Below are 174487 nucleotides of genomic sequence, written 5' to 3' on the forward strand. Positions count from 1 at the left end.
ACAAAAACCCTGCATGCACGCTCATCCCGGCAAACAGCTTCGGAAGCCAAGCGCTTTTCTCTAGCATGACGGTCTGCGCCAGTGCCGCAGAACCCGAGCGATCCCGGAATGGCTCCGTCACGAGATAGCTCGCAAACAATACCGCGATGTAGTTGAAAAGCAACGTAGAGATGAGCAACGGAATACGAAAGCGGGCTTCCATAAAGCCCGGCAGCAACGCCCAGAACCCGCCGACCGCCATTCCTGCGAACATACCCGCCACAATTTTGATCATTCCCGGCGCTGGCAAGTAGATCGAAACTAATGCAGCACTGACGGCACCCAGCACCATTTGCCCTTCCGCCCCCAGGTTGAATACCCCTGCCCGAAATGCAAGGGAAAGACCCAAGGCAATCAGCATGATAGGCGTGGCTCTCGCTAATGTAGATGTAAAGAAATAAAAACTGCCAAAGGCCCCTTTCCACATTTCCTGGTAGGTGCCCAAGATCGATTCGCCAACTGCAGCAATGACCAGCGCCCCGGTCAACAAACCGATGACGACAGCCAATAACGGCTGAACCAATGACTTAGATAGCTCTTTGATTGCTGCCATGAATGCTTCCTCCCGCCATGATCACGCTGATTTTTTCTTCGGTTGCCTCCAGGCGTGAAAGCTCTCCAGCGATTCGCCCTTTATACATGACCAAAATCCTGTCAGACAAGGCGAGAATTTCGGACAACTCGGAGGAGACGAGCAAGATCCCGTCTCCCTGATTGCGCTTTTCGATCAGCGCCTGATGGATGTACTCCATGGCACCGATATCCACCCCGCGCGTAGGCTCAGCCGCAATCAAAAACGGGGTTTCGTGTCCCAGCTCCCTTGCTACGATCAGCTTTTGCAAGTTTCCACCTGACAGATTCCCAGCCAGCTCCTGCAATTGTCGGGAGCCAGTCTTGATGGCGAACTGCTCTACCCAGCCTTTTACGACTTGGCGGAATTTCTCCCGCAAAACGACGCCACGGCGGTTGTAAGCAGACTTTCGCTGATAGCCCATCAACGCATTTTCCTCGACGCTTGAGAGTTTGGCAGTTCCCCACAGGTAGCGATCCTCCGGAATATGCGCCAAGCCCGCATCCCGAATAGTGGCAACTGATTTGTTCGTCACGTTCTTGCCGCCTAATCGCACCGTGCCCTCCTGTGCCGCTCGCAAGCCGCTGATCGCTTGCAGCAGCTCCGATTGTCCATTCCCGGACACACCTGCGATTCCTACGATTTCCCCGTGGTGCACGGTAAAGCTGACTTGATCGAGCAGAGTCTGCTTTTCTCGAACCGAGAGATTCTCCACCTGCAACAAGGGGCCTTTATCCAGAGGAAGTCGCTCAGCTAACTCCTGCAATTCACGTCCGACCATCAGTCTGGCTAAATCGTCCGCGTTGGTTTCTGTACGGGAAACCGTTCCTGTCACTTTGCCCCCGCGCAGTACTGTAATACGATCAGCTACCTCCATGACTTCCTGCAACTTATGTGTAATCAAAATGACGCTCTTGCCGCTCTTTGCCAGGTTTCGAATCGTTTGCAGCAGGTCGCGTACCTCCAGTGGGGTAAGGACAGCAGTCGGCTCGTCCAGCACGATAATATCCGCTCCCTGATACAGGACCTTCAGAATTTCGACCCGTTGCTGTTCCCCAATCGAGCAATTCGCTACCTTAGCCTGCGGATGAATCGGAATGCGATACTGCTCACTCAGCGCCCGCACCTTGTCCTCCGCGTCCTTTCTTTTGAAAAAACCCGCTTGCTTCGGCTCGTATCCGATCACGATATTTTCAGTCACACTGAATTCTCCGAAGAGCATAAAGTGCTGGTGAACCATCCCGATCCCTTTTCGAATCGCATCCTCTGGTCCGCGAAAAACGACTGGCTTACCGTTTAACACGATCTCTCCCGACGTCGGCTGCTCCATCCCGTACAGCATCCGCATCAGTGTCGTTTTGCCCGCTCCATTTTCCCCGACAATCGCGTGGACTTCTCCTGCTGCCAGTGAGAACGACACCTTGTCGTTGGCGGTAAAATCTCCGTACTTCTTGGTCATGGCCCTCATTTCCAAGCGATCGGTCATTCCCACTCCCTCATTTCTGTACGTCCTTTTATGAAAATGGAAGACCGACTACACAGCCGTAGTCGGTCACATCCATCACTGTGCACAAGCTATAAATAAACGTTCAGCACCGAGCTACCTTTTTAAAACTGGTCTGGTACTTTGCGAGTGCCCGCTACAATCTCATCGCTGATCGCTTTCACTTTATCCACCACTTCTTGTCCAATAAAAGCATGCAAAGGCGTTTTGCTTTCGTGCGTTACATAGGTTACACCAACACCTTTTTCCTTCAGGCCGTACGCAACAACACCTGGTTTGAATGTTCCTTCTACAAAGGTCTTCACGGTTTCATAAGCTGCCGCGTCAGTCCCTTTCAATTGGGACAGAACAATATGCTCTGGATCAATCGTCGTACGGTCAACGTCCTGACCTGCTGTGAAGAAGCCTTTTTCCTTCGCTGCCTCGAAAACGCCAAGGTCGCCTACTGCTGCTGCACCGTTAATGAAGTCAGCGCCTTTGGAAGCTTGGAGCAAAGCCAATTCCTTCGCTTTTGCCGGGTCAGTGAAGCTACCTACATAGTTGACCATCAGCTCTGCTTTTGGATTCGTCGCTTTCAAGCCCTCTTCGAAGCCAACTGTCCATTTTTTCAACTGCGGGATATCAAGAGCGACAACCATGCCCACTTTGTTCGTTTTCGTTGCCAGACCTGCTGCTGCTCCCACCAGGTAAGCCGCTTCCTGCTCACGGAAGGTAACACTGCGAACGTTTGGCAAATCCACTACAGTATCAATAATCGCAAAATTACGGTCAGGATTTTCGGTAGCTACTTTTTTCAATGCATCCTCTGATGTAAAGGAAGAAGTGATGATCAAATCATAATTTTCTGCAACAGCCACGCGCAAATTCTCTTCAATCGCTCCATGGTCCGTAGATTCAATCGTTTTCACTTCTGCACCCAGCTCTTGTGCGGCTTTCTTCGCACCCTCATCCATTTGTTGGAAGAACGGATTCACACCGATTTTCTCGGGCAAAATCAAGGCAATTCGCTTTTTGGCTGCGCCCTCTTGTCCTGCTGCTTGTCCCCCTGGCTGATCAGCAGGTGCGCTTGTGCCAGTCGAGCACCCTGTTGCCAATACTGCGAATGTCGTTAATGCGAGCAATAGCTTCTTCATGATGTATCTCTCCCTATCCGAACTTTACGTTTTTCTTTATCCTATTAGGTAATGTACGGCTTTTTACCCATTTTTTCAATACCATTTACGAATATTCTCTTATAAAATTAATTCATCGTTCGTATATTCCCCCTCGTCTTTAACAAATACAACAAAAAAACTCTCCCCGGAGGAAGAGTTTGCGTACGTAGCCATTCTCTTCCTCATCTGTCAAAACCATGGTACAGGTTTTGCAGGAATTGGCACCTTTCTGTTCATGCATAGACATGATCAGTGGTTGCCGGGCATCATCGGGCCAGTCCCTCCGCCGCTCTTGATAAGGTAGGTGAATATATTTAGTTACAATGGAATTCATTCTAGCAGAACGGTTCAAAAATGCAATTCTTTTTTCTCAATTCCAAACACTTCTAAAAGTACATCGAAGTTTAAAAAGTCGTCTTTTTAGCACCGAGAAATTGGCGAGAACCACGGCCCCTACTATTTTACGTGAAAGGTTTGCTGGAGACGATGAGACAACGTATTCAACTCGCCCAGCTCTTCCGTAATCTCACGCACTTTTTGATGCTGGTTTTCTGCTGTCGCAAACAGCTCTTCCAAGTTCGCTACGGATTCCTCGGTTACCGCTGTAATGGTCGACATCTCGATGGCAACTTCACCGGAACGCACTTTTACCCGGTCCATGCTGGAGCTTACTTGATCAGCCGCTTCCAGGAAGGCCATCATCCCCGCACGCACTGCTTCGATGGAGGCCACTGTTTTCACGGCCAGCTCTTGGCCTTTTGCAACAGACGTTTCCCCATTGCTCATATGCTGCACCGCATTCTCACTTTCCTGATGGAGAGATTTCAAAATGTCGGTAATTTCCTGCGTAGCTGTCGCGCTTTGTTCCGCCAGCTTGCGTACCTCATCCGCGACAACAGCAAATCCACGTCCATGCTCGCCTGCACGCGCCGATTCAATCGCTGCATTCAGCGCCAAGAGATTCGTTTGTGTCGCGATCTGATTAATCGCGCCGACAATTTCCTCTACGCGATTCGCCTGCCGATTGAGCTGGTGAATCGTAGAGGCTGCTACATTGACTGCCTGCACAATTTGCTCCATCTGCAAGGACAGCTCGTTCATCATCTGAACACTATCTATCAGACGACGGTTGTTTTGTTGCGATTCCGTTTTCATTGCATTGGTCTGTGTTGTGACTGCCTCGATTTCCTGGTCGATGGATTGAACCTCTTCTTCGATCTTCACCGTAGAATTCGCCTGCGATTCCATACCGACGGCGACTTCCTTGAAGGCTACCATCATTTCATCTGTATTGCGCTTCGTACCTTCCGCATGCTCATGAACATGATCGCTTGTACGATCCAGTTGCTCCGTCATTTCCTTGATGTTCAAAAGCATTTCTTCCAGACGGCGCTCCTTCTCTTCCGCTTCCTGCCTTGCGTCGTGCGCTTTTTGCAGGGAGGCTTGTCCGGCGAGACACAGATACGTGACGGCTCCCATCATCATGAGAATCGCTACGATCCGCACACCCAGATTAAGCTCGGAAAAATCACCGTTGAAAATCTCGTACGTTCCCGTATAAAACCCGACAACCGTGACGACGATTTGGGCAATTCCCGCTGTTACTACCAGCTTCCAGTCCAAATAGGCTGCCAAAAAGCCCATGACGATGAAGGCGAGGAACGAAACCTCTTGATAAGTGGTAAAGTGATCGAATGAAATCGCATAAAACATGAGTCCGATTGCTACCAGATAACGAATCACATGACTATCTTTGCGAATGAAATAATACGGCGAAACAATTAAAGTGACCAGCAATCCCAAGGACGTCACTTTCCAGAAGTTCACATCCATTTGGTAGGCAATGAGTCCCGCCATCCATAAATGATTCCATAGGATGAAAATCATAAAGCCTTCTTTGTCAGTCAAGGTATTGCGAATCAATTGAATCATAATTGCCCCCCTTTTTCCTATTACTTATGTATCGGATTCTTTCCCCATTATATAGCCAAACCTTTGCCAAATTTGTGAAAAAAGTGAGAACAGCCAAAAACAATTTCGAATAGGCTATTACACAACTCACACGTACAGGAGGCAACCGGAGAAAAGTGGAACTCAATCAATTGCCAGCTACTGTGCTGACACGGACGATTAGCCGTCCGAACACCACGATTTACTATCCCCAATTGGCAGGCTTATCCAATCAGCAAGCAGAAAAAGAGATCAACCGGGCGATTTCTCAAACGGTTCAAGGCTTAATTCACGAGCAGCAACGAGTCCAGGTGCCGGGAAATACAGAAATGCAAGGAAGCTACGAGATCAAGACAAACGAACGCGGTATTTTCAGCGTCGTGTTGAGCAACTACGCCTACACACCGCAAATGGCTCACGGCATGACCTTCCTCGGGTCGATCACCGCAGATATCCAAACAGGCAAGCTGTATACGCTGCGGGAATTGTTCAAGCCAGGAAGCGATTACGTCAAGGTGATTTCTGAAAACATCAAGCGTCAAATCAAAGAAAGAAACATCCCCACACTCAATGGCTTTACTTCAATTAAGCCCGATCAAGATTATTACCTCGCAGACAAAGCACTGGTCATCTACTTCCAGTTATACGAAATTACGCCCTATTACGTCGGTTTCCCCATGTTCCCCATTTCCGTCTATGAACTGGAGCCGCTCATCAATGAAAAAGGACCATTGAGCATCTTGTCCGCAGATTAGTGCACTGTACCACCGTAGTTTTCATCCAGGTGAGTGTCTTCTTCCATGACACTCGCCTGATTCTATTTGTGTCAGAAAATCCATTATTTCGTCATCGAATAAACGTTTACTTATATGTCCGGAACTGCTAGTATGTTATTGTACATATTTACTTAAGCAATAAAGCGTACGATATATCGAACCAGCTTTCCTGGAGGTATATACTCATGCAATATTATGGTCATCGAATTAGCCAAACCGCAAGAATATTCAGTAAATCGTTAAATGGGACGATGGCTCCCATGGGATTATACAGTTCGCAATGGGGTATTATCCTTTGCTTGCATTATCGAGAATCGCTCACACAGGTTCAATTGAGCAACTACCTGAATGTAGAAGCGCCGACGATTACCCGGACACTTACCCGATTGGAAGAGATGGGCTGGATTATTCGCTCAGAGGGTGATGACAAGCGTGAGCGCTATGTGTCCTTGTCCCCGCAAGCAGTCGAACGGTTCCCGGAATGGCTGGAGGCTGCCAAAGAGCAAGAAGAACTGGCACTCCGCGGCCTCGACGAAGCAGAACTCGCTATCTTTAACCGCGTATTGAAGAAAATGAACGATAATTTACAACCGTCGTAACAAGTAAAAATGACTTCACCCAAAAGCAGTTCGGTGAAGTCATTTTTTGTTAGCCATTCTTCCTTGTGCTATGAATAATGGGGTCGAGCTCTCTTGGTTGTCTGTAGAAGCAGGCCTGCTCCGGTTCCACCTGTCCTGATACGGTTTCGTCATGGAAAAAGGCTCCCCACCAAGCACAAGCGTGCCCGGCAAGAAGCCTCTATGTCATAATCGTATTCGTTATTGCATGCGTTTCGCGATATTGCGAGCCATCCAGACCCCAGCAGCTCCGGCCTGGGCCAGACCACGCGTAATTCCGGCACCATCCCCGCCACAGAACAATCCCTTAATTTCTGTTTCGAATTCCTCAGTCAGTTTTGGACGAGCCGAGTAGAATTTCGCTTCCACTCCGTAGAATAATGTATGCTCGGAAGCGATTCCCGGCGTTACCTTGTCCAGTAACATCTGCTACTCAATTTTTCGTATTCATCCGGCCAATATTGGTCTTGTAAGGGTTCCCGTTGTTGCAAAAGATTGTCGGATGCAGGAGAAGTCATTTATTAATTTCAATGTTATTTCCGGTCTTTTGAGGACGAATAAGACGCACTATCTCATCGCTCAACCAAAACAGGAAAGAATTGAATAGTGCATATTTCCAAAATGGCTCAGAGTATTCAATAAACGAAGCGAGATCAATCTTATCATTTTGATGTGAGAATAGTAAAAATAAGGGAATAAATAGAAATGGGGTCAATACTAAAAAGGTTACTATAATCTGAAAAATGCATGATACGATCCAACGCGTACTCTTCAAATTTTCTGTGAGAGTATCCGATAATAATGATACAGGAGTTGAAACTACGAGGAATATTGTAACAACAACTAAACCATAAATAAATGCATAGAATACTGGATATTCTATATTCTTTAAAACAAATAAAATTATCGAAACAAAAGAGGAAATTAATAAGACGATGTACTTTATTTTCATATCTTTATTCCTCATCTATAGAATAAGCAGGGAGAGAACTCCCCTTATAGAATTTAATTTCCAATATCAAAAAAATTATCTAATGGAGGAAATAGCATATTAAAATCCACATGTACAGACCCATACTTTAGCTCCCAATTATTACTACTAGGCGTAATTATAAAGAATTCATGGCTAGGGGCGAAATCGTTTCCTCCAGTAATTCTATAACCACCTCCAAAAAATTTAGCATGGTAATAATAATCAATATCTGGTCCTGGTACTAGTGCATTGGGCGCGGCATGATCAAATACATACTCTACTTCTCCCTTTTTTGTGTCAACTAATGGTTCATATCTAAATTTTATATTTCTATCACTGGCTGTAGCTACCTTTACCAATTTGTAATTTGCATCATATCCTGTAGTGGGGTGAACGTCTATTTTTGTAATTCCAACAGTTGCTCCCGTACCATCAACGGAACAAAATATACATACTCGTAATTCAGCATGTGTACGATAACGATCGTCTTCAGCATCAAAGCTTCTATTTTTCCCATCTCCCCCGAAGTATGCATAGTTATAGTCAGGAAATGGATTAGGTACATAATCTTCTGGAATAAATGTTCTATATCTTAGTTGCCATTTCTTTGGAGCTGGTTTTGGGTTAGCAAACGCTTCGGTATCATTCAAATCTATCTCTCTCATGATGGTCAAAGTTTGATAAAAGCTATCTTCATTAATTAGTTTTTGATCAAACCCACTTTCTTTCATTTCCTGAAGCTTTGCATTCTTTGCGTCCTCGCTCATCAGTCTTTTAGAAACTATTTTATATACATATTTTTCTCCAGCATTTATCTGTTCATCTACCACTTTGCTCTCATTAGTTTCTTCTAAAAATTCTTCATCGCGATATATTCGATAGGTCTCCACACCATCGATATCTGGCCAATCAATCACTATCATTTTGTCGCTAGTTACCGTATCAATCTGCACGTTAGAAAGGGGATTTTCTTGCATTTTTTCTAGAGTGCCCTTTGATAACTTAGACATTAATTCCGTCTTTTTCTTAGGAAGAGTCATTGTTTTAACGTTAACTTGATCAATAATTTCTCCCTCTTCATCAAGTGCCTTAATAACATAGTGATACGGCATGGAGTCCTCTAAATTATCATGCTGATAGCTAACCTCTTCTCCCTCATAAATTAGTTCATCTCTTAAGAATAATTGGTAACTATCCCCAATATTATTCCAGGAGAGTTTGATTCGGTTTTCAGATGAAATAATAGGATCAAGCTCTAAGTAATCGATATTTTCAGCACTAACATAACTAAATGAGATTAAATTAAACTAAACATTACACCAGCCACAAAACTTCCCAATATTTTTTTCATTTTAGTCGTTTTTTCCTCCACCCAAAATGTGTAAATTACATATAAATGATAACTAATATTCAAATAAATGTAAATGTTAAATTCTCCACCTCTAACCCTTAGATAATTTATTACCATAAAGACATATCAAAAAGTATACAGTCACATAACGGTTTATTAATATGAAATATATCGCTAGGAATATACATACTTTTTCATGGCGGTTTTCTTCCTAACAGAGATATTCTTTAACTGCTATTAATGAAAAGACGTCACTAAACTACAAGAATAACACCAGCATTGACTTATAAGAACGAAATAATAAAAAAAGAACGTCTTGCCAAGCTGATATCACCTAGCAAGAAGCTCTCTTTACAATTATCGTTTTCTTTTTATCCTAGCCGTTTCGCGATATTGCGAGCCATCCAGACCCCAGCAGCTCCGGCCTGGGCCAGACCACGCGTAATTCCGGCACCATCCCCGCCACAGAACAATCCCTTAATTTCTGTTTCGAATTCCTCAGTCAGTTTTGGACGAGCCGAGTAGAATTTCGCTTCCACTCCGTAGAACAATGTATGCTCGGAAGCGATTCCCGGCGTTACCTTGTCCAGTGCTTCCACCATCTCGATCAGACTCTTCATCGTATTGTAAGGCAACACGAGTCCCAAGTCACCCGGTACCGCTTCCTTCAAAGTAGGCTCCAGGAAGCCTTCCTTAATACGCGCCTCTGTAGAACGGCGACCGCGCAAGATATCGCCGTATTTTTGCACGATGACCCCACCGTTTGACAGATCATTCGCCCGCTTGCAAATTTCTCTCGCGTACTCATTCGGCTTGTCAAACGGCTCTGTAAACGTATGAGATACCAAGAGCGCAAAGTTGGTATTCATCGAGCCCAGCGCCGGGTCTTTGTAAGAGTGCCCGTTTGCCGCCATCACTCCACTGTGATTTTCCACGACCACATGACCAGATGGATTGCTGCAGAACGTCCGTACACGCGTTCCGACAGATGTATTGAAAATGAATTTTCCTTCGTACAGGTGCTCATTGATTTCGCGCATGACGACATCGGATGTCTCCACACGTACGCCTACGTCGACTTGATTGTTGTACATTTTCAGACGGCGCTTTTTCAGGATATCAGTCAACCAAGCCGATCCATCACGGCCTGGTCCGATTACCACATAATCAGCTTCATACTCTTGGCCATTTTTCAAGACGACACCTTTTACCTGATGTCCGTCTGCTTCTTTCACCGTAATGATGTCCTCGACTTCTGTCTTGAACATCATGTCGACATGCTTTTTCAAATGCTCGAAGATCGACTGGAGAATCTCCAGGTTTTGCTCCGTTCCCAAGTGACGCACCTGCGCTCGCAACAGCTTGAGTCCGGCTGCATAGCCACGCTGCTCGATGCTCTTGATCGTCTCTGTGGTCGGGTCCGTAATCGACTGGGTAGCCCCATGCTCCAAATTGATTTCATCTACGTATTTGATCAGCCCAAGTACAGTGGAAGGGCTGAGATAGTCTGTCATCCAACCGCCAAATTCGGTGGTGATGTTAAATTTGCCATCGCTATAGGCGCCTGCTCCACCAAAACCACTGGTAATCGAACAGGCCGGCAAACAGCCTGCGAAATCTTTTTTTCCTGCTGGTGGTGGGCAGAGCTTGATTTTTTCCTCCAAGATCGGACAGCGTCTGCTATAAATGTCATGCCCTTTATCAATTAACAGCACCTTGGCATTCGGTGCTTTTCGCATTACCTCGTAGCATGTAAAAATCCCTGCTGGTCCTGCCCCTACAACGATCACATCATACTTATTCATTTCGTTCCCTCCCCGAAAAAATGCAAAAAATTCCCGGCCGACGAATAGGGTATACCAAAACTGCCCTATTCGTAGCCGGGAATTTACGGTTCCCTGTAGAGACCCTCAAACCATATTTCTGAGGATATACGAATACAAATCACTATTTCATTCGTCAAGCCTGTGTTGTTCTTCACAACAATATGTATAGTAGCTTATAAGGTGAATCAAGTCAACCGAAAACAGTCCATTTATTCGTCTTTTAAAGTTTATTTTATCGTAAACATGCCTTTACAATCTGTAAATACACCAAAACCCGAACATTTAAAAGCGAACATTCGTTATTTCTGTTCATGCCCCTCTTTTGTCAGGAAGGAATCAAACAGAAACAGATAGAATAGATAGAATTTTATGAAATATTAACAATTCTTTCTTTCATTCAAATCCGAGTTCAAAAAAGGATGAGGCCTGTTCATGCGGGATTATCGCTATTATCAGTCTGCCTTTACCGGTGTTCCCAAGCCGTTTGCTTTCGTCGACCTAGATCTGCTGGAGGAAAATGCGGAGCAAATCCGTTTGCAAAGCAATGGAAAACCCGTTCGAATCGCGAGCAAGTCGATCCGAAGCGTTGCCATTCTCAAACATGTATTGCAGTTGGACGATTGCTTTCGTGGTCTCATGTGCTATTCCGCTCCTGAGGTGCTTCACCTGTGCGAGGCAGGCTTCGATGACCTGCTGCTAGGCTATCCGCTCTGGGAAAAAAGCTGGCTTTTGTCCATCGCCTCTGAGATTAAGAACGGACGCTCCATTACTTTGATGATCGATTCTCTCCCTCATGTCGAACAGCTCGAACAAATCGCCCGGGAAACAGGAACCAGACTGCCGGTCTGCCTCGATATCGACATGTCGTCTGATGTGTTGGGGCTGCATTTCGGCGTCTGGCGCTCCCCTCTTCGCTCTCTCGAGGCGTCCCTCTCCCTTGCCAAGCGCGTTGCTTCCTCCGATCATCTCTACCTAGATGGTGTCATGGGGTACGAAGCTCAAATTGCTGGTGTTGGTGATCGATACCCTCGTCAATTCCTGAAAAACAGCATCATTCGTCTCCTCAAGCAATATTCCGTGAAAGAAGTGGCTGCTCGACGTGCTACACTGGTGCATGCCATTCACGAGCTAGGCATTTCTCCCCGCTTCGTAAACGGAGGAGGAACGGGCAGCTTGCACTTGACCGGGAAAGAAGACGCCGTTACAGAGGTTACAGCAGGCTCCGGATTTTTTTCGCCTGGGCTCTTTGACTACTTTCAAGATTTTTCCTATCATCCTGCTGCCGGATTTGCTCTGGAGATTATCCGCAAGCCCACAGAGCATATCTACACATGTGCCGGCGGAGGTTACATCGCCTCTGGTTCTGCTGGACGCGACAGACTCCCCAAGCCTTACTTGCCAGCGGGAGCAAAGCTGTTCCCCAACGAAGGAGCAGGTGAAGTACAGACACCGATCCACTATCAAGGCATGGAAACGCTGGAGCTGGGAGACCCGATCTTTTTTCGCCATGCCAAAGCAGGAGAGCTCTGCGAACGTTTTACCCGGCTGTATTGCATCTCTGGCGGGAAAATCATCGAGGAAGTGACCACCTATCGGGGGGATGGATTATGCTCACTGTAAAAAAGCATGCGAATCACTGGACCAATTGGACAGGAAATGTACAAAGCCAGCCAAAACAAGTCGCGATGCCAGGGTCCGTGGATGAGGTCGTGCAGCTTGTCCTTGCTTGCAAGAAGGCAGGTACACGGATACGAGTCGTCGGCTCCGGTCATTCCTTCACTCGTCTCGTCCAGACAGAAGACTGCTTGCTATCCTTGGATCATCTCCAAGGAATCGTCCGTGTAGACCCTGCCTCTGATACCGTTGAAGTCTGGGCAGGCACCAAGCTCAAGACACTCGGACATCTCCTGCATCAAGCGGGCTACTCTCAAGAAAACCTTGGAGACATTAACGCCCAGTCCATTGCAGGGGCCGTCAGCACAGGAACACATGGCACAGGCATTCATTTTGGCAGCATCTCCACGCAAGTCGTCGGGCTGACAGTCGTCACCGCATCCGGTGATGTTTTGGAAGTATCCGAGCAGGCCCGGCCTGAGCTGTTCAGAGCCTTGCAAGTCTCCCTTGGTCTCTTGGGCATCATCGTACGCGTCAAGCTGCGTGTCCTCCCAGCCTATCGCCTGCGCTACCAAAGCCGTCGCATGCAGCTAGAAGAGTGCCTGTCCTCTCTGGAGACGTTTAAAACCGAGCATCGTCATTTCGAATTTTTTATCTTCCCGTATTCGGACACAGTTCAGGTGAAATTCATGAACGAGACCAGCGATCCCCCCAGCGGCAATCAACGATGGAGCTATTTGAAAAAAATGGTGGTGGAAAATGGGCTGTTTTGGCTCTTGTCCGAGAGCTGCCGATTGCGCCCTTCTCTCACCAAAAGCGTCAGCAGGCTGTCCGCCCAAAGCGTTCCCTCTGTCCATGAGAGTGGCTACAGCCATCAGCTTTTTGCCACCCCTCGCCTTGTGCGTTTTTACGAAATGGAATACTGCATACCCGCTGAGCATATGGGCGATGCCATTCGGGAGCTGTATCAGGCGATTGAGCAGGAGCGCTTTGCCGTTCATTTTCCGCTGGAATGCCGGTACGTCAAAAAGGACGAAATCTGGCTCAGTCCCGCTTACGAAAGGGATAGTGCCTTCATTGCCGTCCACATGTACAAGGGCATGCCGTACGAAGCGTATTTTGCCCGGATGGAGGAGATTTTCGCCCGCTATGGCGGACGTCCACACTGGGGGAAAATGCACAGCATGACCGCCGAGCAGCTTCATCAGGTCTATCCGCGCTTGCCCGATTTCCTCGCCATTCGCTCCGAGCTCGACCCTGACGGCTTGTTCGTGAACCCGTATTTAGCCGAGCTGTTCGGAATATCCTGAAACACTGCCTACACATAAAAAATGCCCCGACCAGTCATAGAACAACACGGACAGCAAAAAAGATGTACTTGGTCGATTTTGCCGCCGCCATTAGGATTGTGTACAAGAACAATTGGATTAGCAGAAGCTAATAAACTTAAAGTTTCACCTCCGAGCCTAAGGTTGCTTTCCGATGTATTAGATGTGTCAGATGCTTATTTAGGTGCCTTTGGGAATTTACCTGAATTGACTTTAGGGGAACGTATTAAAAAGGCACGTTTATTTCATTGGTACACTAAAAGAGAATTTGCAAAGCCATTAGGAGTGTCTGAACGTACACTCTTCGACTGGGCACATAACCGCAAGATTCCACCCGCGAAATCTTTCAATGACGTTTCGAAGTTTTTGCAATACCCAGTTCAGTTTAATTTTACATTTGGAACGGCCTTAAACTTATTCCCTTTTCCACAGGCTTCTGTAAATACTGACCGAACTTGCCAGTCGTAAATACAGCACAGTTCTTCTATGCATAGCTCGGGTACTTCTGGTAATCAGCACCTGTTTTCATAAGAAGAATCTGCATCTGCACTTATTTTTTTACAATTTATGTAACAATCACACTTATTTTCTCGTCTTCATTGAGAGTATGTTAGTTTTTCAAATATCTATATAGGTAAGGAGAATACTATCTTGAAAAAAAAGATGCTTCTGCTATTCGTGGCTGTAGTTGTTGTGTTTGGAGTTTTTTATACCATGGATAAGATGACGTATACCTCTTTTCAAGAAATTGCAATTAATCAACTAAACCAAGGAGATGCCGTTAATATTGAAATCAAGCGATACTCTGATGATGCCCGAATATCCATAACTGATAAAAATGACACTGATAAAATATTGAAGGCTTTCGCAGGTATGGAACTTAAAAAAGTGAGCGATACAAAGCCAAGCGGAGCATACGCATTTAGAATATATGTAAATAACTTAGAAAAAGTCGGAATTGAAGTCCTTCAAGATAAAAACTACGTATGGATAACTCAAAATAATAAGGGAGAAGTCTATAAAATCATTAATGACTTTGATCCAATAAAAACAATTGAACATGAGAACCTAAATTGGAAATCACCTAATTAAATCGTAGACCCTCTAACATTATGAAGGCTTTGAATAAAAAAAGGGTGCCTCTAAGTCGGACAATCGACTTTTGAGACACCCCCTCCTTTTTAGTCGACCGGTATCCAACCGGAACCGTTATGAACTCGCAAGATGATACCTTTGCCTGTAATAAATCGAATAGTTTCACCATTTACATTATATTCAATAAACGGAAGTTCAATTTCCATTCGATTAATACGAGGGTTATCAACTAAATAGTCCTCCATGTACCCAAGTTCCCAGTAACCTGCCTTAACCATAGACTCTAGCGCATCTTTTGCACTAGGTGTGATACTTGCTACGATACCCGTAACACCTGCTACAACTCCCGCTGGAGTACTCGCGACAAATACTAGTCCTAAGACGGAAGCAACTGCCCCCAAAGCTGTCAACAATTTGGTATCACTTGGTTTAACAAGACCTTTATCGTACACTTCTCGTTGTGCACGTTCAATCTTTCGAAGCTGGTCTAAGTTGACAGTTAATTTAGCCGCATATTCTCTTGCTCTCATGTTTCATCTTCCTCCAAAATTTTATTCCAAGTAATTTCCCGCGCGGTTATTCACTTGGTACTAATTAAAGTGAATCAAAGATGAAAAATAACAACCGGAATTCAAAAAAATTACTATTTTCTTATCAATGAGCTATTTGTTGTGCTATAGGTTTTGACGGCTCTAATCATCCGAAATACTATCTCTTGACGTATGTCTTCACGTACACCTATATCTGTGAATTTCAAGGACTTCCGAATCTTTGGTTCAAATCTTTCTATGATCTCTACCATTGCACTCTCATCATTATTTTGCGCTCGCTTTAACAGTGTTAACAGGCTCATGTACTACGCCCCCCTCTAGCTGTTTTCTGAGCTTCAGTAACGCTCGTTTCTTTGTTTTAGATACGGTTTGCTGGCTAACACCTAACAGACTCGCCGCTTTCGCTTCTTTGAGATTCCTCAAGTATAGAAGTGTAAGCACCTCCTGTTCCTTTTCTGTGAGTGTTTGAACAGCATCCCATATTCGTTTGTCTGCTAATACATCTTTCCACTCAAAATTGTCCTCCCACTCACTTTTATCAGAGTCACTAACAAGACTGTCTATCACCCTTTCAATTTCGTCAGTAGGCTGGCATGCGTTGCTAGTCTTTTGATTACGTACAGCCAACTCGATAGCTGTAAAACGGATGAGCGAGGAGAGAAACTTAGTAAATCGAACTTCATCCCAGAATTCCTGAAATCTACTATCCAATTCATCGTTCCTCTGCCTATCCTCCGGCGAATTAAACACTCGTTGATATAGTTGTTGATTGTCTTCTTGAGCTAGAAATGCATCCAGCAACCTCTGATTAGCTACGTCTGTAAGTTTGATATCTAAATCTCTCCTCACCATTAGGATTATATGTTCGTATTTCAGGCAAAAAAAATAGACGTGCCATATTACACAGCACGTCCCGAACCACTCTATCTATTTTACCAAAAAGCCTATTTTTCCCACTTAATATTCCTATAGTGTAAACTTTTGTAAATGTATGTAATTTTGGATACTCATGCTTTACACTCGAACACTGCCTCTTTTCGGCGTTGGCTCAAAATATAAAACGAATGATTAAAGTCCTGCCAGCATAACCAGTTCACATATGCTAAGAATACAAAATGGGTTAGGGACAAAAATCCCTAACCCATTTTGTCAACAGCCACATTACCATGGCAGGGGCATTTTTCTATTGAACAAGAACGGCTTAGCCTTGCGTTGGGAGGTTCGGTTTATGCGCCTTTTTGCGTCCATAGCGCACATAATAGAAGGTATAGAACAGCACGAGGGCACCAATTCCGTAGAAGAGTCCAATTCGCTGTGTAGGGTCAAACGCCGGGAAGATAAGAATAAATGTGCAAAGAGCCAGACACAAAAGCGGCATCACCGGGTAAAACGGCGCTACGAACTGTAGATCCTCTATTTTTCCACCCTCGCGCAAGTATTGACGGCGGAAATTGAATTGGGAAAGAGCAATCCCCATCCACGTGAAGGTAACCGCAATACCCGATACAGACATGAGCAGCACGTATACCGTATCCGCTGCAACCACGCTGGTTAACAGAGACAGAAGCGAGAACGCCAGCGTCGCCAAAAGTGCATTCAAGGGCACTTTACGTTTGCTCAATTTCCCAAAAACAGGATGCGCCATATTGCTATGGGAAAGGGACCACAACAAGCGAGTGGCTGCGTACAAGCATGAGTTGCCGACAGACAACAGAGCCGTCAAGATAACGAAATTCATGATATCCGCTGCAAAAGGAATCCCCACAGCATCAAACACCGTCACAAACGGGCTCTCCAAGAGGCCCAGCTCACTCGATGGAAAGAGGGCGGACAAGATCGTGACCGACGCCACATAGAACACGAGAATACGAAACACAACGTTGCGAATCGCCCGCGGAATGGTCTTCTGCGGGTCTTCTGCTTCCCCGGCTGCAATTCCGATCAGTTCAGAGCCTTGATAAGAGAACACGACGTTCATCATCGTCACAAAAACGATCGCAATGCCAAACGGGAATAGTCCCCCATCTGCCGAAAAGTTGGAGAGAAACGGAGCGGGTCTTCCTTCCATACTGACAATACCGAATATAGCACCTAGTCCGACAATAATAAACATAAGGACAGCTAATACTTTAATTCCGGCAAACCAGTACTCCGTTTCCGCAAACCCTTTTGTCGTCAGCGCATTGAAGGTAAAGAGCAAAACGATAAAGAGCGCGCACCAAATCCAGATCGGCGTATCCGGGAACCACCGTTGCATGACCATGCCCGCGGCAGTGAACTCTACCCCGGCCGTTGTAGCTGACCCTAGCCAATACATCCATCCCAGTGTAAACCCGCTCGCCGGACCAATATACTTGCTGGCGTAGGCTTGGAAAGAGCCTGTTACTGGCATTTTTACAGAAAGCTCACCCAGGCACGTCATGACCAGATACAGCAAAACCCCGCCGACGATATAGGCGACAAGCGCTCCACCAGGTCCAGCCTGATTGATCGTGAAGCCCGCGTTGAGGAAGAGCCCTGTCCCGATCACGCCACCTAACGACAGCATAAACAAGTGGCGACTTTTCATGGAGCGTTGTAGCTGTGTATCTCTTTCATTCCCAGTGTTCATATGATTCCTCTCTTTCACCAGCTTTTTAAGAGGTCTATCAGAGGTCTATAAAAGAAGAGAGAACTGCCTGCGCTAGAAACGCAGGGACAGGCAGCTCAATCCTCCGTCTTGTTTACGGAATTCAGACATATCCAGCTCAATCACATGGTAGCCAGCGTCAGTGATTTGCTTTTTCGTACTCTCAAAGCCTTTTGGAATAATGACGTAGTCGTTGATATGGATGCAGTTCGCGGAGTACTCGACTTCTTTTTCCACGATCAGATGCTTGTATTGGCTAAACACTTCAGAATCGATGAACTCCCCAGCCAAAACCAGCAAGTCATTGCCAAGGTAGGCGATTCCTGTTTTCAGGTGGAAAAACTCTTTCAATGGAACAATGGTGACTTCATATCCGTATTTCGAGAGAATCTCGCGGAACTGGATGGCTCCTTCTTCATTCGTGCGTGTCGACAGACCGACATAGAAATGGTTGTCTACCTGCATGACGTCTCCACCATCGAGGAAGCCAGGGGCCTGAATATATTCAATCGTGTCATAAAAACGAGGAAGCACCAATTTCATATCCTCTATTTCACCATTGCGGCTTTCTGCACCGGGATTGGTGATGACGGCGCACTTTTCCGTGAGAACCGCTGTATCTTCCACAAACGTAGAATCCGGGAAACGCTCGTCTGCTTCCAGAACGGTTACTTCCAGACCTGTCTGCTTCAGCGCTTCTACATAAGCGGCATGCTGTTTGAGAGCAAGTTCAAAATCAGGTGTACCCAAATCAGAAGTCGTCAAACCATTTACATAACTCTTTCCCGGTTTTCTTACAATCGCACGTGAAAATTTCATGATGATAGATCTCCCTTCTGTTTTCGAATCTTGCTTTTGTCTAACAGTGGGCGACAAAGAAACGAGCATGTAAACGCTTCCTCATCTGCTGCTTTTGCTTGTTCATCGCCACCATGTTGCATTCATTCTCCTCTGAGCAATCACTCAGAAACATTCCGCATCGTGGAATCACTTCTGCAATACAAAATTACACTCTTAATGTAAAATAGTTTCAAATTTTTTGTCAACGAATTTTTATCTAGTCTAAATTATATTGATTCGGCTGAAAAATTCTGATAGATTGAGGTCATATTAAGCTGGCGTGACATTCAACGAGCAGTCACTATGCAACAAAGCCAGGAGGTAACCCACGTTGGTACAATCGATTGACCGGGCGATGAGCATCATCTCCGTCCTGGTATCAGATCCAAACAAGCAGCATTGGTCCATCTCGGAAATTGCTGAACAAACGAACCTACCGCTGAGTACGGTTCACCGTTTAATCAGCAGCCTCATCAAGCATGGACTCATCCTCCAGGTTCCTGAGAGCAAGCAGTACAAGGTCGGCTATACGTGGATGGAGATCGGGCTGCGCATCCTGGACAAGATGGATATGCGCGCTGTCGCCCGAACTGTCATGGAGCGATTGGCAGCAGATGTACGGGAAACAGTCTATCTGAACATTCCACAGGGCTCTCATGCTATCGTACTCGAACGAGTGGAAGGTCCCATGTCTGTCAGAAGCATGGATAATCTGGGCGAGCGTATTCCGCTACATATCGGTGCGGCAAACAAAACGATTCTCGCCAGCATGAATCCGACCGAAGCAGAGCAAATCGTGACCGGTTTAATCCCGGATACAGAAAAACAACGCGAGCTGTTAGATCGACTGCCAGAAATCAGACAAAACGGCTATGCAGTCAGCTACGGTGAGAAAACCGAGGGCACCGCATCCATTGCCGCTCCTATCTTCGGTGTCAACCAAAAGGTCGTGGGCGCTTTGAGTATCGGCGTTCCGAGCTATCGGATCAACGAGCAACTCCTGTCCTCACTCATTGAACAAGCCCAACAAAGTGCCAAGGAAATTTCCCACAAGATCGGTGCCTTGCCTTAATTTTTTTGCCCACTAACCGGAAACAGTTTTCACTATACGGAAAACGGAGGCGTTTTTTATGCAAAAATGGCAAACAAAAGAGCAACTCGTTGATCTCTTGTGCAATTTGGTAAGCATCCCAAGCATTACAGGATCATCAGCCGAGAAGGACTTGCCGGGCTACGTCGTCGATCAGTTGCGTACCCTGCCTTATTATCAAGCCAATCCCGATCATGTGCGTGCGAATCCGACTGAAGATGGGCGCCATTTTGTCACTGCGCTCGTTAAAAAGGAAGGCGTACGGGACACCGTCATTCTCGTCAGCCATTTTGATGTGGTCGACGTCGAGGATTACGGCGCCTGGATGAAGCATGCTTTTGATCCGAAGACCCTCACTCCTCTCTTCCTGCAAAACCAGGCGGATATGCCAGCAGACGTTCAACAGGATATCCGCACCGGCAACTGGCTGTTTGGCCGTGGCACCATGGATATGAAATGCGGACTGACGCTGCACATGTCGATGATTGAGCAAGCGATTGCTGGAGAGTTCGATGGCAACATTTTGCTTCTGACAGTCCCTGACGAAGAGGTGAATTCTGTCGGGATGCGGGCAGCAGTCCCAGCACTGTTGAAAATCGCCGAAGAGTTCGACCTAAGCTACACGACCGTGCTCAACTCTGAGCCGATGTTTACCCGCTACCCAGGGGATACGAATACGTACTTGTACACAGGCTCCATCGGAAAAGTTCTGCCGGGCTTCCTCTGTTACGGCAAAGAAACACATGTCGGCGAACCTTTTGCCGGGTTAAACGGCAATTATATGGCCTCTCAAATTACGTGTGAGCTCGAGCTGAACACATCCTTTTGCGAGGTCGTTGAGGGGGAAGCATCTCCTCCGCCGACGAACCTGATTCAAAAGGATTTGAAAAAAGAGTACTCTGTACAAATTCCGCACCGTGCAGTGACCCTGTTCAACCTGTTCCTGCTGGAAAAGCAGATGGAGGATGTCGTAGAGCCGCTGCTGGAATCGGCAAGAAATGTCGCAGAGCGTATGAAGCAAAACTACCTCAAGCATGCGAGCCAGTTTGCCAACTTTGCGCCGTTTAGTCCGCGTGATCTGTCCATTTCCGTCATGACTTACGAAGAACTGTACGCCTACGCGAAGAAAACGTACGGGGAAGAAAAACTGCGTCAACTGGAAGCAGATGTGATCGCCAACCGCGGCGACAAGGACGACCGCGACACCACGATCGAGCTGGTGGATCAATTAGCGATTCTGTGCAAAGAACTGTCGCCAATGATGATCTTGTTCTTCGCTCCGCCGTTTTACCCGGCAGTCAGCTCGCGTAATCATCCTCTGATTCAGCAAACGATGGAAGAGATGAAAGCATACGCGAGAGATCAGCACCAGGTCAATTTGGTCAAGCAAAACTACTTTGGCGGTATCTCGGATCTAAGCTACGTCGGACTCCAATATCCGGCGACATCCATGAAGCCATTGGTAGCGAACATGCCTTTGTGGGACAACGGCTACTCCATTCCGCTTCAGGAGCTCGAGGCTTTTGATGTACCTGTCATGAATCTCGGTCCAGTCGGACGTGACGCCCACCAGTGGACAGAACGTCTGGACGTCGACTATGCATTCGATACGTTAAAAGACATGCTGCCTCGTTGCATCCAGTCTCTCTTACAAAATGGGAAAGCATTGAAGGAATAGCAAAAGGGAAAAGGGTCCTGTACCGACAGATCACTGTCGCGCGGGAGCCTTTTTCCTTATAATGAAGAAAAACCATTTCAAGGGAGGGTTACGCATGGAATTTCAAGCGAAAGAAAATGGCTTTATCACTCAACTGTCCTACGGTGAGCTTCACGTATCTGGTGATGAACAGTATGGCTTTCGCCCTTACCAGCTCTTGGTCTCTTCCATCGCTGTTTGCAGTGGCGGTGTTTTGCGAAAAGTATTGGACAAGATGAGAATGCCGTGCACGGATATGAAAGTAACCGCAGATGTACAGCGAAATGAGGCAGAGGCAAATCGGGTTGAAAAAATTCACCTCCACTTCATCATTACGGGTGACAATATGAAAGAAGAAAAAGTACAAAAAGCCATTGAAGCCGCAAGCAAAAACTGCCCGATGGTCCAATCTGTCAAGGGAAGCATCGTCGTAACCGAATCCTTCGAATTGGTATCATGATAGGAAATACAGTGCTAACGCCAACTCCTTTGTTTCTGCTTCAATACATCCAGCAGGTCACCTTGTCACCGACAGAAGTATGGGCGTTTTCCGGTGGATCTACCCATGCCGTACTCATCGTGACAAAAGGATCGGGCCGGTTGCTGAACGAGTCGGATCAAGCCACTCTGCTAGATGAAAGTGTGCTGATTCTTTCGCGAGAATCTGCGAGGCAAGTAAGCGCTGATACAGAAGAGCCACTCCGTTTCCTCGTACTCTATTTTGATGCTCTGCAACAGCAAGACCAGGTCACCAACGCCTACAGCCCGAGTCTTTCCTGGCATCTTGACCACAGCTCCTGTTTATTTCACCAGGTCGATCACGGTACGGAGCTTGCCCTCACACTGTATGCCCATCGACAAGCCAGTGATCCGTTGGAAGCTTTTCAAAATCAAATTCGCTTTCAGCAATTGCTGCACCTGATTTGGAGTCATGCAGAACGGCAGGCTGCCGTAGAAACATCAAGCGTTGTCGATCAGACGATTGCTTACATTCATACGAATTATGCGGAGCCAATCACCTTAGATGATTTGGCGAATCGAGCTGGCCTTACCCCTCGGTATTACACCGAAGTCTTCAAGAAAAGGGTCGGAAAAAGCCCGATCGAATATTTGACGAGCTGCCGGATGGAGCATGCCAAGACGCTTCTGCGCGAATCGAATAAACGTTTGCGCGAGGTAGCACGCCTGGTCGGGTATGCCGATGAGTTTTACTTCAGCAGACGTTTTAAACAGCAGGTAGGCATGTCGCCGACTGTCTTTGTCCGCATGAATCAGAAGCAAATGGCACCCGTCACCTTCCACTATGCCGAGTATTTATTGGCACTCGGAATCAGACCGATTGGCGCTCCGGAAGAGCAGGTCACTTATTTACGCGAACAATTGCGGATGAAAGAGGCAGATGAGATTGTCAGCCTGCCTGAGAACACACCAGACTTGATCGAATCCTTGCAACCGACGTTTATTTTGACCGAATCGACAAGGGATTGCGCTGCTTTCTCCAAGATTGCACCGACAATTGCTTTTCCGTGGATGGGGCATGATGTGTTTGGTCATTTGAACATGCTGGCCGATGTGCTTGGCATGAAAGATCGGGCACGCTTGTGGCTCAAGCAGCATGAACAGAAGGTTTTGAAGGCCAAGCGATACATCGATGCTCATATTCTGAAGGAAGAAACATTCTTGATCCTCAATGTGCGTCCACAGAGCCTATTGGCATACGGCGCCAGAAATATCGGGCATGTGCTGTACAAATCCTTGAAGCTGACGCCACCCAAACTAATTCAAGAAGAGCTGACACGCAACCCCAATTTCTGGGCGACCACAATCACTGAGGATCAATTAAGCCAGTACGCAGCAGATTGGCTGTTCGTTCATATTTTTGATGATGATCTCTCACGGGCACACTTCAAAGAGTTGATGAAACAGGATGTATGGCAACGAATTCCTGCTGTACAAAAAGGGCAAGTGGTCATTCTTGATCCGATTTGGTTCTCGTATGATCCCCTCTCCCTCGACATCCAGTTGGAAGAGGCCGTCCAAATTTTGACCCATACAAACACCGCCACATTGTCCAAAGAAAAACAGAATATTCTCCATGGATGAAAAGAGTGTGTTCAGGGTAAGATGAACCTTGTTAATGAGAATGATTTTCATTCATGGAGGATATACGATGAAACGATTACGCATACAAGCGTGGCTGCCCGGATTGATGATTCTTCCCTTGCTCCTGCTCACAGCATGCGGCCAGACAGCCAGCCCCAATTCATCTGCACCTGCACAAGAAAGTAAAAGCGGCGAGACTCGCGTCCTAAAGCACGCGAAAGGCGAATCGACTATTCCTGTGAAAGCTCAGCGGGTCGTAGCCCTGCAATATTTGGGTCCCATGCTTTCCATTGGTGTGAAGCCAATCGGTGCGTTGAAGGGACATATGGAAGGTCCGGACATGGAGCCACTGGTTAGTGGAATCGAAGTCGTGGGAGATTATGATGCCTATAATCTGGAGAAAATCCTCGAGTTGCAGCCTGACATGATCCTGACCGGTACCGAAGTCGAGCAACAGGTATATGAAAAGCTGACGAAGATCGCGCCTGTCGTGGCGATCGCCTTCGAACAATATGATGTCTACGGGCATGTACAAAAGGTTGCGGAAGCACTAGGCCGCGAGGAAGAAGGAAAGGCTTGGGAGCAGAAGTATAAAGCAAAGGTTGAAGAAGCTCGTAAGCTCGTCCATGCTAAGGTCGGGAAGGACGAGACCGTCGCAGCATTAAATGTCCGTGCGAAAACGATCAAAATGTACGGTGCTCGCAACATGGGCCATGTTTTGTACAACGATCTTCAGTTGACTCCACCGCCACTCATTAAGAGCGAGATCGATAAAGACCCGCTGTTCTGGTCAAAAGACGTGTCCATGGAGCTTTTACCCGAATATGCAGCCGACCATATTTTCCTGATGCTGTTCCCTGGCGAGGATGCCGCTCAGTATTTGAAAGAAATCGAGCAAAGCAGTCTGTGGAAAAACTTGCCCGCTGTCAAAAACAATCATGTTTACGTAGTCGATGTGGATAGATGGCTTGGCTACGATCCCATTTTGATTGAAAAGCAGTTGGATGAGGCTGTGCAGGATTTGACTGGAACGAAGAAATAATAAGATTCTGGTTTGGGTCAACATAGTGGAGGAGAAGAAAAAGCACAGTTCTCTTCGACTCTGACACGCCAGCACGGGGGATTGACTGTCCGTCTCCATTTCAAAAAGGGGACCGTCGAGCCAAAGCCACCCTACGGGCGGAAGTTTCTCGAGGAAGAGGTGTTCGACAAGCGGGTCCCCTTTTTGAAGTTCCGACTGGGTAGGCGTTGTCAAGGTCTACGAGCTCTGTGCTTTTTCTTCTCACCAGCTTTATTGGCTTATTGACACCTTTTAAAACTTAGGATGATCAAAAACGCTTAACTAAAGTATAAGCCCCACAAAAAACAGCCCGGAAGCTTAGCTCACCGGGCTGTTTTATTTAGTTACTGACAGGCTGTTGCTGTGGAACCTTCGCTCTGCTCTTTTTCCCCTCTGGAATGAGCAGATTCAAAAGAACCGTTGCCAAGGCCCCTACTGTAATGCCAGAAGATAAAATGTAGTTCACGAAATCAGGTACTCCGGCGAGCGCATCTTTTGGCAGGACCGTTACTGCCATTGTCAGCAGGATCGGCAAACCGATGACCATCATCGTGCGATCATCAATCGTAATGTTTTGAATGACTTTGATTCCATTCGCCACAATCGCTACACACACGATCCCAAAAATTCCGTTGATGACTGGCTCCGGTATACAGGTAATCGCCGCCGACAGCTTTGGTACCAACCCAAGGGCAATCAAGATCAATCCTCCGGCCATTATCGCCATTCGGCTTCCTACTCCTGTCACGGCAATCAACCCAGCATTGGAGGAATAGCCAGTCGTAGGTGTACCTCCGAACAATGCCCCGACAAAGCACCCCAAACCTTCACCGACAGCACCGCGATTCAGTCGCTCCTCCGTCAATTCACTGTTCGTTACCGTAGAGACGACGAACCAAGTCCCTGTTGTTTCAATCATGATAATCAAATAAACAAAAAGCATCGTCAAAACTGCACTGAGATCAAATACAGGAGCCCCGTACGGAAACAGCTTTGGCATGGACAGCCACGGTGCTTGTCCAACCGGACTAAAATCTACCGTTCCAAAAAAGGCGGCCGTTACCGTTCCGACGAAAATTGCAATCAGCACAGATACAAGTCTAAAAAACGCCCCCGCAACCTTTGCTCTTGTGCCAAGCAGCATACAGATGACAAGCACTCCAGCAGAAACGGCGGCAATCAAAATGTTCGTCCAAATATTTCCCGGGGAGTGATAAATGTTTCCCATCCCTGTTGGCATCAAGGCAATGCCTACGATGATGATCACCGTCCCGCCGACTAGCGGTGGAATGAATTTGCGTACCGCTTTGGCGAACCATTTCAATGGATAACCCATCAGGGCCACAAACAGCGCTCCGGGAATCATGCTGCCAATCATCGCACCCATCCCCAGCTTACTGCCGATCGCAGCCAACGCACCGATAGGTACATAGGAAGGTCCTTGCACGACAGGCAAACGCAATCCAAAGCCAGTCTGGATCAACGTCCCGATACCCGTTGCGAGAAAACACATTTGAATGAAGAAAGAAGTGCTCGAAGCGTCCATAGTTAGCAGCCCAGCAATAATAATAGGAGCAATGTACAAGTCCATAGCCAACACATGCTGCAAACCAAGTAAAAACGCCTTGCCCACACTGATTTTGTCATCGACGCCCACAACAAGCTGATTGCTTTCTCGATGTTGTTCCACTTTCAAAAGGCCTCCCTAGTGGTATTTTAGCTAATTACGAACGATATAAGTGGGATTATACCGGATAAATCCGTTTTTAGGCAACTATTCACGTAATAAATAGGTCACATCACTTTATAATGTTCGTGTTTTCTGTTGACTTCCCTTCCAATCTCCCGCTACAATGGGTGAATAAACGAAGTATCGACAAAGGAGTGTCTCATCAATGATCGTGCAAGATACCGTGCTGCGTAATGAGTGGATCGTCGCCTGTCGTTCGGTGGATGTGCAAGACCGCCCAATCCAGGTCACCATTATGGGCGAGCGGGTCGTCCTCTTCCGCAACGAAGAAGGAATCCATGCGTTTAAAGATCTCTGTATTCACAGAGGCGCTGCCCTGTCTCTGGGTTGTGTCCGAGAAGGAAAGCTGGTCTGTCCGTATCACGGATGGGAATATGAAGCATCCGGAGCCTGTGTCAAAATCCCTCAGTTGCCTGCCGATCAAGCGATTCCAGGTAAGGCGCGCGCTGTGTTATACGGCTGTGCAGAGCGTTATGGATTCGTGTGGGTGAATCTCGCCAACCAATCTCCTGAGTTTTTTGCCCTGCCGGAATTTGAGGATCATCGTTTTCGAAATGTCATTTGGGGACCACAGACAGTAACGGCCAAGCCTCCACGCATCGTAGAGAACTTTTTGGATGTAGGCCATCTGGCTGTCGTGCATGAGGGGTATTTGGGTGTTGAAACACATATGGAAATCGGGGATTACCGCGTTCACCGCGACGAGAACGGTATCATTCGCACGGATGAGATCAAGATTTTTCAGCCTGACCCGGACGGTACTGGTCAAGCGAAGCACGTTTATTACACCTACGAAATCCTCCGTCCACTCACGGTAAAATTTACGAAGCGTGATGCAGAAAACGGCAATCTGATGTCCATTTTGCTTACTGTGATGCCGCTGGATGAAACTCGAAGCGTAGCTTATGGCGTCCTTTCTTTTAATTATGAGACGAACCTTTCCGATGAGGAAATCAATAGCTTCCAAAACCTCATCTTTGCACAAGATAAACCGATCGTGGAAAATCAAAAGCCTGAGGACCTGCCACTCGATCTGCAAGTAGAGCTGTCCTTAAAATGCGACCGCGCGAGTATCGCATACCGTCAATACTTGACGGAGATGGGTGTCACGCACGGGACGGCATAAAGTGTAAACAGAAAGGACCTGTCAGCCCTAGTTTGTTCACATAGGCTAACAGGTCCTCTTTTGCTTTCCAGTCTTGCTTTTATAAAAGCGGAGACAACAGCCGCGTCAACGATTCCAGCAAACGCAAACGCAGTGGTCGGTTCACATACTCTCCCAATGTCATTTCCCGGCAATCAGCCAGATCGGAGACAAACAGTTCCTCCAGCTCCTTTGCCATCTGCGAGTCGTACATAAACGCGTTCGTCTCGAAATTCAGCTTGAAGCTGCGAATATCGACATTGGCCGTTCCCACAGACGACAACTGGGTATCAACCACAATAGCTTTGGCGTGCATGAAGCCTTTTTCGTAGAGGTAGCAGCGTACACCGCTCTTTAACAAATCACCGAGATAAGAGTGAGTCGCCCAGAATACCAACAAATGATCCGGCTTTCCAGGGACCATCACCCGCACATCTACCCCGGACATTGCCGCCATTTTCAGTGCGGTCAGCATACTTTCATCGGGAACGAAGTAAGGCGTCTGCAAGTAAATCTTCTTCCGCGCCTTGTAAATCATCTTCAAAAAAGCATGTTTGATTTGTTCTTTTTCCGAGTTAGGCCCGCTTGATACGATCTGAACGCCAATCGTGCCCTCAGGCTCATGAATTTCTGGAAAATACGCGAGTGACTCATGCATTCTTTTCGTTGCAGACAAATTCCAGTCCAGGAAAAAACGCGCTTGCAGCATGTACACCGCTCTTCCCTCAATGAGCAAATGGGTATCACGCCAATACCCCAGCTTCTTATCCTTGCCCAAGTATTCATCCCCGATGTTGAAGCCTCCGATATAGCCAATCTTGCCATCAATAATCGTCAGCTTGCGATGGTTCCTGAAGTTGACCCGAAAATTAAGGAACGGAATCTTCGCCGGGAAAAAGGAGGCGACTTCTCCCCCTGCTTCTACCAACGGGCGCAGAAACCGGGAGGAGACACCAGAGGAACCAACCGCATCATAGAGCAATCGAACCTCGACACCCTCCTTTGCCTTCTTCGTCAACAGTTGAATGAGCTGTTTCCCTAAATCATCGTCATTCAAAATATAGTAGAGCAAATGGATATGCTCTCGAGCTTCCTCCATCTGTTTGAACATGAGGTTGAACAGACTATGGCCTTCCTTAAAAACCTGAATGGTATTATCCTGCGTATAATACGCTCCATCACTTACCACGTTCATGAAAATCATGTCGCGGTGTCTCTCCATCTCAGGGTCGTTCACCTGTAGTTCACCATGGGCAAGCAACTGCTTTTGTCTATCGACCGCAGCTCGAAAATGAGAAAATTCTCCTTCCTTGAGCCGATACAGCTTTTTCTTGCTTAGCTTATGTCCAAAAATCAGGTAAACGATAAACCCGATGCCCGGCAAAAACAGCAAAACCATCAACCAGGCCCAGGTTGCCGCAATGTTTCGCCTCTCCATGAAAATAAGAACGGCAGCCAAAATCAGGTTACCTATTGTAATAATCGCAAATATTTTTTCAGACATTGCCATCACACCACATCCACCTCTAGGATTTCTCCCATCTTACAACATTTACTATCGGGATTCATCCTTCCTATCCATCTAGTTTGTCCTAAGTTGCCAATAGTTTTCCACTCTTCATGATACATTTGTCGTCCAAATACACATCCGGCTCTTTGACAACCAGATCAATATGTACCCCCGCGACAATCGTCCCACCAAACGTGTTGTTGCTACCAAAGGCTACGTGAATCGTTCCGTACACCTTCTCGTCCTCTAACACAACCCCCGTGATACGCGCCTTGTCATTCGTTCCGATTCCGAATTCACCCAGCATCCGCCCATCTTGGTCTCCAAGCATTTGCAGGAGGCGTTCACCCGCTGTTCCTTCTGCCTCTGTGATCCGACCATTTTGGACCGTCAGTAACAGGGGAGAATCAATTTTTCCGATACCGGCGATGGAGCCATCGACGAGGATTTGTCCCTCTGCTGTCCCTTCCAGTGGGGCGATATACGCTTCCCCGGAAGGCAAATTGCCGGATTCCCCCGGATTGACGTACATGCCTGTACTCGGCACCCCATTGCGATCTGCGATGGAAAACGTCAGTGACTTACCCGCTTTTTCGATTCGCACGGTGCTTGCTTGGGTCAGCATCTCGGTCACGCGCTCGGTGAGTGCCTTTACTTGTGTATAGTCTGCGGAAATCGCTCCCGCAAGGAACATGTCTTCCGTAATAGCTGGCATGGTAGCGAGTCTTGTACCATTTGCTGCTGCTTCTTTTCGTGCTTTTGTATGCGTCAAAGAGTGCTGGGTCACACATACCACCACATCTGCGCTCTTCATCGCCGCTGCAACAGCCTCAGGAGGCTCTTGACCAGACTTTTCCCGCTCCTTCATGACCATCAGCATCGCTTCTGCACCGAGCTGTTTACCGGCTTCCCAGAGCGCCTCCCCGATGTCCCGCTTCCGCTCGTCGGCCACCACCAAAAATGTCTCATTCGCCTGTAATGCCAAGCAATTCATCAAAATGGCCTTGCTGGATTCTATCAATGTCATGTAAGAATCATCCCTTTTCATCTATCTTATGGTTAGATTATATCCACTTTTTTCTTGCAAACTCTTCTGTCTTCGCTAGATTGGATCGTTAGTCCTGCCCTTCTTATGTTTATCGGAATCTTCTTGCTTTTGTCGTTAAATTTAGTATGATTAGAATACAAATGAAAACGCTTAAGACAATGAGGTCTTCCACCCGCGCTTTATCAATAGGCGTGGGGAAGGCCTTTTTCTTTTGAAAGAAATGATAACGTTTTCATTTGAGGGATCGAGAAAAAGAAGAAGGGGATGACAACCATGTCACACAGAAAAGCCCAACACAAAACGTGGTGGCTGACCATGCTGATGATCGTCGCTCTACTCGCGATGCAGATGCCAGCTTTGGCCAAGGACACCAACGTGCAGATGCTCGACAAGGGGAAATGGGCACCTGCGACTTATCAAGCCATCCATGAATTGATTGAGAAAAACGGCATCAAGAGTGCCTCCTACCATGCCAACAAAAAGCCGTATGTCGTTTTTGACTGGGACAATACGAGCATCATGCATGACACAGAGGAAGCGCTGTTTGTTTACCAGATCAACCATTTGGCTTACAAGCTCACACCAGAAGAATTCGGGAAGGTCATCCGCACGAATGTACCAGAGGGACCGTTTTCCGATTCGTATAAAAATGTCGACGGCAAGACTGTCACGCTCGATGCCATCGCGACTGATCTCGTAGCCGACTACACGTACTTATATCAAAATTATCAAGGTCTTAAAGGAACGAAGTCGCTGGAGGAAGTGACAGCAACAGAGCAATTCGCAGATTTCAAAGCTAAGCTGTTTTTCTTGTATGAAGCGATCAACGATACGCACAGCAACACGATTGGCTATCCGTGGGTACTCTACCTCTTCACGAACATGACAGTGGAAGAAGTGCAACAGTTGGCGGAAGCATCCAATGATCTGGGCCTCGGTATGGCGATTCAAAAAGTAACCTGGACGAGCCCGAAATCATTGGCAGGCAAAACAGGCGTGGTGAAAGCCTCCCATACAACGGGTCTGCGCCTCACTTCCGAAGTCGCAAACCTGATGAACACGCTACGTGCCAATGGCATCGACGTGTATGTCGTGAGTGCTTCCTTGGAAGATGTTGTTCGTGTCTTCGCTACTCTCCCGAAATATGGCTACAATCTCCCAGCGGAGAACATCATTGGCATGCGTCTGAAAACAGAAAACGGACGGATCACGAATATGTACCAGCCTGACTACCCGATCACGGTAGCCCACGGCAAGACGGAAGTGATCCAGGATGTACTGGTGAAAAAGTATGGTCATGGTCCTATCTTCATCGCAGGCGATAGCAACGGTGATTTCGAGATGATGACAGAGCTGGACAGCGTGCAGCTCGTGCTTGTCGTAAACCGCGTCAAGGGCGGCAAAATTGGGCAGCAAATTACCAAAGGTGCAGAGCAGATGGGCAAAGCAAACCCGACGGTAGTCCTGCAAGGACGCGACGAGAACACAGGCATGTGGATTCCGAGCGAAGCGACAATCCGACTTGGGCAGAAAGAGCCGCAGTTGGTCGCGAAATAACGTAGAAAAAACCGCCCTTGTACCGGGGCGGTTTTCTTCTTTATTGATTAGGAACTGGAATTCTCCACTCTAGCGGATATTTTTTCTGAACAGCATCTAGTCGTAGGGTGAGCTTCTCCGGGAGCTTGGTTATTTCTCCTCCTTCCCAATGTCTGCTGTCCTCCAGCCGAATTTTGTACGTTGCTCGCTCCCGTCCTGACTGATCAATAGGTCCCTTGGATTGACCACCCATTTTAGCCCGGTAGGTTGTCCCCTGCCCATCTTGAAGTACCCACCAAGGCAAGTATATTCTCGTAATATCTTTGGAAAGTACATCGATCTCCATTTCCATTTGCTGTTTTCCCGAATCATCATCTTTTGCCAGCTTGATGCTTTTCAATGTAAAGATATCTTCTCCCACTTGTTTGATTACGGGCTTCTTGTTCAATTCATCCGGATGAAAGGTGACACTCATATCATACGGTATCACCTTATGGAAGCTGTTTATGACGAGTGTCGCTGCTTTGTCTTTTGGCAACGGATCGTCGTCCGTGATCCAGCGGAAATGCCCATAGCGATCAATGGAATGTGATCTTCCCATGAGCCTTTCCTTTCCCTTGCTGCCATCTGTTCCCTCGTAGTAATATCCCAGCCTGTACTGCTGATACGGAAGAAATAGAGCATAATCGGGGTTCATCGTCTTTCCGGTTAGCTTTTTTGCTTCTTGTTCCAATTGTTTTTTGGACGCCTCTGTCCATTGTGTCTCCAGCTCAATTCGGGTGGCCGTTGGCGTGTTGACGATCTGGTGCAGGGTCATCTTCAATCCATGCTTCGTCACTTGCGTTTGATTGACAGGCAGCACAGTCGTTGCAGCCGTTGTTTTTGCCATCGTGATCGGAACTTGCAGCTTCCAGTTTCCTTTTCTATCACCGATTTCATCAAAATGGATCGACAACGTTTTCGGAAGGGGCTCCTGTTCTTTTTCCCCGAGGATAAACCGGACGATTCCCACATTTTCTTCAAAGGTAGTTCCCCACTTGTCAGTCATGACCTCCCCTTTGGCATCCAGCAATTCAACGGCATTGGATTCTGCGTTTGTCGCTGACGGATATGTAGGGAGCAACGGCTTGTCATCCGACTGTTTTATCATTAAAGCTACTATTACCTGCGCCGGATCAGCAATGATTTCCTTTACCTCCAAGGTGATCCCCTGATCGGTAACAGAAAGATTCGATGTTTCGGAGAAGCCTTGTCTCGCCGCCTGTTGTACGCCTTCATCGAACCCGTCTTGAGCAAAGATCGATTTGACATAGGCCGCAAACGATGGGGACACCTGCATGCTTGTGAGCAGAGCGACTATGACCGCGGAAGCGATGCCGATGGATGTCCATTTTTTGCTTCGAAAAACTGAGCGTCTTCTCACTTGCACTACGTGATTCTTGCCTGGCATTTGAAAATTCGGCGTCTCGACAGCTCCCGCTACGTTCCTAAGCGTCTCTTGGACTTGCCGCTCCTCGTTAGTCATGAGTCATTGCCCCTTCCCGCAAAAAATCCGATCGTATGCCATCCTTGTCCAATTGTTGTGCGATCAGCTTCCTGGCCTTGTGCATCCGCGATTTGACCGTCCCCTCAAAGGAGCCCGTAATTTTGGCGATCTCCGACACGCTGAAGCCTTCGTAGTAGTAAAGAATAATGACCGCGCGATGCTCCGCCTTCATGCTGCGAATCGCCTGCCATATTTGCCGCTGCTCCTCTCGCTGGATCACGTTATCCAGCGGTGTCGTCACCTCCTCCGGGATCATCTCCTCATATTCCACAGCAGGCTTCTGCTTGCGTACCAGATTCAGAGCCCGAAACGTAATGATCCGGTATAGCCAATTGCGAAAGGCCATTCCCCGTTTTGGATCGAGTCGGTCTATGTGCTGATACGCTTCGATGAGCCCTTCCTGAACAGCATCTTGCGCCAGATGCTTGTCATGAATGATCAAATACGCCGTCCGGTATGCCATTGCCAGATAAGGCTTGACCAATTGTTCGAAGGCCAAAGGCTCGTTCTCTTGGCATTTGGCAATCAACTCCCACTCATCCACAGCGTTCCCTCCCCTCGTTTTTGCTCTACTGTATATTCACGAGAACGCAGAGTTTGGTTCACGTTACATAGGCGAAAAATTACTGAACATGGAAAAACCCGTCCCCTGAACAGAAACGGGTGAATATTATGCGTAAGGAGCTAAAATAAGAAATACAAAATAATAGTGACTACATATGCCCCCTGTTAAACCATTGGATACATGACGAAAACGGTACTGAAATATTGATTCCTTAGACTATCCTCTTGTATTACTGGGTCCAAATTTTTAAATGCTTCTGTTTCTAAATCTTCTTCATTTAAGACAACATCTCGCCAAAAACCTAAACCTATCTCAGGAAAAGCGTATCTGTCGCCCCACTTTGCACCTTCATCCTGTGTATAATTTGATATCTTATCGATTTTTTCCGCTAATGGTGTCGCCTTTGTATGAACCACATCGATACCGTAAACAAAACAACTGAATCCTCCGCTAATATTGTATGTATCTATGGGAACTTCGATAAAACTCACTTTGTTTTCCTCATACTGTATCAGAAATGTCACATATTTCAGCGGCCATTCTTGCTCATAAGCCTTTACTTCTTCCCTAGTCATTCCTAACTTTATGGGGCCAACCCCTATTCCTGGCTCTATGATAATGTCCTCCATCGCAATCCCTCTACCATCCTTTTATTTCGAACTTGATACAAAACTTTTCCAATACACTACATAACCATTCACAACTTTTTAGTAATAGCAAAAAACTCCCCTACGAATCCGTTATCTTCTTTTTCTATCTACTTCGTAATGAGAGAGACTTTGGGTTGCTAATTGGGAGAGGATGCAATGAGGTGTTCAACTTCTTTTCTAAGTTCTGCGATATTCAACCCTGAATAATTTTCTTGGAGGAAATAAAGATCACCATGCTGTTCTATTGTCTCTGGAGAAACTTGTGAAACGAGAGTGTTCTCGCTATTAATTTTTATCTTTCCTTGAACTGAACCTACTATGTTATAGACATCATCGTCATCTTCTGTTAAGAAAACAAAATATGTATTTCCTTCTTTCATAGGAATACTTCCTGCAATCCCTACCGATATTATTCTGGGTTCACCAAGATCATCACTCACTAATTTAGATCCTGGCTTTCCTGCGAAATATTTGGCCGTCTCTCTTTCATCGAATTCCCCTCCAGTTTCCAGTACAGATACTGTATCATCTAGCTCTACATCACCTTTATAGACTTTCGTTAATCTTAATTCAGAGACTGTATACACATCTAGTCTTTCATAATTAGGGTTATTTTTTTGAGAAATAACTTCAGCTTCGGCAATGATATCTGCATTTTCAGCGAGACCCTTCACGTTATTAAAGGTCTCCCTAAACCATGCCTCACCCGAAACAATTTTATAATCTGTATCACTGGAATAAAGAAAACTCTGTTTTTTCAAGCCACCTATATAGTAAACAGCAAGTCCTACAATTGTTATTAAACCAATAGTAGCTAGTGCTATTTTTTTCGTAGATTTAAATTTTTTTATGCTAATCGTTAATACTCCCCTTTCAACCAAATGATAAATCAGTAGTAGAGGTACATGGCTAACTAGAAGCAACTTCGAAACTATTTTTCCAACTTGTATTCCCATGACCCATTGTCATACTTGATTTTGAAAGACAAGGTTTCCCCATCTTGTCTATTGAACGCGAAATAGCCTTCTTTTAATGCCTCATCCAAAAGAATAGTCGGAATGGAATCGCCGGGTTTAGCGTACTGTTGCATAATTTCATCCTGTACGCTAATAAACGGACCAGCTACATCCTCTTCATATTTTTCTCTCATTACCTACGAAGACAACGCCGACTAAAAAAAGACCAGAAAGAATTACATTTCTTTTTTTCATACGGTTACCTCCTACGTGTTTTTATTCAGGCCAATCGGCTTCGGAAACTCGTTCAGAGATTGCTGTTGTACTATCTTGTATTTTCAATTACTACTTTCCATTGATCATTTTCTTTAACAACTGGAAGAGTTATATCTTCCGAAACATGTTCGTTCGAATAATGAAACGTAACACTCATTTTTTCATCTTCAATCTTTTCTACCGATACGGAATCCATATCTATATCCATCATTTGAGTACCAAAACTTTCGTACACTTTCTATTTGTCTTTATCATTATCAAAGCGCTCATCAATTGTGTACTTCATTTTCCTCATTAACCGAAGCGTAAGTGTTGGAAGTCCAAATACCGCCAGTTACCACAACAGCCTCAAGCAGTAGGATTGCAGCAACTTTAGTAGACTTTTTCATTAAACTTCCTCCCCTTTAAAATATTTTACCAGAATACCCCAAGTATTTATTGAACTATCTGTTCACAATAGGTGGAATTTTTGTATTTTCAAAGTTTATCGTAGATCAGTCATTTTAATCATTCATCCTTAAGCCGTTTATTTTCCTCTTCAAGCTTTTTTATTCGGTTATTTTTGGCTGCGATAAGTGAATCTTTACTGCCATCTGTCATATTACGTTTTATGGATTGTGGGGAATTTAACCCTTCTTGTTGTTTTCGCAATCCTTCTATTATTGGAATAATTTATAAAAAACGGTTGTTTTTTACCTTCTTTTTTTACCTATAAGGTAGGACGGTGAAAAGCATGAACGATGAGTTATTAATAGAGGAGTGTAGAAGAGTTTTGAGAAGGATCGCTTGGCGGTTGCAGTATCAAGCAAAGAAGATTTCCACCAGAGAGCTTCCGATCATAGAAAATATCTGTGGGCAGAATCAAATGGCTTCTGTAGATTCTAAGTTACACTTAGAAGAAATGTTGAATTCCCTTCCAGATAAAGCAAGATTTATTATTGAGCAAGTCGTGATCAATGGAGTTCCAGAAGAAATAGTTGCACAGCATTTAGGCATATCTCAACAAGGCGTAAACAAATTCAAACGGAAATATTTAGGGATACTTCGAAAAAAATTAGAGTCTAACCCGCAAGCAGTTAAGTCGTAGGCCCTCCCAAATGGAGATTTTTTAAAAATTTTTTTATAACAAGACCGCTCTAATTTATAACAAGAGCCCCAACTAAAAAGTTGAGGCTCTTGTTTGGGCGACTGCCAACCAAATGACATAAAACCAACGCTAAGAAACTTTTGCGTCACTTTTTTCACTGATTACGAAGGGAATAATGCCGATTCACACCGTTATGCCCCCACAAAAACTGTCGCAAAAGGCGTATTTTACGGCACTTTTCCCCTTAACGTGGGTTTCTGGTTACTTTGCTGGCGGTACCCCATTTACTAGCCTATTGACCCTCATAATGATCTGGCAGGTTCGAAGGAGATTCGATCCTTACAGCTCACAAGGTCTCCTTTTTCCACTTATTTTCAACATAGGTTAGAAAAGCTTGCATTCCTTTGAGCCAAAGAGCCAAAAAGGGTGTCGTAACTGGTAGTACTATCAGGGCATATAGGGGTGCTAATTTAAAATAGTCATGCATGATATCATTCGCTGTAATCTCTGTTGACGGGGTCATTACACGCTCAAAGCCATACTCTAAAATAAGCATCAGCGTAGCACCAACTGACCCCATGAAAAGGGGGATTATAAAACCTAGAAAAGCACATAAAACCCAATATCCCCATAGGCGAATGTTCCTGAATGCCTGGAAGTAACCTGAAATACCAGAAATAATAGAGACAGGAAATAGCGATGTCGCGAAAAACCATAACCATCCCCCAAACGATGCTCCCCCAACCGCCATGCCGCCAGCTGCGAAATCTCCGAGAAAAGAAATGATAAAACTCAAAAAAAACATAGTCACCAAACCGTAAATAAGACCTACTAACGTAGAGCGCACTTTCATACAAATGGTCGCTCCCTCCCAGAACGTAACGCCAGGCTTTTTGCCATATTTTGCGTTAAAGTGACCAGCGGATTGGCCTGTTCCGCCAGCCCGAAACCACTGGCCGTCTGATGATGAAGTTGTCCCATCTCCCCACCATGTGCTGAAGGACTGTTGGGATTGCGCATTCACAAGTTCAGCTAGTGCTGCCGAATAGGTTTCATCGCGGATATGCCACGCCTGTAGCCAGGAAAGTTTGGCGTATGTCGTCCCAGGGCAGGATTCCGCCATCTTGGTGAGTACCAGATTGATAGCGTCCGCTTTCGCTAATGCGAGGGCCTTTTTTGTGTGCTTGCGTAAGCAGAAGCGAATTAATGCGAAGGAATAGCAGAGACGGAGCTTGAGAACCCGAAAATATTTAGGAAAAAATCCCTGGAACTTTTTGTATGCCAAAACGTCATAACAGGTGAATATCATAAACGTAGTGAGCCGATAGTGCTCAAACCATTATCAAAGGATGCTTAGCTATCGGCTGTTCCATAGGCCAAAAAGGGAACTGTTGGGATAACGCTCCAATGGAGAGCTTTTGGGCAAAGCCAAACAATAATGGCTTAATGATAAGCTTTTCACAATACGCAAATGAAGTGCGTACGGCAGTGATTTGGCATATTGAATCCTACTATCACCGCAAAAAAAATTATACGCAGTAAATAGCCATATGATGTTTGAAGAGATTGTGACACAATCAAAAAAATAAAAAGGAGTGTGAAATATGAAAAAAATATTATTGGTTTGTATCATGATCATGTTGATGCTAGCATCGGCATGTGGAAATGTTGAAATGACATCAAACCCAAATACTTCTAGTGAGCCTAAACCTGAAACGGATGAGTCTATTATTCCAAAAAACACATCCGATTGTACTGTAGAACGTATAAATTTGGATAGTGAAACTGGAAAATATTTCTATGGAACTTGGAAAGTTGAGAAGCTTTTAGGATTTGCAAATTCATATAATGATGCTTCTGAATATCCAACAGGGCAAAAATTTATTGGAGATGAACTTATAATCAAAAAAGACTTTTTTTCATCAAAAGGACTTAAAAACTATAAGAAATATCAACATGAACTAAAAAATCCATTATATGAGATTACAGCGACATGCTATAACTCTGACTCTTTTTATAGATTATATAAAATAGATATCCCAGACTTAAATATAAATGATGTGGTAAAAGTAATAGATATAAGTGACCCTTCTACAAAAATGAGCATACCTGTAAGTGTAGGTTTTTTTGTTGTTAATAACGATAGGCTTATCTTGTTATCAGAGGCAACTATTTTTGAGCTTAAAAAAATTACTGATTAAATGAATGAAGGTTATTGTAATAAGTTCTGTGCTAATAGAATAGAAAATATCCGAAAGGTCAACCTTTAGGCTGACCTTTCTTGTTTATGTCGTAAAACGATTAAACTATAGTGTATATACTGGATATTTGTGGGTATATTTCATATCCTTACAAAATAAAGTTGCTTCTTCATTTCTTCTTGTTTTCAAATTTTTATCATATGAAAATGCTTTGCTGACTAATTTTGAACAAGTATCACTTTGAGCTGTTGTAATTGGGCCAATAAAAGGATATATCAACGCATGGGCAAGCATAGCTTCTACATCGTCGGTTGTTAGCACCCCAGGACCTGCATTAAAAGCTAACGAAACAAGTTGTAGACGATCCATAATGTCTTCCACTGATAGGGTGAGGTATTCCGATTTCTTCTTTCGTGAAAAGTAATTTCCTTCGTTTGATGGGCATGAGGTCTGCTCACGATGCAAAAAAAAAATAAGATATGAACCGAACCTTTTTCCGCTAAAGAGGCAATATAGTGTGTAAGCTGCTTATTCAGAGAACAAATAGAACAATCCAATTCACATTATTTACAACAAAAAGGAGCGAATTAATTATGAAAAAACGTTTAATTGGTGGAGTGGTTGCTACTGCGATTTTGATTCCAGTTGCAGCATTTGCGGCTTCTGGCGTGATTGACATGCCTACAAGAACACCGATGACTGTTGAACAAGTCAAAGTGGATGAGGTTGGCAAATCAACGCTCGAGAAGCTGTATCTCGCATATCCTGAAACAAAATCCTTTGAGATTATCGATGCAAGCAACGTTCAAGGTGATGTATCCAAAGGGAAAAATGTAACTAACATGAAACAAACAAGCATCGTACTACAAGAAAAAGGAGGAACCGGCAAAAAGATTACCCTCCATACAAACGGTAGTACGGATGAGATTGAACACGTGATTCAAGAAAATTGGGAGCCTAAGGAGAAGTCACTCATTACTTTAACCGATCAGCAAATCAAGGCGAAGGTAAATGATCTTATTGATAAAATGTATGGCAACGTCGAAACGTACGAGGTTGCTATCGAGCAAATGGAGAATCCAAATCAAAAAACATGGATGTTGAATTACACCAATGAGATGTTCGATAAACCGGTCTACCAGGTTTTTGTTCATGACAATACCATTAGTCTTACTAAGATCGTAGGTATTCCTACAGCTGATACACCTTCTGATACACCTTCAAACATTAAAGTAGAGGGCCTATTCTCTATAAATGGTAAGCCTGATTATAGTGCTGACAACTTTTTAAACGATGAAAAACTGTTTGCTTTACTAAAAATCAGCCCGACAGAATTAAAACAAGAATTAGCAAAAGGTAAAACTGTTGTGGAGATTGCAGCATCTAAAAATGTCACGAAACAACAAGTGCTTGATGTGATTGCAGAAACACAGGCTAGAGGACAACTTCAAGGTGATGGAGTACCGATCACCGAGCAATCACTGAAAGAAATGATGAAAGCAGTTGAACCAAAAGTCGTACACATAATTGAACACAAAACGGAAACGGAATGGTAGAAAAACAGAGTCAACTGGGTTACACAAGTAAAATGAGAAGAGGCGGGAGAACCGTCTCTTTTTTTATGGACTAATTTTTCAGACAGGTCGGTAACGCTATTTTCCCGAAACCTTATTTCCCTTAATTTTTTTCAGCTGTTTGATTCCAAAATGATGGTTTTTAGCTTGATGGGCATGTGGATGTACCCCTAGACTATTAAATCTCTGGCTGCATTATGTTTAAGGAGAGGAATCAGGTTATTCATATTATTCGATTCATAGTATTTAGCGGGATCATTTGCTGGATGGCGACTTCATTCCAAGTGAAGCATTGAGGGGGGACCTATTTAGGTTCGTAGTGTCTTATAAAATCCCTTCTACAATTATTTTCGCGGGCACCATGTCAGCAGGTTGGTTTGATACCCTAAGACGAAGGAGTTAGTCAGGCAGAAAAATACATTCCAGTCTCAAGGGTAGAAGATACTTTCGAGCGTGGGGAATCTGTTCACACTTTCGTTTGATCAAAGTATGGTACATAAGAAACTAAAATAAAAAATACAAAATCAATGCGACCACATACAATTGCCATACTTTAATTTTTAATTTGATACATACCTTTTCCAATACAACCGATAAGTATTCACAGCATTTAAGTAATAGCCAAAAAACTCCCATACCAACAACTATGGCGAAATCGAAAGGGCTGAGTCTGCTCTCGATGAAGTTATACACTTTCGTGATATGAAGAAAAATCACAAAGACGAGGAATGAATAGTATTGGATTGAAAAAACCTCCCCCATGTAATTACAAAGAAAATAGGGAGCACCTAAGCCCCCGATTTTCTTTGTAATATCAGTTATCCTCTCTTCCTGTTTACTTCATAATGTTGGACATCAAGAGATCTTTGTCTCTTATATCAATCCGTCGTCTTCATACCGATTTTCTTCTGCCGTGTAGAACAATACGAATTCAAGCGTAGCTCCAATCTCATGCAAAAATGAGATGACGTTTTCTTTTGCAGTGATCGCAGGCTCTTGCCGATTTCTGACATGAGCGTACACGACGATTTCATATGACAGGTTTTGTTCTTCTTTCTGACTAATAAGTGACTCTTTTTCCTCTTTTAACGTGTCTATCATTGCCAGCAGTAATTCCTCTGTATCATCTGTTTCTTCCTCTAACGTTTCGAGATACCATACTGCCCCATCCGACGTCTGTTCCCCTTGTATCCAAGATGCGTGTGGGGAAACTTGAAGAAGTTGTGGGTTCAAGTCCGGTTGCGTGTCAGCTCCTTTGACCAGGAAGGCTACCTTGATACTTGTACCTTGGGAGGCTTTGAGTTCCAAGTCTGGAGGCAGGTCGTCAGGGTAGATGATGATGTTTATCCTCGCCATGCCTCCGATCTCACTCATAAATTCGATCATTTCTTGTGTCAGCTTCATTCGAGGGATTTGTCTCTCGTACGCATAGATGAACAATTCGATTCCATAGATGAGATTATGTTCTTGTTTTAAATCTTGTAAAGTTTTTTGTTTTCCATCTAGCATACGAAGGAGCGGGAGAAGTTGGTTGTTGATATCGAGTGAAGCCTCATATGATGTTGAAATTTCCCAACTCGTATCAGGAGCAGGTATTTTCCCTTGAGTTAATTCCCCTTTTTTTCTTGTCGATGTTGGGATCAGACACAGCCCTTCTGATAATATCTGGGTATCAAACTGGTCTTCTGCCAAACACCAAAATTCTGCACTTATACATGTATCTTCATTGTCCTGGGTGGTTAGTGTCACATCCATAATCACCATCACCTCCGTATTAAGTGTATGGATTAATGTTCAGGTATATTTCTACGCAAAGGGAACATGTCAGCGGCATCGATAATGTCAAAAAACAACTGTATCCATTCATTCCTTCCTTGTTTCTTTTTCCCTAACCAAAGATAGTCATCATATTTGTCTTCATATATATCATAATGGGAGATATTAGCGCCCTTCGGCACATTAGCCTTTTTCAATTTGTGAGCATCCACATTGTTTTTCTTCAAGTATTTATCATCTAACTTTACCGGGCTGGCAGGTTTGGGATCGCACTCTGCAGTTGGTTGAACATTATTCCATGCAGTGTCTTTATTATCCTGCATCATCATGTTGGAAGGAGCTATTGCGCAGATCCTAGCATTTGCCACCTGTGGCGTACTCGCAAAAATTGTTACAACTAGAACTAATAATAGAAAGCGTGTGAGCCGATTTAATGTTGAGATCATAACTTTTTCAACTCCTATTTTTTCATTTTTTCGACATTTCTTCTTAAAGTCTTTCGATGTTCACCATGCCGATCACACCTCAAATTCCAACCGCCTTATCAGTTGTTACTATCAGTGACGACAACCCTTTGTGGTAACACATTCACAACTTTCTTACTTGAAATGGAAAATTCGCAAAGCTTGTTTTTTTGTTTCTTGCTCATCTGCTAGTCAGTTTCGTTACCTCGCATTTGACAAACCTGACAGTCGATGATTTTTTCCAAATCCAAATGAGAATTTTACCATCTCCTTAAATGTATTGATCCAACTGCTGACTTAATTCCACGACTTCATCATCTAAGAAATCATTCTTCTCTACATACAATTGCACCAGTTGTCCGCGCAATTGTTCCACAATGTTTTTCAAATGCTCAATAGAGTGATAGGTTACTCCTTCTCGATCTAGAGGTAACGTGATACATTTACTTATAGGAGCTGTAACTGCTCCTCCTGTGGGCGTTCCTTTAACCTGTCGAAGGGGTGGAACGCCCTTTTTAAATGCAATTGCTGCTATAAGACTCACCCTACTTCCTTTACCACCGGATTATTCACTTGCTTTTAGTGGCACCTGCGGCTCCTCTTTTTAGAGATGTTATTAGTTTTCTATTGTTTCATGGAATATCATTATCCCCCTCCTTATTTTGAGATAATTTACATATATAACCATAAAATGATATGCAGGTTTTTACCAACTGCAAAAACTGGAATAAAAAAACATCCTGCCAAAGGATGTTTCATCAATCTACGATATATTCACAATCACCTAACAGGATACTAGCCACCTAACTCGTTTTTGTTACCAATTCGCTTATTCAAATTCCCTAACCATCCAAACAGTGTTATGTATGTAAGGGTCTCGTCGTGTCGATTCGTCAAATCCGCTAGAGAAAGGCAATATATCGTTTCTTCAATTCCCCTCTCTATCCTCCCTTTACCGAACTCATATATAGCCATCTGATATCGAAACCGAAGATGTCGATCCAATCCAATTGCTTCTGTAAATTGATCGAAACTAGCAATGTGGGAGGCAAAACGCTCTAAAATCTCATCCATGCAAAAATGGTAGGTGTTCGCGGATTTCATAATAGCATTTAAACCAGCAAGAACTTCATTGGTGGGAAGACTATCAAGATAGTCTGCGTACTCTTCAATGATACTAGTATTGCCAGACAACACCTCCAATGTGTAGGAGTTCGCCTTTGCCCATACCTTGAATCTTTCTACCTCTTTACGTCCGTCTTCATCAAGTAATTCAAACCAACCTAAATCAGCGTAAACTTGCACGTACTGCTTCGCCTCTTCATACAGTCCTTGCATTTCTAGTGAAACGCTCTTATATAAATGGCCCAATCCGTAATAATAGACAAGATGGCGCTCCGTTTTCAGAGATTCACCTTTTTTGTTTCTTTTCATCCTGTCCAATTCATGCCTATAAACAGTGTCTGCCAGCAGCCTTAATTCGTCTGCGTACTGCTCTGATCTCTCCCACTTTTGCAAAGCGAAACAGATCTTCGCCAATTGGTATAAGGCGTCGAGTTGGTAGTTTTCAGGAAGTCGGTTTCGATAAGGAGAAAACCGAATGACATTCTCCCAATTTTCTTCTGCATTTGTCCCGAGCACAACTCGAAATAACCGATACTGACTCATCACAAAGTGGTCAGAATAGCTATCTTTTTCATTCTCTATCACATATTCATAAAAGGGCACTGATTCTTTCAGTTGCCCTTTCTCAAAAAGTCGCTCTGCAAGGGCAAACAGAATCGAGATGTTTTTCGAATTCTCCATCATTTGGGGGACAGTAGCTTCTATGCAATCCTTTCTCCCAACCTCCACGCATCGAATCAAGTATGGTATTAATCGGGGGCGCGATATTCTCCCCTCTGATATACATTCTTCCGTGTATAATTCATACAACCAACCCGGATCGTGACCAAACACCTTGGCTAGCGCGTCTAACTGACCAATGGTGATTGCACGCGGCGGATTACCATTTAGAATCTCACTCAAACTCCCGGGGTTAATGCCAGTTAATTCACCCAGCTTACTTAATGTGTAGCCATGCTTTTTCCGATTTTGTTCGATTTCTGACCGCAGCGACCGATACAATGTCCCTTGCGCCCCCCATATAGCATAATTCCCTTGGTTTTTATTTTATTAATTTTAAAGGAACTAGCAGTTTCTAATAACCAAATAGAAAAACATCCTCTAATTTGGATATTTTTAACCTAACATACGTCCCCCCGCCTACTTTGTTGCTTATCCACTAACGACTTTGATACCCACACCCATAATTTGAACAAACTACTGTAATTGTTATAGTCTTTAGTAATATCAGACAAAACAAGACATTGAAACGTTTCATTAAGCCCCTCTGCATACTTCTCTTTTTCTAGCAAGTATTTCGCCATTTCATTCCGAAACTGGATATGTTCACTCAGGCCAATAGCGTCTATGCGCCCTTTAAAACTATCTATATTTTCTGCAAACTTATCGAATATTGAATCGATGGAAAAACCATGTTCATTGGCTGCTTTCACAATCGTTACTAAACCGGAAAGTATTTCTTTCGGATGATCATCCAGGAATTGAATATACTCAGGGATGACGTCACCATCCCCTATCAGGATATTCAATGTGTACAAATTGGCTGTTGCCCATGTTCGAAATTTCTGCACCTCGATTTGTCCAATTTCATCCAAGAGTCCAAACCAGCTTAAATCAGCATATCCTTCAACATATCGCTTCGCTTCTTCATACAACTCCTGTTTTTCTAATGCTACACTTTTAATGAGAAATGATTGTCCATAGTACACAACTAGATGACGTTCTGTTGTTAACATTTCACTGGGTATGTTGCTTTTTCGCCTCCGCAACTCATCCTCATAGACAATTGTAGACAATTCTCTTAATTCATCTGCATAATGCTCCATTTGCCTCCACTTATGAAGCGTATAACAAACATTGGCCAATTGCAGAAGAGCATCCAACTGGATATTTTCCGGCAAGCGCCTTCGATACGGATCAAATCGAATAACTGCTTTCCAATTTTCTTCAAAATTCGTTCCTTGTATGACTATTCGAAAGAGCCTGTATTGACTCATCACAAAGTGATCAGAAAAGCTATCTTTCTCATTCTCAATGACATATTCATAAAAAGACACCGACTCTTTCAGTTGCCCTTTCTCATATAGCTGTTCTGCAAGAGCAAACAGAATTGAGATATTTTTCGGATTCTCCAGCAATATAGGAACAGCAGCCTCTATGCAATCCTTTCTCCCAACTTCCACACATCTAGCCAAATAAGGAATTAATCGTGGGCGCGATATTCTCTGCTCCGATAAACATTCTTCTGTATACAATTCATATAACCAACCCTGCTCACGTCCAAATACCTTGGCGAACGCATCTAATTGCCCTATGGTCATAGCCCTTGGGGGATTTCCATTTAGTATTTCACTCAAGCTACCGGGGTTAATGCCCGTTAATTCACCCAGTTTGCTTAATGTATAACCGTGCTTTCTCCGACATTGTTCGATTTCTGACCGCAGTGACTGATACAATGTCCCTTGCAGCCCCACCATAAAGGTTCATCCCTTCATTTTTTACTTTATTTTACATTTTTTCGAAATACACTACTTAACCTTCCTAGCATTTCGTCATCCAGTTCATAACTTTTGGACCTAGGAGTCAGCAGATACCCAGATAATGGGTTAACGGAAGGGTTCTTGGGGGCCTTGTGGTGTTAGAAGAACTGAACTGAACTTGACCTGATCCTTACTTTTCCGTTTTCAATCTGTTTTGTGCAATGACAATATATTTATCCAACTGTTGGCTTACAGCCAAAACCTTATCATGTGAGAGACCATACTTTCCTGCCAACTCCATCATTTCCAATCGTAGCTGTTCAATTCTATTATCCAACTCTAAGTGGCAACCGATTTCCTTTACCATGCCCCGGATCGTACACTTACTTTTAGGGGCTGATGCTGCTCCTCTTTTGGGGGAGTTTCCACTGTGAAAAGAAACATCCCTATCTAAAATATTTGCGATAGCAGTAATGTCCAACGCCCCCTCTCTTTTACAATTTATTACATATATTTACTATACAGGGATGTGCAGAAATTCACCGATTAAGAAAAATTGAATAGAAAAAAACATCCCATTTAGGGATGCTTTTAGGAGTGCAGAAACTAAAATAACAAATCTATGTCTGCAATTTCTCTAGCCATCACTTCCATGCTGATATGCCTTAGCCTTAATTAGACCATCATGGATTGGTTCAAAAGGTATACCGCCAATTAATCCAATCGTTAGTAAAAATGCAAGAATAAGAGCCTTCATTCTCCCATCCCCTTTTCTAATTTGTAGCCTCTTTGGTCAGGGTTTATAATTAAGCCCTAGGCATCGTTGCCATGCACTAAAATAACCAAATAAATGACTGTTATATAGGCGCTTCATTTTACTTATTTTGAAAAAGAAGATTAGCAACCATTCCCGTTACAATTCCTTGGTATTGTTCCTCTTGTGCTGTTGATGCATATTGACGGTGCTCTTCAAATAAAGCTACGCATTTAAGAGCATCTTGATATCTGTTCATTGAGTCAGCTAGAGAAAGGCAGCACAAGGTTTCTTCAATCCCTTTCTCTATACGTCCTTTATTGAATTCATAAATGGCAGTTTGAGACCGGAACTGGAGTTGCCTGTCCAGTCCAATTGCTTCGGTAAATTGATCAAAAGTAGCAATATGCGAAGAAAAACGTTTAAGTATTCCATCCACACAAAAATGGTAGGTATTCGCCGATTTCATAATGGAAATTAAACCCGCGAGTATTTCATTCGTTGGAAGACTATCAAGATAGTCTGTATACTCTTCTATGATGCTTGTATTGCCACCCAATACTTCTAACGTGTACATGTTAGCCTTCGCCCAGACGCTGAACTTCTCAACCTCTTTGTATCCAACTTCATCAAGCAGTTCAAACCAACTTAGATCTGCATAACCTTGTACATACGTTTTTGCTTGTTCGTATAGCCCTTGCATCTCCAATGCCAAGCCTTTAAATAAATGTCCCATACCATAATAAAAGACAAAATGACGTTCTGTTTCCAGAGGTTCTCTCTTTTTGTTTCTTTTCAACCTATCCAACTCATGTATGTAAATCGTTTCTGCGAGAAACCGCAACTCATCTGCATACTGCTCTGATTTCTTCCATTTCTGCAAAGCGAAGCAAACCCGCGTTAATTGAAATAAGGCGTCCAACTGATAGTTTTCAGGAAGCCTATTCCGATAAGGGGAAAACCGAATAACTGCCTCCCCATTTTCTTCTGAATTAGTCCCGAGTGCAGCCCGAAACAATCGATACTGACTCATTACGAATTGGTCAGAATGTCCATCCTTCTCGCTATCCACGACAGCCTGATAAAAAGGTACAGACTCTTTTTGTTTCCCGCTTTCATATAGCTGTTCCGCCACTAAAAAGAGGGTCGAAATATTTTTAGGGTTGTCCAACAATTTAGGAACAACCTCTTCTATGCAATCCTGCCGCCCAACCTCTGCACATCGAATCAAATAAGGTATCAACCGAGGGCGCGATATTCTCCCCTCTGATATGCATTCTTCCGTATACAATTCGTACAACCAACCCGGCTCGCGACCAAATACCGCAGCGAGCGCATCTAACTGACCAATGGTCATAGCCCGCGGTGGATTTCCGTTCAGAATCTCGCTCAAACTCCCATGGTTGATGCCCGTTAATTCACCTAATTTACTCAAGGTATAGCCGCACTCTCTACGGTGTCTTTCAATTTCTGACCGCAGCGACCAGTGCATTGTCCCTTGCAGCCCCCCCATAAAGAATCAACCCCTACTTTTTCCTTAATTTTACAATAAAATATATTTTTTTGAAAGATTTTTCTTTACAATCCTTAACATTTCTGTAATCTAGTTCGTCACTCTTCGCACAATTCCTCCAATGTCTCACAGGTGTTTGCACTTCGTGACAATTACACTCAATTGAAACAGTTTTCATACGAACACAGCTCCGTAGGCCGAAGCGTAAACTGGAAATCCGCTTCTTCCCTCCACTACGGCTACTCCAGCCACATTGTAAAAAAAGCTCCGCCAAAACATCTGGCGAAGCTTTCATTTTATATCTCTGCTTATGGCATAGCTACTTTCATAACCGCACGAACGGAATCTGCGGATTTATCCAAGGCTGCTTTCTCAGCAGCAGTCAGATCCAGCTCGATGACTTGCTCGATACCGTTTCCACCCAAGAGAGTTGGTACGCCCAGGTAGATATCGTTGTAGCCATACTCGCCTTGGAGTAAAGCGATGGATGGCAGGATGCGCTTCTGGTCTTTCAAGATCGCTTCTGCCATTTCTACCAGCGCTGCCGCAGGTGCATAGTAAGCGGAACCGTTGCCCAAGAGAGCTACGATTTCGCCGCCGCCTTTGCGTGTACGCTCGACGATGGCATCCAGACGATCTTGTGGGATCAATTTTTCGAGTGGGATGCCGCCAGCGTAGGAGTAACGCAAGAGTGGCACCATGTCGTCCCCGTGGCCGCCCAATACGAAGCCTGTTACGTCATTTACGGATACATTCAGTTCCATCGCTACGAACGTACGGAAGCGAGCTGTATCCAGTACGCCGGATTGACCGATTACGCGGTGTTTCGGGAAGCCGGACGTTTTGTAGAATGTATAGGTCATCGCATCTACCGGGTTGGACAGGATGAGTACGATGGAGTTTGGTGCATATGTTTTCACTTGCTCAGCAACCGAGCGCATGATAGCTGCATTCGTTGCTACCAAGTCGTCGCGGGACATACCTGGCTTGCGAGCAATACCTGCTGTGATGATTACGATATCGGAGCCTTCGATGTCTTTGTAGTCAGAAGTACCTGTAATACTAGCATCGAAGCCGAGAACGGGAGAAGCCTCCATCATGTCGAGTGCTTTCCCCTTCGTTGGGTTTTCCAGTTGCGGGATATCCACCAATACGATGTCAGCCAGCTCTTTTTGCGCCATGATGAACGCAGTTGTCGCTCCAGTAAAACCACTACCGATTACGGCTACTTTTTTTCTGCGGAATGTCATGAAGAATCCTCCTCGTCGTCATTGGTTCTATTACAAGACTAGTTTTACACCACTTGCTTTTTGCTCCAGCATTTTGGAGAGAATAGTCCCGATGTGGGCACCCGCCTCAACCGGAGATGTACCTTGACGATGAATATTCGAGATCACTGTACGCTCTGATTCTACCATACCTTTGCGTGGACGGTAGCACATGTACGCACTCATGGAATGTGCCGTAACCAATCCTGGACGTTCTCCGATCAAAAGCACCAATACTTCTGGCTCCAAAATCTCACCGACGTGATCCATGCTGGCTACGCGTCCGCCCTTGATAAAAAACGGAGTGCCGCAGGTCAGTCCGTAGCTTTTCAGAGAGTCCATCAGGGATGGAAGTACGTCTTTCAGGTTTGCATCCACCGCAGCAGCACTCAAGCCGTCAGAAACGACGATTTGTACCTGTGGCTTCTTTTGACCGCGCTCTTGCAGCAAGCGCACGCCTTCCTCGGTGAGGACGCGCCCCATATCCGGACGCTTTAGATAGTTTTCGGTGTTGTCATACTGTGTTTCCACTGTGAACAAGGAGAACTGATCGAGCACCGCTTGACTGACTTCACCGTATACAGCATCCACAGCTGCAGCATGGTCGCGACGCAATTCGAGCATGGTTTTGGTCAAAGGTCTCACACCTGTACGCCAAACCCCGATGCGCGCTGGCGTGCTAGACAGCAGTTCATCCAAGCCTTCCTTGTACTTCGGATTCGGTACATGTGTGGTTCTCTCTGGTTCTGTTGATGGAGCAGGCTGCTCGTTCACTACAGGAGCTTGCGCCGTCGTCGCATTCGCTACTGGCTCTGCCTTTGGCTCCGATCTCAGTTGGATCAAGCCTGTCTCTGCTTTTGGTGACGGAGCTTGTTCGCTAACCTCACCCAGCTTCTTTTGCAGCTCTGCTACTACTTTATCTACCAAGAAATCTAATTGTTGTTCCATCCGTCTTTCACCTCCTGATCTTACATGAAGATTGTCGGATCGCCTGCTTTTGCAGTCAGCCTTCCGTTTTCCATGATGCCCATTTTCTCCAGCCATTTTTCAAAATCAGGAGCAGGTCGCAGTCCCATCACTTCACGGAATGTCGCAATATCATGGAAGCTCGTCGATTGATAGTTGAGCATGACATCGTCTGCCATGGCTACGCCGATCACGAAGTTAACGCCTGCCGACGAGAGCAAAATCCCGAGATTGTCCATGTCGTTTTGATCGACCTTCATGTGGTTCGTGTAGCATACGTCACAGCCCATCGGCAAACCGTGCATTTTGCCCATGTAATGGTCTTCCAGTCCAGCACGGATTACTTGACGGCTGTCGTACAAATACTCAGGTCCAATGAAGCCAACTACTGTGTTTACGATAAACGGATTGTACTTGCGAGCAAGTCCGTAGCAACGCGCTTCCATTGTTACCTGGTCCATGCCGTGGTGCGCCTCGGCAGACAGCTCTGAGCCTTGGCCTGTCTCGAAATACCAGAAGTTCGGCCCATAGGAGGTGCCTTCTTTGCGCATCAGCTCATCTGCTTCATCCAGCAGTGCTACATCAATACCAAATGCCTTGTTTCCTTTTTCACTGCCCGCCAAACTTTGGAAGATCAAGTCTGCTGGTGCCCCATTACGGATGGCACGCATTTGTGTGGATACGTGAGCCAATACGCAGTTTTGCGTCGGGATGTCGAACTTGGTCATCACGTCTTTGGTCATGTTCAAAATATCCTTGACGCTGTCCGCTGTATCGATAACCGGGTTGATCCCAATTACCGCATCGCCGATTCCGTAGCTCAATCCTTCGTACAGGGATGCCTTGATGCCTTGTACGTTATCGGATGGATGGTTCGGCTGTACACGAGAAGCCAATACACCCTTATGACCGATTGCCGTGTTAGCATGCGTCACCACTTTGATCTTGGACGCAGCCGTGATCAAGTCCAGGTTGCTCATGAGCTTGGCAGTCGCTGCGATCATCTCACTCGACAAGCCGCGGCTAATTCGCTTGAGTTCATTGTCGCCTGCTTGATGGCTCAAGATGTACTCGCGCAGCTCAGCTACGCTCCAGTTTTTGATTTCGCTGTAAATCTTTTCGTTGATGCCTTCTTCGATCACACGCGATACTTCGTCTTCTTCTGCCGGAACCATCGGATTGTTGCGGATATCCGCCAAGGTCAGATCAGCCAACACTTGCTTGGCAGCTACACGTTCCCGGGAATCAGCAGCGGCGATACCAGCCAACTGGTCGCCTGATTTATCTTCATTAGCCTTCGCGAAAACCTCTTTCAAATCGCGAAATTGATAGGTCTGTCCAAGCACAGTCGTTTTCGTGTTCATCACGTCCACCCCTTCTTACGTTACGGCCTTTCATCAAACGCCAGTGTTTTGACGACGACGGGAATAATCGTTCCCGAGATCGGCTCACCCAGATCGATGTAATCGCCGTATTCCACACGCACCTGATCGATGCAAATGATTTCCGGTGCCCCTTTGCAACGCAGCGCCAAGGCCTGCCCGAGTGCTTTCGCCATATCTGTTTCACAGATCACGACCATGGTTTGACTCTCGGGGAAGGTTGCCCGGTATTGCTCCGACAGCTCCTGGGACAGCGTCTGCAACAGAGCGTACGAGCAGTACCCGATGCCGGAGATCGCGAGTGCGAAAGGAATCCCTGTCGTTTTTTCAAACAGACGCTCACCCAGTTGGTAGATCGAAGCCACTTCCTGTCGCAGTCGTGTGGCATCTGCCAATTGTTCCTCGGTAAGCTCCAGCTTGAGAATCGGTATATTTTTGATCGGCAACAGCTCCGGCTTGATATGCACGGTTGAACCACTAATCTCCGTACTCTGCATCCCCGCGCCAATTACCGTTGCCCGTACCGTTTGATCCGGGTCTAGCCACTGTACCGGATACGTTCCTTTTTCGCGCTCCTGCTGGAGGACATATCCGAGCAGTGGGCCGAAATCACCGTATCGGCTCGCATCCGAAATATTTTGGACGGGAGGTCCGCTCATGAGTAGACCCACACCGCCTGAAACAGTCAATTCGCTAACAGGGATGGTATCGCGCAAATGCGGTCCCACTACGAGCAAGCCTGACACTTGGCGCTCCTTCCCCGTCAAATAATCGAGCATGCTGCGTCCCAACTGTTCGGCAACCTCTGTGAGCTGCGCGAATCCGATTTCCTGTCCGACTTGAATACGCAGTCCTTTTGCCGACAGCCATTGTTGAATGTTCGGCGACACGTATTGAACGACACCCTGCGGACTGAGACGGATCAGCCTTCCTCCGACGTGGAACGTAACCGTCGCAATCGCTCGGCCACGCTGGAAGTAGGCTGCATTCGCTGTTCCTCCGCCAATATCGACATTGACGATCACACCCTGCATGGCTTGCGAGCGTTTTTCCGCACCCGCACCCTTACCCGCCAGCACGCCTTCAAGGTCAGCACCTGCTGTCGCTACCACGAAATCCCCGGAGCGTTCAGCCAGCAGATGAACGATATGCTGTGCGTTCTTTTTGCTCGCTGTTTCTCCGGTAATGATGACCGCCCCGGACTTGATTTGAGACAAGCTGATCTGTGCCTTGTCGTACTCGGCTGCAAGAATCGCTCCGATTCCGTCAGCGTCGATTTCATCAAACCCGATGAGCGGTGTGGAATGTACTTCACTCGCATACAGCAATTGTCGCTCCACGATCTGATAACGCGGCAGCGAAAACGTGCTGGACATGCGACCCAATCGCAATCGGCTTACGATCATTTTGGTCGTGCTTGTTCCCACATCGATCCCGACGCTTTGGATCCATTGTTCGTCCATATGAACCTCCTTGAACCATTGGCGTGTCAGACGGGCCTTACGAAAAAACGCTTGAACAGCCGGTTCCTTGCTCCCGGTCTGATTCAAGCGCCTTTGCTCTCTTCGTATCTACTTGTCACTGCTTTTTATAATAATGTTCGTACTAGCCTTGCGTAAAAATGGCCTGCTCGCCCGACAGAATTTCCTCTGCCAGCTTCACAAGCGGCATGCGCCGTTGCATGCTTACTTGCTGCATCCATTTGTAAGCCGCATCCTCTTCCAAGGATAGGGCACTCATCAGCTTTCCTTTTGCCTTTTCCACTGCCTTGCGATCCTCGATCTTTTGCTTCAGATCATTTATATCCTTCTTCAGTGAAACGACTTTTTCCTTTTGACTGAGTGCGATTTCTACTGCGGGAATCAAGTCATCCTCCGACACCGGCTTCACCAAGTAAGCCGTCACACCCGCTTTTCTGGCATCCTGGACGAGTTCCTTTTGGCTATAAGCCGTCAAAAGAAGAATGGAACTGTCTGAAAAGGAACGAATGATACTGCTTGCCTTGATACCATTCAAGACAGGCATTTTCACATCCATGATAATCAGATCGGGCTTGTGACGATGGGCCTGTTCGACTGCCTCTTCTCCGTTTTTCGCCTCGGCAACCACTAAATACCCTTCATTTTCGAGCATCTCGCGCAAATCCATGCGAATAATCGGCTCGTCATCAACCACCATAATCTTCGGCTGTGTCATCTTCATCCTCCTTTTGGATCGGATAGAGTATGGTAACCTCTGTTCCGTTCCCAGTGTTGCGGAAATGCATCGTGCCTTCGAGGTCTTCCCTGACCAGCGTATCGACAATTTTCAGGCCGAGATGGCCCTTTTTGTGGATTTGCTCCATGTCCTCGATGCCTACTCCGTCGTCTGTCACAGACAAACTAACGAAGTCCTCCTTGGCGACGAGTGCAATAGAGATTTTCCCTTCTTGCAGCTCATGAAAACCATGAATCATGCAATTTTGAATCAGCTCGGTGACGATCAAGGCAAACGATGTTGCTTTGTTGGACGGCAGATACACCGATTCGCCCGTCACCACGACGTGTATAGCTTGCTCAGAACGCCTCATGGAAGAGACGATAATTTTCGATATTTTGGTTAAAATCTCTTTGAAGTCAATCTGCTCCAGACCATCCTGTGCCAAGTATTCGTGAATAATGGCGATGCTGTTGATGCGATTGATGCTTTCCCGGTATACCTTTTCAATCTCGTTGGACTGCGAACGCCGCATTTGCAGGCGCAGCAAGCTAGAGATGGTTTGCAAATTATTTTTGACCCGGTGGTGAATCTCTTTGATCACCGCGGATTTGATCATTAATTGCTTTTCTTTTTCCCGAATGTCCGATATGTCTCGCAGGAGAATGAATCCCCCAATGATGTCTTGCTTGCGGACGGACGAAACCGCTTTCATCATGATAAAATGCTTGCCTTTTGACAGCTCCTCCTGAATATAACCCCCGTTGCGTACAAAATTCTCCGGGGTAACTCTCCAGGAAAAAATACGTTCGATGCTCTCACCTTTTTCCGGCCGTTCAAAGCCAATTAAGGAGAGCAGCTTGTGGGCACGGCCATTGGCGTACGTGATAACCCCACTCTGATCAAACAAAATCATGCCCTCGTGCAACAGCGACGAAATGGGCAGATCAGGCACAGCGAACTGGATGAGTGTCTCACTTAAATGCTCCGTTGTTTCCTTGAGCATTTCGACGTTCTTTTCCTGTTCCACCTGTTTGGATATATCTTGTTCAGTTATCAAGGTCCCGATTGTTTTTCCAGCCGCATTCGTGATGGGTACGACACTTTGTCGCATCACGACCTGCTCCTGTGAAACCCCACGTGAACCGATGACGGGCTTGCCTGTAGTCAGACAATACATAACGGCCGGCTCATTAATCGCCGTCGCCAAATGCCCTACGACCGATCCACTGTACATAGAGCGTGCCGTACTCGGTGCAGCTTGTGCGACTACCATCGCAGCGCTCCGATCTACCGTCGGACAATCGATAAACATGTCCGCTTGAGACAGATCAGCAAAAATCTGAAGCTTGGAAGCCAGATCCTCCACAATCCGAATGTCGTCATCACTCAACGTCGTGGACGCTTTGCACACTTCTCGTATTGATTGCATGTGAACCTCTTTTCACCTGCTAGGAGTTGATATGACCTCATTTTCTCACAGACACGCTACGGCGGAAAGGGGTGTAATACTGGTTAAACGCGCTTACTCGTTTACAATTCCTTGCAAATACGCTCGCAATTCTGATACTCCCTCACTTGTGAGCGAGGAGGTCCGGAAAATTCTTGCATTGCCGAGCGATTGACGGAGGAATTGTTCTGCCCTCTCTACATTTGCATCAGGATGATCCATTTTGGTAATGACCCCGATGCACGATTGCGGAAACCCTTGTGAAAAACCAGGAGGGAAGTAATTGCGCTCCCGCGTAGCATCCTGCACCATCACAATGATCTTCGCCTCAAGAGAGGTAGCCATAAGCGTGCGGTAAAACATCGGGTTTTCGCTGTACTCACCCGGAGTGTCAATCGCCCAGTCCCGATATTCGAGCGCTTGCGTCTTCCGGGCAGGCTGTTCGTCATTGAACAGCGCCCGCACCAGAGAAGACTTTCCTGCTTCAATTGCACCGATAATCATTACACGGCCGGTCATGATTTCGTCACCAACGCCGGTGTAAACCGCAGTTTTTCGCTCAGCACCTGATTGACCGCTTCGACTGCCATCTCAACAGCGGATACATCTCCTACGACAATCAGTGAACCTGTAAAACGATCGAGAAACCCAAGCTCGACGCCAGCAGCCTTTGTCGCAATATCCGCGGCAATAATGGCTGTTTCGGTAGGCGTCAAAGTCAAGATGCCGATCGCACCGGCCTCATTGATACCTAGCTTGGTATAGAGCATTGGGTCAGGGTTTGCGATTACATGAGCCAACGTGACCTGTTTCCCCGGTACGAATTCCTGGATGACTCGTGAACGTTCCTGTTCCATTCCTATTCCTCTCTTCCTGCGGCACCCGGCACCTCAAACGAATCTACGATGCCTACGATGATCGCATCGATCGGCACACTGGTGCCGGAGAAAAGGATTCGGGCAGGCGTCCCACGAGAGACGATAACCTGCTCCCCGATTCCCGCACCGATCCTGTCCGCTGCGATAACGGTTTGTCCGCCTTCTTCGCCACGCCAATCAATCGGCTGAACCACCATGAGCTTGAGATTTTCCATACCTGCTTCTTTTTGCGTGGCCCAGACGCTGCCGATCACTTTTCCCAAAAACATGCGATCACCCTTTTCCTAAATAGCTGACCGTAATGCCGCGTTCTCTCATGCTGTCATAAGCAAGCGGAGAAACAATTGCACCTTTTTTCACGATCAAAGTCGTATCGCGAAGCTCAGGCTGAGATCTGATCCAATCCGCTGTCAACAGCTTCCCGGAAAAGACGGCTTCTTGCTCATCCAAAGGAGTCAATGTTGGTTGTTCTGTCTTGGTAGTCGTCTCCACTTTTTGCAACTGAGACTTCAGCTTGGAAACCACGCGATCAGCCAGACGGCGTTGCTCCGCAAACTCCACACCCAGCTCTTTCATGCTCTCAACGTGACGGTTGAACAGCTTTTCATAAGCAGGTGTCAGGGTCAATGTTTGCAGGGTACGACGGTCTGCGCGCTTGATTCCTGGCACATCGGAACCAGCGATGACGAATTTGCCTGTCACCAACGCGGAAAAGACGATTTCCGCTTTGATTGTTCCTTTTAGACCGGAAGCAATTCTCGCTGCATTATCCAAATCGATTTCAGGAATCACGATACCGACATAATCTTTCGGCACTTCCAACGGGGCAGGAGCGTACTCATCTGCGGTAAGAATTTTGCCTGCTCCCCCACATTCGATCTTGTGCATTCCCAGCCAAGAAGAGGTTTCTCCGTCCAGGAAGAGAATGTCATGGCAGATCCCGTGGTTTTTCAGTTGGATAAAATGATCCTGAAACGCCTCATGAGCCTGGCTGTCGCAAAAAACGTACAGGACACGAGGCGCTCTGCTGCTTTGCTTTTCTGTATTCATCGATTGCAAAATTTCTTTTGTAATCGACGCCACCATTTCTCTGATGTCCATCAAGCTCAACCTCCGTTAGCCGGAGTAAAATTGCCCGTTCTTGCCGATCACTTTTACCCGGTCGCCCGTTTTCAAATTAGCGGCATTTCCTTCATCCGTATCAACGTGGAAATCAAGTGCAAACTGCGGATGTACACGAACGACTACATCTGGATAGATGATAGGACGATCGCTTTGCGTTGCCAGGATCAGCGTATCGCCATCCTTCACTTGATATTGCTCGGCATCTGCTGGGGACATATGAACGTGGCTCTTCGCTACGATTACGCCTTTGTCCATTACAACAGTCCCTTTTGCCGTTACAAGTACCATACCTGGTGTTCCTTCAATATCCCCAGACATACGCACAGGTGCATGAACACCTACTGCAAAGCCGTCTGTTCTGGAAATTTCCACTTGTGTCGCGCCACGAGCTGGCCCCAAAACGCGAACCCCGTGGATGCTGCCTTTTGGTCCCACGATGGTGACTGTTTCTTGGCAAGCAAACTGGCCCGGTTGCGACAAATCACGCATTGGCGTCAATTGATGTCCGGCTCCGAAAAGCTTCTCGACATCTGCTTGCGACAAATGAATGTGACGGTTCGATACGCCCAAAGGAATTTCTCGCACTGCTTCGGCAGCTTGATTGGTGGAAGGCTGCTGGTTCTGATCAACTTGTTTCACTTGAATCCCTCTTCCTTTCAAGAAATCTGCCGCTGCTGGTGTTATTTTATCCCCTTTCTCAACGAGAAAGGGGTTTGGGATACCTGACTTATGCATCGCTCTCAAGGATGCTTCTGTAATCACTGCCATCGGGATTTATTACCCTTCGAGTTTAGGCAGGATCAATTCAATGTCTCCATGAGGGCGTGGGATTACGTGTACAGATACGAGCTCTCCTACTTTTTCAGCAGCAGCGGCACCTGCGTCTGTGGAAGCTTTTACTGCACCTACGTCACCACGTACCATAACAGTTACGAGACCGCCACCTACGTGTACTTTACCAATCAGTTTTACGTTTGCTGCTTTTACCATTGCGTCAGCAGCTTCAACTGCTCCGATCAAACCTTTTGTTTCTACCATTCCCAATGCGGACATTTCTCCAGCCATTTTTGTATCCTCCTTAATTATATCTCCAAGATTTTAGTGTTTTACGACATTAAGACGTCATTTCTGTTAACACGGATTTGATGATGTTCTTGATCTCATCACGGCTCAAGCCAACGTTCATGGAAGAGACAGCTTGTAGAACAGCTTCCTCCGCTTGTGTCGCAGGAGCTTGTGGTGCTGGCGTTGATTGTGGCATTTCTTTGATACCAAATGCAACACGCTTGATGTTGAACATGTGCTTCGCACCGATGTTATCGGAAGTGATGTTGCCCCCTAAAGAACCGCATCCAAGTGTGAACGCTGGTTGTACGCCAGTCGTTGCACCAATTCCTCCGAAGGTCGTACCGGTATTTACCGGAATTCTGGATGCTGGCATTGCTTGACCATACGCTGCGATGACATTGTCATCCTGGGCGTGAATACCCGCTGTATGTCCAAGACCACCATGCTCCAGCAATTCGCGGCAACGAGCAAACGCTTCGCTGTCGCCTTGAACAGTGTAGAGGGCAAGGACCGGAGCCAGTTTTTCAACGGACATCGGATATGCTTTACCTACATGGTTCTCCTCCGCAACCAGGACACGCGTATCAGCAGGGATAGTAATACCCGCCATTTGAGCGATCACATGCGGGGAGCGGCCAACGATCTTCGCGTTCAGCGAGCCGTTAATCGTGACGATGGCAGCTACCTTTTCCTTTTCTTGCTCGTTCAGGAAGTAGGCGCCTTCACGCTTCAGAGCAGCAATCAATTGGTGTTTGGTGGATTCCTCCACTACCAATGCTTGCTCAGAAGCGCAGATCGTACCATAGTCAAACGTTTTGCTCTGTACGATGCGCTTGGCAGCAGCAGCAAAATCCGCACTGTGGTGGATGTAGACCGGAACGTTACCAGGTCCCACACCATAAGCAGGCTTGCCGGAGCTGTATGCCGCACGTACCATCGGTGTTCCGCCAGTCGCGAGAATCAAATTGGTCAGCTTGTGCTTCATCAGCTCGTTTGTCGCTGGAAGCGTAGGCTTGGTAACGCAATGGATCAAACCTTCTGGTGCTCCAGCCGCTACTGCCGCCTGTGCCATCAGTCGCGCTGCTTCCAGCGTGCACTTGGCTGCCGACGGATGCGGGCTGAAGACAATCGCATTTCTCGCCTTAAGGGAGACCATCGATTTATAGATAACCGTGGACGTCGGATTGGTGGAAGGCACGATACCAGCTACGATTCCGAATGGCTGCGCTACTTCCCATACCTTGTTCTCTTCGTCCTTACGGATGATGCCAACCGTTTTAACATCTTTCACAGATGCATACACATCTTGAGCAGCAAACAGGTTTTTCATCCGTTTGTCCGGGATGTTACCAAAGCCTGTTTCTTCTACAGCCATTGCTGCCAGTCGATCTGCATGCTCCACGCCCGCCTTGGACATGGCTTCGATGATTCTGTCGACTTGTTCTTGGCTGTAAGTAGCGAACTTGGCCTGTGCTTCCTTCGCTTGTGCGAGGTAGGTACGCACTTCCTGTATGGAATACAGATCAGCGTCGAGTGTCATTAGGCTTTGTCACCTCCGCCTTGTTTCTCTTCCAACAGACGAATGAGGTCTTCTTTCTTCGCCATGTTGATTTCGTTCGTTGTCAGCGGGAAGTCCGCATACGAACGCGCCATTTTGCGCAGATCATTGATAGACTGATCTTGCAATTTGGTCGCTGGCACTTGGGCCGGCTCTGCCTTACCCTCTTCTTTTGCTTCTGGTTTCAGCAGGTTTTTAAGCATTTTGGGTACATTTTCGTCAGGACGTGGAATAACGTGTGAGTGCAGCAATGTTCCGACACGTCTCGCAGCTTCAGCACCAGCATCTACTGCTGACTGTACGGAGGAGACATCTCCGATTACATACACGGTAACGATCCCTGCGTCCGCGCCTTCATAAGAGACGACTTTGACGTCAGCCGCTTTGGCAGCAGCATCTGCGGCAGCAATGAGAGCAGGCAAGCCCAATGTCTCGATCATGCCGAGTGAATATGACGTAGCGCGCATTTACATTACCTCCCCTTCAAGAGGGAATATCCCTATTATCGTTTGACAGGCTGTTGGGCGACACTTCTTACGGCATCGGCAAAAGCATCGGCGGCTGCCGTGCATGCCGACTGGCTGCCAGTGAGTAGCGCTCCCCCAAAGTTCGTTTCTGTCGGTGGACCAAAAAATTGAACCATTTCTACATCTGCAGCCTTGAGGGCGGCATCAATACCATACATGGCCTCTAGCGGTGGTGCGATCAAGTAGGCAAGCGGTTCACCTTCTCTGATACCCGCCAGTTGGGACAAATAGCTGCCCGTCCGCGACACAACATGGGCGTAATACGCATGCGTCCCTTCATCATTCAAAGAGTAAAAGCATGCTCCGCTTTCCATAAATGCAACGGCTGCATCCAGTCCGCTCTGCACCTCCGATGGCGTCACGCCTCCGATCATCCCGATGAACTCGCCGGACAACGGTCCAGACGCATGGCCTGAGCCTGCATAAAACGACTTGGCATACACAACTTCTACCGCTGCCTTTTTGGTCGCTTCATCAATGGCCGTATACCCCACATCGTCAATCGTGGAGGTCAAAAGACCCAGACTTCGGATATGAGAAGGCAGGTTCAGCTTCTCCGCAAATTGAGGATCGACATTGGGAATCAGTCGGATCGCAAGCGGCGTCGCTCGAATTGGTTTTTCCATGCGTGTCACTCCTTTCAAGACAACTTCCCTTTTCAAAAGCAAAAAAAGGTGCCTAAACACGAAAAAATAAGATCCGTGTTCAAGGGCACCTTTGCCTTTTGATTATTCACTTGTGGGTAGAAGATTTCACGCGATTTACGTGCTCTTTTACCTGTCTCTAATGTAGAACAAGGTAGGGAAAAATGCAAGCGTTTTCGGCATTCCGTCACTTTTCCATATTCCGGTCATATTACGGACACACACCCCCATTAAATTTGTGTTGTAGCCGAGACGGGCAAACCCCGCAAGCAAGGCTCACCACAATCTAAAGACCCCCCAAGGAGGAATTTCACAATGAAAAAGAAAATGGCAATGACAGTTATGGCTCTGGCAGTATCCGCAATGGCAGGTTCCGCATTTGCGGCAAATGAACCAGCGAAAACGACTGGTTCTTCTGCTCCACTGAAAATGGTGAACACAGATGGTACAGAGGCTCTTCTAAAACCAATTATTAGCCTGGAGCAAATGGCAAAGGAAAAAGGCATCTCCGTAGAAGACTTGATCGAGCAGCTTAAAAAAGAAGGCACGCTGGCAATGATTGCTTCCACGACAACTATCAATCCGGAAGAAGTAGCAAAAGAAAAAGGCATCTCTGTGGAAGAGTTGATCAAGCAGCTTGAAAAAGAAGGCACGATCGCCACTGGTGAAGCAGCTTCCTTTATTCACCCTTCAATCAGTTTGGAGCAAATGGCAAAAGAAATGGGCATCTCCGTGGAAGAGTTGATCAAACAGCTCGAAAAAGAAGGCAAGATCACAAAAGGTACAACAGTCTCAGTACCTGCCATCAAAAAATAAGCGTTGCCTTTCAAGCACACACAAAAACCTCTAGCAGGAAACTGCCAGAGGTTTAGTTATGCCCTTCGCCATTTAACGGACACATAACTCCATTATGCTAAACAACTGAAACAAGAACTTTCTACAAATGATGTCAGTCGAATTGATGTCCATCATTGCTATGATAAGTACAAATTGGCTTGAGATAGATAGGAGGTGTTTCTTCGTGAAACGAATTCTGCTCATTGAGGATGAAATGCCGATTGCCCGGCTTGTCCACGTCTACCTGGAACGGGCGGGCTATGAGGTAAAATGGAATGAGGGTGATCACGAGGCAATCCCGACTTTTTTCTCCTGGAAACCCGATCTTGTCCTGCTTGACCTGATGCTGCCCGATCATGACGGCTTGGATATACTCGACCAGATTCGCCAATACGGCAGTTGCCCTGTCATTATCATCACGGCGCGCGGTACCGTGCCAGACAAGCTCCAAGGGCTGGCACAAGGTGCAGATGACTATATTGCCAAGCCATTTGATCCAGAAGAAGTGCTCGCCCGTGTACAAGCTGTGCTCCGCCGTTCCTCTTATCTCTCAGAAGCGGATACGATCAGGCTCGGCACGCTTTCGATAGATGTTTCGGCACAGAATGCTTTGATCGGGAAAGCTCCCCTTTCCTTAATGCCACGGGATTGGCAGCTACTCGTTTTTCTGGCGCGACATCCCAACCAATGCTTTAGCCGAGATCAATTACTGGATCAAGTGTGGGGAATGGATTTTGAAGGAGGGGATCGTTCTGTGGATACCGCTGTGAAACGTTTGCGTAAAAGCTTGTTGCCTTGGCCGACTTCCGAAGGGGAGATTAGCACGATCAGAGGAATGGGGTACAGCCTGCGTGTTTACTAAACGATTTTCTGACAACAGGACTGCCGTGCCGCTCTTGCGTTACTGGACGTGGCGCTATGCCTTAATTTTATCAGTCATTCTTTTTGGTATTGGCTTTTTTGGCATCTATTGGATTAACAAAGCAGCTACAGAACAACAGTTTCAAGTATTGGAAGCAAGAACAGAGTTGCTCGCTGATTCGTATACCAAGGTGTTGCTTGCCAAGGACACCTCGACTTCTTCTGTAAAGATAGAGGATTTGGCACAAACAACTGTTGGTATCTCCAATCAGGCTATCACTACTGTGACTGGCCCTACGTCTCCGACTATTCCTGACACCGCAACACCCGCAGCCAATACCGCTATGATCGCATCTCGAGTCATGCCAACTGTCCCAATCGATCACGTGGTACAGATTTACGATGATGCGGGCAAGACGTTCAAGAAGGAAATGGTGAGTCAGACGACGACCGCTACCATTGCGCAGTTACCTCCCCCTGCCCAACCGGTGGACAAAACGAAAGAAATACGGGAGGTTGTTGCCACAAAGGGAGCCACCTGGCTGCGTGTGGGTGTCCCTTACTATGAACACAATACAGTCGCAGGCACCTATTACGTCAGTACCCCCCTTAACAATGATTTGGTTCACACTTATATCACGATCATGGTTTCTATCGGAATCATCACTTTGTGCGGTTGGGCCATCGTCTATGTACTCTCTCGCTCGTTAACACAGCCCTTGCGGCAGTTGGCAATTGCGGCAGAGCAAATATCCAGCGGGAATTATACACCTACCTTGCCCAATTCCTCCAAAATCAAAGAGGCAGAAATCAGCCAGCTGGTCCATTCATTTGACGAAATGGCCAAACGACTTGGACAACTAGAGCGGATGCGCACCGACCTTTTGGCTGGTGTTTCCCATGAGCTGCGTACCCCTGTCACCTCGATCCGCGGGATGATTCAAGCTGTCAAAGACGGCGTCGTAAAAGGTACTGATGCGGATGAATTCTTGCAAATCTGCATGGACGAAGCCAAGCGACTCCAGACAATGGTCAATGACCTGCTCGATTTTTCCTCTATGGAAGCAGGTGAAGTTTTCGTCGAGAAGCAATCCATACAGATCGACAGCACATTGGATCAGATAGTCGCACAGGTACAAGCCTTGCCCTCATTTGCAGACATATCTGTTACAGTTAATCCGACTAGACAAGATACCGTATGGATCGGCGATGAATCACACGTCAAACAAATTTTGCTCAATTTATTGGGGAACAGCGCTTCCGCAAATGCAACGCAAATCAACATCGACGTCCATAATCAGGGTGACTTCCTCTCCATCGATATAACCGACAACGGAAAGGGAATTCCTGAGTCAGAGGTTCCCTTCATTTTCGAACGGTACTATCGCGGAGATAGCAAACGCAAAAAGAAGCAAGGCCTGGGGCTGGGCTTGACGATCTCCCGCCTATTGGCAAAGGCACATGGTGGAAATGTCGAATTGGTTCAGACTTCTCCAGAAGGAACAACCTTTCGTCTTACTCTCGCCCATCCAGACTCGTCTGCATGAAAATGAACAGAGGAAGCAGCACCGATGAATCGTGCCGCTTCCTCTGTTACGTATGGGCACCCTCCGGCACATGTGTACGGATAAGATCCATGAAGATGTCCAATGCTTTGGTATGAAACTCGTCTGATTTCGTGACGAGCGAAAAATCACGGGTAACCGGCGTCCCCGTCACCTTCAATGTACAGAGCGTGCCGAGCCTGCGTTCTTTGCGGATAGCCCAATAAGACAGTAAGCTAATTCCCAGACCAGCCTCCACTGATTCCTTGATCACCTGTGTGCTACCGAACTCCATTCGTTTTTGCGGTGTGAATTGCAGTTGGCGAAACATTTTTTCTGCCGCTTCCCTCGTGCCTGACCCTTCTTCCCGCACAATCCACGTTTCCTTCATCAATTCGTCAATACTGACCTCCGTTTGCCCGGCCAATCGATGCTCTGGAGAAGCAATCAAATACATGCGATCATCAGCAAACGGCTCTACGCACATTTTTTCGTCCACATACTCCCCCTCAACAATCCCGACATCGAGTTGTCGCTTCGCCACCAGCTCAGCAATGACTGTGGAATTGTGAATCGTAATCGTGGGGGTAATCATTGGGTAATACTGACGGAGACGGGCAATGACATGAGGCAACACATACTCTCCATATGTGTAGCTGGCGCCAATCGTCAAATGCCCGCTTGGTGTATTCATCAAATCATCCACGAGGCTCTGCATCCGCGTGTACAAGCCCAAGATCTCCCGAGCGTGATGATAGACAATCTCCCCCGCTTTATTCAAGCGAACATATTTGTTGCTTCGCTCCAGGAGCTTTGTCCCTATCGTGCGCTCGAGCGCATGAATATACTGACTAACGGCAGGCTGCGTCATATGTAGCTCTTCTGCAGCTCGGGAAAAGTTCTGTCTGTCTGCAACGGTCACGAACACAAGCAAATGCTGATCCAACTGCCTTCACTCTCCTATCCACCACTTACCATTCATTTCACTTATGATGATCATCGCAATGATTTATTTTTCTTATTATAACAGTTGCCGTATGCTGAGTTTGTAAAACTTTTCGAGGAGTGATGGCAATGGCAACTCCGATCAAAAACAGTGTGCCATTGAATGAAAGCAATGCCAGCGTACAGCCCGCAAAAACCAAAGAAAGCACCCCTGCATCCTTCTCGCTGTGGATAGCTGGAATCGCTTTTACTTTTTTCATCGCCCTGACAGGCTACGGCTTAGCAAAAATACCCGGCTTTCAACAAGTTGGCCCCCTCGCCTGTTCGATCCTGATCGCGGTCGCATACCGGCATTTTCGTGGATATCCGGAAGCATTGCGATCAGGGATTCAATTTTCTGCCAAACGTTTACTGCGTCTTGCTATCATTCTGTACGGCCTAAAGCTCAATATCGACGTCGTATTGAATGAAGGTCTCGGGCTTCTCGTCTATGACGCTGGTGTTATCATTTTTTCCATCGCGGTTACGATGCTGATAGCCAAGTGGCTGAAAGCAGACTCTTCCCTCTCCCTCATGCTCGGAGTCGGTACAGGGGTCTGTGGAGCAGCGGCAATTGCTGCCGTCTCGCCTATCGTTGCTGCCAAGGATGAAGATACAGCCATCGGGGTAGGAATGATTGCCCTCGTCGGAACCCTATTTGCTATTGCCTACACGATCCTGCGTCCATTCCTCCCCCTGTCCGCGGTCGAATACGGCATGTGGTCAGGAATTAGTCTGCACGAGATTGCGCATGTCGCGTTAGCTGCTGCTCCCGCGGGTCAAGATGGGCTAGCGATTGCATTGCTGGCAAAATTGGGGCGTGTGTTGCTGTTGGTTCCGCTCTGTTTTATCCTGATGATTTGGATGAAACGCTCCGGGAAATTACAAAGTGGCACCAAGATCGAATTCCCTTGGTTCCTGATCGGATTCCTCGCCATGAGTGTATTGGGAAGCTACGTTCTCGGAACATCCATTCCTGTCTCAGAAGCGTTCCATAATGGTGTCGCCAGTGTCACAACCTTCGTGCTCACCATGGCCATGGTCGGGCTCGGCCTGAACGTAAATCTGCGTGCACTGCGTACAAAAGCGGCGCGCCCACTGATTGCCATGAGTATTACCTCCATTCTTTTGTCAGTACTCTCCTTTGTATTGGTATAAAAAGCTGTGGATAACCGAATATCCGAATTCAACTTCGCCGATTTCTTGATCATCGGCGATTTTTTTGTGAATAAGGACAAACTTTATCCCCATATGTTGATAAAGATGTGTACATCTTTGCCGAGGGGGATCTATATGTCGAGAAAATGGTTGAGGAGACGACCGAACATCTTATTCATCATTGTGGATCAGGAACGATTCCCCCCTGTTTATGAAGAGCATGCGATACGTGAATGGAGCGAGGATACACTCCACGCTCATGCTTTTTTACGAGAGCATGGGTTGGAATTCAAGCGTCATTACGTTGGCTCCACAGCCTGTTGCCCCAGCAGAGCTACCTTGTTCACCGGACAGTACCCCTCTTTGCACGGCGTCACCCAGACCAGCGGTGCCGCTAAACACTCTGCCGACAGCGACATGTTCTGGCTCGATCGCAATACCGTCCCGACGATGGGAAATTATTTTCGTCAAGCGGGCTATCGGTGTTTCTATAAAGGCAAGTGGCATATATCCGATGCCGACATCTGGGTACCGGGCACCCACTTTCCTATCCCCAGCTATATCCCTGTAACGGGAGTTCCTGATCCAGATAAAGAGCGCTTATACTTGCTTGCCGATCGGCTGGACGGCTATGGCTTCTCCAGTTGGATCGGGCCTGAACCGCATGGAATAGCGCCGCATAACTCCGGTTCGTCCGCAGCCATCGGAGTAAATGGTCGTGATGTGGTATACAGCAGCGAAGTCATCGAGCTGCTCCATGCATTAGACCAGGAGAAAGGCTTCGTTGAAGGCTACCAGCCTTGGCTGATCGTGGCGTCTTTCGTCAATCCACATGATATCGCCATCTATGGGGATATCTCTGCGAGCACACCGTTTTTTCGCTTCCATGTGGATAAGTTTGTTCCCACTGTTGCCCCGCCCCCTACTCAGCACGAATCACTTGCGACAAAGCCGCGCTGCCAAGCGAGTTATCGGGAGGTATATCCACAAGCATTCCAGCCCATTTCGGACCAAGCCCATTATCGAAGACTGTACTATCAGCTCCAGAAAAACGCCGATCGGGAAGTCATGCGTGTTCTTGAAGCCCTCGTCGCAAGCTCGTTTTATCCCGAAACACTGGTCGTGTTCACATCCGATCACGGCGAATTGTTGGGTGCCCACGGCAATCTGCATCAAAAATGGTACTGTACCTATGAAGAGGCAATTCACGTTCCCCTCATTATCCACAACCCACTCCTTTTTCCACACGCAATCTCTACAGAACTATTAACCAGTCATGTGGATATTCTTCCGACACTGCTCGGTATTTCTGGAGTAGACACAGATAGGCTTGGTGAGGAGCTGACCTATACACATAGCGAGGTACAACCGCTTGTTGGTCGTGATCTTACTCCCCTCATCTTGTCTCACGATACGGAATCTATCTCCAGCGAGCCGATCTATTTCATGACGGACGACGATGTAACGAAAGGACAACATCAAGTTAGCGTGCAACACCAGCCCTATGACTCTGTCATTCCTCCGAATCGGATAGAAACGGTCCTCGCCTACCTGTATTCCGCCGGGCACAGCACTTTATGGAAATACTCCCGCTATTTTGCCGAGGATGTATACAACCCCACGATGACTGATTTCGAATTGTACAATCTCACAACCGATCCTTTGGAAACAAGGAATTTGGTAATCCCCCTCTACAAAACCACACACTCGGAGCGCATCCGCCTGAAAATGGAGCTGCTTTTAGAAGAACAACGAGCCCAAAAGCGACTGACCCCCTTTTCGTATCCTTTTGCACACCTTCTGTCTACGTGAACTTTCCCGGAACAACAGAAAAAACCCCTCAAATTCGAGGGGCTTTTCGTCTTTCCTTTTCTCTTCCCTATTCCTGTTCAGTCAATGCTTTTTCCAATGCTGTCATCGCTTCTTGTTCATCTACGCCATCCGTGATCAGGGTAATTTCTTCCCCTTTTCCAATGGCTGCTGCCATAATGCCCATGATGCTCTTGCCATTTACATTTTTCTCATTCTTGATGATTTTAATTTCGCTGGAAAAAGATGTGGCCACCTTCACAAAGTTCGCAGCAGGACGTGCATGCAGGCCGTGCGCCAATTGAACCACTATTTTTTTCTCTACCATTCTGTTATGCCTCCTTTTCTACACTCTCTCAAGCCATTCCTTCACGAACGCCTCTACTTGCGCAGACGTGCTCATCTGTAAAATCGTATCAATCTGCTTCGCTGCGTCCTCCACACTCAAACGACTCAACTGTTGACGCGCAGGCAATATGCTCCCTGCACTCATACTAAATTCATCCAGACCCATTCCCAACAGAATCGGGATCGCGATTGGATCGCCCGCCATCTCCCCGCACATACCGACCCATTTGTTCTGCGCGTGCCCTGCTTTTATGACGTTGTGCAGCAAGCGCAAAACGGCAGGGTGATAAGGCTGATAGAGATAAGCGACCTTCTCGTTCATACGGTCGGCTGCCATTGTGTATTGTATTAAATCATTGGTTCCAATGCTGAAAAAGTCAACTTCGCGTGCAAATTGATCGGCCATTAGCGCCGCAGCAGGGATCTCAATCATGATACCCACTTCGATCTGATCGGATACTGCTATTCCGCGATTGACCAAAGATTTTTTCTCTTCCTCCAAAATTGCTTTCGCCTGGCGGAACTCCTCCAGTGTCGCAATCATCGGAAACATGATTTTCAGATTGCCGTGTACACTTGCGCGCAATAGAGCACGCAACTGGGTACGAAACAGTTCTTGGTTATCGAGACACAACCGGATGGCGCGATGTCCAAGAAACGGGTTCATTTCTTCTGGCAAAGTCAAGTAAGAGAGATGCTTGTCTCCGCCAATGTCCAAAGTACGAATAACCACCGGGCGGTCACCCATATGCTCTAGCACGTGCTTGTACGCGAGGTATTGTTCCTCTTCCGTCGGAAAATCATTGCGTCCCATGTACAGAAACTCCGTGCGGAACAGCCCGACACCTTCAGCACCATTGGCGATTGCCCCAGCAACATCTTCAGGGCTTCCGATATTGGCGGCAAGCTCGATATGATGATTGTCCACCGTGACCGTTTTATTGTTCACTAGCTTCGCCAGTTCGACTTTTTGCGCTTCGTAATCAGCCTGCTTGCGTTTGTAGACAGCAATTTCCTCTTCACTCGGGTCAATAATCGCGATCCCTTCATGCCCATCGAGAATAACGAGTGTCGCGGGCTGAACTGCACGAGTGATCCCTTGTGTTCCGACAACAGCAGGAATCTCCAGAGAACGTGCCATAATCGCAGAATGCGAGGTTCGTCCCCCAATGTCTGTGACGAAGCCTTTGACATAGCGGCGATCTAATTGAGCCGTATCGGAAGGCGTCAAATCATCCGCTACAATGATCACTTCCTCTGTCAGCTCCCCGAGTCCTGCAAACGGTACCCCGAGCAAGTAAGAAAGTACACGTTTGGTCACGTCACGAATATCTGCTGCTCTCTCCCGCATGTATTCGTTGTCCATTTGCTCGAAAAGTCCGATGAATGCTTGTGCGACATCATTCAAGGCACTTTCAGCGTTTGTCTTTTCGTTTGTGATTTTATCTTTGACGGTATCGACCAGTTCCGGGTCTTCCAAGACGAGCAGGTGAGCTTTGAAAATGTCTGCATGATCCGTTCCCATCTCCCACTCCACGCGCAGAACGATGTCCTCCAAATCATTTTTTGCTCGAGCCAACGCCTCTTGAAAGCGTTGGATTTCATTCGCCGGATCTTCAATCGCTACGGTATTGATCTGTAAATCGGGCGTTGTCAGTAAAAACGCCTTGCCAATGGCTATACCTGTTGAAGCTTTTACACCTGTGATCTTTTGGGACATCGTAACACCAGCCTCTCTCAATGGCTACCTGACCATTCCTTCAATCTGCGTGCCTGTTCACGCACGATCTCCTCAAGTGGATGACCTGCCGGAATGCCGGTACAATTGTGTAATGTATTTTCCCATCCAAACTCTTTCAGGCTTGCTTGTATCCGTGCGGACTCCGTATCCTCGGGATAGTCGAATGCCAGTGCCGCAGCAATTGCCAGACCTAAATACTCTGGATTCATTCCTTTTTCCATGCATTGTAGTGCTGGTCCGACCAAACGATCTTGCTGCGATAGCTTGCGGATCGGCGAACGTGCCACCCTGACAATATCGTCAGACAACAATGGGTTGGTGTATCTGCCGAGGATTTTTTCTACATACTGTCCATGAACTTGCGGGTCAAATCCGTACTTGGCAGCAAGCAGTACACCTGTCTCCTGAAGAGCCCCACATGTCGCCTGAACGATCCGGTCGTCTCGCATCGCTTCATCAATCGTTTTCATCCCCAACTGATACCCCAGGTACGCGATGACCGCATGACCTGTGTTAACGGTAAACAGCTTTCTTTCGATGTACGGTGCAAGATCCTCCACATAGGTAACGCCCTCAATGGACGGGACTTCTCCAACCATCTGCGACGAATCTACCACCCATTCGAAAAACGGTTCCACCATAACCAGAAGCTTGTCATCATGCTGCTGCAAAGGAACAATCCGATCTACGGCTGCATTGGGGAATCCGATCCATTGTGCTGCCTCGGCCTGAACCGATTCCGTCAGATGCCCATACACATGCTCCTTCAGCTTCTCACTGCCGCCAATCATGTTTTCGCATGCAATCACATTGAGTGGTTTCGCATGAACAGAAAGTCTCCGGGTAATGCCGGCTGCGATGGCCCCTGCAATATGCGGAAGAATGTTGGGACCAACTGCCGTCGTAACCAAATCGGCAGTTGCGATCGCTTCAGCTACCGCCGCTACATCCTGACCATTTATCGCTCGAACTCCTTCCACGACCGACTCCGGTTTTCCTGTTGTTGCTAGTTGCACGCGATACATTTTTCGCTCATTCAGCTCATCGACCAAAGCCGCATTGACATCCACAAACGCAATTTCATAGCCAGCCTTTTGCAACAGTTGTCCAATAAAGCCTCGCCCAATATTACCTGCTCCAAAATGTACAGCTAGCATAGGGGATTACACCTCCTCGGAGAACATCGCAATGATTTCTTCCGCCGAAGCCGCGTTTACAATCCGTTTGACGTTTTCCTCCTCGGAGCAAAGAATCGCGATGTTCGAGAGCACCTCCAGATGTTCGTCTCCAACAGCAGCAATGCCCACCAGCAAATATGCTGTATTGCCTTCTCCAAAATCTACACCCTCTGGAACCTGAATGATGGAGATCCCGGTGGATTGAATCTCTGCCTTGGATTCGTTCGTTCCATGTGGGATGGCTACGCCACTTCCGATATATGTGGTCGCCAACTGCTCGCGCTCTTGCATTTTCTCTACATACGCCTCCGTTACGTGGCCTGCACGCACAAGCAATTGTCCAGCCAGTCTGATCGCCTCTTCTTTATTGGCTACCTTTGCTTTCAACATGATTTTTTCTGCTGTCAGTATGTTTTTCATTTCGTTCTCTCCATTCCTATCTTTTTGAGGCAAAACGCATACATTTTGCCCGCTATATAATCAGCAATTTGCTGTGTTTCTCCTGTTTTCAAAACCGCTTGCATTTCTTCTTCAATTAAAAGGGAGCTGATCTCGCTGAGTACTTCCAGCCCTTGCTTCGGCACTTCTTTTGGCCCTAACAAGAGCAGGAGCATATCAATGGATATCACTTCTTCATCCATCGAACGAAGAAGCACAGGCTCTCGTAATTGGTGAAACGTAAAAGACGCCCGATTCACTGCTTCATTTCTTCCGTGAAAAAGAGCCAAGGATGTTCCCGGAATCCCCAAACCACCGAGCTTTTCCCGCTCGATCAACTGCTTGACTACCGGTTCGACCTCCTCGATCGTTCCACGTTCTTTTAGCCTCTTGCTGATTTGTCTCAAAAGCTGGGCGATGTCCTGATCACGGTTATCCCATCTCATTCCCCACAGGCCGTCGTAAAGCTCATTGGCATACGCAGAATAGTATTGCATGGCCCTTAGTTGTTCGATGGACTGCTGTCCTGCGGGAACCAACTGACTTTTCTCCTGATGGGATTGTTTCTGACTCGTCGTGTGTAATTGATATTTAATTTTTTGGATATCGTCTGGCGGAAGCAACGGGCTGACCACGACATATTCCGCTGGATCGAGCGGCAATGGAAGGGTGGAAATGATTAAGTCATAATCCGCTGCCGGAACCTCTTCCAAATCAAACATGGACAGATTTTTCAGGCTGACGATCTCCGGTATTTCTTTTTTGATACGCGTTGCCAAAATCTTGGAGGAGCCGATCCCGCTGGAGCAAACCACCAATGCCCGGTACCACTGCTGCTCATGGCGCGTTCTCTCCAATGCCGCACCAAGATGCATCACCAGGTACCCGATCTCTTCATCTGGAACCTGTAGCTCCGGCAAAACTATATGGACCGCTTCACTTGTTACGGCAAACAGCTCTGGATAGTTTTGCTTGATCTGCTCGAGAATCGGATTGCGAATCTCCATCTTCCGCTGTAATCGGTACAACGCTGGCTCCAAATGCGTCAGCAGACCATGGAACAGCGAGGCGTCATTGCCAAGCGGAATGTCCAAGCGTTCTTCGCAGGCTTGAATGAAGCGTTTCGTAATAACCATGAGCTCCGTGTTTTCGGGCCATACCTGGTCATCCGGAGAATGCCGCAGCTTGGCTCCCCGCAAATGCATCGTAATATAGCCGATCTCATCCGCCGGGATTTCCATTTGGAAAATTTGCTTCAGCCGCTCCATGATATTGCTGGCTATTTCGTACTCGGGTGTTCCAATCAATTCACTGAGGGTATTCTCGTCAAAATGAATGCCTTCCCCTTTTTCAATCCGTTCCATGGCCAACGCCAAATGGGTGACTAATCCGAGATAGGCGCTGTCTGCCAAAGGATAGGGAAGCTCCTCGTCCAGATGGCTCAATGCATTCTCGACCTTGATTAGCTTTTCCCGGTCAATCAGGCCGAGCAGCCGTTCCGAAATCGAGTCGATGTCTCGCAATGCCTTGTTTTGAATATTTTCTTTGATAATCCCAATCAACTCATGATCATCCAGATGCTCGGCAATCAGTCTGCTGATAGCCCGCCGCTTGGACGACTCCGTGCCTTGCAGCTCTACGCCGTACCCTCTTTTGCGCAAGAGTGACAGATCGTAACGAGCAAGCATAGTCTCCAAATCATCCAGATCATGACTGATGGTCGCCGTCGTCACTTTCAAATCGATCGCCAGCGAAATCAGCTTGACTGGCTCTGATGCCTCCAAGAGTGCGCACAGGATGATTGCCTTTCGTTCCTGCACGGTGTATTCCTTCGTCATGTGATGCAGGACAGACATTCTGAGTGCACGCTTTTGCTCATCAGTCCCGACCACTTCAAGTCCTGAACCTGTTTTTCTGACCAGCTCCAGTTCAAATTCATCAAACAAGGAAGTCAACGCATCCAATTCCCTGTGAACGGTACGGCCGCTTACACCAATCTGCTCAGCGATCGAACCAACGGTAACTCCTTTTTGTTCCTTCAATAAAATCTCGATAATAGATCGCTGTCGAGAGGATATCTGCATGTCTTCGTTCCCTCCTCAACGCCAAAGAGGGAAGACGCTAGCTCTCACTAGCGTTGATTCCCTTTACCCCAGGCGTTTGACCAACTTGTCATACTCGGGACTATTCAAGAAATTTTCAATGGAGATATGCTCGGCAGAAGGCGCTTTGACCTGCGCTCTTTCTGTTAAAGACTTGTGCGTAATAACGATATCAGCATCACCTGGAATGTCGTTGATCGCCGTATTGATAACTGTAATCTCGGTCAGGCCCGCATCCTTGAACTTTTTGCGCAAGGACGCCGCTCCCATTGCACTGGAGCCCATTCCCGCATCACAAGAGAAGACGACTTTTTTCACGTCAGCAGCAGCTACCTCATGCTTCACTGGTGCTTCTACCGCTTCTTGTGCCTGTGCTTTTTTGCCTTTCATCTCTTGCATTTTTTCTGTCGCTTTTTCCAGTTCATCTTCGTCTGTCTTCGCGCTCATTTTCAAGAGAGCAGATGCGATGAGGAAGGACACGACAGTCGCTGCCAACACACCTGCCAGTACCGGTAGCAATCCACCACGCGGAGCCATTGCAATCAAGGCGAAAATACTACCTGGAGACGGTGGCGCCACCAATCCTGCGCCAAGCAGCGTGAAAGTAAACACACCTGCCATCCCACCACCAATAGCCGCCAGAATCAAACGCGGATTCATCAGCACATACGGGAAGTAAATCTCGTGGATACCCCCGAAGAAGTGAATGATGACAGCACCCGGAGCCGATTGCTTGGCACTGCCTCTGCCAGCAAGCCAGTATGCCAACAAAATTCCCAGACCTGGTCCCGGATTGGATTCAAGCAGGAAGAAAATCGATTGCCCCATCTTCGCCGCTTCATCCAGACCGATCGGGCTCAAAATACCGTGGTTAATCGCATTGTTCAGGAACAGGATCTTCGCTGGCTCAATGAAAATGCTGGCAAGCGGCAGTAGTCCTGCACCTACAATGACTTCTACACCCGCTGCAAGCGCCTTACTCAAGCCTACAACGACTGGCCCAATTGCTTGGAAAGCCAAAAGTGTCAGTAACCCGCCAACGATACCCGCGGAAAAGTTGTTCACTAGCATTTCAAAGCCGGAACGAATTTTTCCTTCGAACAACTGGTCCACTTTTTTCATGACCCAGCCGCCCAAAGGCCCCATGATCATGGCTCCCAGGAACATCGGGATGTCTGCACCTACGACAACCCCCATCGTAGCAACGGCACCTACGACCCCGCCTCGAACATCATGGACCATTTTCCCGCCGGTATAACCGATCAGCAGTGGCAGTAAATACGTAATCATCGGTCCAACCAGTTTGGCCAAATTTTCGTTAGGCAGCCAACCTGTTGGGATAAATAAAGCGGTAATCAATCCCCAAGCGATGAAAGCACCGATGTTCGGCATGACCATCGCACTCAAGAACCGTCCAAACTTTTGTACCGAGACCCGTATTCCACCCGAAGCGTTTTTTGTTTCTACGCTCTCCATACTGAACCCTCCTTTACCCCTATTTATGAGATGTTGACATGATTGAAATGATAATGTGTACACCTCAAATATAAAGCGTTTTCATAGGGGGTAACAACAAAATCAAAGCGCGAATTTGTCTGACACGTTGTTGCCAAATCTTAATTGCCCATAGAAAAAAGACCTCTGCTCAGTTGCAGAAGCCTTCTTACAAATTCTCCGATTCAACCTTGATCACTATACACACTCCTAGTTTGTCACAAATCCCCCTAACTATTCGCTGGCAGGTCAACACAAAAAAAGACCGATGCGCACATGTGCACATCAGTCCTTGCTTGCATTACCGCTCGCTTCCTAGCTGCGTGGTGGACGAGATTCGCCACTGCGTGGACGGGAGTCACCGCTGCGTGGACGAGAGTCACCACTGCGTGGACGAGATTCGCCGCTACGTGGACGAGATTCACCACCGCGAGGACGATATTCGCCATTGCGTGGGCGAGATGGACGCTTTCCACCAAAACCGGAACCGGAACCGAAGCCACCTTTTCCTTTTGGAGGCAGCTTTTTCTTCCCTACACGAAGAGGAGCCTCTTCTGTCAGGCGGACAGGTGTCGTATCCGGCTCTTTGGTCAACAGCTTGAGTGCTGCGGATACCAACGTTACGGAATCAACATCCTCCAGCAATTGTTCTGCCAATGTTTTGTAAGCAGACAGATCATCTCTTCCAGACGCTTCCAGGATTTTGTCTACCGTCATTTTTTGTTGACCTTCCAGAGCTTCTGCCATCGAAGGAACAGCATGACGCTCCATGCGACGCTTGGTCGTACGCTCAATCAGACGTAGATGGTCGATTTCACGGGAAGTAACAAATGTGATCGCGAGACCCGTTTTACCAGCACGTCCCGTTCTTCCGATACGGTGAACGTAGCTCTCGGAGTCTTGTGGAATGTCAAAGTTAAATACGTGCGTAACCCCGCTGATATCCAGACCGCGGGCTGCAACGTCAGTCGCCACCAATACTTCGATTGTACCTTCTTTGAATTTGCGCAGTACGCTGTCGCGTTTTGCCTGGTTCAGGTCTCCGTGGATACCTTCTGCTCCATAACCGCGCTTGGTCAGAGCTTCGGACAGCTCATCCACTCTGCGCTTGGTTCTACCGAATACGATAGCCAGCTCAGGCGAATGAATATCCAGCAAACGGCACAGAACATCGAATTTTTGTCTTTCTGCTACTTCCATATACTGCTGCTCGATGTTTGGTACGGTTACTTCTTTTGCTTTCACTTGAATAATGGTTGGTTCGCTCATGAACTGCTGGGCGATTTCCTGGATCGCTCTTGGCATCGTCGCCGAGAAGAGCAATGTTTGACGATTGGTAGGAACCTCTTTCAAGATTTCCTTGATATCGTCGATGAAGCCCATGTTCAGCATTTCATCTGCTTCGTCCAAGATCACCATCTCAATCGCATCGAGACGAATCGTTCTTCTTCTCATGTGATCCATGAAACGACCAGGTGTTGCTACGATGATTTGCGGGCGTTTTTTCAACGCCTTGATTTGACGCGTGATGTCTTGACCACCATAGATTGGCAGGGCAGAGATGTTTTTAAATTGGGCAATTTTATTAATCTCTTCCGCCACCTGAACAGCCAGCTCACGAGTAGGAGTCAGTACAACCCCTTGAATGTTGCCATTGGTTTCGTCCAAGCGCTCCACCAGTGGAATACCGAATGCAGCCGTTTTACCAGTACCTGTTTGTGCCTGACCGATCAGGTCACGACCTTGCAGTGCTACAGGAACCGTTTGATCCTGAATCGCTGTAGCCTCTTCGAAGCCCATGTTGCTCAATGCTCTAACAATGGAGTGGTGTAAGCCAAAATCATTAAAAGTCGCCAATGAATGTCAGTCTCCTTTATCAATACCTTCATCTATAAAATTCTCAAAAAAAAGGGCACTATTCCTTACGATCCGGAACATGCCCTTTTATCCCCGATTGTACGTAGCACCCTAAAGAACATAGCTGTAATCGTACCATGCAATGCCTGAAAAAGCAAACTGCATATATACCTAAATTGCCTGATTTTGTGCTGCAACCGTTTGTAAAAAATAACAAAGCAGCCCAGAAATCAGGCTGCTTGTCTGTTATTGGATTATTTTACCCATTTGTTGTACAGCTCATCAAACTTCCCTTGCAGTTTCATCTCGTCCATCCACAGATCCAGGTAGTTAGCGAAGATGCTGTCTCCACGGTGAATCATGTACGCTTTTTCACTCTTGGTGAACGGGTTGTCAGTCAGAGCGGCATACAGGCGGGAATCTGCTTTGGAATATACAATAGCTTCCAGTGTATCCGTGATCATTACATCATATTTACCGCTTGCTACCAGACCAGGAATGTCGAGGTTGTTTTGTTCAACCGTTACAGTTGCTTTTGTCAGGTGCTCACGAACGAATTTTTCGTTGGTGCCTCCTGGGTTCACACCAATGCGCACCTCTGGCTTGTTGATGTCTGCTACACTCTTGTACTTGTCCTTGTCTACTGCACGGATGAGCGGAGCTTTACCGAACATAATATAAGGATCGCTCATGTGTGCTTTTTTCTGGCGATCTGTGTTGCGCGTTACGCCTCCGACAGCAATATCGAATTTATTTGCCAAAAGATCGTCCATCAACGTCGGCCAAGATGTTTGGACAAAACGCGCCTCTACTCCCAAGCTTTTTGCGAATTCTTTCATCGCGTCGATATCGTAACCTTCGAATTGGTTCGTTTTTGGATTCAAATATGTAAACGGCTTGTAGTCACCTGGAGTACCTACGAGGATGTAGCCTCTCGCAATGATTTCGTCCAAACGGGACTCAAACTTCTTCGCTTGCGGTTTTTTAGCAGCTTCAGCAGCTACGGTTTGGACAGGCTTAACCGCTGTTGCGGCAAAAGCACCTGTTCCTGATGTCATGAGCATAGTTGCAGCGAGTGTGCTCGCCAAGATTGTTTTTGTGAATTTTTTCATCTGGGTTCTCCTCCTGTTAAACGGTAATGAATTTAGTTATCAGACACAAACTCCATCATCCCTAATGGCATTCCCCCTTTCAAAGAAGAGGACTTACAACCTGTTGAGCTGCCTCCTACACAGTAAACCTGCCGATTCCTTGCTGTAATTCTTCTGCCACTGCATTCAAACGCTCGACAGACTGGCCAATTTCCTGGATGGCCTGAAGCTGCTCTTCCGTTGCCTTTGCCACTGTTTGCGCGTCGAGTGAAGCATGTTTCGCAATGTTATGCATTTCATCTACAGAAGCACTCACCTGTTGGGAGCCTGCTGACATTTGTTCAGATGCTGCGGATACTTCCAAAATGTGCGCGGCAACGTTACGGGAAGACTCCAGAATATGCCCGAAGATTTCGCGAACCTCTTCGACCAGTTGAATACCATGCTGTGCGTTTTGGTTGCCCGCGGTCATGACCTCTACCGCGTGACGAGTATCCTGCTGGATTTCTCCGATCAGCATCGCGATTTTGGATGCGGATTCCTCGGATTGATTCGCCAGCTTTTTCACCTCTCCGGCAACGACAGCAAACCCACGTCCATGCTCGCCTGCACGGGCTGCCTCAATCGAAGCGTTCAAAGCAAGCAAATTGATTTGCGAGGTCAACTGACTGATCGTATCGAGAATGCCTTCGATTTCTTTGGAGCGATTGTTGAGCTGCTCGATGGCTACTGTCGCCTTCGAAGTTCCCTCGCCAATGCTTCCCATCTGGAGAACTGCCTGCTCTACCACAGCAGTCCCTTGCTCTGCCTGCTCTGTTGCTACCTGGGCAGCCTCTGAAACATGTGCAGACGTCTCCGCGATTTTCACGATGCCTGCTGCCATGTCATTCATAGACAACGCGACATCCTGCGAGCTAGTAGCCTGCGCCTCTGCTCCCTCAGAAATCTGTGCGATAGACATGCCGATTTGGTTGATGTTTTCCGTCGCTTGTTTAATGCCTTCGGATACTTCCTGACTAAAACGCTGTACTTGATCAGACGACAGAGATACGTCCTCGATCAAATTTTTCAAGTGCGATACCGTCTGGTTAAAGTCACGTGACAGAACGGCAATCTCGTCTTTTCCATCAACCGTTACGGTCTCTTTCAGGTTCCCCTGCGCCACTACATTTACTGCGTGATTCAGACGCTCAATTGGTTTCACCATGCGTACAGCCAAGAAATAAACGAGGACAACCCCAATTGCCAACACGATGAGGGAAATCACCATCAATCGGACTAACAGTTGATCAACAGGCGCATGCAGCTCTGCTACAGGTGCAGTGATGTATATGCCCCAGTTCAAACTGGTAGGAGCATAGGAAGCAAATCGCTCTGTATTCTCGTATTCGTATTGGGCGATTCCATGATTCCCCTGCTTGATATTTTCAAAAGCAGTCTGAAGCTCAAGAATACCCATGTCGAGAATCGATTCCTTCAGAATGTACTCGCTATTTGGATGATAAATAAATGTTCCTGTTTTACTTACTAAAAAGGCGTAGCCAAATTCACCGAATTTCTCTTCAGACACCTTTTTCTGGATTTCATTGATAGGAATCGTAGAACCGATATAACCGTATTGACGATTGTCCTTCATCAATGGAACGACAAGGGTCACGATGTTATTCCCTGTCCGCTTCGAAATGACTGGCTCGGAGACAACAACCTTTCCTTCCCCTTTACTCGCTTCCTTAATATGCGGACGATCCGAGATGTCGGTCACTTCTCCCATGAAATTGATCACTTTCTTACCGCTTAGGTCATGCGAAAAGAAGAACGTCTCAAACTGGGGGTTTTTCTTTTGGGCTGCTTGAATGAGTTTCAGGTCGAATTCGACATTTTGATCTGCCGACATCAACCCTCCCACCGCTCTTACAATCTCAATTTTTTCTTGAAAGAAACCATCGATACGAATCGAGAGATTGCTAGCTGACAACTCAGCTTCTTTGTCCAGACTGTCTGCCAAAAGATTGGAAGCACTCCAATAGCTTGCACCGCAAACCGTACCCAAACTAATAACCAACAGCAGGCACAAAACGATAATTAGCTTATTCTTCAAACTATTTTTCATACCGAATCCCTCTCCCTTCTCTTTTTTCAACAAAAAAAAGACTGCCCACCGACAGTCCATCATGACTACGGTATGGCAACCCGGCTGTCCTAGCTGCGAAAGTCATTTGGCTTTCGTCCTTAGACCCGTGGCTTTGCGTCCCTGCCTTTCAGCAGGTTTGCCTTTGTCATTCCTTGTTGTTTTTTCAATTTAAGTCCACTGCTTTTTCAATCTCACCTTTCTTTTCCCATAACTTTCCGCCAATAAACCTCAAAAACACAAAAAAGCTGACAACCTTTTACAGTCGTCAGCTTTTTGTCAAACTTTTTTGATTAGCTTAACCCGATCACTTGCCCATCCTCGTCTACATATAACGATTCCGCGGCCGGCTTTTTCGGGAGGCCTGGCATCGTAACCAAGCTTCCGGTCAGTGCGACGATAAAACCAGCTCCTGCTGATATGCGCACTTCACTCACTTGAATCGTGAAGTCAACAGGTGCTCCCAGCAGATCAGCGCGATCCGTAAAGGAATAAGGTGTTTTCGCCATGCACACAGGCAGATGGGACATGCCCATTTCTTCTACCTTTTGCATCGTTTTCAATGCCAGCGGCGAAAAGACAACCCCTGATCCACGGTATACTTCTTTCACGACAGTCTCAATCTTGTCTTTAATGCTGAGGTTTTCCTCATACAAGAATCGGAAGGAGGAAGGCTGCTCTGCTGCACGGGTCACTTTTTCAGCCAGCTCGACACCGCCAGCTCCTCCTTCTGCCCACACTTTAGAAAGGGCTGCTTCAGCTCCAGCCGCTTGGCACAACGCAATTACGGCATCGACCTCTGCCTGGGTATCTGTCGCAAAATGATTGATCGCCACCACTGCTGGCACACCGAACTTTTGCAGGTTTTCCAGATGGCGCTTGACGTTTTCGAAGCCTTTTTCCAGAGCAGACAAGTTCTCCACTGCGAGGTCAGGTACTTTTACCCCGCCGTTGTATTTCAACGAACGAACCGTAATGACCACGACAGCAGCCGATGGAGTCAGGCCTGCTTTTCTGCACTTGATGTCAAAAAACTTCTCTGCACCTAGATCCGCACCAAAGCCCGCCTCTGTTACGACGTAATCTGCCAGCTTCAAGGCCATCTTGGTTCCGATTACGCTGCTGCACCCATGCGCGATATTGGCAAAAGGTCCGCCGTGAATGATGACAGGAGTGCCTTCGATTGTCTGTACGAGATTAGGCTTGATGGCTTCCTTCAAGAGAACGCACATCGCATCGACCGCGTTGATTTCTTCTGCCCGTACAGGCTGATCATTGAAATCGTAGCCAATAATGATATGGTTCAATCGCTCGCGCAAGTCTGCCAAATTCTCACTCAAGCATAAAATCGCCATGATTTCCGACGCGGTCGTAATCATGAAGCCATCCTCACGCGTCATTCCATTGCCGTCACCCAGACCAACCACGATGTTACGCAGTGCGCGGTCGTTCATGTCCATAGCCCGTTTCCAGACGATTTTCTTTGGATTGAGCCCGCGCAGATTGCCATGGAAAATATGATTGTCGATCATCGCTGCCAACAAGTTATGAGCAGCAGTAATCGCATGAATGTCCCCTGTAAAATGCATGTTAATTTCATCAGCCGGGAGAATTTGTGCTTGGCCGCTTCCGGTTGCGCCTCCTTTGATCCCCATGCAAGGACCCAAGGACGGCTCGCGAAGCGCTGCAATTGTTTTCTTCCCGAGATAATTTAATGCTTGTGACAGACCAATCGTCGTGAGCGTCTTGCCTGCTCCCGCCGGATTGGGGTTCATCGCTGTAACAAGAATCAGTTTGCCATCAGGGCGATCCTTCACTTGCTCCCATAGTTCATCTGATAGTTTGGCTTTATACTTTCCGTATAGCTCCAAATGCTGTTCTTCGATACCTGCACTCTTGGCAATTTCAACAATAGACTTCATACTTGCCTCCCTGCCACACCAGAATGTAATGCACCAGTTACCAATCTTCTACATTCTGCATCATCATCCTTTCTCCTCTCCTCTTCGACACATTACGCAAAAGAAAAAGCCCACATTCCGACAAACGTTCAGAATGCAGGCTCTCTGTTACTTCCCGAAAATTTTTCCCGGATTCAAAATGCCATTCGGGTCCAGCACATGCTTCATGGCTTGCATGACGTCCAGTGCTTCCCCGTGCTCCTTGCGCTGATATTTGATTTTCCCCACACCCACACCATGCTCTCCGGTGCAGGTTCCTCCCCGACTCAATGCGTATTCCACCAGATGGGCATTTACTTCCTCGGCACGCGCCACTTCTTCGGGGTCATTCAGGTCGATCATCAGGATAGCGTGATAGTTCCCATCCCCGACATGCCCTGCAATCGCTCCATCCAGTCCAGCGCGGTCAATGGCTTGCCGCGCGTCCACTACAGCTCCTGCCAGCTCGGAAATTGGCAAGCAAACATCTGTCACCATCAGCTTTTTCCCGGGGGATTTGTGCAGGAAGGCATATGCCAGGTTATGACGAGCGTCCCAGAGCTGCGTCCGCGCCTTCGAATCGGTTTCAAAAAGAAACTGTGTGCAGCCATGCCCATCCGCGATGTTCTGCGCAAAGTCGATATCATACGCAAGCCCTTGTTCACTGCCGTGGAACTCGATAAACAGCGTTGGTGCTTCCGGGTAACTCGTTTCTTTGTATAGATTCACTTGTTGGATAGAACGTTCATCAACTAGCTCGATTCGCGCTACTTGAATACCCGCTCCGAGAATATCCACGACGGTATCGACGGCATCCTGCACGGAAGGGAAGCTGGCACGTGCCGCCGTTGTCGCCTCAGGGATACCGTAAACACGCAAGGTCAGCTCCGTGAATACACCAAGCGTTCCCTCCGACCCGACAAACAGTCCAGTAAGATGGTAGCCTGAGGAGGATTTGGATGTCATACTCCCTGTACGGATGATACGTCCATCTGCCGTCACCACTTCCAGATCGCGAACCTGATCACGCATCACGCCATAGCGAACAGAGGTTGTCCCGCTGGCGTTTGTAGCAGCCATTCCACCCAAAGTCGCGTCCGCGCCAGGATCGACGGAGAAAAACAATCCGTGCTTTTTCAACTCTTTATTGAGCTGGGTGCGCGTCACACCAGGCTGAACTCTCACGAGAAAATCCTTCGGTCGCACCTCCAGCACTTGGTTCATCAGGGAAAAATCCATGCTAATTCCGCCCGCATATGGAATCGCGTGGCCTTCCAGACTGGTCCCCAAGCCAAACGGCGTTACCGCAATGCGCTTTTCGTTGGCCAGCTTCATGATTTGACTGACTTCCTCTGCCGTCTGCGGAAACACCACCACATCCGGAAGATGCGGGGTATGATACGATTCATCATGACTGTGATGCTCCAGTATAGTGGGGTTGGTCGATACTCGTTCTTCCCCCAGCAATCCCACTAACGCCTGCTTGTAATCCACGTTGGTTCCCCCTCCGTTACTTGCTCAAGTTGACAAGGAATAAGCTGATTTCAGGAATGTAGGTGATGAGCAGCAAGTCGACGATCATGATGACCAAAAATGGGATCACCGCTCGCTCAATCTCCGTATTCTGGAGCTTCGCAATATTTCCTGCTACCAACAAATTGATCCCAACCGGTGGAGTCAGCATACCGATCGCGGAGTTGACGACCATAATCACCCCGAATAGCACCGGATCGATGCCCAAAGAATTCGTGATCGGCAACAGGATCGGCGTCAGGAGAATGATCGTAACCGCCGTTTCCATAAACGTCCCCAAAATGAGCAGCAAGATGTTAATAATGAGCAACGTAATGATCGTGCTATCGGTAATCCCCAGCATGAATTGCGCAATTTCCTGCGGGATGTTTTCCCTCGTCATCAGGTAACCAAAAGCATTGGCGGTCGCGATAATAAGCATAATGACTGCTGTCATGCTGGCAGAGCCCGCGAATATTTCCCCCAAGTCCTTCCACTTGATCTCCCGGTAGACGAAAAGCCCGACAACTAGGCCGTAAATTACGGCTACCACTGCCGCTTCTGTCGGAGTAAAAATAGCTCCGTATATACCACCAAGAATAATGACCGGCATGAGAATCGCCAAAATGGCGTCCTTGAATGCCTCCCATATCTCTTTGGGTGTATGCTTCTCTCCGCCACCCCAGCCGTTTTTCTTACTAATCCAATACGAGTACAGAATCAGTGAGATCGCTACGAGAATCCCCGGTCCAATCCCGGCAATAAACAAGTCGCTAATCGAGGCACTCGCTGCTACCCCGTACAAAACCATCGGCACGCTCGGAGGAATCATGACACCGATCGTTCCCCCTGTTGCATGCAAGGCCGCTGAAAACCGGATATTATACCCTTTTTTGACCATGTGCGGGATCAAAATTCCCCCTACGGCTGCCGTTGTTGCAGCAGAAGAACCCGATATCGCTGCAAAAAAAGTACAACCCATCACCGCCACGATTGCCAATCCTCCAGGCAGGTTCCCGACAATTGTATTCGCAAAACGAATCAGCCTAGCCGAGATTCCGCCTGTTTCCATCAGCTTTCCTGCCAAGAGGAAGAACGGAATCGCCATCAGTGGGAAGGAATCTGTCCCGTTGAACATTTTTTGAATGACAACCAGCAGAGGGATGTTTCCCTCCAGCATAAACACGACAACGACAGATAACCCCAATGCCACCCCAATCGGTACGTTTAAGATCAGGAGCACCAACAGTGTTAAAAACAAAATCGTACCCACAATCTGGTCACTCCTTCCCGGTAATGTCTTTCCATGTCACATGGATCACGTTCATGATGAGTAAGGCACCGCTGATCGGAATCACCATGTATACATAGCCCATGGGAACGAGCAGAGTGGGTGAGGTTTGTGTCATGCTTCTCGCAGATAACAAGTAGCCTTGCTGAACCATGACGAGAAAGAAAACCAGGCTACACAAAGCGGCAATAACCAGCACCACCTTGTTCATACGAGGGGACAAGTACTTTTGAATGTATTCCGTACCGATGTGTGCTTTGATCGACATCGCGTACGCTGATCCCAGAAATGTGATCCAGATTAGCAAATACCGAGCCAATTCCTCCGTCCATGCCAAGGGCTGGTCGAGCAAAAAACGGAAAAGCACCTGCAGAAAGACAGCGATCACCATAATAGCCAGCAGGGTAATAATGAAAAAACGAAGGATGCTGTTTATTTTGGAAACAAGGTTGCCCACACACAATCTCCTTTCGCAGGAAAAAGGGGAGAAAAGCCAGAGTGGCTCGTCTCCCTTCTGCCGTTTATTTTGTATTTACAATTTGATCCACCAGCTCTTTGCCGAACTGCCCGGAAAACTTGTCATAGACAGGCTTCATTGCATCGCGGAAAGCTTGCTTATCCACATCCTCGGTAATGACTACACCTTTTGCTTTAATAGTGGAAATGGCCTCTTCTTCCATCTTGATCATCAACTCACGCTCGTACTGTCCCGCTTTTTTGGCTTCCTCGGCAAGAAGTTGCTGGACATCTGCCGGGAGCTTATCCCATACAGGCTTGCTGAACAAGATCATCGCCGCTGAATAAACATGCCCGGTCAAGGCCATTTGTGTTTGCTTGGATTCATACAGCTTGTAGGTCTGTGCGACAATCGCCGGATTTTCCTGGGCATCGACCACTCCTTGTTGCAGCGCCGTCAGGGCCTCTGTCCAAGCCATTGGGGTCGGCTTCGCTCCCAAAGCTTCGAATGCTGCCAGATGGATCGGGTTTTCCTGCGTGCGTATCTTCAACCCTGCCACATCCTCCGGCTTCTTGATCACCTTCGAGCCGTTCGTAATGTGGCGGAAGCCGTTTTCAGCCCAAGCCAGCCCAACCAGATTGGCGTTTTCCAAATCCTTGAGGATGTCCTGCCCGACTTGTCCGTCGAGCACCTTGTACGCCTGCTCACGGCTGTCAAACAAGAACGGGAGATCCAGCACGCCCAGCTTTGGATGGAAGTTCATCACGGGCGCAGTCGAGGTAATCGACATATCCGCCGTTCCAAAGGTCAGCGCCTCTGTCAATTCACGCTCCGCTCCTAGCTGGCTCAGCGGATACACCTCGATTTTCACTTTTCCGTTCGAGCGCTTGTCGACATCCTCGGCCATTTTTTTCAATGCCAAATGGTATGGATGATCCTCCGTCAGTGAATGCCCTGCTTTGAATACATAGCTTTGTCCGTCACTTTTCGGTGCTTCAGTCCCCCCGGCTTGTCCCGCAGGCGGGGCAGTCTGTTGACCACCTCCGCACCCAGCCAGAAATAAAGACACAGACATGATGCTCGCTAGCACGAAGCTTCCCTTCTTCCGAAACATGCGATAGTACCCCCTGTTGATTCTTTTTGTTTTTTAAATAATATGAAAATTTAGTTCATTTTACTAGATCCCTCTTCCACCGTCTACATTCATGACCTCGCCCGTGACAATTTTGGATAGATCAGAAGCCAAATAAAGGGCCGCCTGCGCGATATCCTCCGGCTGAATCAACATGCCCAATGGTACACTGCTGATGAAAATATCTTTTTTCCCGGCCTCTACTTCCGCTTCATCTCCATTGATAAACTTACCCAGCATCGGTGTCTCTGCCGGCCCTGGATTGATGACATTGACCCTGATTTGAAAAGGAGCGAGCTCAATCGCCAGTGCCTTGCTCAACATGATAGCAGCCCCCTTGGACGCGCAGTACGCATTCAGTCCCGGACGTGCGCGAATTCCGGCAATCGAAGCGATGTTGATGATGCTGCCTTTGCCCTTCTCCTTCATGTGAGGCACCGCATGTCTTGTCGTCAAAAAGATCGACTTCGTGTTCACAGACATGATCCGATCCCACTGCTCCAAGGTCAGCTCCTCAATAGGGGTAAACGCTTGGGGAACACCCGCGCAGTTGACCAGGACATCGATCGAGCCGTACACTTCGAGCGTTTCCTTTACGAGTGCAGCAACACTCGTATCGTCTGCCACATCTGTTTGCACTGCATGACCTTTTCCATGTGGTAGCTCTTGAGCGACCGCTACTGCCGCCTCCTTGTTCAAATCAGCCAGGATGACGTTGGCTCCCTCATTCGCAAAAAGCTTCGCAATGGCCTTGCCCATTCCTGACGCTGCCCCTGTTACAATCGCCGTTTTTCCTTGCAAAAGTTGCCCATTCATAGGTTGATCACCACCATTCGCTCTTCCGTCATCTCTTCGACTGCGTAACGCGGACCTTCCTTGCCCAGTCCGCTGTTTTTGATTCCGCCGTATGGCATGACGTCATTGCGATAGGTCGATACGTCGTTGATCACCACGCCACCGTACTCCAACACGCGTGCTGCTTTCATCGCAACGTTCAAATCTCGGGTAAAAATCCCCGCCTGCAACCCGTACTCCGAATCGTTGGCTTGTGCAAACGCGTCATCAAGATCATTGTATGGAATGATCGTGACGACGGGCGCGAACACTTCCCGGCAAACCACCTTCATCTCTGGCCTTGTATCCACCAACACAGCGGGATAGAAGAGAGCTCCCTCCCGTTTGACAGGCAAGAGTGATCTGGCCCCTTGGCTAATCGCTTCCTGTACCCATTCCTCGGTACGACTCGCTTCTTTTTCACTGATCATCGGTCCGACATCCGTGTCCGGATCTTCCGGGTTCCCTACCTTCAACTGATTTACATGCGAGATATACAAGTCACTGAACGCTTGCATAACCGATTCATGCACGTAAATGCGCTGGACAGCAATGCACGCTTGACCGGCATTGTGAAAGCTGCGGGCGGCTGTTTGACGGGCTGCCAGCTCCAAATCTGCATCGAGGTGCACGATATTGGGAGAGTTGTTGCCCAGCTCCAGCGCAACAGGACGCATGCCACTTCGCTCCTTGATGCGGCGACCGACTTCTCCTGACCCGGTAAAGGTGTACATGGCGATGCGCTCTTCATCCAGCAGCCATTCCCCTACCTGACTGCCTGCGCCTGTCACGATATTTACATAGCCTTTTGGCAAGCCCGCTTCCTCCAGGATCTCCACCAGCAGAAAGGTTGCGATAGGCGTGACTGTAGCTGGCTTAACCACCAGCGTATTTCCTGCGGCTAGCGCTGGCGCGATCTTGTGCGTGCTGAGCAGCAAGGGATAGTTAAACGGCGTAATGGCACCGATTACTCCCTTTGGCACCCGAATGGTAAAGCCCAGACGGTTTTCCGAGCCTTCTGTTGCTTGCAGCGGAATCATTTCCCCGTGAATTTTCTTGGCTTCCTCTGCCGACAAGCGCAGTGTATTGATCGTCCGATCCAGCTCATTCATCGCGTCCTTGCGCGTTTTGCCCACTTCGCGAATCAAGGATTGTTCCATCTCGTCCCGGCGCTCCTCCATTAGCTCAGAGGCTTTCAGCAAGATTTTGTATCGTTGAAAAGGAGTTAATTTGTCCGCCTTAAACGTCTCCCACGAAGCTTCCACCGCTTCTGTTACATGCTGTTGCTCTGCCTTGGCAATTCGAGCGATGCACGCGCCCGTGTATTTGTGAAGGACGGGAATGTAGCTCTCGGTTTTCACCCATTCTCCACCGATGTACAAATCATACGATCTCGCTTCCATGTCCTCTTCCTCCCTTATATTTATCTCGTTGTTTGATAGATGTAGCGAACGATTTCGTCTCCCAATTCTATTGTTGTCGCCGTCCCCCCAAGATCAGGAGTGAGCACCTTGCCATCTTGCAACACGTTTTCGATGGCGTTCATGATGACAGCACTGAGCTCTGGCAGATCGAGATGATCCATCATCATGGCGATGCTCCATACTTGTGCGATCGGATTGGCGATACCTTTCCCCGCGATATCTGGCGCAGAGCCGTGAATGGGCTCAAACATGGATGGATACTTGCGCTCCGGATTGATGTTCGCGGAAGGGGCCAAGCCCAAACCACCGACGATCGCCGCTCCGAGATCGGTCAAAATGTCTCCAAACAAGTTGCTCGCGACAACAACGTCAAACGTTTCTGGTCGCGTGATGAAATAGGCAGCGAGTGCGTCGATATGATACAGATTAGTCTGGATACCTGGGTATTCCTGACTGACTTCCTTGACGATCTCATCCCAAAACGGCATGGAATGGTTGATACCGTTGGACTTCGTCGCTGCGGTCACGCTCTTTTTCGAACGCTTTTCCGCCAGTGCGTAAGCATACTTGAGAATGCGCTCTGTGCCATACCGGGTAAATACGTTGTTTTGCACCGCCATTTCGTACGGTGTCCCCTGGTGCATGCGCCCGCCCATATTGGAGTACTCACCCTCTGTATTCTCCCGTACCACGACGAAATCGAGATCGGCATGCCCCTTATAGCGAAGAGGGCTTTCCAGACCTTTGAGCAGCTTGACCGGGCGAAGGTTCACATACTGCTGGAATGCACGCCGAATCGGCAAGATCAACTCCCACACAGAGACATGGTCTGGAACCTCGGGCGCACCAATTGCACCAAGCAGAATCAAATCATAGTCTTTTAAAATATGGAGTCCATTCTCCGGCATCATTTTGCCGTGTTGGAGATAGTAGCTACAGTTCCAATCCATGACATCACGAGCAAACCGAATGCCGCCGTGACTCTCTTCAATGGCTCCCAACACTTTCAGGCCTTCTTCCATGACCTCGGGACCGATTCCGTCTCCTGGAATTACTGCAATGGAATAGTGAAGCAACAGTCTCCCTCCTAAAAATCTAAATTTTTTGACTTTATGAAACACTATTCACTTGCATGATTAATGCCAAGCTCGGTATCATACCCCTGACCGGATAAAAGTCTGCCATCCGTTTCTCTCCATGCCTCACTCGTCTGGTGACATTGCAAAACAACGCAACAAAATGTTGCAACACGCATTGCAACATTTGTTCACGCCAAGCTATCTCGTTTCATCCATTATGACTCTTCCTGATGGATCGCTGCCCCAATCTGGTATTCTTCTATTTTGCGGTACAAGGTATTTCGACCGATTTGCAGCATTTTGGCCGCCCTGCTGACATTACCGCCACTTTTCTCAAGTGCCTTTTTGATCGCTTTTCTCTCTGTTTCACGCAACGAAGGAATGGCATGATCCGAAGACTCAGGCGTATCGGCTTCCATCAATCCCTCTAGCTGGATGTGATCGCAATCAATGGTGTCCCCCTCTGCCAAAAACACAGCTTGAATCAGCACGCCTTGCAGTTCCCGGATATTGCCCGGCCATGAATAAGCACACAGCTTGTCCTGTGCCTCAGTGGTGAGCATGTACGGTTGTTCTGTGTCGATCTGCTGCAATAGATGCTCCGCCACCTGGATGATATCACTGCGCTTTTTCAATGACGGCAAATGAATGGAGACCCCTTTGAGCCGGTAGTACAGGTCAGCCCGAAAACGTCCCGCCTTGATCTCTTCTGACAGGTTTCGATGCGTAGCAGCAATGATCCGCGCATAAATGGGGCGGGATTGATTGCTCCCCACCGGAGTAACGACCTTTTCCTGCAAAACGCGCAAAAGTGCCGCTTGCGCACGCAAAGACATATCCCCGATCTCATCCAAAAAGATCGTGCCTTTTTTCGCCGCTTCAAACTTTCCGATCCTTCCTTCCCGATGTGCCCCTGTGAATGACCCACTTTCATATCCAAACAATTCGCTCTCAATCAAATTTTCTGGAATTGAACTACAGTTTACTGCGATAAAAGGCTCATGTGCACGCGGACCTGTCTCGTGGACCATTTGAGCGAACAGCTCTTTGCCCGTACCGCTTTCCCCCAAAATGATCACAGGAAAATCTACCTGCGCTGCCTTTTGTCCGAGCATCTTTGCCTGCAAGAAGAGCGGGCATGAACCAGCTAGACGCGGAAACGGCTTCAGCTTTTCTTTGGGTGCCGCAGACCAAAAACGCGGGCGATGATCTTTCACATGACGACCAGCACGCTCTTGCTCCGCACTGACTCTTGTTCCCAAGGCTTCCTTTCCAAGCTGCTGCTGCGCGGCCTCATTTAGGCCCACGATACGCTCGTCCCGATCCAAGCCGACGAGTGCCAGCTTTCCTCGACTATCTTCTGGGCGTGATAAAGTCGGTAAGGCAATCACGCGCTCTGCATCTGCTAACAAAAAGCGGTTTTGCAGAGCCTCTGCGATCATGCAAGCAATGGTTAGGGCAAACGGATGGGAATATTCTTTACGCGTACTAATGTCAATGATGCCCAACAGCTCACCCGCAGGTGAAAAAATAGGTGCCGCTGAGCATGTAAGAAAGCGATTTTCCAAGAAGTAGTGTTGCTCTCCCTGTACCTGAATCGGCTGTTGTGCGATCAGTGCTGTCCCAATCGCATTGGTTCCTTTATAGTCTTCTGTCCAGTTCGCTCCGATTTGTAGCTGTACTTTTTGTGCCTGGTTGGCGAAGACCGGGTCCCCAATCGTTTGAATAATATTTCCTTCCCGGTCAGACAAGAGTGCGATGTGCTCTGTCGATAACAAAAAGGGAGCAAGCTTGTTAAAAAGCGGGAGACTTTCACGAATCAGAGGGTGATTATCCTGAATGATTTCTTTGATTCGTCGGGCAGAAATGATTTGATCATTGGCCTTCTCCGTAACCTTGAGGTTCGATTCCTGACAGCGCTTCCAAGATTGCTGAACAATCGTCGACAACACGATTCCCTCCCCCAAAAATCATTCCTTCTCAGTATAGCATGAGAGTCTTTGCTATAGAAAAACCAGTCGAACCACGAGCACATTTGTCCGACTGGCTGCTATTTATCTGAACTTCCGCGAATAGAAAAATTCCGTAATCGGCGCCACAATGAACGTCAAACCGACGACGACTGCCAACGGAATATTTTGAATGTAATTGAGTGCGGTAACCCCTTCCGACAGAAACAGGACCGCAGCAGACAGCACCATAAGCGCATAGTACCCGATTCTCGCACTTTGCGTCTTGATATGCTTGTCTAATTCGTCATTTTCACTGTATTTCCCGCCCTCGGTCATTTTCCGACAGCTATCCACTCTTTTGTCCCAATACGGAACACTACATGATCCATTATGGAACAATTTCTCCGCTCAGCCACTCCAGAAAACGCTGTCATTTCGAGCTTTTTCACGTTGGTACGAGACTTGCTTTTAGAGAGGGCTGTAAAGAAATATGTGATAAATGAGGAGGCGCTCGCAATGATCTATGCTCAGCCCGGCCAAGTCGGTTCCAAGGTGACTTTCAAAAATCGTTATGAAAACTACATCGGGGGTAATTGGGTTCCGCCAGTGAAAGGTGAGTATTTCGAAAACGCATCACCTGTAACAGGCAAGGTCTTTTGCGAGGTAGCCCGTTCGACAGCCGAAGATATTGAACTGGCACTGGACGCTGCCCATGAGGCAAAAGACGCGTGGGGTCGTACCTCTGTTGCACAGCGCGCGAATATTTTGTTAAAAATCGCGGATCGGATGGAAGCAAATCTGGAGATGCTGGCAAACGCAGAGACGTGGGAAAACGGCAAGCCTGTTCGTGAAACACTCGCGGCCGACATCCCGCTGGCAATTGACCATTTCCGTTACTTCGCCGGAGCCATCCGCGCTCAAGAAAGTACACTCGCTGAAATCGATAACGATACGGTCGCTTACCATTTCCATGAGCCACTCGGTGTCGTTGGTCAAATTATTCCGTGGAACTTCCCGCTCCTCATGGCTACATGGAAGCTGGCTCCAGCCTTGGCTGCGGGAAACTGCGTCGTCCTCAAGCCAGCAGAGCAAACACCTGCATCCATCATGGTGCTGATGGAGTTGATCGGCGACCTGCTCCCGCCTGGCGTCGTCAACGTCGTAAACGGCTTCGGTCTGGAAGCGGGTAAACCTCTCGCTTCAAGCAACCGCATCGCGAAAATCGCCTTTACAGGTGAAACGACGACAGGACGCTTGATCATGCAATACGCTTCCCAAAATATCATTCCAGTGACGCTGGAGCTGGGCGGAAAATCGCCAAACATCTTCTTCCCGGATGTAGCTGCAAAAGACGATGCTTTCTTTAACAAAGCAATTGAAGGATTCGTACTGTTTGCGCTCAACCAAGGCGAGGTTTGCACATGCCCATCCCGTGCGCTTATTCACGAAAGCATTTACGATCAATTCATGGAGCGTGCCCTGCAACGGGTAGCCAATATCAAGCAAGGAAATCCGCTCGATACAGATACGATGATCGGCGCACAAGCTTCCTTGGAGCAGGTAGAAAAAATCCTCTCCTACCTGGATATCGGCAAACAAGAAGGAGCGGAATGCCTGATTGGCGGCGCTCGTGCACAGCTTGCAGGTGATCTCGAGGGCGGCTACTACATCCAGCCAACTGTCTTTAAAGGCCACAACAAGATGCGCATCTTCCAGGAAGAAATCTTCGGTCCGGTCGTTTCCGTAACGACCTTCAAGGATACAGAAGAAGCGCTCGCCATGGCAAATGATACGCTGTATGGCTTGGGTGCTGGTGTATGGACACGCGACACGAACACAGCTTACCGCATGGGCCGCGAAATCCAGGCTGGCCGCGTCTGGACCAACTGCTACCACGCTTACCCGGCTCACGCAGCATTTGGCGGCTACAAAATGTCCGGTATCGGCCGCGAGAATCACAAAATGATGCTGTCTCACTACCAACAAACGAAAAACCTGCTGGTCAGCTACAGCGATCAAGCTCTGGGCTTCTTTTGATCAATGAGCCAGCCGGAGAAAGTGCTCGCAACAGATGCTGCACTGGCATTAATTGAACGGCTTCGCGCCAAACACGGTGACCTGATGTTTCACCAGTCAGGGGGCTGCTGCGATGGCAGTTCCCCCATGTGTTACCCGCTCGGAGAATTTCTCGTGGGTGAGCAGGACGTCCTGTTGGGGGAGATCGGAGGCTGCCCGTTCTACATGGGCAAAGCGCAGTATGAGTATTGGAAGCATACGCAGCTCATCATTGACGTCGTGAATGGGCGTGGCGGAATGTTTTCGCTGGAAGGACCTGAGGGGGTACGCTTCCTCACACGTTCACGGGTATTTCCCGAATCATAAAAAAAGGAAGACCGCTCCCGCCTTTCGTTGGCTGGAACGGTCTTTTTTTGCTTGGATTGCTATCTGGATTTTTTGCGAGAAGTACGATTAGCAGGAGCAGAGCTTGTCCTTTTGCCTGGTTTTGCATTCGGACGGGCTGAACTGCGTTGTGCAGGTACTGGCTTCTTGCTAGAGCCGCTAGACTTGCGATCAAAACCACTCGCTGCACGGTTACCGTCCTTCGGCTTACGTCCAGTACCGCCTGCTGCTCGGTTACCGTCCTTCTGCTTGCGCTCAAAACCACCTGCTGCACGGTCACGTTCCTTCGGCTTGCGATCAAAACCGCCTGCTGTTCGGTCACGTTCCTTCGGCTTGCGATCGAAACCGCCGCTCTTTTGTTGACGCCCTTCCCCATCTCTTCTGCGTTCCCCAGAGCCTTGCTGACTTCGCTCAGACGGCTTCCCTTTGCCTCTACCTTGCTTGTCCCCGCGACGCTCGTCCTTCCCGGATCGATCAGCCTCAGACCTTTGCTGTCGTGTCTGTTTCTTTTGATCGCCCAACTCTCCACGATCCATTTCACGCCGCTCCAGAGACAGATTGATCCCTTCTTCAATCTCCCTGAGTTGCCCCCAATCCTTCCCCGCCACCAGCGTGAACGCCGTTCCTTTTTCCTTGGCTCGTCCCGTTCGACCGATCCGGTGTATATAGCTGTCTACATCTTCTGGAATGTCGTAATTGAAAACGTGCGTAACTCCCTCTACATCAAGCCCGCGCGCTGCCACATCCGTTGCAACCAAAAACTGAATTCTTGCCTCGCGGAAACGCTTCATGACATCCTCGCGCTTCGCCTGTGACAAATCGCCGTGCAGCTCGTCAGACATATAATCGAGACCTTGTAGCTCTGCATTTAACTTACTGGCTCTACGCTTTGTTCGGCAAAAGATCACCGCCAGAAACGGCCGTTGTTCATCCAGCAGACGGCACAGTGTAGCTTGCTTCGCACGATCTGTGGTCTCCACTGCAATTTGGCGAATATCATCTAACGTAATTCGCTTGCCCTGCACTTTGATGTTTTCCGGCTTTTGCATAAAGCGCTTCGCAAGTGCTTGCACCTGCTCTGACATGGTGGCCGAAAACAGCAAGGTCTGTTTTTCAAAAGGCGTATTTGCCATAATATCTTCTACCTCAGGCAAAAAACCCATATGAAGCATTTGGTCCGCCTCATCCAGGACAAACATCGAAACTTGTGATAAATCGATCGTCCCTCTTCGCAGATGATCCAGCAAACGGCCCGGTGTCGCGATGACCACATGTATTTTTCCTTTCAGCTTTCTCAGTTGCTGATTGACATCTTGTCCTCCATAAACCGCGAGTACTTGGATGTCTTCCAGCTTTTCCGTCAGCTTCTTTACCTCTGCCGTAATTTGCAAGGCAAGCTCCCGCGTAGGAGTAAGAATCAACGCCTGAACATGCGTCGCTTGTGGATCCGCGTTTTCCAAGATCGGCAGGACAAATGCGAGTGTCTTCCCTGTTCCTGTCTGTGCTTGCGCGATTACATCTTTTCCTTCCAGCACAACAGGAATTGCTTTTTCCTGAATCGGTGTAGGCTCGGTAATCCCGTTTGCTTGCAGAGCATCTATCAGTTCCTTATGTATTCCCAATCTCAAAAAATCAGCCAGTTTCGCCATCTCCATTCTTTAATCAACCCGTAAAATTATTTCGTACATACTGCCATGCCGATAAAGTACCGTATGCCATCGCGAGGTGTTTTTTCAAACGTAACGCCTCTCTGATAGTACATATCCACGTCAGAATAGCGTACAAACAGCTCCGCGAACTCTTCCGGCGTCAACTGATGAACATGGAAGGGCTCACTCGTCTGCATGCCCCGCCCTCTGCCAAATGGACTGGACAGCACAAGCGTACCACCTGGTTTCAGCATCCGGTACAAGTTATCCATAAACAGCAAATCGTCTGCGACATGCTCAATAGTCTCAAAGCTCAAAATCGTATCAAACAACCCTAATTGCTCGGGAAGCGCCGGATCAAGCGCGTCACCCTGCTGATACGTAATCTTTTGATGGTTGTATTCCCGATCGGCGTACAATATCGTCGCCCCATCGTTGTCGACTCCGATCAATTCCGTCAGCTCTCGTTTTCGATCCTTTGCGATCATATGACATCCGTAGCCAGTACCGCAAGCGATATCCAGCACTCGACCTTTTACATAAGGAGCGGCAAAATAATATCTGGCTATATGCTCCAGCAGCATGCCATTCGTAGGTTTTAACAGCTTGGGGATGATTCTCTCCCCTGTCCATTCCAGCAAAGCCATCACCAATTTTCTCGTATTCTTTCTCACATCTTACCTTATTTATCGGCTCGATCCTATCAGCTAGCATTTCCTGAACACGGTTTATTAAGAAATTTGTAAGACATTTCATTACTGTTTTGTTAGAGCTGGGCGTTAAGATAGTACCATGAATGCATTCATAAGGTGGGAAGAATCATGACCAAATATCAAGTCCTCGTAGTCGACGACGAGGCTGAAATCCGCGACGCAATCGAAATCTATCTCAAAAATGAATCCATGACCGTATTCAAGGCTAGCAATGGACTGGAAGCGTTGGAAGTACTGGAGAATGAAGAGATCCAACTCATCCTGATGGACATCATGATGCCCAAAATGGACGGAATGACCGCCACCTTTCAAATTCGCCAGAAAAAAAACATCCCGATCATCATGCTCTCTGCCAAATCAGAGGATACCGATAAAATCCTCGGTCTCAACATCGGTGCCGATGACTACGTGACGAAGCCTTTTAATCCCTTGGAATTGATCGCCAGGGTCAAATCTCAGTTAAGACGTTTTACCAATCTGGGAAGCGCTCAAATGACAGAGGATGAGATTCAGGTACGCGGCTTGACCTTGAACAAAAGCACAAAAAATGTAGCGATTGACGGTAACGAGGTCAGGCTGACAGCTACCGAATACAAAATCCTGGAGCTGTTGATGGAAAACAAGGGCCGCGTTTTTTCAATCGAGGAAATTTATGAACGGGTCTGGAAAGAGCCTTATATGAACGCGGAAAACACGGTAGCTGTCCATGTACGGCGCATACGGGAAAAAATAGAGATTAACCCGAAGGAACCAAAATATTTGAAGGTGGTATGGGGAATTGGATACAAAATCGAAAAATAAGCGCTTTGCGGTGCCCGTGCTCATTGTTATGATCGTGAGTATTTCGCTCGCTCTCCTGACAATGGCCGATCTGTACCATAAACGCGAGAATCTCCAAGAGGATAATTACTTTCAAAGCTCAGGCTTCAATCGTGAATTAGAGACATTTGCCGAGCTGGTGAAAAATGTTCATGTAGATTATGCAGACTACACTCCAGGAAAGCTCGACGAGAAGACAGCGAATCAGCTCAAAAAAGAGCATGAGGAAACCCTCCGGTCGATGAAAGAAAATAACAAGCTGTCAGATGTGATAGAAGAAGCAAAAAGAGATGGTGACAATGAGAGAGTCGCCAAATTAACCGAAGAGCTTTCACAAAACTTACAAGAAGACATCACTAACGCAACGTCTCAATATCAAGACCAGGTGAACAACAGAATCGCCGAAAGAGATGCCGAGTACGAGGAACGGAAAAACAGCCTCACCCTTCGAAGTGGCTCCTTCAAGTACTATGTCACCGATAAAAAGAACAACAAAGTTTACACCAATCTCCCGCAAGAACCTACAGAGTGGGAACTGGCCCGATATGCGCGGCATACCATCAACCTCCCAAATACGATTGGGGATTTAGAAAGCATCAATCGCACTTATCAACTGAATCAACTAAGTGGCATCTTTTATGTCCCAAAAGAACCAGACGGATATAGCCAGATCCACACAGATGCACTTTACTACGATTCCATTCGGGAGCGACTGATTGGCGAGTTTGTCCTACTCGGGGGCACTCTGCTCATCCTTGCACTCTGCTACTGGTATTTGCCAGTCAGCAAAGCGTTGGAAGTACCGATTGTAGCGAAAAGCATGGCACTGTTCCGCTTTATCCCGTTGGATATTCGGATGGCACTGTCGTTCGTACTTGGCATTACGTATTTCATTATGATCGCAAACATGCGCTTTTTCTTCTTGCCAATTGATGGTGATCATTTCTTCACCCTTGCGTTCGTTTCGTTGTTTACTGCTTACCTGCTTCTACAATTCATGGAGGCATGGCTTATGTACAACCAACCTGAGAGATTTACGCAGCAATGGCAAAAGAGTATCCTCGCCAGACAACGTGTCCTTCTTCAAGAAAGCTATGCCAATCGTGGCATGTTCTTCAAAGTATCCACGTTGTTCATCCTGACTATCATGTTCGGGATGAGTATCGGCTTCGGATTCGTCGGGCTTGTCGAAGGAGCTGGCGGCTTACTGTTTTTCAGCTTTTTGTATGGCATGTTTTACATGATCGTGGTTTTCCCATACTCGCTTAGACGCTTGGGACTGATGAACCGCATCATGCAAGGTGCCTCCGAAATGGCTGGAGGCAATCTGAACACTACGATCCAGAAGGTAAAAAAAGGGAAGTTGTCTGATCTCGCGCACTCTCTCAATAACATCACAAAGGGTCTCAAGCACGCGATGGAAGAGCAGATGAAAAGCGAGCGTATGAAATCTGAATTGATCACCAATGTTTCCCATGATTTGAAAACACCGCTGACGTCGATTATCAACTATGTTACCCTGCTCAAGCAGGAAGATTTGACACCTGAGGAACGCAAGAGCTACGTCGATGTCTTGGATCGCAAGGCAGATCGACTGCGCGTTCTCATCGATGACCTGTTTGACGCAGCCAAAATGTCCAGCGGTGCGGTGGAACTGAATATCGAGCAAGTGAATGTAGCCTCCCTGCTCAACCAATCCATTGCAGAATTCAGTGATAAAATCGAGCAATCGACGCTCACTTTCCGCGTAACGACGGAGCAGCCAAAGATCGTCGCTCCTCTGGATGGCAAGAAAACGTGGCGTGTATTCGAGAATCTGATTGGCAACGCCCTGAAGTATTCCATGCCGAATACGCGCGTCCTGATCCATTTGGCAGAGACACAGGATGAGGTCATCCTGACGTTCAAAAATGTCTCCGCCTACGAAATCGACTTTGATGCACAGGAACTGTTTGAACGGTTCAAGCGCGCCGATCAATCTCGTCATACCGAAGGCTCCGGCCTCGGCTTGGCTATCGCAAAAAGCATCGTAGAATTGCAAGGCGGCAGGCTGTCGATCGATATTGATGGCGATTACTTCAAAGTCATCGTTGTATTCCGCAAACACGCGTAAGGATCACATAGAAAAGCCAGTGCCCGATCGTCAGGCACTGGCTTTATTACGTGGTTTTCACCCTGTTAGATGGCAAAGTTCCTTTCAAATAGGGACTCAATACTGGCAGCCACCTCTTGCTCATCGGCCCCCTCCACCTCAAACATAATTTCATCTCCGGTTTTTACCCCCAGAGCCATTACGCTGAGGATGCTTTTGCCATTAGCCTGCTTGTCATTGTAGATCATCTTGACCGACGAGCTGTATTGATTGAGCAGGTTCACCAAGACAGAAGCAGGGCGAGCATGGAGACCTCCACTCACGGCTACTTCCAGATTCATTCGGATCAATTTCACGCCTCCCTTCCTGTCTGAATGCTTATCATGCAAGTTCAAAAAGTCGTCTTTTTGAACAACCTCTTACAGAAAAAATTTCTCAATGACCTCTGCCACCCCATGCCGATCGTTCGTTTCCGTGACATGCCGAGCCAACTGTTTCAGATCGTCAGGAGCATTGCCCATCGCCACACCCATTCCGGCGAATTGGAGCATCTCTGCATCATTGTAATTGTCGCCTACAGCAACGATCTCGTCAGGCTGAATCGCAAGTCTCTCACTCACTACCGCAAGACCGCTTGCCTTGGAGATACCCACAGGCAATATTTCCAAATTATTCGCGCCCGATGCCGTCACGCGAATCCCCGAAAGCTCGGCTTTCTCCAGCTCTTGTCTTGCTGCCAACAGACGCTTCTCGTCGCCCGTGACGAATATTTTCGGAGCACACACTTCATGTTTTCGAACGTATCCGGCTATCAACCGCGAAGCCTGGATTTTGAGCGGGTATTGATTTTTCCAGAGCTGGCGCAGTGTCCAGGCATTTAGCAACGGAAACAAGTCCGTCCATTTCCACGTGCGATTCGTTACAGCATAAGACTCATGCAGCAGCATGACATCCAAGCCATGCGATACGAGTATATCTGTAATCCTCGCCGCTATCTCATACGGAATACGCTGTACATACAGCACCTGATCCGTCTTGGGATCTGCAACGTATGCGCCATCATGGGAAACAAGTGGTGCGCTGATCTGGAACTGCTGCGCCAACGATTTGGCCGATGGGTATGCCCTGCCGGTTGCCAGTGTGACGTGGACTCCTTGCTTCACTAACTGGCTAATGGCCTGCTCTGTTACTTTGGATAAGGTATGATTCGACATCAAAATCGTTCCGTCCACATCCAAGGCGAGGAGTTTGTATTTCACACGAGTACCATCCTTATGTGACGGGCTTGAAAAACTGGGGCAGATGCTCCTTGTGCGCCTCCAGCATCTCATCGAGTATTTTTTTGGCGATCACGTCAGACGATACCAGCGGGTTAATATTCATCGCCAAGAGCGCCTTATGGTAATCACCCGTTACAGCCGCCTCGGCTGCCACTCGCTCAAACGATTTGATTTGCTGTACGAGTCCACGCACGGGAACAGGCAAATCACCAACCGCCAAAGGAATCGGTCCTTCTCTTGTAATGACGCAGTTCACTTCGACTGCCGAATCATCCGGAATGCTGGCAATCGCTCCATTGTTGCGAACATTTACCGTCTGAATATCGCGTTTGTCGTTGTAAATGGAATAAATCAGATTGCAGGCAGCCTCACTGTAATAGGCCCCGCCACGCTTCTCCAACTGCGGAGGCTTGATATCTAAGTCTGGGTCTTCATAGAGTGCAAATAGCTCTGCTTCCACCTGCTTGACCACTTCAGCTCGCGTACCCTTCTGCTCCGCTTCTTCCAGCTCATGCTCCAGCATCGTGCTGGTCTGGTAGTAGTAACGATGATACGGGCAAGGGAGAATCCCCAATGCTTTGATGAAATCTTTATCCCAACCAAGGTCCAAAATGTTTTGCATCGTAATACCCGATTGGTCGCCCGTTATCTTATCGATTACCTGGGAAATGACGTTTTCCCCATCCAGGTACACACCCAGTCCGAAGATCATATGATTCAATCCGGCAAAATCAATATGAACCCGTGACTGCTCGACGCCTAAAACAGTAGCAACACCCATTTTCATCCCGATAGGCACATTACACAGTCCAATAACCTTTTTGCGGTTGGTATATCGCAGCACTGCCTCTGTGACCATACCCGCCGGATTCGTGAAGTTAATCAGCCAAGCATCTGGACATAGCTCTTCCATGTCACGACAAATGTCCATAATGACCGGAATGGTACGCAAGCCTTTGAACAAGCCGCCGGGACCATTGGTTTCCTGACCGATTACTCCGTATTTCAAAGGAATACGCTCATCCTTGATCCGCGCATCCAACAGACCCACGCGCATTTGCGTCGTAACAAAATCTGCGCCCGCAAGTGCTTTTCGCCGATCCATCGTCAAATGGATCTCGATAGGCACCCCTGCCTTCTCTACCATCCTTTTTGCCAGGGCGCCTACTGTTTGCAGCTTTTTCTCGCCCTCCGGAATATCCACCAGCCACAACTCTCGGACGGGCAACTCATCGTAGCGCTTAATAAAGCCTTCCACCAGCTCAGGTGTATAGCTAGACCCTCCACCGATCGTTACAATTTTGATTCCGCTCATACTCCTGCCTCCTTGCCTTCATGGATTTGGCTATAAAGCTCTACAAACTCCGTAGCCAAATCCTTGACTGTTATCGCGTTCATCAAATGATCCTGGGCGTGAATCAAGAGCATGCTGATCTCAGTCTTTTCGCCTGCTATCTCCTTTTGGATAAGGGCCGTTTGATTTTGGTGTGCACGACCGAGCTCTTCTCCTGCGCGCTTCAACGCATCCTCTGCACCTGACATGTCTCTATTTTTAGCCAGAGCGATCGCTTCCATTGCCAGACTCCGCGCGTTTCCTCCGTGAAGTATTAGTTGAAAAATAACGTCTGTATGGTCCATATCTATCTCCACCTATCCAAGTTCGCTAAAAGTCACGAGCTGTATTTTTTGATCACGAATGTATTGCTTTAACTCTGCTGCCGTTAAAATTTTCAATTCTGTGGTTCGTTGCTTTGCGTATGAACTGCCTGTCAGTACCGCTTCGTCCAAATAAGCAGGGTGCGTCATGATCTCGACTACAGGATAATCTGCCATATCCTCTACGATCCTGACGAAGGATTGTACGGTTAGGTCATCTCCATAAAAATGATGAGAAAAGCCTTCTGTCGTCAAAACACTCGACTGGTCTCGCTGCTCCTGTGTCCCGGATATCCACGGATAGCGGACTGGCACTCTATATTCCTCTGCCAGCTTCAGAACAATCGGCAAAACGGCTGGATGTGCATGTACATGGTGGTGGCTGTCGATATGCGTCAGCTTGAGCCCCGACGCCACGAATCTCTCCAATTGAGTCCGCAGCTCCCGCTCGATCTCCTCCGGTGCAGCAGAAATCAAATGATCTTGCCCGCGCCGAAAACGCCCCTCTCCATCCGTTAGCGATGGTACATCCTGACTAACTGGCGATCCGCATGTGAGTACCAGATGAATGCCTACTCCGAGCGTTGGATGTTCTTTGGCCAGCCCTACAGCGTGCTCGAACCCCTCCATATTGACCATCAAGGTCGCAGAAGTAACGACTCCTTCCCGATGTGCTTCGACGATGCCCAGATTGACGCCTTTGGAATACCCAAAATCGTCTGCATTCACAATCAGTTTCATAGATAGCCTCTCCTCTAGCGATTACATAGTCACAGCTGTATTGGAAGCAGTACCAGCTTTTTCTTCACTTACCTTTTGTTTATCCCACAAGCGGAAGAACGGATAGTAGATCGCAAGCGAGATGATGAAGTTCACCGCTTGAAGAACCATCCCCGATACTTTTCCGCCTGTAGCCAAATATCCGCTTACAAATAATGGTGTCGTCCACGGAACAGATACCCCGCTTGGCTTTGCTACCCATCCGAGTGACATCGCAAAATAGCTGATAATAACCAATATGACAGGGGTAATCACAAACGGAATAATCAAGAGCGGGTTCATGACGATCGGCATTCCGAAGATGACCGGTTCATTGATGTTAAACAAACCAGGTCCGAGCGAGAGTCTACCGATGTTTTTCATCTGTTTGCTTCGCGCCATGAATACCATCAGGACAACGAGAGCCAAAGTGGCACCTGATCCCCCTGCATATATCCACATGTCAAAAAATTGCGTGGTGACGACGTTCGGCAATTCACCGTTCGGATTTGCCTGAAACGCTGCTCTGTTCTGGTCCATCAGTGTCAGCCAGATGGGACTCATAATGCCACCGACTATCGCCGCGCCATGCAAACCAACAGCCCAGAGTATATGAATAAGCAACACGCAGATGATGGCGCCAATCAAGCTGCTGCCGACCACACTCAATGGTCCGACAAGCAGATCTTTTACAATATTATGAATACTCTCGAAAGAGGTGTTTTCCAGCAGAATCCGAATCAGCCAGACAACGATAAGCACAGCCCCCGCAGGGATCAATGCCACAAAAGAGCGGGAAACAGCAGGGGGAACTCCGGGTGGCATAGAGATGACGATTTTCATTTGGATGATTTTGCGATATATCTCCGTTCCTAAAATCGCCAATATCATGGCTACGAACAATCCCTGGCTACCCATCAGTGTAAGTGGAATGACTCCGCCTACCTCTTGGGCTGCACTCGCTCCCTCAGGAGTGAACATTACTTTATACGGAGTAGCGAGCAAGAAGGAAGCAACAGAAATCGCTCCAGCCGACAGCGGATCGACCTTGTATTTCTCTGCTAGTCGGTAGGCGACGCCAAAACTGACAATCAATCCCATGACGTCAAAAGTAGCGCCTACCGGATACAGCAGCTTCGTCCGCCATTTTTCGCCGAAAATACCGCCCATGAATTCGTCATAACCAGGTATAGGTATGAAGCCTATGATGAGGAACAGTGAACCAATGATCAACAAAGGCAAAGTAAGGATAATTCCGTCACGAATGGCCTGCAGATGCTTTTGTTCCGCCATTTTCCCTGCTATCGGCATCATGCGGTTTTCCATAAATGAAACAAATCCGCCCATACGCATCCCCCTCCTACTGTTTTAGACGAAGTGCAAACTCAAGCACGTTTTTCCCGTTCAACGTTCCGTAATCGACCGTGCTGATTACGTCTACAGGAATTCCTCTGGACGCCCCTTCTTTTTTCATCTCTGTCAGCTTGTAACGTACTTGTGGCCCCAACAAGAGCACTGCTGCTTGGTCAATATGATTTTTTACTTCATCTGCGGAAACTGCCCATATTTTAGCGTCCAACCCTTTTTCTCTGGCAGCCTCCTCCATTTTTTGAACCAGCAAGCTTGTCGACATACCCGCTGCGCAACACAATAAAATATTCATGGATTGTACCCCCTCCTCTCGACGAGTGATGCCTTACTGTAAGAGCAAGTTACGTGCCAACACACCAGAAAATGTATGCGCTTACCAAAAAAACCGCATGGTTAGGCATATTTCGCGACCTCGTTGCCTGTCATCCTTATTAGTGTTTTTATGTAAGCGCTGTAGTGTTTGATTTTGAATATGAAAAAGGCAAAAAATAAAACACTGATCACGCCAGTGTTTTATTGTGTATGAAGAAATTCATGATAAAGCAAACGTCGTCTTCACTGATCACTACCTCATACTTGTCTTCCAGCGGCAATAATTCATGTCGGATTAAGCTGTACAGCTTGCGGTTCTCCAGCAAAAAACTGTCTTTTTGAATATACGCCACGGATTGCGTCCCTGCTTTCAAGCGATCTACCAGGCAGCAAATGTGCAAGTAAGCCCCAATTCGCGTGTCAAAAACCAAAGTATTATTCAGTCGCTCCTCCATACGGCCGACACACATCCTCACGTCCGCGAGAATATCTTGTCCGTCTACCATTTGCAGATGCTCCCCCAGCGATTCTTGCATCTTCAGGTACGCCTCTTCCAGATCGATCACTTTCTGGATATCAGACATCGCCTCGCCGTTCAAAACATCGTCCATGCTATGGTGGCGCAACTCGCGGTCGAGAATATAATTGCTCACCACGAAGAGAATTTTTCTCTCCTCCTTGATTTTTCGAAGCTGACTGCGGGCTTGTGCCTTATCAATCAGTTGTAGCGGCACAAATTCCAGCAGGTTATCATCGTACCTGAGCCTCGATTCCAGCAGCTTTTTCAAGAACAAGGCACTGCCTTCCCCAGACAGGCAGGCTGCGACGATCGTCAGCGCCGGAACATGCTTTTGCACCTGTTCTTTCGGCTGCTCCTCCCGTTGGTAGAGCGACATGCCCAAGACATCTCGGTAAACATCCTCCAGCGAATGACCGAGCATGGCCTTTCGAGTGGCTTCAATCACATGTGGCGTGCTGACCATCGGAATGACCTTGACCGGAATGCCCATCTCCCGCTCGATGATCTCGCCAAAGCCGAGTAAGGACCCCATATCAACGAGCAACAGCAACCCAGCCTTGCTCCCGATCTCTCTGGCTACTTTTAGTGCTTTTTCCAAAACACTCATGGAATCTTCTTCAAGCGGCAAATCGATGGCTCTGGCATATTGTGTGACCAGCAATCGGTTCGTCACATCGACCATCGCTGTCGCGCCACCGCTGCCGTGTGTAATCACGAGCACCCCGATTGTTTCCCGCTCTTCCTCCATGCTGACATCGTCGAGCACGAAAAACATGGTCAAATATCCAGCCTCACCAATCGGCAGATCCATGAGTATCGCTTCTTCTATCATGCGCACGCACTCTAGCGCCACAGCAAACTCTTTCTTGTATTTGATTCGCACATGGTTGATTTGCGGATTTACAATCTGCTTGCCTTGTGCGAGGCGCTCTTTCGACGTCTGAATATGCAGCGCGAGACCAAAGATCACCTTCTGGCTCAAAATCTTCTCCAGCTTGGCCTCTGCGAAGCGAACGATCTCTTCCACGAGGTGAATGATGAACGGGTCGATAATCCGGGCCATGTCGCCCTTATTCACTCGTTGATGGACACCCTTGATAAAGGTCGTAAAATAATTCTCGATGTCAAACTCCAATTCTTCCTCACTCACACCGAGGTTTTGCAGTTCATATATTTTTTGCTCGATTTTTTCATAGACGCTGTCCGTCGTATCTCCTGTTTCTCGCCCGATCCAGATGCCCTCTTTTGATGGCTGCACGACAAAGCAATTGTGCTCCGTCCCAATGATTTCATCTAGCTCCTGCTTGTAATCCTTCACCAAAAGCAGCCCTTGCTTGACATGATGAGGCAGGTCCTGGACCGACACATGTAGCTGATTCTTTTTTAATGAAATGAATTCGGCATAGGCACTGGCGCAGGTGAGCTGAATATCCGTTTTTAACTGTCCAATGTTATTCGGGCAGTGATAGCACAAAAATGCCTGCACAGCATTGGCCGATATCTGAATCTCTCTCCCCAACCGAAAAGCCTCTTCTTGAAAAATCTCCATCGTAATACTAAAACGCTCTTCCAAGCCACGCTCAACCAAAGAGGGCAGCTTGATGACCATGGGAATACGCCTCATAAACGTTTTTAAGAGACTCGACTCCGGATTTTCTGTCGTGGCCATCACAATCTGGACGTGGGCCGTCCGCTCCATCTCTGTTTCCCCTACGCGGCGGAATATGCCCTTATCCATAAAGGTAAAAAAGATTTCCTGTCCTTCCGCAGGCAGCCGATGCACTTCATCGAGAAATAGAATGCCACCGTCTGCCTTTTCCACGAGTCCTTTGCGGTCCATCTCCGCTCCGGTGTACGCCCCTTTTTTGACCCCGAACAACTGACTGAATAAGAGCTGCGGGTTGTTCGCATAATCGGCACAGTTAAAAATCACGAAAGGAGCATGCTTATCCAGGCGTCCAATATCAACAGCAAACTCGTGAATCATCCCAGCAAACCACGATTTTCCTACACCCGTTTCCCCCAAAATCAGGCAATGCATTCCTCGCGGCGGATACAAAACGGCGGCCTTTGCCTGCTCAATACGCGTGATCAGGCTCTTGTTGGTTTTCGCCAGCCTGTCTAGCGACGTCTCCGCCAAATAGAGCGAATCGTTTCCTTGCTTGGCAAAAAACAGCGTCGGACGCCCTTCTTCCTTCTCGATTCGGCCTTCCTTCCACAGCCGGTTCAAATCGCTACTCACATTCGCTCGACTTAAACCAAGCCGCTCAGCCAACTCTGAAGCGCTTACTTTTTTATCAGGACCAGCGTCTACTAACGTCTGGAATATGAAATCTAATCGCTTCACTCTATCACCCACCGTTGAATAGATAGAAAGTCACGAAATGCACAACCAATCCTTTTCATTTCCACGAATATTTGGAAAAACCTGCTTACTGCTTTTTCGCCCTTGCCCCGTTTTGCCCCGTTGATTTATTTTTCCGTCTCCTTTCCCTGGTGTACGATATAATAGATAAATAATGATTGACAGGAGATAGCAAATCCATGATGGTTTTCATCTTGTTTACCATATGGGCATTAGGTCTGTTCGTGCTGTTCACAGACCCGAAACGAACGTCGATCCGCTGGGCTTGTGCGACTGCCTTTGTTGGGGCTGGGGGCTTTATCTCAGGCGTGATTGACGAGACGATCATGCCCTATTTTGCAGATTACCTGGTCGCAAAGCCCGGGACCACGAACACCCTGATATTGGTGAGCCGCGTCTCTTCTTTTGTTTGCCAAGTGGGTTTGCCCTACACGTTTCTCATGTTTGCCGTACACTCAGCTGAATTTTTGTCTCGCAGAGTAAAGCTGACGATACAATACGCTGCTCTTATCCTGCCGCTTGGGATGCTTTGGATTACACCCGTTTATCCCGAGCTGCTTTTTAACTACTGGATTATGGTGGCATGGGTGATTCCGTTTTTTCTGTTCTCCTGTACGCTGCTTGTCGTGCAGTACATGCGAGAAAAAGATCCACTTGTGAAAAAGAACAGCTTTTTCACGAACGTACTCATCATCGTTCCGTTGTTTTTCGTCTTTATTTTCATCTACATCATGCGTATCCAGAACGATTACGAAGCTTGGCGCTACAACATGCTCGTAGTCACGGTCCAGTTTATCCTGATCGTGGCCATCAGCTTGAAATACGGCTTCCTTGGCGTTCGTCTCCGCGTAGAAAAAAGACGTCTGGACAGTACCTTGCGCGCATTGACTTCCGGTGCGCAAATCATTAACCATACGATCAAAAATGAAGCAGGCAAAATCTCGCTGTATGCCGACCGTATCGAGACATATGCAGATGAAACCAACCAGCCGTCGCTAAAAGAAGACGCGCTTGTCCTGATGCAATCCTCGCAACATATGCTGGACATGATGAATCGGATTCAAAACCAGTTGCGGGACGTCGAGCTGCGCGAAGAACCATGTGACCCCGGCCAAATCATCGGGCAAGTCACACAAAATCTGGCGCCCTATACTTTGAAGCAACAGGTAGAAGTCGTTAGTGAATTGGACGAAACACTTCGCTTGTACGGCGATGGAGTACAACTGCGCGAAGTCATCACCAACTTGTGCATGAATGCGCTGGAAGCCATGAAGTCGGGCGGCAAGCTTCATCTTCAGCTATTTTTGTCCCACAAGCATCTCATCATCACTGTCGCGGACACAGGCACAGGCATTACCAAAGAGAACCTGCCTCATGTACTCGATCCTTTTTTCTCGACAAAAAGGACAGGACAAAACTTTGGTCTTGGGCTCTCTTACTGCTACAATGTCATGCAAAAGCATCAGGGCCAACTTGAAATCTACAGTGAGCAAGGCAAAGGAACCACCGTTTTCCTGTTCTTCCCGAAAAAGCGCGTCATCATAAACGACTCTGAATAGCGAAAGGACGCTCACAAACATGAATCCAATCAGGGTATTTTTAGTAGAGGATGATCCCGTCTGGCGCAAAGGTCTCATTGACTTCCTGAACAAAGAACCGGATCTCACCGTAGTAGGGGAAGCCGGGTTCAAAGCAGAAGCAATCGAGCGCTTTTTGCCTGCCAAAGCGGATGTCGTCCTGATGGACATTAACTTGACCGAGAACAATCTGGACGGGATCGAGACGGCAATTGAATTCATGGCACTCCAAGCTGACAGTAAAATCATCATGCTCACCTCTCTGACAGACGAGGCAGTGATCGTGGAATCCTTCTCAGCGGGTGCCGTCAATTACATCAGCAAATCGAGCTTCAAGGAAATTCCCGACGCTATCCGCGCTGCTCACAATAGCCAATCTGCCATTCACCCTACAGCAGCCGCGGCACTGCGCAACGAATTTTTGCGTTTGAAAAACGATGAAAATCAAAAGCTGTTGTCTCCCGCAGAAAGGGACATCCTACAACTAATCCACCAAGGTCATACGCAAACGCAGATTGAACAATCTCTCCACATCACGAAGCGTACGATCAAAAATCACATCAACCGAATCCTCAAAAAAATGGGCGTCAAAACAAGCAAGGAAGCGGCCGCAAAAGCCAGCCAAAAAAAGCTATTCTAGGTCTTATTACCAGGTACCAATGAATGTTGGTACTTTTTTTACATGCTCCACTCCTTACAATGAAAGCTATAGAGCAACTCACTTATCCTTTGTAAAGGTGTGGTCCACATGGCCCTTATTTATTCTTTCTTAAAAACGATACTGATGCTGTGGTTTCGCCCTCGTGTGCTTGGACTCTCCAAAATCGACTTGTCGAAGCCATCTCTTATCACTCCCAATCACGTCTCCTTGCTAGACGCGGTACTCCTATCCTTTTGCTTGCCAAAAGAAGCGACCTTTGTCGTCAACACGGAGATCGCCAAGCGGTTTGCGTTTTTCCTCCGCTTCCGCAAGCATATTGCGATCGATCCGCTCAACCCGTACTCCATCCGCCACATGCTCCGCGTCCTTCGCAACGGACAGACGCTGGTGATTTTCCCAGAAGGTCGGATCACGACGACGGGCGGCATTATGAAAATCTACAGCGGTGTCGGCTATCTCGCTCTACGAACTGGTGTAACGGTTTACCCGATCATCATTAAAGGCCTGGAACGCTCGATCTTCTCTTATTTGAAAGGAAAGCTGAAGCTCTCCTGGTTCCCAGATGTGACCATGACAGTAGGCACTCCGTTCACTATCGAGCGCGATCAGAACCTGTCGATGCGTGAACAAAAAGCCACTGCCAATGATCGTATCCTGCGTATTCTCCAAGAAGGCTTGTTCGAGAGCCGGATGAAGCAAAACGTGAATCTGTTTGATGAAGTTCTCGAAGCAGCTCGCCTGAATGGTGCAAAAATGGAAATCGCCAAGGATCTGACGTCATCGATCGACTACAAGACCTTGTTAATCGGCAGCTACTTACTCGGCAACAAATTGCAGCCAATAGTCTTGGGAAAACCGGTTGTCGGTGTATTCCTTCCCAATTCAGTAGGTCATCTCGTAACGTTGCTATCGTTGTTCCGCATCGGAGCCACTCCAGCCATCCTGAACTTTTCGCTCGGCATTCGTTCCTTGCTGGATTGCTGTGAGACTGCCCAGATCGATACGATCCTGACGTCGCGTGTATTCATTGAAAAAGGGAAGTTGGAACACATCATCGCAGGTCTTTCACCGAGCATGAACATTATTTATCTCGAGGATTTGAAAGCATCCGCGACTGTTTTTGACAAAGTGTCCGCACTCTTCTCTTATTTGGGGAAGAAAAAAGCTTCAGCGTCTAACAACGAGCTGATCCTCTTCACCTCTGGCAGTGAGAGCAAGCCAAAAGGTGTCATCCTGACGCATACGAATCTGTACGCGAATATTCAGCAAGTGACTAGTGTGATTGACATTACGAGTCGCGACAAGTTTTTCAATGCCCTGCCTATGTTCCATAGCTTCGGCCTTACTGCGGGAACGCTTTTACCGGTAGTGAAAGGCATTCCGGTTTATCTGTATCCAAGTCCTTTACATTACAAGGCGATTTCGGAATTGGTCTATGATCAAAACGCAACGATTCTCTTCGGAACCTCGACCTTTATGGCTGGTTACGGACGTATGGCCCACCCTTACAACTTCTACTCCTTGCGCTATGTATTTGCGGGAGCAGAAAAACTGAAGGACGATGTGCGCAAGCTGTGGATGGAAAAGTTCGGTGTGCGGATTTTTGAAGGCTATGGGGCAACGGAAACAGCTCCGATCCTGTCGCTCAACACCCCGCTGGCAAACAAACCGGGAACCGTCGGGCGTTTGATGCCAGGAATGTCCGCCAAGCTGGAACCAGTCGAAGGAATCGATGCTGGCGGAGAGCTTTTGGTGAAGGGGCCAAATGTCATGAAGGGTTATATGATTCACGGAAAAGGCTTTGTTCCCGCTGAGGAATGGTACCACACAGGTGATTTGGTTACAGCAGACAAGGATGGCTTTCTCAGCATCCAATCCCGCCTGAAGCGCTTCGCCAAAATCGGTGGCGAGATGGTTTCGCTCAATTTGGTTGAAGAATTGGCTATGCAATGCTTCGGACACTCCGGCTTTGCTGCAATCACAGTGAATGATGCGCGAAAAGGTGAGCGTGTCCTGCTATTTACCACAGATGAATCGGTTTTGCTGAGCCAATTGCGCGCGTATTTGACGGAAAAACAATACTCGCCATTGCTCATACCAGGTACGATGCAAGTCATCAAGGCTCTACCACTTCTCGGCAGCGGCAAAACGGATTACGTCAGTCTGAAACAGCTGGCCGAAACGGGAGGAAAATGATGTGAACATACGATTAAAACCACTACAAGCCCTGTACTTCACTCAATTTCTATCAGCCTTTGCCGACAACATGATTTTGTTTGTCATCGCGAATTTGCTGCGGGAGAACGGTTTTTCTCCCGCGATGCTTGCACTCGTATCGATTTCATTCTTTCTTCCTTACGTTTTTCTCGCTCCACTGGTTGGGCCTTTTGCCGACAAGCATGCCAAGTCAATCGTGCTGGTGATTGGCAACCTGATTAAAGCGCTTGGTGTCGTCCTGCTGTTTTTCATTGACCAGTCGAGCATCATGATGTTGATGTTGTGTTACTTCACAGTCGGAGTCGGAGCCGTTGTGTATTCTCCCGCCAAGTACGGAATTTTGCCGGAGCTGACTCGAAATGAAGATGAACTGTTTCATGCGAATGCACGCATCGAAGCTTATACGATCTTTGCCATTTTGACAGGAATCGGTGGTGGTGGAGCCATCGCGAACATGACAGCGCCGCTTATCTCGTCAGGAATTTGTCTGCTGATCTATCTGCTGTCGCTTGGGATGACTTTCTTCATTCCGCGCATGAAAGGGAATGCTTCGATTCGCTATGGGGCAGAAGCACGACGCTTTTTCATCGACTTCCAGCACTTGATGAATCGCCCGGAAACGAGCTTTGCCCTGATTGGAACCGGAGCATTCTGGATGTCCTCTGCTGTTCTGCGCGTGGCCGTTCTGGCCTGGATTCCCCTCGCGCTGGGGATTAACCCGGAGAGCTTCTCTGTATCGCTGATTCTCGCCACGACATCCATCGGAATTATCGCCGGAGCTTTTCTCGCTCCGAAGCTCATTCCTTTGTCTCATTTCACTCGATCGCTGACATACGGATTCGGAATGTTTCTCATCATCGTGCTATTTCCTTGGACGAATATCACCTTTGTTGCCATCTGTCTGTTGCTTCTCGTCGGGTTCATGGGCGGCGTGTTCATTATCCCGATGAATACTGTCTTGCAGGACGAAGGTAAACGGATGGTCGGTTCAGGAAAAACGATTGCGATTCAAAACTTCATTGAGAATCTGCTGATGGCCGTAGGCTCCGGCATTTACTACCTGATCACCTATATCGGCATTTCCATCTCCGGTGCGATTGTTGGTCAAGGGCTGCTGCTGCTCGGATTCCTGTTGTACTTGGTAAAGTACCGCAGAAGAATCGTTCGTTGACAGGGTAGCGTCATAGAAAAAGAAAAAGCCGTGACTACTAGTGTCACGGCTTTCTTGCGTTCATCTCTGTTTATTTCTTTTGCTGCGTTTTGGTTGGCGGTGTGACCGATTTTTCCGCAGCCTTTCTTGCTTCGTTCAGTTGATGATAAAATTCGCCTTTTGTTTTGAGGGGCGTGAACTTCGCTGCATCGACTTTTGCTTTTGCAGACAGCTCGGTGATTTCTTCTTTGGTTACCACTTCCTTGATGTTGATGGAAGCGATATTGGTGTATTTGCCATCTGCCGTTTTTGGAACGCTCAAAATGCCTGCATTGATCAGCTCTACTACGTCCTTGCGTTCAGGTGCAGTGGTGTCTACACCTGTAATCTTCCAGTTATTTTGTGCTTTTGGCTCGTAAATACCCTTTTTCACTTCTTTCAGGTACGCAATTGCACGGTTGCGGATTGTTCCACCCGTTTCACCAAACGCACTGTTGTCTTTGGAAGACCAGAGCTGTTCAAACTTGCGTCCTTCCAACGCGCCACCTTTTGCCTGCAAAGCTTCCATCCGGTATGAGTTCATCCCGAGCTTCAAGGTATCTGTAGCCTTGATTGGTGTCTCATCGAGCTTGCGCAGGTTCGTGATGCGGCTGCCGTATGGCTTGGTCAGGTCGATTTCGTATTTCACGCCACCGAAGAAATCGTTGGTGCTGTATTTGGAAGCGCGTCGTTTCGGATCAAAGCTAACTGTCACATCACCAGGGCGCGTGGAATTGAAGTAGCCCACAGCCCATTCCATATAATCCTTCAGGTCTTTTCCGGTTACTTTGTAAACGGTAATCTCGCCACCCGCGTATTGGTAGTTGTAGGCGATATCCTTTTTCTTGATCGGACCGACATCCAGCTTGGCTTTGTCGTTGTCAATCTGGTGAGCAACCACGTCTGCTTTGCTGTAGTAGAGCATCACTTCATGGAAAAAGTCAGATAGTGGCGTCTCCTGAATTTGGACCGTCGGGATGCCCTCGATCTCGTTTTTCGGTACCAGATTCATGCCTTTGAGCTCTGCTACAACGATGTTGGCATCTGCACGCGCGAACTCATGGAAAGGCTGGAGCTTGGTCTCCAGCGCTGCATCGGATACCGCTGGTGTGCCATCTGCGCCTTTTACAGGGACCGCAGTCGCTTCCTTGTCAGTCAACACGAGCTTGCCGTCTTTCTTTTCGAAAGTCAGGTCAATACGAGAGAGATGCGTACCGTATTTGTCTGGCTCTGTGATCAGGACGCCGTTGATCTCTTCTTTTTTCACAAGCTTGTGCATGTGACCTGCAAAAATCGCAGTCAGTTCTGGAACGGCATTCGCGATATCTGCTACGCCCGTACCCGGAATACCGTTTTCATTCTCGATGCCCATGTGCATGAGACCGATCATGACGTCTACTTTGCCTTCCAGCTCTTTTACGGCTTTCTTGGTTTCTTCTACCGGGTTTTTGATCACGAGGCCATCCAGATGATCGGTTCCTTTTTCGAAATCAGTAATCATCGGCGTGTTCATCCCAATGACGCCGATTTTTACACCAGCACGCTCAATGATCGTGTATGCAGGCAAGAAACGCTCGCCATTTTCTTTGTAAATGTTCCCTGCCAAAACAGAGCCTTTGTATTGGCTGCTGACCTTGTCCAATACATCGAGTCCAAAATTAAATTCATGATTGCCAAAAGCCCATGCGTCATATTTCATTTCGTTCATCGCGACCATGATAGGAGACTGCGGTTGGTCGTTGAAAAGCTCTGCCGAGTTGTCCTGGATCGAATCGCCTGCATCCAGCAACACAGTGTTCGGATTTTCTTTGCGAATCTCTTTAATCATCGTGAACAACTGCGTCATGCTGCCATTTGGATTCGGGCCATCCAGCGCATAATCCCACGGCATGAATCGTCCGTGAATGTCAGATGTACCCAGCAACGTAATTTTGGTAGGTGTTTCTGCGGCCTTTACCGGTGCGGCGATCCCCATCATCGCACTGCCTAGCACCATGGATGTAAGTGCTACACTTAATAAGCCCTTCGCTAGTTTTTTCATGTTTTCCCCTCTGTCTCTCTTAATCTGTCAATGCCCCTCGATGGTGTTGCTCTAATTGTCCTCCTGTTCTATTTTGTATGAAAATTCTGGGTTGCTATCTAACTATAGCAGGCATATGCAAGGAAAAATAGCAAAAAAGCCGTGACGTACATGTCACGACTTGATCGCTGCATAGTTCTGCAAACACTCCAGAAAGAGTTCTCCGTACTTCTCAAATTTCGCCTCGCCTACTCCTTTGATCTGGAGCATGGCCGCTTTGTCAGTCGGGCAAACACTGCTCATTTCCTTCAAGGTACTGTCTGGGAAAATCACATACGGCGGTACTTTTTGTCGCGTCGAGATTTCCTTGCGCAAGGCTCGTAGATGCTCGAACAACTCGTCATCCTCTGTCAGTTGCACAGGACGTATCGAGATTTTTTGCACGACTCGCTCTTCGCCTCTCAAAACTGGCAATGCCCGCTCTCCCAGCTTTACGATTGGATATTGGCTCTCCGTTACTTGCAAATAGCCTTCGGAAATGAGGAGCTGGATCAAGTCTGCAATCTCTTTTTCCTTGTATTCCTTCATCAGACCGTACGTAGGCAACTGATCGAAGGAAAACTGGGTGACCTTTTTGTTCCTGGAGCCTTTGAGTACCTGCGCGACGAGTGCGGCACCGAAGCGCTCTCTCATACGCTTGACGCAGGAGAAGATCTTCTGCGCTTCGAGCGTAATATCGGACAGCTCGGTCTCATCGGTGCAGTTCGCGCAGCGTCCGCACGTGGCAGCATCTGTTTCGCCGAAGTATTGCACGATGTTTTGCTGCAAGCAGCGCGGAGTCCGGCAATAGTCGATCATCGCGTACAGCTTTTTGTACTCTAGCTCCTTGCGCTCGTCCAGCAGTTGATTTTGCTCAATGAAAAACGTTTGCGTCTGGATATCCTGTGGCTGAAACAGTAGAATACACTCGCTTGGCTCTCCATCGCGTCCCGCACGGCCTGCTTCCTGGTAATACGCCTCCAGGTTTTTCGGCATGTTGTAATGAATGACGTAGCGTACATTGGACTTGTCGATGCCCATACCAAATGCGTTGGTCGCGATCATCGTCCGGACATCATCGAACAGAAATGCTTCCTGGTTGGCTGCACGCTCCTCCTCCGTCAGTCCTGCATGGTATTTGGTCACAGCAAAGCCACGCTTGTCCAAATCTGCATGCAAGGCGTCCACGTCTTTTCTCGTTGCCGCATAAATAATGCCCGCCTGCTGCTTATTCGCCCGCAAGTACGCCTGGATGAACTCTCGACGGTTCTCCCCTTTGCGTACAGACAAGATAAGATTGTCTCTGCCAAACCCTGTGATAAAAAGGCGCTCGTCCTGTAACTCTAGCTGTCGCTTGATGTCCTCGGTTACTTCCGGTGTCGCTGTGGCGGTCAAGGCCGCGACGAGCGGACGCTGTGGCAAGGATTGAAGAAAACGGGCAATCGCCAAATAGCTCGGCCGGAAATCGTGCCCCCACTGTGAGACGCAATGCGCTTCGTCCACTGCCACAAACGAGATCGGAACATCCTGAATCAGGTTTTGGAACGCTTCGGATTCCAAACGCTCTGGGGCGATATACAACAGCTTATACTCTCCCCGCGCTGCCTTACGCAGTCGATCGCGAACCTCGCTATAATCCAGTGAGCTGTTAATTTGAGTTGCGGGAATGCCCATGCTGACCAGTACGTCGACCTGATCCTTCATCAGCGAGATGAGTGGGGAGATCACGATGGTTACTCCTTCTTGGAGCATCGCTGGGACTTGATAACAGATGGATTTCCCGCCGCCGGTTGGCATAATGCCTACGGTGTCATGTCCGGCTAACAGGCTCGTGATGATTTTCTTCTGGCCTTCTCGAAAGGTTTCGTAGCCAAAGTACTTTCGTAAAATCTCTTGCGCTTTATCTAACAAAGAGAATCACCTTCTCTTTCGACGGATTTTCAATGGGTTTCTACTAGTGTAAACATAGGCATTGGGACAAAACAAGGGGGGACTGTTTTGTTTGAGTCAACATGGGGGAGGAGAAGAAAAAGCACAGTTCTCTTCGACTCTGACACGCCTGCATGGGGGATTGACTGGGTAGGCGTTGTCAAGGTCTGCGAGCCCTGTGCTTTTTCTTCTCGCCAGCTTTCTTTCCTCACCCACACCTTTTTTAATAATAAATAAAAAAGCACCACAGGGGTGCCTAATAAGTAGCCTAGGAAGAGACGGTCAAGATGAACCGTTTTTTCTGTATGACCCAAATGAACAAGTACACGATATACCCGATCATCCCGCCCGCTGTATTCAGAAGCAAATCATCGACATCAAACGTTCCTACATCCATCACGAGCTGTGTCAGTTCCACACCGAGGCTTAGCATCAGGGATAGCAGGATGACTCTGAACAGGGAACCGGCTTTTTTCGGAAACAGGAGTGGCAGCAGGAAGCCTAACGGCATAAAGGCGATCACGTTGCCTACGAAGTTCACCGCACTATGCCAGCTTTGGTTATTTCGAATCAATCTGACATAGTTTTCGATTTCATGAAAGGGCACCAAATTACTTCGGTAGCGCAACCGCTCCACGATCACAGACGGATCGCTCCAAATGATTTTCCACTGATCTAATAACAAGGTGATATCCAAACTGCCGAATTTAAACAGCAGTACCTTCACGACGAGAAACAAGTAAAGGGCAAACACTGCATAACCAGCAATAGCAAGCAGTTCTGTCGGTCTCTCCACTTTTTGCACGTTATCCATTGTCAAACCCTCTCTCCAGCAGTTTTTTTGTCTCTGTAAAACGAGTGGCATCTTCTTCAGCGCCCATCACGACGGAAATGAGCCGCTTGTCCCCCCGCTTCGCTGTTGCGGTGAAGCAGTACCCCGCAGCATTGGTATAACCCGTTTTGAGCCCATCTAGCCCTGCGACACTCCAATCAGCGTTTTCCCCATCGAGCATGAGGTTAGTATTGGCGACATTCTCTTTAGTGGAAGCGAGCTCCACGGATGGCTCGACCGTCAATTTGACAATATCGGGGAAGTCGTTGAGCAAGTGGTATGCGAGCATTCCTACATCGCGAGCTGTCATTTCATTTTGTCCATTTTCAGTATCCAATCCGGTGGCATTCACAAACGAGGATGATTTCAGATTCAGCTCGGCTGCCTTCAAATTCATTTGTTCCGCAAAGGCTGATGTGCTGCCCGCTAAATATTCACCGATTGCCACCGCTGCATTGTTTGCAGAGCCGATCGCCATCGCTTCATACAAATCTTTTATCGGATAGGCCTCTCCTGCGACAAGATGGACCCGTGATCCCCCAGTCGCAGCCGCATTCTCAGATACGACGATCTCGTCATCCCAATCTACACGCTCTTCTTTAATGGCTTCGAGGAGCATATATTCGGTCATCATTTTTGACATGCTTGCTACGGGGTAAGGCGTATCCGCATTTTGTGCGTACATGATTTCTCCTGTCTGGCTATCCAACAGAATCGCTGCTTGTGCATCGACCTTCTCGTATGTTTTTTCCGTTAGCGTAATGGGTCCTTGGAATTTCCAATCTGCTTCTACTGAGTCTGAATCGCGCAAAAGCATCAATCCGACGAATATGGTCAGCATGAGCACAGCCCATGTTGTTTTCCTCATAAAAAAAGCCCTCCTATATCTGCAGAAAAACAAAAGCGGTAACCTTCATGCAGTCAGGATAGACTTTTCGATTAAAATTAACGGAAACGAAAGGTAAAGAAAAAGTAAAGCTTTTCTCAAATGCTTGAAATTGTACGTGGTAGCCAAACAGTAAAGGTCGTCCATTCGTTTGTGCTTTCAACGGAAATGTTGCCTTGGTGCAGATCGATGATGCTTTTGGCGATAGCGAGACCGAGACCCGAGCCTCCTGTCTCTTTCGAACGTGAGCCCTCCACCCGAAAAAAGCGTTCAAACAGGCTCGGCACATATTCAGCCGGGATCGGCGCTCCGTTATTGGCGACAGAAATCGCGATACCTTCTCCTTTCTGAAAGACGCGAATGATAATTTCCGTACCATCGCGTCCGTATTTCACAGCGTTGGAAATGAGGTTTTCCAGAACGCGAACGAGCTTGTCGGTATCTCCTGCCATTTCGATTTTTTGATCAGGCGTATCTACGATTAAGTGCAGCCCAGCCTCATTCGCCACGAGTCGAAAGCCAACCGATACTTGTTCAACCAGCTCTACCAGGTCAAACTGCGTTCGCTTCAAATATGCCCCGCGATTGCGGACCTTTGTGTACTCAAACAAATCATTGACGAGCACGTTCATCTGTTTGGCCTTCTCATAGGCGATATGAGCGTAATGCTTGAGTTTCTCCTCGTCCCTGTTCTTGTTCTGCTCAATCAGTCCAAGGTAGCCAATAATGGAGGTCAACGGCGTCCGCAGGTCATGGGAAACGTTAGTAATCAATTCATCCTTCGATTGTTCCAGCCGCCGCTCCTCCTCCATCGCATCCAAGGCGCTTTTGACCAAAGCATGGATGCTATCGACAACTTGACCCAAGCTGCCGTTCGGACGAATAGAAATCTGGTGATGATAATTGCCTTTCGCAATGAAATGCAGCTCGTTTATGATTTGCTCCATCTGCTTTTGTTCCAGGTACTTGCGGATACGAACGACCGACCATGCCGCAAACATACCGGTTGCCAGCAAAATGATTGGGATTTTAAAGGAGTTGATATCGAAATTGAGCCGCAACTTCCAGATGAACTCTCTGATTTCCGGGATGGTGTACAAATAGTTGTTGGCAAAAAAATCAGCCATTTGAAAAACAGCGTAGATGATCATGAGGCCAAGCAGCAAATCGAAAAGGATACGGATAAAATCCTTGGCTCTAAGCTTCAATTTTGTAGCCGACCCCCCAGACCGTCTGTATCACCTTTTCGCCATTTGTCGCCTTCTCAAGCTTTTCCCGCAGGTTACTGATGTGAACCATCACCGTCTTGTAGGAAACGAAATTCTCCATTTTCCAGCAACGGTCAAAAATTTCTTCTGAGCTGAATACTCGATTCGGATGACTTGCCAGTAGATGCAGGACGGAAAATTCCAATGCCGTCAGCTTGATCGGGGTGCCTTCTTTTGTCTGAACGAAGTGGCTTTGCTTGTCGATGATCAATGGGCCCGCCTCAATCACATGATCCTGTTTACTTGCCTGCGTGTAGTTCGACCGTCGCAGGAGAGACTTGACCCGCGCAATCACTTCCAGCGGATTAAACGGCTTCGCCACGTAATCGTCTGCACCCGTCATCAAGCCAAGGATTTTGTCCATATCATTCGTTTTGGCACTCGCCATAAGAATGGGGATGGTTGAGTTTTTTCGTATTCGCTTGGTAACTTCCAGCCCATCCAGATTGGGCATCATGACATCCAGAATAACGAGATCGATGGGCTTCTGCTCCAGCCTCTCCATCGCTTCCAGACCGTCAAAAGCCTTTTCTATCTGATACCCTTCGTTGCTTAAATATATCGCCATCAGCTCTACAATCTCTTTGTCGTCATCTACAATCAAAATCCTCACGGACAAACACCTCCGACCTCGTGCATGGTAGATATAGATAGCATCACTATAACAAGAATTGTTAAAGAAAAGGTAAAGCAAGTGATTGTTCTCTAACATTATCGCCATTCTGTTCACGAGACCAACCGAGTGAATGAGAGAGCAATATTTCAAATATCCCCTTGTGTTATAACTAACTTGAATTTCTATCAAGGGAGATGAAACCATGAGTAATTTGAAAGAGAAAATCGCATTGGTAACCGGAGCAAGCCGTGGGATTGGTCGTGGCATCGCATTACGTCTGGCACAGGATGGTGCATTGGTCGTCGTACACTATGGAAGAAGACAAGAGGAAGCAGAAGCAGTCGTACGTGAAATTGAACGAACGGGAGGCCAAGCTTTCGCAATCGGTGCGGACTTACGCACCCTTGACGGCATACGCGATTTATATGCAACATTGGACGAAGCATTGCAGAAACGTACAGGAGATCATCGTTTTGACATCCTCGTCAATAACGCTGGAATCGGACAAATCTTAACATTGGAAGAGGCTACCGAGGAATCGTTTGACGAGGTCATGAACATTAATGTCAAAGCACCGTTTTTTATGATCCAACAAGCTTTGCCCCGCCTAAGAGAGGAAGGCCGTATCATCAATCTCTCATCCTTTGTTACTCGAGCAGCTTCCCCAAGTGTGTTCACTTACAGTATATCGAAGGGGGCTGTTAACACACTGACGCTAGCTCTGGCTAAACAACTGGGGAGCCGTCATATTACGGTAAATGCGATCTTGCCGGGCATTATTAACACGGAGATGAATGCTGGCACATTGCAAAATAATCCGGATGGGCAGAAGTACGCTGCTGGACTTTCCACCTTTAACAGATGGGGAGAGCCTGATGATGTAGCGGATATTGCCGCCTTTCTCGCTTCCTCGGACAGCCGTTGGGTAACCGGTCAATTAATTGATGCAAGTGGCGGTTCGCATCTGTAATCGTTCTCAAAAAAATAACCGATGGCCACAAACATGGGACCATCGGTTTTGTATATGAAGATCCTATTCTTTTGGATGAATCATTTGTTCAGGACGTACGACTTGATCGAATTGCTCTTCGGTCAGCAAATTGCTCTTGATCGCCGCTTCCTTGAGTGTGATGCCTTCTTTGTGAGCCAGCTTCGCTACAGCAGCCGCATTTTCATAGCCGATATGCGGGTTCAGTGCCGTCACCAGCATCAATGAGTTGTTCAGGTTTTCTTTGATCACTGTCAGATCAGGCTCGATGCCTACTGCGCAATTGTCGTTGAAGGACTTCATCGCGTCTGCCAACAATCTTGCAGATTGCAGGAAATTGTAGATGATGACTGGCTTAAACACGTTCAGCTCGAAGTTCCCCTGGCTAGCAGCAAAGCCAATGGCAGCATCGTTGCCCATCACTTGGCATACAACCATCGTCATCGCTTCGCTTTGGGTTGGATTCACCTTGCCTGGCATGATGGAGCTGCCTGGCTCGTTCGCCGGAATGATAAGTTCACCGATTCCGCAACGTGGGCCACTCGCCAGCCATCTTACATCATTGGCGATTTTCATCAGGTCCGCAGCCAGTGCTTTCAGGGCGCCATGTACATGAACGAGCTCGTCATGGCTGGTCAGCGCGTGGAACTTGTTTTCTGCGGTCACGAATTGGTGGTTGGTTTCCTTGCTGATTTCTGCTGCGACCATTTCACCGAAGCGCGGATGCGCATTAATGCCTGTTCCTACCGCTGTACCGCCAATCGCCAGCTCACGCAGGTACTCATTGCTCTCCTTAATCATTTTTTCCGATTTTTCCAGCATGCGTACCCAACCGCTGAATTCTTGGCCCAGCGTCAGCGGAGTCGCGTCCTGCAAATGCGTGCGACCGATTTTGATGATATCCATATAGGCTTCGCTTTTTTCTTTCAGCGTTGCTTGTAACAGCTTGAGTGCAGGCAGTACTTGCTCCTCAATAGCGACCAGTCCAGCCATGTGCATTGCTGTCGGGAATGTATCATTGGAGCTCTGTGATTTGTTCACATCATCGTTGGCATGGATGCGAGCCGAGCTGCCCTTCTCTTGCAGCAATTGGTTAGCGCGATGAGCAATGACTTCGTTGACGTTCATATTGGATTGCGTTCCGCTGCCCGTTTGCCAGACAACCAGTGGGAAATGCTCATCCCATTTTCCCTGGATCACTTCATCTGCTGCCGCCACAATCGCTTCTGCCTTTTCATTATCGAGCTTGCCTAGCTTTTGATTCGCCAGAGCTGCACTTTTTTTCAGGATGGCAAACATGCGAATCAGTGGAAGTGGCATTTTTTCTTCGCCGATTTCGAAGTTTTGGAAGCTGCGTTGTGTTTGCGCGCCCCACAGCTTATCCGCCGGAACCTTGATTTCTCCAATCGTGTCCTTTTCAATTCTGAATTCCATCTCGCATCCTCCTCGTTATCAAGCGTTTACTTATGTAAAAAAGGATAAAGCAGTTCTTCTCAATTAAAATGATAATGATTTTCATTCTTGTTATCAAGAGATGAAGTGTTTTTTCAGGAAAAACCAAAAATATTGTTGTCTTCAAACGGTTGCGGTCGGGGGAAGCCCTGCCACATGTCTTCCAGTCGCCTGTATCCTCTCTTCGTTCGGGCGGTCTCCTTCCAGACATGTGACAGTGCTTTCGTACAGCTTATGTGTAGTAGGAGCTTTTACAACGTTTTGTTAAGCAATTCAAGGGGGTTTCAAGAGTTCACTTTCAGAAATAAAAAGAAAGCTACGTAGAAGAAGCGCATTTCCAGTCCAAGCGCCTCTGGAGCCCGACCCAGCGTAGGAAAAAATGGCGGGGAATTTCAGCTTCACTCATGGAATTCTTCCTCGAAACATCTACGTTTGAAGCGCTCCCGCCATTTTTTCCGAAGCGGACAGTCTTCACCCTCAGCAGGGCGGAGGCCGAAGCGTAGACTGGAAATGCGCTTCTTCCCTCACGACAGCAACTAAAAAAGACGAAAGCCACATCATGGCCTCCGTCTTCTATTATTCCTTTTTATCTGCTTTCTACTTCTACAGAAACAACATGATCTACCGCTTTCAGCAAACTGTAAATATCGGTCGTATACGTATTTTCCGACGCTGTAATCATCATTTCCAGCTTTTGCAGACTATTGTCCAAGTCTTTGACCTTCACCCGCTTCACTTGCAGTTCGAGGTGTTTAATCTGCTTGAACACCAAATCCAAATCTCCCCCGCCTTCAACCACGATCTTGATCGACAAATCTCTTTGTCTGAGCGATTCTGGACCAATCAAGCGAAGAATAATCGGGAACAAATTAATCGCCAAAATAATGAGGATCGTCGCAGTCACTGCCTCAAAATAAAATCCTGCTCCTACTGCAATCCCAAGTCCAGAAGCCGCCCAGACCATCGATGCTGTGGTCAAACCCGAAATGACATCATTACTCCGGCGTAGAATAACACCAGCCCCAAGGAAACCTACGCCGCTCACAATTTGAGCAGCCAAGCGCAGAGGGTCCATATTCGTGTGTCCAGGCAAGGAGAACCGATGCACGGATTCAATCGAGACAATCGTAATGAGACAGCTTGCAACCGAAATAACCATGCTGGTCTTTACACCCAGCGGCTTGTGCTTGAGCTGCCGATCCATACCAATCATCAAGCCTAGAAATAGGGCAACTCCTAGTTTTAGCAAAAAATCATATGTCGTGAATACCGAGAGTGACATGAGCCTCTCCCCCCATCTGCTTTGATGTCAGGTTATCTTCCATCGTCTATGATAAGAAGTATATCTGGTCTTTCAACTAGTGTAAACGGGCCTTTCATTCTTCATGCAAAAAGCGGAAAACCCCCGCATCAGGGATTTTCCGCTTATCTGTTTCCTTATGAATGGCTGCGAATCATGCGTTTCTGTAACGACAGCAGACGTCCAAAAAGGAAGATGGCACCAGCAGCCAATCCCGTAATCAGACCAATCCAGTATCCGAATGCTGCAAGCGAAGTGAATTTCGCGAGAATGTATCCCAAAGGCAGGCCAATCACCCAATAAGATATCAGCGCAACGATAAAGGTAACGGTCACATCCTTGTACCCGCGCAGTACACCTTGAATAGGTGCTGCGACGGCATCAGAGATCAGGAAGAGGATCGAGTACATCAGGAAATGCTGGGCAAGCTCCAACACCTCAATGTCGGTCGTGTAAAAACCAGCCACCTGCTGACTAAACATCAGCAAGCTGATTCCGAACAAAAGGGCAATACCAAGAGCGATACCTATCCCCAAATAACTGTACTGCTTTGCGTCCCGGTACCTTTTGGCTCCAACCTCAAAACCAACAACAATCGTCAACGCCATCGATATGCTCAATGGCACCATGTACAGGAATGAGGCGAAGTTCATCGCTGCCTGATGCGCCGCAATCGTAATCGTGCTGTATTCACTCATGAACAAAGTGACGGCCGCAAAAATGCTAACCTCGCAAAAGATCGAAAATCCGATAGGAAGCCCCAGCTTCAGTAGCTCTTTCCATGCTTTCATCGAGATCCGGTGAAATTGGGAGAACAAACCGAACTCAACGAATGGGTGTACGCGATTCACGACAAACAGAGTAATCAGCAAAATACACCAGTACGTGATGCCAGATGCAAGCCCGGCACCGATTCCGCCCAGTCGAGGTAAGCCAAAGTTACCAAAGATAAGAGCGTAGTTCAGTAGTACGTTGATCGGCAACGAAAGCAGGGTAATGAACATCGTTACCCGTGTCTGTCCTAATGCGTCGATAAAGCAACGAAGCACCGTATAAAGAAACATCGGAATAATTCCAATAGCGATTGCATGCAGGAAGCCGCGAGCAATCATGCGTACCTCAGGCTCCAATTGCATCCAGTTTAGGATCGGATCAAGCACTAAACCTCCGACGATGATGACACCGACCGCAATCCCCACACTCAAATACAAGGCCTGCATAACTGTGTAAGGCACCTGATCTCGTTTCCCTGCCCCAACCATCTGTGCAACCATCGGCATGACAGCCATCAGAATCCCCGTCAAGCCAGCTTGAACAGGCGTCCATAGACTAGCCCCAATCGCTACCCCCGCCAAATCTGTCGGACTGGCATGGCCAGACATAATGGTATCGGCGAACGTCATCGAAAACAGCGCCAGTTGTGATATCAAGATCGGTAGCAAAACAGCCAAAAACTGTCGCCATTTTTCATTTAGCGAATAGGTTTCATTCATTTTTCATATCCTTCTAACCTTATAAGATGGACTTATCGTTCAAATTATAAGTATATCAAAACAAGGAGAAATCGGCAAAATAATGGCTGCACTTACACAAACAAAGCCCAGGCAGATCACCCGGGCTTTGCAACATTATTCAACCAGCTTCCATACATCGGCTTTCCCTGGCTCTTCGCCTTTGGTCCACCATTTCGCCTCATAAACCTTGTCTTCGAAGTTCACTTGCGCTCCGCCAACATACGCTTTGCCGGAATCCCACGACAGTGCAACAACGCTCACCAGCTTCCACGCATCGGAACGGTCTGGCTGTTCTCCAGTTACCCACCATTTTGCTACGAATTCCAGTCCATCATACAAGACGCGGTCGCCCTGTACATACACAGCAGAGGAATCCCAATCGGCGATTTCACCTGGTACTTCAGGCTTTTTCTCCGTTGTGCTTGCAGCAAAAGGTGCGCTCTCTTCGGAAATGTTTCCTGCGGCATCAACTGCTTTGATCGTATACGTATAAGATGTTCCTGCCGTTAATCCTTTATCGACAAAGGAAGGCTTTTCAACTGTTCCTACGTGGGAGCCATCACGGTAAATCTCGTATTTCACCACACCAACATTGTCACGGGAAGGACTCCACATGAGGTCGATTTCTGCCTCCGTTGGATGGTGAGTCATGATTCCCGCCGGTGCCGTCGGTGCTTCTGTATCCACGATATCTTCTGCTTTTGTGCGAACAGTTAGTGCTTTGCTAGCGTTAGACTCTTTCCCTTTGCCATCGACTGCCACAACGGTGTAGCTATAAGCTGCAGCAGGCGTCAAATCTTTGTCCGTGTATGCTGTTTCTTTGGTAGATGCGATTAATTTGCCATCGCGATACACGTCGTACTGCTTGATTCCGTCAGTTGCCACGGATTTGGTCCAGCCAAGCTCAATGCTCGTAGCTGTTTGCGATACGGAAGTCACATTGCCTGGAACAGTAGGCTGTTCTACAACGCCTGTTCCAGCGTTAGTCAAATTCACGTCAATCGCCTGGTAAAAGGCCATGCCCGTATCAGCAATTTCCCAAACACCCAAAATAATGTGGTAACCGCTGCGATCTGTCGGTACATTGCACGAATGCGTTACCGTGTATGGCGGTCTTTTCCCTCCATCCTGGAACGAGCAAAACAGTTCCAGATCCGCTCGGGCAAGCGGCTTGTTAGGATTCCAATCTTTTTTCGTGATGTAATATTTCCACTCCGCTGTACTATGCGGGGCTGTCAGATTCCAAGTAAACGCGTTTTGTCCACCCTGCAAGGTAACCTTGGTCCAGCGATCTGCTGTTTGTGTGTAAAGCTCAGGATAGCGGCCTGCACCGGTAAATTCACCATCGGCAGGACCAGATTGCGGGAACGACCCAATGCCCTCCACGCTTTGCGGTTCCCACTGAATTTGACCGCAGCCTGTGTTTTGCCCCGTCTTACACAAGTAAGAGCGACTCGCCGGTGACTCGATGTACCCGTGAGCCGAGGCTTTCTCAGCGAACACGAGTGTAGCTGCGCCTGCCACCAGCATCATTGCCAGCATGAACAAAAGCGACAGCCCTTTACTGAACAGTTTGTTTCTCAACCCTACGTTATCCATTTATTTATCTCCTCTTTTCTGGATTAGGATCGAATACCATGTTACAGAAAATTTTTCCAGTATTACAGATTCTGAATACCTAAACCAAAACCTACCAAATACCTGAATTCCAGTCAGAAAATAGGGAGATGAATCAGGAGTGTATACCTATGCATGAAAATTTATATGCTTCTTTCGGGACTTTTTGATCAAAAAAAGTTGCCTGCCGAAAATAAAATTCTCAGCAAGCAACTTTTATCACATCAAGAGCAACGGTACTATTTTTCCATCATTTACATCAATCAACCCCAGATCCGTCAGCTTCAAGGCTGGACTGACCGGTAAGGAATGCGTGCTGATCGACATGATCGGGTTGTAGTGGTTGTAACCGAGCGACTCCATGGCACGGCGAAGTTGTTCGACTTCCTTTGCCGTCTTTTCCAATGGTTCCTCTGTCAAAATGCCTCCGACTGGCAAATGAAGGCTCGCGATCACCTTGCCATCCTCGACCACGTAAAACCCACCCTGGTTGCGGATGACTTCATTGGCTGCGACCATCATATCGTGCGGATTGTGTCCGACAACCAAGAGATTGTGGTTGTCATGCGAATAGCTGGTGGCTACTGCACCTCGCTTGATCGTATCCCCGCTGATCAAGCCATATCCACGATTGCCGTTTTTGCCATAGCGCTCAAAGACGGCGATCAAGCCGTACGGGCTCTCCTCCCACAAGAGTTGTCCTTCCCGCACCTCAGCGATTCCACGGTGATCCTCTGTAAAAGTAGAACCGTTTTGCACGAGCATGACCCGACATGGATAGCGATTGTCCGGCACATCTACTGTGACGTGGAAGTCTTGCTCTATAAGCGGCGAAAGCTTGATGCTCTCATAAAAGTGCGCAGGAAACTGCTTCTCTTTGACTACTTGTCGGTACTCTTCCTTGACGTCGAAAGCTTTCTTCCCATTTTTATAGACGCGTTCGATCTTGAGTTCATGCAGATCAGACAACAACACGAAATCCGCTATTTTGCCAGGAGCAATCGCCCCTCTATCCTTCATGTTCATACGTCTGGCTGGAGTAAATGTACTCGCGTAGATGGCGCGCTCTGGCTGCATGCCCATTTGAATGGCTTTTTTCACGATATGGTTCAAATGTCCACGATTGACCAAAGAATCGGTCATCACATCATCCGTCACAAAACAAAAATGCTCAGAAACATCTTCCTTTACAAAAAAGTCCATGACTTCATCCGTCATCGATTTTTCTTGAATCTCCAGAAACATGCCCGCTGCAATTCGCGCTTCCATGCCCTCACGCGTCTGGTGCGTATGATCGGAGTCTACTCCCGCATAAATGACACGATGCAGGTCCAAATCAAGCAATTTCGGAACATGCCCCTCGATGACGAGCTTTGGATACGTCTTGCGGATATGCTCCAGGATGCGATTCGTCTTGCAGTCAGGGTCCTTGATGATGTCTACGTAATTCATAATTTCGCCGAGGCAAATGATCTCTTCAGAACGCAAGAGCTCGTCCATGTCTGCAATCTCGACAGACCCACCTGTCGTTTCCATCGAGGTAGCTGGTACGGAGCTCGGGATCGCGTAAAGCATATCAACGACACAATCACGGCTCGCACAAATCATCTCTTTGATTCCTTCGATTCCGAACACATTGGCCATCTCATGCGGCTCCGGTACGACCGTCGTCACTCCGTTTTGAATCAAGCCAAAGGAAAACGTCTCCGGCGTCACCATCGTACTCTCAATATGCAAGTGAATATCGACCAGACCAGGAATCATGTAGCGACCTTGTCCGTCCACGATCTCGGCAGCTTCAAATGTTTCCGTACTCCGCTCACCAATATAGAAGAATCGTCCATCCAAAACAGCGACGTTTCCTTTGATGAACTTTTTAAAATAACTGTTAAACACTTGGACGTCTTGAATCAACAAATCGACCTTCACGAAAATAACCTCCTGTCTTTAGTCCACGAGTACCACTTTGTCTTTTGGAAACAGCAGATTGACGTTTAGGCCAGTCTTGTACGGCGTCTCCATCTCTTGATTGACCGTGAAGTCGCCCAGCTCTGTTTCCACGACATATTGATAGCTGCGTCCCAAAAACGTGCTTACCTTTACTGTTCCGCGCAAACGGTTCATTCCCGGCTCGGCGCTCTCTTCTGTCGTCACGAGGAGGTCATCTGGGCGCATTGCGCATTTTTTGCCGGATGGATTGGCCGTGCCCGGATTTTTGGACGCGGTAAAATGATGGTCACCGACGCGCAGGCCGATTTCTCCGTTCTGCTCGTTGCGCTCTGCGAAGTCGATAAAGTTGGTAAAACCAATAAAGCGAGCGATAAACTCCGTCTTCGGGTATTTGAAAATCGTGGCTGGATCGTCGAGCTGCTCGATCACACCCTTGTTCATGATCGCCACCTGATCCGAGATGGAGAAGCACTCCTCCTGGTCATGCGATACGTACACAGTCGTAATTCCCAGCTCCTGCTGAATGCGACGGATTTCTACGCGCATGTTGATCCGCAGGTTGGCATCTAGGTTACTGAGCGGCTCATCGAACAGCAGCAGGTCAGGCTGAATCACCAGTGCACGAGCAATAGCCACCCGCTGTCTTTGACCACCGGACAACTCCTTCGGGAAACGCTTTTCATAGCCGCCGAGACTCACGACTTCGAGAATTTGCTGCACCCGGTTCTTTACCTCTGTTTCATTGACCTTGCGCAGGCGCAAACCGAACGCCACGTTATCGAATACAGAAAGGTGTGGAAACAGCGCATAGCTCTGGAACACAAACCCGAAGTTGCGCTTGTTGACCGGAACGCGCGTATAATCTTTTCCGTCAAACATGAACCGGCCATCTTTTGCTTCCAGAAAACCCGCAATCAGTCGGAGTGTCGTCGTCTTTCCGCAACCGCTTGGACCAAGCAAAGAGATGAGCTGTCCTTTTTCGATATTGAGATTGAAGTTTTGCAAAATATATTGATTGTCATAGGCAACCGATACGTTTTCCAGCGTGAGCAATGCCATGAGTTGATGCCTCCGTTATCGTTTTGTAAAGTAGGAAAGCCCCATCAGACGTTCAATGATGAACATGAGAATAGCCGTAAGAATCATGAGCAGCACGGAAATCGCGGCGATCGTTGGATCGAAGTTGTTTTCTACGTACGTCAGCATCTGGATCGGCAGCGTGCTTACCCCTGGTCCTGTCATGAAAACAGAGATATCTACGTTGTTGAACGACTCCAGAAAAGCGATCAGAATCGCAGCTATAATTCCGGAGCGAATATTCGGCAAGACGACTTTGAAAAAGGTTTCGAGACGACCTGCCCCAAGGCTTAACGCCGCTTCTTCAATGGCGAAGTCAAAGTTGGACAAGGAAGATGCAATGACGCGAATGATAAACGGAAGCATCAGCACCGTATGACCGACGAGAAGTCCCGCATAAATCGGCAAATGATATACGACAATGACGTATTTCAGCATGGCAAAGCCCATAACAATCCCCGGAATCAGGACAGGTGAGATGAAAACGCCATTCAAAATACCCTTGCCGCGAAAATCAAAGCGACTGAGTGCATAAGCTGCCGGAATCCCCAACAAGAGCGCCAAGAGATTTCCCAGCAAGGAAACGAACATTGACGTCTTGAAGGTCGTCATGAACATTTCTACCTCGAAAATGTTTTCGTACCACCGCCAGGAAAAGCCCTCCGGCGGAAACTTCAAGACGCTCCCCGGCTCAAACGACGTAAAAGAAATGATAATGAGCGGCCCTAGCAAAAACAGAAAGACGAGAGAGGTAAACAGGGCCAACCCGCGATTTTTCTCCTGCATAGCTTCTACCCCTTCGGATTTAATTTCGTCGCCAGCTTGTTCATGAAATAGATGACGACAAATGTAATGACAATCATGATCGTGGCAATGACGGATGCCAAATGCCAGTCATTAAGCGTAATCGCATTTTGATACAGGAACGTGGAGATGACCCGCTGTTTTCCACCTAGCAGGGCAGGCGTGGTGTAGGCAGTCAAGCTTCCGACAAACACTAGAATGCTACCGATGATGAGTCCCGGTACACTAAGTGGCACAATGACCTTCCAGAAGGCAGTCAATTTGGAAGCACCCAAGCTTTCCGCCGCCTTCAGCAAATCTGGATCGATGTTTTCCATCACCCCTACCAGCGTAATAATGATCAGCGGCAGGAACAGATGAATCAAACCAATCATCATCGCAGTCGGCGTATACAATATTTCCAACGGCTTATCAATGAGCCCGATTGCAAGCAGCGAGCTGTTCAATAAGCCCTTTTTTCCGAGAATAATCATCCAAGAGAACGACCGCACGACAGAGCTGGTCAGCAAAGGAAAAATCGCCAATGCCAGCAGGATGCCTTTTTTGCGTGGCCCGAGCTTGGAAATGTAGTACGCAGAAGGAAAACCGATCAGAACACATGCAATCGTCGTGACCAGACTAACCTGCAACGTTGTCAGCATAATTTTCAGGAAGTACGCGTCGGTCAGAAATTGGAGATAGCCTTGAATCGTAAAGCTACCCTCTTGATAAAAGGTGGACGCGATCGTCATCACGATTGGAATGACCATGAACAGCGTCAAAAACAGCACACCCGGCAACAGCAATAAATAAAGACCCGTTTTTCTCATCTGATTAACTCCTGTTCACGGTATCGTCAGGCTTTCAATGCGCCAAGAAAACGCGCAAAGAACGCATCTGCATCTACGTCCAGACAGACGTTTATGTTCGGTTCTTTTTTCAGGCGGTTTTGAAAGTCGCAAACCGTTTGCCCATCACACAACTCACTTCTCGTTTCGATATCTACATACAGCTTCCTGGTCGCCACCAGGCTCGGATCGAGCGCGACTGCGACAGCCAATGGATCATGCATGGCGCACGCATAAATGCCATTTCGCTGAAAATAACGATGAAGGTAATCAGACGTACTCTGTCTGACGTACTCGCCCATCGGTGTATCTCCTAGCTCGCGAATATGCTCCTCGTTCAGCAGCACTCTTCGCGTCACATCGAGTCCAACCAGCGTCAATTGCGGGAATCCGGCATGAAACACAACCTTGGCCGCCTCTGGATCGACGTACATGTTATACTCCGCAACTGGCGTCACATTGCCATGCTCGCGGACCACTCCACCCATGAAAATGACATCCTTGACGTGTTGGACGAGCTCCGGGCATTTTTTCACCGCCAGCGCCAAATTGGTCAGCGGCCCCGTCATGATGAGCGTAATCTCGCCGGAATGAGCGAGTACGTTTTCCACGATGAAATCAGGAGCAAAGCCAGCAGTCGGCTTCTTGTACACCGGAACGCCGGCCAGAGCACCTCCCAAGCCATCCTCACCATGTACGGCATGCTCGAAAAACAACGGCCGCAGCAGCGGTTCAGATGCTCCACAGACAACAGGGATTTGCTCGCCGACTTGCAAGAAATCGAGAATTTTGCACGTGTTTTCTGTGGCTTTTCGCAACGACACGTTGCCATTCACCGTAGTGATGCCCACCAAATCGAATTGCCCGCTCTTCACAGCGAGAATAATGCCAAGCGCATCATCAATGCCCGTATCTACGTCAAGAATGATCTTTTGCACGAGTGGTCCTCCTCACGAAAACGAGGGTATATCCGAAATTGTCTATACCCTCGCCCTTGTTTTTCTATCGTTCGTTATTGCGTAATTTCACGATTCCAACGGTCAATCCATGCTTTGGAGTGCTCGTTAACGAATTTCATGTCCAGCATTTTCAGCTTGCTTACGGTTTCTTCCCCATACGTTACGCCTTTTGCCTCTTCTTCTGTCAGTTGAACCGTTTTGTTTACAGGGGAATCGATTTTTGCTTTTGCTGTTTTTTCCTGAACTTCCTTGCTCAGTTGGTAGTTGATGAAGTCTTCAGCCAGCGCTTTGTTTTTCGAGCCTTTTACGATGTTAACCGTATTCATGACTGCATATCCGCCGCTTGCAGGTTGTACGAAAACAGCTTCTGGAACAGCGGCCTTGATGTCTTTGAAGTACATTTCCATGATCGGTCCTACGCCGATTTCTTCTTGACCAAACATATTCACGTATTCAGAGGTCTTATCGTAGAACTTCACTACACTTTGGTTGACTTCTTTCATTTTCGCGAAGGCTTGATCTTCGTTAAATTCCTTGTTGCCCGCTATCTGGGAAGCACTGTCAAGAACCATCGGGCCAGTTGTGGACGTAATGCTTGGCAGTGTCAGCTTGCCCGCCAGCTCTGGGTTCCACAGGTCTTTCCAATCCTTGATCTCGGTTTTCACGAGCTTTGGATTGTAGGCAATTCCGAATTGACCAATCGTGTAAGCTGGACCGTACTCCTCGCCCAGTGGTGCTTTGGCGATGTCGTAGATTTGATCCAGGTTCGGGATGCGGCTGCGGTCGATTTTTTCAAATGCTCCACTCTCAATCCCTTGCTGTGCATAGTAGTCAGAGAGGTAGATCAAGTCTACATCGGAGCTTCCTTGGCGAATTTTGTTCAGGCGCTCTGCATTGTTCCCGATTTCCAGCACGATTTTCACGTTATGTTCTTTTTCAAATGGCTCATATACTTCTTTGCGGAAAAAGTCTTCAGAGAAGCCCCATGTGGAGATGACCAGCTTTTGTGGCTCACCCTTTGCTTCGCCTCCAGCCCCTCCCGCTTGTGGTTGATCATTGCTGCCACAGCCAGCAAGAGCCAGTGACATCATAGAAAAAGACAGGATTCCAGCAAGTAATTTTTTCATCGTAATTCTCCTCCAGTTGGGTTCATTTGATGACAAAATATGGTGATACAATAAAAAGAAAAGTACCCTTGATTAGAACGTATCATTCTAAACAAGAGCACTTTTCTTCGTAAACAAAGAGAAGTGACACCCGTTTTTACGCAAAGTCTACGGTCTCCCCTTAAGATAGATCAAAAGAGAAAATCCGAACGATTGCGTCAGGTATTCAGTTCTGATTCAGCTAAAATAACATTCGTGATCGCCCATTGCGTAGGCGCATCATAGTCCCGCAGCACGGCTTCCAACGGCAACCCCATCTCTTCCTCCAGTCGTTCTCGCAGTTTCTTCTTATAAAGAAGGGACATCCGAAAATCGACTTCGAGCTTGAGGGCCGGCGCTTCGCCTTCCAACGCTTGTGAGCGCGGAGAACGGCGATGCTTGGCTTGGAACGTAATCATCTGATTTTCAATCGTGACTCGGAGCAAAGTCGTTCCAAATCCGAACAACTCTTTTGCTATCTCATTATAGATGGCAGACAGCTTTTTTCTGGTTTCATTGGAGTCCACTAGAGTCATGTCATCACCTGCGATAGCTGGTATCGGGTTCATTCGCTCTCATTATACAAATGATTTTCCGATTCTTCAATAGAATATTCGTATTTAGATCAATTTCACATTTTTCCACCAAGTCATTCGTTTGCAAAAACAGTTGACACGTAAAAAATCAGTCGTTATAATCCAACTATCCAAATAAGAATTAACAACAATGTTTGGAATGATAATTTCATAGCACATTCTCTTATGAAGAGAGGTTGAGGGACTGGCCCTATGACACCTCGGCAACCTATCGCAAACGATATGGTGCCAAATCCAGCGGAATTTATTCCGACAGATAAGAGAGGTATTGTTGCCGTGTATTTACATACGCGCAGTCCCAGCCTCTTCTGTCGGAAGAGGCTTTTTTTATTACATCTTACATCCAGAGAAAAGGGGTATTTTCATGAAAAAGACTGGTCTACTGCTCACTACACTACTTCTCGCTGCATCGCTCGTAACAGCTTGCGGCGGTAAACAGGAAGCTGCGCCTGCTAACGGCGGCACTGCTGCTGAACAAACCTCACTCAAAGTGGGCGTCACTGGCGGCCCGCACGAAGAGATTCTCAACAAAGTAAAGGAAGTCGCCAAAGGCAAAGGACTCGATGTCGAAGTCGTCGTTTTCAACGATTATGTACAGCCGAATCAAGCTCTCGATAAAGGAAATCTCGATGTTAACAGCTTCCAAACCATTCCGTTCTTGGCGAAGTTCAATCAAGATCACAAAACAAAGATCGTCGAGGTCGGAAAAACCGTGACGTACCCGATGGGCCTGTACTCCACCAAGCATAAAAAAGTCGAGGACATCCCGGCTGGCGGTGTTGTCGGCATTCAAAACGATCCGACCAACCGAGCACGCGCCCTGTTGCTCTATCAGGCTGCTGGCTTGATTAAGCTCAAGGATGGCGTGGGCGACAACGCAACACCACTGGACATCGTAGAAAATCCAAAAAATTTGCAATTCAAAGAGCTGGAGGCGGCATTCCTGGCACGCTCGCTGAGCAATGTAGAAGTCGCTTCGATTAATACGAACTTCGCAATGGAAGCTGGCTACTCCCCGAAAAAAGATGCGATCTTCGCTGAGACGGCTGACTCTCCATACGTGAACATTTTGGCAGCCAACGAAACCAACAAAGACAACCCCGCTGTCAAAAAGCTGGTCGACATTTACCGTTCGGAAGAAGTGAAAAAATTCATCGACGAACGTTTTGAAGGAGCTGTACTGCCGTCCTGGTAAGATCGACGCCAGGAACATCAAGAACAACAAGGAGAACTCGTTATGATACAGCTAACCGATATTCATAAGTCGTATCAAGTAGGAAACAAGCAGGTAGAAGCATTGAAGGGCGTATCCTTGCAGGTGGAAAAAGGGCAGATTTACGGGGTTATCGGTTTTAGCGGAGCGGGGAAAAGTACCCTGCTCCGTACCATCAACCTGTTGGAGAAGCCGACTAGCGGTTCTGTGATCGTCAATGGCCAGAACATGCTGACCCTCAAGGAAAAAGAGCTGCGGCAAGCTCGCAAAAAGATCGGGATTATTTTTCAGCACTTCAATCTGCTCTCTTCCTATAATGTCTTTGACAATGTGGCGGAAATCTTGCGGATGAATCGCGTCCCCAAAGATGTCATTAAGCGCAAGGTAGAAGACCTTCTCGGCTTGGTTGGCTTGTCTGATAAAGCACATGCTTATCCTTCACAGCTATCCGGTGGACAAAAGCAACGGGTGGGCATCGCTCGTGCGCTTGCCACTGATCCGGAAATCCTGCTCTGTGACGAAGCAACTTCCGCTCTCGACCCGCAGACGACTGAATCGATTCTGGAGCTGTTGCTCGACATCAATCGAAAGTTTAACCTAACCATCGTCCTCATTACCCATGAAATGCAGGTCATCAAAAAAATCTGCGATCAGGTAGCCATCATGGAAAATGGCGTCGTCATCGAGCAAGGCTCTGTTTTGGATGTTTTCAGCAATCCGCAAGAGCAAACGACCCGTAATTTTATCAAAACGGTTTTTGACGATCAGGTACCACAGGAGATTTTGTCCAAGATAAAAGAAACCGGACCCGTTTCCAAAATTGTTCGCGTTGCCTTTCGTGGGGATGCCGCTCTCGATCCTGTTCTGGGAACACTGTCTGCACGTTTTCCGATTAGCACCAATCTATTGTACGGCTCGATTACAACCATAAAAGGTACGGCGCTCGGCATTTTGCTTTTGCACATTTCTGGTGAAGACCAGGCCATTCAGGATGGCATTCGCTTCTTGCGCGAATCCGTCTACCGCGTAGATATTGTGTCACCAGAGGAGGTGCGGAGCTAATGGAGCGTTTGATTGAAATGATTCCGGTATTCGGGCAATCACTGCAAGAAACTGTCATCATGGTTGGGTTTTCGTTGTTCATTGCGACACTGATCGGGATTCCGCTCGGGATTTTGTTGGTCATCACACAGGCGAATCACCTTTTCCCGAACAAAATCATCTATCACACCCTGAATACGATCATCAACATTGTGCGTTCGCTGCCTTTTATTATCCTGATGGTTGCGATCATTCCTTTTACGGAGTTGATTGTGGGCACTTCGATTGGGATTGAAGGAGCAATTGTGCCGCTCATTGTCTATACTGCGCCTTACATCTCACGCCTGATGGAAACGGCCCTGCATGACGTAGATCGTGGCGTTATCGAAGCGTATCAGGCAATGGGCGCATCCCGGACGCAGATTATTTTTCGCATCATGCTGCGTGAAGCACGGCCTGGCATCGTCCTCTGCCTGACGATTGCGACCATCGGTTTGATTGGTGCTACTGCAATGGCCGGAGCAGTCGGTGCCGGCGGACTCGGCGATCTCGCCTTGCGCTACGGCTACCAGCAATGGGACATCGAAGTCATGATCATTACTGTCGTTATCCTCGTCGTCCTGGTCCAGCTCATTCAATCATTAGGCAACTGGGCAGCCCGAAAACTGAAAAAGAGCGCGTAAATCGAAGAACCCCTGACGAGATCGCTTGTCAGGGGCTTTTTTGTAGGTATGTAGACCAATCGTCACTGAAAGTTCGTTGGTATTTCGCTCGATATTCATGTAGACTTATATATACAAGTCATATTAATGAGAGGGGCTACTCAAATAACATGAAAAAACTCATCATGATGTTGGTTGCCGTAATGCTCGTACTCGCTCCGGCCGGAGGATTTATTGATCATGCCGACGCGAAAGGTTATAAGTCCGGGAAAAAATCTTTTAACTCTAACACGGCTCCTACCAATACACAAACAACCAACAAAGCCGATTCAAATGTAAACGCAACAACCAATAAAGGTACTACAACAACTCCTGCTGCTACCGCAAGCAAAAGCGGCGGATTCATGAAAGGTCTCCTGATTGGCGGTCTGGCTGGTTTGCTGTTTGGAAGCCTGTTCGCTGATATGGGTATTCTCGGCTCCATCCTTGGCTTCATGATCAACCTGATGGCGATCCTCGCTGTGATTATCCTGATCCGCAAAGCGTTCGTCTACTTCAAAACCAAGCGCGCGAAAGAACAGGAACTGAACGCATGGAAAAGATAACTTTTTCTGAACAAGATATCATTAATGCAATCTGCATTCATGCAGCTTACAAAAAGCAATTGAAGCCACAAGACATCTCCGTCGAGCTAATGTGGGACGAGGAGTATGGCTTCTCTGCTGAAATACACTGGATGGATCGCCAACAAATCTTCGTCGAGATTAATATGATTGAAGCGATTCGCTACTACCTGGAGACCCAGATGCAGCGCAACCCTTATTCCGCCGGTATCGAGCTGGTATTGGACGACGAAGAAGGTATTATCGCTCATATCACCTACTAAAGCTTGACCATCGTAAGTTAACCCAAGGCCAATTTGTTCACACATGTGAGCAGGTTGGCTTTTTCATATTGAATTTGGCTTCATTCCGTTATATACTTTATCTTAGTGAAAATGATTATCATTGTCTGCGTTTACTCATACATGTACATACTTTCCTAAAAAGGAGTTGGCCCATTGTGGAGCGCTTATACACGCAAAAGCTGGACATCGGATACGGTGAGCTTTCCATTGTCAAAGACTTGAACATCAGCATTCCTTCTGGAAAAATCACTGCCCTGGTCGGTGCAAATGGTTCTGGTAAATCGACGATCCTCAAAACTCTCGCCCGGATTATGAAACCAACCGGCGGACAAGTATTTTTGGACGGTAAATCGATCCATCAGCAATCGACCAAGGAAGTCGCCAAGCAACTGGCGATTTTGCCGCAAAACCCAACCGCACCCGATGGCTTGACCGTGTCTGAGCTCGTTACCTATGGCCGCTTCCCCCATCAAAAAGGCTTCGGCTCCTTGACTAAGGAAGACAAAGAGATCGTAAACTGGGCTATCTCCATGACTGGCATGGCAGATTTCCATGATCGTCCGGTTGACCAGCTATCCGGCGGTCAGCGCCAACGCGCCTGGATTGCGATGGCTCTGGCGCAAGGAACAGACATCCTGTTCCTGGATGAGCCTACGACCTTTCTGGATATGGCTCACCAACTGGAGGTTCTCAAGCTCCTGCAAAAGCTGAATGACGAAGAGAATCGTACGATCGTCATGGTCGTCCACGATTTGAACCACGCAACCCGTTATGCACAGCACATGGTTGCCATCTCTCGCGGTACCGTTGTCGCTGAGGGAAGCCCTGCTGAAGTCATGACGCCTGATATGCTGCGTAAGGTATTCAACATCGAAGCAGACATCCTGATTGATCCTCGCACGGGTGTACCGCTCTGCCTCCCTTATGAGCTGTCTCATGCTGTGGATCAAAAGCAACCAATCGAAAACGCGACCCAACCTGTTTACTCGGAAGAGCGCAAGCTGGTTGGAGCCAGATAATTGTTAGATGCCGCTAGCAAAAAGCCGGTTTTCACCACGTTTTTCGGTGTAACCGGCTTTTTGCTATCCCTACTGTTTATCTCTCTTTGTTACACGGGCTTAGAAAACCTTACAGTTAGTCACAACCCCACATGAGACGACGAAATGGACTACGTCTGTTTGCAATGGCTCTCTGATCTTGAGCGCCGCAGGCTTGTTACATGGAGCCGTAGCCACCACTCATTGGGGGTCCTTTGAGCTGCTCCAATCTCTCGGAACCACTCCAACAGAGGAAAGAGTCGTTCGTCAGGGCAAAATCGTTACAGCGGCCGGTGTTTCCTCTGGTATCGACATGGCCCTCCAATTGGTTGCATGGGTACGATCCCCAGCCACCGTTCGACTCTGGTTCACCAGAGAAGGCACCTGCTTTATTGGTAGAACAAATAAGAGGGATGTTTCGGGAGTTTGCAAAACGGGAGCCCCGGGTATAAATCAGTACGTTCTAAAAAATGAAAAGGCGACAGCCTGGGGATGTCTTTCTCCCCTCGGCTGTCGCCACTTTCTTTTCTAACCTCTTACCACTTAACTTCTTTCAGAACTTCGTCTGCCATGCTGCCAGTGGAAACCAATCCACCACCGGAGAGATACCAGTAATTCGCATCGAGATAAATGATGTTGCCATTTTTAAATGCTTTGGTGTTTTTGATCAGGTCGTTTTCGATCGTTTGTTTTGCAGAAGCAGAAGCGTCTTGGTTCTTGTTCACAACACCGCGGTCTACAACAAACAGGTAGTCCGGATCTTTTTCAACGATATATTCGGAGGATACGCTTTGACCATGTCCTTCGACTTTAATGTCTTTATCTACAGGAGTGATACCCAACTCCTTGTGAATAATGCCAAAACGAGATCCAGGACCATACGCGCTCAGCTTACCTTCGTTCACCAATACGATCAATGCATTTTTACCGCTAGCTGTTGCTTTTTCATTCACTTGCTTGATAGACGCATCAATTTTTGCCAGCTCTTCGTCTACTTGTGCTTCTTTACCGAAGATGGTACCCAATGTTTTCATGTTCTCTTTGAAGGATTCCATGTAATTCTCGTTGTCTACACCCATGAAGATGGTTGGAGCGATTTTGTTCAGCTCTTCATATGCAGGCTGTTGACGACCGGAGATGAAGATCACATCTGGCTTCATTGCGTTGATTTTCTCAAAGTCTGGCTCTTTCAAACCACCAACGTTTGTGTACTTTGCATCTTTGAACTTTTCCAGGTACGGAGGAATGTTGGAAGACTGAGCAACACCCGCTACTTCGATACCCAATTTATCCAAGGAATCCAGGACGCCGTAGTCAAAAGAAACAACGGTTTTTGGATTCTTTTTCAGTTTTGCTTCACCCAATTTATGCTTGATTGTAATTTCTTCGGATGTTTGTACAGCTTCAGGTGCTTTTGTCGCATCTGTCGCTGGAGTTGAAGGGGCAGCATTATTGGAGCCGCATGCGGCTGTGAATACAGCCATCAGTACTGCCATAAACAGCATGAGTAGTTTTTTGTTCACTTCTCTCACCTCTATATAGAATTTAAAAGTATATAAAATTATTGATAGCTTGCTGATGAACCCCCCTTGCAGGCCATCAAAATTTTAACGATAGGAAGATGGTTCTTACGCGAAATAGACGCATATTTTGTTCTCGTCAATGTCTTCAATCTGGATATCCATGTCATAGACATCTTTTAGCGTAGGTCGCGTAATGATCTCGTCTGTGGTCCCTTCTTTTACGACCTTGCCGTCCTTGAGAGCAACAATATAGTCCGAATAGACAGAGGCAAAGTTGATGTCATGAATAACGATGACAACCGTTTTACCCATTTCGTCTACCAGTCGTCGCAGTACCTTCATAATCTGGACGGAATGCTTCATATCCAAATTGTTGAGCGGCTCATCCAGAAGGACATAGTCTGTATTTTGAGCGACGACCATGGCGATGTACGCACGCTGGCGTTGACCACCACTCAACTGGTCGAGATACTTGTGCTGAATGTCCGTAAGTTCCAAATAACGGATGGCATCATCCACATGCTTCCAATCCTCTTTTGTCAAATTCCCCTGTGAATACGGGAAGCGACCAAAGCTGACCAGCTCGCGAATCGTCAACCGTACCGTAATGTGGTTTGATTGCTTGAGAATCGATATTTTCTTGGCAAGCTCACTGCTCTTTACCTGGCCAATCTCCTGACCCTCAATGAAAACCTCACCTTGGTCCTTTTTCAAAAGACGACTAATCATGGACAGCAGGGTGCTCTTTCCGGCCCCATTGGGTCCGATAAAGGACGTGATTTTTCCCTTGGCAATTTTCACAGAGACGTCTTCCACGACATTTTTGCTACCATACTGTTTTGAGACATTCCGGACTTCTATCACGCTTTATTCTCCTTTAACAGAAGATAGATGAAGTAAACCCCACCAATAAAGTTGACAATGACACTGAGTGTTGTAGAAAACGTGAATACGTGCTTCACAATCAACAAACCGCCAACTAAAGCAATCACACTGATTAATGCCGAGCCTGCCAGCAAGTATTTATGCTGATAGGTTTTCATAAACTGATGGGCGAGATTCGCAACCAACAGTCCGAGGAAGGTAATCGGTCCGACCAAAGCTGTCGCAATGGAGACGAGAATCGCAATCACGATGAGGAATCGCTTGATGACAAAATCATAGGGAATCCCCAGATTGATCGCCTGATCCCGGCCGAGCGATAATACATCCAGATACTTGATGTAACGCCAGAAGTAAATCGCAATCACGATGACCAACACATAGCTTGTAATCAACAAATCCGTTTTTACATTATTGAAGCTGGCGAACATCTTGTCTTGTACAATCAAAAACTCGTTCGGATCGATTAACACCTGCATAAACGTGGACAAGCTGCTGAACAACGTCCCCAGAATCAATCCGATTAATAACAGGAAGTAAATGTTTTGCCCTTCTCTTCTAAACAGAAATTTGTAGAGCAAGCCCGCAAAGAGCACCATGATTCCCGTCGAGATAAGAAAGTTAACATTGTTGTTCATCAGGGTGAAGTGTGTGGAACCAAAAACAAAGATCACAAACGTCTGGATGAACATATAGAGCGAATCGAGGCCGATGATGCTAGGCGTCAAGATTCGGTTGTTCGTAATTGTCTGGAAGACCATCGTGGAAAAGGCGATGATGCATCCGGTTAAAATAATGGCGAGAATTTCCTTCGCCCGCCGAGGAAGGATATAGTCCCAGTTGCCGCCGGCGTTAATTGTCATGAATATGGCTATTAAAGCAATGGCCACAATCGACAGGGCACCTATCTTAGCTTTCATTGTTCATATGCCTTTCTTCTCATGAGTAAGTACACGAAGATCGCGCTGCCTATGACCCCAACCATCAAGCCGATGGAAATCTCGTATGGATAGATGATAAGGCGTCCCAGGATATCACAAGCCAGTACAAAAACCGCACCAAGCAAAGCGGTATGACCCAAGCTTTTCTTCAGGTTATCCCCCAGGTACAGCGTAACCAGATTGGGAATGATCAGTCCCAAAAACGGGATCGCCCCTACCGTGAGAATAACAACCGAAGTAACACTCGCGACGATGATCAGACCGATATTGACGACCTGCTTGTAGTTCAGCCCGAGGTTAATGGCGAACTCTTCACCCATTCCTGCAATCGTGAACTTGTTCGCATACAAGTAGGCGATAATCACCAGCGGAATGCTTATGTACAACAGCTCGTAGTTGCCTTTCATAATCGTGGAGAAATCTCCATGCAGCCAGGCAGACATATTTTGCATCAGGTCGTGCTTATAAGCGAAAAACGTCGTGATCGAACCGACGATATTTCCAAACATCAAGCCCACTAGCGGAATGAAAATGGAGTCCTTGAACTTGATTTTGTCGAGAATCTTCATAAAGATAAACGTTCCAAGCAAGGCGAAAGCAAAAGCGACGAGCAGCTTGACCCAAGGACCAGCATCGACGAATACCAAAAGGGAAATCAAAATTCCGAATCGAACGGAATCCTCTGTCCCCGCTGTCGTTGGCGAAACGAACTTGTTCCGCGTCAACTGCTGCATGATCAGGCCAACGATACTCATGCTCATCCCCGCGATAATGATACTGATGAGTCGCGGAATCCGGCTGATCAACATGACTTGTACCTTGTCATCCGTGAGATTGAACAGGTCCCTTGGAGATATATTTATCACACCAATAAAAAGTGAAACGAACGATAGCAAAATAAGTGCTACAACCAAATATCTCTTTTTCATCGCGTCCCTACTCTTCTTACGTTTTCATGGAGTAATGTTCCGTATTGACTCGAGCATTTACGAAAGAGAATAATTCTCATGATCATTAATAAAGAGATTCATTCTCAATTAGAACTACCTTTGTTATATTAGCACTTCTTTATCGGAAGGGAAAGCTTTTTTTCATTAGTCGGCTAATTTTTTCCTCAACCTGTCAAAATACCGACAAGAACAAGAAAACCGCCAGGGTAAAACCCCTGACGGTCCTGATTATTTGGATGTGTACGAGCCTGTTACGTTTTGAACGAATCGATCTCCGCTCCCGTCATTCTCAATCAGCACATTTCCTTCGACTGTATCAATGACAATATTGCCGCTTTGGTCCGATATCGTAATATCACCCTTATGCTTCCTGATATACATATCACCGGATTGATCGTGAATCGCTACGTTTCCACCTGTATTTTCCATGACGATATCACCTGAATCGTCTTCGATCAGTTTGAGGGCCGACGCGTCCTTGATCTTGATGTCTCCGGACTGATCACGAATCTCTACCTCTCCGGTTGTATTCGTTAATTCAATATCACCGGAGTCATCCTCAATCGTGAGCTTTCCCGTTAGATTGGTCATGTCAATATCCCCAGATCCATCGGTAAGGGCTATCGGCATCTGGGCAGGAACGATTACCGTTAGCGTCATATCCACATAATTTAAACCGATATCTGTGTTCACTTCGGATCGTAGAGTTGCCGTATTTCCATCCTTCTCAAGTGTAATGATGATTTCTTCGGGTTTGACATTTTTCGTTTTGATATCAGCCTCCACATGAATCGCGGTTGCTTTTTCATCACCTTTGACGATCAAATCGCCTGAATCCGTTGCAATATTCAACGCCTCGATGGACTCCGCAGGTAATTCAAGCTGTCTCTTTTCTTCTTCGATCTTAATCACGTTATCGCTGATCGTGCATCCGGCCAAGCCGATTCCCACAGCAATTAACCCTACTCCTATCCACTGTTTCATTTGTTTCATCTGGTTCCCCTCGATACTGGTTATTTTTACAAAATAAGTTCTATATGTATCGTAGCAAAACAGCGTAGAAGAGAAATCAGGCTACAGAGTTGTTCTCTCGTCAGTCTGTAGACGGATATTCCATTGTAGAGATCGCTTCTTTTCCCTACACTACTAGTAGGAATATTTCCCCAATTGAGTTGCCTCGGAGGGTAAAACAATGGACTTGAATCGAATCCAATTTGTGACGGATGCTTTTCCGTGCTTTTCCCTTGTTCCGGAAGCCGCATGGCGCCATCCTGACATAACAGTGGAACGCTTTTCTCCCCAGCTTACGATGCAGCAGGGACATCTGTTTGCCCACGCCGCCTTTGTATTGTCAGGCAAGGTCCGCATCTATATCATCAGCGAGTCTGGACGTGAGGTTACGCTATATCGGGTACAACGCGGGGGAGTCTGCGTCCTCATGATGGCAAGTATTTTAGGTGAGACGGGCTATGAAGCGTCCGCACAGCTAGAAGAGGAAACCGAGCTGCTGCTTTTGCCTGTAGATGTCTTCAAAGAATGGATGGATCGCTATAAGGACTTGCGTCAGTTTATTTACCGGAACATGATCAACCGAATGGTCTCCGTCACGTCTCTGGTCGAGGATATCGCGTTTAAACCGATCAACGCGCGCATCGCCGAATTATTGCTCCAACGTACTACAGATTCTCGCAATCACCTAACCATCACCCATGAAGCGATTGCTATTGAACTCGGGACGGTCAGAGAAGTAATCAGTCGATCACTCAAGGAGTTTGAGAAAGCCGGATGGCTTCAGTTAGGTCGAGGCCGAATCGCTGCTATTCACCGTGATGTCCTCCAGGAAAGACTTTTTCTTGGTGAGTGGTGAGTAAGCTAGCCTCCCTATATCACTCAATTACGAGCTGGCATTCGTTTGTTTTTTCGTATGTTCGACTGTACTTTTTATGATCAAATGATTGCTACATTTTTCCTATCAGTGTTATGGTAAAAGTAGACTACTTACTAAGAATAACGAACCGTTTCGAAACAGGAGGTTTTATGGCTCGTATACTGATAGCAGACGACTCCCTTGTAGTACGAGATTACATGAAAATCATTTTGGAACGGGCGGGCCATCAAGTCATTGCAGAAGCAACGAATGGATTGGACGCCTATCAAAAGTATGCGGCCCACCTCCCCGACGTGGTGACGATGGATATCAATATGCCTGGCATGAATGGCATAGATACCGTCAAAAAAATCATCGGCACCTTCCCCGACGCCAACATCATTATGGTCAGCACCAACGGATTAAAGCCGCTCGTTTTTGAAGCAATCAACGCTGGAGCGCGCCATTACATTCTAAAACCGATCGATGAAGAACGACTTTTGGCTTCCATTACGAATTCTCTTTAGTCGATCAAACAAAAAACTGAGGCACTGTCGCCTCAGTTTTTTCAATGGTCTAGCGAATGTCTTCCAACGGGATTCGGAAGGTAAAGCAGGTGCCCTCGCCTTCTTCGGTATGAACCTGAAGAGTGCCGCCCAACTGTTCAACCTCTTGTTTGACAATGGACAGGCCAATTCCTCTGCCCGATACGAGACTTGCGTTTTCTTGTACCGTGACATGCTCTGCCAATGCCAACTTTAGCTTTTCCATATCTCCGCCCCGCCCATCATCACGAATCGTGACGCACAAGGAAGTATCCTCTTGCCAAAGGCGGCATTGAATCTTGCCGCTGCGTTCTTTTCCGCATGCCAATCGTTCTTGCTCTTCTTCCATTCCATGATCGATCGCATTGTTGAATACGTGAACCAGGCTCCTCGCAAAATTCTCGAATCGCTCCGGATCGACCAGTACTTCTTCAGCATCCCACTCGACCGGATCGATCGTCTTATTCAGACGGATGGCGAGCTCACTTACATAGTCTTCATACCGGGACAACATGTCCTTCATCGGACGATAGCGAAGCTTGCGAATGCGTTGGAGCAGCTCCTGCTGAGCTTCCCCCTGTAACAGACTGGTGATCTCATGCTCGAAGCTTTCCCACCGCTCTTTTGCAATGGTGTACACATGCTCGTTTTGATCGAGGAACCCGACCCCGAGCTTGTGCTGCATGATCGACAAATCTTGTTGCATCGCAGCTCTAACCTCTGCAAATGACTGCTGGGCACGCACATCCTCGGCGGACAGGTGTTCTTCGGACTTTGCCCATTGAATCAACCACGACTCCAAATCATGCAGCTTTTGCGGTGTATGAATCAAGTGTAATTGACTGAAGTCACCTTTAAACTGATGAATCTGAGCGACCAATTTGAATAGTTTCTCGGAATCCGCCATCTCTTCTTTCAGGACCCGCTTCCACCCATCCTCAAAGAAAGCGTCAAAAGCCCGCAGTACCTTTTGGAAGAGCGGGAGACTAATCGCTACCGTTACGACCATATTCAACCTTTGCCATTCTCGCTCCATCTTTGATTTGAGCGCCCGTTGCTCACTCATATCAGTCAGGATCAGCATCAAGCCCTCTGGCGAATCTCGCCGATCTTCATAAATCGGCTTACACGCTAGCTTCAACGGCATTTGATTAATCTGGATTTCTGTAGGAAACAGACTGAGATACAACTCTTTTTGCCCTTGGTCTTTTGCTTCAAAGTACTTTTCCAAAAGAGATTCAATAAACACGCGGTCCTCTGGGCGATCTGGATATAACAGCTCTGCGACCGATACGCCAGCCAGTTCTCTGCCAAAAATCCGTAGACATTCCCGACTGTATTCGGAATGGACCAGCAGGTTTTTGGAAAAAGAAAGGAAGCCTTGTCCCGCATTGTTTAACAGATTTTTATTCGCCTGTAAAAGTGCCTGAATCTCATTGGTACGCTCTGTCACAATCTTTTCCAAGGATTGATTCCATTGCTCCAATTGATGGTACAGTCTCGCATTTTCAATAAAGATCGCAATTTGCGAGAAGATCAGTCTGAGCGGCTCTGATCGTTTTTCGTTGAACACATGTGTCGTCTCGTTGTTCTCCAAATAAATGACACCGATCATTTTGCCTTGCTGCCATAGCGGGGAGCATAGAATCGATTTCGGCTTGTGCTTCGCGATGTACGTATCGCGGAAAAAGACACCTTCAACCGAAGCATTGTGGAGTACCAGCATCTCTTCTGTGCGAATGGTGTAATTCACGACGGCGACAGAGAGCATCCCGCTATGCTCATACGGGACAGACTGCATGATCTCCACGTCCAAATCGACAGAGCCTGCCGCTTCGATGAGCCAGTCACCATCTTTTTTCAGCAGGAGGATTCCTTTCTCCGCACCTGCATTGCTCATCACCGTGCGCAGCATCGTCGCCAACAGCATTTCCAGGCGGAGCTCGCTGGCAATCGTTTGCGACGCCTTGATGACACTCATTAAATCGACGAGGTCTGCTGTCTGGTCAGTCGTGGCAATCTCGGCGGAAGCTCCCATGCTTCTTACCCGTTGCAAAAGATAAGGGTACCGTTCCCCAATCTCTCGTGCCTTGGCGACCGCTCCCCAAAGCATGTAAACCTCGTGTGCCTCTGTCATGTATACTTTCGCAATCGTTTCGAGTCCGAGTGCCAAGTAATGCTGGGCAGCCAATTCATTTGCCATAGCCTCGTTTTGCAAGAAAACATCCTTTTTGGCGAGTTGAACCGCCTGTTCATAATAAGGACCTGCTTCTTGTTTTTTCTCAGTGACACGCAGCCACTCAGCATACATCAGCAACCACTTGTGCTGAAAATTTTCCGGGCATTCGTTTGCCCACGTCTTCATCTTCTTGATATTTGCTTTGATTTTTTTCCCATACTTCGATTTTTCCTGACGGTTGGCGTTCTCATAGAGCCCTGTTAATGCCAGTGTTTGCATAAAAACTTGTTGGCTGACAAGAACTTGTCCGCTGACTGAATCCATCCATTGCTCCGCTTCAGCCAGCAGCTCGGCAGCCTCCAGGTGGTTCCCGTACATGAGATGAACCATCGATTTATAGTAGTGGTACATGTACCGCTTGTAGCTGTTTCCTTCTTTTTTCAGGTGGCTTACATATGTCGTTTCGTCAAAACCATCATGGCAAAACGCCGTTCGTTCATCGTCGGACCACCGTGTAAAGGTATGCAGCGCCTGGCGCAATAACAGAAGCCGATCATCGTGATCAACGACCTTGATTTGTTGAATCATATCACTGTATTCCTCGATTTGCTGCTCCAATTCTTCCACTGGCACACCGCAGTAGAGCATGGCCTCCAAAAGCCCATGGGCATTGTAAGCAGCATAAATGTTGCCGCCACCGTCCAAGCCGAGCTGAATCGCTTTTTTCAGGAGAGGGATATTCGTTCGTGCATGCTCGCACCAGTGATTGATCAGTAGGGCAAACGCGCCATACGCCTTCGTCATGGCGATCGGATCGGCGAAGCTGTCTGCTACACGGCAAGCCAATTGCCCAAATTCGTAAGCCTCTCGATAATTTCCGAATTGAGCAGCTTGTACGATCCCGTAACCGGTATAACCGTTTGCCGAGGCGACCGCGTTTCCGTGCACGAGTGACAGATGAAGGGCACGCAATATCGTTAAAGCAAACCAATTGAGATTGACATAGTAAGCTGATGGCCCGGCGTAGCTGATGATGCTCATCGCCATCTGATAATTTTCATCCGGAACATCCGGCAAATACAGCAGCTCATCTATTTTCCGGCCTTTGAGGCGGCGTTTGATGTGAAACATTTCCTTAATGATATCGAGCTTGCCAGGCTTTTTGGGAATCGGTACGCCCAATAACCCCAAGGCTTCGCTTGCGATCTCCATGACACGCGGAAATTCAGCCAGTCGTGTATACATGCGAATTTCCATTTCCAAAATGCGAACGCGTTCTCTGTCTGTTTTGGCATGCTGCATCCCGCGTTCAAACAATTGTTTTGCCTCATCCAATTGGTTACAGAGGTACGTCGTCTCCGCAGACAACGCACACAGCTCCATGGTCAGATCATGATTGTGCTGCCAGCCCTCTTCTCCGACCAGCTCGAGACCACGTTGGAAGTACTGCAAGGCGGATTCAAATGCCGCAGAGGATTTCGCTTTTTGACCTGCGAGCAAATGACAATGCGCTACATGAATGCGCTCCGCCTGATCCTCCAGTATCTCTTTGCCCCGATACATATGATCGCAAATTTCGAACAAGAAGCCAGATTCGCTCCCTTGGGACATTTCCCACATCATCCTGCCCAGCTTGACGTGAATCTGTCCTCGTTCTTCCTCTGCTAACAACGAATAGGCGGCCTGTTGAATGCGATCATGCACAAAACGGAAACGAATCCTCATCTGAGACGCCACTTCTTCTTCCACGAGTGCAACGTAAGTCAGATATTCCGCTCCTTCAATCGGATAGATGAGACCTTCCTCAATCGCAGGCCGTATATGCTGGATGGCTTCTGACTCCGTTTGATTTCGTGACTTGGCTATCAAATGAAGCAAAAACGAGTTACCCAGACAAGCCGCATAACCTAGCTGCTTCTGAGTGGAATCAGGCAGTCTTCTCATTTTTTCTACGAGAAAATCGGCCACATTTTCCGTAGTACCCAGCTTCTCGATTTCGGCCAAATCCCATTGCCAGTTCTGTTCTTCTCTCTCATACCACAGCAAGTTCCGATCATACAGCGTTTTAATGAATTCTCTTACATAAAACGGATTCCCGGCTGTTTTCTGCATAATAATCGTAACCAGCGGCTTCGTCATCTCCGGATCACTATGCAACGCATCCGCCAGCATCGCATTGAATTCGGGGTCTCGAAGCGGCAGTAACGTAAATTGGCGCAAGATGCGGCTCTTGATGCCTGTCTCTGTCAAAATGGCAATCAACGGATTCATCGTACCGCCATCGTGCTCACGATAAGCGCAAATCAACAGAAAATGACTAATCTGCATATCCGCAACCAACTCTCGGATCAGGAAAAGCGAAGAAGAATCCGCCCACTGCAAATCATCCAGGAACAAGACCAGTGGATGGTCTGGTCGCGCCCAAATCCGAATAAAGCGTTGCATCACCCATTGAAAGCGATTTTTTGCTTCTGCTGCCGGCAGCTCAGGTACGGCTGGCTGTTTGCCAATCACTGTCTCAAGCTGTGGAATGACATCCACGATCACTTGACCAAGTCCTTGCATGGCGTCGAGTATCATCTCTCGCCAAGCGAGCAGCTCGCGTTCATGGCCTGCCAAGAGCTGCTTGATCAAATCCTGAAAGATTTGAATGATGGCCGAATACGGAACGGCCTGATTATAATGATCGAACTTTCCTGAAACAAAACGTCCCCGGCCTCTCAAAAACGCTTTTTGCGCTTCCAGCACGAGTGCAGATTTACCCACGCCAGCAGAGCCACTGAGGAGAACTATCCTCGTAGCGCCGTTCGTGACTTGCTCAAATGCATCGAGGAGCATCTGGATTTCCTGCTCACGTCCATACAGTCTCTCTGGAATCCGCAAGTGATCGGCACGGTCTTCTAAAGCAAGCGGAAAAGGCGTAATCAAACCGTTTTGTTCAAGCTGGTCATAGCAACGCTGTAGGTCTGCCAGCAAGCCAGACATGCTAAAGTAGCGATCCTCTGTATTTTTTGACAGACACTTCATCACAATGTCCGATAGAATTTCTGGAACAGATGGTTTTACACTGGAGGGAGCGAGCGGCTTTCTCGCCATATGAGCATGTATGAGTTCAAGCATGTCCGAAGTTAAAAAGGGCAGCTTTCCAGTCAATAACTCGTAGAGCGTGACACCAAAAGAATAAATATCAGAGCGGTAATCGACGGTGCGATTCATTCTCCCCGTCTGCTCCGGCGAGACGTAGCGAAGATTCCCCTTCCATTCTTTTGGATTCATCACACTTTGGTATTCTTGGTGGCATTTCGTCGCCAACCCAAAGCTAACAAGCTTTACCTCATAGGTTTCAGGATGAACCAGGATATGATCGGGATTTACATCCTTATGAATGATTCCGTGCTGATGGATTTCCTTCAAGCAGGAAGCCATGCGGGCTGCAATGAAGAGCATCTCCTTCAGTGACAGTCCTTTCATTTTCATAAGCAAGGAGAGCGGCACTCCCCCGAAATCTTCCGTGATCATTACGGTCTCACGGTTGTGATTAACGAGTTCGATGATCGTTTCCACTGCATTGGATTCCAGTGATTGAAGAATGCGATATTCATGCTTCAGTTTCCACAGAGATTCCTTATGGGAAGGTCCTTCCATCGGTACTTTGAATAAGACAGGGAGATTGTCGTTATTTCTATAACCCCGATAAATTCCCAATTTTGAATGAGTGGAAATCAACTCTGCCACCCTATACCCTGGAACCACGATCATGCCGCTCATACTATCCACTCCATCTTTAGGTAGAACATCCTATCTTTTTAATTGTTGCCCCGGAACAAATAATCTATATTTAATCTATATTCTGTCTTAATATAATCTCTTTTTACTATTTTTCAGGGAGGTATAGTTTTGTCAAATCTAAGTCGTAGTGTAAGTAACCCGCACAATAATGAAGTGGTCACCTTTTTAAAGACAACGGAAGAAACGAATGGCGAATATTTGTTATTCCGTACCGATCTTCCACCGGATAACGGGATTTTTCTACACTATCATACAAAACTTGTCGAAACCTTTGAAGGTGTAATTGGAAATTTAGAGGTAACCATTGATGGAAAAAAAGTAATCCTGAAGCCGGGAGAGAAGCTGAACATACCAACAGACAAGGTTCATGGGTTCCACAACCCCTCTAACGAATTCGTCAGCTTCGATGTCGAAATCCGACCGGCAGGTACTTTTGAAGCGTTTGTCCGCTGTGGATACGGGCTCGATACAGACGGGCGCAGCTTTTATTTGCCGATTATCAAGCAAAATATCCCGAAAAATATTCTCCTCTTGGGAACGATCTTTCAGATGGGGCAGTTTTATCTCCCAATCATTCCGCGCTTCCTGCAAAAAGGCATGTTCGCTGTGTTCGCTGCACTGGCTCGTTGGACAGGCTCAGATAAATCGTTGGAAAAATACTACAAAGCCACTCCCACTGCACCAGTCTCCCATTCCGAAATCGAGCAAACAGCGCAAAAGACGTTGCAAGGATAAAATGGGAAAGACACCATTGGGATTACTCCAGCTTGGTGTCCTCCACGCTTCTTATATCCATATATTCCAACCTGGATTCGTTGTTTTAACGTGTAAGATCAGGTAACCACTTCACCGTATCAGAGCATCAAGCTGCTCTTGCACGTTGTTTTGGCACATGCCTCCATGATAACAAATAATACTATTAATTTCCAAGTTCTCGAATTTTTTTAATGAGTTTACTGCTATTTCCATATCGAGAGTGTTTTGCGGAATCGGTCCTCGTAGTGCTTCGTTCATGTACACCATAGCATCGCCTGCTATCAAGGTCTTGCTATCTTCTACATAAAGGCTGATATGCCCCGGCGTATGTCCGGGAGTATGAATAATGCGAATTCCCCCACAATACGGCAGAATCTCTGCGTCTGCCAGTGTCTTGTGCACCATTGCCTTTGGCGGATTTTCGCAAAGCCGTTGCAAGTGCTCGCGTTCCTTTTCAGGCAACATCGCAAGTAAAGGGGCCATGCTTTGGGGGTTCGCTTTGAGGAGAGGGCGTGTGCCTTCAATGTACGGCTGATCTAGCTCATGCGCATATATTTCAACCTGTCCGCCAAGCTCACGAACGATTTCTGGAAGACTGCCGATATGATCAAGGTCTTGATGTGTCAAAATGATAACCTGCAAACGTTCAGGTGGGATACCAGCACGGCTCATCTCCTGACGAATGGTCTCCCAGGAACCAGGCATTCCTGTATCTACTAATACCGCTCGTTTATCATCCCAAAGCAAGGTGGGATTGATCACCATCGGCTTGCCAAATGCCTCTCCTTGCAACGGAATCATTTTCAGACCTATGTTAGCTTTCATACGCTATTCCTCCTCACACCATTTCATCGTACAACTACTTTTTATCACGGAGCGAGGAGTTTTTTCAACATAAAAATATTAAATTATAACACAAATAAAAATATTTGTCAATATGTTTTCGAGGCATCTTCTTGTACAAAAAAGACCCCCGAAATACGCGGTCGCTCCTTCCCGAGCAGACCGCGTTGGCATTCTATTATCTTAGGGTGTCGTTGTCTGAACAGGCTGCCCACCCGTTGATGCATCTTGGCTTTGCTCCCCAAGAACGCCACGGACAGGTTGGATGTCAGGCTCGTCCACCATCAACCGATAAACCGGTACGAACACAGCCGGTGGGCGGATCGGCTCAGGCTGCTTTTCAGGTGGCTGTACATGCGTACTCGTATCTCCCCAAACCATATAGCCTCCCCATGCTCCGGCACCTAGCAAGACAACTACGCTGGATATCACCGTAGCTTTGTGCCGAAACAGCTTCACGAGCGGATTGGCCGTCTCGCTGCGTACCTCGTCCAAAAGCTTGCGGAAATCAGCATTTCGGATCGCATACCACCGTTTTCGCCATTCTTTATCCCGCAATCTCTTGCCTTTCTCCTCAAGGAAAAAGGTCTTCAATGCTTGTCTGTATGCAGGCAGCAAATACTTTCCTTCGAAAAACATCCGCTGACTCATCGTCCATTGGATAAAGGACAGTGTAACGGCTTCCCCACCATTTTGCTGAACATACTCCAGCAATTCTGCAAACTGAAAGCCTTCCTGGCCAAAATGATCTTCCCGGTAAAAGACCAGCGGCACCTGCGGGAACTCGTCAGCATGGAGCGGTTTACTCAACATATTCTGGATCATTCTTTGCTGCACGGAAATCGCTTCCCGATCCCATTTTCGGAAAAACTCTGCGGGGTGTGGCGTGCTTCTCTCTTCGTGCAGCTTCGCCAGATTCATGAGCATTTCTTGCTTGTGGCGACTCTCCATATCCAGTGTTCCGAAAAAGCTCTGTGGCTTCTCCTCCAAGAGGGCGATGAGAACTTGGAAATCATCCTTGGATAGCGTGTCCAGCGCAACGAGCTTCATCAAGGACTTGTCCAGCTCGTCCAACAGCTCATCGGCATAGCTGCGTGCCCCATCGATGTTTTCAAAGAACTGGTGGATGGTAATGGCGGCAGCGAGCTTTTGACGTTCACGCGTAAATAGACGCAGAACTTTCTCCGTCGTGGTAGAAACAAAAACAACATTGCGCATAGCTTGTGGTTCTGTTTCCGTCCAAAACCGGATTTCCTTTAGCATCTGGTCCAAACTGGTCACGGCGGCTACCCGCTCGGTCATATAATCCTCAAAGAGCGGCTTCACCAACTGTGGATAGCCGAAAATCGTCCGCATCAAAAAGCCAAACAGCTCCCGATTGCTGGACAAATGCTTGTACACCTCTGCCACATAGCTGCTCTGTCTTGCGGTCTTGGCCTTCATCAACACGTCCATCAAGAAGCGGATCAAATCCATTTGCAGGTGTTCCTGCCTGGTGACACGGTAGGATTCAATCATTTGCTTGATCGTCTCGCCGTCAGGCAACTGTTTGGACGAAAGCGCCTCTACTTCAATCCGCATCAGCATTTCCTGGAGCTCGATCAGCCGTTTCTTGCGGGTCAAGCTGCTGTGTCCCAGATAGCTGTTCAACGCCTGCCAAACGCCCGCCCGTTTGCTCTCATATACGGACGTTCGTCCCTTTTCAATCAAATACAGTGCGCACAGCTCGTAGTACGTGCGAAGGTTCAAGGCCAGTGTATGATCTGCTCCAGCCAGCACTTCCTCACAAAATTCGTGAAACGCATCCAGAATCCGTGGCTCATTCACATACTCCCAGGCAAAGTCGAGGTATTCGTGTCCTCCGTCCTGCAAATCGACGTTCTGAACGCGACCCAGGGAGAAGTCGAACAAAAAGTCTTTGTCGCTGTGCCCCCCGCCTGGGCGTATGCTTCCTTTTTCCACGAACGTGACGTGAATATGCTTCTTGCTTTGCGGCTCGTTGCTAAAAGTGAGAAAACCAAAATGTCTGCGCATCTCATAAGGCAGACAACTGTACAAAATCTCCAACAATTGAGCAGCACTCTTGGATGAAGCACTAATATCCACATCCAGGCTGATGAACACCTTCTTTTTCACTGCGAGCGAAGACATCACCGCAAAGAGAAGCTGTTTGAATAAACGCTCATCGACGCCCAATTGCCCAAGCAACTGTTTTCGGTCTTGCGACAAGCCTTTTTCTGAAGGGATGTCATCGATGGCAGGAAGCTCCTTGCCCGCTGCATCGTCGTGGCGATCTGCAAAAGTGCGCACTCCGAAGATTTTGCCCGGGTTCTTGATAAACTCATCCCGACGCTCAACCGGAATGACATAGTTGTGGCTGAAAAACGTATTGCGCTGCCCAGTAAAGTCCGCTCCGACAAATACGCTTCTGCCGAGAACCAACTCTCCTGATTCGGCCTGGAAGCTGACGAGCGCCTCCGGAAAGAGCGCGAGATTGCTTTCCGCCCGCTCTTGAAGCTGTCGCGGCGCGTCGTACACGCAAAACGGATGGAGCGCCTTTTTGATGAATTGGTTATCCAGCCCTGGCGTTTTGGCGACAGTATCGTATCCTTCGTTCGAACGGAAAACCCCTTGTCGCCCGCGGGTGTAGTACTGCTGCAAAATGGGCTGACGGTTGCTCACTACCGCTCCCTCCCCTCGATGTAATCAAGCTGGTGCATCAACCAAATAAACGGTTCATCGACGCGAATCGGCGTCACGACACCACTCACCCTTTGATTGACGGGATTGCTCCCCAGCGCAGATACAGCGAAATAGGCCGTATTCGTAAAGTAAACATCCAACGCGTCTTTAAACGGTCTATCCACCTTTTCGATGAATCGGCGAATTTCCCCATCGATGTTCTCGAATTCAGTCGTATTTAAATATTGTTCATGGACGAAATTACGGAAAACGTTGCTGTTGGACTTGATGTATTCGCCGTCGTCTTCCTTGATCAGATGCAGCATGTCGCTCTTCGTCAACACGACAGCAGTCGGAATATGGGTCTTGCTCTGCTCCTGGTAACCAATGAAGTTCTCAAACAGCGTAATGACGACCTCACGCGGCTCGTCGTACCTGGCAGTGAATTCCCCTGGCTCATCCCCTGCTTGCAGCATGACCCGATCACGAATTGTCTTGATTTGCAACGGATCGACCAGGAACAGGATGCCAGACGAGTTTTTCACATGCGCCGCGTACAGCTCCAAATACTCGCGGTCGACCATTCCCTCGCCTGCTACGTCGAAAAACACCAGGATCAATGGCGCCTTGTCGCTATCCTTGAAAATGAACTGGAAGATAAACGGCTCCTGACGCTTTTCTTTTTGCGTGGAATCGAGCAACTGTCCGCGTTCAAACAAGGGTGCCTCATAGTTCTCCCGGAACTTGCGGCTAATCTGCGCATTGAGCGGCATACACGCTGCATCGAAGTGATTCGCTGTCGTGTTCTGCAAGGTATGGATCAATGAGGTCATGTAAACGGACTTCCCGACTTGAGACGCCCCGACAATCGAAATAATGTTGCTCGGCGCTTTACCCGCTGTAATCGGCAGCTCGTTGTGGCATTTCGGGCACAGTCTGCGCTTGGAAACCATACCATATCGGTCGGTCACACCTGCCAGAACGTTATCAACATACAAATGGTTTTCCGACGGGATGGATTCCGGATCGATCACCGCTTCCAGCTCATCGATGGCATCCAGTCCGAATTTATCCCGGTATGCATTAAGAATCTCATCCTCCTGCAACGCGTAGTCTTCGTCGTCCTGGCGATGATGTGTGGCACGGAAGACAACTTGGTCCGGGCCGTATTTGGCGAAGCAGTACGGGCAGACAATATCGTAAAAAGGAAGCCGTTCCTTGACCTGCGGCTTCTTTTCAAACATGTTTTTCAAAAACGACAGCATGGCGCGTCCCCTCCTATTCAGGAATCAGTTCGTACATTTCTCCGTATTTTTTCCCGTCCGTAAAAAACAGGCGGACGACGTCTTTTTTCCTGACCTCGATTTCCGGCATCAGATTGACACCGGGCTCGAGATCGCGAATGAAATTGTATCGGGTACCATCATCCTTGTGGGCGGGAGGAGAGCCTTCTTTTTTGACGTAGCAGAGTACGTCCCGCGCGATCGGAATCTCTGAAAAAATGCGAATCTGCAACGATTGATGCTTGCTAAACCAGCTTCCACCTCGTTTGAACGAATAGTAGATTTTGGCCTTTCCTGTGCTGACGTGGATGACATGGGCATCCCCGTCTGGCAGGAGCAGAATCGGCTTGCCATTTTCCAATCGGCAAGGAAAGATGCGGTATGTGTACCGGCCGATGCCGTCTGTTTTTTCCCGCAGGCCTTTGTGGACTTTGTATTCCTCTCGGGTATACAGCTTGAACTGACGATCATCCAGCTCGTTTACGTCAAAAGGGGCGCCAAACTGCGACTTGTGCACGTACACACACGGAATATCCTGTGCCCAATGCCAATTGAGTACGTATTCGCTCCCTTGATGCTGGCAGGTGACGTCCTTGATGAAGGTTTCTGTTGTTTCCTCCCGATTAATCATGATTCATCATGCTCCCTTTACAGATCAAACCGCTTGTTGCTCTGGTTCCCGGCGTCCAAGGCACGGGGGCTTTGTCTGGTGTTCAGTCTGCGCTTCGCAAAAGACGATCCGCCACTCGTGGAAGCTGGCACAAAGAGAGTGAACAATGTCAGGATGACGGCGAGCAAGGAGCACGCCAGCAAACGTACCACCATATCGAGCAAGTCGATCGACGACAGACCCATTTCCAAAACGAGTCCGGCTAACAGTCCTGATACCGCCCCGCCAATCGTAAAGCTTTTGGCCAGATGACGATTGTCAAAAATCAGACCCAGCGCCAAGCCGAGCAAAGCACCGATGATCAGAACACTGACCACACGGGTAATAGCGTAAAACATGCTTTCTTCTGTCGCTCCTGTCCGCTCAGAAACAATATTGCGGTCTGTTCGGCTCATATCGTAAATCTGACCAAAGATTCCTGTCATTTGGTCCGCGTGTTCAACATTGAAGTAACTGCCGCCCGTCTCAGCAGCGATCTTTTGCAGCAGCGCTGTTCCATCTGCATCGATTTGACTCATGCCTACCGTATGGACAATCACCTGGTTTTGCTTGTATGGCGCGAGTGCGGCTGGGATATCCAGATCGCTATAGCCGTCTGACATCAGCACGACCGTACTGTTTGTCATTTGGTTTGCCTGGAGCTGATCCAGTCCCGCTTGCAGTGCCAGATCGATCCGGGTGCCTCCATCCGATCGTGGATATTGGAGCAGCTTCTTCACTACCTCATCCTTCGCAGACTGGCTACTCAGATTGGTGAGGGGTTGCAGCACATTCGTTTGATCGTGAAACGTAACCACCGCTATGTTCATGTCACTGTCCATGCGCTGCACCATGTCGGCTGCTGCTTTGAACAATTGGTTATCCGGGTCAGACTGCTGCATGCTGCCTGACGTATCCAGAACCATGACAATATTGTTGGCCCCACTGGCCTGTTGAAACGATGACCCGTACAGCAACTGAAGCAAGAGCGCCACGACGCCCACCATCAAAAACGTGCTGGGCACGAGCATTTTCCAGGAAAAGCCCAGATAGCGCTGCTTCCAACCGACTCCATTCAGTCGTGGCGAGATCATTTCCGCAATGAGGCACATCAGTCCTACGAAAAAGGCATATTGACCAAAATAAAGTCCCATTAACAACCATTGCGGTATTTCTCCGGATAGCTTGCCGAGCATGACTTCCCCGACCAAAAATCCGATCACGCCACCTACCAGACTACAAACTAGCATGAGTAAGCTTACCCTTCTCTGACTCATGATGACTCATCTCCTCCCACGCGGCGAAAGACAAACCCGCTTTCCTCATAGGAAGCATGGTATTTCTTGTTATTGCGGTAAAACATCAACTCTTCCATGCCGAATCCACCCATCAGGTTCATTTTTTCTATCCCGCTTTTTTGTTCCTCGTGGATACAGCCCAGCTTGTAGGTTCGTGTGCTCTCATCCTTGTGCAGCGCATACTGGACGAAGTCGTTGTGAATATCGGCAAACAAATACTTCTCCTCATAGCGATGCTTTTGCAAGAAATGGAACACTTCGATGTGAACCGCTGCGCGCTCTTCCAGTACCAATGCCAGATCGAGGAACAAATCCTCCTTCGTCAGCACGGTTCGGTTATCATAAGCAGCCCCGACGTTGGCACGCGCAAGCAGCTCCGCCTCAAAAGATAAAGCAAATGGCGCACGGGTGAGAATCTCGTTCCGACAAAATTGACACAGCCTCTCCACGAGTCCGGCGAGTCGATTCCCGCTGAGCAGAGCGCCGCTGCCAATATACCGTTGTTCCATGTAAAAATCACTGCCGCGCGAAGCTTCCAATGACCGGATCGTTTCATGGACCACCGATTCGTAATATTCGTCCACGTTTTTACCCAAGTAGTCAGTTGCTTCTCGAACGCTCGTCTGGGCGATTTCCCTCAGTTGCTTATGCAAGGCTTCCAACTGCTCGACTTGCTCACCTAACTGCCGGTGAATCTGCTCTGCCTGTTTCTCATAGCTCACAAGGATCGAGAGCATCATCTCCCAATCCAGCAACTCCAGCTTTTTGCCATAAACAGCGTCCAGCAAATGACGAATGAAGGTCCGCACACGCTCCTTATCCCGTGTGAAAAACCCTCCTACGCGAATGTCCTGCCGATCCACTCTCTCTTGGTAGAGATCGACCAGCTCGGCTTTTATCTGTTCAACCTGTCGAGATGTCTCGCGAATGCCTGTGCGCAGCTCATCCAGCAGGTTTGCTCCATTGGCGTGTTCGGCTGTGAGATAGTAAGCCGCATACAGCCCAAGCCGTTCATCCTCGATGACTGTTTTCTGAATCAAATCAGCCAATGACTCCTGAGACAGCATGTGCTCCAGACGTTTACGCGCCCCGGAAACGACATTCGCCTCAAAAAAGGCTTGGCTGCTGCCGTCAAACAAAGCCAGCTCCGCTTCACGCATATTCATACTGCAAAGCTCGCTGTAGCTCATGCCAGAGGTCATAAGCCCCGTCATTTCCTCCAGAATATGATCCTCAGGGAGAATGCCGGCCAGTTTCCGCTGCAAATCATGTGCAGTCAATCCGAGCTTCTCTCTCGCTTTTGTTTTCGGCAAAACCTCGCCATCCTGGAGTCGCTCCCAATAGCGGTCAAATACGGCGGAAAGCACTGTCAGCGCAATTGCATGAGTCGGTCGCTTTACTTTGGATAGACCTGCCGACGCAAACTTGGTCTGCCCGTGATCGACCGTGATGCTGCGCATAAATTGCAGCTTGTTATAGCCATCATTGCTTTCATGGAACTCCGACTCTACCTTTTTGTTGTTCAACAGCACCAGCTTGCTGATCAGCTCGTAATTTTCCTGCATGTCGCCTTCGATAAACAAGCCATGCTCTGTCTTGTCACTCAATAGATACGCCAGCGAAAATAACGGTGCGCTCACATGCTCCACAGGCAGTTTCACGAGATCCTCCGTTACCAACAGATTCGCTCGATAGCTGTAGTCGCTCCGCTGATAGCCATTGACCTCTTCCAAAAAGCTGACCGAGAGCGCTGTCGTGAACCCGAATGCTTCTCCGTTGTTCTTTTCCTGTAGCAGGACGTACAGGTCGACTGATACGTTTTTAAACAGCTCGTTGAGGTAGCTCTTGAGAAGCAATGTCAGCTCTGGCAAAAGGATCGTGGCAGGGTCATCCGCCCTTGCCACGACGGCAATATTGACTTGCTGAAAAGCAGTGAACAACTTGCCCATTTCCGCTACCCGCACGCTTGCCAGCTTCATCACCTTGTTCAATTCCATGATGACAGCTTCATCAAGTAAAAAACGCTCGTGAATCGAAGTACGCATTTTTTTCTTGTCAGCATCGGCCTGCGGCAATCGGCAGCCGATCACTTGCGGATGCTCCCACGTTTTATCCTGATACGCATGGACATAAAGAACACCGTGACCATTTTGCCAATTGCGCTCGTTGTGGGCACGAACAGCTTGCAGTGCCTCTACGCTCTTATCCCCGAGAAAAAGGAAGAGCACGGGGTTTTGAATGCTTCGCTGTCCGTTTCCGCTATCCAGTTGTCTTTCCAATTCCGTAACGTATTGGGTCGCGAACTCTCCTATCAAATCCCGCATGCTTCCTCCTCGATTATCAAACGATCATGATTGTTTATTGCAGCGTCTTGCGCATATCGTTTACTTTTGACCAAACCTTTTTGTAGAACTGGAACAGCTCTTCACCGTTTACGTATTCGTCGCGGTCGTATTCCAGATCGTTTTTCGTTTCTTGGAAAGCAGATGCGATTTCTTCGAGTTTTGCCTGCAACTGCTGCGTATCCTCTGCTGAAGTCATCGCGTCACTGCGTTTTGCAGCTTTGCGCTGGATGGTTGCCATGCTCTTGTGATCCAATGCGCGGTATTTTTCATAGATTGCAAATTCAACGTGCTTGTTGACCTTCATCAGGTTGATGAACGGCTCCCACGCATCTTCTTCCTCATCCTTGTCGTAGACGTAGAGCGCACCGCGCTTGCAAATCGTCCCTGTGTACAGGGCTTCGATGAATCGGGTCACCAGCTCTTCTTCGTCCTTAATGGCACCTACAATCTGCTCCAGCTCCTGGATTTTGGCCTCGATTTCTTCGTATTTGCGCACTTCTTGTTCGATCAGGCGAATCTGCTCTGGATAGCGAATCAGGTTTTCTTTTGCCATCTCTTCATTGATACTGCCGAACACATCACGCGTAAATTCTTGCTCCAGACCATCTTTCATGAAGCCTTTGAGCTCAACCAATGCACGCTTGATCTCTCCAGGGCTCAGCTTGGTCGCGTCTCCTTGTGCTTGGTGCTTAGCCAAGAAAGTGGCCAGCGAGAACGGCTTCGTCACGATGGATTCATAGCGGTTGCTGGTCTGGCTGTCGCTGCCTTTTTCGCGGATGGCTCCGTAGCGCACCGCACGGTCAAACAGTTCGCGTACTTTGGCGTTGTATGCTTTGATCCGTCCGTTTTGGTACGTATCTCCCCACGATTTTTCCGGAATAGGCGATGGGAGGTACGCCCAGTTGTTCTTTTCGGTTTGAACGAGGTGGCGTCCGATACCCTCTCTGTCCAGAATTGTACGTTCGTAGCTTTCCTCGTAGACCTTCAACGGAGTGTAGGCGAACAGTGGAACACCGTTTTTCGTATTCAGCCAGAAGATGCGGTTTTTGACTTCGCTTTCTTTGACGGTAAAGCGCGATCCGCTAATCGCTGTATTTTGATAGTTTTTAATCCCCTTCAAGATCAACGGTGCTTTCAGAGGCACGGATACAAAGCCCCAGGAAGGGAAGTGCATATTGCCGAGATTATTGCTCAGATGGAAGACCGGAATAGCCTCTTCGTCCAGCTTGCTCGCAATCTTGCGCTCTACGATGCGATCGAGTGTCTCGTCCTGGCCGTATTTGATCACGAGGAATTCTTCCATCGACTTGGTGATCAGCTCACCGAACTTCTCCGAGAGGAATTCGGAAATCGAGCTGACGATATCCAACTCCTGCTCTTTGACCCACTGATCGGAATGCCGCAGCAGCTCGCTGGTGAAATCACGGATCAGGTCATCCGCCTCTTTTTGCTCCAGGATGTTGCTGACTACCTTGGAGATATCCGGCACGCTGACGATGTTCCAGTAGTATGTCTTGTTGCCAGTGCGGTCGCTCTCTTCGCCGCCGTTGATCAGGATGTCGCCGTTTTGCTCGAAAATTTGGTTGAGTGCGTTCAAAATCTCAGTAAATACGTTATAAATGCGGTTGTTTTCTGCATTCAACAAACGGTGTAGCTCTTCGTAGAATTCGATCATTTGCTCCAGCTTTTCCTGATCAGCCAGGAGCTGGTATTCGTTGATCTTCGCTTCGATGTAGCTGTTTTTCTTCTTCTCCTTGGAGATGAAAGCACTGCGGGCATCGCCCAGCTTTTCATTCGCATTCTCTCTTGCGCCCTCGATCTCAGGAGGGAAGCTCTCCAAATTCGCCTTGAGGCTCTCGATGTAGGAGAGGATCATTTTCATCAGGCAGTAGCCTTTGTCCGAATGAATCAGACGGGACGCATAGAAAGGCCCTTGCTGCGGGTGCAGGAATACACGCGTGATCATTTCGCCAAAAACAGAGATCATGTCGCCTGGCATCTGCTTTTTGGACTTGATGTACGCTTCGCGTGCTTTGGCGAGATAGCCTTGCTCCAGCTCGTGGTCGATGCTCACGACTTGCTGAGTGATCACGTTGCCGTAGTTCAGACGCTCGCTGTTCTCATAGCCTGGCAACGGTTCAGGAACGCGCTCCTCGAACTTGCGGGAAACCGAGTCGATGTCGATTCCGAGCTTGCGGGCGAATTTCTCCGCATCTTCTTGCGTTGGTGCTACCGTGAACATTTTTTCCATCTTTTTAAACAAGCGATATGCCAAATACGTTGTCATCTCTTCGATCGGCAAGACGGCAGAGGAAGCACCGATGACGTTGTACTGGTAGTTGGCTGCGTACGCTTTTGGCATCTGGTTGATGTTCGTACGGATGTTGCTGATATAGTCGTGGATCGCAAACTCTTCACCCGAGCGCTTTTCTTCGCTCGCCATGAAGTTCGTAATGTTCTCCGCGGTTACGTTCATGCAGTAATCGTAGGCGTTTTCTAATGCTTTGCCTTCCAGATTGGTCGCAGAAATCAAATGGCACAGGTTGAATGGTGGCATTGGCGATTGCACGGTAAGCACATTGCCGTATTGCTGGCGGAAACGCTCATTGCGCTCATCCGCATTCATCCAGTAGTCCAGCTCTTTTAATGCCGCATAACCGTTTTTCATAATGTAGTCGCGTGTGTGCGAGCTGAGACTCTTGTTCGACAGGTTAACGTCAGGCGTGAACAGGTAGCCCAGCGTATTCACCTTGTCTACCCCTGCACTGCCAAAGTCACGCTCCAGAATGCCTCGTACGATATAGGCGATGTCGAGGAAGCAACCGCTCCCCGTTCCTCCGGATAAACCACTCAGGAGGAATACCGTCAGCTTTTTGTTCGTGCCTTCGCACAGCATCTTGACCTTTTTCTCAATCGTTTGGACGACTTGCGTAATTTTTGTAAAGAGAAGAAGTCGACCTGCCTGGCGTACACCCGATGCTCCGCTGATTCCGTCCGTAATCGTCAGCTCTGGCGAGAGCCAATCGGTGATGTACGGCTCCAGAATGCTGCGATTCTGCAACACACCGCCGATCTCAGGATTGGACAGGAGTACGAACTCCGTCACTGGATCGAGTCCGATGCCCTTGTACTTTTTGTTGCGGTCATGCTCATTCGTTTCAAACGCGATGAATTCAATATTGTCCGGCTTTTCCTTGCGCTTCTTGGAAAGCTGGTCAACCGGCAGCTTGAAGCGTCTGTTCACTTGGTATTTCAGGCGCAAAAGCGCGTCAATTCCTGTACCGCCAAGACCGATGACGAGCATCGGGTTATCGATTGTATCTACGCGAATCTTGTCACTGACGATTCCTCCGCCGAGGGATACGTCCAATTGTTGAATGTGTTCTCTCACGACTGCTTTCATAATCGACTCACTCCTAGACGATGTAATCTACATATAAGGACTTGTTCACATTCGTTAACGAAATTTTGATGCGATCGTTTTTCTTCAGCTCTTTGCCTTTGCTTGCATCGAGTACACGTCCTGCCTTTTCAATTCGACAGCTCGAACGGTTTTCGATGATCAGCGTATCGTTTTTTCCTGGTAAAAAGATGACTTTCTCTGTCTCCGCAAACTCAGGGGCGAGCTGCAAGAGCTGGTGCAGCTTCACTTTTCCTTTGAACGCGTTCAGTTTCTTGTACTGCGGATTGGACTTTTCCCCTGTATCCTCATCCACGATCTCGATGGCGATTTGGCCCGCGAAGCCCTTGTTCGCCTTGCGATAGATCGACAGTGCGTACAAGCCTGCACCGATCAACAGGATGAGAACCACGGTACCTCCTACTACGGTCATCCATGGAAATGGTTTCGATTCTGCCGCAGGATCAGTGGTTGTGTTCGGCTTGCTTGCTCCGGAACCTGCTGTTTTCGCAGCGTCTACAAGGAATGGCTTTGTCTCCCGGTAAAAACTGGTATCTTCTGCCTTGATTTTTATCTCGTACGTATGGTCAGACGGGATTGTGAAGCTGCCTTCGAACCCGCTGCCCGTATTGTTCAGGGCGACCTCATTCGTCTTATTGTCCGTCTTGTCATTGACGATCAGTGTCGCTTTCATCTGCTTGTACAAATCAGGACTCGCTACCTTCTGTCCGTTTGAAACAAGGGCAGCCTTGATCGGTACGACATCGCCAGCTTTGAAGCTCTTTGCTGTGACTGGCTCCATCTCCAATTGCAGATCGTAGTTGAAGATGAGGTTAATATCGATTTTTTCCTTCGGGGCACCTTTTACCTGTAGCTTCCAATCGCCCTGCTGTGGCTTGACCAGCTTGATCATCGTGTACGCATTGGATTTCGACAGTCTGACCTGATTGGAAGGAATTTGTACTTCCTTGCCAGCCGGATCGAACAGCTTCACTTCCACTGCTTTTTGCGACATGATCGAGATGTTTGCTTCCATGACGCTGCCATTCGGGATGGGGATCGGAATTTCCTGAGCCTGACCGTTTGCAACGAAGCTTTTCACCGGGACAACCTTCAGCTTCAGGTGATTCGCAAAGATTTCGCTCAAGATTTGCGGGAGCTTGTCCGCTGTGCTCGTTTCAAAAAATTTACCATTTGTCTCCGCAGCAATCTGCTGTAGTGTCGAGCGGTTAAGCTGACCGTCTGCGTTCAAGCCAATCGTGTAAATCGGATAGCCTTTGTCTTTGGCCTCTTTCACTGCTTGCTGTAGCTCTTGATCAGACTGTGCTTGGGTACGGCTTGATGCTTTGTTCAAATAGTTGTTTCCGTCTGCCAGCAGCACGATAATCGGCGCATTGTTTGGATTGCGTCCTGCATCAAGGATTTTTACTGCTTCCGTTACCCCGACAGCGATATCGGTGTAAGCTCCTTTTTGCAGACTGTCGATGAAGGCTTTGATATCATTCTTGTCTTCTTCGGAATTAATCTCGAGCAGGGCTTTTTCCCGCTCGATCTTGTCGGTATAAGCCACTACACCAACCTTGTTCGCTTGAATCGATGTCATGTCGACGAACATTTTCATCGCTTCGTTACTGACTTTGTTCTTATCGCTTTGGGTCATGGAGTTGCTGACGTCCACGACCAGGACAGCGTCCATATTGTTTCCGCTCGTTTGCGCAAAGGCTGGGTGAGTGACGGAGAGGACACTGACCAAGAGCAGGGCGAGACATGCTACGTATCGACATAACAATCGGAATCGTATTATTTGCATAAGAGCTCCTTTTCTTGTTCGTTACAAAGAATTTGTGAGGTGTTGCAAAGAAAGTAAGACTATGACACTATTACCACTAGATTCAAGAAGTAGAAGACGGATGATAAAAAAGTACTAGAATGATTGCCCCTTACTCGTAATACGATACGACATGATTCTTTGTTACAGATTTCGACAACTTCGTTAGGAGAAATTTTATGTTAACTTACTTTCTGTTGTTTGCGGCTTTTTTGCTGCTAGCGGTCCGATTCCTCAAGCTGCTGCGACTGAAACGGCGCAATCTCTCCAACGCCGAAATCGATCAGCATCTTCATGCCTTACTGAATGAGAAGAGGGATTCACCATGAGAAAACGAATCGGCGTACAATTTCGCAAAACCCGTAAAACCACTCATACGTATGAAAGAATTCAAGCGTGCACGCGATGCCATACGTACCACGTCCTGTGGGAGACGCATTGTGAGACTTGCGGGAGAGCCTATACACCGATCCGCCAGGTTTCCCACGCTGTGACGCGCCGCTATGTGCAGACGCGCTTCTTGCTCTTGGGCTTGTTCGTCTGTCTTGCTGTCCTCTCTGCGGAGACCGTTTTGCAATTAGCTCTCGCAGGAGGTATTGGCTGTGTGTTGTTCGTCCTGTTTTTCGTGATGCAGAAAAAATACGGCACTTATGAAAGAGACGTACAATTCCAACACTTTTTGACGAGGGAAATGGAGACGATCAAGAAGTCACTCCTCCGTCATTTGGAGGAAGTGGGCAACGACGTCAAAGAAGGACATCTTAAGGAAGCTTATGAAAAAACGAGAGAGATCGGGCATTTCATCGATTCCGATACGATCAAGATACGCAAGATCATGTTTCTCAATCATTACGTCCTGCGCAAAGACATGGAGCTCGAGCTCGAAACGCTCATCCCGTCTATGTACGACAAGGACTTCATGGAATATGTGCGCGAAGTCATCAAGGTCCAGCCTTCGCTCGTCAAAAAGTCTGTGCTTACTTATGTTAGACGTTATAAAAATCAAATATTGTTGCTGGAAAACGGGGATCAGCTCATCGGTCAAGTGGCAGGTGCAGCTCTTCGCATGAAGTCTTACGTGGACGAGTATCAGGATCTGATTATCGAATTTATCGATTTTTTGCCTCGCGAGCGCCTTTTGCGATTGGCAAAAATGGTACAAACCCATACGGATGAAGGTTGGGAACAACTATATCATTCTACCAAAAACAGGGTAGATACGCATTACGCGTTTGACCCGGATTTCAAAGGCTTACTGTGAAGGAGGAGCCTTTTATGTTGCCTATCTCTCCCTATCATAGGTCCCTCTGGGTCCGTAATATTTTTCTCGGGCTCTTTGCCTTGGGCTTGATCGCCGTTCTGTTCAAGCTCGGATTCGGGTACAAGCAGATTGCGCTGTATAAACAGGCAAAGGCGTTTTATGAGCAAAAGAACCTGCTGCAAGCTGAGGAAACCTTTTCGCGTGCGCATGATATGGCTGTCCTGTCCTACGGCGATGACGAATGGAATTCCATTATGTTCCAACTTTCTTCTATCCGTACTGAGCTGGAGGGGCTTCAACAGCACTCGCACGCGGCCATTTCAGAAAAGAAGGTCGCTGAAATCGGTGCGGTCTATGAACACTATCAAGCTGTCAAAAAGAATTACCAGAATCAAAAAGACGTACCGGCGATGTTTTTCCAGCAATTGTCCGCTCATTTGGGTATGGATAAGAGCTTTTCCGATTATTACTTGAATGCCTTGCAAACAGCCAAGGCGCAGGCACAATCGAATCTCGAAAAGGAAAACTATCAGGACGAATCTTTCATTGAAACACTCCTTGCGGTTCCAGATGAGTACTATGGCGGCAAAAAGAAGAAGCAGGCTGAGCTCTCGGCCCTGTTCCAGAACTATGAAAAGACGAAGCTGCGGGCGCTGATCGCTTCGGCTCCTTTTGAAGAAGTCATCACCAAAACGGCTACCAGCATTCGCCATTACGAAAAACTGGGTATCGAGACAAATTGGTTAGTGGATCAGTTGGAAAAGTATGCGCTAGCTGAAATCAAGGAAGTCATCCGATCGAAGGATTTGAGTGCCTTTGTTGACATGGCAGCCGTCTATCGCAAAATCGAGGATGTGCTGTCCAGTGATTCACCTGTCCTTGATTCGATCACCCGCTATCTGGAAGGCAAGCTCAAGCAGGCAGAACAATACATCAAATCGTTCGAGTTTACCAAAGCGCGTGAATTGTACGAGCAGTTGAATCCGCTACAGGATACGGCTACGCTTCTGTCTGATCTGGAAAAGCTCTGGTTGGAATACGATCCAGCACGCTTATTGCAATTGAGATATCCAGACAGAACGTTCACTGACATGCTCTCCGGCACAGATCGCTGGGGAGCAAAGCTTTACGCATTTGGACTCTCTGAGGCAGATCAACGTCTTTACTTTGCAGCGAAAATGCCAAATGACTCACTCCTCTATCTCGATCAACCGCTGGATGTGGACATGAAATCGGCTAAGGCTACGATCGACGATACTCTCGGGAGTAAAGAACAGCCTGTGATTATCGTGAGTGCTTCCGGCAAGGAACGCGCTAACGCCTACGCAGCATTGTCTCCGAATTTGACAAAAGAGACTCTTGAAAAGCGCTTTTCGGTCGAGGCGGATGAACTCAGCGCAGAAGACTCCGAGCATGTGATTATGAAAAATGCGGTAGGGAAAGGTGAAAACGAAATCGCTTTGTTCAAGCTCGAGGACAATGGCCTGGCTTACATCGAAAAGCTGGCTGATTTGGAGGAGAGTTCTGAAGAAACGACCGAGGGAACTGGGTCAGAAGAAGCGACTTCCCCTGCCGACGGGTCGACAGAAGCGACAGATCAAACTCCCCCTGCCACTCAAAAAATCGATGTTTTCGCGGGTCCCGGTGAAGAATATGAGAAGATCAGTCAGGTAGCAGCAGATGGTTCCTTCCAAGTCATCGCAGATCTGAATGGCTGGTACCAGATTGTGTTTGATGGAAAAGAAGGCTGGATACGCGCTACCGAATCAACACCATAATCAGTTTGCTGTATTAGGAGCTCCCCCTCGCGATCATGACACACCTTTTTTGATCGGCGTCAGGAGCTTTTTCTCATTTTTTCACATTGCGTTAGGTGTCAGATTCTTCTATAATCTATTTTTATTTTATAGTAGGCAAGGAGTGAGAAGAGATGTTTGGAATCGTTCATTATGAAGCATTTCTGATGACCGCCATCATGTTGAACCTGATACCCGGCTCAGACACGATGTACATCATCACCCGCAGCATTTCGCAAGGTAAACAGGCAGGTATTCTTTCGGTTCTCGGCATTTTGACAGGCTCACTCATTCACACACTCTTGGCTGCTTTCGGCTTGTCGCTCCTTTTGGCGCAATCCATCGTACTTTTTAACATCGTCAAAATATTGGGGGTCGCCTATCTCGTCTATTTGGGCATTCGCATGCTCATGACGAAGGAATCACCAGCTTTTGACGCAGCCGATTCCAAGAAGCTGAAGGGTGAAAAGGTCTATCTACAAGCGATCCTGACAAGTGTCACGAATCCAAAGGTCGCTCTGTTTTTCATCGCCTTCCTCCCGCAATTTGTGAGCGCGACGGAAGCCGGACCACTCCCTTTTCTTATTCTTGGCCTTACTTTTACCGTTACAGGTGGCATCTGGTGTAGTCTCCTCGCCCTGTTTGCTTCCTTCGCTACACAAAAATTGCGCAGTAATCAGAAGTTCTCTGTCATTCTCAACAAGCTGACGGGGATTGTTTTTATCGGGATGGGGCTGAATCTGTTGCGGGCGAAAGCGAATCCTTGATAGCCGAACCCTGTAAATACATGTGCATTGGTTGAACGTATAAATGAAAATATGTTATATTCAACGTAACAGCATCGTATAATAAAAAGGGACAAGGATGTTACCGCATCCCTGCCCCTGTACAAATAGCCAACCCGCTAGGGCTATTGGCTCAGAATTGTAAGAGTCAAAGAATGACTACCTAACCTCCTCAACGGTCAAAGGTAGTCATTTCTTTTTGTTGATGAAAGTAAGTAACGCAAGCAAGAACATGCCAAACATGAGCATGAGATTGATTGCTTGGTACACCTCCATAATCCCACCCCCTTTCTCAAGGGAATGAGCCAACAACTACCTTTGACGAGCCATGCTATATGTACTCTATCATTTTACGTCGAAATATGGAAAAAGAGAAGGAAATTCCCTCTCTTCTTCAACAGTATTTTCAGCTTGATAAGGTAAGACTTGAACCAATAATCGGACACTAAGCAGACTGACTCAAAGAGCCAAGAAGGGCATTTATGCCACTTGGCTTTTTTCATGTTCAGAAATTGTTTAGGTCGAAAGATTATGATACTTCTAGGCATTTTTTCACAATTGGAACAGTGGTGAATCCGTTGTTCCCGACTAGCAAGATTTGTACAACGAAGAATAACTCGCTGAAAAAAGTTTGATGTAACTAAAAATTAGGACAAGGGGGGAAAGATGAATTGAGTTAACGGTGCGATAAGGGAGTTGAAGAATGTGCGAGTGCTGTTAAGTGCTGGGTTTATCCTGGCAGGCTTATTCCTCCTTTTCTATCCTCAATGGGAAACGGCGGTATCTGAACAAAAGCAAGAACAGCTCATCGAAGCGTTCGAACAACTGAGCAACGTCAGCGAGCAAATAGAAACGGCTGCATCCGAGGACCCACCAACCCCTCAGATACAAGAGCCGCTCGCTATGTTGGAAGGTGCCAGAGGCGTGATTCGGATTCCCAAAATTGATCTGGAAATGATGATTTTTGAAGGCGCGGACAAGCATGCCTTGAGTAAAGGGGTTGGCCTGATCGAGCCAGACAAGGAATTCGGTGTGAACAATGTTGGACTGGCTGGTCATCGCGGGATTACTCACGGTAAGCAATTCAATCGCTTGGACGAACTAGCACCTGACGATGAGATTGAGATCAAGACCAAAGCGGCAACCTACCAATTCGTTGTCGTGAAAGCCCTTGTCGTAGATCGTACACAAGTAGAAATTCTAGAGGATCAAAAGAAGCCATTGATCACCTTGGTCACATGCACCCCTGTTGGAGCAAAAGATCCGAAGGACAGACTGATCGTTCAAGCTGAATGGAAACAAACGACTTCATCTCAGCTCTAACACTTCCTAACAGAAAGACGGAATGAGCTAGTTTTTATTTAGTACAGGAGGAGCATATGCAAAGGAAATCTTGGATCGTTGTGGTGGCACTTTTGCTCATCATCCAAAACTTTTTCGGTTTCACGACAACCTCGTATGCCCAAACACAAGGTGAGGTTGTCATTGAGACTACTGGGGAGCCGGGCACAGGCGACCCTACTGATCCGGGCACAGGAACTCCTACCGACCCGGGTACAGGAACTCCGACTGATCCAGGTACAGGAACTCCTACCGATCCAGGTACAGGAAATCCTACCGATCCGGGTACAGGAAATCCTACCGATCCGGG

General features: G+C 47.7%; 148 protein-coding genes, 3 pseudogenes and 4 riboswitches (1 of these 155 cut by a window edge). Of the genes and pseudogenes, 45 read left to right on the forward strand and 106 right to left on the reverse strand.

The features are described 5' to 3' along the window. The 4 genes from ASG16_RS04250 to ASG16_RS04265 form a co-directional block, all read right to left on the reverse strand. Positions 1 to 592, reverse strand: the 5' portion of a protein-coding gene (locus ASG16_RS04250; RefSeq protein ID WP_056486694.1) for an ABC transporter permease. It extends 479 nt beyond the left edge of the window; 592 of the gene's 1071 nt are visible here — the first part of the coding sequence; its start codon is at positions 590 to 592; the stop codon falls past the left edge of the window. Continuing rightward, positions 567 to 2096, reverse strand: a complete 1530-nt coding sequence (locus ASG16_RS04255; protein WP_056486691.1) for an ABC transporter ATP-binding protein — start codon at positions 2094 to 2096, stop codon at positions 567 to 569. Before ASG16_RS04255 ends, ASG16_RS04250 begins: the two co-directional genes overlap by 26 nt. A 122-nt stretch (positions 2097 to 2218) precedes the next feature. Next, a complete protein-coding gene (locus ASG16_RS04260; RefSeq protein ID WP_056486688.1) occupies positions 2219 to 3247 on the reverse strand; it encodes a BMP family lipoprotein in 1029 nt (342 codons plus the stop codon). Positions 3248 to 3447: 200 nt separating this feature from the next. Continuing rightward, positions 3448 to 3570: riboswitch (SAM riboswitch) on the reverse strand. Positions 3571 to 3724: 154 nt separating this feature from the next. Continuing rightward, the gene (locus ASG16_RS04265; protein WP_056486685.1) at positions 3725 to 5200 is read right to left on the reverse strand and encodes a methyl-accepting chemotaxis protein; all 1476 of its coding nucleotides are present in this window, start codon (positions 5198 to 5200) and stop codon (positions 3725 to 3727) included. Between the two features lie 155 nt (positions 5201 to 5355). On the opposite strand from ASG16_RS04265, the gene ASG16_RS04270 reads away from it, so the two are divergent. Then, positions 5356 to 5973, forward strand: a complete 618-nt coding sequence (locus tag ASG16_RS04270) for a PdaC/RsiV family protein (protein WP_056486682.1) — start codon at positions 5356 to 5358, stop codon at positions 5971 to 5973. A gap of 206 nt (positions 5974 to 6179) precedes the next feature. Then, a complete protein-coding gene (locus ASG16_RS04275; protein WP_048035192.1) occupies positions 6180 to 6593 on the forward strand; it encodes a MarR family winged helix-turn-helix transcriptional regulator in 414 nt (137 codons plus the stop codon). A gap of 219 nt (positions 6594 to 6812) precedes the next feature. On the opposite strand, the pseudogene ASG16_RS04280 reads toward ASG16_RS04275, so the two are convergent. From ASG16_RS04280 to ASG16_RS04295, 3 genes and pseudogenes are all read right to left on the reverse strand, one after another. Beyond that, positions 6813 to 7031 (reverse strand): annotated as a pseudogene (locus ASG16_RS04280) (FAD-dependent oxidoreductase); the annotation flags it as partial. A gap of 585 nt (positions 7032 to 7616) precedes the next feature. Then, positions 7617 to 8696 carry a hypothetical protein gene (locus ASG16_RS04290; protein WP_056492441.1) on the reverse strand — a complete coding sequence of 360 codons (1080 nt, stop codon included), beginning with the start codon at positions 8694 to 8696 and terminating at the stop codon, positions 7617 to 7619. 610 nt (positions 8697 to 9306) lie between these two features. Further along, complete coding sequence (locus tag ASG16_RS04295; RefSeq protein WP_111914371.1) at positions 9307 to 10740, reverse strand: NAD(P)/FAD-dependent oxidoreductase; 1434 nt, start codon at positions 10738 to 10740, stop codon at positions 9307 to 9309. Between the two features lie 52 nt (positions 10741 to 10792). Continuing rightward, positions 10793 to 10892: riboswitch (purine riboswitch) on the reverse strand. 301 nt (positions 10893 to 11193) lie between these two features. Here ASG16_RS04295 and ASG16_RS04300 point away from each other — a divergent pair. From ASG16_RS04300 to ASG16_RS04315, 3 genes are all read left to right on the forward strand, one after another. Continuing rightward, positions 11194 to 12381, forward strand: a complete 1188-nt coding sequence (locus ASG16_RS04300) for an amino acid deaminase/aldolase (protein WP_056489298.1) — start codon at positions 11194 to 11196, stop codon at positions 12379 to 12381. After that, positions 12369 to 13685, forward strand: coding sequence for an FAD-linked oxidoreductase, L-gulonolactone oxidase family (locus ASG16_RS04305; protein WP_056489296.1), 1317 nt, complete (start codon positions 12369 to 12371; stop codon positions 13683 to 13685). Before ASG16_RS04300 ends, ASG16_RS04305 begins: the two co-directional genes overlap by 13 nt. Positions 13686 to 14354: 669 nt before the next feature. Then, the gene (locus ASG16_RS04315; RefSeq protein WP_056489294.1) at positions 14355 to 14795 is read left to right on the forward strand and encodes a hypothetical protein; all 441 of its coding nucleotides are present in this window, start codon (positions 14355 to 14357) and stop codon (positions 14793 to 14795) included. A gap of 89 nt (positions 14796 to 14884) precedes the next feature. Here the strand turns inward: ASG16_RS04315 and ASG16_RS04320 are convergent, their stop codons facing one another. From ASG16_RS04320 to ASG16_RS04340, 5 genes are all read right to left on the reverse strand, one after another. After that, positions 14885 to 15328 (reverse strand): hypothetical protein, encoded by a 444-nt coding sequence (locus ASG16_RS04320; RefSeq protein WP_056489293.1) that lies wholly within the window; start codon positions 15326 to 15328, stop codon positions 14885 to 14887. A 113-nt stretch (positions 15329 to 15441) separates the two neighbouring features. After that, on the reverse strand, positions 15442 to 15651 hold the full coding sequence (locus tag ASG16_RS04325; protein WP_056489291.1) for a helix-turn-helix domain-containing protein: 210 nt from the start codon (positions 15649 to 15651) through the stop codon (positions 15442 to 15444). After that, on the reverse strand, positions 15614 to 16060 hold the full coding sequence (locus ASG16_RS04330; protein ID WP_157966761.1) for a sigma-70 family RNA polymerase sigma factor: 447 nt from the start codon (positions 16058 to 16060) through the stop codon (positions 15614 to 15616). The genes ASG16_RS04325 and ASG16_RS04330 overlap by 38 nt, the downstream gene beginning before the upstream one ends. Positions 16061 to 16550: 490 nt before the next feature. Continuing rightward, positions 16551 to 17960, reverse strand: a complete 1410-nt coding sequence (locus ASG16_RS04335) for an amino acid permease (protein ID WP_056489287.1) — start codon at positions 17958 to 17960, stop codon at positions 16551 to 16553. A gap of 72 nt (positions 17961 to 18032) precedes the next feature. Further along, positions 18033 to 18797 (reverse strand): dimethylarginine dimethylaminohydrolase family protein, encoded by a 765-nt coding sequence (locus tag ASG16_RS04340; protein WP_056489285.1) that lies wholly within the window; start codon positions 18795 to 18797, stop codon positions 18033 to 18035. Between the two features lie 352 nt (positions 18798 to 19149). Here ASG16_RS04340 and ASG16_RS04345 point away from each other — a divergent pair, with 352 nt between their 5' ends. The 5 genes from ASG16_RS04345 to ASG16_RS04365 all read left to right on the forward strand — a co-directional run bounded on the left by ASG16_RS04345 (position 19150) and on the right by ASG16_RS04365 (position 24749). Further along, positions 19150 to 19890 carry an IclR family transcriptional regulator gene (locus ASG16_RS04345; protein ID WP_056489283.1) on the forward strand — a complete coding sequence of 247 codons (741 nt, stop codon included), beginning with the start codon at positions 19150 to 19152 and terminating at the stop codon, positions 19888 to 19890. A 58-nt stretch (positions 19891 to 19948) separates the two neighbouring features. Continuing rightward, on the forward strand, positions 19949 to 21586 hold the full coding sequence (locus ASG16_RS04350; RefSeq protein ID WP_056489281.1) for a M20/M25/M40 family metallo-hydrolase: 1638 nt from the start codon (positions 19949 to 19951) through the stop codon (positions 21584 to 21586). Between the two features lie 94 nt (positions 21587 to 21680). After that, positions 21681 to 22064, forward strand: coding sequence for an OsmC family protein (locus ASG16_RS04355; protein WP_056489279.1), 384 nt, complete (start codon positions 21681 to 21683; stop codon positions 22062 to 22064). Next, complete coding sequence (locus ASG16_RS04360; RefSeq protein ID WP_056489277.1) at positions 22061 to 23707, forward strand: helix-turn-helix domain-containing protein; 1647 nt, start codon at positions 22061 to 22063, stop codon at positions 23705 to 23707. Before ASG16_RS04355 ends, ASG16_RS04360 begins: the two co-directional genes overlap by 4 nt. A gap of 67 nt (positions 23708 to 23774) precedes the next feature. Next, positions 23775 to 24749 carry an ABC transporter substrate-binding protein gene (locus ASG16_RS04365; protein ID WP_056489275.1) on the forward strand — a complete coding sequence of 325 codons (975 nt, stop codon included), beginning with the start codon at positions 23775 to 23777 and terminating at the stop codon, positions 24747 to 24749. 358 nt (positions 24750 to 25107) lie between these two features. On the opposite strand, the gene ASG16_RS04375 is transcribed toward ASG16_RS04365, so the two are convergent. After that, positions 25108 to 26457, reverse strand: coding sequence for a uracil-xanthine permease family protein (locus ASG16_RS04375; RefSeq protein WP_056489274.1), 1350 nt, complete (start codon positions 26455 to 26457; stop codon positions 25108 to 25110). Between the two features lie 205 nt (positions 26458 to 26662). On the opposite strand from ASG16_RS04375, the gene ASG16_RS04380 reads away from it, so the two are divergent. Continuing rightward, positions 26663 to 27643: a Rieske 2Fe-2S domain-containing protein gene (locus ASG16_RS04380; RefSeq protein ID WP_056489272.1), complete on the forward strand. Its 981-nt coding sequence runs from the start codon at positions 26663 to 26665 to the stop codon at positions 27641 to 27643. 79 nt (positions 27644 to 27722) lie between these two features. Here ASG16_RS04380 and cls read toward each other — a convergent pair whose 3' ends face one another. Both cls and ASG16_RS04390 read right to left on the reverse strand, forming a co-directional pair. Beyond that, the gene (cls, locus tag ASG16_RS04385; RefSeq protein ID WP_056489270.1) at positions 27723 to 29171 is read right to left on the reverse strand and encodes a cardiolipin synthase; all 1449 of its coding nucleotides are present in this window, start codon (positions 29169 to 29171) and stop codon (positions 27723 to 27725) included. A gap of 82 nt (positions 29172 to 29253) precedes the next feature. Further along, a complete protein-coding gene (locus ASG16_RS04390; protein WP_048035206.1) occupies positions 29254 to 30198 on the reverse strand; it encodes an aminopeptidase in 945 nt (314 codons plus the stop codon). Positions 30199 to 30492: 294 nt separating this feature from the next. Between ASG16_RS04390 and ASG16_RS04395 the strand changes: the two genes are divergently transcribed. Continuing rightward, entirely contained in the window at positions 30493 to 31776 is a 1284-nt protein-coding gene (locus ASG16_RS04395; protein WP_056489268.1) for a haloacid dehalogenase-like hydrolase, read from the forward strand. A gap of 40 nt (positions 31777 to 31816) precedes the next feature. Here the strand turns inward: ASG16_RS04395 and ASG16_RS04400 are convergent, their stop codons facing one another. The 5 genes from ASG16_RS04400 to ASG16_RS31150 form a co-directional block, all read right to left on the reverse strand. Continuing rightward, positions 31817 to 33280 (reverse strand): DUF4179 domain-containing protein, encoded by a 1464-nt coding sequence (locus ASG16_RS04400; protein WP_056489266.1) that lies wholly within the window; start codon positions 33278 to 33280, stop codon positions 31817 to 31819. Beyond that, on the reverse strand, positions 33273 to 33845 hold the full coding sequence (locus ASG16_RS04405; protein ID WP_056489264.1) for an RNA polymerase sigma factor: 573 nt from the start codon (positions 33843 to 33845) through the stop codon (positions 33273 to 33275). Before ASG16_RS04405 ends, ASG16_RS04400 begins: the two co-directional genes overlap by 8 nt. 185 nt (positions 33846 to 34030) lie before the next feature. Beyond that, positions 34031 to 34495 (reverse strand): hypothetical protein, encoded by a 465-nt coding sequence (locus tag ASG16_RS04410; protein WP_056489262.1) that lies wholly within the window; start codon positions 34493 to 34495, stop codon positions 34031 to 34033. A 158-nt stretch (positions 34496 to 34653) separates the two neighbouring features. Continuing rightward, positions 34654 to 35472: a hypothetical protein gene (locus ASG16_RS04415; RefSeq protein WP_056489260.1), complete on the reverse strand. Its 819-nt coding sequence runs from the start codon at positions 35470 to 35472 to the stop codon at positions 34654 to 34656. Next, complete coding sequence (locus ASG16_RS31150) at positions 35448 to 35606, reverse strand: hypothetical protein (protein ID WP_241970686.1); 159 nt, start codon at positions 35604 to 35606, stop codon at positions 35448 to 35450. The genes ASG16_RS04415 and ASG16_RS31150 overlap by 25 nt, the downstream gene beginning before the upstream one ends. 875 nt (positions 35607 to 36481) lie before the next feature. On the opposite strand from ASG16_RS31150, the gene ASG16_RS04435 reads away from it, so the two are divergent. Then, the gene (locus ASG16_RS04435) at positions 36482 to 36835 is read left to right on the forward strand and encodes an RNA polymerase subunit sigma-24 (protein ID WP_056489258.1); all 354 of its coding nucleotides are present in this window, start codon (positions 36482 to 36484) and stop codon (positions 36833 to 36835) included. An 871-nt stretch (positions 36836 to 37706) separates the two neighbouring features. On the opposite strand, the pseudogene ASG16_RS04445 reads toward ASG16_RS04435, so the two are convergent. Continuing rightward, positions 37707 to 38024: pseudogene (locus ASG16_RS04445) on the reverse strand (Tn3 family transposase); the annotation flags it as partial. A 415-nt stretch (positions 38025 to 38439) separates the two neighbouring features. On the opposite strand from ASG16_RS04445, the gene ASG16_RS04450 reads away from it, so the two are divergent. Then, positions 38440 to 39036 (forward strand): hypothetical protein, encoded by a 597-nt coding sequence (locus ASG16_RS04450; protein ID WP_056489256.1) that lies wholly within the window; start codon positions 38440 to 38442, stop codon positions 39034 to 39036. A 105-nt stretch (positions 39037 to 39141) separates the two neighbouring features. Here ASG16_RS04450 and ASG16_RS04455 read toward each other — a convergent pair whose 3' ends face one another. Then, a complete protein-coding gene (locus tag ASG16_RS04455) occupies positions 39142 to 39405 on the reverse strand; it encodes a hypothetical protein (protein ID WP_241970687.1) in 264 nt (87 codons plus the stop codon). A 224-nt stretch (positions 39406 to 39629) separates the two neighbouring features. Here ASG16_RS04455 and ASG16_RS04460 point away from each other — a divergent pair, with 224 nt between their 5' ends. Continuing rightward, positions 39630 to 40592, forward strand: coding sequence for a hypothetical protein (locus tag ASG16_RS04460; RefSeq protein WP_056489255.1), 963 nt, complete (start codon positions 39630 to 39632; stop codon positions 40590 to 40592). Between the two features lie 891 nt (positions 40593 to 41483). Here the strand turns inward: ASG16_RS04460 and ASG16_RS04470 are convergent. From ASG16_RS04470 to eutL, 22 genes are all read right to left on the reverse strand, one after another. Continuing rightward, on the reverse strand, positions 41484 to 42365 hold the full coding sequence (locus tag ASG16_RS04470; RefSeq protein WP_056489253.1) for a DUF4279 domain-containing protein: 882 nt from the start codon (positions 42363 to 42365) through the stop codon (positions 41484 to 41486). A 32-nt stretch (positions 42366 to 42397) separates the two neighbouring features. Next, complete coding sequence (locus tag ASG16_RS04475; protein WP_056489251.1) at positions 42398 to 42832, reverse strand: polymorphic toxin type 33 domain-containing protein; 435 nt, start codon at positions 42830 to 42832, stop codon at positions 42398 to 42400. Positions 42833 to 43121: 289 nt separating this feature from the next. Continuing rightward, the gene (locus ASG16_RS04480; protein WP_056489249.1) at positions 43122 to 43394 is read right to left on the reverse strand and encodes an aspartyl-phosphate phosphatase Spo0E family protein; all 273 of its coding nucleotides are present in this window, start codon (positions 43392 to 43394) and stop codon (positions 43122 to 43124) included. A gap of 251 nt (positions 43395 to 43645) precedes the next feature. Continuing rightward, positions 43646 to 44998 (reverse strand): helix-turn-helix domain-containing protein, encoded by a 1353-nt coding sequence (locus tag ASG16_RS04485; protein ID WP_056489247.1) that lies wholly within the window; start codon positions 44996 to 44998, stop codon positions 43646 to 43648. Positions 44999 to 45096: 98 nt separating this feature from the next. Next, on the reverse strand, positions 45097 to 46452 hold the full coding sequence (locus ASG16_RS04490; protein ID WP_056489245.1) for a helix-turn-helix domain-containing protein: 1356 nt from the start codon (positions 46450 to 46452) through the stop codon (positions 45097 to 45099). A 193-nt stretch (positions 46453 to 46645) separates the two neighbouring features. After that, positions 46646 to 46936, reverse strand: coding sequence for an aspartyl-phosphate phosphatase Spo0E family protein (locus ASG16_RS04495; protein ID WP_056489243.1), 291 nt, complete (start codon positions 46934 to 46936; stop codon positions 46646 to 46648). 394 nt (positions 46937 to 47330) lie between these two features. Continuing rightward, on the reverse strand, positions 47331 to 48722 hold the full coding sequence (locus ASG16_RS04500) for a helix-turn-helix domain-containing protein (RefSeq protein ID WP_056489240.1): 1392 nt from the start codon (positions 48720 to 48722) through the stop codon (positions 47331 to 47333). 308 nt (positions 48723 to 49030) lie between these two features. Further along, a complete protein-coding gene (mdh, locus tag ASG16_RS04505) occupies positions 49031 to 49972 on the reverse strand; it encodes a malate dehydrogenase (protein WP_015893779.1) in 942 nt (313 codons plus the stop codon). A 30-nt stretch (positions 49973 to 50002) separates the two neighbouring features. Then, complete coding sequence (gene eutC, locus ASG16_RS04510; RefSeq protein WP_056489238.1) at positions 50003 to 50938, reverse strand: ethanolamine ammonia-lyase subunit EutC; 936 nt, start codon at positions 50936 to 50938, stop codon at positions 50003 to 50005. Between the two features lie 20 nt (positions 50939 to 50958). Beyond that, a complete protein-coding gene (locus tag ASG16_RS04515; RefSeq protein WP_056489237.1) occupies positions 50959 to 52320 on the reverse strand; it encodes an ethanolamine ammonia-lyase subunit EutB in 1362 nt (453 codons plus the stop codon). 20 nt (positions 52321 to 52340) lie between these two features. Further along, a complete protein-coding gene (locus ASG16_RS04520; RefSeq protein WP_056489235.1) occupies positions 52341 to 53801 on the reverse strand; it encodes an ethanolamine ammonia-lyase reactivating factor EutA in 1461 nt (486 codons plus the stop codon). A gap of 142 nt (positions 53802 to 53943) precedes the next feature. Further along, positions 53944 to 54540 carry an ANTAR domain-containing response regulator gene (locus tag ASG16_RS04525; protein WP_429780242.1) on the reverse strand — a complete coding sequence of 199 codons (597 nt, stop codon included), beginning with the start codon at positions 54538 to 54540 and terminating at the stop codon, positions 53944 to 53946. Further along, positions 54506 to 55966 carry a sensor histidine kinase gene (locus ASG16_RS04530; RefSeq protein ID WP_048035221.1) on the reverse strand — a complete coding sequence of 487 codons (1461 nt, stop codon included), beginning with the start codon at positions 55964 to 55966 and terminating at the stop codon, positions 54506 to 54508. Before ASG16_RS04530 ends, ASG16_RS04525 begins: the two co-directional genes overlap by 35 nt. Positions 55967 to 56059: 93 nt before the next feature. Then, on the reverse strand, positions 56060 to 56503 hold the full coding sequence (locus ASG16_RS04535) for a EutP/PduV family microcompartment system protein (RefSeq protein ID WP_056489233.1): 444 nt from the start codon (positions 56501 to 56503) through the stop codon (positions 56060 to 56062). Next, on the reverse strand, positions 56500 to 56841 hold the full coding sequence (eutS, locus tag ASG16_RS04540) for an ethanolamine utilization microcompartment protein EutS (RefSeq protein WP_007720097.1): 342 nt from the start codon (positions 56839 to 56841) through the stop codon (positions 56500 to 56502). Before eutS ends, ASG16_RS04535 begins: the two co-directional genes overlap by 4 nt. Positions 56842 to 56843: 2 nt before the next feature. After that, positions 56844 to 57131: a EutN/CcmL family microcompartment protein gene (locus ASG16_RS04545; protein WP_007720099.1), complete on the reverse strand. Its 288-nt coding sequence runs from the start codon at positions 57129 to 57131 to the stop codon at positions 56844 to 56846. A 4-nt stretch (positions 57132 to 57135) separates the two neighbouring features. Then, complete coding sequence (locus tag ASG16_RS04550) at positions 57136 to 57963, reverse strand: hypothetical protein (protein WP_056489232.1); 828 nt, start codon at positions 57961 to 57963, stop codon at positions 57136 to 57138. 15 nt (positions 57964 to 57978) lie between these two features. Beyond that, the gene (pduL, locus tag ASG16_RS04555; RefSeq protein ID WP_048035224.1) at positions 57979 to 58755 is read right to left on the reverse strand and encodes a phosphate propanoyltransferase; all 777 of its coding nucleotides are present in this window, start codon (positions 58753 to 58755) and stop codon (positions 57979 to 57981) included. A 9-nt stretch (positions 58756 to 58764) separates the two neighbouring features. Further along, positions 58765 to 59052 (reverse strand): ethanolamine utilization microcompartment protein EutM, encoded by a 288-nt coding sequence (gene eutM, locus ASG16_RS04560; RefSeq protein ID WP_047069988.1) that lies wholly within the window; start codon positions 59050 to 59052, stop codon positions 58765 to 58767. A 49-nt stretch (positions 59053 to 59101) separates the two neighbouring features. Further along, on the reverse strand, positions 59102 to 60595 hold the full coding sequence (locus ASG16_RS04565; RefSeq protein ID WP_056489230.1) for an acetaldehyde dehydrogenase (acetylating): 1494 nt from the start codon (positions 60593 to 60595) through the stop codon (positions 59102 to 59104). After that, positions 60595 to 61080 (reverse strand): BMC domain-containing protein, encoded by a 486-nt coding sequence (locus ASG16_RS31585; protein WP_056489228.1) that lies wholly within the window; start codon positions 61078 to 61080, stop codon positions 60595 to 60597. The genes ASG16_RS04565 and ASG16_RS31585 overlap by 1 nt, the downstream gene beginning before the upstream one ends. Positions 61081 to 61115: 35 nt before the next feature. Beyond that, the gene (gene eutL / locus ASG16_RS04575; protein ID WP_056489226.1) at positions 61116 to 61766 is read right to left on the reverse strand and encodes an ethanolamine utilization microcompartment protein EutL; all 651 of its coding nucleotides are present in this window, start codon (positions 61764 to 61766) and stop codon (positions 61116 to 61118) included. 333 nt (positions 61767 to 62099) lie between these two features. On the opposite strand from eutL, the gene ASG16_RS04580 reads away from it, so the two are divergent. From ASG16_RS04580 to ASG16_RS04590, 3 genes are all read left to right on the forward strand, one after another. Next, a complete protein-coding gene (locus ASG16_RS04580) occupies positions 62100 to 62600 on the forward strand; it encodes a hypothetical protein (protein ID WP_056489224.1) in 501 nt (166 codons plus the stop codon). Positions 62601 to 62805: 205 nt separating this feature from the next. Beyond that, positions 62806 to 63483, forward strand: coding sequence for a response regulator transcription factor (locus ASG16_RS04585; RefSeq protein WP_056489222.1), 678 nt, complete (start codon positions 62806 to 62808; stop codon positions 63481 to 63483). Beyond that, positions 63473 to 65029, forward strand: a complete 1557-nt coding sequence (locus ASG16_RS04590; protein ID WP_056489220.1) for a HAMP domain-containing sensor histidine kinase — start codon at positions 63473 to 63475, stop codon at positions 65027 to 65029. The genes ASG16_RS04585 and ASG16_RS04590 overlap by 11 nt, the downstream gene beginning before the upstream one ends. Before the next feature lie 46 nt (positions 65030 to 65075). Here ASG16_RS04590 and ASG16_RS04595 read toward each other — a convergent pair whose 3' ends face one another. Then, complete coding sequence (locus tag ASG16_RS04595; protein ID WP_056489218.1) at positions 65076 to 65972, reverse strand: LysR family transcriptional regulator; 897 nt, start codon at positions 65970 to 65972, stop codon at positions 65076 to 65078. A gap of 128 nt (positions 65973 to 66100) precedes the next feature. Here ASG16_RS04595 and ASG16_RS04600 point away from each other — a divergent pair, with 128 nt between their 5' ends. After that, positions 66101 to 67168, forward strand: coding sequence for a YeiH family protein (locus tag ASG16_RS04600; RefSeq protein ID WP_056489216.1), 1068 nt, complete (start codon positions 66101 to 66103; stop codon positions 67166 to 67168). Between the two features lie 135 nt (positions 67169 to 67303). After that, on the forward strand, positions 67304 to 68980 hold the full coding sequence (locus ASG16_RS04605) for a sulfatase family protein (RefSeq protein WP_056489214.1): 1677 nt from the start codon (positions 67304 to 67306) through the stop codon (positions 68978 to 68980). A 67-nt stretch (positions 68981 to 69047) separates the two neighbouring features. On the opposite strand, the gene ASG16_RS04610 is transcribed toward ASG16_RS04605, so the two are convergent. From ASG16_RS04610 to ASG16_RS04700, 19 genes are all read right to left on the reverse strand, one after another. Next, complete coding sequence (locus ASG16_RS04610; RefSeq protein ID WP_056489213.1) at positions 69048 to 69305, reverse strand: HPr family phosphocarrier protein; 258 nt, start codon at positions 69303 to 69305, stop codon at positions 69048 to 69050. Positions 69306 to 69323: 18 nt separating this feature from the next. Then, a complete protein-coding gene (gene ptsP / locus ASG16_RS04615; protein WP_056489211.1) occupies positions 69324 to 71045 on the reverse strand; it encodes a phosphoenolpyruvate--protein phosphotransferase in 1722 nt (573 codons plus the stop codon). A 17-nt stretch (positions 71046 to 71062) separates the two neighbouring features. Beyond that, complete coding sequence (locus ASG16_RS04620; RefSeq protein WP_056489209.1) at positions 71063 to 72223, reverse strand: mannitol-1-phosphate 5-dehydrogenase; 1161 nt, start codon at positions 72221 to 72223, stop codon at positions 71063 to 71065. A gap of 6 nt (positions 72224 to 72229) precedes the next feature. Then, positions 72230 to 72664, reverse strand: coding sequence for a PTS mannitol transporter subunit IIA (locus ASG16_RS04625; protein WP_056489206.1), 435 nt, complete (start codon positions 72662 to 72664; stop codon positions 72230 to 72232). Further along, positions 72661 to 74766, reverse strand: a complete 2106-nt coding sequence (locus ASG16_RS04630; RefSeq protein WP_056489204.1) for a BglG family transcription antiterminator — start codon at positions 74764 to 74766, stop codon at positions 72661 to 72663. Before ASG16_RS04630 ends, ASG16_RS04625 begins: the two co-directional genes overlap by 4 nt. Before the next feature lie 63 nt (positions 74767 to 74829). Beyond that, positions 74830 to 76260 (reverse strand): PTS mannitol transporter subunit IIBC, encoded by a 1431-nt coding sequence (locus tag ASG16_RS04635; protein ID WP_056489202.1) that lies wholly within the window; start codon positions 76258 to 76260, stop codon positions 74830 to 74832. Positions 76261 to 76593: 333 nt separating this feature from the next. Then, positions 76594 to 78135 (reverse strand): degradosome RNA helicase CshA, encoded by a 1542-nt coding sequence (cshA, locus tag ASG16_RS04640; protein ID WP_048035239.1) that lies wholly within the window; start codon positions 78133 to 78135, stop codon positions 76594 to 76596. Between the two features lie 254 nt (positions 78136 to 78389). After that, complete coding sequence (locus tag ASG16_RS04645; protein WP_056489200.1) at positions 78390 to 79247, reverse strand: transporter substrate-binding domain-containing protein; 858 nt, start codon at positions 79245 to 79247, stop codon at positions 78390 to 78392. A 115-nt stretch (positions 79248 to 79362) separates the two neighbouring features. Further along, positions 79363 to 81336 (reverse strand): methyl-accepting chemotaxis protein, encoded by a 1974-nt coding sequence (locus tag ASG16_RS04650; protein WP_056489198.1) that lies wholly within the window; start codon positions 81334 to 81336, stop codon positions 79363 to 79365. Between the two features lie 71 nt (positions 81337 to 81407). Continuing rightward, positions 81408 to 81508: riboswitch (cyclic di-GMP riboswitch) on the reverse strand. Between the two features lie 139 nt (positions 81509 to 81647). Further along, the gene (locus tag ASG16_RS04655) at positions 81648 to 83276 is read right to left on the reverse strand and encodes a formate--tetrahydrofolate ligase (RefSeq protein WP_056489195.1); all 1629 of its coding nucleotides are present in this window, start codon (positions 83274 to 83276) and stop codon (positions 81648 to 81650) included. A gap of 147 nt (positions 83277 to 83423) precedes the next feature. Further along, the gene (locus ASG16_RS04660) at positions 83424 to 84788 is read right to left on the reverse strand and encodes an FAD-binding oxidoreductase (protein WP_056489193.1); all 1365 of its coding nucleotides are present in this window, start codon (positions 84786 to 84788) and stop codon (positions 83424 to 83426) included. A gap of 16 nt (positions 84789 to 84804) precedes the next feature. Beyond that, a complete protein-coding gene (locus ASG16_RS04665) occupies positions 84805 to 86079 on the reverse strand; it encodes a TRAP transporter large permease (RefSeq protein WP_056489191.1) in 1275 nt (424 codons plus the stop codon). A gap of 7 nt (positions 86080 to 86086) precedes the next feature. Further along, positions 86087 to 86554 (reverse strand): TRAP transporter small permease, encoded by a 468-nt coding sequence (locus ASG16_RS04670; RefSeq protein WP_056489189.1) that lies wholly within the window; start codon positions 86552 to 86554, stop codon positions 86087 to 86089. 64 nt (positions 86555 to 86618) lie between these two features. After that, entirely contained in the window at positions 86619 to 87668 is a 1050-nt protein-coding gene (locus tag ASG16_RS04675) for a TRAP transporter substrate-binding protein (RefSeq protein ID WP_048035246.1), read from the reverse strand. Positions 87669 to 87731: 63 nt separating this feature from the next. Next, entirely contained in the window at positions 87732 to 88502 is a 771-nt protein-coding gene (locus ASG16_RS04680) for an SDR family oxidoreductase (protein WP_056489187.1), read from the reverse strand. Continuing rightward, the gene (locus ASG16_RS04685) at positions 88499 to 89923 is read right to left on the reverse strand and encodes an aldehyde dehydrogenase family protein (protein ID WP_056489185.1); all 1425 of its coding nucleotides are present in this window, start codon (positions 89921 to 89923) and stop codon (positions 88499 to 88501) included. The genes ASG16_RS04680 and ASG16_RS04685 overlap by 4 nt, the downstream gene beginning before the upstream one ends. A gap of 20 nt (positions 89924 to 89943) precedes the next feature. Beyond that, positions 89944 to 91020, reverse strand: coding sequence for a tartrate dehydrogenase (locus ASG16_RS04690; protein ID WP_056489182.1), 1077 nt, complete (start codon positions 91018 to 91020; stop codon positions 89944 to 89946). 218 nt (positions 91021 to 91238) lie between these two features. Continuing rightward, positions 91239 to 92972, reverse strand: a complete 1734-nt coding sequence (locus ASG16_RS04695; protein ID WP_056489323.1) for a sigma-54-dependent Fis family transcriptional regulator — start codon at positions 92970 to 92972, stop codon at positions 91239 to 91241. Positions 92973 to 93077: 105 nt separating this feature from the next. Beyond that, positions 93078 to 93311 carry a hypothetical protein gene (locus tag ASG16_RS04700; RefSeq protein ID WP_056489181.1) on the reverse strand — a complete coding sequence of 78 codons (234 nt, stop codon included), beginning with the start codon at positions 93309 to 93311 and terminating at the stop codon, positions 93078 to 93080. A gap of 180 nt (positions 93312 to 93491) precedes the next feature. Between ASG16_RS04700 and adh the strand changes: the two genes are divergently transcribed. After that, entirely contained in the window at positions 93492 to 95012 is a 1521-nt protein-coding gene (adh, locus tag ASG16_RS04705) for an aldehyde dehydrogenase (RefSeq protein WP_056489179.1), read from the forward strand. A gap of 3 nt (positions 95013 to 95015) precedes the next feature. Then, positions 95016 to 95357, forward strand: a complete 342-nt coding sequence (locus ASG16_RS04710) for a DUF779 domain-containing protein (RefSeq protein ID WP_056489177.1) — start codon at positions 95016 to 95018, stop codon at positions 95355 to 95357. 59 nt (positions 95358 to 95416) lie between these two features. Here ASG16_RS04710 and ASG16_RS04715 read toward each other — a convergent pair whose 3' ends face one another. Continuing rightward, positions 95417 to 97030 carry a DEAD/DEAH box helicase gene (locus ASG16_RS04715; protein WP_056489175.1) on the reverse strand — a complete coding sequence of 538 codons (1614 nt, stop codon included), beginning with the start codon at positions 97028 to 97030 and terminating at the stop codon, positions 95417 to 95419. A 20-nt stretch (positions 97031 to 97050) separates the two neighbouring features. After that, positions 97051 to 97671: a class I SAM-dependent methyltransferase gene (locus ASG16_RS04720; protein WP_198674184.1), complete on the reverse strand. Its 621-nt coding sequence runs from the start codon at positions 97669 to 97671 to the stop codon at positions 97051 to 97053. 174 nt (positions 97672 to 97845) lie between these two features. On the opposite strand from ASG16_RS04720, the gene ASG16_RS04725 reads away from it, so the two are divergent. Both ASG16_RS04725 and ASG16_RS04730 read left to right on the forward strand, forming a co-directional pair. Further along, positions 97846 to 98538: a response regulator transcription factor gene (locus ASG16_RS04725; protein ID WP_048035257.1), complete on the forward strand. Its 693-nt coding sequence runs from the start codon at positions 97846 to 97848 to the stop codon at positions 98536 to 98538. After that, a complete protein-coding gene (locus tag ASG16_RS04730; protein WP_056489173.1) occupies positions 98516 to 100669 on the forward strand; it encodes a sensor histidine kinase in 2154 nt (717 codons plus the stop codon). The genes ASG16_RS04725 and ASG16_RS04730 overlap by 23 nt, the downstream gene beginning before the upstream one ends. A 65-nt stretch (positions 100670 to 100734) precedes the next feature. Here the strand turns inward: ASG16_RS04730 and ASG16_RS04735 are convergent, their stop codons facing one another. The 8 genes from ASG16_RS04735 to ASG16_RS04770 all read right to left on the reverse strand — a co-directional run bounded on the left by ASG16_RS04735 (position 100735) and on the right by ASG16_RS04770 (position 108893). Further along, positions 100735 to 100998 carry an HPr family phosphocarrier protein gene (locus ASG16_RS04735; protein WP_048035997.1) on the reverse strand — a complete coding sequence of 88 codons (264 nt, stop codon included), beginning with the start codon at positions 100996 to 100998 and terminating at the stop codon, positions 100735 to 100737. Positions 100999 to 101067: 69 nt separating this feature from the next. Further along, positions 101068 to 101907 carry a Cof-type HAD-IIB family hydrolase gene (locus ASG16_RS04740; RefSeq protein WP_056489171.1) on the reverse strand — a complete coding sequence of 280 codons (840 nt, stop codon included), beginning with the start codon at positions 101905 to 101907 and terminating at the stop codon, positions 101068 to 101070. Positions 101908 to 101920: 13 nt separating this feature from the next. Beyond that, positions 101921 to 103243 (reverse strand): 6-phospho-beta-glucosidase, encoded by a 1323-nt coding sequence (locus ASG16_RS04745; protein WP_056489169.1) that lies wholly within the window; start codon positions 103241 to 103243, stop codon positions 101921 to 101923. Further along, positions 103240 to 103566, reverse strand: a complete 327-nt coding sequence (locus ASG16_RS04750; protein WP_048035261.1) for a PTS sugar transporter subunit IIA — start codon at positions 103564 to 103566, stop codon at positions 103240 to 103242. The genes ASG16_RS04745 and ASG16_RS04750 overlap by 4 nt, the downstream gene beginning before the upstream one ends. Positions 103567 to 103578: 12 nt before the next feature. Further along, entirely contained in the window at positions 103579 to 104325 is a 747-nt protein-coding gene (gene chbG / locus ASG16_RS04755; protein WP_056489166.1) for a chitin disaccharide deacetylase, read from the reverse strand. A gap of 21 nt (positions 104326 to 104346) precedes the next feature. Beyond that, positions 104347 to 105690: a PTS cellobiose transporter subunit IIC gene (celB, locus tag ASG16_RS04760; RefSeq protein WP_056489165.1), complete on the reverse strand. Its 1344-nt coding sequence runs from the start codon at positions 105688 to 105690 to the stop codon at positions 104347 to 104349. A 13-nt stretch (positions 105691 to 105703) separates the two neighbouring features. Beyond that, on the reverse strand, positions 105704 to 106006 hold the full coding sequence (locus ASG16_RS04765; protein ID WP_015893830.1) for a PTS sugar transporter subunit IIB: 303 nt from the start codon (positions 106004 to 106006) through the stop codon (positions 105704 to 105706). Between the two features lie 208 nt (positions 106007 to 106214). Then, complete coding sequence (locus ASG16_RS04770; protein ID WP_056489163.1) at positions 106215 to 108893, reverse strand: sigma-54-dependent transcriptional regulator; 2679 nt, start codon at positions 108891 to 108893, stop codon at positions 106215 to 106217. Positions 108894 to 109090: 197 nt separating this feature from the next. Between ASG16_RS04770 and ASG16_RS04775 the strand changes: the two genes are divergently transcribed. The 4 genes from ASG16_RS04775 (at position 109091) to lplT (ending at position 114537) form a co-directional block, all read left to right on the forward strand. Then, the gene (locus ASG16_RS04775; RefSeq protein ID WP_056489161.1) at positions 109091 to 110470 is read left to right on the forward strand and encodes a HAMP domain-containing sensor histidine kinase; all 1380 of its coding nucleotides are present in this window, start codon (positions 109091 to 109093) and stop codon (positions 110468 to 110470) included. A 19-nt stretch (positions 110471 to 110489) separates the two neighbouring features. Continuing rightward, positions 110490 to 111128, forward strand: a complete 639-nt coding sequence (locus ASG16_RS04780) for a response regulator (protein WP_007724579.1) — start codon at positions 110490 to 110492, stop codon at positions 111126 to 111128. A gap of 108 nt (positions 111129 to 111236) precedes the next feature. Then, complete coding sequence (locus ASG16_RS04785) at positions 111237 to 113345, forward strand: AMP-binding protein (RefSeq protein ID WP_056489159.1); 2109 nt, start codon at positions 111237 to 111239, stop codon at positions 113343 to 113345. Between the two features lies 1 nt (position 113346). Next, complete coding sequence (gene lplT, locus ASG16_RS04790) at positions 113347 to 114537, forward strand: lysophospholipid transporter LplT (protein ID WP_048035267.1); 1191 nt, start codon at positions 113347 to 113349, stop codon at positions 114535 to 114537. Positions 114538 to 114607: 70 nt separating this feature from the next. Here lplT and ASG16_RS04795 read toward each other — a convergent pair whose 3' ends face one another. The 6 genes from ASG16_RS04795 to ASG16_RS04820 form a co-directional block, all read right to left on the reverse strand. After that, the gene (locus tag ASG16_RS04795) at positions 114608 to 116551 is read right to left on the reverse strand and encodes a bifunctional metallophosphatase/5'-nucleotidase (protein ID WP_483296473.1); all 1944 of its coding nucleotides are present in this window, start codon (positions 116549 to 116551) and stop codon (positions 114608 to 114610) included. A 198-nt stretch (positions 116552 to 116749) separates the two neighbouring features. Next, positions 116750 to 118525 (reverse strand): DNA helicase RecQ, encoded by a 1776-nt coding sequence (gene recQ / locus ASG16_RS04800; RefSeq protein WP_056489156.1) that lies wholly within the window; start codon positions 118523 to 118525, stop codon positions 116750 to 116752. Positions 118526 to 118811: 286 nt separating this feature from the next. Next, positions 118812 to 119357, reverse strand: coding sequence for a VanZ family protein (locus ASG16_RS04805; protein ID WP_056489154.1), 546 nt, complete (start codon positions 119355 to 119357; stop codon positions 118812 to 118814). Next, positions 119350 to 120243 carry a D-alanyl-D-alanine carboxypeptidase family protein gene (locus tag ASG16_RS04810; protein ID WP_056489152.1) on the reverse strand — a complete coding sequence of 298 codons (894 nt, stop codon included), beginning with the start codon at positions 120241 to 120243 and terminating at the stop codon, positions 119350 to 119352. The genes ASG16_RS04805 and ASG16_RS04810 overlap by 8 nt, the downstream gene beginning before the upstream one ends. A 116-nt stretch (positions 120244 to 120359) precedes the next feature. Next, complete coding sequence (locus ASG16_RS04815; RefSeq protein ID WP_056489151.1) at positions 120360 to 121469, reverse strand: sensor histidine kinase; 1110 nt, start codon at positions 121467 to 121469, stop codon at positions 120360 to 120362. Next, positions 121459 to 122148 (reverse strand): response regulator transcription factor, encoded by a 690-nt coding sequence (locus ASG16_RS04820; RefSeq protein WP_255412983.1) that lies wholly within the window; start codon positions 122146 to 122148, stop codon positions 121459 to 121461. The genes ASG16_RS04815 and ASG16_RS04820 overlap by 11 nt, the downstream gene beginning before the upstream one ends. Positions 122149 to 122347: 199 nt before the next feature. Between ASG16_RS04820 and ASG16_RS04825 the strand changes: the two genes are divergently transcribed. Further along, positions 122348 to 123115, forward strand: coding sequence for an SDR family oxidoreductase (locus tag ASG16_RS04825; protein ID WP_056489146.1), 768 nt, complete (start codon positions 122348 to 122350; stop codon positions 123113 to 123115). Between the two features lie 63 nt (positions 123116 to 123178). On the opposite strand, the gene fumC is transcribed toward ASG16_RS04825, so the two are convergent. From fumC to ASG16_RS04885, 11 genes are all read right to left on the reverse strand, one after another. After that, positions 123179 to 124567, reverse strand: coding sequence for a class II fumarate hydratase (gene fumC / locus ASG16_RS04830; protein ID WP_056489143.1), 1389 nt, complete (start codon positions 124565 to 124567; stop codon positions 123179 to 123181). A 604-nt stretch (positions 124568 to 125171) separates the two neighbouring features. Next, the gene (locus ASG16_RS04840) at positions 125172 to 125867 is read right to left on the reverse strand and encodes an MgtC/SapB family protein (protein ID WP_048035276.1); all 696 of its coding nucleotides are present in this window, start codon (positions 125865 to 125867) and stop codon (positions 125172 to 125174) included. 155 nt (positions 125868 to 126022) lie between these two features. Beyond that, positions 126023 to 127378, reverse strand: coding sequence for an MATE family efflux transporter (locus ASG16_RS04845; RefSeq protein WP_056489141.1), 1356 nt, complete (start codon positions 127376 to 127378; stop codon positions 126023 to 126025). A 135-nt stretch (positions 127379 to 127513) separates the two neighbouring features. Beyond that, complete coding sequence (locus tag ASG16_RS04850) at positions 127514 to 128998, reverse strand: lytic polysaccharide monooxygenase (RefSeq protein ID WP_056489139.1); 1485 nt, start codon at positions 128996 to 128998, stop codon at positions 127514 to 127516. Positions 128999 to 129235: 237 nt separating this feature from the next. After that, a complete protein-coding gene (locus tag ASG16_RS04855; protein WP_056489137.1) occupies positions 129236 to 130945 on the reverse strand; it encodes an adenine deaminase in 1710 nt (569 codons plus the stop codon). Between the two features lie 18 nt (positions 130946 to 130963). Next, positions 130964 to 132025: an ABC transporter ATP-binding protein gene (locus tag ASG16_RS04860; RefSeq protein WP_048035280.1), complete on the reverse strand. Its 1062-nt coding sequence runs from the start codon at positions 132023 to 132025 to the stop codon at positions 130964 to 130966. 15 nt (positions 132026 to 132040) lie between these two features. Continuing rightward, positions 132041 to 132829 (reverse strand): ABC transporter permease, encoded by a 789-nt coding sequence (locus ASG16_RS04865; protein WP_056489135.1) that lies wholly within the window; start codon positions 132827 to 132829, stop codon positions 132041 to 132043. A gap of 5 nt (positions 132830 to 132834) precedes the next feature. Then, positions 132835 to 133656: an ABC transporter permease gene (locus ASG16_RS04870; protein WP_056489133.1), complete on the reverse strand. Its 822-nt coding sequence runs from the start codon at positions 133654 to 133656 to the stop codon at positions 132835 to 132837. 26 nt (positions 133657 to 133682) lie between these two features. Continuing rightward, on the reverse strand, positions 133683 to 134612 hold the full coding sequence (locus ASG16_RS04875; protein ID WP_056489131.1) for a nucleoside hydrolase: 930 nt from the start codon (positions 134610 to 134612) through the stop codon (positions 133683 to 133685). Positions 134613 to 134686: 74 nt separating this feature from the next. After that, complete coding sequence (locus ASG16_RS04880) at positions 134687 to 135760, reverse strand: ABC transporter substrate-binding protein (protein ID WP_056489129.1); 1074 nt, start codon at positions 135758 to 135760, stop codon at positions 134687 to 134689. A gap of 197 nt (positions 135761 to 135957) precedes the next feature. Further along, the gene (locus ASG16_RS04885; protein WP_173610495.1) at positions 135958 to 136314 is read right to left on the reverse strand and encodes a Na-translocating system protein MpsC family protein; all 357 of its coding nucleotides are present in this window, start codon (positions 136312 to 136314) and stop codon (positions 135958 to 135960) included. 220 nt (positions 136315 to 136534) lie between these two features. Next, positions 136535 to 136637, forward strand: a riboswitch (SAM riboswitch). Positions 136638 to 136738: 101 nt separating this feature from the next. Between ASG16_RS04885 and ASG16_RS04890 the strand changes: the two genes are divergently transcribed. From ASG16_RS04890 to ASG16_RS04920, 7 genes and pseudogenes are all read left to right on the forward strand, one after another. Beyond that, on the forward strand, positions 136739 to 137569 hold the full coding sequence (locus ASG16_RS04890; protein WP_056489127.1) for a MetQ/NlpA family ABC transporter substrate-binding protein: 831 nt from the start codon (positions 136739 to 136741) through the stop codon (positions 137567 to 137569). Between the two features lie 42 nt (positions 137570 to 137611). Then, entirely contained in the window at positions 137612 to 138649 is a 1038-nt protein-coding gene (locus ASG16_RS04895) for a methionine ABC transporter ATP-binding protein (protein ID WP_048035285.1), read from the forward strand. Then, the gene (locus ASG16_RS04900) at positions 138649 to 139311 is read left to right on the forward strand and encodes a methionine ABC transporter permease (protein ID WP_056489125.1); all 663 of its coding nucleotides are present in this window, start codon (positions 138649 to 138651) and stop codon (positions 139309 to 139311) included. The genes ASG16_RS04895 and ASG16_RS04900 overlap by 1 nt, the downstream gene beginning before the upstream one ends. A 149-nt stretch (positions 139312 to 139460) precedes the next feature. Next, on the forward strand, positions 139461 to 139895 hold the full coding sequence (locus tag ASG16_RS04905; RefSeq protein WP_047070069.1) for a hypothetical protein: 435 nt from the start codon (positions 139461 to 139463) through the stop codon (positions 139893 to 139895). After that, positions 139883 to 140176: a YxcD family protein gene (locus ASG16_RS04910; RefSeq protein WP_047070071.1), complete on the forward strand. Its 294-nt coding sequence runs from the start codon at positions 139883 to 139885 to the stop codon at positions 140174 to 140176. Before ASG16_RS04905 ends, ASG16_RS04910 begins: the two co-directional genes overlap by 13 nt. A gap of 176 nt (positions 140177 to 140352) precedes the next feature. Further along, on the forward strand, positions 140353 to 141216 hold the full coding sequence (locus tag ASG16_RS04915; RefSeq protein ID WP_056489123.1) for an ABC transporter ATP-binding protein: 864 nt from the start codon (positions 140353 to 140355) through the stop codon (positions 141214 to 141216). Between the two features lie 103 nt (positions 141217 to 141319). Next, positions 141320 to 141686: pseudogene (locus ASG16_RS04920) on the forward strand (DJ-1/PfpI family protein); the annotation flags it as partial. Between the two features lie 84 nt (positions 141687 to 141770). Here the strand turns inward: ASG16_RS04920 and ASG16_RS04925 are convergent. From ASG16_RS04925 to ASG16_RS04945, 5 genes are all read right to left on the reverse strand, one after another. Next, positions 141771 to 142757, reverse strand: coding sequence for a siderophore ABC transporter substrate-binding protein (locus ASG16_RS04925; protein WP_056489122.1), 987 nt, complete (start codon positions 142755 to 142757; stop codon positions 141771 to 141773). A 105-nt stretch (positions 142758 to 142862) separates the two neighbouring features. Next, the gene (locus tag ASG16_RS04930) at positions 142863 to 143621 is read right to left on the reverse strand and encodes an iron ABC transporter ATP-binding protein (protein WP_056489120.1); all 759 of its coding nucleotides are present in this window, start codon (positions 143619 to 143621) and stop codon (positions 142863 to 142865) included. Next, complete coding sequence (locus ASG16_RS04935; protein WP_056489118.1) at positions 143618 to 144559, reverse strand: iron chelate uptake ABC transporter family permease subunit; 942 nt, start codon at positions 144557 to 144559, stop codon at positions 143618 to 143620. The genes ASG16_RS04930 and ASG16_RS04935 overlap by 4 nt, the downstream gene beginning before the upstream one ends. After that, positions 144556 to 145509, reverse strand: coding sequence for an ABC transporter permease (locus ASG16_RS04940; protein WP_048035294.1), 954 nt, complete (start codon positions 145507 to 145509; stop codon positions 144556 to 144558). Before ASG16_RS04940 ends, ASG16_RS04935 begins: the two co-directional genes overlap by 4 nt. A gap of 249 nt (positions 145510 to 145758) precedes the next feature. Continuing rightward, positions 145759 to 146523, reverse strand: a complete 765-nt coding sequence (locus ASG16_RS04945; protein WP_056489117.1) for a DUF4097 family beta strand repeat-containing protein — start codon at positions 146521 to 146523, stop codon at positions 145759 to 145761. A gap of 199 nt (positions 146524 to 146722) precedes the next feature. On the opposite strand from ASG16_RS04945, the gene ASG16_RS04950 reads away from it, so the two are divergent. Together ASG16_RS04950 and ASG16_RS04955 are read left to right on the forward strand one after the other, a co-directional pair. Then, positions 146723 to 147397, forward strand: a complete 675-nt coding sequence (locus tag ASG16_RS04950) for a Crp/Fnr family transcriptional regulator (protein ID WP_056489115.1) — start codon at positions 146723 to 146725, stop codon at positions 147395 to 147397. A 170-nt stretch (positions 147398 to 147567) separates the two neighbouring features. Then, positions 147568 to 147924, forward strand: a complete 357-nt coding sequence (locus ASG16_RS04955; RefSeq protein WP_007724662.1) for a response regulator — start codon at positions 147568 to 147570, stop codon at positions 147922 to 147924. A 49-nt stretch (positions 147925 to 147973) separates the two neighbouring features. On the opposite strand, the gene ASG16_RS04960 is transcribed toward ASG16_RS04955, so the two are convergent. After that, entirely contained in the window at positions 147974 to 153889 is a 5916-nt protein-coding gene (locus tag ASG16_RS04960; RefSeq protein WP_056489113.1) for an AAA family ATPase, read from the reverse strand. A gap of 129 nt (positions 153890 to 154018) precedes the next feature. Between ASG16_RS04960 and ASG16_RS04965 the strand changes: the two genes are divergently transcribed. After that, positions 154019 to 154645: a cupin domain-containing protein gene (locus tag ASG16_RS04965; protein ID WP_056489111.1), complete on the forward strand. Its 627-nt coding sequence runs from the start codon at positions 154019 to 154021 to the stop codon at positions 154643 to 154645. A 111-nt stretch (positions 154646 to 154756) separates the two neighbouring features. Here the strand turns inward: ASG16_RS04965 and ASG16_RS04970 are convergent, their stop codons facing one another. From ASG16_RS04970 to ASG16_RS05005, 8 genes are all read right to left on the reverse strand, one after another. Then, on the reverse strand, positions 154757 to 155491 hold the full coding sequence (locus ASG16_RS04970; RefSeq protein ID WP_056489109.1) for an MBL fold metallo-hydrolase: 735 nt from the start codon (positions 155489 to 155491) through the stop codon (positions 154757 to 154759). 201 nt (positions 155492 to 155692) lie between these two features. After that, positions 155693 to 158191, reverse strand: a complete 2499-nt coding sequence (locus ASG16_RS04975; RefSeq protein ID WP_056489107.1) for a GAP1-N2 domain-containing protein — start codon at positions 158189 to 158191, stop codon at positions 155693 to 155695. After that, positions 158191 to 159456: a TRAFAC clade GTPase domain-containing protein gene (locus ASG16_RS04980; protein WP_048035301.1), complete on the reverse strand. Its 1266-nt coding sequence runs from the start codon at positions 159454 to 159456 to the stop codon at positions 158191 to 158193. The genes ASG16_RS04975 and ASG16_RS04980 overlap by 1 nt, the downstream gene beginning before the upstream one ends. Before the next feature lie 13 nt (positions 159457 to 159469). After that, a complete protein-coding gene (locus tag ASG16_RS04985; protein ID WP_048035302.1) occupies positions 159470 to 160105 on the reverse strand; it encodes a hypothetical protein in 636 nt (211 codons plus the stop codon). Positions 160106 to 160122: 17 nt separating this feature from the next. Next, positions 160123 to 161400, reverse strand: coding sequence for a vWA domain-containing protein (locus ASG16_RS04990; RefSeq protein WP_056489105.1), 1278 nt, complete (start codon positions 161398 to 161400; stop codon positions 160123 to 160125). Continuing rightward, a complete protein-coding gene (locus tag ASG16_RS04995; protein WP_056489103.1) occupies positions 161397 to 163745 on the reverse strand; it encodes a hypothetical protein in 2349 nt (782 codons plus the stop codon). The genes ASG16_RS04990 and ASG16_RS04995 overlap by 4 nt, the downstream gene beginning before the upstream one ends. A gap of 34 nt (positions 163746 to 163779) precedes the next feature. Beyond that, the gene (locus ASG16_RS05000) at positions 163780 to 167169 is read right to left on the reverse strand and encodes a tubulin-like doman-containing protein (RefSeq protein ID WP_056489102.1); all 3390 of its coding nucleotides are present in this window, start codon (positions 167167 to 167169) and stop codon (positions 163780 to 163782) included. 13 nt (positions 167170 to 167182) lie between these two features. Then, complete coding sequence (locus ASG16_RS05005) at positions 167183 to 168976, reverse strand: vWA domain-containing protein (protein WP_056489100.1); 1794 nt, start codon at positions 168974 to 168976, stop codon at positions 167183 to 167185. Positions 168977 to 169173: 197 nt separating this feature from the next. On the opposite strand from ASG16_RS05005, the gene ASG16_RS30820 reads away from it, so the two are divergent. From ASG16_RS30820 to ASG16_RS05020, 4 genes are all read left to right on the forward strand, one after another. After that, positions 169174 to 169323, forward strand: a complete 150-nt coding sequence (locus tag ASG16_RS30820; protein WP_007724683.1) for a hypothetical protein — start codon at positions 169174 to 169176, stop codon at positions 169321 to 169323. Continuing rightward, positions 169320 to 170255, forward strand: a complete 936-nt coding sequence (locus ASG16_RS05010; RefSeq protein WP_056489098.1) for a hypothetical protein — start codon at positions 169320 to 169322, stop codon at positions 170253 to 170255. The genes ASG16_RS30820 and ASG16_RS05010 overlap by 4 nt, the downstream gene beginning before the upstream one ends. A 14-nt stretch (positions 170256 to 170269) precedes the next feature. Continuing rightward, entirely contained in the window at positions 170270 to 172033 is a 1764-nt protein-coding gene (locus ASG16_RS05015; RefSeq protein WP_056489097.1) for an SH3 domain-containing protein, read from the forward strand. Between the two features lie 152 nt (positions 172034 to 172185). After that, on the forward strand, positions 172186 to 172818 hold the full coding sequence (locus ASG16_RS05020) for a LysE family translocator (RefSeq protein WP_048035309.1): 633 nt from the start codon (positions 172186 to 172188) through the stop codon (positions 172816 to 172818). Between the two features lie 207 nt (positions 172819 to 173025). On the opposite strand, the gene ASG16_RS31485 is transcribed toward ASG16_RS05020, so the two are convergent. Beyond that, positions 173026 to 173112, reverse strand: coding sequence for a putative holin-like toxin (locus ASG16_RS31485; protein ID WP_082517202.1), 87 nt, complete (start codon positions 173110 to 173112; stop codon positions 173026 to 173028). A gap of 429 nt (positions 173113 to 173541) precedes the next feature. Here ASG16_RS31485 and ASG16_RS05030 point away from each other — a divergent pair, with 429 nt between their 5' ends. Next, positions 173542 to 174159: a class D sortase gene (locus ASG16_RS05030; protein ID WP_056489095.1), complete on the forward strand. Its 618-nt coding sequence runs from the start codon at positions 173542 to 173544 to the stop codon at positions 174157 to 174159. A gap of 56 nt (positions 174160 to 174215) precedes the next feature. Then, on the forward strand, positions 174216 to 174487 hold a 272-nt coding region (locus ASG16_RS31165; RefSeq protein WP_241970688.1), incomplete at its 3' end, for a hypothetical protein.

Origin of the sequence: Brevibacillus sp. Leaf182 (assembly GCF_001423865.2) — a bacterium.
Lineage (GTDB): Bacteria > Bacillota > Bacilli > Brevibacillales > Brevibacillaceae > Brevibacillus > Brevibacillus brevis_C.

Coding starts and splice junctions, on each gene's coding strand:
- chbG (WP_056489166.1), bottom strand. CDS start 104,325: ATGAAACTGATTGTGAATGCAGACGATTTTGGGTATTCCAAAGGCGTC.
- ASG16_RS04340 (WP_056489285.1), bottom strand. CDS start 18,797: ATGAAATTTTCACGTGCGATTGTAAGAAAACCGGGAAAGAGTTATGTA.
- ASG16_RS04745 (WP_056489169.1), bottom strand. CDS start 103,243: ATGAGCGGAATCAAAATTGTAACGATCGGTGGAGGGTCTAGCTATACA.
- ASG16_RS04490 (WP_056489245.1), bottom strand. CDS start 46,452: ATGGTGGGGCTGCAAGGGACATTGTATCAGTCACTGCGGTCAGAAATC.
- ASG16_RS04945 (WP_056489117.1), bottom strand. CDS start 146,523: ATGAAACAAATGAAACAGTGGATAGGAGTAGGGTTAATTGCTGTGGGA.
- ASG16_RS04870 (WP_056489133.1), bottom strand. CDS start 133,656: ATGAGAAAAACGGGTCTTTATTTATTGCTGTTGCCGGGTGTGCTGTTT.
- eutM (WP_047069988.1), bottom strand. CDS start 59,052: ATGGCTGGAGAAATGTCCGCATTGGGAATGGTAGAAACAAAAGGTTTG.
- ASG16_RS05020 (WP_048035309.1), top strand. CDS start 172,186: ATGTTTGGAATCGTTCATTATGAAGCATTTCTGATGACCGCCATCATG.
- ASG16_RS04460 (WP_056489255.1), top strand. CDS start 39,630: ATGAAAAAACGTTTAATTGGTGGAGTGGTTGCTACTGCGATTTTGATT.
- ASG16_RS04610 (WP_056489213.1), bottom strand. CDS start 69,305: ATGGTAGAGAAAAAAATAGTGGTTCAATTGGCGCACGGCCTGCATGCA.
- ASG16_RS04990 (WP_056489105.1), bottom strand. CDS start 161,400: ATGAGTCAGAGAAGGGTAAGCTTACTCATGCTAGTTTGTAGTCTGGTA.
- ASG16_RS04765 (WP_015893830.1), bottom strand. CDS start 106,006: ATGAATATTTTATTGTGTTGCGCAGCGGGTATGTCGACAAGCTTGCTG.
- ASG16_RS04865 (WP_056489135.1), bottom strand. CDS start 132,829: ATGCAGGAGAAAAATCGCGGGTTGGCCCTGTTTACCTCTCTCGTCTTT.
- ASG16_RS04530 (WP_048035221.1), bottom strand. CDS start 55,966: ATGCAATCAATACGAGAAGTGTGCAAAGCGTCCACGACGTTGAGTGAT.
- ASG16_RS04795 (WP_483296473.1), bottom strand. CDS start 116,551: ATGGTGCTAGGCAGTGCGATGATGGGGATCGCCGCACCGGTAAAGGCC.
- ASG16_RS04700 (WP_056489181.1), bottom strand. CDS start 93,311: ATGACCGAGGGCGGGAAATACAGTGAAAATGACGAATTAGACAAGCAT.
- ASG16_RS04290 (WP_056492441.1), bottom strand. CDS start 8,696: ATGCCGTATCACTATGTTATTAAGGCACTTGATGAAGAGGGAGAAATT.
- ASG16_RS04515 (WP_056489237.1), bottom strand. CDS start 52,320: ATGAACACGAAAACGACTGTGCTTGGACAGACCTATCAATTTCGCGAT.
- ASG16_RS04905 (WP_047070069.1), top strand. CDS start 139,461: ATGAAAAAACTCATCATGATGTTGGTTGCCGTAATGCTCGTACTCGCT.
- ASG16_RS04580 (WP_056489224.1), top strand. CDS start 62,100: ATGAAAAAGAAAATGGCAATGACAGTTATGGCTCTGGCAGTATCCGCA.
- ASG16_RS04605 (WP_056489214.1), top strand. CDS start 67,304: ATGTCGAGAAAATGGTTGAGGAGACGACCGAACATCTTATTCATCATT.
- ASG16_RS04645 (WP_056489200.1), bottom strand. CDS start 79,247: ATGAAAAAATTCACAAAAACAATCTTGGCGAGCACACTCGCTGCAACT.
- mdh (WP_015893779.1), bottom strand. CDS start 49,972: ATGACATTCCGCAGAAAAAAAGTAGCCGTAATCGGTAGTGGTTTTACT.
- ASG16_RS04295 (WP_111914371.1), bottom strand. CDS start 10,740: ATGAATAAGTATGATGTGATCGTTGTAGGGGCAGGACCAGCAGGGATT.
- eutS (WP_007720097.1), bottom strand. CDS start 56,841: ATGGAACAGGAACGTTCACGAGTCATCCAGGAATTCGTACCGGGGAAA.
- ASG16_RS04635 (WP_056489202.1), bottom strand. CDS start 76,260: ATGGAGAGCGTAGAAACAAAAAACGCTTCGGGTGGAATACGGGTCTCG.
- ASG16_RS04655 (WP_056489195.1), bottom strand. CDS start 83,276: ATGAAGTCTATTGTTGAAATTGCCAAGAGTGCAGGTATCGAAGAACAG.
- ASG16_RS04600 (WP_056489216.1), top strand. CDS start 66,101: ATGGCAACTCCGATCAAAAACAGTGTGCCATTGAATGAAAGCAATGCC.
- ASG16_RS04545 (WP_007720099.1), bottom strand. CDS start 57,131: ATGTTTTTGGGAAAAGTGATCGGCAGCGTCTGGGCCACGCAAAAAGAA.
- ASG16_RS04880 (WP_056489129.1), bottom strand. CDS start 135,760: ATGAAAAAATTACTTGCTGGAATCCTGTCTTTTTCTATGATGTCACTG.
- ASG16_RS04845 (WP_056489141.1), bottom strand. CDS start 127,378: ATGAATGAAACCTATTCGCTAAATGAAAAATGGCGACAGTTTTTGGCT.
- ASG16_RS04265 (WP_056486685.1), bottom strand. CDS start 5,200: ATGATTCAATTGATTCGCAATACCTTGACTGACAAAGAAGGCTTTATG.
- ASG16_RS04535 (WP_056489233.1), bottom strand. CDS start 56,503: ATGACCGGCCGTGTAATGATTATCGGTGCAATTGAAGCAGGAAAGTCT.
- pduL (WP_048035224.1), bottom strand. CDS start 58,755: ATGGCAGTGATTACAGAAGCATCCTTGAGAGCGATGCATAAGTCAGGT.
- ASG16_RS04780 (WP_007724579.1), top strand. CDS start 110,490: ATGAATCCAATCAGGGTATTTTTAGTAGAGGATGATCCCGTCTGGCGC.
- ASG16_RS04940 (WP_048035294.1), bottom strand. CDS start 145,509: ATGAAAAAGAGATATTTGGTTGTAGCACTTATTTTGCTATCGTTCGTT.
- ASG16_RS04960 (WP_056489113.1), bottom strand. CDS start 153,889: ATGAGCGGCATGATCGTGGTTCCAGGGTATAGGGTGGCAGAGTTGATT.
- ASG16_RS04620 (WP_056489209.1), bottom strand. CDS start 72,223: ATGCTAGCTGTACATTTTGGAGCAGGTAATATTGGGCGAGGCTTTATT.
- ASG16_RS05005 (WP_056489100.1), bottom strand. CDS start 168,976: ATGCAAATAATACGATTCCGATTGTTATGTCGATACGTAGCATGTCTC.
- ASG16_RS04275 (WP_048035192.1), top strand. CDS start 6,180: ATGCAATATTATGGTCATCGAATTAGCCAAACCGCAAGAATATTCAGT.
- ASG16_RS04335 (WP_056489287.1), bottom strand. CDS start 17,960: ATGAACACTGGGAATGAAAGAGATACACAGCTACAACGCTCCATGAAA.
- ASG16_RS04305 (WP_056489296.1), top strand. CDS start 12,369: ATGCTCACTGTAAAAAAGCATGCGAATCACTGGACCAATTGGACAGGA.
- ASG16_RS04630 (WP_056489204.1), bottom strand. CDS start 74,766: ATGCAGATATCCTCTCGACAGCGATCTATTATCGAGATTTTATTGAAG.
- ASG16_RS04750 (WP_048035261.1), bottom strand. CDS start 103,566: ATGGACCATACAGACGTTATTTTTCAACTAATACTTCACGGAGGAAAC.
- ASG16_RS04715 (WP_056489175.1), bottom strand. CDS start 97,030: ATGGAGATGGCGAAACTGGCTGATTTTTTGAGATTGGGAATACATAAG.
- ASG16_RS04520 (WP_056489235.1), bottom strand. CDS start 53,801: ATGGACGAACAATGGATCCAAAGCGTCGGGATCGATGTGGGAACAAGC.
- ASG16_RS05015 (WP_056489097.1), top strand. CDS start 170,270: ATGTTGCCTATCTCTCCCTATCATAGGTCCCTCTGGGTCCGTAATATT.
- ASG16_RS04910 (WP_047070071.1), top strand. CDS start 139,883: ATGGAAAAGATAACTTTTTCTGAACAAGATATCATTAATGCAATCTGC.
- ASG16_RS04850 (WP_056489139.1), bottom strand. CDS start 128,998: ATGGATAACGTAGGGTTGAGAAACAAACTGTTCAGTAAAGGGCTGTCG.
- ASG16_RS04500 (WP_056489240.1), bottom strand. CDS start 48,722: ATGGGGGGGCTGCAAGGGACAATGCACTGGTCGCTGCGGTCAGAAATT.
- ASG16_RS04970 (WP_056489109.1), bottom strand. CDS start 155,491: ATGAAAGCTAACATAGGTCTGAAAATGATTCCGTTGCAAGGAGAGGCA.
- ASG16_RS04860 (WP_048035280.1), bottom strand. CDS start 132,025: ATGGCATTGCTCACGCTGGAAAACGTATCGGTTGCCTATGACAATCAA.
- ASG16_RS31485 (WP_082517202.1), bottom strand. CDS start 173,112: ATGGAGGTGTACCAAGCAATCAATCTCATGCTCATGTTTGGCATGTTC.
- ASG16_RS04550 (WP_056489232.1), bottom strand. CDS start 57,963: ATGGACATCAGAGAAATGGTGGCGTCGATTACAAAAGAAATTTTGCAA.
- ASG16_RS04775 (WP_056489161.1), top strand. CDS start 109,091: ATGATGGTTTTCATCTTGTTTACCATATGGGCATTAGGTCTGTTCGTG.
- ASG16_RS30820 (WP_007724683.1), top strand. CDS start 169,174: ATGTTAACTTACTTTCTGTTGTTTGCGGCTTTTTTGCTGCTAGCGGTC.
- ASG16_RS04355 (WP_056489279.1), top strand. CDS start 21,681: ATGGAATTTCAAGCGAAAGAAAATGGCTTTATCACTCAACTGTCCTAC.
- ASG16_RS04985 (WP_048035302.1), bottom strand. CDS start 160,105: ATGATTAATCGGGAGGAAACAACAGAAACCTTCATCAAGGACGTCACC.
- ASG16_RS04415 (WP_056489260.1), bottom strand. CDS start 35,472: ATGGGAATACAAGTTGGAAAAATAGTTTCGAAGTTGCTTCTAGTTAGC.
- ASG16_RS04395 (WP_056489268.1), top strand. CDS start 30,493: ATGTCACACAGAAAAGCCCAACACAAAACGTGGTGGCTGACCATGCTG.
- ASG16_RS04710 (WP_056489177.1), top strand. CDS start 95,016: ATGAGCCAGCCGGAGAAAGTGCTCGCAACAGATGCTGCACTGGCATTA.
- ASG16_RS04890 (WP_056489127.1), top strand. CDS start 136,739: ATGAAAAAGACTGGTCTACTGCTCACTACACTACTTCTCGCTGCATCG.
- ASG16_RS04785 (WP_056489159.1), top strand. CDS start 111,237: ATGGCCCTTATTTATTCTTTCTTAAAAACGATACTGATGCTGTGGTTT.
- ASG16_RS04565 (WP_056489230.1), bottom strand. CDS start 60,595: ATGACACTCGACGCTGATCTGTATTCCATACAGGAAGTGCGTACCTAC.
- ASG16_RS04950 (WP_056489115.1), top strand. CDS start 146,723: ATGGACTTGAATCGAATCCAATTTGTGACGGATGCTTTTCCGTGCTTT.
- ASG16_RS04810 (WP_056489152.1), bottom strand. CDS start 120,243: ATGAGGAAAACAACATGGGCTGTGCTCATGCTGACCATATTCGTCGGA.
- ASG16_RS04325 (WP_056489291.1), bottom strand. CDS start 15,651: ATGAGCCTGTTAACACTGTTAAAGCGAGCGCAAAATAATGATGAGAGT.
- ASG16_RS04390 (WP_048035206.1), bottom strand. CDS start 30,198: ATGACATTGATAGAATCCAGCAAGGCCATTTTGATGAATTGCTTGGCA.
- ASG16_RS04525 (WP_429780242.1), bottom strand. CDS start 54,540: ATGAAGATGACACAGCCGAAGATTATGGTGGTTGATGACGAGCCGATT.
- ASG16_RS04475 (WP_056489251.1), bottom strand. CDS start 42,832: ATGATCTCAACATTAAATCGGCTCACACGCTTTCTATTATTAGTTCTA.
- cls (WP_056489270.1), bottom strand. CDS start 29,171: ATGGCAATGTCTGAAAAAATATTTGCGATTATTACAATAGGTAACCTG.
- ASG16_RS04455 (WP_241970687.1), bottom strand. CDS start 39,405: ATGGATCGTCTACAACTTGTTTCGTTAGCTTTTAATGCAGGTCCTGGG.
- ASG16_RS04260 (WP_056486688.1), bottom strand. CDS start 3,247: ATGAAGAAGCTATTGCTCGCATTAACGACATTCGCAGTATTGGCAACA.
- eutL (WP_056489226.1), bottom strand. CDS start 61,766: ATGGAAAAACCAATTCGAGCGACGCCGCTTGCGATCCGACTGATTCCC.
- ASG16_RS04650 (WP_056489198.1), bottom strand. CDS start 81,336: ATGAAAAATAGTTTGAAGAATAAGCTAATTATCGTTTTGTGCCTGCTG.
- ASG16_RS31150 (WP_241970686.1), bottom strand. CDS start 35,606: ATGCAACAGTACGCTAAACCCGGCGATTCCATTCCGACTATTCTTTTG.
- ASG16_RS04825 (WP_056489146.1), top strand. CDS start 122,348: ATGAGTAATTTGAAAGAGAAAATCGCATTGGTAACCGGAGCAAGCCGT.
- ASG16_RS04895 (WP_048035285.1), top strand. CDS start 137,612: ATGATACAGCTAACCGATATTCATAAGTCGTATCAAGTAGGAAACAAG.
- ASG16_RS04625 (WP_056489206.1), bottom strand. CDS start 72,664: ATGAAAAACATACTGACAGCAGAAAAAATCATGTTGAAAGCAAAGGTA.
- ASG16_RS04450 (WP_056489256.1), top strand. CDS start 38,440: ATGAAAAAAATATTATTGGTTTGTATCATGATCATGTTGATGCTAGCA.
- ASG16_RS04885 (WP_173610495.1), bottom strand. CDS start 136,314: ATGACTCTAGTGGACTCCAATGAAACCAGAAAAAAGCTGTCTGCCATC.
- celB (WP_056489165.1), bottom strand. CDS start 105,690: ATGGGCGGATTTGTTTCATTTATGGAAAACCGCATGATGCCGATAGCA.
- ASG16_RS04435 (WP_056489258.1), top strand. CDS start 36,482: ATGAACGATGAGTTATTAATAGAGGAGTGTAGAAGAGTTTTGAGAAGG.
- ASG16_RS05000 (WP_056489102.1), bottom strand. CDS start 167,169: ATGAAAGCAGTCGTGAGAGAACACATTCAACAATTGGACGTATCCCTC.
- fumC (WP_056489143.1), bottom strand. CDS start 124,567: ATGGAATTCAGAATTGAAAAGGACACGATTGGAGAAATCAAGGTTCCG.
- ASG16_RS04380 (WP_056489272.1), top strand. CDS start 26,663: ATGATCGTGCAAGATACCGTGCTGCGTAATGAGTGGATCGTCGCCTGT.
- ASG16_RS04980 (WP_048035301.1), bottom strand. CDS start 159,456: ATGCTGTCGTTTTTGAAAAACATGTTTGAAAAGAAGCCGCAGGTCAAG.
- ASG16_RS04685 (WP_056489185.1), bottom strand. CDS start 89,923: ATGGAAGCGAGATCGTATGATTTGTACATCGGTGGAGAATGGGTGAAA.
- ptsP (WP_056489211.1), bottom strand. CDS start 71,045: ATGTCCCAAAAGATCACAGGTGTAAAAGCTTCAACAGGTATAGCCATT.
- ASG16_RS04365 (WP_056489275.1), top strand. CDS start 23,775: ATGAAACGATTACGCATACAAGCGTGGCTGCCCGGATTGATGATTCTT.
- ASG16_RS04840 (WP_048035276.1), bottom strand. CDS start 125,867: ATGTCACTCTCGGTATTCACGACATATGATTTTTTGCTAAAACTAGGA.
- ASG16_RS04995 (WP_056489103.1), bottom strand. CDS start 163,745: ATGCGGGATTTGATAGGAGAGTTCGCGACCCAATACGTTACGGAATTG.
- ASG16_RS04680 (WP_056489187.1), bottom strand. CDS start 88,502: ATGAATGGGCAACTTTTGCAAGGAAAAACGGCGATTGTAACAGGGGCA.
- ASG16_RS04805 (WP_056489154.1), bottom strand. CDS start 119,357: ATGGATAACGTGCAAAAAGTGGAGAGACCGACAGAACTGCTTGCTATT.
- ASG16_RS04320 (WP_056489293.1), bottom strand. CDS start 15,328: ATGAGAGCAAGAGAATATGCGGCTAAATTAACTGTCAACTTAGACCAG.
- ASG16_RS04725 (WP_048035257.1), top strand. CDS start 97,846: ATGACCAAATATCAAGTCCTCGTAGTCGACGACGAGGCTGAAATCCGC.
- ASG16_RS05010 (WP_056489098.1), top strand. CDS start 169,320: ATGAGAAAACGAATCGGCGTACAATTTCGCAAAACCCGTAAAACCACT.
- ASG16_RS04400 (WP_056489266.1), bottom strand. CDS start 33,280: ATGACTAACGAGGAGCGGCAAGTCCAAGAGACGCTTAGGAACGTAGCG.
- ASG16_RS04350 (WP_056489281.1), top strand. CDS start 19,949: ATGCAAAAATGGCAAACAAAAGAGCAACTCGTTGATCTCTTGTGCAAT.
- ASG16_RS04410 (WP_056489262.1), bottom strand. CDS start 34,495: ATGGAGGACATTATCATAGAGCCAGGAATAGGGGTTGGCCCCATAAAG.
- ASG16_RS31585 (WP_056489228.1), bottom strand. CDS start 61,080: ATGCGCGCTACGTCATATTCACTCGGCATGATCGAGACATTGGGCTTG.
- ASG16_RS04900 (WP_056489125.1), top strand. CDS start 138,649: ATGGAGCGTTTGATTGAAATGATTCCGGTATTCGGGCAATCACTGCAA.
- ASG16_RS04955 (WP_007724662.1), top strand. CDS start 147,568: ATGGCTCGTATACTGATAGCAGACGACTCCCTTGTAGTACGAGATTAC.
- eutC (WP_056489238.1), bottom strand. CDS start 50,938: ATGGAACAACAATTAGATTTCTTGGTAGATAAAGTAGTAGCAGAGCTG.
- ASG16_RS04300 (WP_056489298.1), top strand. CDS start 11,194: ATGCGGGATTATCGCTATTATCAGTCTGCCTTTACCGGTGTTCCCAAG.
- ASG16_RS04675 (WP_048035246.1), bottom strand. CDS start 87,668: ATGTTTCGGAAGAAGGGAAGCTTCGTGCTAGCGAGCATCATGTCTGTG.
- ASG16_RS04935 (WP_056489118.1), bottom strand. CDS start 144,559: ATGAAAGCTAAGATAGGTGCCCTGTCGATTGTGGCCATTGCTTTAATA.
- ASG16_RS04360 (WP_056489277.1), top strand. CDS start 22,061: ATGATAGGAAATACAGTGCTAACGCCAACTCCTTTGTTTCTGCTTCAA.
- adh (WP_056489179.1), top strand. CDS start 93,492: ATGATCTATGCTCAGCCCGGCCAAGTCGGTTCCAAGGTGACTTTCAAA.
- ASG16_RS04255 (WP_056486691.1), bottom strand. CDS start 2,096: ATGACCGATCGCTTGGAAATGAGGGCCATGACCAAGAAGTACGGAGAT.
- ASG16_RS04720 (WP_198674184.1), bottom strand. CDS start 97,671: ATGGCTTTGCTGGAATGGACAGGGGAGAGAATCATCCCCAAGCTGTTA.
- ASG16_RS04470 (WP_056489253.1), bottom strand. CDS start 42,365: ATGGATGTGACACTAACCACCCAGGACAATGAAGATACATGTATAAGT.